Origin of the sequence: Hymenobacter sp. UYCo722, assembly GCF_040547115.1 — a bacterium.
Taxonomy (GTDB): Bacteria; Bacteroidota; Bacteroidia; order Cytophagales; family Hymenobacteraceae; genus Hymenobacter.
The window spans coordinates 57,672-288,357 of the sequence record NZ_JBEPPC010000005.1 but is presented as its reverse complement, the minus strand read 5'-3'; the positions used below and the strand labels follow the sequence as shown (position 1 = coordinate 288,357).

Sequence of the window (230,686 nt, the reverse complement as noted above, 5' to 3'; positions counted from 1 at the left end):
CGGCGGAGCCCGACCACGACGACCACGACCACGCCGCCCCGTCCGGCTCATCGGCCAAAGCCTCGCCCACGGCCGAAACCGATGCCCTCATGGACCCCTACATCCACAAGCACGACGACGCCGAAACCGCCGATTTCCTGGAGCCCGCCGTGAAAACCAAGCTTCACGCCGTGCTCGACCAAATGTGGGCCGCCGAGTTGCGCCTACGCACCGGCCAGCTCGCGGCCGCCCGCCCCTACGAGTACCGCGCCCTGCGCCTGCTGAAGGAGGTGCAGCAGCAGACCCGCGTGTTCGTTAAGAAGGCCGGTTTCAGTCCGCCGCCCATGCCCGAAGCCACCCTGCGCCTCACTGGCGAGCTGGCCGGGGCCGCCGTGCCCCAGCGCCAGCAAATGCTGCCCGCGCCCAACCCGCAGCCCGCCATCCGGGCGGCCCTGCGCTGGCTGGCCGCCGCCGACCAGGTCCCGCCCATCCGGCCCGCCGATGCCGCCGTGCTCGACCAGGCCGGCCCCGTGCTGGCCGGCGCGGCCCTTACCCGCCCCGGCTTCTACCTGCCCGCCCTCCGCGCCCTGCGCGAGTTGAGCCAGGCTGTGCGCGCCGGCCGCCCAACCCGCGCCACCAGCCGCGCCGCCGTAGCCCGCGCCCTCACCGATTTGCTGGCCGTGCCCACCCCTACGCCCCCCGCCCCGCCCGCTGCCGACCGCCTGGCCCGGCGATATTTTCAGGAACTAGCCCGCTAATAAGTTGCCCGTTTTATCCCCTGCTCCTGCCCTATACTATGGCCTGCTGGCCGGCTGCCTGCTGCTCGGCCTCGGGCTGCTGGCTCTGGCCTGGCGACGGCCGCGCCAGCGGCAGCGCGCCGGGCGGATGCTCGCCGGCGCAGTGGCGGCCGGGGCGCTGTGGCTTACGGCGTTTCCGCCCCTGCGCCAGCTGCCCGCCGCCCGCGCCGAGGCCATTCTGCTCACCGAAGGCTACGCCCCCGATACGCTCCGACAGCTGCTGCGCCAGCTGGGGGCAGGCACACCAGTTTGGGCATTTGGCGATGCAGCACCAGCCGCCAAAGCGCGTTCGCTCGCCAGCCTGCTCACGCTGGCCGAGCAGCGGCCGGCCCTGCGCCGCCTGCACGTGCTGGGGCACGGCCTGCCCACCGCCGACCTGCCCATTCTGAGCCAAATGATGGTGAGCGAGCACCCTGGCACACCGGTAACGGGTTTTAAAACCGCCTACTGGCCCGCGCAGCTTTCCCTGGGCGAGGTACTGCAAATCGAAGGTGCGCTGGACCCGCTCAAAGGCCCGGGCCCGGCATGGGTTGTCCTGCGCGCGGCAGGTGGCGGGCGCGACTCCGTGCGGCTACTGGCGGGTGGCGACAGCTCCTTCCGCCTACGCTACCAGCCCAAAACAGCGGGGCTGGCTACTTACGAGCTGCTGCTGCGCCGGCCGGGTCAGCCGCCGCGCACCGAGCCGGTACCCGTCGAAATCACCACGCCCGCGCTGCCGGCGCTGCTGCTGCTGGCGGCTACCCCGTCGTTCGAGTTCAAGTTTCTGAAGAACTACCTGGCCGAAGCTCACTACCCGGTGGCCTTGCGCACCAGCGTGAGCCGGGGCCTAGTGCAGACCGACTTTGTGAACCAGCCCCGCCTGAACCTCGACCGCCTCACGCCCGCCCTGCTGGCCCGCTTCGCCGTGGTGGTGGCCGATGCCGCCACGCTGGCCGCGCTGTCTGGCACCGAAACCCAGGCTCTGCAGGCCGCCATTCGCAATGGCCGCCTAGGTCTTATCACCCTGGCCGAGGCCGCGCCACTGCCGCGCAATGCTCCCGCCCGAGCCGATTTTGCAGTGCTGCCCCGCCCCGCCCCCCCCGCCAACTTGCCCGCACTAACCTGGCCCGCTGCCCCCGGCGAAGCCCGCGCCCCGCTGCCCGCGCAGCTGCAGCCCCGACCCAATCTGCGGCCCCTCATCACCGGTCCCCAAAAAGCAGTGGCCGCCGCCAGCCGGCGCGTGGGGCTGGGTTTCGCGGTGGTATCGGTGGTGCCCGAAACCTTTCGATGGGGGCTGCAAGGGCACGCCGCCGTGTATGCTTCCTTCTGGAACCGGCTGCTGACGGCGGCCGTGCCGCCCGCCCCGGCCGAGGCGGTATGGCACGCGGGCAGCCGCTGGCCCCGGCCGGCTCAGCCGCTCACGCTGCACCTGGCGGCCGGAGCGTTTCCCACCACTTCGCCCACCGTGGCGGCGCTGGCCGGTGGCCCCGCCGTGCGCCTGGCCCTGCGCCAAGATACCCGCCTACCCGAGTGGAGCACGGCGCAGTTCTGGCCGGGCGCGCCGGGCTGGCATCAGGTGCGCGGCCCGGGCCGCAGCCGCCACAGCTTCTACGTTTACCCGGCCACCGCCTGGCCGGGGCCGGAGCTGCAGGCGCGCCAGCAAGCCGCTGAGCAACGGCATCTCGAAAGCCAAAGCGCAACAGCTTCGGCAGCCGCTCCGGAAACCGTGGCGGAACCGTGGCCGGCGGGGTGGTTTTTTGGGCTTTTTCTGCTGGCCGCCGGGTACCTGTGGCTGGAAGAAAAGCTTTAAATAACTGGACATAGCGCATCGTTGGGCAATTGATTTTACCCTATGCCAGGTGCTTCGCGGCGCTTGGCACCACGTTCTTTTGCTCGTTTACTTTGTCCTTGATTGCGCCTGCGCTACGCAACAACGCCAACTGCTGCAACAAAAAAGTCCCCGCACAGGCAGGGACTTTTTAATTTGTGCTACGCCATCATCAAGCCCAAATACTGGTGCGAACCTGATTAGTTGCGGGCAATACGGCGCACGGCCAGCGTGCTGCCCTGGCGTATTTCGAGCAGGTAAGTACCGCGTGCCAGCGAGGCCGGCAGCTGCACCTGATGGTCGGCTCCGAGCACGGCCGGGGCCAGTACCAGGCGGCCAGCCAAGTCGCGCAAGGCCACCGTGGCCGGGGCCGGATTGGGCAGCTCCAGCGTGAGGCGGTCGGTGGCCGGGTTCGGGAATACCGTGAGGCCGGGCAGGCCATTGGCAGCCAGCGTGGCCGACACTAAGTTGAAAGGAACCGCGCTGGTAGCCGTGCCGCCGGGCGTCATCACCGAGACAAGGCCATTGACACTGCCCGTGCCGCCGGGCACTACCAGCGTAATCGTGGTGGCGTTTACCACGGTGAAATTTGGCACCGCGAAAGACCCGATGCGCACCGCCGTCGCGCCCGTCAGGTTGGTTCCCGTAACGGTTACCGTGGTGCCGGGGCCACCGGTAGTTGGCGTGAAGCTGGTGATGGTGGGCGCGGCGACCGCTGCCGCCACCGGCGCAAAGGCAACCCCGCGAAACGATGAGTTGGTGCCCGGCGTGGCCAGCGCCATCGGGAATACCGTGCTGCTGGGCGCGGCGTTGTAGCCGGCGTTGTCGGAGAGCAGGTACAACCCGGCCGCACCGCTCACGGCCAGCGCCACGGTGGTGCCCGTGGTGCTGCCGTTCACGCCGCGGGCGGCCACACCAGTTACGGTGCCGTTCAGCCTCCAGGTGCCGCCCACCAGGCTCCACTTCTGGAGGCCGCCGTCGGGCGCGGCGCGGTCATCGGCCACGTACGCTACATCCACGCCGGGTACGGTGGCGCTCAGGTCGGCGAAGTAAAAGCCGTAGGAACTGGGGGTAGTGCCGCTGGTGGGCGCTGCCGAAGGGAAGCCCGGCAGCAGCGTGCCGGTCTGGCCGGCCGTAGTGGGCAGGCCGGCACCAATCTGGGTGAGGCCGTAGAACCCGCCCGAGCTGGTCGATGACGATACGTACAGGTTTCCGCCGAAAACGCCCGCCCCACGGTTGTTCGCGGGCGTAGCCGAAATCAAGACCGTAGCCGTGGCCGCCGGGTTGGCAAACGGCACGTAGCGCACCCCGCCGCTCGAACCCACGGCGTAGAAATAGCTGCCATCGGGGCTGGCAGCCGAACGGATGTTAACCGCCGTGGAGGCAGTACCGCCAAAGGCATCGCCCAGGCGCGTGCTCGTATCGACGGTGCCATCGGCCGCTACCCGGCCAATGACGCGGTTGTTGGCCGTTGCCGCCGTATTGGTGATAGTGGCCGTGCCCGGGGCGGCATCGTAGCCCGTGATGATGAGGTAGCGGCCATCGGCCGAACGGGTAAGCAGGGCATCGGAGCTCGATGAGCCCGTATTGGTGAGCGCCGCGTTGGTGCCGACGGTGGCCGTGGGCAGCGCGATGGTTTGCACCAGCGTACCGCCCGGGGTATATTCGAGCAGGTAGGTGGTGGTGGCCGTGCTCGAAAGCGCCGGCGTGGCCGTGGTGCCATCGCCCACGCGCACCACTACCAGGTTGCCGGGCGTGAAGGGGGCGGCCTGCGCCACGCCCGGTACCGCCGCGCCCAGCCAGGCCAGGCCCGCCAGCAAGCGCGTCGAGAATAAGTTCTTCATAGTAAAATGGTTAAGTTGATTGTGCTGCAATAACTACGCCCGGCGCGCCAGCAGATGGCCCACCCATTGGCCGGATTTATTCCGGCCCGGAAGGGGGAAAGTTACAACCAGCCCGCAAACCCCGCCTAACCGGTAATGCGCAGCGTGGCACCCATCTGGGCCACGGCGTACTGCTTGAGGCCGCGCGGCGCAGGCCCGCTGAGCACGGCCCCACCCACGTCGAACATCGCATTGTGGTTGGGGCAGATGAAGCGGCTCTGGCCTTGGTCGAAGTACACGGTGGTGCCCTGGTGGGGGCATGGTGCCTGCAGAGCCACGTACCCACCGGCGGCAGTTTTGGCCACAATCACATCGCGGGTCGAGTTATAGATATAGCCCACGGCCGCATCGTTGAGCGGGGTGCTGCTGCTGGCCGTCAGGTCCACGGTAAAATCGACGCTGCTGGCCCCCACCACGGGGTCGCTGGTTTTGCTGCCGCAGCCGCCCAGGCAGGCCGAAGCGAACAGCGCCGTGGCCCCGAAGCCAAAGAGCTGGAGAAAGTCTTTGCGGTTCATTTCGGAGGAATTTGCCATGGTCAGACGGTCAGAAGAAGTTAAATAGATAGGATTGCCCAGGTAACGTTGAGCCCGCGAAAAAAACAGGGCCAGCTGGTTTCAGCCCGACCACCACCAAAGTAGCGCCGGCCAATGGCCGGTTTGGTTCGACCACTGCCGGTGGCTCCCGCCATTACCAAGACCCGGGCCGCCGGCCAATGTTTAGTCGGTTGCCTTCAAAAAATCACGCCCGGCTATTCCCACAAAGGGTAGTGCTCCAGATGCACCTCCTGCTCGAAGAAGATGCGCGTGCTTTCCTCGAACGAGCGGGTGAAGTCGGACACGTAGAAATGGTGGGCCGGCGGGGTGGCGGCCACCGGGGCCAGCAGGCCGTTCGCGGCCAGGTAAGCTTCGGCTTCGGCCGCCACCACGTCGGAGGCATCGAGCACGTCGACGCGGCCGGCGTAGTAGCGCGCAATCTGCTCCTTGATGAGCGGGTAGTGGGTGCAGGCCAGCACCAGCGCGTCGATATCGGCCAGGGCGGCGTTGCTGAGATAAGTGCCGATGATGTCGTCGGAAATCGAGTTCAGAAAGAAGCCTTCCTCAATCATGGGCACCAGCAGCGGGGTGGCCAGCGAGTGCAGGTCCACGCCGGCATCGAGGTCATCGACCTTCTTTTTGTAGACGTTGGAGTTCACCGTCTGCTTCGTGCCGATGAGGCCCACCCGGCGGCCGGCGTAGGCCCGGCCCAGGTGCGCCACAATGGGGTCAATCACGCTCAGCACCCGGGCCTTGCTGCCCACGTACTCGCGCACCAGCTCGTAGGCGGCGGCCGAAGCCGAGTTGCAGGCAATCACAATCAGCTTGCAGCGCTGGCGCAGCAGCAGGTCGCAAATCTTCACGGAGTAGGCCTGAATAGCGGCGGCGCTCTTGTCGCCGTAGGGCAGGTGGGCCGTGTCGCCGAAGTATACGATGCGCTCGTGGGGCAGGCGGCGGGCTACGGCCCGCGCCACCGTGAGGCCCCCAATGCCCGAATCGAACATGCCGATGGGGCGGGCGGCGCGCGCGGCGGCCGTTTCGGCAGGGGCAGGGGCGGCGGGAGTTGTCATGCGGCAAAGGTAGCCGCCCGCCCGGGCTGCGAGTGCCCGGGACGCGGCAGCAAACATTAAACTTCCAAGGTTTTCTTAAAACCTCTCTATATTACCGCCCCACCACCGATTTGCCGCGATGAGCAGCCCCATACTTACCGAAATCGACCAGGCCCTGGCCCACCACGATGCCCGCCTGGGCCGGCCGGTGGCCATCTACCTCGGCGAGCGCAAGCTCACCCAGCTCACCCTCGATGCCGCCCGCGCCGCCCTGCCCGAGCTCAGCACCGATGCCGGCCGCCCCCGCACCTACCGCAACCTGGAGCTGCTGCGCGACGAAGTGAACCTCGACGCCGTACGGGTTATATAAAACCAGTTTGGGCTGAAAGCGCGGCTTCAGGCAGTCGGGCAAAAGTTGCCGTAGCAAAAAAGGCGGTCATGCTTGTCTGATGCCCGCCAACGCCAAGGGGCCACTCCGCTATTCGACTCCCAACCCACAACCGGCCCCGCCAGCAGTGCTGACGGGGCCGGTTGGCGTTCGGGCAGCAGGGGCTGCTACTCTTTTTCGAAACGGGTGCTGGTGGTGCGGCCCGCCTGCACCACGCGCAGCGTGTAAAGGCCGGGGGCCAGGTTGGCAACCGAGAGGGCGGCTTCGGAGGAACTGCCCGCCGGCAGCTGGCGGCTGAGCACCTGCACACCCCGGCTGTTGAACACGGCTACCTTAGCCGGCGCTTCCGCGTCGGGCAGGTACACCTGTAGCTGCTGGCGGGCCGGGTTGGGGTAGAGCGCGGCCCCGGCCGGGGCCAGGCGGGCAGCCGTAACCGTAGCTGGGGCAAATGTCCACCAGTTGATGTTGTAGCCCCCGGCCGGGACGGCAATAGCCACGTCCTGCTGGCCGGCCGCCAGGTACACCGTGGTGCTGATAGTGGTCCAGCTTTGCCAGCCGCCGGTGTTGGGCACCGCCACCGAGCCGATGATTTTGGTACCGGCGTTCTGCTCCAGCCGAATCTGGCCGCCGCCGTTGAGGCTGGCTACCCGGAATTGCAGCGTGTAGGTACCGGCCGCAGGGGCCGTAATGGTGTAGGCCATCCAGTCGCCGGGGTCGAGCCAACCGACGTTCAGGCCGCCACCCGCGTCGGTGGTGGGTTGGGTTTGCACTCCGGACATCGCGTGGTAGCTCTCGGCCTCTACTTTGGTGGCCGCGCCGCCGGTGGGCGGCGGTGGCGGCGGCGTAGTTGAGGCCGGCGTCCAGGTCTGAATGTAGCTTTTGGCCAGGCGGCCCGAGGTGGTCAGGTAGTTGTCGGACCAGGCCGCGGCGGGGTTGGTGCCGGGCACCAGGGCCGAAGCCGCCTCGGCCTTGTCGTTCAGGGCCCAGTTGCAGTGGCTGATGTTGTTAGTCCGCAGAAAATTCATCCATTCCTGGGTCGAGGTGGCGTCGATGGCCCCGGCCCCGCTGGCTTCGCAGGTGCCGTACTCGGTCACGAACAGGGCTACGCCGCGGCTGAGGGCCGTCTGGGCTTTGGCGCGCAGGTCGGCTTTGTGCGTGGCGGCATAAAAATGAAGCGTATAGGCAATGTTGGTGCCCGTGAGCGGGCTGCTGGCGGCCACGTCCACATCCTGCGACCAGGTGGGCGTGCCCACAATGATGAGGTTATCGGGGTCGATGGTCCGGATGGCGTTGGCCACGGCCTGGGCGTAGGGCCGTACCACGCCGGTCCACGACACTTGCAGGGGCTCGTTGTACACCTCGTAAATCACATTCGGTGAGTTGCCGTAGGTGCGGGCCATGTCCTGAAAAAAGGCGATGGACTGGGCCTGGTACTGCTCGGCGTGGTGGCTGTGCCAGTCGATGATGACGTAGAGCCCGGCCGCGATGCAGGCATCAACCACGGTTTTTACTTTGGCCTTTTCGCGGGCCGGGTTTTCGAGGTAGCCGCCGGCTTCATCCACTCCCATCGCCACCCGCACCAAGCTGGCGTTCCAGTTGTTTTTTAGCCAGCCCACCACGTTGGCGTTGTAATATTTCTCGCCGCCCCAGCCGTTGTTGCTCCAGAACAGGCTGTTGCCGGCCAGCCGCACCGGCAACCCGTTGCGGTCGAGAATGCGGTTGCCCTGCACCCGCAGCGCGCCAAACCGCGCCACCGGAGTCTGGGCCCGGGCCGGCGCGGTGCCCAGCATCAGCAGCCCAAACAGGGCGGCTCCCGACAGGGAAAGCAGCCACTTTCGGTCGAAAAAAGCAGAAAGTTGTTTCATAAAATGGAAAGGATGAGGTGAAAAATAAACCACTAAAAGTCAGGTTAACCAACCAATAGTAGTCTCAATTTAGAGCGCAAAGCGCATACCCACAGCCTTTTCACTGATTAGAAATATATTTCAACCCTGCAGCCAATATTTAAATAGATTTGTCCCACCGGCTTTGGGCAGAGCCATTCCCGCGTCCGGCCTGCGCGGCCAGTCAGCTGCGCTACTTCAGCAGTGGCCCGAGCGTGGCCCACACCGTGCGGGCCACGATGCGGTGCCCGGCCGGCGTGGGATGGATGCCGTCGGCCTGGTTCAGGTCGGGGTGGCCGCCCACGCCTTCGAGCAGGAAGGGAATGAGGACAAGGTGGTTTTTAGCGGCAACTTCCTGGAATACGGCCTTGAAATCGGCCGAGTAGGTCTGGCCCATGTTGGGCGGAATCTGCATGCCGGCCAGCACGATTTGCGCGCCGGGACTGCGGCGGCGCACCGTATCGACGATGCCCTGCAGGTTTTCGCGGGTGGCCGAGAGCGGCAAGCCGCGCAGGCCGTCGTTGGCCCCCAACTCCAGCACGAATACGTCGACGGGCTGCTTCAGAATCCAGCCCACGCGGCTGCGGCCGCCAGCGGTGGTTTCGCCGCTCAGGCCAGCATTGATGACTTCGTAGGGCAGCTTCAGGGAGTCGATTTTATGCCCAATCAAGCCCGCAAAGGCTTCTTCGGGCTCCACGCCGTAGCCGGCGGTGAGGCTGTTGCCGAAGAACAGCAGGCGCTTGGTGGCCGTTTTGGCTGCGGCCGGGGCAGTGGCCACCGGCGTAGCCGAAGCAGCCGGCTGCTCGGCCGTGGGGCCAGAATTGCAAGCGGTGAGGGCCACCCCCAGCAGGGCGGCGAAGGGTAAATGCAGGAATTTCATAAGCAGCGTTTGAGGCACGAAACCGTAAAGCCGGAAAACATGCCGACAGTTTCAACGTCTTAGGTAACGAACGGGCGGCGGCGCGGTTGTGTAGTGAGCTTTGAGCAACAAGAACGGTCGCATCACAAGAACGTCATGCTGAGCGTAGCCGAAGCATCTCTACCGCAGTAGTAATCAAGGCATGAAAACGAAGCGGTAGAGATGCTTCGGCTGCGCGGACGCCAGATGAGCATGACGTTCTTTTTTTCACTCCTCCCCGCCTACCCCCATTCCTTCCTACCCTAACCGAATGTCCATCCTCCGCGTCGATAACCTCACCAAAACCTACCCCAGCGCCGGCCAGCCCCTCACGGTGCTGCACGCCGTCAGCTTTGAACTGGCGGCCGGCGACACTTTCGCCATCGTCGGGCCTTCGGGCTCGGGCAAAACCACGCTGCTGGGCCTCTGCGCCGGCCTCGACCGCGCCACCTCGGGCAGCGTGTGGGTGAAAGACATCCGGCTCGACAGCCTAAGTGAGGATGAGCGCGCCGCCGTGCGCAATCAGCACGTCGGCTTCATTTTCCAGAACTTCCAGCTCCTGCCCACCCTCACGGCCCTCGAAAACGTGCTGGTGCCGTTGGAGCTGCGCGGCCAGCGCGGAGCCACAAAAACCGCCCTCGACCTGCTCGACCGCGTGGGCCTGGCCGCCCGCGCCGGGCACTACCCGGCCCAGCTCTCGGGCGGCGAGCAGCAGCGCGTGAGCCTGGCCCGGGCCTTTGCCAACCGCCCCGCCGTGCTCTTTGCCGACGAGCCCACCGGCAACCTCGACCCCGACACCGCCGAGCGCGTGGTGAATTTACTATTTGAATTGAACCGGGAGGCCGGCACTACCCTGGTGCTGGTAACCCACGATTTGGAGCTGGCCGCCAAAACGCAGCGCACGCTCCGGCTGCGGGGCGGCAAGGTGGTGGAGGAAGTACTGAGCAATGCCACCAACGCCTGAACAGTCATGCTGAGCTTGCCGAAGCATCTCTACCGCAGCAGTAAATGAATTACTTGCACGGTAGAGATGCTTCGGCAAGCTCAGCATGACGGTCTTTCATCATCTACCGACCTATTGCTAAAAATGAATAATACCTCCTGGCTTTTCCGCATGGCGTGGCGCGACAGCCGCCGCAGCCGGGCGCGGCTGCTGCTCTTCATGGCCAGCATTATCCTGGGCATCGCGGCGCTGGTGGGCATCAATTCCTTCGGCGACAACCTGGCCCGCAGCATTGCCGGGCAGGCGCGGGAACTGCTCGGGGCCGACTTGGTGCTGAGCGCCAACCAGCCTTTCGACACCAAGGTGGAACCGGCCCTGGCCAGGCTCGGCACGGCCCGCACGCGGGAAGTGTCGTTTGCGTCGCTGGTGCAGTTCCGGCCGGGCCGGGGCACGCGGCTGGCCCAGGTGCGGGCGCGGGATGGCGGTTTTTTCTACGGTGCCTGGGACACGGAACCGAAGGCTGCCGCCCAGCGCTTCGCCGATACCACGGCCGCGCCAGGAGCCCTGGTAGACGATGCGCTATTGGTGCAGTTCGGCGCTGAAATCGGGGATTCGGTGCAGGTGGGCAACATCGTGCTGCCCATCATCGGACGGGTGCTGAAGACGCCGGGGCAGTCGGGCATTACCACGGCGGTGGCTCCCACGGTGTTTCTGCCGCTGGGCCAGGTCACGGCCACCGGCCTGGTGCAGCGCGGCAGCCGCGTACGCTACACCCGCAGCTACCAGTTTGCGCCGGGTACCGACGTAGCGGCCATCGTCAAGCCCCTGCAAGCCCGCCTCGACGCGGCCGACATTGACACCGATACCGTGGCCAGCCGCCAGCAAAGCACCGGCCGCGCCTTCGCCGACCTCACCCGCTACCTGAGCCTGGTGGCTTTCGTGGCGCTGCTGCTGGGCTGCGTGGGCGTGGCCAGCGCCGTGAACCTCTACGTGCGTGAAAAGCTGGCCGCCGTGGCCGTGCTACGCTGCCTGGGGGCCAGCGGGAAACAAGCTTTGTTGATTTACCTGATTCAAACGGCCGGGCTCGGCTTCATTGGCGCGGTGCTGGGGGCGGGTCTGGGCGCGGCTGTGCAGGGGCTGCTGCCGCGGGTGCTGGGCGATTTCCTGCCGGTAGATATTACGGTGAGCATCTCGTGGCCCGCCATTGGCACGGGCCTACTCACGGGCCTGTTGATGGCCGTCCTCTTCGCGCTGCTGCCGCTGCTGAGCATTCGGCGCGTATCGCCGTTGCGGGTGCTGCGCACGGCGTTTGAGGACGACACGGCCGCCCCCGACCCAGTGCGGGGCGTCGTTATTGCCATCATTGACCTGTTCATTCTGGCCTTCGCATACGGCCAAACGCGCGACTGGAAGCTTACGCTGGGCTTCGGGGCGGGGCTGCTGGTGGCGTTTGGGGCGCTGGCCGGCTTGGGCCGTTTGCTGATGGCGGCCGTGCGCCGCTTCTTCCCCGCCGGCTGGGGCTACGTATGGCGGCAGGGCCTGGCCAACCTCTACCGCCCCCAGAACCAGACGCTCACGCTGGTCACGTCCATCGGGCTGGGCACGTTTTTGCTGGCCACGCTTTTCCTCACCCAGGCCATGCTACTGGGCCGGGTGCAGATTGCCGGCCAGAAATCAGCCGCCAACTTAGTCCTGTTCGACATTCAGCCCGAGCAGCGCGCCGGCGTCGAAGCCCTGCTGACGGCCCAAAAGCTGCCGGTGCTCCAGCGCGTGCCCATCGTGACCATGCGCCTGACGGCCATCAACGGCACGTCGGTTTCCATCATCAAAAAGGATACGGCGCGGGGCATCCCCGCCTGGGCCCTCACCCGCGAATACCGCGTGACCTACCGCGATTCGCTGAACTCTTCCGAAAAGCTCACCGCCGGCACCCGGCCCCTCATTGGTCCCGATAAAATTCCACGCATCTCGGTGGAGAGCGGCTACTTGGAGCGCGTCAAGCTCAAGCTGGGCGATACGCTCGATTTCAACGTGCAGGGCCTGCCGCAGCGCACCATCATCGGCGGCACCCGCGAAATTGACCGCAGCCGGGTGCAACCCAGCTTCCTGGTCATCTTTCCGGCCGGCGCGCTCGAAGGGGCCCCGCAGTTTCAGGTAGTCCTCACCCACACGCCCAACACCGCCGCGCTGGCGGCCGTGGAGCAAAAGCTCGTGCAGCAATTTCCCAACGTGTCGGCCATCGACCTGGGCCTGATTCTGACCACCCTGAACGACATCGTGGATAAAATATCCTTCGTGATTCGCTTCATGGCGGGCTTCAGCATCCTCACGGGCCTGCTGGTGCTCAGCAGCTCGGTGGTTATCAGCCGCTACCAGCGGGTGCGCGAGAGCGTGCTGCTGCGCACGCTGGGGGCCAGCCGGGCCCAGATACTACGCATCACGCTGGTCGAATACGGCCTGCTGGGCCTGCTGGCGGCGCTGGCCGGCATCGGGCTGGCGGTACTGGCAGCCTGGGCGCTGGCGGTGTTCGTGTTCGAGGCCAGCTTCGGGCCGGCCGTGTTGCCGCTGCTGGGCCTGGCAGCGCTGGTCACGGCGCTCACGGCGGGCATCGGCTTGTTCAACAGCCGCGACGTATTGCGGCGCTCGCCGCTGGAGGTGCTGCGGGCAGAGGGGTAAAACGGCAGGGTGAGCGACGGCCGCGACGCCGGCAAGGGCTGAGCGGGCTACTGGCCGTTGTGCGTCCTACCTTCGAGCCAGCCAGTGGGCTTGCTTCCGCACTTATCCGTTTTTCTTATGCCTGCCTTCATCCGATTCTCCCAACGGCTTTGCATTGCGCTGCTCCTCACGTCCGGCGCGGCACGGGCGCAGCAACTGACCATCGTGCACGCCAACGTGGTGGACGTGGCCACGGGCAACATTCGGCCCGACATGACGGTGGTCATTGCCGGCAAACGCATTGTCCGGGTGAGCCCTTCGGCTCGCGTCAACCCGAAGGTTGGAAAGGTGGTCGACGCCACCGGCCAGTACCTCATCCCGGGGCTCTGGGACATGCACACCCACGTTTATTTCGACGGGACGGCCGCTGCTGGCACCGACCTGATTCTGCCCTTATTTCTGGCCAACGGCATCACCGGCATCCGCGACATGGGCAGCGAGCTTGACTCAATATTGAAAGCCCGAGCCGATATCGCCGCGCACCGGCGGCCGGGGCCGCGCATGATAATAAGCGGCCCCATGCTGGACGGGCCAAAATCGCCCTACAAAGCCTCCATCGCCATTGCGACGCCCGAAGACGGCCGCCAGGCGGTGGACCGCCTCAAAGCGCGGGGCGTCGACTTCATCAAGGTGCAGTCGCTGGTGCCGCGCGAGGCTTATTTCGCCATCGCGGCCGAAGCGAAGAAAGTGGGTATGGCCCTGGACGGTCACGTGCCCGACGCCGTGCGCGCCACCGAGGCCCTAACGGCGGGCCAACGCTCCTTCGAGCATTTGATTGGCATTTTTGAAGCCAGCTCGACGGCCGAAGATGCCTACGTAACGGGCCAGGAAAAGTCGCCCGGCCGGCTGCTGGCTACCTATGATGCTCCGCGCGAGGCCGCCATTATTCGGCAATTGGCAGCCCACCCACAAGTGTGGCAATGTCCCACCCTGTACTGGGAACGGGGCCAGTGGCTGGTCGATTCGATTGATTGGAAGCAGGACCCCGACCTGGCCTACGCCGGCCACAACTGGGTGGCGCAGCGCTGGCCCAAAGCCCAGGCCAGCATCGTCCGCACCATGGACACCGAGCCGCTGCCGGTGCGCGCCCGCTTCGTGACCCACGAGCTCGACCTAGTGCGGAAGCTGCACGCGGCCCACGTGGGCTTTCTGGCTGGCACCGACACCCCGGCGGGCGTCGACCTGATTCCGGGGGCAAGCCTGCATCTGGAGCTGCAGCGCTTCGTGGCAGCCGGCTTCACGCCCCTAGAAGCCCTGCAAACCGCCACGCTCAACCCCGCGAAGTTTTTCAAGCGGCAGGTCGATTTCGGTTCCGTGCAGGCCGGCCGGCTGGCCGACCTCGTGCTGCTCAGCGCCAACCCGCTGGCCGATATTGCCAACACCCAGCGCATCGCGGGCGTGCTGGCCGATGGGCAATACCTCTCGCAGCAAGATTTGCAGCTGCTGAAGCAGCGATTGCAGCAGGTGGCGGCCGGGAAGTAGAAACGGTTTATAAGAACGAGGCAGGGACGCAATATTTTTTGCGCCTATTCGCATAGGAAATAAGAATACGGTCAGGCTGAGCGAAGTCGGAGCATCTCTACCGCGCAAGTAAATAATGACGCTGCAACGAAGCGGTAGAGATGCTTCGACTTCGCTCAGCCTGACGGCCTATCCGGACTCCTCCTTGGTGATAGGAAAGTTAGTACGGCATGGGGCAACGAAACTGCCTAATCTTCCGCAACCGACCCCATCGGGCTCAAAGCCTTGCGAAGAGCCGGAGTATATTTGGTCATAATCCATTTGCACATGCACAAGCACCTACTCCTATTTGTCAGCCTTTTTAGCCAGCTGCCCGCGCTGGCCCAACAGGCCCCCAAAAAGCCGCTCGACCATTCTGTTTATGACAAGTGGGAGAGCGTGGCCAACGCCAAAATCAGCCCTAACGGTCGGTACGTACTCTACCAGGTAAAGCCCCAGCAGGGCGACGGCACGCTCTACCTCAAAACCTACGACAACCGCCCCCTGGCCAGCATTAGCCGGGGCGACTCGGCGGCGTTTTCGGCCGATTCGAAGTTCGTGGTCTTCCCCATCAAGCCGCCGTACGCGCTGGTGCGGCAGGCCAAAATCAAGAAGAAAAAGCCCGACGACATGCCCAAGGATTCGCTGGGCGTATTCGCGCTTGAAACCGGTAAGCTCACCAAATACCCTAATGTGAAGTCGTGGCAGCTGGCCGAAAAAGCCCCGGTGCTGGCTTTCCTAGGTAATAAGCCGGTGCTGAAAGATGCCAAGTCCAAAGCCCCGGCCGATACGCTCAAGAAACTCACCGACGGCCTGCTCGATGCCAACAAAGCCGGTGCGCCCCTCACCGTGGTAAGTCTGCTGAACGGCAAAAGCCGCGAGTTCGTGTCCGTCACCGATTACCAAATCAGCAAGCCGGGCAACCGCGTGGCCTTTGCCGTGCTGGCCCCGAAAGGCAGCAAAGACGTGCAGTCGGGCCTGTTCGCGTTCGAGGTGGCAAGTGGCAGCATCAAAAAGCTGAGCAGCGGCAAGGGCACTTACAAGAACCTGGCGTTTGACGACGCGGGCCGGCAGCTGGCTTTCGCGGCCGAGAAGCACTCGGAAAAGGCGCTGGTGAAGCCATTTAGCCTGTATTACTCGGATTTTGGGGCTGACTCGGCGGCGATTGTAATGCGGCCTGGTGACAAAGCGCTGAAGGCGAACTGGTCGCCGAGCGGCTTCGGCAAAATCATGTTCAGCGAAAACGGGGAGAAGCTATTTTTCGGCACCGCGCCCGACCCGCTGCCGCAGGACACCACGCTGGTGGACTTTGAGCACGCCAAGCTCGACATCTGGAACTACAAGGACGACTACCTACAGCCTATGCAGCTGAAAACCCTAAAGAAGGATTTGCAGCGCAACTATCTGGCCGTCATCTACCCGAAGCAGGGCAATAAGTTCGTGCAGCTGGAAGACGAGTACCTGCGCGACTCCTACCTAGCCGACAACACCAACGCCGAATACGTGCTGGCCACTACCGACACGGCCAAGCGCATCTCACTACAGTGGGAAGGCAACACCCGCAAGCAGGCCTACCTCGTGTCGACGCGCACCGGCCAGCGCGTGGCCATCAACCCGAAAGCCTCCAAGAGCCGCTTCCAGATTTCGCCCCACGGCGACTACGCCCTGTGGTACGACGACGCGGCCAAGGCCTGGTTTGCCTACTCGGTGGCCACCCGCCAGACCGTAAACCTGACTCAGAAAACCGGCGTGAGCTTCGCCGATGAGGAGAACGACTCGCCCACCGACCCCGAGCCTTACGGCGTGGCCGCCTGGACCAAGAACGACGAAGCCGTGCTGCTCTACGACCGCTACGACATCTGGAAAATCAATCCCAAAACCGGCCTGGCCAGCAACTTCACCGCCGGCCTGGGCCGCCAGCAGAAGCTGCGCTTCCGCTACCGCCTGCCGGTGGAGAAGCAGAAGTTTATCGAGCCCAAGGATGAGCTGATGCTGCTGACGCAGAACGACGTAACCAAGGAATGGGGCTACTACCGCAAGCCCATTGGCAGCCCCAAAGCGCCCGAGCGCCTGGCCATGGCCCCAATGGCCTACTCGAACGTGGAGCAGGCCAAAAATGCCCGCCGCTACGTCTACACCAAATCGAGCGTGAGCCAGCCGGCCGACGTGTACGTGAGCGCCGACCTGCAAAAGGAAACCAAGCTCAGCGCCATTAATGCCCAGCAGAAGGATTACAACTGGTTCACGGCCGAACTGGTGCACTGGACTACCCCGCAGGGCCACGCCGCCACCGGCGTGCTCTACAAGCCCGAGGGTTTTGACCCGGCCAAGAAATACCCGATGATTTCGTACTTCTACGAGAAGCTGTCGGACGGCATCTATCGCTACCAGGCCCCCGCTCCGTCGCCGTCGAAGCTCGACATTGCGATGTTTGCCAGCAACGGCTACCTCGTTTTCACGCCCGACATCAGCTACACCGTGGGCGAGCCCGGCCCCTCGGCGGTGGAATACATCAACTCCGGCGTGGAAGCGCTAAAGAAGAATAGTTGGGTTGATGCCGCCCACCTGGGCATTCAGGGCCAAAGCTGGGGCGGCTACCAGGTGGCCTACCTCATCACCCAAACCAACATGTACGCCGCCGCCTGGGCGGGGGCGCCCGTCGTGAACATGACCTCGGCCTACGGCGGCATCCGCTGGGAATCGGGCATGAGCCGGCAGTTCCAGTACGAGCGCACCCAGAGCCGCATTGGCGGCACCCTTTGGGAAAAGCCTGACCTCTACATCCGCAACTCGCCGCTGTTCTCGCTGCCCAAGGTGCAGACGCCGGTGGTCATCATGTCGAACGATGCCGACGGGGCCGTGCCGTGGTACCAGGGCATCGAGATGTTCACCGACCTGCGCCGGTTGGGCAAGCCCGTGTGGCTGCTGCAATACAACGGCGAGGCCCACAACCTGGTGAAGCGCGAAAACCGCAAGGACATCTCCATCCGCGAGCTGCAGTTTTTCGACCATTACCTCAAAGGCCAGCCCGCCCCCGTGTGGCTCAGCACCGGCGTGCCCGCCGTGGAAAAAGGCCGCAACTGGGGCCTGGAAACGTCGAAGGGTAACGGCTTGTAGAGACGCATGCGTCGCTAGAACAACAATAATCAGAACGTCATGCTCATCTGGCGTCCGCGGAGCTGAAGCATCTATACTGCAACACTAAATTCTGATAATTTTATTAGTTACGTGGTAGAGATGCTTCGACAAGCTCAGCATGACCGCCTCTTTTGCTACGTTTACTGCTGCACGACTACTTAGCCAACGTCTTCAGCTGCAACTGCTTTCTCCTGCTGGATGCTTTGTAAATCGGTTAGCTCAGCCCCGGTAGCCTCACTGGGCAGGCTAATCGTGAGCTCCGTAAACTGGCCTTCTTTCGAAGCAACGGTTAGGGTGCCGCCATGCGTTTGGGTCACAATGCCATAGCTCAGCGATAAGCCCAGCCCGGTACCTTCGCCCGGCGGCTTTGTGGTAAAAAACGGCTGGAATATTTTGGCCTGCAGCTTTTTAGGAATGCCCGTCCCGTTGTCGCGCACCCGGATTTCCACCGCGTGGCCCGAGGCCGCACGGCGGGTGCTCACCACCACCGTGGGCTCGTAGCTGGCCGGCCCACCAGCGGCAGTGGCAGCCAACGCCCGTTGGCGCACGGCATACAAGGCATTGGCGCACACGTTCAGCAGCACGCGGCTCAGGTCCTGCGCCACCACCGGCACCAGCCCAAGCTTCGGGTCGAGGCGGGTGTGCAGGAACGCATGAAACGCGTGGTCGGAACCACAGAGGTTCTGGTAAGCCAGCGTCAACGCCTCCTCCACCAGGGCATTGAGGTCGGTGGGGAGCCGCGGCGCGGGGCCATTACGCGAGTGCTCCAGCATGGTCTTCACAATAGCTGATGCCCGCTGGCCGTGCTGCCGAATTTTTTCCTGGTTGAGCTGCACATCCGTGGCCAGCGCCTCCAATGCCTGGCGGTCCAGCACCGGGCGGCTTATTTCGGCGTGCAGCTCCGCGGTCAGCTCCGCGCTAACGCCCGCGAAATTGGCGACAAAATTCAGGGGATTTTGCAGCTCGTGAGCAATACCGGCGGTGAGCTCGCCCAAAAAAGCCAATTTCTCGCGCCGCATCAATTGGTCCTGGGCCGTTTTGAGGTCGGCCAGGGCCTTGCGCAAGGCGTCGCGATGGGCCGCCAGGTTCCTGCTCCAGGTATAGAGCTGCTGGTTGGCCTGCTGCTTCAGGCGGTTGTTGCGCCACAGCAGCAGCAGCAGGGGCACGGCCGCCAGCAGGGCCGCAACCAGGGCCAGCTGGCGGCGTTTGGCGGCGGCAAGCCGCTGCTGGTCGGCCAGCTCGTCTTCGCGCAGCCGCTCGCTAAGCTCCAACGCCTGCACCTGGGCCATCTTGGCCAGGCTGAAAAGATTTTCCCGGGTGGTGCTGGCCAGGGTCAGGTACCGGAAGGCCGCGGCATTGTCGCGCCGGGCCGCATAGGCCGCGGCCAAAAACTGGCTGGCCTCCAGAATGCCTTTTGGGTAACGGCCCTGCTGCCCGGCCGCCAATGCCTGTTTGGCAAAGTACAGGGCCGAGTCGGCGCGAGCTCCGCCCAGGCGCGCAAACAGCCGGGCTTCGCCCAGATACGCCCGGCACAGGGCAAAGGTGATGCGCCCACTTCGGGCCCGCCGGATGCTGTAGCGGTAGTAAACCTGCGCCACCTGCGGGTTGCCCAACGCTTCATATACGTTGCCCAACATGGCGGCATCGCCCACTTCACTGGTCAGGTCGTGCTCGCGCGCATCCAGCACAAAGCCTTGCTTGAGGTAGATGAGGGCCGAGTCCAGCTGGTGAAGCTGCTCGTACACATTGCCGATGTTGCCCATTACCCGCGTCAGGAGCTTGACGTTGTGGCTTTTTTCGGCCACGGTTTTAGCCCTGAAAAAATAAGCCAGGGCCGGGCGGCTGTTGCCCTGCTCCCAGTAGAAGAAGCCCAGCGCGTTGAGGGCCCGGCCCAGCAGTGCCGGGTCGCGCAAGGCCTCGGCCAGCCGCAGCCCCTGAAGCGAGATTTGCAGCGCCGCCGGGTAATTACCGGCCTCCCGGAACCCGGAGCCCAGCCGCACCAGCGCCCACCCCTCGCCCCGCCGAAACTGCAGCTGCTGGGCGAGCTTTAGGGCTTGCTTGCCGTAATTGATGGTGGCCAGCGGGTCGGTTTGCGTGAGCTCGAAGGCCAGCTGGGTTAGCAGCAGCACCCGGGCCGTATCGGCCGGGGCCGTCTCCAACGCCAGTCGGAGGCTGTCTGTCCGGCCCATCGGCGGGGCCGCAGGCCCGAAGGTGGAAACGAACCAACACAGGAAAAGCGCGCAGAACGTAGTCATTGCGATAAGCAGAAGCACTCGGGTAAGCAACCATCACCGTCACCAAGAGCCCGGCAAAAAATCGGTGTTCCGTGCTTGGCCGCGCACACCGGCAGTCCGTCCTCGTTCAGACAGGCCTCCCTCTCGAAGCCGTCTGCAGTATTCCCACTACCGACTCACAGTCGATATGCTGTATAAATATACCGATTTTTAAATGAATAATTCTGACAACAACAAATCGGACATCCGTTTCCTGCTACGTCTACACCGCACTTGGCTAGTTCCTCAACACTCCCGGCAGTTCCAGCTGCGCAGTCTGTTCGTTCAGTGGTGCCATTGCGGGCCCTGCATTGGAGAGCAGTTGTTTTCAAATTATTCGCCCCCGCTGCGACGGGCAGGGGCGGGGGCCGCGGGAGGGGCTCAAGTTTCTTTTAGATTATGTTTGGCATTCAGATTCCTTAGCCACACAGATGCAACAGAAGCTATTTTTTCAGGACGCTACCTCAAACAAGTTTTGGACAGCCGAAGCCGATGGCACCAATCAAATTATCTCATTTGGTGCAGTAGGCACGCAAGGCCGCCGGTCTGAAAAGCAGTTTATAAATGCTGAAGCTTGCTTAGCTGACACCGAAAAGCAAATCAAGCAGAAAATCAAAAAGGGCTATGTCAAACTTGCCGAAAACGAAGTAATCCCAGAAAAACAAGCTTCATCACCTGACGAAGTTGGTCAGCAATTCTTCTGGCGCATCATCGAGAAATCAAACAAAAAGCGTCATGCTGACTGGTCAGAATATGATACGGAAGAGCACATTGAGAATTTAGCGGAATTACTTTCCAAAAGCGGCAAGCAGAAGCTGATTCAATTTGAAAAGCAACTTCAGATTTATTTGAATCAACTCCACACCGCTGAAATAGCAGAATTATCAATCATCCTGGAATGTGATTTTAAGAAAGTAAATGAAACCATCATTTTTGACGACAGCTTGTCGGATGACGGTTTTATCTACTTCCGCTGCTGGCTATTACTGAAGGGACAGGAATTCTTTACCGAAATAAGCCAAGACATAAATGCACTGGTTAATGGTAAATACAGTTTCAATGTAGGTGACACTTGGGGCGAAGGTTTGCTTTACGTAGCCGATGAAGCTTATTCTGTCAACCACGATAATGAGGATGATTCAGAAATAAGGGATGCCGTATCCGAGCAATTTCCCGAAGTCGTTCATTATGATTCGATGGAAAGGGTAATGAACCGCGAGCCCAAAGGCGGCGCTGAATTACAGACCATGTATCCCAAGCTTGTGGAAGAAATAGTCCGCGTCAGAAGCTAACTGCGATTATCGCCATTACGGCTTGCGAATAGCACCCCGCCCGCCCCGGCCGTACCTTTGCGGCCTATGAATCTGTTATCCGCCGAGAACATCCTGCAGCATTACGCCAGCCGGTAGCTGGTACTGCGCCCTCCGGCTGCTTCCTGCACCAGCACCTGCTGCGTCACCAGTCCCTGAATGTCGCGCCCGGCCGTATCCTGCGAGCATTTGGCAATCGTCGCCCATTTAGATGAGGTGAGCTTGCCCTCGAAACCATCGAGTAGCAGGTTGAGGAGCTTTTGCTGCCGGGCATTAAATAGTTTCGGCGCGTTCTGCTCCCAGAACCGGGCTTTGTCCAGCACCTTCGCGAGGGTTTGCTCGGTGGCCGCCAGCGCCCGGCCCAGGCAGCCTAAAAACCATTCCAGCCACGCCGTGATATCCAGCCCGCCTTTTTGCGTTGCCTCCAGCTGCGCGTAATAGTCGGCACGCTCCACCCGGATTTGGGCCGACATGCTATAAAAGCGCTGCGCCGTGCCGTCGGCCCGCGCCAGCTGCAAGTCGGTGATGGCCCGCGCCAGCCGCCCATTCCCGTCCTCGAACGGATGAATGGTGACGAACCACAAGTGCGCCACCGCCGCTTTGAGCACGGCGTCCACTTCGGCTGCCCCATTGAACCAGACCAGAAACTGCTGCATCTCGGCCGCGACTGCATCGGCTTCGGGCGCCTCAAAATGGACTTTTTCCCGCCCCATTGCACCTGACACTACCTGCATCGGCCCTTTGCCGCCCGTGCGCCACGCTCCTACCGCAATGCGCTGCAAGCCGCTGCGCCCCGCCGGAAACAGCGCCGCCTGCCAGCCAAACAGCCGCTCCGCCGTCAGCGCCTGCCGGAACTCCTGGGTGGCGTCGAGCAGCATTTCCACCACGCCTTCCACGCGCCGCTCGGCTGGCACCAGTCCGGCCACATCCAGCCCCAGCCGCCGGGCCAGCGAGGAGCGCACCTGGTCAGCCGGCAGGTGTTCACCTTCGATTTCGCTCGATTTTAGCACGTCCATCGTGAGGGTTTGAAGCGTTGCCTCAGCCTGCACCGCAAAGCCCCGCGCCTCCATCTGACCCAGCACGCGCCCTTGCTGGTGCCGCACGGCCCCCAGCAGCGGCTCCAGCCGCGCCGGCTGCCAGGTGAAGTGGGGCCACTCGGGGCGCCGGTAGATGTACATGGCTATTCTCCGCAGGTATTGCGGCGAATGTATGGATTATTCTCCGCATCCGCCCCTGCGCCCCCGCCGCGACGGGCCGTGTCGGCAGCCGCTGGTGGGGCTTAAGAATCAAGACGAGACTTCAATTGCTTAACGGCTTTTAACAGCTTGGGCATGATACTTTACCACAAATTCTTTAGCCTCCTGCATATTCTCTGGGTACTTAATAAAATCTCCTCCAGCAGGAGTTGCATAGATATGGTTGAAATAGAAGCCGTGGTCGACAAGGAATTTGACCATATCCCACTTTTCTTTTTCCCTTTTCTTTGGTGGCCGAAAGCGTTGTGATAATATTTCCAATGAGTGACCACATTCCGGGCACTTTGTTGGCCCTTTAGTGCCGAAAGGCGCGTTAAAGGCTTTTTGGCAAATGAAACAAACGTGTTTGGCTCCCATAGAAACGCATAGTTTTATTTACCTGATAGTATGGATAATCAACTTTACAATTGTTATCCCTAAAGCTGGGAAAACGCATGTAACGGCTAGAATGAGAGCAAGGCTGAAGGATTCGAACATGACTCGTATGCCCAATTCTGGATATAATAGTCGTCGAATGCCATATATGATTGCCGACACGATAAATGTTCCTATGAACATCACTCCAAAAAAAGCCAGACAATAATATAGTGCCTTCACATCCATTCAAACGAAGTCATACCAATACAGTGGAAGGTACGCGCAAGCTGTGATACACCAAGACTCCGTCAGCGGTGTACTTGCATAAACCCACCCAACCCCGCCCGCCCCGGCCGTACCTGCTGCGGCTGGTGATACTGCCCAGTGCCCCCTCGTTAGCCCCCCCCGCCCCCGCCGCGACGGGCCGTGTCGGCAGCCGCTGATGGGGCGACAGATTCAAAGAATCAGGAATGCTTACTTTGCATCATGCATTTCCTTCCTAAACAGGCTCAAATCTCGCTTTTAAGCTTATTTCTGCTGACTGGCTGCCACGACAAAGCGACTGACAAAACGCAAAGTGTTACCAAGTCACTTACTGCTATTGATTCAGTGACTTCGCTTCGCCCGGCGGCTACACCAGTCACTTCCGCAGCCGACGCTATTGCCCAGCGGATGCGGCCACTTTTGGGTGGCGCATGGCTAAACACCACGTACGCCGCTTATTTGCAGAAAACCCATTCACCCCGGCAAGCCCACGGGCATTGGGACATTAGCGGCATTACGGAAATACTGATTGACCCACTGTCTTTCAAAGACGACAGTATGGCTGTCGCAATAGGCGCTGCCAATCATGAAGGACTTCCTTTGCGCTATGTTCACCTCCGGGAGAGCACGGCAGCTAATTCATGGCCCACTACATCTAATGCCGAGGAAGTTGGGGATGGCCTGCTTGAAATAAACCTTCGACACCAAATTCACAACGCAGATACGCTATTGTATCTCGACCAACGAAACAAAAGAACGGGACGTGTTACAACTACCGCATTTCGGCGGTTGAGCGACTCCTCCGGCGCGGGCGCGGCACTTCAAAGCCCGCCACTTCAAGTCCCATTATCTCGTTTTGTCAACGGTCTGAATTTTACTGGCACACATTCAATGACAGATTCTGCCGGTCATGTTTCTTCCGTGCATTTCACGGCAGATGGAAATGTGCAGGGTTTGCCAGGGCACAAAACATATCAAGTGAATACTGATTTTGAAGGGCCATTCCACGAACTCGATACTGTGTTTTTAGATATCTACCAAAAAACGCAATATGAGTTAGCCTTTGCGACGAACGGTGATACCGTCCGGCTTTACGCTGTGCATGATGACACGGCTACTTACAAGCGACAACGCGGGCGCTTACGCTACACACTAATTCGCAAAAGCCGAAATTAATGGTGAGGGCAAAAGCCCCGCCCGCCCGGGCCGTACCTTTGCGGCCTATGAATCTGTTATCCGCCGAGAACATCTCGAAGAATTACGCCGACCGCTGGCTGTTTCAAAACCTCAACTTCGGCCTGCAACAAGGGCAGCGCGTGGCCTTTGTGGGCATCAACGGCACCGGCAAAACCACGCTCATGCGCGTGCTGGCCGGCCTCGAAAACCCCGATACCGGCTCGGTGAGCGTGCGCAAGGGCATCCGCGTCACCTACCTGGGCCAGCAGCCCGTGTTCGACGAAAGCCTGAGCGTGGAGGAAACCATCTTCGCCAGCCAGAACGACACGCTCAAGGCCATCCAGGAGTATGAGCACGTCATCAACGACGCCGACCACAAGCCCGACGACCTCCAGCGCGTGCTCGAACGCATGGACGCCCTCAACGCCTGGGACTACGAGGCCCAGGTGCAGCAGATTCTGGGCCGCCTCGGCATCCTCGGCGACCTGCTGCAGCGCAACGTGAGCATGCTCTCGGGCGGGCAGCGCAAGCGCGTGGCCCTGGCCCGCGTCCTCATCGAAGAGCCCGACGTGCTGCTGCTCGATGAGCCCACCAACCACCTCGACCTGGCCACCATCGAGTGGCTCGAAAACCGCCTCTCCTCCCCCACCCTCACCCTGCTGATGGTGACCCACGACCGGTACTTTTTGGACAGCGTGGCCAATGAAATCGTGGAGCTCGACAAGGGCCAGATGTACCGCTACCAGGGCAACTACGCCTATTTCGTGGAGAAAAAGGCCGACCGCGAAATGCGCGAAACCGTGGAAGTGGAGAAGGCCCGCCAGCTCTTCAAAAAGGAGCTGGACTGGATGCGCCGCATGCCCCAGGCCCGCGGCACCAAGCAAAAAGCCCGCATCGATGCCTTCTACGTGACCAAGGAAAAGGCCAGCACCAACCTCAACACCCAGCAGATTGAGTTGAGCGTGAAAACCACCCGCCAGGGCGGCAAAATCATCGAAGCCCACCACCTTACCAAGAAATTCGGCGACCTCACCGTGCTCGACGATTTCAACTACGTCTTCAAGAAAAAGGACCGGATTGGCCTGGTCGGCCCCAACGGCGTGGGCAAATCCACGCTCATGAACATGCTCACCGGCAAGCTCCAGGCCGATTCCGGCACCATCGAGGTGGGCACCAACACTGTGTTTGGCTACTACACCCAGACCGAGCTGGAATTCGACCCCACCCAGCGCGTCATCGACATCGTGAAGGAAGTAGCCGAAGTGGTGGAGCTCGCCAACGGCGACGTGCTCACCGCCAGCCAGTTTCTCAACCTGTTCCTGTTCCCGCCCGCCCAGCAGTACACGCTGGTGAGCAAGCTGAGCGGCGGCGAAAAGCGCCGCCTGCAGCTGCTGCGCGTGCTCATCAAGAACCCCAACTTCCTCATTCTCGACGAGCCTACCAACGACCTCGACCTGGGCACGCTCAATATCCTGGAAGACTTCCTTATGCATTTCTCCGGCTGCCTGCTCATCGTCAGCCACGACCGGTACTTCCTCGACCACCTCGCCGAGCACCTCTTCGTGCTCGAGCCCGGCGGGGCCATCCTCAACTTCCCCGGCAACTACACCGACTACCGCGAGTACCTCGAAGAGCGCGAAACCGAAGCCGCCCTACTTGAAGAGGAAAAGGCCGCCAAAGCCGCCCGAGCCGCCGCCAAGCTGGCCGCGCCCATGGCCGTGAGCACCGCTGTAGCGCCTTCTCCCCAGAAGCGCCGCGCCACCTTCGCCGAGAAAAAGGAGTACGAGCAGCTCGAAAAAGCCATGGCGACTTTGGAAACCGAAAAGGAGGATATCACCGCCAAGCTGAACGGCGGCAACGGCTCGCCGCAGGACTTCGCGGCCTGGGGCGCGCGCTTACAGGCCATTGAAAAAGAGCTGGGCGAGAAGGAAGAACGGTGGCTGGAGTTGGCGGAGTTGGGGTAAGCGACTCCTTAGCTAGCTTGAAACAAACAGGCCGCCGCGAGTATATCGCGGCGGCCTGTTTGCATTCGGTTACGTGCGTATTGTTTACTCCACGGCTTCGACTTCCACCTTAACCATAGCGTTGTACCGGCGCGAGCTGCTGGATTGTGGGAACAGGGACCATCCCTTTTCCGGGGAATAGACCCACATGCTGCTGTCTTTGAAATCAAACGCGGGACGCATAATCTGGCCGGAAGGCACGTACTTATCCGATTCTGGCTGGGCTATTTGCTCGGCTGACTGTCGAAAATCCAGCGCAACAAAATAGCCTTCCTGGGGAACCGCAATATTGTAGCGGCTTAAGTCGCTGGTGTACCACTGGCCGCCTTTGGAAGCCGTGAGCAGAACCGTCTCATTGAGCAAATCAGCGGCGGGCAGGTGAGTTTTGCCATCAGCAGTATAAATACGGATGCGAAACGTTTCCATCGGCAAGCCATTCTCGCCGATGTAAAACGATACGGACCGCATTTTGCGGTTTTGCTTCCGCTTATCATTCCCAATGAAGAAGGCAAATTGGGTTCCGGGCAACCCCGCAATAAACGGTGCGTTTTGGTCGGCCGTGGAAGGCACAACCGGGCAGCTAGTAAATCCGGGTAGTTGCTGGCGACTTAACTCGACGCTGATATTTTCGGCCTTGCCTTGCTCAACCAGCAGCGCCCGACGGCCATAACCAAGCGTCCTAAAAATCAGGGAATCCTGCTTATAGCCAATCGATTCTACCATTCGGAAATAGCCGCTTTCGTTCGTTAACGTTCCCGCTTCGCGCAGCCCGATGGACGCGAACGGAATGGGCTCTTTAGTTTGCGCATCCACCACCCGTCCGCTAATCCGGATTTCCTGCGCACGGCCCAGTAGCGGCAGAAGCAGCAGAAACACCAGGGTAATTTTAGGAACCGGATTTTTCATGCGTCGAGAGTAATCCTATAAACCAGTTGCAGAAAAAACATCACTGCTGCAGCCAAAGCGCCTGCTGCTTCACCCCTAACTACTGCCGCCGCCGCACCTGCGCGAATTCCAGCGGCACCACGCGGCTGCCCACGGGTGCCTTTACCACCAGCGCATCGGCCGCGTCGTAGCGGGGGAAGTAGAGGTAGCCGCGCACCTGCTGGCCGGGTTCGAGCGTGACTTTGCGCAGGGCGTATTGCTGGAGGTGGGCAGCGCGCATTTGCAGTTGGTCGGCAGAGATGGCATGCCCGACTTTGGTAGCAGTAGAGGCCACGTTATAGGCAAATGCCGCGTCCTGGATGGCAGCGCGGTTCTGATGCTGGCTTACGGTTTCGCGCTGGTTGATGCTGACCACGCCGGAAACCAGGCTCGCGGTACTCAGCGCCACGCCTAGCCAGTCGATGCGAGCGGCTTTGGCGGCTTCCCGGTCGGCGGTGGCGCGCAGCATCGTGATTTCGGGCTCCGGGTCGAAGGCCGCCACGGGATTTGGAGGCAGCGGAGGCAGCAGCACCGACTGGCTGGCGGCGGCCACGGCGGCCGTTACTTCGGTACCCGGCAGCGGCCTGGGGCGGCCTTTGAAGTCGTAGGTGGGCGTGGGCCGGCGGCTGGCTTCGTATCGAAAAGCGGTGGGGTCGACGACCAGTGCGTGGCGGGTGGGATTACGGTATTCGGCCTCGAACACCACGCGGGTCGCCTCGTAGCACACAAAGCTCAGGCGTACTTCCACGCTATCAGCAGTGGCCTGCGCCTGCTCGCGGCCCTCCACGAATAAATTAGTCGCCTGAGCTGGTTTCAGTCCCAGCTGGTAGGTGGGGGCGCAAGCCGTAGCCAGGCCGACGAGTGCCAGGAGCGGCAGCGAACGCACGTAGAAAGGAGCCATAATGCCGAATGGAAAAAATGCTTCTGGGGGGATGATGCAGCCCGACGGGTTGGCGTTGCATGCCCGCCTAAATTTATCATGCGGGCGCAGAAATTCCGGCGGGCATCGCAAAATCTCCCACGGCATCAGCCCCAAACGGCCAGCTGCGGCGCACGGCCGCCAAGGGTACCGGCCCAAAAACGTGGGCAAAATGCTGCTGTCGATTCTCTACCCACTCCCGCGCTACCCGCACCCCGGCGGTAGCGAGGGCGGCTTCATCCCATTCCAGCAAAACCAAATCGACCCGCCCGGCATAGTACCGGCGGGCCGTTTCGAGAACCTGGTGCGCCTCGGAGGCGTGGATGAAGCCCTCGGCAGCGAGGTCGGCGCTGGCAAAAAAGCCGGTTTGCCGGGCGTGCTGCCAGTCGTTGGGTTCAGCAATGCGGTAAAGCACTTCGTTTAATGGTTAACGGTTAGTGATTGATACATTCCTTCGGAAACGGCGGTTATTACCCATTAATCACTACCCGTTAACCATTATTAACTTATGCTTTCCACAGCTCCTGCTGCACCTGCTTGCCTACCGTGAGCATGATGCGCACGGGGCTTGGAATCAGCGTAATACGCGCCTCCTTACCGGGGTATTTCTCCGAATCAACCCACACGCCTTCTTTGGGCGAGGGCGTCGAGCCGGGCGTACTGGGCAGGTAGGCGGTGGGCAGCAGCACATCGGTATCCGATTTAAGGTCGGTGTGCACCTTGTCGAGCGCGGTTTCGAGGAAGTCGCCGTACTCGTCGTTGAAGTCGTCTTCGAGGTCGTGCAGGGCTTCTTCTACCTCATCGTAGCGGGCATCGTCGTACTTGAGGGTGTGCAGCTCGGCCTTTTTTTCAATCAGGGCCACGAGGGCGAGGTTCAGTTCTTCGGTATTCATGGGGCGCTGGGGCGGTTGATTGGGCACAAAAATGGGAATGATTTGCCAAATACCCGCCGTTTAGATAGTCGGCGGCGCGGGCGGGCGGCCGAATAGCCGCCGAAACCGGCCCGCACCCGTATTTTTACCCGCACAATTCCCACCCCCTCATCCCCCTTCCTCCCCGCCCATGCAAACCATGACCTCGCCCGCAGTGCTGGCCCAGCCCGCCCAGGACTTCCTCCCCCTCAAAGGCACCGACCACGTCGAATTCTACGTGGGCAACGCCAAACAGTCGGCCTACTACTATCAGGCCGCGTTTGGCTACGAGCTGGTGGCCTATGCCGGCCCCGAAACCGGCCTGCGCGACCGTGCCAGCTACGTGCTCCAGCAGGGCAAAATCCGGCTGGTGCTCACCACTTCCCTCCTGCCCGATTCCGACATCACCCGCCACGTTTCGCAGCACGGCGACGGCGTGAAGGTGATGGCCCTGTGGGTGGACGACGCCCGCCAGTCGTGGGAAGAAACCACGAAGCGCGGGGCCAAATCGGCTTTCGAGCCCTACACTATTGAAGACGAGCACGGCTCGGTAACGCTGGCCGGCATCTACACTTACGGTGAGAGCATCCACACTTTCGTGGAGCGCACCAACTACAGCGGGCCGTTTATGCCCGGCTACGTGGCCAAAAGCAGCGCCGTGCCCCAGGGTGCGCCGGTGGGCCTGCTGCACGTCGACCACTGCGTGGGCAACGTAGGCTGGGGCGAAATGAACCAGTGGGTGAAGTTTTACGAGGACGTAATGGGCTTCAAACTGCTCCTTACCTTCGACGACGAGGATATTTCAACCGAATACTCGGCTCTGATGAGCAAGGTGGTTTCGAACGGCAACGGCTACGTGAAATTCCCCATCAACGAGCCCGCCGAAGGCAAGAAAAAGTCGCAGATTGAAGAATACCTCGACTACTACCACTCGCCCGGCGTGCAGCACATTGCCATCGCCACCAGCGACATCCGGCAGACCGTCACCGAGCTGCGCCGCCGCGGCGTGGAGTTCCTGAGCGTGCCCGGCGCGTACTACGACGACCTGCTGGAGCGCATCGGCGCGATTGACGAGGACCTGGAGTCGCTCAAAGCCCTGAACCTGCTCGTCGACCGCGATGAGGAAGGCTACCTGCTCCAGATTTTCACCAAGCCGGTGGAGGACCGCCCCACGGTATTCTACGAAATCATCCAGCGCAAAGGGGCCAAGAGCTTCGGCAAAGGCAATTTCAAAGCGCTGTTCGAGAGCATCGAGCGCGAGCAGGCGCTACGCGGGAATCTGTAGGAAGTGATTGAGCTGCCCGGATTTTTAGAATCCGCGAGCCCATTAGCACGTCATGCTGAGCGCAGTCGAAGCATCTCTACCACGCAACTAATCAATTTTAGTATTGCGGGAGAGATGCTTCGACTGCGCTCAGCATGACGTGCTGTTTTCGGCCTATTACCTAATCTACCCTATGCCCCAAACCCTCCCACCAAATCGGTTGCTCTTGCTGCTCTTGCTGCTCGCCGCCGCGCCCACCACCCTCGCCCAGCGCATCGAGCCCGCTCAGCCCGCCCGCGCCCACCCCAAGCGCCAGGCCCGGCTCGACGCGGCCGTACCCGAAACTTCGGCCCTGCTCTACACCAACGGCGCGCTCTGGACGCTGAACGACGGCGACAACCCACCCATCCTTTTCCGGCTCGACTCGGCCAGCGGGCGCGTAGTGCAGCGCGTGCGCATCAGTAATTTCCCGAATACCGATTGGGAAGAGCTGGCCGCCGACAGCCGCTATTTCTACCTCGGCGACTTCGGCAACAACGCCGGCCGCCGACGCGATTTGCGCGTGCTGCGCCTGCCCCGCCCCGGCCCCGCCGACACCACGGCCGTCGCCGAGGAAATTGCCTTTACCTACCCCGAGCAGACGAATTTCGAGCCCGGCACCTACCGCCATAACTTTGACTGCGAGGCCTTTTTCGTAGCCTACGACTCACTGCACCTGTTCACCAAGCGCTGGGCCGACGGGCTCACGCGCCACTATACGCTGCCCACGCAGCCCGGCCGCTACGTGGCCCGCCCGCACGAAACGCTCGATGCGCAGGGCCTCGTCACGGCCGCCTCGCTGAGCCCCGACGGGCGCACCGCCGCGCTGCTGGGCTACACCAAAACCGGCCGCGTGTTCCTGTGGCTGCTCACCGATTTTGTCGGCACGAATTACTTAGCCGGCCGCGCCCGTCGGCTGCGGCTGCCCGGGGCGCTGCGAATTGGACAGGCCGAAGGGCTGTGCTTCGTGAAGCCAAACCGGGTGTTCATTTCGAACGAGCGCCTGGTACGGCACCTGACGCTGGTGAAGCAGCAGCTGTACGCGCTGAATCTGCGCCGCTGGCTGGCCCGTTGATTTGATGATGCAACGTCATGCCGAGCGTAGCCGAGGCATCTCGCGTGCAATACTGATTATTAGTGATAACGGACATGATTAGTGGTGGTAAGCGAGATTCCTCGACTCCCCTCAGCCTGACGTTCTTTGATGCTCATTGCCATTACGCTTCAACCAACTCAAACTTTCCACCCAACCTCTTTCCTTTGCGGCCGTTTCGCTCTTGACCCCGCACCTTTTTTACGCTCTTGAATATGTCCCTCACGCCCGAAATTCAGCACACCATTGCTACCTGGCTCACGCCGGCTTACGACGCCCAGACCCAGCAGGCCATCCGCGAGATGCAGGCCAGCGGCCAGGACGATGCCCTCACCGATGCCTTCTACCGCAGCCTGGAGTTTGGCACCGGCGGCCTGCGCGGCATCATGGGGCCGGGCAGCAACCGCATGAACCGCTACACGCTGGGCATGGCCACCCAGGGCCTGTGCAACTACCTGCTGCAAAGCTTTCACGGCCAGGAAATCAAGGTGGCCATTGCCCACGACTCGCGCAACAACAGCCCCGAGTTTGCCCAGATTGCAGCCGGCATTTTCTCGGCTAATGGCATCACCGTGTACCTGTTCGACGGGCTGCGGCCCACGCCCGAGCTGTCGTTTGCCATCCGCGAGCTGGGCTGCCAGAGCGGCTGCGTGATTACCGCCTCGCACAACCCCAAGGAGTACAACGGCTACAAGGTGTACTGGAACGACGGCTCGCAGGTAGTGGCCCCGCACGATGCCAACATCATTATCGAAGTCAATAAAATCACCAGCCCGAGCGAGGTAAAGTTTGAGGCCGACGCGTCGAAAATCATTCGTATCGGGGCTGATATGGACGCGAAATATTTCGCCGAGGCGAAGAAGCTCAGCATCGACCCGGCCGCCATCCAGCGCCAGCACGATTTGAATATTGTGTACACGCCCATCCACGGCTCGGGCATCACGCTGGTGCCGGGGCTGCTGCGCGAGTTCGGCTTCAGCAATGTGAACGTGGTGCAGGCCCAGGCCACGCCCGACGGCAACTTCCCCACCGTGCAGTCGCCCAACCCCGAGGAGAAAAGCGCCATGCAGCTGGCCCTCGACCAAGCCCAGGCCACCAACGCCGACATCGTGCTGGCCACCGACCCCGATGCCGACCGCGTGGGCGTGGGCGTGCAAAACAACGAGGGCGAATGGGTGCTGCTTAACGGCAACCAGACGGCCGCCATGCTCACCAACTACTTACTCTCGGCCCGGCACCGCGCTGGCCAGAGCACGCCCCAGGATTTTATCGTGTACACCATCGTGACCAGCGAAATCCTCGGCGATATTGCCCACCACTACCAGGTAAAGAGCTACCGTACGCTAACCGGCTTTAAATACATCGCCGGCCTCATCCGCGAGCTCGAAGGGCAGGAAACCTACATCGGTGGCGGCGAGGAAAGCTACGGTTTCCTCATCGGCGATTTCGTGCGCGACAAGGATGCCGTATCGGCCTGCGCGCTGGTGGCCGAAATGGCCGCCGTGGCCAAAGACCGGGGCCGCACCCTCTACCAGGAAATGGTGGAGATGTACGCCCAGTACGGCCTGTACGTGGAGGATTTGATTTCGCTTACCAAAAAAGGACAACGCGGAGCCGAGGAAATTCAGGAGATGATGGCCGCCCTGCGCGCCAACCCACCCCAGCACATCGCGGGCTTGAAAGTGGTGGAAATCCGCGATTACAAAACCGGCAAAATCCACGACCTGCGCACCGGCCTCACTTCCGAAACCGGCGTAGAAAGCTCCAACGTGCTCCAGTTCCTGACCGAAGATGGCAGCAAAATTTCAGCCCGCCCCAGCGGCACCGAGCCCAAAATCAAGTTCTATTTCAGCGTGAAGCAGCCGCTGAAATCAGTGGTGGATTACGACTTGGCCAATCGCCTGGGCCACGAGAAAATCAAGGCCATAATTGCGGATATGCAGCTGCAGTAATATGCTAAAAATACCGCTGCCACGCTCCCGGAAATACATTCTGGGAGCGTGTATTGCCGCTTTTTCACTGTATACGTTCATTAATAGTGAGCCTGCATTTGGCATTCCACTCCTGCTATTAGCGGTGGCAGTAGCTACGACTTACAGCTATATTGTTCTAGACTTCGCAAACGGATGCAAAGGCGAATTCACTTCTTTCTTTGGCCTTATTCCGCTTGGTGGCTGGACGCGACTTCCGTCCGCTAATCATTTATTTCTAAAACGATTTTCAGAAGTTGTTCAGGAAGAAATCAGTGACTCTGGCGTTTACCAGACCAGCCGGCATCAACGGTATCTCATTATGCTGTCTGTGTCCGACTCCAGAGATGCTTTGCTAATACTGGAGGTTTTGGATTTAGAGGAGGCTAGGGAAATCGCCCGTAAAATTTCCTTAGCCGGGGCCTTAGAACTGAAAGATTATACGCACTAATTCCTCTTGTTATAATCGCACCCCAATGCCCGGCCCCAGCATGTAAAACCACCGCTGGGTGCCCAGCAGAAATCCGCCCCCCAGATACAGCGGAAACGTGAACTTGGCCTCGCGCCGCGTGGGGTATACCGAGCCCAGAATCACCAGGCCCAAATCGCGGTTAGTGCTGCTGCTGCCCAGGTTGAAGGCGTTGAGCGCCACGAATCCCGCGCCAATTTTGTAGGGCCGCAGGCGGTTGATTTTGGTGGGGCTGTAGAAGCTAAACTGCGCCAGCGTGGCCAGCGAAATGCCCCCCAGGTCGCCGAAACCCGAGTCGCCCTGCTTGCGCGTGAGCAGGCCGGCCGGAAAGCTCACGTCGATATCGAACTTGTAGCGGCGCTTGAGCACCAGTTCCACGGTTTGGGTGTAGCCGGGGTCGGCGTACTGGCTGCTCTGGTGCTTCACCGTTACGATAATGCGACTCCACTCGTCGAGGTCGTAGGTTTTGCGGCCCAGCAGCGAATTCAGGCTCAGCGGGTCGGTGCGGCACTGCTTGTCCTGATAGAAGGCGGCGCGAGCCGACTGGTCGCCGGGGCAAATCACGACGTTGTCGACCGAGCGCTGCTCCACCAAATCGCCCTTGCTGTTGAGGGTCCGAATTTCGAAACTCAGATACTGCTTGCCGAAGAGCTGCTCATTCCCGTCAATGGCGTTGGGGTTGAACTGAAATACCACGTCGCGGATGGTGCCGTCGTAGAGCACCGGTCCGTTGAGGCGCGTGATGGGCCGGGCCCCGTCGCCGTACACTACCGACACAAAATCGAGCGGGTGCGGGCGCTGAAATTCCTTTACGCCCAGCGCGTAGCCGGTCGGCTGGCCGGCGTTAAAAATCGTGCTTTTGCGCTTGTCGTAGCTCACCGGCACGCGCACCCGATACACCAGCCGTGCATCGGTGCGCACCGACGAGTCGGACGGAATCACCGGCAAATCCTCAAACGTGACGCGCGCTTTCAGCAGGCCTTCGCCTTCGAGGCGCACGTCCACGGTTTCGCCGGGGCTCACGCTCAAGCCGGGCGTCCAGTCGCCGCCGCGGTGCAGCACCTGCACGTTCCGAATCACGGCCTGGGGCGTGATATCGAGGTTGGTGAGGTAGCGGGCCACGTCGGACTCCTTGATGTAGAGGTAGCCTTCGGTCTGGCGGTGGGTGTTGTAAGGGCGCAGCAGGCACAGCACCCGGTCGTTGCTCAGAAACTGGCGGATGAACAGGTCGGCAATCAGCTCGCCGCCGGGTTCCTCCTGGTCTTCGATGCGGTAGGTGCGGCGCAGCTCGAAGCTGCGGCCGTTGTCGAGAATCAGCTCCACGCCCTTGCGGCGGCTGGCCTCGTCCAGGGTCACGCTGCGCTTGTCGGGCGAAAGGAAGCGCAGGCGGCTGGCCTTCACGTTGAACTCCTGCCGCAGCACCGGCAACTGGTAGCTGAGGTGGCCGCCCGGCCCCAGCGTGGGGCGCTCGGTTTGCAGCTTCAGGGCCAACGTGCGGGTACCCAGCTGGTTGGGCAATATGTGCAGGCGTAGCACGCCGTTGGCATCGGCCACGAGGCGGTAGTCGAAGTCGGCCCCGCGCACCCACTCGCCGGTGGCGTGCACGTTGCGAGCGTTCGAGCTGATGAGCTCCAGCACCTTTTCCTCGCCCACAAACAGCTCGTTATCAGGTATGCGCAGGTCTACGGCGGTGCGGGCCAGCGGTAGCAGCGGCACTACCTGCCGCAGCGGAGCGGTGCCGGCCGAGTCGGCTGCCTGCTCCACCACTAGGCGCAGGAAGCGGCTACTGGTCAGATTCTGAAATTTGAGGCGCGTCCGAAAGCTACCATCAGCCTCCTTGCTGAGAGAATCGAGCAGCTGATAATCAGTACTACGGCGCAGGCGCAGCGGGCGCGCCGGGGCCGCCGAGGCCGGATACAAGCGCAACTCAACCGTTTCATCGTCGCGACGATACCAGAAATAGAGCGCCGACCCACCGGCCTGCACCACGGTATTGCGGCTAAGCAGGTAGGTGGCCGTGTCGGTGCGCAGGCTGGCCTCGCGGAGCACCGGCGGGCCGGCCGAGGCCGTTTGGGCTACCGCGTAGCGTGGCACTGCTCCCAGCAAAATCCAAAAAAAGGTCAAAACCAAGCGACCGGGCAGCAAACGAGACATCCCAACAGGCGGGCGAGATTACAGCCCGGCGCGCGCAAAGGTCGCGCTTAAGTAGCGCGGATGCCAAGCGTTTTGTCCAAATTCAGCGCAAGGTCCCGCGCGGCAAAAAACGGTTTCACAAAGTTTTTATCCCGTCAACCTTGCGAAACCTCTTATCGCCGCGCGCAACCTTGCATTATGATTTCTCGCGCCGCCGGGTACCCAGCAGCAATAGCACCAGCAGCAGGAAGCCGGTCGCGCCCAGGCTCCACCAGGTTATTTCGGGCACACCGCGGTGGTAGGGCATGTCGGGCGAGTAGCGGCCCAGCAGCGACAGGCCCGAAAATAACAGCCCACCCACGCCCAGCAGCGCCAGAATGGTACGGCTCACCAGCTGGTCGGCCTTGCGCAACAGCGTAGTGTAGCCCACCAGCTCAAATTTCAGCCGCAATTCGCCCTTGCTGATTTTACGCACAATCTGGCGCACGTCGGCGGGCAGGGTTTGCAGCAGGGCCAGAAGCTGGGTGCCGGTGTATTCGGCCTCGGTCAGCAGGTTTGCGCGTGAGTATTGCTCCTTGATAATCTTAGCCCCGTAGGGTGCCACAAACTCGAAGGTGTTGAAATTCGGATGCAGCACTTTGCCGATGCCTTCCAGAATAACCAGCGCCCGCAGAATGAGAAACACGGCCCCCGGCACCTGCAATTTGTAGTTGTAGATGATGCCCTGCAGCGCGTCGGCCAGGTCGCTCATGCTCATCTCCTTCACGTCGAGCATGGCGAAATCCTCAATCAGCTGGCTGAGGTCCGACTCGAAGGCCCGCATATCCGGGATTTCGGCCGTGAGGGCCAGCCTTCGGAAGTTGAGCGCCATGCTGCGCGCATCCTGCCGGGCCATGCCGATGAACACGCCCGCGAACGCATATTTCTGCTGCTTGGTGAGGCGGCCCACCATGCCAAAGTCGATGAGCACGATGGTGCCGTCGGGCCGCACCAGCACGTTGCCGGGGTGCGGGTCGGCATGGAAGACGCCGAACTCAAAAATCTGCGTCAGGTATATATCCATACCGTTTTCGGCCACCGTGGCCGGGCTCAGGCCCCAGGCTTGCAGCTGCGGCTTGTCGGTAATCTTGCAGCCGCTCACAAACTCAATCACCAGTATGCGTTCCGTACTCAGCTCGCGGTAGGGCTTGGGCACGTAAAACGTGGTGTAGTCCTCGTAGAGCTTGCGGAACTGCTCCATCGAGCGGGCCTCGGCGGTATAGTCGAGCTCCTTGCTCATGCTGCGCTCGAAGGCATCCACGATGTCCTGCGGGTTGGCCAGGCCCTGCTTTTGCAGGAAACCGGCCGTGAGGCGCACCAACTCGTGCAGCAAAGCCAGGTCGGAGCGCACTTTTTCGCGCACGCCGGGACGCTGCACCTTCACCACCACTTCCTCGCCCGTGAGTAGCCGCGCTTTGTGCACCTGCCCAATACTGGCCGAGCCCAGCGTCACGTCGTCGAACTCGCTGAAGACCTCCGAAATCGGTCGGCCCAGCTCCTCCTCAATAATCTGGCGGGCCACCACCGTGTCAAAGGGCGGCACGTTGCTCTGCAGCTTCTCAAACTCGTCAATCAGGGCCTCGGGCAGCAGGTCGGCCCGGTTGCTCATGGCCTGGGCCAGCTTGATAAACGTGGGGCCCAGCTCCTCGATAATCAGGCGCACTCGCTCCCAGCGCGTGGTTTCGAACACCTGGCGGTCGGCGCGCTGCCAGCTCAGGCGGCGCGCCTGGCTGATGAGGCGGCGCAGTGGCGTAGTCGTCACCACATCCTCGAAGCCGTAGCGCAGCAGCACCTCGGCCACCTGCCGAATGCGGGCCAGGTTGGAAATCGTATTTTTAAACATTGACCACAGATTTACGCAGATTAAACCGATTTCGCAGATTCAGGCCACTTTCGCCGCCATTTACCGGCGGCGCTGTTACACAAAAAACCCCGTCTGCACGCGGCAAACGGGGTTTTTCCAATATCAGGCAAATTACTATGAGTTGCTCCCGCCGCTGGTCGAGGCTGGCGTGGCAGCCGCAGTGGCGGGCTTGGCGGCCGCTTTTGCAGCAGGCTTCGCGGCTGGTTTGGCGGCTGCTTTTGCCGGGGCTTTCGCAGCCGTGGCAGCGGGCTTGGCAGCAGCTTTAGCGGCTGGCTTAGCAGCAGGTTTCGCGGCAGGCTTGGCAGTCGATTTAGCAGCTGGTTTGGCAGCGCCAGCCATGGCGGCAGTCGATTTCTGAGCAGTGCCGGCGGCGGCGCTCACGCGGTCGGCCACGGTTTTCACGGCACCGGCGGCGCGGCTGGCCGCCTGGTTGGCGGTGCTGCGAGCGGCGCTAACCACGCCCGGAGCTTTCGCGGCGGGCTTCTTGGCGGTGCTTTTGCCTTTGCTTTTGGGCTTGTCGTCGCCGAGGCCTACGGTGCTTTTGGCGCGCTCCACAATGCCCTGAAACTGCTTTTCGAGCTCCGCACGCTTGGTTTCACCGCTTTTCATCAGGTCGTCCACAATCTTCTTGCCCTCGGCCTGGGTCATCTTATTGTCCTTCACCAGCTTGTCGATGGTGCTTTGAACCGACTTGCTGCCCTGGGCAATGTAGCCAACGCCAGCATTCACGAACTTCTTGAACAAATCTTCCATGGTGACAAAACTGTTTTTTTGGTGAAGGAAAAAATAGGAATCAATTGATAAATAGGCGATTGATACAAAAAATTAGTATGCAAGCCGACTAAATCCACTGCAAACCTACGAAGGCTTGATAACATAGTTGGCCCCTGTACGGCGGATTTTTCCAAAAGTGGCCGAAAATCATCAAAAAGAGAATTTATTTTTTTTACCTGCGCGAATATTCAGCTGTCACCATAGGGCTACGCAACCCATTCTATTACAGCCTACGCGGCCCGGCGGCGTGCGGCCGTCCGGCCCGCCACCACCGGCAGCCGCACGGGTGATGCCACCTGCGCCGCCCAGATATCGACCAGAAATTCGGCTACCTGGTCGAGGGCCTGGCGGGCTTCGGGCACCACGCGCCAGAACAGGTGCCACCAATGCACCAGTCCTTCGAAGGGCTGCACCACCACGGATACCTTGGCGGCCCGGGCCTTATCTGCAAACTTCAACACGTCGTCGTAGAGGACTTCGGCCGTCGAAATCTGGATGAGCAGCGGCGGCAGGCCGTGCAGGTCGGCCTGGGCGGGGGAAAGCAGCGGGTGCGAAAGCGCCGTTTTGTGCGCGTAGAGGGGCCCCCAGGTGCGCATTTGCAGGGCTTCGAGCAACAGGGCTTCTTCGCGGGCCACGCGGCGCAGGGCGGCAGTGGGCAGGTTCAGGTCGGTCCAGGGCGAGAGGCCGATACCGGCGGCGGGCAGGGGCTCGCCGGCATCGCGCAGAGCCAGCAGCAGGGCCAGGGCTAGGCCGCCGCCGGCCGAATCGCCGCCCACCACAATATCGTGCGGCTGATGGCCCTGCCGCAGCAGCCACCGGTAGGCGCGCCGGGCATCATCGAGCGCGGCCGGGAAAGGATGGTCGGGGGCCTTGCGGTAGTTGATGGTGAGCACGTTGAGGCCCGTGCGCTGGGCCAGGCTACCCACCAGACTGCGGTGCGTGTTCAGCGAGCCCAGTACGTAGCCGCCGCCGTGCAGGTAGAGCAGTACCCGCGTGGCGTGCGCGGCGCGGGGCCGCAGCCATTCGGCTTCGAGGCGGTTATCCAGCTTAAAACTCTCCAGATTCACTTTCCAGGGCATGAACTGGAAAAGCGCGCCCGCCTCCATGGCCAGCCGAATAGCACCCACGCTGGGCTTGCGCCGGGCCAGTGGCACCGCCGCCGCGACGAGAAGCTGCTTGAGCAGCAGGTGTTGAAACGAAGGCATGCGGGTGGGATTTGGGGTGGAGAGCGGGAAGGTGAGGGAAGCGAGTGTGCATTTGTCATCCTGCGCTTGCGTAGGGGCCCATCACGACTGAACATCAGGCAGTAATCAGCTGGTGCAAGCGTGCCAGGGTCTTGCACTGCGTTCAGGACGACAGACGTTTTATGAGCATTAGCTACTCCGGTAGGCCTGCTGCTGCTGCCCCAGCTTGTTGCCTTTGTAGCCTTTCATGGCCAGCGGAATCCAGCCCAGCAACGGAATAAAATAGGCCAGGGTTATGGGGTTGCGCCAGAGCATGCGCAACCACGCGCCGGGTTTGTCGAGCTGCATGCGGAAGCTGCGGCGGCCCTCGTGCACGTAAAGGCGCTCGAACTCGGTGAACATGGCGGGCCAGGCAAAGGGCAGGAAAAACGGAAAGAAGCGGCGGTTTTCCTTGATGCGCTGCCAGAGCTCGGCCCACTGATAGGGCTTTTGGCCGTGGGCAAGTACGGCGGCGTTCATTTCAACCTGCATCTGCTGGCGGATTTGCTCGCTTAGGGCCAGGTATTCTTCGCGGCTCAGCTCATCAACGGTTTTGTTGGTGAGGTCGGACGGGCGGATGCGGGTACCCATTACGAAGGTGAGCTTGGCCGGAAAAGCCAGGTAAAAAGCCCAGGGCTGAATAATTACCAGCAGCAGCAGCAGCGTGAGGGGCAGAAACGGGATGCCGATTTTCTTGGTGAGCCGGTTGATTGGTTCGAAACTGTAGGCGTAGGGATTGAGGTATTCAGCGTTGATGGTGTAGAACGGGATGATATCGGTGCCGTGCTGCAGGGCCAGGCGCACCATGCTGGAAGCCAGACGCTGAATTTCGTACTTGCGGTTGAATCCTTTGCCGATGCCCGGCACGCCCTCGGGGTACAGCATCAGGTTGTGGTCCTGGTAGTACATCATGGTTTCAAAATTCAGCGTCGTGGCATCCACGGAGCCGCATTTCTTCCAGAATTCTCTGACCAAGTAGGGGTTCATCAGGGCCGTTTGCGAGAGCAGCGGGGCCGAGAGTGGACGCGGCAGGTCGCTGATTTCGCCGTTCTTCCGGAGCAGGTGCCGCCACAGGTGCGAGAGGGCCACGATGGCATCCCAGGGGAAGGCCATGCCGGAGTGGTTGCTGGCGAAAATCAGCGGGCGGTCGGGGTTGTTGCGTTGCGGATAATCCTCAAAACCCACCAATTCGGAGCGAAACCACACGCGGTCGAGCAGCTGAAGGATGTTTTCATCCAGCGTCTGGGTGAATTCCTCCCTAAAATAGTCGTCGTATATGTGCTGGTTGGCTGCAATAGCGGGTGGGGGCAACGAAGACGCGGTGGTAGCGGGCATGGTGGGAATTGCAGCGTACGGGAACGGAAGATAGGAGAATTTCCACTGCCGCGCTCGGGCCTCCCTCCGGCTGGCCGGAAATATACTCGCCGCTACCCGCGACTACCAAAAATGGCGCTGCCCACCCGCACCAGCGTGCTGCCCTCGGCCACGGCCTGCGCATAGTCGCCACTCATACCCATCGAAATATCGGCAAAGGCCGGCGACTCGGCGAAATAGACTGCTTTGAGGTGGTCGAAGTAGCCGTGCAGGCGCTGAAACTCGCGGCGCAGCTGCTCGCGGTCGGAGGTGAAAGTGGCCACGCCCATCACACCGGTGAGGCGCACGTGCGAGAGGTCCGGAAACTCGGGCGAACTCAGGATTTCCTCGGCTTCAGCCAGCGTGAGGCCCGATTTAGTTTCTTCGGCGGCGATGTGGAATTGCAGCAGGCCATTGATGACGCGGCGGTGGGTGGCGGCGTGCTTGTTGATTTCGCGCAGCAGCTTCAGGCTGTCGATACTCTGAATGGTGTGCACGAAGGGGGCCAGCAGCTTCACCTTATTGGTCTGGAGCTGGCCAATGAGGTGCCACTCCACGTCGGCGGGCAGCTGAGGCTGCTTAGCGGCCATTTCCTGCGGCCGGTTTTCGCCGAAGCAGCGCGCCCCGGCATCGTACGCCTCCTGTAATAGCTCGACGGGGTGAGTTTTGGTGACTACGCACAGACGGGCGGCCGTGCCGGCCAGCTCGGCATTAATGCGGTGGATATTATCGACGATGGACATATTTTCAGTGAACAGTTAGCAGTGAACAGTTGACAGCAGTTCTTGAAGAAGCGTATCAGCAACAAGGAATCAATGGAATTGATAACTGTTCACTGCTAACTGTTCACTGTTTTTCAGTCTTCCAGCGGGTTGCTCAAAAACGTATTGTTCAGCAGCAGCCACAGCAGCCACAGCCCAATGCTGAGCCAGAGGTAGGGCCGGTAAAGGTCGGTGATGTTGCGGTAGCGGTACTGCTTGATTTCGGATTTTTCGAGGCGGTTGATTTGGGCGAAGACTTCGCGCAGCGCGCCCGTATCGGTCGCCCGGAAGAAGCGGCCATCGGCGGCGGCGGCCAGCTGGCGCATGGTGGTTTCGTCGAGGCGGGTGCTCACGTAGCGGGTGCGGCCCAACGAGTCCTGGCCGTAGGGCACGAAGCCATCCTTGCCCAGCCCAATGGTGTAGAGGCGAATGCTGAAGGCGTGGGCCAACTGGGCGGCCAGCAGCGGGTCGAGGCTGCCGGCGTTGCTTTCGCCGTCGGAGAGCAGAATGCACACCCGCGACTTAGCCGTGGACTCGCGCAGGCGGTTCACAGCCACGCCCAGGGCCGTGCCGATGGCCGTGCCGTCTTCCGCAATCAACCCCGGGCGCAGGCTGGCGAGGTCTTCGCGTAGCAGGTCGTAGTCGGTGGTGAGGGGAGCCAGCGAGTAGGCTTCGCCGGCGAAAGCCACCAGCCCGAGGCGGTCGCCCACGCGGGAGTTCACAAAATTCGTGGCGAGGCGCTTGGCCGCTTCGAGCCGAGTAGGGCGCAAATCCTGGATTTCCATCGAGCCCGAAATATCAAGCGCCAGCACGATATCAATGCCCCGGCCCGACTGCTCCACCCGCTCGTCGGTACGCTGCGGGCGGGCCAGGGCCACGAGGCCGAAACCCAGCGCGAGCGCCAGCACCACATCGGGCCCGAATCGCAGGGCGGCCGTCCAGTCGCGCGGGGCGGAGCCGGGCGCGAGGGCCACCGCCACCTGCGGCCGCTGCCGGGCCAGCAGCCAGCGCAGGCCAAACAGCAGCGGCACGGCCAGCAGCAGCAGCAGCAGGCGCGGCTGCTGCCACTGGTAGCCAGCCAGCGTAGTATAGCGCAGGAGGTTGAAAAAGTCGTTCAAGTGAAGATGAATGCGAATGACAAAAGAACGTCATGCAGAGCGCCGCGAAGCATGTTGCCCGCCACCACTACCCTTTTTCTGATTGCGTTGAGCGGTAAAGCTGCTTCGCGGCGCTCTGCATGACAACCTTATCCCTTGTTCCAATATCCATTCCCCCTTCCCGCTACCCCACCACCGAGGCGTACCGACGCTCGGCAAAGCCGCGCAACCGCTGAAAGGCGCGGTCGACTTCTTCGGCCCCTTCGGTTTGCAGGTTGCCGTAGATGACGCGGTCGGTGGTGCTCAGGGCCTGACGCACGTCGGCGTCGTTTTCGAAGTAGGCCACGATTTCGCGGGTCGTGAACGAGTTGAGGGCGCTGTTTTCGAGCCCGGCGAGGTAGTTTTTCCAGAGCACCACGGCCCGCTCCACGTTGGTGGCCGAGCGCGAAAGCTCGAACCGCTCGACGTGCCGCGCGAACTGGGCCAGGAAATAGCCGTGGTTTTTGCGCTGCTTATAAGCCCGGTAGCGCCGCACCAGCCGCTGCCGGAACAAGGCCGCCCCGCCCGCCAGCAGCAGCAGCCCCACCAGCACCCCGGCCAGCCAATAAGGGTAGTTGAAGGCCGGCGGCACGGCTTCCAGGGTCAGGTGCTGGCGCAGGGCGGGCAGGGCCGTGGTGCCCGGCGGCAGGGGCGCGGCCGTGCGCCGCAGCCGCACGCGGCTAGGCGATGGGGCAACGCTCAGGGTATCGGGACCTTGCAGGACGGCCACGGGCAGCGCCAGGACCTGCACCGAATCGAGCCGGAAGGTGCGCAGGTGGTACACGGCCCGGTCGAGGCTAACACCGCGCCGGGTACGGGTGGGGTAAAAGGTTTTTCCCGCGTACTCGAACGGGGCGAAGCGGGCCAGCGAATCCGGGAATACCACTTCCAGGCTGGGCGCGTGGGCGTAACGCAGCTCGTAGTCAAGGGGCTCGCCCACGCGCACGGTCGTTTGCAGAAAGCGGCCCTGGGGCAGTGGAAGCGCAGGCGGCGTTTGGGCAGCGGCCGGGTTTAGTAAAGAAACGCCAAGCAGTAAAAGAACCGTCATGCTGCGCACAGTCGAAGCAGCGGTCGCATTTAGGCAAGCATCGCAACCGCGCGTCGCAACCCCATCAACAGCGATACCCCCGCGGCACAGAGGCTTCGATAAGCTCAGCATGAGGTGCTGGATAGCTCTGGCGCTGCGCTTACCCACGGCGACCCGACTGTTGGCGATGGCGGAACAGGTTCACGAGCTGGGGCACGAAGTCGCCCTCGGTGCTCAGGGCCAGGAAACCGGTGCGGGTGCGGCGGCACAGGTTTACGAGTTCGGCCTCGTGGCGGTCGGCGGCGGCCTCGATGCCGGCCCGAAAGGCGGCGGCCGACGTGTTCACCCAGCGCATCTGGCCGGTTTCGGCGTCGCGCAGGGGCACGATGCCCAGCGCCGGGAAGCTGCGCTCGCGCGGGGCCAGCAGCTGCACCACAATCAGGTCGTGGCGCTGAGCCAGCATGGTGAGCTCGCGCTCGTAGCTGCCATCAATAAAGTCCGACACCAGTACCACCAGCGTGCGGCGCTTCAGCAGCCCCAGCGCCTGCCGGATGCCGGCGGCCAGGCCCGTGCGCGGCGAGGCGGGTTGCAAAGCAAAGAGCCGGTTTATCAGCGCGTAGGCGGCGCGGGGGCCTTTGCCGGGCGGCAGGTAGAGCTCCTGCTGGTCGCTGAAGGCCAGCAGGCCCAGGGCCGAGCCCTGCCGGGCGGCCGACAGCGCCAGCAGCCCGGCAATGTCGCGGGCCACGTCGAGCTTGCGGCGCTGGCCGTCGCCCACGTCGAGCGAGGCGCTCACGTCGAGAAGCACCATTACTTGCTGCTCCTTTTCCTCCTTGTAGGTTTTCACAAAAGTGCCGTGGCCCTTGCTGCTCACCGCCCAGTCAATGGCCCGCACCTCATCGCCGTACTGGTAAAGGCGCACGTCGTCGAATTCCAGGCCCGTGCCTTTGAACACGGAGTGAAAATCGCCCTGTAGCTGGGCCTCCACCGCCTTGCGGATGCGGATTTCGAGATGGCGCAGGCGGCGCACCAAATCGGTGAGGGCCGAGGGCACGGAGGGGTTCATGGGGTTGGCTGCGAGCTATTAGCCGTTAGCTGTTAGCTTTCTGACGTAGCCGCGCTCATTTAAAAGCTAACGGCCGGCAGCTAATGGCTAACAGCTACTGACGGCGAAGCTACGGCGGGCGGCTAACTTTACGGCGTGAAATCATTCTGCCGCCGCGGCCTGGCCCCGCTCCTACCCGCTTTGCTGCTGACCCTGGCCGCCTGCCAGCGCCCCGAAGAGGCCCCCCGGCCCGCCGACCTGCTCTCCAAAGAGCGTATGGCGGCCCTGCTGGCCGACCTGCAACAGCTCGAAGCCCAGATTGAAAACAGCCGGCTGGCTCCCGACACGGCCCGCGCCCTCTTCCTGGCCGAGCAGAAAAGCATGCTTTGGAGGCGTCAGGTAACCGATTCGGCCCTGCACCACAGCTACCGCTACTACGGCGCGCATAGCAAGGACCTGCCCGAGCTCTACCAGGCCGTTGTCGACACGCTGAAGGAAAGGCAGAAGAAGTTTCCCCCGCTGCCCGTAGGGCCACCGGCGGTACCGCACGGGTAGCGCGGGTTCATCCGAATGATGTAGGGGCGGGGCCTGCCCCCGCCCGGGCATTGGACGGTTTACGGCTGCTTCGTTCAACGGCCGGGGGCAGGCCCCGTCCCTACACCAGTCGCTGGCCGTTGGGCAAGGGGCCGGCCACGGTAGCCAGCACAATGTAGCCGTCGGCATCGGCGAAGCCGGTGACCAATACCTCGGAGCGGAATTTCCCAATCTGCTTGGGCGGGAAGTTTACTACGGCCAGCACCTGCCGGCCGGGCAGCTCGGCCAGCGAGTAGTGGTGCGTAATCTGGGCGCTGGACTTTTTCAGGCCGATTTCGGGGCCGAAGTCGATGAGCAGCTGGTAGGCTGGGCGACGCGCCTCGGGAAAGGGCCGGGCTTCTACGATTGTGCCCACGCGCAGGTCGACGCGCTCGAATTCGGTCCAGGAAAGTGCGTTTTCAGGCATTGGGCGGAGCTACTGGGCGAAGGGCTTGAGCATTTCGAGCTTGGCGGCGGTTTGCTTTTCCCAGGCGGCCTGGCGCACGGCGTTCAGGCCGTGGTTGGTTTCCATGTCGTAGCGGTTTTGCTCGCGGTCCCAGTCGGCATACACCAGCTTGGTGGTATTGTTGAAACCCGGCTGGAGCTTCTCGCAGTTGGCCCGGGCGGCGAATAGCTGCAGGCGCTGGCGCATGATGCGAGTATACATTTCGGTAATGTCAAAATGCAGCTGCTCGTGCCGTAACAAGGCCTCCGAAGCCTTTTGCGGGTTGCGTACCCACGAAGTATTGGGGTCGAACGTGGCCGCAACGGTACTGCTGAACACATAGTCCTTGCACGCCGCATCGGCCTTGATGTTGGACGAAGTGGAGGCTGATAGCGGATTGCCCAGCGGAGCGCGGGCCTGGAAATCGGCCAGCGTCAGGCGGCGTTCGGCCGACCAGGTAATGACCGGGGCAGCAGCAGCAACGGCCTTGGCGGCCGGAGCCTGACGGCCCGGCCCGGGAGCCGGGGCCTGCACGAAGCCGCCCAACAGCAGCAGCGGAAAGAAGAATGAATTCATTGCGGAAAAGATTAAAATAAGGAGTCGGCGGCGCTCAGTCAAAAACCGTTCCGCTCGCCTACGCCAGCTCCGGCGCGGACACGGGAGCCACGTACTCGGGCGCGGTTTCGCGGCGGAAGCGCACCATCAGCACCACGGCCACGATGCTGAGGCCGGCGAGCAGGCCCGTCCACACCCCGGGTGCCCCCAGGTGCAGGCCGAAGCCCAGCCAGTAGCCCAGCGGCAGGGCCACGGCCCAGTAGGCCAGCAGGGCCACCACGGAGGGCACTTTCACGTCGCCCAGCCCGCGCAACGCCCCCAGCCCCACCACCTGCACGCCATCCGACACCTGAAACAGGGCCGCGACCAGCAGCAGCGTGCCGGCCTGGGCCACCACCGCCGGGTCGTGGCTATAGAGCAGTGGCGCATGCTGCCGAAACCCGATAAAGAGCAGCCCCATGCTGCCCATGAAGGCAAAGCCCAGCACGTAGGCCGCCGTGCCCGCCAGGCGCGCCTCGGCCCGGCTGCCCGCGCCCGACAGCCGCCCCACCCGAATGGTGGCCGCCGCCGCGATGCCGCTGGCCGCCATGTAGGTCATCGAAGCCAAGTTGATGGCGACCTGGTGGGCGGCCAGCGGCACGGCCCCCAGCCAGCCAATCATAATGGCGGCGGCGGCAAAGGCCCCCACTTCAAACGCCATCTGCACGCCAATGGGCGCACCCAGGTCGAAGAGGCGAAACAACGTAGCGCCATCGGGCCGCCAGCTGCTGATGGCGGCGCGCACCCCGGCCAGGCGCGGGGCCAGCAGCACGTAGGCCCCCATCAGCACGGCCATGAGCCAGCGCGCGGCCAGGGTGGCCCAGGCGGCCCCCATCATGCCCATGGCGGGGGCTCCCCAGTGCCCGAAAATGAGGGCGTAGCACAGGGCGGCGTTCACCACGTTGGCCCCGATGGACAGCCACATGGCCTGCCGCGTGAGGCCCAGGCCCTCGGCAAATTCGCGGAAACCCTGGAACAGCATCAGGGGCAGGAATGACCAGCTGATAACCCGTACCCACGGCGCGGCCAGCGCTTCCACGGCCGGCGGCTGCCCCAGAAAGTGCATCAGCGCGGGCACCAGCTGCCCCAGCCCGGCCAGCGCCAACCCGGCCAGCGCACTCAGCCACACCGACGACACGAGCAGGCGGGCCAGGTCGGCGGGGTCGCGGCGGCCATCGGCGGCCGCCACCAGGGGCACGCTGCCCATGCTCAGACCAATGCCCAGAATCATGATGACGTTCACGCTGTTTACGCCCAGGCTCACGGCGGCCAGCGGTACCGTACCCAGCTTGCCCACCAGCACCGAATCGACAAAACCCACCAGCACGTGCCCCACCTGCGACAGCACCACCGGGTAGGCCAGCAGTATCGTTGGCCGCCAGTGCGGCCGTAATTTATCCAACATGACGCCTGTTCGTATTTTCGGCAAAGGTACGGCTGCCGTCCCTGGGCTGGGGGCTGGCAGTCCCGTCAGCATGGTTTGCCGCCGGCCAAAATTCGCTTGAAGCCAGTCGAAAGTAATGGGCAGCTACTCCCCACCCCTATTCGCCCACTAACCCGGCTCGCAACCGCGTCAGCGCTTCGACCAGTACCGCTTCCGGCACCGCGTACGACAGCCGGACGAAGCCCGGAGCGCCGCAGCTCGCGCCGTCCACTACCTCAACGCCAGCCGCCGCCAGCCGCCGCACCAGCGCCGCCGACGCATCGGCCGCCGGCAGCCCGGGAGCCAGGAAGCGGCAGAAATCGGCGAACACGTAGTAGGTACCTTCGGGCGCAATCACCGTGCCGGCCCCGGGCAGGGCCGCCAGCCCGGCCAGCAGCAGCTGGCGGGTGGGTTGCAGCTGCGCGCATAGTGCCGCACCAATGGCCTCGGCCTGTTCGGTAGCGGCCAGGGCGGCCAACTGGGCGGGCACCGGCACCGCCACGCCCGTGGCAAACAGCCGCGCCGCCACGGCGGCCGCCAGCGCGGACGGGGCCACCAGGCAGCCTACCCCCCAGCCCGCCAGCGCCAGCGACTTCGAGAAGCCGCTCACCACCACGTGCCGCGGCCCGGCCCCAGGCTGGGCCAGCAGCGTGGGCACCGGCACCGGGCCAAAGCTGATGCCTTCGTAAATCTCGTCGCTCAGCACCCACAGGTCGGGGAATTCAGCCGTCACGGCCAGCAGGCCCGCCCACTCTTCAGCCGAAAACACGCGGCCGGTGGGGTTATTGGGGTTGCTGAGGATGAGCAGGCGCGTGGCCGGCGTGAGGGCCGCCCGCAATGCCCCGGGCGGGAGGGCATAGTTGTCGGCGGCGGCCAGCGGCAATGCGCGCAGCACCCCCCCGGCCCGGCGCACCAGCTCGCCAAAGCCAAACCAGTTGGGCGTGGGCAGCAGCACATCGTCGCCGGGTGCCAGCAGCTCGCTAAGCAGGGCGAAAAGGCCTGTTTTGGCCCCGGCCGTCACCAGCACGTTTTCGGGTTCCACGATTAGCGCACCGCGTAGGCGGTAGCGGGCCGCGAGCGCCGCCCGCAACGTCGGCAGGCCGGCAGTTGGTGCCACCGCCAGCGGTTCGGCCTGCTGCCCGGCGGTGGCCAGCACCCTGGTGGCGGCGGCCAGGGCCACGGCCGGCACCGCGAAGTGGCCGTAGCCCGAGGCCAGGCTCACCAGCGGCAGCGTGGCGGAAGAGGCAGCAGGAGCATCGGGCATTATGGAAAAAGGCAAAAGATTGGGCCGGATTTCGAGTCGTTGGAACGTCAAATCAAAAGCACGACGGGCTTGAGATTATCAATATTGTCGCAGATATAACCTAGCGGGCAGCCAGTACCACGTCGGCAAAGTCGCCGGCCCCATCGGTGAAGAAGTCGACCACTCGCAGGCCCGCTTCGGCCGCCAGGGCTTCAATCTGGGGGCGGGTAAATTTGTAGGAATTCTCGGTATGGATGACTTCCCAGGCCGCGAAGGGCACCGTTAGCTCCAGGGCTTCGAAATAAATGGACTGTGCCTCGGTGCTCACCAGGAACGAGCGCACGGCCCCGGTCAGGGGCTCGTAGTCGGTGTAGTGCTGCCAGTGGGCCAGGTCGAAATCGGCCCCCAGCTCGCGGTTGAGGCGGGTGAGCAGGTTGAGGTTGAAGGCGGCGGTGATGCCCTGCGCATCGTCGTAGGCCGCCCGAATGCGGCGCGGGTCCTTGCGCAAATCGAAGCCGATGAGCAGGCGGTCGTCCTCGCCCAGCGGGGCGGCCAGCTGCCGCAGAAAATCGAGCCGCTCGGCCGGGCCGAAGTTGCCGATGTTGGACCCCAGAAACAGCATGGCTTTGCGGCCCTGCTGATTGCGCAGCTGGTCGAGCGCATCGGCATAGCTCGCTACTACCGGCACGACGCGCAAATTGGGTAGCTCGCGGGCCAGCGAAGCGACCAGCCCGCCCATGGCCCCGGCCGAAATATCGACGGGCGCGTAGGTGAAATTTGAGGCGGCGGCCAATAGCTCGCGCAGCAACAGCTGTGTTTTGGCCCCGTCGCCGGCCCCGAGCTCCACCAGCGTAAACGGCTCGCCGGCCGTGCCGCCCAACGCGGCCCCAATAGCGGCCCCATGCTCCCGGAAAATGGCAAACTCGGCCCGCGTGGGGTAGTATTCGGGCAAATCCATTATTTGTTGAAACAGCCGGCTCCCCGCATCGTCGTAGAAATACATCGACGAGAGGGTTTTGGGGCTGCGGGCCAGGCCTTCGGCCACATGCCGGGCCAGCGCGGTATCGGCGGAGCGTAAGGCCGTATCGGAAGCAGGTACTTGCATCATCAAAAGCAAAGAAAAGAATCAGCCGGACATTGGCCGGGCGAAGGTGGCGAAAAACGCGGGCCTGGGCCTAGCGGGCCAGCCGCAGGCCCGTGAACTGCCAGCGCTTATCGGCATGAAAGAAATTGCGGTAGCTGACGCGGATATGGCTTTCGGGCGTGGCGCATGAGCCCCCGCGCAGCACCAGCTGGTTCACCATAAACTTGCCGTTGTACTCGCCCAGCGCCCCGGCGGCGCGGGCGTAGCCGGGGTAGGCGTGGTAGGCCGAATACGTCCACTCCCAGCAGTCGCCCAGCAGCTGGTGGCACTGGCTGGGGTCGGCATCGGCGGGCAGGGGCTGCGGGTCGAAGCGCGCGCTTTCGAGCCAGGTGCCGCCGTGGGGAGTAGGCTCGAAGTGCCGGGCGGCCGCTTCCCACTCGGCTTCGGTGGGCAGGCGCGCACCGGACCAGTTGGCGTAGGCATCGGCCTCGTAAAAGCTGATGTGGGTGACCGGCGCGGCCATTTCCACCGGCCGCAGGCCGTGGTGGGTGAAACGGAACCAGCCTCCCTCCTGCCGCACCCAGTACAGCGGGGCTTCCCAGCCCTGGGCCTGCGCCAGGTCCCAGCCCTCGCCCATCCAATAGCGGAAATCGCGGTAGCCCCCGGCCTCCACAAACTCAAGGTATTCGGCGTTGGTTACGAGGCGGTTTTGCAGCTCGAAGGGGGCCAATAGCACGTCGTGGGCCGCCAGCTCATTATCGAAGCAAAACCCTTCTTCCTGGAAACCAACGCGGTGCACCCCGCCCGGCACCGGCAGCCAAGCCATCGGCGGGGCGGCACCGGCTACGGCGGGCAACGCTGCCGCCGGCAGGTACTCGGGAGCCAGCGGGCTGGTGCTGAGGATGTACTTGATGTCGGTGGCCAGCAACTCCTGGTGCTGCTGTTCGTGCTGCAAGCCCAGCTCCAGCAGTTCGAAAAAAGCCTCCGGCAGGTCGGCTTCATGGTCCAGCAAGGCCAGCATAGCGGCATCAACATGCGCCCGGTAAGCCAGCACCTCGGCCAGTGCCGGGCGCGAGAGCGTGCCCCGATCGGCCCGGTTCACGCGCGAGCCCAACGAGTTGTAGTAGGAATTGAAAAGGTAAGCGTACTGGGGGTGGAGCTCCTGGTAGCCCGCCGCGTACTCGCGCAGCAAAAACGTTTCCCAGAACCAGGTGGTGTGGGCCAGGTGCCATTTGGGTGGGCTCACGTCGAGGGTGGGCTGCACCACGGTGTCTTCGGGCAGCAGCGGGGCGCAGAGAGCCTGGCTTTGGTCGCGCACGGCGCGGTAGCGGGATGGCCAGGTTTGGTGGGCCGGGGCGAAAGTAGGCAGCGAAGCAGTGGCAGCTGGTAGCATAAGTTGGCGGTGGGTAAGACAGCACAAAGCCGTTCTCAATGGCTAACTGAAAGCCGGGGCCAGAGGTTGCGACCGGCCAGCCCAATTCAGGACTTTCAATTAGCGCTACACTTACGACAACCCCGATAAACACGCAAAAGCTCCTCACTAATACGTAGAAGCACCTCCGTATTAATCGCCATTTATAGCAGATATCGTTGAATATAGAGAACCTAAACAAGGATATTAAGTACAATCAACCCTTGCAATAACAGTCTCATTTATTGTCCCTTTTCCCCTTTCCCATGGTTGCTACTTCTCAGTCCTCCGCCTCCCCCATTGCCGCCGCCAATCACCCTGATGTGTCGGCCGCTAAGCCCGCTACCCGACCCGCCAACCGATTGGGCAGCAAAAGCCGGCGCGGTTTCGCGGCCATGAGCCCCGAAACCCAGCGGCGCATTGCCAGCGAAGGCGGCAAAGCCTCGCACGCCAGCGGCCGGGGCCACCGCTTCTCGGCCGATGAGGCCCGCGATGCCGGCCGCAAAGGCGGCCTGGTAAGCCGCCGGGGCAAAGCCGGCAGCAGCAACGACTAGCCGCCCGCCGGTTACCGCCGCGCAGCCGCATCTTTGCGGCATGCTGCACCTTCGGTTCTCCCAGCGCGCCTTACGCTTTAATTTTCCGGCTCGCACTTCGCGCGGGTCCCTGGCCGAACATGTGGCCTGGTACCTGCACCTCACCCACTCCGATAGCCCGGCCGTAACCGGCTTGGGCGAGGCCGCGCCACTGGCGGGCCTCAGCCCCGACCACGGCCCTGGCTTTGCCGGGGCCGTGTCCTCATTGTGCGAGCGCCTGAACGCCGCCCGGCTCGATTCGCTCGCCCTGGCAGACGTGCCCGCCCTAGTTGGCCCCGGGTGGCCGGCCCTCAAGTTCGCGCTCGAAACGGCCGTACTCGACCTGGCCAATGGCGGCCGGCGGCAGCTCTATACCAATGCGTTCAGCGAGGGAAAGGCCGTTTTGCCGATTAATGGCCTGGTGTGGATGGGCGACGCGGGGTTCATGCGCGAACAGATTCAGCAGAAGCTGGCGGCGGGCTACGCCTGCCTCAAGTTAAAGATTGGCAGCCTCGACTTTGCCACCGAGTTGGCTATTCTAGCCGAAATACGAGCGGTGGCCGGGCCGGAGCAGCTCACCCTCCGCGTCGATGCCAACGGCGCTTTTGCCCCCGCTGATGCTCCGCGCAAGCTGGCACAGCTGGCCGAATTTGGCCTGCATTCCATCGAGCAGCCCCTGGCGGCGGGGCAAACGGCCGCACTTGCCGCGCTTTGCCGCACCTCGCCCCTGCCCATCGCGCTCGATGAAGAATTGATTGGGGTAACCAACCCAGCCCGTCAGGCGGCGCTGCTCGACGCCATTCAGCCGGCCTATATCGTGCTCAAGCCCACGCTGCTGGGCGGCCACGCCGCCACCCGCCACTGGATTGCCCTGGCCGCATCCCGGGGCATTGGCTGGTGGCTAACGTCGGCCCTGGAGTCCAATGTGGGCTTGAACGCCGTGGCCCAGCTCACGGGCGAATACGATGTGCGGGGGTTCCCGCAGGGGCTGGGCACGGGCCAGCTCTACCACAACAACGTGGCCGCCCCCCTGCACGTGGGCAATGGAGAACTGCGTTACGAGCCAAACGGCACCTGGGAATTGCCCTGATTATTTCGCGCCCCTACCCAATAAATAAGCGCGACTTATCACGTTATTTACGTCCCGGAAATCCGGACTTATGGGAATCTTACGCGTACTCCTGCTCGGTTTGCTACTTTGCCCGGCGCTGGCCATTGGCCCGGCTGGAGCATGCTTAGCGCAGAACACGACGCCGGCCGGCCCGTTCCGCTTCGAGAAGCTACGCCGGCACCGGATGCGCGTTCCGCTTCAGATTCAGCGTAACCTACTCGTAATCAGCGCTACTTTGAATGGCTATGGCCCATTCAACTTCCTGCTCGATACGGGGGTTGCTACGGCCATCATCACCTCGCCCGCCCTGGCCGATTCGCTGCAACTACGCCACGGGCAAATCTTTCGCGTTACGGGCGCAGGCGGCTCCGATACCGGCCTGCAGGCTTATCAGGCCGATAGCGTGCGGGTGGGCCTGCCCGGAATAGTGGCCGATTACATGCCCGTGCTGGTGCTCTCGCAGGATGTGCTGAACCTGTCGGGCTACGTGGGGGTGCCCATTCACGGCATCCTGGGCTCCGAGCTGTTTCGCAGCTTTGTGGTGACGCTGCGGCCCGAAGAGGGCCACCTGATTGCCACGACGCCCGATGCCTACCGCGCGCCCAAAGGCCGCTCATGGTCGTCGCTGCCCCTGAGCCTGGAAAACAATAAAGCCTATTTCACGGCTCCCGTGCAGCTCACCGATTCGCTGACGCTACCCCTGAAACTGGTGCTCGATACCGGTGCCAGCCACGCGCTGTCCATCGAGCTCGACTCGGACTCCCGCCTGAGAGCCCCGTCCCAACGCCTGCCCACCGACCTGGGCCGGGGCCTGACCGGGGTGGTACAGGGGTTTCTGGGCCGGGTCCCGCAGCTGAAGCTGGGCCGTTACACGCTGCCGAACGTGCTCACGTCCTTCCCCAATTCAGCCGACGTGCACCGCCGCATTGATGTGCCGCGCAATGGCAACGTGGGCTACGAACTGCTGAAGCGGTTTTCGCTAGTGATTGATTACCCGCACCAGCGCCTGCTGCTGCGGCCCAACCTGCAGCTACGCGACGCGTTTGAGCACGACATGTGCGGCATTGAGCTGATGGCCGTTGGGGCCGACCTGCGCCGTTACGTTATCCTGCGCGTGATGCCCAATTCGCCGGCCGCCGCCGCCGGCCTCCAGCCCGAGATGGAGCTGGTCAGCATCAACCTGATTCCGGCTAATTTTTTCAACCTCACCCAGCTTAGCCGCATCATGCACTCGGAGGATGGCCGGAACCTGCTGCTGTTGCTGCGGCGGCCCGATGGCGAGCTCCAGACCACTACCGTGCGCCTCAAGCGTCAGATTTGAGCCGCTGGCCCGCTGGCGGCCGTACCTTTGCGGCATCATTCATCATCCCGTTTCCTGCTTATGACTGCTCGACTTCTGCTTCAGCTGGCCGCCCTGTTTGGCGCGCTGGGCGTAGCTATCGGGGCCTTCGGGGCCCACGCCCTGCACGATACGCTGGTGCGCGCCGGCCGCCTCGACACTTTTGAAACCGCCGTACGCTACCAGTTTTACCACGCCCTGGCCCTGCTGGCCGTGGGTGTGCTGTGGGCCATCCGGCCCGAGCTGCGCCCCCTCGGCACTACTGGCGCGCTGTGGGCCGGCGGCATTGTCGTTTTCAGCGGCTCGCTCTACGCGCTGTGTTTCACGGGTATTACCAAGCTGGGGGCCGTGGCCCCCATTGGCGGCCTGCTGCTGCTGGGCGGCTGGGTAAGCCTGCTGCTGGCCGTGCGCGAGCTGTAGCCGCCGCGCACTAGCTGCCACAAAAAAAGGCCTTCCACATGCGTGGAAGGCCTTTTTTGTGATGTCGCAGCAGCAAACGGGCTGCGGCAATTAGTTTTTCATCTTGGCTTTCATCTTGCCGGCGTCACCTTTAATTTTGGTTTTGTTGCCGTCATCCTTCATTTTCACGTCGCCCGAAGTGGTCATGGCACCCGAAGTGGTCATGGCGGTGGCGGCGGCTTCTTTTACTTCGCCAACCAGCGACACGGTGGTGCTGCCGGCAGCGGCGTTCGACTCAATGGTCAGCACTTTGTTCTGCATGCCCATTTTGCCGGTCGAATTGAAGTGCGCCGCGATGGTGCCGGTTTTGCCGGGCAGCACGGGGGCTTTGGTCCACTCCGGGGTGGTGCAGCCGCAGCTCACGCCAATGTTGGAGATGATGAGGGGCGCGGTGCCCGTGTTCTTAAACTTGAAGGTGTGGTCGACGGTGCCGCCGGCTACTACCGAGCCGAAGTCGTACTTCACCTCTTCGAACGTGATGGCGGGGCCGGCCACGGGGCCAAGCGGCTTAGTAGCAGCAGTCTGGGCGTGCGAGGTGGTGAAAGCAGCAGCCGTGAGGCTTAGGGCGAGAAGCAGGGTTTTTTTCATGGTCAGCAGTTGAAGAAGGGATTGAATGGAGTTGGCGTTGTACAAATTTAGGGTTTTCGCCGGGCCTTGCAAATTTACGACCAAAGTGCGATGCCCCACCTGAAGACCCAATGAAGCCCGGTTCGGTTCCCGGGCTAGTCTTCGGGCGGTGGGTCGCCCACCAGCTGCTGCTGAAAATTGAGCAGAAACAGCCGTTCCGAGGCCCGCGTGATGGCCGTGTAGAGCCAGCGGGCAAACTCACCGGCCAGCGGCTCGTCGGGCTTCAGAAAGCCGTGGTCGACAAACACGGCCTGCCACTGCCCGCCCTGGGCCTTGTGGCAGGTGAGGGCGTAGGCAAATTTAATTTGCAGCGCGTTCAGATACGGGTCCTTGCGCATTTCCTTGTAGCGCTCGGCTTTGGTTTTGAGGTGGGCATAATCTTCGCTCACGGCCAGATACAGGGCGTTATTGCGGTCGGAGGGCAGGGCCGGGCTTTCGGTGTGCAGGGTGTCGAGCAGCAGCTTCACCTCAATTTCGGGCTCGTCGGGATAATCGACCAGCCGCACCTGGGCCTGCGCGAAGTGGAAGCCATACATCTCCTCGCGCCGGATAACCTTGCTGATTTGCAGGAAGTCGCCGTTGGCCAGGAAGCCAATTTCGGAATCCTTCGGCAGCCAGAAGTAGTTGTTGCGCACCACCATCAGGTAGTCGCCGCCCTCAATCTCCTCCTCGGCATCGAACAACGCCCGCCGGATGAGCTGGTTGTATTGGTTGGCGTTGCGGTTTGAGCGGCAGATGATGGTGGTGTTTTCGTGGCCGTAGTTGCGGTAGGCCCAGCGCAGGCCATCCTCCAGCTTGTCGCCCCCCATCTTAAAAATATCGCGAAACCCCAGCGTGTGCAGCTGAATCTTGGGCACCTCCTCGCGCAGCTCCTCGCGCAATTCCGTAGCATTCACCAGAATACCCGATTCCTGGGCCTGACGCATTACCTGGCGCAGCTCCACGGTGCCCACTTCGGCCCGGAAGCGGTGGGCCAGCAGCTCAGGGTCGAGGGCCGGGCTCAGCAGCTGGCCCACCGGCGGCAGCTGGGCCGTGTCGCCGATGAGCAGCAGCTTATTGCTGGTTTTCTCGAACACGAAGCCCATCAAATCATCGAGCAAACCGTTTTCACCGAAGGCTTTTTCGTCCGAAATCATCGAGGCTTCGTCCACGATAAACAGGGTTTGCTCGGTGCGGTTAGGCTGGCGCTGGAAGTTGAGCCGCTCGCTGGGCGCGCCGCTGGTCTGGCGGTAAATTTTCTTGTGAATGGTGCTGGCGGCCACGCCCGCGTAGCCGGCCATCACCTTCGCCGCGCGCCCGGTGGGAGCCATCAGGGTGTATTTGCGCTGCATTTTGTGCAGCCACTGCACCAGGGCGCTCACCACGGTGGTTTTGCCGGTGCCCGCGTAGCCGCGCAGCACAAATACCTTGCGGCCCGGCATTTGGTCCCGCAAAAAAGCGTCAAGCTGCGTGAAGAGCAGGGCCTGGTCGTCGGTGGGTGCGTAAGGAAAGTAGTCGCGAACGGATGGGGTGCGGAGGGAAAGCATTAATCTTAAATCGATAAGTTTTAGTTACACAAGACCACTGCTATACTGCGCAAAAATGTGACTGCAATTAAACTTAAGGCAAACTTGCATCAGATGCGAAGCAAATAGCTCATCGGTGTTTTTGTCTCGCATCATCAGTGCAGGTAGTAATTCTATATCATCGAAGAACCAAGCTAATTATTTACCTGATGTTCCTTCAAAGGCCAGCCATCGCCCGAAAACCAAAAGTTTATGAATGGCTTTCAGGGCTTTTGTCTGGTTAGAAACCATGAGTTGGTATTAAACAGGTTCAATCACCGCCATGGTAGCGCTGGCCTTGGCAATCAGCCGTTCATCGCACCATACTTCGGCCTCGCAGAAGTGCAGGCGACGGCCGGGTTTCAATACCCAACCAATGGCCCGCAGGCGCTGCCCCACGCCGGGGTGCAGGTACGACACGCGCAGGTCGGCCGTGACAAGGCCATGATTATCCGGCAGCAGCGTAACGGCCGCGAACCCGGCCACCAGGTCGGCCATTGTTGCTACTAAACCGCCGTGGGCAAAACCGCGCTGCTGCTGGTGCTGCTGCTCCAGGGCCAGCTCGGCCTCGACGCGACCGGGCGTAATGAGCGTGAGGTCGGCCCCGATGAGGTGCATAAAATGCTGGCGCTCCAGCTTGCGCCGGATGCGGATTTCGAGGTCATCAGGATGACCCGGGACGGCGTTTTTGGCAGATGTTTGATTATCAGAAGACACGGATAACGAAAGCTGAGTTAATAAAAAGATGCTGAAGGCGGCAGGCGGTTTGGAGTTTTATACTGCCTTGTGCTCGGCCACGAGGGTTAATACTTTTTAGGCCCACAAAACGGCTTTAGTAGGGCGGGTTAGGCACTTGCCCGGCAGTGTGCCAAAGGTACTGGCTTAGCTGGCGCGCCCCTATCTTTCGGCCTCACTTTCGCTTTGAAGCCATGATGGAAACCGGGCCGGCCATGCAGTATGTAGTAGCGGGCGCGCTGGGCCTGGGGCTGGCGGCGTGCAGCGGGTTTCGGGTGTTTGTGCCGCTACTGGCGGCCAGCCTGGCTTACCACACCGGATACCTTGCCCCCGCGGCGGGCTTTGCATGGCTGGGTAGCTGGGCGGCGCTCGTTACGCTGGCAACGGCCACGGTGGCCGAAATCGCGGGCTACTACGTGCCCTTCTTCGACCACCTGCTCGACACGCTCACTACGCCCGCCTCCTTCGTGGCCGGCACCATTCTCATGACCTCGGCCTTGCCCCACCTCGACCCCACCCTGCGCTGGACGCTGGGCATATTGGTGGGCGGCGGCACGGCCGGGCTGGTGCAAACCGGTACCGCGCTGTTACGCGGGGCTTCCACGGCTACTACCGGCGGCCTGGCCAACCCGGTGCTGGCTACCGTCGAAAACACGGCGGCTGTGGGGGGCGTGGCCCTTACGCTGCTGCTGCCGCTGCTGGCGGCCGGACTGGTATTGTTGCTGCTGGTGTATATTCTGAGCCGGCTGCGCCGCTGGCGGGCGCGGCGGCGCACAACCCGGCTTGCAACCGCCGGGCCTCTGCGCTAAGTGGGCCGCCGGACGCCCCTTTACCACTGAAGCGGCGGCGAACCCGAATAAGGAGCTTTTTCGACCGCCAAGTAAAACAATGTGCGCGGCGGGCCGTTAGTCGGGCAAGCCTATTGGGCTGCTTTTGTTTCGCCGAATACCGTTCCTGCCATGCTGCCTGCCTCTCATTCCGATTTTTCCGATGCCTTGCTTCAGGCCTACGCCGGCCGGGTGCGCGTGCGCGTGGGGGGCCTGCTGCTACGCAATGGCGCGATGCTGCTGGCGGCGCACCGGGGGTTGCTGCCCGAGCAGATGCCCTTCTGGTCGCCGCCGGGTGGGGGCTGGCAGTTTGGCGAAAGCGTAAAAGAAGCCCTGGTGCGCGAGTTTCGGGAAGAAACCGGGCTGGCGGTGCGCGTTGGCCGCTTTTTGCATCTGCACGAGTTCAGCCAGGGGCCGCTGCAGGCGCTGGAGCTATTTTTTGAGGTACTGGCCGAGGACGACACGGCTCCCCAGCTGGGCCACGACCCCGAGCACGGCCCCGATGCCCAGCTCCTAACCGAGCTACAATGGTTTACCCCGCGCCAGCTGCAACAATTACCTCCGGCCCAGCTGCATCCCGTGCTGCGGCTGGTACTTAGCCCCGACGACATTTTTGTGCCGCAGCTGCACTTTTTGTAGCCGCTAAGCCATATCGGCCCGGAAGCTGGCTTCGCGCGATGCCGTTTGCTGTGGTCAGGCCTTATCTTTAGCCCCGGCCACCCGGCCGGTTTTAGCTTCGATTCGTGCCTGCTTCTGCATCCTTCCCTGTTTCTGCGCCATCGGGTGCGCCATCGGCGCTGCTCCAGCTGCGCGATGAAACCTTCGACCCCGCCAACGCGGCTGCTTACAATCTTTACCTGCTGGCCGGCCCCGCCCGCCTCTACGTGGCCGTGGCAGATGTAGAACGGCGCAAGTTCGTGGTGCTCGAAGAATACCAGCTGGCCGCCGGCGGCGTACCAGCGCTGGCCGCCCAGCACGATTTCCTGAGCCTGCGCGGCTGGAATGCCGTGCGCTTGGCCGTAACGGGCCGGGCTTTCACGCTGCTGCCCGCCCCCCTGTTCCGGGCCGGCGACGAGGCCGCCGCCCTGCGCCTGCACCACACGCCCTCGCCCACCGAAACCATTCGGCACACCACCCACCCCGGCTTGGAGCTGGTGAACGTGTTTGCCACTGATGCCGCGCTGGCTAACTGGCTCACTGCTACTTATGGGGCTACGGGCCGCCTACTGCACCACACCAGCGCCCTACTGGCGGGCCTCGTCAACCAGCGCGGGGCGGCCTCGCAGCGCCGGCTCTACCTCAACCCCGGCCAGCAGGAGCTCACCCTCGTGGTGCTGGGCCAACACCTCGAATACTGCAACGTGTTTCCGTGCACTACTGCCGAGGACGTGGTGTATTACACTATTTTGGTGATGCAGGAATTAGCCCTCGACCCCGACCACGACGAGGTGACCGTGTGGGGCGACCTCACCCCCGATTCGGCCGTGTTCAGCCTGCTGCGCACCTACGTGCGCAACGTGCATTTCGGTCCCCGCCCCGCCAACGCGCAGTACAGCTACCGTTTGAACGACGTGTTCGAATACCGTTATTTCGACTTGTTCAGCCTGCACTTTGCCTGATTCAGCCGGAAATAACGTCATGTTGAACGCAGTCGAAGCACGACGTTATTCAATTTATCATTCATAACAATGCCCCGCATTGCCCTTTTTCCCGGCTCATTCGACCCTTTCACCACCGGGCACCTTGATATTGTGCGGCGTGGGCTGGGCTTGTTTGATGAAGTCATCATCGCCCTGGGTACCAACAGCGCTAAGCAGCGCTACCTGCCCGCCGAACAGATGCAGACCCTGATTGCCGGCCTGTTCGTTGATGAGCCCCGCGTAGCGGTGCAACTGTATCAGGGGCTTACGGCCGAGTTCGCCCGCGCCACCGGGGCGCGCTACCTGCTGCGTGGCCTGCGCACCAGCCCCGATTTCGAATACGAAAAACCCATTGCCTACGGCAACCAGCACGTTTTTCCCGAGCTGGAAACGGTGTTTCTGCTCACCTCGCCCACCCTGGGAGCCATCAGCAGCACCATTATCCGCGATTTGCATCGGTTTGGGGCCGATGTATCGGCATTCGTGCCGTTTGAATTGCCGGCCCGGGTGGGCTAGCCTGGGTTTATTGCGGCAAAGTGGAGGGGATTGGCACGACCCGCAGCCCCAGCAATTGCGTGGGTCGGCGGGCATGAAATACCGGTAGCAACAGGTAGTTGGCGGCTTCAGCCGATAAGCCGGCCCGCTGCATTAGCAGGTCCTCATCGGGCCCCAGCAGCAGCAAGTCGTTGAAACGGCGCGTAGCGGCATCGTAGCTCACCACCACATCGAGGTGCCGGCTCCGGAAGAAGCGCGTTGAATCGACGGAGTCCGTGCCGGGCAGCTCGCTCAGCATAGCCCGCACCGAGGCGGGCATGGGCCGCGGTGCCCCCAGGTGCCGGCCCAGGTCATCGATGGAAAGCCCCAACAGGGCGGGCACGGCCACCGCCGCCCGCCCGGGCGGCGACGCAACGGCCCGGGCAACCGCCGAGTGGCCCGGCTCCTGCACCGGCTCGGCCGAATGCGAACATGCCGCTACCAGCCCTACCAGCGCCGCCCCGGCTATTCCCTTACTGATAACGCGTTGTAGCCCCATACTGGCGAATATACTGCGCGAAGCAGCTATTTCGCTTTCGCTTCTTTGCTTGGCTTGCCGGCCATCTCGCTTAGGTAGTGCCGCACCACCAGCGCGATGGAGGCGTAGGAATCTTCCAGCTTGGCCAAAGCTTCCTGGGGCGACATCCAGCGCACTTCCTCAATGTACTCCTCCGTCTGAGGCTTCATCAAGGTGTCGTCGAGGCAATTCATTAGATACCAACTGGTTTTTTTCAGCATCTTGTTGCCTTTGTAGGCGTAGCTGTGCCAGGTGCTGGGCAGCTCTTCGCCCAGCTCCAGCTTGATGTTGGTTTCCTCCTCCACTTCGCGCAGCGCACCCGCGGCCTGGTCCTCGTCGCTTTTGAGCTTGCCTTTGGGCAAGTCCCACTTGCCGAGGCGGTAAATCATCAGTACCTGGTCGCCCTTCACCACGAGCCCGCCGCCGGCTTTGGCAATTTTGAACTGGTCTTTAAAATGCAGGGTGATGAATTTTTTCTTTTTCACCAGCATGGTCAGCGACTTCAGCTTTTTCAGCTTTTTCACTTCCATCAGCCGCAGCAGGCGGTCGACGAACAGCGGACCCGCGTCGCGCACCAGCACGTCGCCAATCAGGTCTTTCGACGTGAAATCGTCGTCCGGGTTCAGCACGAGGTCGTACTTGTGCTTGTACACTTTTTCGCTGAGCTTTTTGATAACCAGCGGAATGTCGTTGATGAAAATGTTCATCGGAAGAAGCGGCTTGAAAAAAACAGACGACGGGCAAGCAGGGGCTGCCGGTATCCGAAGAGAAAAAAGAATATGGCGGAAGGCAGCGGCCGCAAGATACGGGGCCAAACCGATTTCGCGGCCCGCCCCATCTTTGCGCCATGACGCACATTGGCCTACTCTCCGACACCCACGGCTACTTCGACGAGCGCATCGCGCATCATCTGCGCGGCTGCGACGAAATATGGCACGCCGGCGATTTCGGCGACGCCCGCGTGGTGGACGAATTGCAGGCCCTGGCGCCGCAGTTTCGGGGCGTGTACGGCAATATTGACGGCACGGACGTGCGAAGGTCCCAACCCCTGGTGCAGGACTTTGAAATTGAGGGCCTGCGGGTGGTAATTACCCACATTGGGGGCTACCCGGGGCACTACGCGCCGGCTGCCCGGCCCCTGCTCGACGCCACCCGGCCCGGCCTGTTCGTAACGGGCCACTCCCACATTCTGCGGGTGATGCCCGACCCGCGCCGCCAACTGCTGCACCTGAACCCCGGCGCGGCCGGCCGCCACGGCTTCCACCAAATGCGCACGCTGCTGCGCTTCGGCATTGAGGGCGGCAAGGTGGTAAATTTGCAGGCCGTAGAGCTGGGTAAGCGGTCGGGGCAATGACGCTATTGGCCTGTCGTTGGAAGGGTTGCGCAACGCGGCCCTATATAAGACGCTCCCCACGCCGGCTCATCACCCGCAACAAAACCAAGAAGCCCCGCTACCTGCAAAACAGGAAACGGGGCTCGTTGAAACCTGAAGCTGACGGCCAAAGGCCGCAGCCACGTAATTACAGCGCGATTTCGGGCTTGGGGTGCTCGCCTTCCTGGCCGTCGGCATTCACCGGCTTGGTTACGGCGTCGGCAGCGTCGAAAGCTTCGGCGTTTTCGGCGGCGACTTTCTTGGCGGGAGCCTTTTTGGCGGCAGCTTCGGTGGCGGGAGCAGCAGTGGTGAAGCGCGATTTCAGCTCTTCCAGGTCCACGTTTTTCAGAACGGGCGTGCGGAGCAACTCTTTGATAATGCTCTTCTTATTGTTGGCGCGGGCAATGTTCTTGCGGTGCTTGCGCTTGAGGCGGGTAACGGACATGGTGCCGGATTGGTTAAAGTCTAGGGGCTTACGAAACGGAGGGCAAAAGTAAGGCTTTCATTTCGAAAGTGCAAGCCCGCGAGGCATTTTGCTGAACGACTGGGGATTTGGCCGCTACTTTTGGTACCTGGTTGTTGGTGCCTGGCGCTTGGTTTTTCGCTATCTGACCGGACTATCCATGCCCATCCCCTCAACCAAACACCAAGAACCAAGCACCAAGCACCCCACTTATATGTCCGCCGAAACCCCTGCCCTGCCTGTTATCGACCTGCGCTCCGACACCGTGACGCGCCCCACGCCGGCCATGCTGGCCGCCATGTGGGCCGCCCCGGTGGGCGACGACGTGTACGAGGAAGACCCTACCGTGCGCCGACTCGAAGAAGCCGCTGCCGCCCGTTTCGGCATCGAGGCGGGCTTGTTCTGCCCCTCGGGCACCATGACCAACCAAATTGCCATCAAGGCCCACACCGAGCCGCTGAGCGAGGTAATCTGCGAACAGACGGCCCACGTTTATTTGTGGGAAGTGGGCGGCATCGCCTTCCACTCCAGCGCGTCGGTAGCACTGCTGGCCGGCGACCGGGGCCGCCTCACGGCCGCGCAGGTCGAAGGAGCCATCCGGCCCGAAAACGTGCACTACCCCACCACCCGCCTCGTGTGCCTGGAGAACACGCACAACCGCGGCGGCGGCAGCTGCTACGCCCTGGAAGATTTGCAGGCCATCAGCAACGTGGCGAAGAAGCACGGCCTGGCGCGGCACCTCGACGGGGCCCGCATTTTCAACGCGCTGGTGGCTACCGGGCAGCGCAGCGAGGATTACGGGCAGTATTTCGACTCGATTTCGGTGTGCCTGAGCAAGGGGCTGGGCGCGCCGGTGGGCTCGGTGCTGCTGGGCTCGAAGGCGTTTATTCAGAAGTGCAAGCGCATTCGCAAGGTGATGGGCGGGGGCTGGCGGCAGGCCGGCTACCTGGCCGCCGCCGGCCTGTACGCCCTCGAAAACCACGTCGACCGCCTGGCCGACGACCACCGCCGCGCCGCCCAGCTGGCCAACACGCTGCGCCAGCAGCCCTACGTGGCCGAGGTGCTGAACCCGGAAACCAACCTCGTCATCTTCCGCCTGCACGACATGCAGCCCGCCGCCCAGTTCCTGGCCGCGCTGGAGCAGCAGGGCATCCGGGCGAGCAGCTTTGGGCCGCAGTGGATTCGGTTCGTAACCCACCTCGATGTGGACGACGCGATGGTGGCCCGGATTGAGGCAGCTTTATCAATGGTTAATGATTAACGGTTAGTGATTAATGCTGTTTCTCGGACCTCATAGCCCGATTAACCATTGACCATTCACCACTACCCATTAATCATTAGCCTTTGGACCTCTACGATGCCCTGGCCCTGCTGCTCGTGACGGCGGCAGCTTTTGCCTACCTCAACCACCGCTTCCTCAAAATGCCCCCCGCTATCGGGCTGATGGTGCTGGGGCTGGTGGCGTCGCTGGTGTTGGTGGGGCTGGCGCGCTTTGAGGTGAAGCCGATACTGAAATTTGCGAAGCTGGTGAACAAGCTCGATTTCAGCACCATCGTGATGCAGGTGATGCTGGGGTTTTTGCTGTTTGCGGGCGCCATTCACGTCGATACGCGCAGCTTGGGGCGGCTGCGCTGGCCGGTGGGCGTGCTGGCCCTGGTGGGCACGCCCCTGAGCACGGGGCTGGTGGCGGGGGCCATGTACCTGCTGCTGCCCTGGCTGGGGCTGCCCACACCCTTTATCTACTGCCTGCTGTTTGGGGCGCTTATTTCGCCCACCGACCCGGTGGCCGTGCTCAGTATTCTGACCAAGGCCAATATCCCAAAATCGCTCGAAACCAAAATTGTGGGCGAGTCGCTGTTCAACGACGGCGTAGGCGTGGTGCTGTTCGTGGTGACGCTGGAAGTGGCCTTGCTCGGGCCCGGCGACGTGACGCTGAGCCACGCGCTGGGCGTATTTTTGCGCGAAACTGTGGGCGGGCTGGCCCTGGGTACGGCCCTGGGGCTGGGTACGGCCTGGCTGCTGCGCACTATCGACAACTACCAGGTAGAAGTGCTGGTGACGCTGGGCCTGGTGGCCGGCGGCACGGCCCTGGCCACCCGCCTGCACACCTCGGGCCCGCTGGCCATGGTGATGGCCGGCCTGCTGGTGGGCCATTTCAGCCGCAGCGGCGGGGTGCTTTCGAGTGCGTCGCAGGCTTACGTCGACAAGTTCTGGGAGTTGGTGGATGAGGTGCTGAATGCGCTGCTTTTCGTGCTGATGGGCCTGGAAGTGCTGGTACTGAATATTCCCGGGCGCACGGTGCTGGCGGGGCTGGCGGCCATTGGGGTGGTGCTGGCGGCGCGGCTGGCGGCGGTGGCGCTGCCGCTGGGGCTGCTGCGCCTCGGCGGCGCGTTTCGCACTTCCGACCACAGCATTGCGGTGCTCACCTGGGGCGGGCTGCGCGGTGGCTTGGCCGTGGCCCTGGCCCTGAGCCTGCCCGCTACCATGCCGCGCGAGCTGCTGGTGGGCATTACCTACGTGGTGGTGGTTTTTTCAATCATCGGCCAGGGTCTCACCATTGGGCCGCTGGTGCGCTGGCTGGGCGTGGCGCAACGTGCGAAAACGCCCGCTTAACCCGTCGCCAAGGGGACCTTTCACGTCTGTTTCACTGTTTTCAGCGCCAATGAATCTCTTCCTCGTCGGCGATGTGCACGGCTGCTTTCACACCTTCAGCCAGCTACTGACGCGCTGGGACCCGGTCACCGACCACCTCATCCAGCTCGGCGACCTGGTGGACCGGGGCACGCAGATTCCGGAAACCGTGGAACTGGCCCGGCAGCTCAGCGAGCAGCACCCGGCCTCGACCACCTTTCTCATGGGCAACCACGAGGCCAGCATGCTGCGCCACTACGGCCCCCAGGGCCCCGCGCTGGGCTGGCTGAAGTGGGGCGGCCGCAGCACCACCGAGCAGTATAAGCGCAAGCCCAAGCTGCTGGCCCGGCACCTGCCCTGGCTGCAGCAGCGCCCGCTGTTGTGGCAAAACGACCACGTACTGGCCAGCCACGCCGGCATCAGTGCCTCGCCCGAGGCCTACGACCCCGCCAGTGCAGACGGGCTCCTATGGGTGCGCGGGCCGCTGAAGCGGCTCGACAAGCTGCAGGTGGTGGGCCACACGCCGATGGAAGACGGCGAGCCCGTGCACGACCCCGAATCGCACACGATGTACATTGACACGGGCGCGGTGTTTGGGCGCAACCTCACTGGCCTGCGCCTCGCCCCCACCGGCGCGGTGCTCGATATTATCCTGATTCCGGTCGACCCGCGCGACTTGCCGGCGTAAAGCTCCTTTTGCCACTTCCCCTTCGCGCCATGCTCAACCAAGCCGCCATTGCACATCTTTCGGCCGCCGACCCGATTCTGGGGGCCGTCATCGCCAACGGGCGCGCCATTCCCCCGCGGCCCCACGAAGACCTGTACCTGGCCCTGCTGCGCGCTATCGTGAGCCAGCAGATTTCAACCAAAGCCGCCGCCGCCATCTGGAAGCGCTTCCAAGGCCTGTTTCCGCCCGAGGGCTACCCCGAGCCGCGCGAAGTGCTGGCCCTGAGCGAGGACGAATTGCGCGCCGCCGGCCTCTCGCGCCAAAAAGCCGGCTACCTGAAGGCCATTGCCGAGTACAACGAGCGCGGCCTGCTCGACTACGCCCATCTCACCAGTCTTTCGGAAGACGCCTTCACCCAGCACCTCACCGCCATCAAAGGCGTGGGCCGCTGGACCGCCCAGATGCTGCAACTATTCGCCCTCGACCAGCCCGACGTATTTGCCGAAGGCGACCTGGGCGTGCAGAACGCCATGCGCCGACACTACAACCTGCCCGAAACCGGCCGCGCCCTGCAAAAGCGGATGACGGCGATTGCCGAGCCCTGGCGGCCCTACCGCTCGCTGGCCTGCAAGTACCTGTGGCAGTCGCTGGATAACAGCCCGGGTTGAGTAAAATAGAACAAACCGGGAACGTCATGCTGAGCTTGTCGAAGCATCTCTACTGCTTCGCCAGGACCATGCAACGAAGCGGTAGAGATGCTTCGACTGCGCTCAGCATGACGACCTTTTTTGCTACTGTTACTTTTGCGGACTACTTACCATTGCCCCGCTCTACCCCAGCACTTTTTCCTTCATGTGAAAGATGTCTTCCTGCACAAAAAGGTTGCCTTCCTGCCGTAGAATGGCGAGGTTATCGATGGTGATTTTGAGGTTGTAGGTTTCCTGGTTGAGATAGCCGAGGACGGGGCCGAGCAGGTCGGCAGTGGTGTCGTGCAGGGCCAGGGAGATGTGCGGCAGCCAACAGTCGGGACCGCTGAACTTGTCGGTGCGCAGGCACAGCGGCGCGGTGGCGGCCAGGATGCGCCGGTGCAGGGCATTAAGCGCATCGGAACGCAGCACGGGAATGTAGATGACCGGCCGCTCGCCCGGAAACACGCCCAGCCCGGTGGTGAAGGCCGGAAAAGGCGCGGTGGCCGCCGCCACTTTGGCCAGGGCCGTTTTAAGGGAGCTGAGTTTTTTAACGCCGGCCAGCTGATAGGTCAGGTGCGGGTCGAGGGTGGCCTGCACGTCATCAAGGCCAAATTTTTCTTCCAGTTTTTTGATGACGGCGTTGATGCGCGATACGTGTGGAGCGCTGAGCAGGGAGGTGATGGCGAGCATATCGGCTGGTACGGAAATTCTGGGGTCGGTGCCCATGCAGTGGCCCGTTTCACGCTGAAAAAATTCTTTCATTTGCCTGCCGTCATGCGTTGATTGAACTGCTGGCTCTGCCCGCGCGGGATGCTGAGCGACTGAAAAGCCTCGCCCCGAATAATTTTGGCCAGCTGCACCAGCTGCCCCACGTGCGAGGCGTAGTGCGCCACCTGCCGCTGCACGGCCTCCAGCACCGTGTGCGCCTCGCCCCGGATGGGCACGGTGCGCAGCAGGTCATCAGCCCGCAGCTCGTCGAGCACGTCGAACAGGATTTGCCAGGCGGCCGGCCACGCGGCCTGCAGCGCCGGAGTGCCGGCGGCCGTGGCGGGCTCCTCGAATTCCTGGTCGCGCTGGCGGGTGGGTTTTTCGCCATCGGTGGTCAGGAAATCGGTGAAGCGCGAGCGCAGGTTGCCCACCAGGTGCTGCACGATGACGGCCGCCGAATTGCTGCCCGGCGCGGGCTGGTGCAGCCATTCTTCGGGGCTGATTTGGGCCAGGGCCCGGTCGGCCAGGCCCTTGTACTGCCGAAAGTTATGGCGAAAGGAGGCCAGCAGGGCCTCGCCCACGGCGGCGGAATCAGATAGTGCTTGCATGGACCAAATGTAATCGTGGCGGGCAAAATACGAATCCAGGTAATTGCCCGGCCTCGGCCCGATACTTCGCACCGCGGTCGGGAAACTTCCGGCTTTCATCGACATGGCAGTCTCCGGGCACAACCCTACCCGTAGCTTTCACCGTTAAGCCAGCCAGTTTACCCGAATTCCGTGTCCGAAACGCCAACCAATTCCCCTACTTCTTCTGCATCGTTTCCAGCCTCGGCGCGTACCCGCAAGCACTGGCGGTGGTGGCTGCTGGGCGGGGCAATGGCCTTATTAGTACTCACCCTCGTCGCGCAGCGCCTGCTCGACCCCTGGCTGCGACGGCAGCTCGAGAAGCAGGTCACCACCCAAACCCACGGCCAGTATCGCCTGCAAGTAGGAGAGCTGCACACCAGCCTGTGGCAGCGCGCCATCCGGCTCAGCGGCCTGCGCCTGCGCCCCGCCGCCACGGTGGCCGATACGCTGCCCCGGGTGCGCGCTGATGTGCGACAGATTGATATTACGGGTATTGGCCTGCTGGCACTACTGCGCAAAGGCGTGGTACCCATCGACAGCGTGGTGCTGGACTCGGCCCGGATTGAGGTGCTGGCGCTGGCGCAAAAACCCACCCGCAACGCCGGCAAGCCCCTGCACGAGCAGCTGCCGCTCAAGCTAAAAGGGCTGGATATTGGCTATTTCGGCCTGCTGCACACCCAGGCCAGCTACCACCCCGGCGGGACGTCGGCCCCGCCCACGGCCCAGTTTCGCCGCGCCGATTTAAGCGCGCAGAACCTGCTTATCAGCCCGGCCGGCGCGGCCGATTCGCAGCGTTTGGGCTACGCCATCGGCTGGGACTTGCAATTGCAGCACGCCCAGGGCCAGGCCGCCGGCCACCAACTGGCCGTGGCCGGGCTGAGTATTTCAACCGCCGACCAGCGCATCCAACTCGATTCCGGCCGCGTGCAGCCGCTGGGGCCCGCCCAGGCCGACCAGCCCCGAATTGATTTAACGCTGCCGCGCCTGCGCCTCGTGGGGCTGCGGGCGGCGGCTTTGCAGCACCAGCACCGTTTCCGGGCCGATTCCCTGCTGATTGAGCAGCCGCGGGTGGTGGCCAGTTTACCGGCCCCCGGCTCGACGGGAAAGTCGAAGTCCGCCACCGATTATCTCCGAAGCCTCGACCTGGCGCACCTGGCCGTGCGGGGCGGCGACGTGCAAGTGCGGGGCGCGGCGGCCAACCCCATTATCCACGGCCTGGAAGTGGCGGGCACGGCCATTCATCTCGATTCGGTGAACGCGCCCGATGCCCGGCGCATCTTCTTCGCCAAAGCCTGGGAGGTGGCTCTGGGCCGCAGCCAGGCCATGGTGGCGGCACACGCGCTGGCCCTGGACAGCCTGCATCTATCCACGTCGAAAGGCACGTTTACCCTGCAATCGGTGCGGATTCGACCACCCGCGCCGGGGCAGGGCCAGCCCGGCGGCGTGCGCATCGACCTGACGCTGCCCAGCCTGACGCTGGCCGGCCTCGATGCTAGGGCTTTGCAAAAGCAGCACTTCAAAGCCCAGAGCCTAGTGATAGACCGGCCCAATCTGCGCTTTACGCCCCCCGTGCAGCCGCCCCCACCCTTCTGGAAACTGCTCTCGAAACAGCTGCGGCGCTCCGATTTAGGCGTGGTGCGCGTGCTCCACGGTGAAGTGCGCATTGGCCGCTGGCGGCACGCGCCTCATGTGCACGACCTGAACGCAACGGGCAAATCCATTCGCATCGATTCGGTGGCCAATAACGACCCGGGCCGCATTGCCTATGCCCGCGCCTGGCTGCTGAACACCGGCCAGCTGGTCGCGCCATTCGACCCGCCGTTTTACCGGGCCAGCAGCGAGCAGGTGCACCTCGATACCGACGCCCACCTGCTGCGGTTCAGCGACCTGCTGCTGAAGCCCCGGTTTTCGCCCGTCGGAATGAACCTGCACAAGGGCTACCAGGCCCCGGCCGTCACCATCAAAGTGCCACGATTGACGCTAGCCGGGCTCGATTTCAAGGGTTTGGTCGACCACGGCAACTTCCGGCTGAAGCGCGTCACCGTGCAAAGCCCAGTGGTGACCATCGCCTCCGACGGCCGCGGACCCATCAACCCCAACCGCTCCAAAATTTCGCCCGAGGAGATGCTCAACCTCCCCGTAATCGTGGATGTGCCCCGGCTCGACCTCGTGAACGGCAACCTGTACACGACTTACCGCAGCCCGCTCACGCCCATCGTCGGCACCATCAGCATCAACCGCTTCAACGGCACGTTCCGCAACCTGAGCAACGACCGCCGGCACCAGACGCCCGCCCGGCCCCTCACCGGCCGGGCATCCACCTACCTCCAGAACCAGTGCCGACTCGATGCGCAGGTGTCGATTTATCTGCTCGACCCGCTGGGCCGCCACCGCATCTGGGGCGCGTTCGGGCCCGGCCCGTTCGCCATGCTCAACTCGATGACCGTGCCCACTAAGTTGGTCAAGTTCAAAAGCGGCGACGTGCGGCGCATCCGCTTCGACATGCACGCCGACCGCAAAGGGGCCAACGGCACCATGTGGGCCGAGTACACCAATCTGCAGCTGCAACTACTTGGCTACAAAGATGAAGAAATCAAAAAACCGCTCCTCAAGCGGGTTATCTCAAAGGCCGTCAACGTCATCGTTATTCGGGACCAGAACCCACGCAAGCGCGGCAAGCTGGTGACCGGCGAGATGAAAAGCACCCGCGAGCCGCGCTTTTCGGTGTTCGCCCTCTGGCGGCAGGGCGTCATCAGCGGTCTGTTCAACAACGTGGGCGTGCCCCAGAAACTAGCCCAGAAACTGAGCGAGGCCCAGGATACGGCCCCGCTGCCCAAGTAAGGTAGCCGGCTGGGGCCACGGATGACCGTAGCCGGGTCCTATTTATTTACCGCGCCGATACTGCTTCTCGTTCTTCATTAAAAATGGCCGCTTCCCTGATGGGAAACGGCCATTTTTAAGTAGTGGCGCAAACGTAACTGTAGCAAAAGGCGGTCATGCTGAGCGTAGTCGAAGCATCTTTACCGCAATGGCAATTGTTTACTTACGCGGTAGAGCTGCTTCGACGGCGAACAGCATGACGTTTCGTTCGATACGCTTGCTTATGCGTGACTATCTTATAATAATACTTTCCGTGCTTGAGCACTCGTCCAGGTAGTCGGGCAACAGTACTCAGGTCATGGTCTGGGAGCAAACCGACCGGGCCCATACCGAGTTACTGCTGCCTACCTAACACTACATTGGCTTACTGAAAACTGACCCGATTGATGCTGTACTGGCTAACGGCCGGCATCCGGCCCGAAAACAGCGCGTCGAGGTTGGCGTAGAGCACGTAGCTGTTGCCGTCGCGGCGGGCCAGCGTGGTTGGGAATTCGGCCTTGGTGGCGAAGGTGCCGGAGAGCGTGGCCGCCCCGAAGCTGTTGGCAGTGGTCAGGCGAAACACCTTGGCCTGGGCGTTGCTGACCACTTGCAGCGTGTTATTGTCCTGCAGCAGCAGGCCATCGGCGGCCATCAGGTTTTGGGTGGTGGTTACCTGGGTGTAGGTGCTGGGGCTGCTCAGCGGCACTTTATAGATGGCGCCGTTGTCTGACTTGGCCACCAGCAGGTATCCGTCCGGATGAAACACGATGCCGTTGAAGCCGAACGCGCCGGCGGCCGGGGTGCCCAGGCGGGCCGCATCTTCCAGAAACACGGTGGCCACGTTAGTCACGGCGTCCACTTTGTAAATGAGGTTGGAGTAGCTATCGGTGACGTAGGCGTTGCCCTGGGCATCAATGGCGACATCGTTGGCGAAGTGGGCCAGGTTTGGGCGCAGGGTACCCAGTTCCACGATGGTGGGAGCCGCGGTGGGGGCGCTGCGGTTGAAAATGGCCAGGCGGGCCAGCTTGCCCTGCGTGGCGGTGGTGGAGCGGGCCGGGTTGGCCCCGGGGTCGGAAATGGCCGCCAGCACGCGGTTGCGGGTTTCATCGAGGTACAGGCCAATGGCCGACACCAGCTTGGGGTCGTCGGGGAAAGCGGTACTGTAGGTGCCGTCGTCCTTCACCTGGCCCACGCGGCCGGTGGTGAGGGAAGTGACCAGGAAACGGCTGTTGGCCGCGTCGTACTGCACGCCTTCGGGGTAGAGGCCAGCCTGGGTGAAAGTGACAACGGCGGGGACGGCCGGCATTACCTCGGGGTCTTTGTCTTTGGCACAGCTACCGAGCAGCAGCAGGCCGAACACGGCAGCGGGAGCCAGGCGGCGGGACGCGGCCACTTTGGTCTGAATGGAAAACATGGTCATGAAAACAGAAATGGGTAATTAAAAAAAGGCACGAATGAAACCGAACCCGTGTAGGAACATGGGTTATACCAGCGATGGGGCATTTTGGTTTTGAAATGGGCCAACTGGCCGGGGCCCGCTACCAAGCCCAACCCCCACGCCGTACCTTTGCACCCGAATACCCCGCGACCCCATGATAAGCATTTCCGACCTCGACTTCCACTTCGGCTCCCGTGCGCTGTACGACAACGCCAGCCTGCACATCAAGCCCAAGGACAAAATCGGCCTTATCGGCCTCAACGGCACCGGTAAATCGACGCTGCTACGCCTGCTGGTGGGCGAGTACAAGGCCGACGGTGGCTCGATTTCGATGAGCAAGGAAGTGAGCCTGGGCTTCCTGAACCAGGATTTGCTGAGCTACGACACCCACGAAAGCATTCTGCACGTGGCCATGCAGGCATTTGAGGAGGCGCTGGAATTGCAGAAGAAAATCGATGACATTCTGGTGCTCTTCGAAACCGATTATTCCGACGACCTCATCGACAAGCTGGCCACCATGCAAGAGCGGTTTGAGGCGCTGGGCGGCTACACCATGCAGGCCCGCGCCGAGGAAATCCTGGAAGGCCTGGGCTTTCTGACCGAGGAGCTGACCAAGCCGCTGAAAAGCTTCTCGGGCGGCTGGCGCATGCGCGTGATGCTGGCTAAAATCCTGCTCCAGCAGCCCTCACTCCTGCTGCTCGACGAACCGACCAACCACCTGGACCTGCCCAGTATCAAGTGGATTGAGAACTACCTGGCCGACTACGAGGGGGCCGTTATCATCGTGAGCCACGACCGGGCCTTCCTCGACCGCACCACCAACACCACGGTGGAGGTGATTGGCGGCAAGCTGGTGCCCTACGCCGGCAACTACAGCTACTACCTGGAGGAGAAAGTAGAGCGCAACCTGATTCAGAAAGGCGCTTTTGAGAACCAGCAGGCCCAGATTCGGCAGGCCGAGAAGTTCATCGAGCGCTTCAAGGCCAAGGCCAGCAAAGCCAAGCAGGCCCAGAGCCGCGTGAAGGCCCTCGACAAGATGGAGCGCATCGACGATGTGGCCCAGGACGCGGCTAAAATCAATATGAAGTTTACCTTCAAAGTCGAGCCCGGCCGCCACATCCTCCGCATGGAGCACGTGACCAAGAAGTACGACCAGAAGCTGATTTTCCGCGACACCAACGTGCACATTGAGCGCGGCGACAAAATCGCGCTCATCGGGGCCAACGGCAAGGGCAAATCGACGCTCATGCGCCTCGTGGCGGGCACCGAAGCCCCCACCAACGGCAAGCACCAGCTGGGCCACAACGTAATCATGTCGTTCTACGCCCAGCACCAGCTGGAGAGTTTGACGCTCGACAACGAGATTTTGCAGGAGATGAGCGAGGCCGGCTCGAAGCGCAACGACATTGAATTGCGCTCGGTACTGGGCTCTTTCCTGTTCACGGGCGAGGAGGTATTCAAGAAAATCAAGGTGCTGAGCGGCGGCGAGAAAAGCCGCGTGGCCCTGGCCAAAACCCTGATTTCCGAGGCCAACTTCCTGCTGCTCGACGAACCGACCAACCACCTCGACATGGTGTCGGTGAATATCCTGATTCAGGCGCTGGAGCAGTACCAGGGTACCTTTATCGTGATTAGTCACGACCGATTCTTCGTGGAGAATGTGGCCACTAAAATCTGGTACATCGAGGATTTCCAGCTGAAGGAATACCCTGGCACCTACAACGAGTACGAAACGTGGATTGAGGACCGGGAGAAGGCCGCCAAAAAAGCCGGCCTGCCCAGCCCCTCGGCCAGCAAACCGCAGCCCAAGGAGGAGAAGAAATCTGAAGCCTCCCCGGCCAAAACATCGTCGCCCGACCAGAAGAAAGCCCTGAAGGAACTAGCCGAAGTAGAAGCCAAAATTGACACGCTGGAAAAGGAATTAGCCGGCTACGAAAAGCAGCTCGCCGACCCCAAAATTTACGAAAACACGGCGCAGCTGAAAGACGCGACGATGAAGTTTGAGCAGGTGAAAAAGGAATTGGCGCTGTTGAACGACCGGTGGGAAATGCTGGCAGAAGTGTAATTTCGAATAGCTGGCAATAAAGAGGCCTCTCCTAAAGCAATGCTTCGGGAGAGGCCTTTTTATTGCCGCATTAGCGCTAGCATTGTTCACTTACCAAAAATGGATATTAGGACTGCTTCTGTCTAAAAACAGGGCTCCACGTTGAATAGTCGCGCATAAGTAATTGTAGCAGAGAGAACGTCATGCTGAGCGCAGTCGAAGCATCTCTACCGCGTAAGTAAATAATTGCCATTGCGGTAGAGATGCTTCGACAAGCTCAGCATGACGTTCTCTCTGCTACAATTACGTTTGCGCGGCTACTTAATTTGATACTGATGTTAAAATTAAAATGGTGAGAAATATTTATAAGGCATGGATTGAAGAGGGGCTGATAACAAACGCCTAAGCTTACCCGTTAAACCCGGATTGCGGCAAATGAGGGTTGTGCGTTCGTGCTGTAGCCCCGTCAGTCTAGCGCATATTCTTTCGTTTCAGCAGTGCACGTTAATAATCAAAAAATAAGTATTCAATCGACAACATGAAATACAATGGCATTTCAGCCTTTTTAGGTCTTTTTATTTTAGCAAGCTGCTCCTCTGTAAAGCCCGAAAATTTCAGCAATAGCACTCCAATTCTTGACCCGTTAGTTTTTTTTGGCGGCCATACGCATTCAACTGGCGTGCTGGAATCTCGGAGTGGCAAACCGACTGAGCGTATTACCACGAAAACGGAGGGGGTATACGCCGACGGGATTCTAAGTATGGAGCAGGACCTACATTCCGAAAATAGTAAGCCGACTCACCGCACATTTAAATTAAAAATAATAGACGCCCACCATGTGGAAGCGACTGGTAGTGATGTCGTCGGTATTGCACATGGAGAATTGTACGGCAATTATTTCACCTGGAGTTTTCGGATGAAAGTAGCCGACAAAGGGTTAGTAAAACATGTCAATATGACTCAATGCATGTACCTGATGCCCGATGGCAAAACGCTTATTATCCGGAGCATTATTCGAAAGTTTGGAATTATTGTCAAGGAAATAACAGAGCAGTTTCATAAAGACAATTAACGTCGGAGCCAAATGCGGGAAACCAGTTTCCTGAACTGCACTTAATTGAGTAACTGCCGCTATTTTGAGCAGCTGCAAGCCGCGGAAATGTGGTCAAAGCTTGCTGTACGGCAGTGTGAATCTGCACCTATTTGGGCGAGATTACGGTGTTCAATATTCTATTGGCCAAAGTCGTCAACAGGCGTATTTGAGCGGGCGCTTAGGTAAGTATGGGTTGAATTGCAGTAGTCATACTACTGGCCTACCCCAATAGGCGCTGAATGATGCGAATATCAGTATCGCCCTCCCATAAATAGGGAACGGAACGGTTGCAACAGGAAGTGGTGGTAAGGCAATGACCCACCGGCTGGCGGGGCCGGCCGTACTTTCGCCCCATGCGCTTCCGATTTCCCTTTGCCTCCCTCCTGCTGCTCGCGGCGGCTTGCGTGCCGCTGGGCACGCCCATCACCAGCACCACGCCGGCCGCGCCGGGTACCCAGCGCCCGCCCGAATACTACGCCGACAAAACCCTGCGCTATCAGGACTACACCTACTCGCCCGACGTGCGCAGCGTGCAGTGCTACGTGGCCACGGGCCAGCCCAATGAGGTATTTAACCCGCCGGTAGTGCCACTGGGGCAGTCGGCGGCCATCACGCTGGATTTCGACGTGCTCGGCGACCAGGGCCAGCGCTTCACGGCCAAGCTCATTCATTGCGACCTCGACTGGCAGCCTTCGGTACTGACGGATATGCAGTTTCTGAACGAGATAAACGAGTTTACCGTCACCGACTACCGCATTGGCACCGGCACCAAGGCCCCCTACTTCCACTACCGCCTGCGCGCGCCACAGGTGAAGCTGAGCGGCAACTACCTGTGGGTGGTGCAAACGGCGGCCGGCGTGCCGCTGGTGTCGCGCCGGCTGTTGGTATATGAGAATCGCGTGAACGTGAGCCTGAAGCCGGGCATTGTGATTGGCGGCACCGAGCGGTTCACGCTGCAACAGCTTGACTTCGCCGTGAACTACGGCAGCGTAGAGCTGGTGAACCCCGCCGTAGAGGTAAAAACCGTGTTGCGCCAGAACTTCCGGTGGGACAATGCCCGCTACGGCCTGCGCCCCACCTTCGTGCGCGATGCCGACCGCCGGCTCGAATACCAGTATTTTAACTTCGAAAACGCCTTTCCCGGCCTCAGCGAATACCGTTACTTCGACATTCGCTCGCTGCTGAGCGTGGGTATCGGCGTACTGCACGTAGACCCGCGCGCCGCGCCCGTAACCACCGTGCTGCTGCAACCCGAAGTGTCGCGCAATGGCACGGCCTACAACCAGTACGTCGACGCCAACGGCCGGCGCGTGTTTGAGAGCCGCGAGTACGGCAACGGCGCGACCAATGGCGACTACGCCGACGTCACCTTCCAGCTGAAGGCCGCGCAGCCCGCGCCGGGCCCGGTGTACGTGTTCGGGGCCCTCACTGACTGGCAACTGAAGGACGAGTTTCGCATGACTTACGACGAGGCCAAGCAGCTCTACACCGGCCACGCGCTACTAAAGCAGGGCTACTACAACTACGATTTCGCGGTAGCCGGCGCACGCGGCACTGCCCCCAACGAAACCTACTTCGAAGGCACCCACTACGAAACTGAAAACCAGTACGACCTGCTGGTGTACTACCGCCCGCCCGGCACCCGCGCCGACCTGCTCATCGGCTACCAGGCCGTGGACATGAACTCGCGGCAGTAGCGATGCGGGCCGTAACCCGCGCCGCCGGGCTGCGTTTGCTAAGGCATTCCGCTTGCGGCCGGCAAAGGTTGGGCTAATTCTGGCCCGCTGGTTTGGCCTGGGCAGGGGCCTACCCATGAAAAAATCCCTTCTCCAAATAAGCGGCGCTCTGGCCGCTCTACTTAGCGTACTGGTGGGTTGCGCCGTGAACCCGGTGACGGGCAAGAAAGAGGTGATGCTCGTGTCGGAAGGCCAGGAATTGGCGATGGGGGCCGAATCGGACCCGGCCGTGATTGCTCAGATGGGCCTCTATCCGGACAAAAAAATCCAGGCCTTTATCAACGAAAAGGGCAAGCAGATGGGGGCCGTATCGCACCGGCCCGAGCTGACCTACCAGTTTCGGGTAGTGGATACGCCCGTGATTAATGCCTTTGCCATTCCCGGCGGCTACGTGTATTTCACGCGCGGCATCATGGCCCACTTCAACAACGAGGCGCAGTTTGCCGGCGTGCTGGGGCACGAAATTGGCCACATCACGGCCCGCCACTCGGCCAAGCAGCAAACCAATTCCATTCTGGGACAGGTGGGGCTGATAGGGGCCATGATTGCCTCGCCCCGCCTGGCACAGTTTGGCCAACAGGCTTCGCAGGGCTTGCAGCTGCTGTTTCTGAAATTTGGCCGCGACGATGAAAGCCAAGCCGACGGGCTGGGCGTGGACTATTCGTCGCAGATTGGCTACGACGCCAGCCAGATGGCCGATTTTTTCCAGACCCTGGCCCGCGAGCAGGAAGCCAAAGGCGGGGCTGCCATTCCCGACTTTCTGAGCACCCATCCCAACCCGGCCGACCGCTACGCGACCGTGCACCAGGAGGCCGACCAGTGGCAGCAGAAGCATGGCAACCCCAAGCTGGCCGTGAACCGCGACCAGTACCTGCGCCTCATCGACGGCCTAGTGTATGGGGAGGACCCCAAGCAGGGCTTCGTCGAAAACAGCGTGTTTTACCACCCCGAGCTGAAGTTTCGCTTCCCGATTCCGGCGGGCTGGAAGTCGCAGAACTCGCCCTCGCAATTCCAGATGGCCGACCCCACCGGCAAGGCCCTGCTCGTGCTGCTGCCCGCCCCCGGGGCAACGCCCGAAGAGGCCGCCCAGGCCGTGGCCAAACAGCTGAACCTGCAGCCCACCGACTCGCGCCGCACCACCATCAACGGGTTTCCGGCCCTGGTTTTCACCGCCGACCAGGTGCAGCAAGACCCCCAGACCGGCCAACAGGTGGCTGGCGTGCGGGTACTGGGCCACATTATTCAGGATGGCAAGTCGCTTTACGCGTTTATGGGAGTGGCCGCGCCAGCTGATTTTCCGGCCTTCGCGCCGCAGTTTAGCAACGTGGCCCAGGGCTTTGCCCGCCTCACCGAGCCCGATAAGCTGAACCGCCAGCCCGAGCGCATCCACATCCAAAAGCTCAAGCTGCGCAGCAACCTGCGCCAGGCACTCTTAGCCCAGGGCACGCCCGAAAACCGCCTCGAAGAGCTAGCCATTCTCAATGGCATGCAGTTGAACGAGCAGGTGAATGCCGGCTCCCTGATTAAATTGGTGAGGAAGTAGCCACGCCAACTGGGGCTGGCAGCTGACAGTGGAAAGCGGAGTTGAGTACGCGGATGCCCCCACCATCGGCACAACCAGCAGCGCTTTGTTTGTGGCTAACCTGATGGGGCGCAACTGGCTATTTCTCGCTGAGCTGCACGCTGGTTTTTAGCTCGATGCCGCCGTAGCCGCCACCGTAGCTGCTGCCACCGTAGCGCCCCCCGTAGCCGCCGCGCATGCCCACGTTGTTCTGGTTGCCCACTACGCTGCCGTCGGGGCTGGCCACGCCGCCCCCGCCGGGCACGTTGCCCGCTACTAGCACGCCCACCACCGCGGCCCGGCCGGGGTTTAGGGCCGGCAGGCGGCGGTAGAGCAGCCGCAGCGGCACGGCCAGCTCATAAATCAGGTCGTCCTGAGCATTGAAACCGAGGGCCGCTTTCACGCCCAGAGCCGACTGCGCGTCGGTAAGCGTGGGTTCTTTGCTGCCTTTGTAGTTAAGAAGTTCCATTTCGCGCAGGTCGGCCAGGGCCAGGGTGCGGCGCGCCCGGCGGTCGGCCAGCGAGGCATTGGGGTCGGGGGCCGAAGTCTGGTTCACGGGCGGCGCGCCACCCAATGGGTAGCGCACGCCAAACTGGTGCTGGTTGCGGCCCGTGGTATCGAGCCAAATAGTGAGGCCCCGGCGCAGCACACGGGCTTGGGTGGCTTGGTCGGCCACTTTCAGGCGCAGGTACACCGTGCGGCCGTCGTTCAGCACCTGGTACTGGAGCTTGCTGGCGGGGTCGTAGCGCAGCGAGTCGGCCCAGTCGGTGGGCTGGCCGTCGATGGTGGGTGGCGTAGCGGCAAAGCGGCTGGCCGAGCTGGCCATTGGCTGGCGACTGCATCCCAGCAGCAGTAAAATGGTGGGCAGCAACACGGGCCAGCAACGAGTAATAATCATCGAAAATGCAGTAATAGCGGGTGAATGGCCGGCAACGCTCGCCGCCCGCCGGGGTGATTTGGGTGAATATCCGACAAACCTATTTCATATTGGCAGGAAAATGGCATTGACCCTGTTTGAACAGCACCAACCACGGCCCGCGCAACCGCTACGGCCCGGCTTGCGTTGCTAGCCCATTCCCGGCCCGTCGCCGGCAAATTCCGCTTTATTTATTCTCATGAATTCTTCTCTTCTTCAAGGCCTGCGCGCTGGTGCTGTTGTCTGCCTGCTGGCCCCATTGGCCGGCTCTTCGAGCGTAACCGACTGGGCCGCCCGCCGCGTTGCGCTCGCGCCGGCCACGCCCGCTGCCCGCCCCCTTCAGGGTGCCAAGCCCGACCCGGCCGTAATTGCCCAGTTCGGCCTCTACAACAGCGCGAAGCTGCAAAGCCTCATCACCGCCCGGGGCAAGGCCATGACGGCCGTTTCGGACCGCCCCGGTGACTACGGCTTCACGGTGGTCGACTCGCCCGTTATCAACGCCTTCGCCACCCCCGACGGCCACGTGTATTTCACGCGCGGCATCATGGCCTACTTCAACAACGAAGCGCAGTTTTCGGGCGTGCTGGGCCACGAGCTGGGCCACATTACTGCCCGGCATGGCGCGAAACAACAGCGCAACAGCACCATTGCCGGCATCGGCATGCTGCTGGGCTCGGTGCTGGCCCCGCGCGTGATGCAATCGGTGGGCGGCCTGGTGCAGCAGGGAGTGGGGCTGTACATGCTGAAATATAGCCGTGATGACGAGAACGAGGCCGACGGCCTGGGCGTAAAGTATTCGACTAAAATTGGCTACGACGCCAGCTACATGGCCGACTTCTTCCAGACCCTGCAACGCACCGAAGCCCAGAGCGGCAGCAGCATTCCCACCTTTCTTAGCACCCACCCCAACTCGGCCGACCGCTACACCCGCGTGAAGCAGCTGGCCGCCCAGGCTAAGCAAAATGCCGGCCGCAGCACTTTCGCCGTGAACCGCGACTCCTACCTGCGCCAGATTGAGGGCCTGACCTTCGGCGAAGACCCGCGCCAGGGCTTCGTGGAGAACAGCGTGTTCTATCACCCCGACTTGAAGTTCCGCTTCCCCATCCCATCGGGCTGGAAGTCGCAGAACTCGCCCGATAAATTCCAGATGCAGGAGCCCAACGGCAAGGCCCTGCTGGTGTTCCTGGGGGCTTCGGGCGGCTCGCTCGACGAGGCTGCCCAGGGCCTGGCGAAGGCCATTGGCGTCACCAACGCGCAGGCCCAGAAAACCACCATCAACGGCTTCCCGGCCCTGGTGTTCGAGGGCGACCAGCAGGCCCAGGACCAGCAGAGTACCCCGGCCCACGTGCTGGCCCAGCTCATTCAGGACGGCAAAAGCATCTTCGCCTTCGTCGGGCTGGCGGCCCCGGCCTCGTTCAGCGCCTACGCGCCGCAGTTTCAGCAGGCCGCCCAGGGCTACGCCCGCCTAACTGAGGCCAGCAAGCTCAATCGCCAGCCCGAGCACGTGCACATCCGCACCGCCACCGGCACCCAGACGCTGGCTTCGGCCCTAGCTTCGGCCGGTATTCCCTCGAAGCGCTATGAAGAGCTCGCCATCCTCAATGGCATGCGTACCACTGACAGGCTGCCAAAAGGCATGCTGTACAAGGTAGTAGGTAAGTAAAATTTGCTTTTTGACTGACTAAAAAGGCCCGCTGCACCAGATGCAGCGGGCCTTCTTGTTTTCAGGATTCCTTCAGAACTGTCATGCTCAACTGGCATCCCTGCATCAACGCCGCTCACGGCAGGTACCGAATGATGAAATTCTTAATCGGGTTCTTTTTGATGAGCGTGACGAGCTGGCCATTAGCGTATTGGTACTCGTCTTCGCGGCCGTCGCGGCGGGCGCGGTAAGTACCGGGCCCAGCTTTAGCCACGCTGAAGAAATCGCCGAAATACTCGGCGTAGGCGCGGGAGCGGCTCTGCGGCTCGCCAAAAAACAGGTCCGTCACGGTATAGGTGATGGGTTCTTTTTCGGTAGCCTGGTGGTGGTATTTGTACTGGTCGGCGCGGATGTCGTAATGGTCGCCCTTCCACTCGGTGCGGGAGCTGAAATCGCCCTGGTTGGTGTGCGCCTCCACGGCCGAAACCAGCAGCTGGCCGGCCCGCACGCGGTTTACTACCTGGTAATACACCTTGAGGTGGTAAAAGAGAATGGTGACTTTGACGTCGCTGGTGCAGGAGTATACTACGTCGGTGGTGCCGGGCAGGGGCTGGCGGGTGGCCGTCATGGTGCCCACGCGCAGGCCCGCTACCTCGATGGCGTAGCGCCGGGTTTCGGGCGTAGCGGGGCGGGGCGTCTGGGCGCGGGCAGCGGCCGGGGCCAGCAGCGCGACGACGGCGAGCAAACCGAAAAATAGCTTCATGGGCAGCGGGCGGGCATTAACTTGCAGCCCCAACGGCAAAGGTCGGCGGGAATGATGGTTCCCGCGCGGTAGCCGCCACGTCCGAGCTTCGCTCAAATTCCGTACGTAGGGCGGGTATCCTGAAAAAGGCGCTTCCTATTTTTCTTCTGCATGACTTTTAGCGTCATTATCCCTACTTACAACGAAGCCGGTAATATTACCCGACTTGTAGCCGAGCTGCGCCGCTACGCCCCCCAGGCCGAAGTGTTGGTGGTGGATGCCCACAGCCCCGACGGCACCGCCGAAGCCGCCCGCCAGGCCGGCGCTACCGTGCTACTGGCCCCCAAGCCCGGCCGCGCCGCCCAGCTGAACTACGGTGCCGCCCACGCCACCGGCGAGCTGCTCTACTTCATGCACGCCGACGTGAGCCCGCATCCCGATTTTGTAACGACCATTAGCCGGGCCGTAGCCGATGGGTACGCCGCCGGCTGCTACCGCTTCCGTTTCGACTCGCGGCACCCGCTGCTGCGCATAAATAGTTACGGCACGCGCTTCAAAGGCATCATGAGCCGGGGCGGCGACCAGACCTTGTTCATCACGCGGGCACTGTTCTCGCAGCTGGGCGGCTTCAACGAGCAGTTCGTGATTATGGAGGACTTCGAGATTATCCAGCGCATTCGGCGGGTAGCGCGGTTTTTCATTGCCCCGCACGCCGTCACGGTATCGGCCCGCAAGTATGAAACCAACTCCTGGCTGCGGGTGCAGGTGGCCAACCTCACGGCCTTTTCGCTATTTTTTCTGAAGGCATCGCCTGTTCGCATCGCGCGCACCTACAAGGCCATGCTCAATAGCTACTGATGCCCGCACCCGTACTCGTAACCGGGGCCAACGGCTTCCTGGGCCGGCACCTGGTGGCCGAATTACGGCGGCGCGGCCAACCCGTGCGCGCTCTGCTGCGCCCCGGCACGCCTGCCCCTTTCAACGCGGCTGATGCAGATATTACCTATCACTGGGCGGACCTGACCACCCCCGGCGCGCTGGCGGGCGCGGCCGAGGGCTGCGCAGCCATCATCCACGCCGCCGCCCTGGCCCGCGTGAACCCGGCCCGCGACCCGGCCCTATGGGCCACCAACGTGGGCGGCACCGAGGCCGTGCTGCACGAAGCCCGGCGGGCAGCCGTGGGCCGGCTGGTGTACGTGGGCACGGCCAACGTTTTCGGCTTTGGCACCAAGCAAAACCCCGGCGACGAAACCCGCCCCTACGCCGGAGCCCGCTACGGCCTCGACTACATGGACAGCAAACGCGCCGCCACCAACCTCGTGCTGGCCGCCGTAGCCCGCGAGCAGCTGGCCGCCGTGTTAGTGCACCCCACCTTCATGCTGGGCCCCGACGATGCCAAACCGACCTCCAATGCCCTGCTGCTGGAGCTGTACCGCCGCCGCCTGCCCGGCTACCCGCCCGGCGGCAAAAACTACGTGCACGTGCGCGACGTGGCCACCGCCACCGTCAACGCCCTAACCATGGGCCGGGTGGGCGAATCCTACATTCTCGGCCACGAAAACCTGAGCTACCGCGAGGCTTTTATCCGGCTGGCCCGGGTGCTGGGCGTGGCCGCGCCGCGCTGGCCCATTTCGGCCGGGCTGGCCGGGCTCTACGGTAGGCTGTGCGACGTAAAAGCCCACCTGACGGGCCACCCCGCACAGCTGAACGCAGCCATGGCCGCCGTGGCCAACGACGGTCATTATTTCACCGCCCAAAAGGCGCGCGCCGAACTGGCCCTGCCCCAAACTTCCATCGACCAAGCCGCCACCGAGGCGCTGGCCTGGTTTCAAGCGAATAACTATGTCTGAGTTGCCGAAGGTTGCCCCAGTAGCCGGGCCGCCACCCCGGGCCGCCGGGGCCCGGGCCTTTGCCGGCCAGGTGGCCATTGTCACGGGCTCGGAGTCGGGCATTGGGCGCGAAACGGCCCGCACCCTGTGCGAGGCCGGGGCGGCCGTTGTCCTCAACGGTCGCCAGCCCGAACGACTGGAGCATACCCGCCAGGCCCTGGCCGCCGCCGGCCACGCCGTGGCCACCTGCGTGGCCGACGTGACGGATTACGCCGACTGCGAGCGTCTCGTGGCCACGGCCATCAGCCAGTTCGGGCGGCTCGATGTGCTGGTAACCAACGCCAGCATTTCGCAGCGCGCCTACTTTGCCGACATGCAGCCCGAGGTGTTCGCCCGCGTGCTCGACAGCAACGTGTACGGCTCGGTGTATCCGCTGATGGCCGCCCTGCCACACCTGAGGGCCAGTCGGGGTAGCGTCACGTTCATCTCCTCCATCTCGGCCCTTAATGGGATGCCCAGCGGCTCGGCCTATTGCGCCGGCAAAGCGGCCATCTCCAACCTGGCCCACACCCTGCGCCTGGAGCTCGCCGAAACCGGCCTGCACTTCGGCGTGGTGCACATCGGCTTCACCCAGAACGACCCCGAAAAGCGCGTGCTCGATGCCGCCGGCCAGCCAGTGCCCATCGCGCACCGCCCGCCCCGCTGGCAGAAGTCGCAGACCGAGGTGGCTGCCATTATTGTGCGCCACATCCGGCAGCGGCGGCGACGCACGGTCATTTCAGCCCTGGGCCGGCTCATCGTACTCATTCACAACACGCTGCCCAAGCTGGGCGACTGGATAGTGCTGACGACCATCAAGCGGATGCGCAAATTCTACGAATAAGCCCGCAAATCAGCGCGGATTTTAAGTAGTGACGCCGGAGCGAGCGCATCGTTCTGGCAAGCGCGCCAGTGCGAATCAGCACCTGGTTATGGCGGCCCGCGAGCTACTTACCGCCGGCGAGTTCCAGTCCAGTGGCCGGCGTGTATCTTCCCGCTTCCTCGCGTCCTTACGCCGGCCCGTACCCCGTTTCGGATGGCTGGTGTGCTTTGCGCAGGTACGCCGCTAATGCGTTTCATTAGTCGATTTTCTTCCCTCCCGCCGCATGAGTGCTCCTCGTACCCTTTCTCTTTATTTTCGGAGCCTGCACGGAGGACGCGCCGGGCACTTACTGCTGCTGCTGGCCGGGTTGGCGCTGGCCCCCCGCCCCACCCTGGCGCAGGCCACCATGCCGCCCGCCAAGCTCGAAGCCCTGAAGCAGGAGCTCATCGGGGAAATCGATAAGCAGCAGAAGGCCACCCAACAGATGGTGGACATGGTGTTCAGCTTCGGGGAGCTGGGCTTTCAGGAAATGGAAACTTCGCGCTACCTCACCGGTATTCTCCAGAAAAACGGCTTCGTCATCAAGCCCGGCATTGCGGGCGTGCCCACGGCCTGGACGGCCACCTGGGGCTCGGGCAAGCCGGTTATTGCCATTGGCAGCGACATCGACTGCATTCCCAAAGCCTCCCAAAAGCCGGGCGTGGCCTACCACGACCCCATCATCGAGGGGGCCCCGGGCCACGGCGAGGGCCACAATTCGGGCGTGCCCCTCAACATCACGGCGGCGCTGGCACTTAAGAAAATCATGGAGCGCGAGAAGCTGCCGGGCACGCTCATGCTCTGGCCCGGAGTGGCCGAGGAGCTGGTAGGGGCCAAAGCCTATTTCGTGCGCGATGGCTACTTCAAGAACGTCGATGCCTGCATTTTCACCCACGTGGGCGACAACCTGGGCGTGTCGTGGGGCGACTCCGGCAACAACGGCCTTATTTCCGTCAAGTTTAACTTCGATGGGCAGGCTGCGCACGCGGCTGCGGCACCCTGGCGCGGCCGCAGCGCCCTCGACGCGGTAGAGCTGATGGACGTGGGCTGGAACTTCCACCGCGAGCACATGGAAATCACCCAGCGCTCGCACTACGTCATCGCCGATGGGGGCGACCAGCCCAACGTGGTGCCCTCGAAAGCCACGGTGTGGTACTACCTGCGCGAGCGCACCTACCCCAAAATCACGGAGATGTACGCCGACGCCCTGAAGATGGCCGAGGGTGCCACCCTGATGACGAAGACCACCACTACCCACGAAGTGCAGGGCAGCGCCTGGCCGGTGCACATGAACAAGGCCATTGCCGAGGCCATGTACCAGAACATCCAGCGCGTGGGCCTCCCCCAGTGGAGCGCCGCCGACCAGGTGCTGGCCCGCGCCGCCCAGGTGGAGATGAAAGCCCCCAAAACCGACCGCCGCAACCGGCCCATCGACGGCCTGGCCACCAAGCTCGACTCACTCCGGGGCCCGGAGAAGTTCTCCATCGGCGGTGGGTCGGATGACATTGGCGATATTTCCTGGAACGTGCCCACCGTGGTGCTCAGCTACCCGGCCAACATTCCCGGCCTGCCCGGCCACCACTGGGCCAACGCCATTGCCATGGCCACGCCCATCGCCCACAAGGGCGTGACGGCCGGGGCCAAAGCCGAGGCCCTCACCCTGCTCGACCTGCTGGTGAAGCCCGAAATCATCAAGGATGCCTGGACGTACTTCAACGACGTGCAAACCAAGGACACCAAGTATACCCCCCTAATGTCGGCCACCGACCAACCCGCCGTCACCCTCAACCAGGGCATCATGGCCCAGTACCGGCCGCAGATGCGGAAGTTTTACTACAACCCGGCCAAGTATAAAACCTATCTGGAACAGCTCGGCATTGCCTACCCCACGGTGCGGCCGGCCCCCAAAGCAGGCACGCTGGAATAAGGGTATCTGGCAGGCCCCTACCCTACTGCTTATCTAGAAACTCAAATATTTTCTTGTAGGCCTCCTCCAGTTCCTTGGTAGAAGGGCTGTGGCGTCCTTCCGGCACGTACAGGACGGTATTTTTTTGCCGGTCCTGCTGAAGCTGGTCCACGAACCGGGTGAAGGTGGCGGGCGGCACCTGGTCGTCCTGGCCCCCGTGCCAGATGAAAAAGGGCGGGTCGCGCGGGTCCAGATAGGTCAGGGGCTCGTAGCGCCGGGTCGTTTCCTTCGGGGCGTAGCCGATGGTTTCGGGGAACAGCGCCAGGCCAATTTCCTTCATCACGGGTACCGGGTTGTTCATGAACACCTCTTCCACCACGTCGAGCCCGCCCACCGGCCCGGAAAAATTGACCACGCCGGCGATGCGGATGCCCGGGGCGAGCGGGTGCGGGTAAGTAGGGTCGTTGGCCGTCACGGCCACCAGGCTGCCGATGTGGGCACCGGCCGAAAAGCCCGTCAGCACCACCCGCGCCAGGTTCAGGGGGTAGGCATCGTGGTGGGCCGCCAGGAAGTTAAGGGCCAGCGTCAGGTCTTCCGTAGCTACAGGGATGCCGCGTTTGAGCCGGTAGTTGAGGTTAACGACGGTAACTCCTTTTTTTAGATAGGGCTGAATGTACCGCTCTTCCTTGGCCTTGTCGCTGAGGTAATAGCCACCGCCGTGCAGGAAAACCACGGTGTAGTTTTTAGCGTGGCGCTTTGGGCCGTCGGCTGATAAGTAGACGTCCAGGGTTTGTTCCTTATCCGCACCGTAGGGCACATCTTTGGTAACAACGTAGGCGGCCTGAACCTGGTCCGGGGTTTTATCGGCCACCGCTGCCAGTTGCCCGGAACAGGAAGCCAGCGCCAGCGTAGCGGCAACGCGGAGCCAAAGAAGCGGGTGATGCATAAGCGAGAGTTGTTGAGGGATAGACAGATGAACGGAGGTCGCTACGTCAGTCCCGGCGGGGCCAAAAGTAAGCGCAGGCCGGCCTTTCGCAGCTGCCGGCTGGTCTGCGCCGGGCTGCTTCTTTGGGGAAACCACGCTGATAAGCTACGCCTGCCAGCAGGCCACCCACCACCGCAAAGTGCACGCGCCCCCACCCCTTGCCTGGGAAAGCGCTGATGCGGGAGTGATACAAATCAAAAAGGCCTGCCCAATTGGCAAGCCTTTTTGTAGATTAAGTGTTCGTGCACAAGTAGTTGAGCAAATTAGAACGTCATACTGAGCATAGTCGAATCAACTCTACCGCGTAATCAATCTTTTTACTTGTGTTTACTGCTGCGGGAGAGATGCTTCGGCAAGCTCAGCATGACCGCCTTTTTCAATACGATACTTCTGCGTGGCTGCTTTGCAACGTCCTCAAAATCCGTGAAATCCGGCTTCTAAACGTTGAAGCGGAAGTGCATGATGTCGCCGTCCTGCACCACGTACTCCTTGCCTTCAACAGCCATTTTACCGGCCTCTTTGATTTTCACTTCGGTCTTGTACTCCTGGTAATCGGGCAGCTTGATGACCTCGGCGCGGATGAAGCCCTTCTCGAAATCGGAGTGAATGACGCCGGCCGCGGCAGGTGCTTTGTCGCCGCGGTGGATGGTCCAGGCGCGTACTTCCTGCACGCCGGCGGTGAAGTAGGTAATGAGGTTCAGCAGCTCGTAGCTGGCCCGGATGAGCTTGTTCAGGCCCGACTCGGTGAGGCCGTACTCGCCCAGGAACATTTCTTTTTCCTCGGGGTCTTCCATGTCCGCAATCTGCTCTTCGATGGCTGCCGACACCAGCACTACCTGGGCACCTTCGGCCTTCACGTGCTCGCGCAGGGCGGCAACGTGGTGGTTGCCGTTGCTGGCGATACTGGCTTCGTCCACGTTGGCCACGTAAATCACGGGCTTCACGGTGAGCAGTTGCAGGTCGGCAATGGCTTCGAGGTCGTCGGCGGTGGCGGCTACGGCACGGGCATTCGCGCCACCTTCGAGGGCCGCCTTGAATTTCTGCAGCGCCACTACTTCCTTTTTGGCCACGGCATCGCCGGCCTTGGCGCTGCGCTCCGACTTCACGAGCTTTTTATCGATGCTCTCCAGGTCCTTGAGCTGCAGCTCGGTATCAATCACGTCTTTGTCGAACACGGGGTCAACGCCGCCAGCCACGTGCACGATGTTGGCGTCGTCGAAGCAGCGCACCACGTGAATGATGGCATCGACCTCGCGGATGTTGGCCAGGAATTTATTGCCCAGGCCCTCGCCCTTGCTGGCTCCTTTTACGAGGCCGGCGATGTCGACAAACTCGATGATGGTGGGCAGCACGCGCTTGGGGTTCACGAGAGCTTCCAGAATCTGCAGCCGCTCGTCGGGCACGGTGATGACGCCCACGTTGGGCTCGATGGTGCAGAACGGGTAGTTGGCCGATTCGGCCTTGGCGTTTGATAACGCGTTGAACAGAGTGGATTTACCGACGTTCGGCAAGCCGACGATACCGCAGCGGAGGCCCATTTTTTGGAATTATAAATTATGAATTATCAAGTATGAATTGGGGGCAATTCGGGCGCAAAGGTACGGCCTGCTGCCACGCAAAACGGCGCAACCAGACGAAAGTCCGATTGCGCCGTTTTGCGTGGCCAAAAAATGAACTGCTAACCGTTAAGCATTACAACCTAGTAGTTGTCGTCGGCCCGGTTGGGGTCGAAGGCGGGGCGGTCGAGCTCGCGGCGGGGCTGGTCGCTGCCGTTGCGGGGCTGGTCGCGGTCGTCGAAGTCGCGGGGGCGGTCGAGCTCGGCCACTTCCTCGGGGGTCAGCAGCTCCTCGCGCACATAATCCACGGTGTCCTGCAAGGCATCTACGAACTTGAGAAAATCCTCCTTGTAGAGGAAAATCTTGTGCTTTTCGTACGAAACCGAGTCGTCGCCGTTCTGGCGGCGCTTGCTTTCAGTGATGGTCAGGTAGTAATCCTGGCCGCGGGTGGCTTTCACGTCGAAGAAGTACGTGCGCTTGCCGGCTTTAATGCGTTGGGAATAAATTTCTTCCTGGTCGTGACGGTCGTCCACGGCGTTGAGTTGGGGGTATGGGTGGGAAATAAAAAGGGTCGATTGGTTGAAAGGGCTAAACTTACGAAAGTTGTGATAAAGATAAACGCTGGAGATGGGGCAGCTGTTGAAGGCAGAACGGTAAACGGTGCACGGTCATGCTGAGCGCAGCCGAAGCATCTCTACCGCCGAAGTAATCCAACCGAGCCAACGAAGCGGTAGAGATGCTTCGGCTGCGCTCAGCATGACGTTCTTTTTCTCCGTTCTTTATAGCTCCAAACGTCTCCCCGCTCCGCCCCCATGCCGCTCGACCTCGCCGCCATTCGCTCCTTTGAGAACCTCGAATTTCTGGCCCGCCAGTTGGTGGACGGGTTCATCACCGGCCTGCACCAGTCGCCCTACCACGGGTTTTCGGTCGAGTTTTCGGAGCACCGCCTCTACAACCCCGGCGAGAGCACGCGCCACATCGACTGGAAGGTATTTGCCCGCACCGATAAGCTGTTCGTGAAGCGCTACGAGGAGGAAACCAACCTGCGCGCCCACGTTTTGCTCGACGTGAGCCCCAGCATGTACTACCCCACGCCGGGCCACGACAAGCTGAAATTCAGCATTCTTGCCGCCGCGGCCCTCACTACGCTCCTCACCCGACAGCGCGACGCGGTGGGCCTCGTCACCTTCGCCGACACCATCGAGCTGCAAACCCCGGTGCGCTCCACCAGCACCCACCGGCACACGCTGCTGCTGGCCCTGCAGCAGCTGCTGGAGCGGCCGCCGGGGCCCAAATCGGGCCGGGGCACCGACGTGGCCGGCACCATCCACGCCATTGCCCAGCAAATTCCGAAACGCTCGCTCGTCATCGTATTCAGCGACATGCTGGGGCGCGGTGCGGCCGAGCAGGAAGCCGCCCTGGCCGCGTTGCAGCACCTCAAGCATCAGCACCACGAGGTGCTGCTTTTCCACGTGCTCGACCGCGCTACCGAGGCCGATTTCGACTTTGCCGAGCGGCCCTACATCTTCGAAGACGTGGAAACCGGGCTCGAAATCAAGCTCCAACCCTCGCAGATTCGCGACCAGTACCGGGCGGCCATGACGGCCTACGAGCAGGACCTGGCCCTGCGCTGCGGCCAGCTCCGCATCGACTTCGTGCCCGTCGATGTGCGCGAGCCGTTCGAGAAGGTGCTGTATGCTTACCTGGTGAAGCGTGGCAAAGTGCGGTAGCTCTCCCCATATTATTTCAAAAACAGATTCCTGTGTTCCTCCTTCGCATTTTGCTCATCTTCGGGGTATCCCTGCTGGTGTTTGCGCCCATCACGGGCTACATCGCCTACAATTATGGCCGCTCGTTCTGGCGGTGGTTTGGCCTGGGGCTGCTGCTGCCGTTTGTTTCGGTCTTTATCGCCCTGTTTATGGCCATGCGCGACCGGCGGGCCGAGGACCAGGCCGCCAACCAAAGTCCACCGCGCCGGTAAGCGGGACCGGTGTCAGGGCAGGAAAAGGCAGTACTTCAGATGAGTAGGGAAATAAAACGGCATTTGTGCTGCGCATTTGATACATTTGCATTACCCTAAATTTTCACCTTTTTCTGCAATTTCATGTCCATCCTTTTCCCCCACTGGGCTGGCTTGGCGCTGCCCGTTCGCCGCCGGTGCCGGCTGGCCGGTATGGCGCTGCTCGCCACCACGCTGCTGGCCACCGGCTGTAGCCACGATGCTGAGCTAGCCGCGCCCGCTTCGCCTGATAGCAGTACTTATTCGGCCGATGCGGCAACGAAATGGGCCGACATAGAGCTGCGGCTCATCAAGAATGGTACGGGCTTTTCGCCGCCGGTTGCGGCGCGGGCGCTGGGCTACGCCGGCGTGGCCCTCTACGGAGCGGTACAGCCCGGTATTGCGGGCAGCCAGTCGCTGGCCGGGCAGCTCACCGGCCTTAGCACGATGCCTCAGCCCGAAGCGGGCCAACTGTACAACTGGGCCGTGGCCGCCAATGCCGCCGAGGCCCTGATGGCTAAAGACCTGTTCGGCAACGCCACCGCCGCGCAGCGCACCAGCATCGACTCGCTCGAAACAACCCTGAATGCCGCGTACCGCACCACGGCCGAGTTCGACCGCTCGGTGCGGTTTGGGCAGGCCGTGGCCCAGGCCGTGTTCGAGTGGTCGCGCACCGACGGCGGGCACGAGGGCTACCTCGATAACCAGCCCAGCGGCTACGTGCCACCCACCGGCACGGGCCTGTGGGTTCAGACCACCGCTGGGGCCGCGGGCCGCGCCATCCAGCCGATGTGGGGGCACAACCGGCTTTTTGTGCCCGCCAACGCGGCGTTGCCCATGCCCACGCTGCCATATGTTTATTCCACGCAGCCGGGTTCGCCCTACTATACGCAGGTGCTGGAGGTGTACAACGTAAGTCGTGCGCTCACCCCGGAGCAGCGCGTTATTTCGGCTTATTGGGCTGATGCGGGCCAAACCATCACGCCGCCCGGTCATTCCATCAATATCACCAGTATCCTGCTGCGGACCAAAAGTTCGACGCTGGCCCTAGCCGCCGAGGCATATGCCCGCGTGGGCATTGCCGTGGCCGATGCCTTTGTGGGCTGCTGGAAATGCAAGTACAGCTACAACTGGCAACGCCCCGTCACTGCCATTCAGGCCATGATTGACCCGAGCTGGCAACCCGATTGGGCCACCCCACCATTCCCCGAATTTGTGTCTGGCCACGCATCGCAGTCGGGGGCGGCGGCCCAGGTACTGTCCGATTTATTTGGCGCGCAAACTACTTTCGTCGATGACACGCACAAGAGTCGCGGCCCGGGTTTCGAGCCCCGCACCTTCAATACGTTCGCCGCATTTGCTGCCGAAGCCGCCATGTCGCGTCTGTACGGCGGCATTCACTTCCGCAGTGGCAACGAAATAGGCCTCATCGAAGGCCAGAAAGTAGGGCGTAATGTAATGGCGTTGCGTTTTAAGCGGTAGTTATCAGGATTTATTGGAAGGCCGAACAGAACGTCGTGCTGAGCATGACGTTCTTTCGGATAATTCCGAATGCATCCTATGAAAATCCTGATTATCGGCGGCGGCAACATGGGCCTGACCTATGCCCGCAGCTTCGTGCGCGCTCACATTACCTCGCGGCTCGATTTGCGCCTGCTGGCCCGCTCGCCCGAGCGCGTGGCGGCCCTGGCGGCCCACGAAATCGGCACCGTCTGGGGCTCGCCGGCCGAGTGCGTGCCGGGGGCCGACATCCTCATTCTGGCCGTGAAGCCGCAGGATTCGCCCGCCCTGTTTGCCGCGTTGCAGGGGCTGGTGCAGCCGCAGCAACTGGTGCTCAGCATCATGGCCGGCGTCCGAATTGCGACGCTGCGCCAAGCGCTGGGCACGCCCAAAATCATTCGGGCCATGCCCAACCTGCCCGCCCAGATTGGCATGGGCATGACAGCCTTTACCAGTACCGACGAAGTGAGCCGCGCTGAGCTGGTGCAGGTACAAAACCTACTCTCCACCACTGGCAAGACGGTTTATGTCGAAGCCGAAAGCGCTATTGATGCCAGCACCGCCATTTCGGGCAGCGGCCCGGCCTACGTCTACTACTGCATGGAGGCCCTGATGGCCGCCGCCGCCCAAATGGGCTTCAGCGGAGCCGAGGCCGAGCTGCTGGTGAGCCAGACGTTTCGCGGAGCCGTGGAGCTGTACTCCCAATCGGGCCTGAGCTGCCAGGATTGGATTGCCAAAGTGGCCTCCAAAGGCGGCACGACCGAAGCGGCGCTGGGCGCTTTTGGGGCCGGCGCAGTGCGCGAGGGCCTGATGGCCGGGGCGGGCGCGGCGCGGGACCGGGCCGAGGAGTTAGGGCGGTAAGGTAAACAGTACGTCATGCTCATCTGGCGTCCGCGCAGCCGGAGCATCTCTACCGCGCAACTAATCCATTTTAGTATGGCGGTAGAGATGCTTCGGCTGCGCGGACGCCAGATGAGCATGACGTTTCCTTTTTCTTCCCTTCTACGCCACTGAATACCCCGCGAAATCTTTCCGCAGCTGGGTTTTGAGGATTTTACCGGTGGCCGTGTGGGGCAGCTGCTCCACGAATTCCACGGCGTCGGGCTCGCAGAACTTGGCTACTTTGCCCCGGAAGAAGCCGAGTAGTTCTTCGGCCGAAACGTCCATGCCCGGGCGGCGCACAATCACTAGCAGCGGCCGCTCGCTCCACTTGGCACTGGGCACGCCGATGACGGCGGCCTCGGCTACGGCGGGGTGCGCCACGGCCAGGTTTTCGAGGTCGATGCTGGAAATCCACTCCCCACCCGATTTGATGACGTCCTTCGAGCGGTCGGTGATTTGCATGAAGCCGTCGGGGTCGATGGTGGCCACGTCGCCGGTGCGGAACCAACCGTCGGCGGTGAGCTCGCCCAGCGTGGGGCTCCGGTAGTAGTCGCGCACCACCCAGGGGCCGCGCACCAGCAGGTCGCCGAAGGCCACGCCGTCGTGGGGTAGCTCCTGGCCGTCGTCGCCCACAATCTTCATATCGATGCCGAACACCGCCCGGCCCTGCTTGGCTAGCACGGCGGCTTTTTCGTCGGCACTCAGGTGCTGCTGGTTGGCTTTGAGGCGGCTGCCGGTGCCCAGCGGGCTGGTTTCCGTCATGCCCCAGGCGTGGGTAATGGTCACGTCCAGTTCCTCCACAAATGCCTTCATCAGCGCGGGCGGGCAGCTGGAGCCCCCCACCACCGTGCGGCGCAGGGTGCTGAAGGTGCGCTTTCCTTCGCGCATGAATTGCAGTAGCGCCAGCCAGATAGTGGGCACGCCAGCCGAGAACGTAACGCCTTCGGCTTCCATCAATTCAAATAAGCTCGCACTGTCCATGCCCGCGCCGGGCAGCACCAGCTTCGAGCCATTGAGCGGCGCGGCGTAGGGCAGCCCCCAGGCGTTGACGTGGAACATGGGCACAACGGGCATAATCACATCAGCCGACGAGCAGCCCAACGAGTCGGGAAACGAAATCCCCATGGCGTGCAGCACCGTGGAGCGGTGCGAATAAAGCACGCCCTTGGGCTGGTCGGTGGTGCCGGAAGTATAGCACAGCGAGCAGGCCGTGTTTTCGTCGAAGCTCGGCCACGCGTAGCCGCCGGGCTGGTCGGCCAGCAGGTCTTCGTAGCTGCACAGCCCGGGCATGGCCGAATCTTTGGGCAGGTGTTCGGGCCCGGCCATCAGCACCCATTTCTCCACGGTGGGGCACACGGAAGCCAAGCGCTCGACGAGTGGCAAAAACGTGAGGTCGAAGAACAGCAGCCGGTCTTCGGCGTGGTTGATGATGTAGACGAGCTGCTCGGGAAACAGGCGCGGGTTTATAGTGTGGCATACCGCCCCGATGCCGGCCACGCCGTAGTACAGTTCGAAATGGCGGTGAGTGTTCCAGGCCAGGGTGCCCACCCGGTCGCCGTTTTTAATGTCCAGCGCCAGCAGCGCCTGGGCCAGCTGCTGGCTGCGGTGGTTGGCCTCGGCGTAGGTGTAGCGGTGGATGCCGCCTTCGGGCAGGCGCGACACAATTTCGGTATCAGAATGCCACTTGGCGGCGTGCTCGATTATCGAGGCCACGCGCAGGGGCTCGGCCATCATCAGTCCTTGCATAGGGAGCGGGGGTGGGATTTGGAGGAATTATAGAAGCGGGTAGTAAGGTGCCCGAATATACAGCCGCGACGGCCGCGGACGCCCTTCTCACGGGCCACTACTTAATATCGAACAGCAGGCCCGCGTACACGATGCGGCCCTGGCTCCCCGCGCCGTACACCTGGAAGTTGGTGCTGTCGAAGAGGTTAGTGCCGCCTACCTGCACGGTAGTGTGCAGCTTGGGCACCGCGTAACCAAACTGCGCGTCCACGACCTGGGCCGTGGGAATGGTGCCGGTGGCAAACGTGGACTCGAACACGTAGGAATCTACGTACCGGTAGTTGGCGTTGTAGCTCAGCTTGCGGTCGAACAGCTGGCCGTCGACGCCTAGGTTGAACTTGTTCTGGGGCGTGTTGAAGAACGACAGCGTACCCGGCTGAAAATCGGTGGTGATGAGCTCATTGTAGCTGTAGTTGCCGGTCACGGTCAGGGCCGGGCCAAAGGCATAGCCCACTGAAATGCCCGCGCCCTGGCTTTTCACGGTCTGGTCGACGTTGGTGTTGATTTGAATAACGCGGGTGGGCAGCGCCGCGTTGGCGAAGCGGAAAGGGGCCGCGGCCCCAATCTGGGCGGCGGTGGGCCGGCTGCCGTCGAGGTTGCCGATGAAGTTGCGGGTGGCAATAAAGTTGTCGTAGGCGCTGTAGAAGTAGTCGAGGTCGACGAACAGCTTGCTGGTGAGCTGGCCGCGGTAGCCCACTTCGCCGCTGTTCACTTTTTCCAGCTTCAGCCCGGGGCTTTGGTACTCGAGGGCGGCCAGGTCGGCGGTGCGGGTAGGGGCCAGAATGCCGGGCAGCTGCGTGGCCAGGCCAGTGGTGTAGCCCTGGAAGCCCGCGCCCACGTTGCCTACGAGAATGGCCCGGCCCACATCGAGCCGGATGTACTGGGCATCCTGCGAGGCCGCGCGGAAGGCGCGGCTGTAGCTGCCGCGGAAGTTGTGCTGCTTCTCGGCCCCCAGCGAAAACACCGCCGAAACCCGGGGCGAAAAAGCGGTGCCGAAGTTCTGGAACCGGTCGACGCGGCCGGCAGCGGCCAGCTTCAGGTGGTCGTCGAGCAGGGCTTTGCTGACCTGGGCGTAGGCCCCGTACTCGTAGTTGCGAATCCGGCCGCTTTCGCGCGTGTCCTGCAGCAGGCTGCCGTCCGAGCCCAGGTCGTACTGCCGGTAGGAACCACCCACTACCACGTCGGCTACCTCAGAGTTGAAATTGTACTGGCCGCTGCCCTCGGTGAGGATGGAGCGCAGAATAAGCCGCGCGCCCTGCCCGGGAATGGGGTTGTGGATGATGCGGTCGCGAGCGGCGGCAAACTCCGGCGTACCGGGCTGCAGCACGGGCGCGGCGGTATTGGCCGTGGTACGGGCCGTGAGGGCCGCCGCGTCGGCGTTGCCGCCGTTGGCACCGAAGGCCGCGTTGTAGGCAGCGGCGTAGGTGCCAAAGTAGCGCTGAGCATAGGTCACGGGCTTGCCGGTGGCATCGAGCACAGGCTGGCCGGCGGCGTTCAGAGCCGGCTGGTTTTGCAGCAAGCCGCCCAAAAAGCCCAGGTTGTAGGAGCCGTCGGTGAGCGGGTCGCGGCCGCCCGAAAAGTCCCGGGTCTGGAACGCCCGCACAAACCAGTTGCGGCCTTCGATGGCCAGCTTGCCCTGATGGGCACCGGCATCCACGATGCGGTAGCGGCTGGCGGCCTGGAAGGTGGTGTTGGAGGCGGCGTAACGGTAGCTGGCGGTGGCCTTGATGTGGTCGGTGAGCAGCACCGACACACTCGGGGCCACCTTCAGCGAATAGGTTTCGTTTTTGCCGGTAATCAGGTCGGCTTCTGAAAAGCCGGGCAGGAATACGGTTTTGCCAGCCAGCGCCCCACCGGTGGCCCCAAAGGTGTTGCCAGCATCGCCGTACACGCTCACCGCGTCGTAGCCCAGGTTCGAGCCGGCGGCATTATTGGCTGGCTCCAGCAGCTTGGAGGTAGCGTCGAAGTTGTTGCCGGTGAAGTCGCGGGCCCGGATGTAGCCGCCCGCAATCTTGAACGCCACCCGCTCGCCGAGCTTCAGGGCGTAGCGCAGCTGCCCGTCGAGCAGGTCGCGGTTGCCACCGCGCAGGCGCACGGTCAGGCCGGTATCCTTAAAAGGGTCTTTCGAGTTGGTGAGCAGTACGCCGTTGAAGGCGTTGGCCCCGTAAAGGGCCGAGGCCGGGCCGTGCACCACCTCCACGCTGGCCACGTCGAGAATGGGCGTGCCGAGCAGGTTGCCGAAGTTGGAGCTCAGGCTGGGCAGCTGCGTGTCGGCGTAGTCGGAGAGCTGAATCACGCGGTCGGAGCGCGAGGAGCTGAAGCCCCGGGTGCTGAAGCTGGTCAGCAGCATGCTGGAGTTGCTCACGTCGATGGACTTGAACCGGGCCAGGCCCGCCACCAGGTCGGGCGTGGTAATTTGCTCCACCTGGCGGGTGCTCAGCTTCTCCACCGTCACCGGCACGCGGCCAATGCTCTCCTCAACGCGCGAGGCCGACACCACTACCTGGTCGAGCATGCCGCTGAGCCGCATCTTCACCACCAGGTCGCTGGCAGGCCCGGCCAGCGGGATATTCTGGGCGGCATAGCCCACAAACGACACCACCAGCACCACGGGCGCTTTGGCGAAGTCGACCTTCAGCTCGAAATTTCCCTGGTCGTTGGTGGCATCGCCGGTCCCCGTGCCCCGGATGAGCACCGTGACGCCGGGTAGCGGCCGGCCTTCCTCGTCCTGCACGGTGCCCTTAACGGTTTGGAGGTTTTGGGCCCAGCCGCTCAGCGGCAGCATCAGGCACAGCAAGAGGTACGTAAAGAGATGGCGCATAAGCTAAAGAAGTAGGTGGGAGAGATTTGGTAAACATACTTTAGCAACGGCCTTATTTCAAGATTTTTAACGCTTTATAAAAAATAAACATTGACAACGTGCTATAGCTCGACGAAGGTGGGCGCGACCGCTGGGATATTTTTTCGGCTTTCCGACCAGTAGCAGCCTCTATTCCGGCGGCTCCGTGCGCACCCAGCTAGCACTGGCTAAGCTGGACCTGGAAGGGGTCGAAACTCCGCGCGAAATTGCGGGTGTTACGCCTCACGTCAGCTACTGCCCCCCAATAGCCTGGCCCGGCGAGCATACGCCACCAGGGCCAGTTAGCAGACGCTCCCGCCTATCGCGCCGCCTCAATCGCCACCTGCAGTAGTGCCGAGCGCACGCTCAATTCCGTCAGTTTGTTGTTGCGCCGCGTGGGGTGCACCCGGTTGGTCAGCAGCACCACCACCAAATCCTTCGCCGGCTCGACCCAGAAATAGGTGCCCGTGAAGCCGGTATGGCCGTAGCTGCTTTGGGAAGCATTTTTGGCCGAGTTCACCGTGGGGTTGGCGGCGGGGCGGTCGAAGGCCAGGGCGCGGCGGTTGTCGGGGCAGAACTGGCAGCGGGTCCACTCGGCCAGCACGGCTTTGTCGAACAGCTGCTGGCCGCCATAGCGGCCGCCCCAGGCGTAGGTCTGGGCCAGCTTGGCCACGTCGTTGGCATCGCCGAACAGGCCGGCGTGGCCCGAGAGGCCGCCAAGCAGGGCCGCGCCTTCGTCGTGCACCGTACCATGCAGCAGCTGCTGCCGGAAGGCGGTATCAACCTCCGTGGGCACGATGCGCTTGAGCGGAAAGCGGTTGGTGGGCCGGAAGCCCAGCGTGGTCGCGCCCAGCGGGCGGTACACCTCCTTTTGCAGGTAAGCGTCGAGCGGCTGCCCGGTGCGGGCGCGCACCAGTTCGGGGTAAAGAATAAACGACAAATCGGAATACACATAGCCCGGCTTGGCGTTTAGCGGCGACTCGCCGATTTCCTTGTAAATGCGGGCCGGCAAGTCCTTGCGCGCCCACAGCCCGGCGGCGGCCGGCAGCGGAAACCGAGCCGACGAGTCGGCGCGGAAGTAGCGGCGGCGCATCGTGCCGTTTTTCCTCCGCAGCTCCTGCCAAAACGGAATCCAAGCCTTGAGGCCGGCCTGATGGGCCAGCACGTCGCGCATTTTCAGATTGGCCTTGTTGGTGCCACGCAGGAAAGGGAAGTAGTTACCCAGCGTGCTGTCGGGGCTGAATTTGCGTTCGCCCTGCAGGCGCATCAGCGCGGGCGTGGCGGCCAGCAGCTTGGTCATTGAGGCCAGGTCGTAGAGGTCATCATCCTTCACCGGGCGGGGCACCGATACGGGACTCGTATCAGCGACTACAACCGTTTGCTTGTTGGTTTTTTTGGACTTCACCACGGCATCGGCGAAGCCCGCATAGGTCTGGTTGCCGTAGCTTTTGCGCAGCACCACGGTGCCGCGCCGGGCAATGAGCACCTGCGCGCCGGGAAAGGCCTGGGCCGCCAGCGCCCGGCCTACGAGGCTGTCAACGCGGGCTTCGAGGCGCGGGTCCATGCCTTCGTCCTCCGGGTTAGCGTAGCGCAGGCGGGAGCCGGCGGCGGTGCGCAGGCCGAAGCCGCGCGGGTACTTGTCCGAAACCGTTACGGGCAGCTTGCCGGTGGCCGCGATGCCGCCGAAAATGGCCTGAGCGGTCAGGTTCTGGGCATTGGGGCTTTCCTGGTAGGCCATGATGACGGCCCCGGCGCGCTCCAAATCGCGCACCCGGGCCACGGCGTAGGCCGAGCCAAACACGCTAAGCACCAGCTGCTGCTTCTGGTCGGCGAGCTCGCGTAGCAGCATGTTGGCTTCGGGCGTGATGCCGAAGCCGGTGGCGGGCAGGCGGCCCAGGCTCTGCAGGCTAACCAGGATGAGGTTGTACGGCCGCAGGGCGGCGCGCAGCTTCGTCAGCTCGTCGAGCGAAGGCGTAGCCCCGACGTGGAAATGGGCGGCCGGCGCGTAGTCGCTCACCGCTCTCTGAAAGTCGGTGGTGTCGCGGGGCGCGCCACCCAGCACCAGCGTGGCAATGCGTAGCGTGTCGAGCCGTTGGAGCGGCAACAGGCTTTTCTGATTGCGCAGCAGCGTGATGCTCAGCTCGGTAAGGCGGTGGCTGAGGTACTGGGCGTGCGGGCCATTGAGGTCTTCGTAGAGGTTTTTGGTCTCGATGGGGCGGTAGTGGTTCAGGCCCGACCACTGCTTGAGGGCCAGCACGCGGCGGCAATGCGTGTCAATTTCCTGCTGCGAAATCCGGCCGCTGTCCACGGCGGCGCGCACCATGCGCAGGGCCAGCGGCACGTTTTTGCTGAACTCCAGAATGTCGTTGCCGGCCATCAGGGCGCGCACGTCGGCCTCGCCGGGCGGGAACTTCGTGATGACGCCCTTCATGTTCATGGCATCGGTGAAAATCAGGCCTTTGAAGCCCATTTCCTGCCGCAGTACGCCTTCGATAATGGGGCGCGAAAGGGTACTCGGGCCGCTCACGGTATCGAGGGCGGGCACGTTGAGGTGGGCCACCATCATGCCGCCCAGCCCGCCCGCGATGAGGCTGCGGAAGGGCGGCAGCTCCAGCGTATCGAGCCGGCGGCGGTCGACGCGCACGGTGGGCAGGGCCAGGTGCGAGTCGGCATCCACGTCGCCGTGGCCGGGGAAGTGCTTGGCCACGGCCAGAATACCGGCGTCCTGCAGGCCGCGCATGTATTGGCGGCCGTCGCGGGCCACGGCGGCCGGGTTTTCGCCCCAGCTCCGAAAGCCGATAACCGGGTTAGCGGGGTTGTTATTGACATCGACTACCGGCGCGAAGTTGACGTGCATGCCCAGGCGCTTGAACTGCCGGGCCACCTCGCGGCCCATGTCGTAGAGCAGGGCGGTGTCGGTTTCGCCGCCCAGGCTCATTTGGTACGGGAATTTCACCACGCTATCCAGGCGCATGCCCACGCCCCACTCGCCGTCCAGGGCCACCAGCAGCGGCACTTTGGCCTGGCGCTGATAGCGGTTTAGCAGGCGCGCCTGCCGGCCCGGCCCGCCCTGGAAAAATATCAGCCCGCCAATGCCTGCCTGCTGAATGAGGGCCGAAATCGAGTCCTCATCGATGCGCTGGCGGTTGGAATAGGCCGCCACCATGAACAGCTGCGCCGCCCGCTGGTCGGGCGTGAGCACCCGCATCAGGCTATCGACCCAGGGCGAATGCAGGTAGCGCGTGAAGGCAGGGACACCAGGGGCCAACGCGGGGCGCGGGGCGGCCGGCTTGGTTAGCGGGCGGGCCGCTTTGGGACGCGGTGCAACGGCAGCGCGACGGGAAGTAGGCACGGGCGCGGCGCGGCGCTGCGCAAGCCCCAACCCTGGCAGAGCCAGCAACATGAGGAGCAGCAGGTATTTGAAAACTGACAAGGGCAAAGGGCTTTTTTTTATGCGAAAGTAGCGTCGGCCGCAGAATGGCCGGCATAACAAACGAGCAGTACGTGCAGGCAGGCGATGCGGCGGGCATTTCAACAGTACCCAGTAAACAGAATCATTCACCGAATCTATTAAACCATTTAACGTCAAGTAGCTATATTTCACCGGTTAACGCCTATCCTTTTTCAAATAGATTAGCTAGCTTGCGGGCTAATTTCTTCCCTTTTCTACTTATTAATGAAAGTTAATTTTACCCTGCCGGGCGCTTTTCTGGCCCAAAACCGCTGGATAACTACGCTGCTCTCTCTACTGCTATTTACTGCCACCGCCCAAGCCCAGACGACCTACTACTGGCGCGGAGCAACGGGGGACGGCTTCACGGCCCCGACGAGTTGGAACACCAGCCCGACCGGTGCCGGCACCAACCGCACCAGTGCCGCATCAACTGACATTTTGGTTTTTGACGGCGGAACTCCGGTTGTGACAGTCGCCGGCCAAACCATCGGCCGTCTGAAGTTCATCAATAACACGTCGGTCACGCTGAATTCGGCTAATAACTCAACCAACAATATCGCTATCAACGGGGATGCTACCGACGACGACCTGATTGTGGAAAGTGGCTCCTCGGTGGCGCTAACGGCGACTGGCACTACGTCAGCTGGGGTAACCCTGAGTTTGGCTGCTGGCACAACGGGAAGGGTATCAGGCACCGTTGCGCTTACCAACGCGACTAGCAATCCTCCTTCAGCAAACAAGTTGATAAGTACAACAGTGGGCTCGCTGCATTTCATCAATGGCGGCAAACTGAGCATTCTGGGTACCAGCACCGGCACAGCATTTACTGGTGTTCCGGTTTTCGAAGCCGGCTCAACCTTGGAGCAAAATGCGGCCAACTCATCCGACCATTCGCCCTTGGCCGTTTACCAAAGCGGCAGCACGTTCCGTTTCATCAGCGGAACTTTTGGTACGGGTAGCAGCATCATTAATCGCACCTTTGGCAACCTGGAATATGCCAGCGCTAGCTTCTCCATCCTCGGTGATGCGATGAATCTGACTGTTTTGAACAATCTATCCGTTATCGGAACCGGCACGCTTACGATTGCCGCCCGGGGCAATACAGTCACCCCAACCGGTACACTTATTGGCGGAAATCTAAGTGTCAGTTCTGGCACCACGTTGAATTTCTTACCTACTGGAGGCGCGCCCAATGTGCCCAGAGTGACGTTCAACGGCACCACGCCCCAAATTATCAACAACGCCGGCACTCTCACCTTCGGTATCAACGCCAAGCTGGAAATCAACAACCCGGCCGGCGTAACGCTGCAAAATGACCTCACCATTGCCAACGACTTGCTGCTAACCAATGGCCTGCTCACAACCGGGCCCGTGGGCGCAGGCCAACTCACAATGTCGACCCCCACGGCCGCGGCCACCGGCAGCAGCACCAGTTTCGTGAACGGCCCGTTGGCGCGTCTGAGTGCTACCGGCAATTCCACGCTGGCGTTTCCGGTAGGCCGGCTTAATGCCTCGAACAATCGTCTTTACCGCCCCATCAGCCTGGCCCTCACCAGCCATACCAACGCCGTAACGTACACGGCCCAGCAGACCGAGGGGTCGGCTACACCGTTTGGGTTCACTCCCCCTATCGACCACGTTTTGAACGTGCGCTACTACACCGTGTCGGCCGCGCCCGCGCCCATCGGCGGCAGTTTCAGCGCCCGTATTTCGCTCACCTTTGGCCCCGAAGACTACGTAACCAACTCCACCACCGCCAGCCTGGTAGTGGCCAAGCGCAACGGCGCGGCTTGGGCCAGCATTGGCAGCACCAATACGGGCCCCGGCACCAGCACCGGAACCGGCCAGTCGGGCACCCTCACCTCGGGTGCCTTCACCTCCTTTTCCGATTTCACCCTCGCCAGCCTCGATGCACAGCAGTTGGGTTTCCCGGGCCTGAATCCCCTTCCGGTCTTGCTCACCCGCTTCGATGCTACCGCGAAAAGCTCCGGCGTAGCCCTGAACTGGGCCACGGCCAGCGAGAAAAATAGCGCTTACTTCGAGGTGCAGCGCAGCGCCACCGGCCAAGGCTACGAAACCATCGGCCGCGTGGCGGCCCAGGGCAGCAGCAGCAGCCTGCGCACCTACGCATTTCTCGACGCCCACCCGCTGGCCGGCCTGGCCTACTACCGCCTGCGCCAGGTTGATAATGATGGCACCACTGCCTACTCGCCCGTGGCTACAGCCCTCGCCCAGGTCGAAAAGGGAGCCGATACCCGGGCTTATCCAAACCCGACCTCCGGCCTGGTGCTGCTGCCCGCTATGCTTAGCCCAGCGCAGTACCGCCTGCTCGACGCCGTGGGCCGGCCGGTGCTGCAGGGCCCGGCAGTCGGCGGCAGCCAACTCGACCTCGGCCCGCTGCCGCGCGGCGCCTTTTGGCTGGAGCTGACCGATGCGGCTGGCACTCATGTGCAACGCCTGGTACGCGAGTAGCAGCCTGCTGCCGATGCCCTGGCACAGCCCCGCTCCCGGACCATTGGAGGCGGGCAACGCTAAAGCACTAAATGGGTAATTACGAGGTTTTGCCGCGCGAAAAAACTAGCAGCAACCGAAGGGTTTTTACGCAATGCTGGCGTGGTTTCAGACTTTGACGGCGGGCATTTTCTCGCCTTATCACGCTATAACCCATTTTTTACCACCCGAATTCGTTCGGGTTAGTAACCAATTTTACCCGTTGAGGCCACCGGTTATTGCAGGCAAGCAGGGGCACGGCACCCGTTTGCCAAGTCAGTGCCAAGCCCCGGCGCAGCTAGTGAGCATTTGAGCTGCTGAACAGGGCTCGTACCTGGCCCGAACCCAGGTGGCGGCCCATCTCATCCCCTTGCGTGCCCGAATCCCGGCCTTTGTCAGTTAGGATAAAGCCCCCGGGCGCAGAAGATTAACGGGTCTGGAGAGCCGGAAACTGGCCCAGTTCGCCGCCGACTGGACAGGCCTAGCGGCAGTCGTTGGCGTGGAGACCCGGCCCTAACAACATGGCCGCAGACCGCACTGCACCCGCTACTAATTTCCCTCACTTATGGGGACAGGTGCAGGATATTCACCAAGCAAAAACTAATCATTTGGGACACTTGCTCTGGATTTTGCACAAATCCAAGTAAAATTGGCATATGTAGTTAGTTCAGCATCAATTATCTTATAATAATAATCTATTGTATTTAATTTTTAAAATAAAGAAGTAGATTGCGGACTTAGGCCAACATTTAAGATGCTTAAAAACCTAATTCAATCAATGACAACTTCTATTTTTAACCGCCTTCTTTCTGCATCATTCAAGCATTCATTGCTGGCAATAGCGGTAGTGCTGACTCCAATATCTGGTTGGGCTCAGACCAGTCCTGCAATGCAGGACTTCAATTCTGCCACGTCATTTTCGGATAATTCTCAGTTGCGTTTCACTCGTGGCACGAACGGCAACTATTTTACCGTTACCGGCGGTGCTGGTGGAACCGGCGCCTATGGCGTTGATAAGGGTAATAATGGTCAAGGTTCTTCTACAACTACGCTTGATTTTATTGAGCGGACGTTTGAGCAGAGTTCCGGAGCTAACACATTGTCGTTTAAGTTAGCAAACCCAGTGGGTAGGTTCGAAGATTTATCAAAGGTTGAAGTTCAACTCAATATTAACCGAGACGGCTTTGCATCTGTCCTAACATTTAATACTACTGCCAGTGGCCCCGCTGCTTATAACTTTGGTAGTGGCACTACTTACACTGCGACTTCAATCCCAGTCGCTGCACCGGTAACAATGACTGCTACTACTTTCTACAATAAAGTTGTAATTCCATTGCCCAGCAGCACCACGGTCGGGACCAGAGTTCAAATTCGGATAATACTCACTGCTGGAACAAAAAATGCGAATATCATTCTTGTTGACGACGTTACTCTAACCTCTGGCAACGGCACCGCTTTACCCGTCTCGCTCACCCGCTTCAACGCCACCACCCAAGCCAACAGTGTAGCCCTAAGCTGGGCCACGGCCTCCGAAAAGAACAGCGCCTACTTCGACGTGCAGCGCAGCGCCACGGGCGACACCTACGAAACCCTTGGCCGCGTAGCCGCCCAAGGCACCAGCAACAGCCTGCGCGAATATGCCTTCACCGACGCCCGTCCGCTGGCCGGCCTGGCCTACTACCGCCTGCGCCAGGTTGATAATGATGGCACTACTGCCTACTCGCCCATCGTTACGGCAAACCGTAGTACCGAAGTCGCCATCTACCCCAACCCCACCACCGATGCTGTGACTTTGCCCGCTAGCCTGGGCCCCGTGCGCTACCGCGTGCTCAACACGTTGGGCCAAATGCTGACCAGCGGCCAGGCCACCGGCGGCGACCGACTCGACCTCAGCACCCTACCCAAAGGTTCGTTCTTCCTAGAGCTGACCGACACCGCCGGCCGCCGCACCCAGCGCCTGACGCGCGAATAGCAGCCCGCTGCCATTGCCACGATAAAGCCCCGCTCTCCGGCCGCCGGAAGCGGGGCTTTATCATGTTCGCATCATGCGGGGGCCGTAAGTTTGCCCGTTGCCGCCGAGCCAGTTGGGACCGTGCGCGGTGACTTTACCCATCTGCCCTTCATTGCTATGCTCATCAAACTATTCACGGCGGCGGCCCTGAGCCTGCTAGCCCCGGTGGCCCAGGCCCAAACCGCGCCGCCCGGCCAGGCGGTACCAGCCACTGAACCGCCCGTGAAGGCGGTGCCGCAGTCGGGCCGCCAGCCCAAGCCCCACCCCGTTGATAATAACGGCCCCTTAGAGGTGTCCGCCGGCCCCGACCGCGCGGTCCAGGGTCCCGGCCGCCGCCACGCCGACCGCGCTGCTCGCCGCGCCCACGGCCTGGGTCACGGGCCGGGGCACGGCCTGGGTGGCCACGGCCGCCGCCATTGATTTCGGCCGTTTCTCCCCCTGTCGCATGACCGTTCTCATCGTCGAAGACGAACGCACCCTGGCCCGCGAGTTGGGCATCTTTCTATATCAGCAGGGGCTGGCCTGCACGGTAGCCCGCACCGCCCGCGAGGCCCGTGCCCAGCTGGCCGACTCGCCGTTTGATTTCGTGCTGCTCGACCTGGGCCTGCCCGACGGCGACGGCATGGCCCTGCTGGCCGAAGCCAAGCAGCAGGAGCTGGCGGCGGCCGTCATCATCCTCACGGCCCGCGGGGCGGTCGAGGACCGGATTCGGGGCCTGGAGCTGGGGGCCGACGACTACCTGGCCAAGCCTTTTTCGCTACCCGAGCTGCTGGCCCGCATGCACGCCATCACGCGGCGGCGCTTTGGGCTGCACAAGCCCCGGGTAGCCGTGGGGGCATTTGAGCTCGACGTGCAGGCCCGCCGCGTGCTGTTCGGCGACCAGGAAGTGCCGCTCTCGGTGAAGGAGTTTGACGTGCTGAGCTACCTGGTGCTGCACAAAAACCGGGTGCTGACGCGCCTGCAGCTCACCGAGCACATCTGGGGCAACCTGCCCGAATCGGGCTTCGACTCGAACTACATCGACGCCCACATCAAAAACCTGCGCAAGAAGCTGGGCCAGCACGCCGACGTAGAATGGCTCGAAACTGTGCGCGGCATCGGGTACCGGGTGCGGGGGTGAGGGTTGTAGTCACTGGGTTTAAAACAGCACGTCATGCTGAGCTTGCCGAAGCATCTCTACCGCCGAAGTAATCATTTGCTATTGCGGTAGAGATGCTTCGGCAAGCTCAGCATGACGTTCTTTTGTTGTTTCTCCTACCCCAAGCATGAAGCTCAGCACCAAGTTCTCCTTGTTCAATGCGCTGTCGCGGGTGGCCATCTTGCTGGTGCTGGTGGGAATCCTGCCGCTGGCCATGAGCCACCTAGCCCGGCTGAGTACCGACCAGCGCCTGGGTCAAAAAAAAGAGAAGGTGCTGAAGCTGATTCGGCGCAACGGCATTTCGGCCTTCATCACCGGCGAGGAATCATCGTACGGCAGCTACAACCTGCTGAAGGAGGAGTTTATTTCGCTCGAAGCCATTCCGCCGGGGCCCGGCATCAGCGGGATTGAGGATGCCAAGCGGGCCGTGGAGGATGAGATTGTAGAATATCGGGTGCTGAGCTACAGCTTCGCCCAGAACGGCCAGAACTACCTGCTCGAAATCGGGCGCAGCACGGGCAGCATCGGCGAAACCGAGCGCAACTTCCGGCACTACGCGCTGTACATGCTGCTAGTAGCCGTGGCCCTGACGACGCTGGCCGACCTGGCGTTTTTCCGCTACCTGCTTGAACCGTTCAACACCATCATCCGGCAGCGGCTGCGCAGCACGCACAACCCGGCGGCGTTCAACTTCGCTCCCATTGCTACCAGCACCGATGATTTCCGCTACCTCGATGAGAGCCTTCGCGAGCTCATGAGCACCATTCAGGCCTCGTTCACGAAGGAGCGAAAATTTATTGCCGATGCCTCGCACGAACTGCTGACCCCGCTGGCCGCCCTGCAATACCGCTTCGACAACATGCTGGCTGATGAGTCCCTTTCCGACGAAAACCAGCTGCGCGTGGTGGAATCGCAGCGCACCGTGCACCGGCTGCGCACCATCATCAAGGCGCTGCTGATGATGTCGAAGATTGAGAACGACCAGTTCCCGCGCCTCGAAACCGTGGTCCTGGCGGCGCTGGTAACCGAGGTGTGCGAAGAAGTGCAGGACCGCCTCGACGTGCTGAGCCTGACGCTGCATCAGACCCTGGAACCCGATTTCGTGGTACTGCACTGCAATCGTGGGCTGCTCTTCACGCTGATATATAACCTGGTGAGCAACGCCATCAAGTACAACCGGGCGGGCGGGCGCATCGACGTGTTGGGCCGCCCCGGCCCGGGCGGCACCTACGTGCTCGAAGTGCGCGACACCGGCACCGGCATTGCCCGCGAGCAGCTGCCGCGCCTGTTCGAGCGCTTCGACAAAGGCCCCGCCACCGACCCCGACAGCTACGGCCTGGGCCTGAGCATTGCGCGGGCCGTAGCCGACTTGCACGGCATCGGGCTGGAAGTGAACTCGATTGCCGGGCTGGGCACCTCGTTTCTGCTCACGTTTCCGACGGCGGCCGGGGCCTGATGCAACAGGGCCCCCGGCCTTCCCAACGGGTTATCATGCTGGCATCATGTTGAGGAAGTAGGTTTGATTCGTCTTCAATCCCAACCCCCTGATTACGTATGAAAAAGTACCTGCTTTCCGCCGCCGCCCTGCTCTGCACGGTTGCCGCTATGGCCCAGGCCACCCCCGCCACGCCGGCTACGCCAGCCCACCCCCACCACACGGGCGGCGGCCACCACGGCGGCGGCCATCATGGCGGCGGGCACCACGGCGGCCACCACAAAAAATAAGCGGGCCAGATTTGGTCCGGAAAGCCTCCCCGGCACCGCTGGGGAGGCTTTTTCAGGTACTATTGTCAAGCTTTGTTCGGCGAAGCTCATTTGACTATTTCCCCCTTTGTTCATGCTTCTATCCTGGCTTCTGGCCGGTGGCCTGCTGGCGGCCACGCCCCCCGCCGATACCACCGACGTGCCCAAGCGCAGCTTCGCGGCGGCGCTCGGCTACGGCAGCAACTCCACGTATTTTGGCCGCTCGCAGGCCGTGGCGTTCCCCTACGCGGCGGCCACGCTCACGTACGCGGCCAAAAGCGGCCTGTATGGCTCAGTGGAGTTCTATAACCTGCTGAACACGCCCACCGCCCTCGACGAAACCGACCTGACCGTGGGCTGGGACCACGACCTGAGCAAAACCGCCGACCTGGCTCTGAGCTACTCGCACTTTCTATTCCCTACCAACAGCGAGCTGGTGAAATCGAGCGTGAGCAACGCCCTCGATATTGGCCTGGGCCAGGACTGGGGCGCGTTTTACTCGCGGCTGAGCGCGACCTACCTCTTCGGCAGCGCCGCCAGCAAGGGCGACGGCTTTCTGGTGCTGGAAAACTCCCGCTCCTTCGAAACGAAGCGCGGCTTTGGGCAACACGACTACTTCGCGGTGGAGCCGGTGGTGAGCATCGCGGCCGGCACGCAGGCATTTGGCGAAACCGCCCTCACCAAGCGCAACAAAGGCCGGGGCACCCTGCCCGTAGCGCGCAGCGTGCGCCGCTTCGGCTTAGTCGACTACGAGTTTGGGATGCCCGTGAGCTATTACGTGGGCAAGCTGGAGCTGAGCGCCGGCTGGCGCTACGTAGTACCCGTGAACCTGCCGGCCGACGACGTGGAATCGCGCGCACTGTCCATCTGGTCGCTGGGAGCGACGGTGACGTTTTGATAGTAGCAGAAGCCCGGTGCTGCTAAGAGCCCGTCATGCTCATCTGGCGTCCGCGCAGCCGAAGCACCTCCACCGCGCATACTGCGCATGTAATTTCATTTACTATTGCGGTAGACGTGATTCGGCTGCGCGGACGCCAGATGAGCATGACGTTCTTATTCTCCACCTCCCGGCTCCCGCGCGGCTCTACCGGGATTATCGCGTTATTTGGCCTCGCTAATTCGCCTCACTCCCCGCAACCCGCTTTCATGAAAAAACTCGCCCTGGCCGGCCTCGTCGCGGCCGCCCTCACCACGGCCTGCAACCAGACCAAAACCACTGAAACCGCCACCAGCGGCCCTCCCGGTACCGCCGCTACCGCCGATTCGACTCAGGGCCTGCCGGGCCTGTTCAACAGCTATTGGGAGCAGAATTCTCGGCTAAACCCGCTCGACGCCACGACCTACGGCGACAACCGCTTCAACGACCAGCTGCCCAACAACCAGACCCGCGCCTACCGCGACACGCTGCGCAGCTTCTACCAGGGCTACCTGAACAAGCTGCGCCAGTTCGACCGCGAAAAGCTGGCCGACAACGACAAAATCAGCTACGATATTTTCGAGTACGAGATGCAGCACGGACTGGCGGGCCTGAAACTGAACAACTGGATGATGCCGGCCAACCAGTTTTACGGCCTGCCCATTTCGCTGGGCCAGTACGGCTCGGGCCAGGGCAACCAGCCGTTTAAGACGGTGCAGGACTACGAGAACTGGCTGGGCCGCGCCCACGGCTTCGTGGCCTGGACCGACTCGGCCATTGCCAACTTCCGGGTGGGTATGAAGGCCGGCGTGGTGCTGCCCAAGGTGTTGGTGCAGCGCATGATACCCCAGCTGCTGGCTGCCGACATGGTACCCACCGACCCCACCAAGAGCCTGTACTACGGCCCCATCGAGCGGATGCCCAGCACTTTTTCGGCCGCCGACAAATCCCGCCTCACCGATGCTTACAAGAAGGCGATTATGACCGACCTGGTGCCGGCCTACCGCAAGCTCGGCACGTTCATGCAAACCGAGTACCTGCCCAAGGCCCGCCCCAGCAGCGGCATCGACGCAGTGCCCGGCGGGGAGCAGATTTACGCCTACGACGTGAAGTACGAGACCACGACCGACAAAACCCCGGCCGAAATCTATCAGATTGGCCTGACTGAAGTGGCCCGCATTCGCGCCCAGATGGAGGCCATCAAAACCGAGGTTGGCTTCAAGGGCGACCTGCCGGCCTTCTTCAAGTACCTGAATACGGACGCGAAGTTCCGGCCCTACAAAAAGCCGGCGGAAGTGCTCGCGGCATTCGAGGACATCCACCAGCGCATGCTGCCCAACCTGCAGACGATGTTTGGGCGCACCCCCAAAACGCCGTTCGAAATCCGCGAAACCGAGAAGTTCCGCGAAGCCTCGGCGTCGGCCGAGTACAACCAGGGCTCGCCCGACGGCACCCGGCCGGGAATCTTCTACGTGCCCATTCCGGACGCCACCAAGTTCACCACCACTTCGGGCATGGAGTCGCTGTTTCTGCACGAGGCCATTCCGGGCCACCACTACCAGATTTCGTTGCAGCAGGAAAACACCAGCCTGCCCAAGTTCCGCCGCTTCGGCGGCCAAAATGCCTACGTGGAGGGCTGGGCGCTGTATTGCGAAAGCCTGGGGCCGGAGCTGGGCCTGTTTAAGGACCCCTACCAGCGCATGGGGGCTCTGGGCGACGAGATGCTACGCGCCGTGCGCCTGGTAGTCGACACCGGCCTGCACTCGCGCCAGATGACCCGCGAGCAGGCCATCGACTACCTGCTGGCCAACCTGAGCACCAGCCGCGACGAGGCCACCTCGGCCATCGAGCGCTACATGGCCATTCCGGGCCAGGCGCTGGGCTACAAAATCGGCCAGCTCAAAATCCGGGAGCTGCGCGCCAAGTACGCAAAGCAGCTGAGCAGCAAGTTCAAGCTCAGCGCTTTCCACGATGAGCTGCTGAAGGACGGCTCGATGCCCCTGGCCGTGCTGGAAAAGAAAATGGATGCCTGGGCCGCGAAGCAGCCATGAGCAATGAGCCATGAGCCTTGAGCCTTGAGCCTTGAGCCTTGAGCCTTGAGCCTTGAGCCTTGAGCAAAAGGAACGTCATGCTGAGCGTAGCCGAAGCATCTCTACCGCAATAGTAAACCTGATTACTCGCGCGGTAGAGATGCTTCGACAAGCTCAGCATGACGTTTTCACCCACCCGTCAGTGGGCCATGCTCACCCATCACTGAGACGTGCTCATCCAGTAGCATAACGTTGTCCCGTACTTTCTGACTCATTATCAAATTCCCGCCGTGGTCTGAACCAGGGCGGGAATTTTTTGCCTTTAAGCAGAACCGTTTCGACTGATATTCTTTGAAAAAAATGTAGCTTGCCCGCTTAAATCAAGGGTTAATGAAGCTTTTTATCGTTTTGTTGGTGGTGATGTGGGGGATTGTGGCCGGGGCCGGATGGGCCCAGCAGCCTTCGCCGGCCGCTACTTCGGCGGCCCTGCTGGCCAACCTTTTCGCTAACTATTGGGACGACCAGGCCCGCCTGTTTCCGCTGCTGGCCACGGCTCAGGGCGACAACCGCTACAACGACCGCCTGCCCAACGACCAGACCCGGGCCTTCCGCCAGCAGCAGGCCCGCCTCTGTCGGCGCTACCTGAACGACTTGCTGAACATTGACCGCGCCCGCCTCACGGCCGAAGACAAGCTCAGCTACGACATCTTCCAGTACGAAATGCGCACCCGCCTCGAAGGCATGCGCCTGAATGCGTGGATGATGCCCTTTGCCCAGATTTACAGCCTGCCCACCACGCTGGGGCAGCTAGGCACGGGCACCGGCGCGCAGCCCTTCCGCACGGTACGCGACTACGACAACTGGCTGGCCCGGGTGAGCAAGTTTCCGGTATGGGCCGACTCGGCCATTGCCAATTTCCGCGCGGGGGCCAAGGCGGCCGTGGTACTCCCCAAGGTACTGGTGCTGAAAATGGTGCCGCAGCTTCAGGCCCAGGTAACGACCGATGCTGCCCACAGCTTGTTCTACGGGCCCATCGCGCACCTGCCTGCCAGCTTTTCGGAAGCCGACCGCGCCCGCCTGACGGCGGCCTACCAGGAGGCCATCAGTACCGACCTGGTGCCCACCTACCGCAAGCTGGCCGACTTCCTGCAAACCGAATACCTGCCCCTGGCCCGCAACAGTACCGGCCTGGCCGACGTGCCCGGCGGGGCCGATATGTACCGCTACAACGTACGCCTGATGACCACCACGACGCGCGACCCGGAGGCCATTTACCAGACTGGCCTAGCCGAAGTGAAACGCATTCGCACTGAGATGGAGGCCGTGAAAAAGCAGGTGGGCTACAAGGGCAGCCTCTCCAGCTTCTTCAACTCGCTGAGCAACAACCCGCGCTTCATGCCCTACCGGACGCCGGAGGAAGTGTTGCGCGCCTTCCGCGGCATTCAGGCCCGCATCGCGCCCAACCTAAGCCAGCTGTTTGGCCGGGTGCCAAAGTCGCCGTTTGAGATTCGGCAGACCGAGGCCTTTCGGGCCGTGTCGGCGTCGGCTGAGTACAACCGGGGCACGCCCGATGGCGCACGACCCGGCATTTTCTACGTGCCCATCGTCGAGGCCACCAAGTTCAACGTGACCTCGGGCATGGAGTCGCTGTTTCTGCACGAGGCCATTCCGGGCCACCATTACCAATTATCGCTGCAACAGGAAAACACCAGCCTGCCCCGATTCCGCCGTTTCGGCTCCTACCCCGCTTTCAGCGAGGGCTGGGCCTTGTATTGCGAGAGTCTGGGCCGCGAGTTGGGCCTCTACCAGGACCCCTACCAGCGGCTGGGCGCGCTCGGCGACGAAATGCACCGCGCCCTGCGCCTGGTAGTGGACGTGGGCCTGCACCTGAAGGGCATGAGCCGCGAGCAGGCCATCGACTACCTGATGGCCAACGAGCCCATTGCCGAGCCCGCCGCCACCGCCGAAGTAGAGCGCTACCTGGCCTTGCCCGGCCAGGCCCTGGCCTACAAAGTGGGCGGCATGAAGCTGCGCGAGCTGCGCACCCGCTACGAGAAGCAGCTGGGCAAAAGATTCAATCTGAAGGCTTTTCACGATGAGATTCTGGCCGGCGGCTCGATGCCCCTGGCCATTCTGGAGCGGCACCTGGATGCCTGGGCGGCCCGGCAGCGGTAGCTGAAACTGGTTTGGCACGGGAAGGGAAGCTGACAATGACTTATGTCGCTGCCATTAGCCTATCTTGTCGGCCTAAACCTATTTTCACCTACTTTTTTCTGCAAATGATTCAATTATTTACGGCTGCCAGCCGCCGCCCGGCGGCCCTGCTGGCGAGTGTGTGCCTGGCCCTTACGCTACTTCCCGGCCCGGGCCGCGCCCAAACCGCCCCGCCCGTTACCGCGCCGCTCGATGTGGCCGCCGTCGATGCCGTGGTGGCCCGCACGCTTAAGGCGCTAAACGTGCCCGGCATTGCCGTGGCCGTGGTGAAGGATGGGCAGGTGGTGCTGGCCAAAGGCTACGGCGTGAGCTCGCTGGCGACCAAAGCGCCGATGGATGCCAACACCCTGTTCGGTATCGCTTCCAACACCAAGGCCTTCACCGCCGCCGCCCTGGGCTTGCTGGTCGACGAAGGCAAGATGCGCTGGGACGACAAGGTGACGGACTACATCCCCGAGTTCCGGATGTTCGACCCCTACGTGACGGCTGAATTCACGGTGCGCGACCTGCTGACGCACCGCAGCGGCCTGGGACTGGGCGCGGGCGACCTGATGTTTTTCCCGGATTCCAGCGACTTCACTATTAAGGATGTGGTGCATAACCTGCGCTATTTCAAGCCGGTGTCGTCGTTCCGCAGCAAGTTCGACTACGACAACAACCTGTATCTGGTGGCAGGCGAGGTGGTGAAGCGCATTTCCGGCCAGTCCTGGGCCGAGTTTGTGGAGGCCCGCCTGCTGAAGCCCTTGGGCATGAACCGCAGCGCGGCCGGTTTTGCCCGGCTGCCCAGCCCCACGAACGTGAGCGAGGGCTACGCGCAGGTAGACGGCCGGACGCAGGTGGTGGCCCGCTACGTGAACCCCATGGTGGGGCCGGCCGGGGGCATCTACTCCAGCGTGACCGACCTGAGCCAGTGGGCGCTGATGTTGCTCGGCGGGCCCGGAGCCCCGGCCGCGCTGCTGAAACCCGCCACGCAATACCGCCTTTGGATGCCCCAGACGATTCTGCCGGTGGGGCCGGCCCCTACTCCCTACAACACCCACTTCGCAGCCTACGGCCTGGGCTGGTTTCTGCGCGATGCCCGCGGCTACAAAGAGGTGTCGCACACGGGCGGCCTGCCGGGCCAGGTAACGCAGGTAACCCTGCTGCCCGAGCTGCACCTGGGCATCATCGTGCTCACCAACCAGGAAACGAGTGCCATCACGGCCATCACCAATCACATCGAGGACCATTACCTGGGCCTGACCGGCCTCGACCGCGTGCAGGAAATAGTGGACCGTATGAAATCCAGTGCCGACGGGGCCGATAAAGCCACCGCCGCCGCCTATAAGCAAGTGGCCCTGGCCCAGAAAGCTGCGCCCAAAAAGCCCGATTACAGCGCCTTCGCGGGCCGCTACCACGATGCCTGGCTGGGCGATGTGAACCTCTATTTACAAAACAACCAGCTGTGGATGAAAGCAGTGCGGGCACCCCGCCTGCTGGGCCAGGTGCTGCCCTACCGCGGCAATACCTACGTGGTGCGCTGGAAAGACCGCAGCTTCAACGCCGATGCCTATGCCAGCTTTGCCCTCGATGAGATGGGCCACGCCTCGGGCCTGAAGATGAAGCCGATTTCGCCCGCCACCGATTTCAGCTACGACTTTCAGGATTTGGATTTGCAGCGGGTGCCGGATGCGGCGGCGGTGAAGTAGGGGCGGGGCAAGCCCTACCGGGTACGACCCCGCCCCTACCGGGCCAGTAATTACCTTCACGCCGTCGTATTTCCCACTAGCTCCCGACTTTATGCCATTGCCCTTTACGATTTCCAACCGGCTGGCCGGCTTCACGGCCACGCTCGGCCTGGCCGTCGCCCTAATTCCGGCTCCCGTTATGGCCCAGACCCCTGTTCCCGCCGCCTCGGCCACCGCCCGCGCCGATATGCCGCTGCTCGCGCCCTGGGGCGGCCCGCACGGCGGCGTGCCCGCGTTCGACAAGGTTCGGGTAGCTGATTTCAAGCCCGCGCTGGAAGCGGCGATGGCCGAAAACCTGGCCGAAATCAATGCAATCGCCACTGACCCGGCAGCTCCGACGTTTGAGAACACCATTGCCGCGATGGAACGCAGCGGCGGGGCTCTCGACCGCGTGCAGGCCGTGTATGGCGTCTGGAAATCGACGCTGAATGACAAGGCCTTCGGGGCGGTAGAGACGGAAATGGCTCCGAGAATGGCCGCCTTCAACGACCAGATAACGCAGAACACGGCCCTGTTCAAGCGCATTGAGGCAGTGTATAATTCGCCGGCCACCAAAAAGCTGACGCCCGAACAGCAGCGGCTGGTGGAGGTGAACTACAAGCAATTTGTGCGCGCCGGGGCCCGGCTCGATGTCGCGGCCAAAGCGCGGTTATCGGCCATCAATCAGCAGCTGGCGGGGCTGTTTACCAAGTTTTCGCAAAACGTGCTGGCCGATGAGGCCGACTCGGTGCTGGTGCTGAAAACCACCCGGGACCTGGGTGGCCTGCCCGCCTCGCTGGTGGATGCGGCCAAAACCACGGCCTCGATTCGCAACGTGAGCGGAGTGGGCGTGATTACCAACACCCGTTCCAGCATCGACCCGTTTCTGACCTATTCCGACCAGCGCAAGCTGCGGGAGAAAGCCTGGCGCATGTTCACGAACCGCGGCGACAACGGCGGCGCGCACGACAACAACGCCCTGATTACCCAGATTCTGCAGCTGCGGGCCGAGCGGGCCAAGCTGCTGGGCTACGCCACCCACGCCCACCTGCGCCTCGACAACACCATGGCCAAAACCCCCGAAGCCGCCATGCAGCTGATGGAGCAGGTGTGGAAGCCGGCCGTGGCGCGCGTGCACGAAGAAGTGGCCGACATGCTGGCCCTGGCCAAAAAGGAAGGCGCGCCCGCCAACTTCAAAATTGAGCCCTGGGACTACCGCTACTACGCCGAAAAAGTACGCAAAGCCCGCTACGACCTCGACCAGAACGAGGTGAAGCAGTACCTGCAGCTCGATAAGATGCGCGAGGGCATGTTCTGGGTGGCCGGCGAGCTGTTCAACTTCGCCTTCGTGCCCGTGACCGACGTGCCCGTGTACCACCCCGACGTGCAGGTGTGGCAGGTGAACGACAAAACCACCGGCCAGCAAATCGGCCTCTGGTACTTCGACCCCTACGCCCGGGCCGGCAAAAACTCGGGGGCCTGGATGAACGCCTACCGCAACCAGGAGCGTATGGATGGCAAGGCCGTCACCACCATCGTATCGAACAACTCCAACTTCGTGAAGGGCAAGCCCGGCGAGCCGGTGCTCATTTCCTGGACCGACGCCACCACGCTCTTCCACGAGTTTGGCCACGCCCTGCACGGGCTGTCGAGCAACGTGACCTACCCCACCGTTTCGGGCACCAGCGTGGTGCGCGACTACGTAGAGTTCCCCTCGCAGCTGCTCGAAAACTGGCTGCCCACGCCCGAAGTGCTCAACCGCTTCGCCCTGCACTACCAGACCGGCAAACCCATTCCGCAGGCGCTGGTCGACCGCATCAACAAGGCCAGCTCCTTTAACGAAGGCTTCGCAACAGTGGAGTTTCTGGCCAGTGCCCTCGTCGACATGAAGCTGCACCTGGCCGGCGCGCAGAAAATCGACCCCGACAAGTTTGAGCGCGAAACCCTGGCCCAGCTGGGCATGCCCCACGAGCTGGTGATGCGCCACCGCACGCCGCAGTTCTCGCACGTTTTCTCGTCCGACGGCTACTCGGCGGGCTACTACTCCTACCTGTGGTCGGTGGTGCTGGCGGCCGATGCCTACAGTGCTTTCACGGAAGCGGGCGGGCCTTACGACAAGGCCGTGGCCGCGCGCCTGCGCCAGAACGTCTTCACGGTGGGCAACACCGTGGACCCCGCCGCTGGCTACCGCGCCTTCCGCGGCCGCGACCCGAAAATTGATGCGCTGATGAAGCAACGGGGCTTTCCAATGAGCGGTGGCCAACCCAGTAGCCCGGCCCCAGCCAAAAAGCCCGCCGTCAAGGGCAAAGCGGCAGGCGTGGTAAAGCGCAAGTAGCATCAGCTTCAGGTCGCCCGGCTCGGGGGCCTACCTTCGCTGCTTTCGTACCAGAAATTCTTTTGATTGCTGCCCTTCGATGCGTTCTTCGACCGTTGCCCCTGGCCTGGTGCTCCCGCGCCTCATTGCCTTCACGTTCGCTCTTGGCAGGGCCGGATGGGGGTATGCCGGGGCCGTGCTACTGGTGGTAGGCACGGCCCTGGGCGGGCGGGCGCAAAGCTTGGATGTGGCGGGTGGCACCCTGAGCCCGGCTGCTTCAACGGTACGGGCCGGCAAAAATTCGGGCAGCCTTTTGCTGAAGGGATATGCTGGCACCATCCTCATGTACCAGGCCGATACCGGTGCCGGTTTCGAGTACGCGGGCGGCCCCGGCCAGTCATATACCTTTCGTGACCTGCGCACGACCACCCGCTTTCGGGCCATTGTGCAAACGGCTATTGATGCGGTCGTTACTTCCAGCGTGGCCGTTGTGACAGTACTAGAGGCAGAAGTAGAGGAGGCACCGGTGGCCGTGCCTGATTCGGCGACTGAGCGTGCCAATCGGGTGGCGCTTGACAAACGGCGGGCCGGTTATGCATCGGCGCTGACCCTGAAATTTTCACCCCTGGCCACCCAGGACCCCATCACCAGTGCGCTGCTGCTGGGGGCGGAGTACCGCATTTCGGCGCGCTACGGCGTGGAGGGCAGCTACGGGCAGCAGTTCACGGGCCTGCGCATCAGCACCCTGGGGTTGCTGGACGGCCGCTATGACTTTGCGTACCGCAAGTTTAAGCTGGAAGTGCGCCGCTACCTGGCTCCGCCCCCCAAACACAAGAACCAGGAAACCTACCTGGCCGTGCAGGTTTTCTATACGCCGCAACGCTACACACGCTACGGCTATACGTACTTCCACGATTTAGAATACTATACCTACGACCGTAATTTTGTCACCAAGGATGTTTTTGGCTTGGGCCTGAAGGCAGGCTCCGTATGGCACCCGGGAGAGCAGTGGCAGGTAGAAGCGGGCCTCGGGCTCGGCGGGCGCTTCATAATTACCCGGTACGATTTGCTAAATGAGCGGCGGTTAGTAAATTTTAACAACAAGAAAACAGGCCCTTTCAATCAAATTGAGGAGCCGGGCTCCAGAGGCGGTATCGACGTGGAGATGGTGTTTAAAGTGGGCTACGTTTTTCCGTTTCATCGGTTTTAGCGCCAGTCACTGCCCTTAAGGGCCGAACTGCGGCGCTGGCCGAAGGCATTGCTTCCGCTGCTTCGGCCAGCGGATGGCAGCCAGGCACGACGTTCTTTCAATAGCATGGCCATTTCAGGCGTACTTGTGCGTTCAATCTCCCGCCCGCTCTTCACATTCATGAAAAAAGACCTGTTACTCCAGACCCTGACCGCGGCGGCCCTACTGGCCGCACCCGCGCCCTTACCGGCCTTGGCGCAAACAGGCAAACCCGCCGCAAAAACGACCGCCGCCCCCGCCGCCGCGGCTTCTTTGACGAAGCTGCTGGCGGCTTACTGGGACGAGCAGGCCCGGCTGTTTCCGCTCGGGGCGACGGCGCAGGGCGACAACCGCTACAACGACCAGCTGCCTAACAGCCAGACCCAGGCTTTCCGCCAACAGTCGCGGGCATTTTATCAGAAATACCAAACGCAGCTGCGTAAAACCAACCGCCTGGCCCTGAACACCAACGACCAGACCAGCTACGATATACTGGACTACGACCTGGGGATGACCCTGGCCGGGCTGGAGCAAAACAGCTGGATGATGCCGTTTTCGCAGAACGGCGGCTTGCCCAGCGCCCTGGGCCAGCTGGGAGCCGGCACCGGCAGCCAGCCTTTCAAAACTGAGCAGGACTACACGAACTGGCTGCACCGGGTCGCCGCCTTCCCGGTGTGGGCCGATTCGGCCATCGCCAACTTTCGGCGCGGCATGCAGGCCGGCGTGGTGCTCCCCAAAAGCCTGGTGGTGAAGATGATTCCGCAGCTGGAATCCTTCGTGACGGATGATGCGACCAAGAGTTTGTTTTACGGGCCGGTGGCGAAATTTCCGGCCGGGGTGCCCGCGAGTTCGCAGCAGCGCCTGACTGCGGACTACCGCCAGGCCATCACGACGCAGCTGGTGCCTACTTACCGCAAGCTGGCTGAGTTTCTCAAAACGGAGTATTTGCCCCAGGCCCGCGCCAGCAGCGGCATTGGGGCGGTGCCGGGTGGCGCAGACATGTACGCCTACGCCGTGCGCAACTACACCACCACCGCCCTCACCCCCGCGCAAATTCATCAGACGGGCCTGGCGGAAGTGGCGCGCATTCGCACCGAGATGGAGCAGCTCAAGCAGCAGGTGGGCTTCAAGGGCGACCTGCTGGCTTTCTTCGAGCACCTGCGTACCGACCCGCAATTCAAGCCCTTCAAAACGCCCGAGGAAGTGCTGGCGGTGTATCGCGGGGTGCTGGCCCGCATTGCGCCCAACCTGCCCAAGCTGTTTGGGCACACGCCCAAAACGGGGTTTGAAGTCCGCCGCATCGAGGCCTTTCGCGAAGCCTCGGCCTCGGCCCAATACAGCCGGGGCGCGCCGGACGGCTCGCGGCCGGGCATTTTCTACGTGCCCATTCCCGATGCCACGCAGTACAACATGACGCGGGGCATGGACGCGCTGTTTTTGCACGAGGCCATTCCGGGCCACCACTACCAGATTGCCTTGCAGCAGGAAAATACCGCCCTGCCGGCCTTCCGCCGCTTCGGGGGCTACAGCGCCTACACCGAGGGCTGGGGCCTCTACGCCGAGAGCCTGGGCACCGAGCTGGGCGTGTACACCGACCCCTATCAGCGCATCGGGGCCTTGAACACCGAAATTCACCGGGCCCTGCGCCTGGTCGTGGACACCGGCCTGCACACCGGCCAGCTCACCCGCGAGCAGGCCGTGAGGTACCTGATGGACAACGAGCCCATCGACGAGCAGCGCGCCACCGCCGAGGTGGAGCGCTACATGGCCAGCCCCGGCCAGGCCCTCAGCTACAAAGTGGGCCAGTTGAAAATCAGTGGGCTGCGGGCAAAGTATGAGAAGCAGCTGGGGCGCAAATTCGACCTGCGTGCCTTTCACGATGAGCTGCTGGCCGGCGGGGCCATGCCCCTGGCCGTGCTCGAACGCAAGATGGACGCCTGGGCCGCCCGGCAGCGGTAGGCCCGGCCAAACCGCATTATCTTTCGCATCCCAATCATTCTGAATTCCCGCTTTTTACGCTCCTTTATGCCTAACTATATGCTGGCCCTGTTCGCGGCCGCGACCCTTTTGGTTTCCACTGCCGCGCTGGCTCAGCAGCGGCCGGCCGTGACGGCCGACGACTACGCCCGCGCCGAGCGGATGATGGGCTACAACACTCAGGCGCTGGTAGACCACGCCCCCGGCCAACCCCACTGGCTGCGGAACGACCGGTTCTGGTACCGGGTGATGACGGCCCAGGGCAGCGAGTTCATCCTCGTGGACCCGGCCCGCAAAACCCGCACCGCCGCCTTCGACCAAGCCAAACTGGCCGCCGCACTGTCCTCGGCCAGCGGCAAAACCTACGAAGCGACCCGGCTGCCATTCCGCAGCATCGAGTTTTCGCCCGATGAAAAGGCCATTGCCTTCGCGGCGGCTGGCAAAAGCTGGAAGTACGACCTGGCCAGCGGACAGGTGAGCCCCGATGCCGCCCCCGCCCCCAAGCCCAGCGCCAACGCGGAGAATGAGATTGAGTCGCCCGACGGCAAGCTGGCCGCCTACATCAAGGACTATAACCTGTGGGTGCGCGACACGAAGACCAACCAAACCACCCAGCTGACCACCGACGGGGCCAAGGACTACGGCTACGCCACCGACAACGCCGGCTGGACCCACAGCGACAAGCCGGTGCTGAGCTGGTCGCCCGACTCGCGCAAAATTGCCACCTTCCGGCAGGACCAGCGCACCGTGGGCGACATGTATCTCGTGACCACCAACGTGGGCGCGCCAACCCTCAAAAGCTGGAAATACCCGCTGCCCGGCGACAAGGATATTGCCACTATCGAACGGGTTATCATTGAGGTGAACTCCGCGAAAGTAGTGCGCTTCCAGATGGCCCCCGACCCGCACCGGGGCTCGCTCTCGGATGATATTTCGAGCAGCGGCACCTTCGACGACGTGAACTGGAGCGCCGATGGCAGCCAGCTGGCGTTCGTGTCGACGTCGCGCGACCACAAGGAGGAGAAAATGCGGGTGGCCGACGCGGCTACCGGTGCGGTGCGCGACGTATTTTCCGAAACCGTGGCCACGCAGTACGAGTCGGGCCAGGGCGCGATTAACTGGCGCTACCTGCCCAAAAGCAAGGAAGTAATCTGGTATTCGGAGCGCGACAACTGGGGCCAGCTCTACCTATACGACGCCACCAACGGCAAGGTAAAGAAGCAGATTACCAAGGGTGATTTCGTGGTGACGCAGCTGCTGCGCGTGGATGAGCCGAAGCGCCAGCTCTACTTCCTGGCCGACGGCCGCGAGCCGGGCAACCCCTACTTCACGCACCTCTACCGCATCGGGCTCGATGGCAAAAACCTCACGCTGCTCACGCCCGAAGCCGGCAACCACCAGGCCATGCTGTCGCCCTCGGGCCGCTACGTTATCGACACCTACTCGCAGCCCGACAAGCCCGGTGCCACGGTGCTGCGCGGAGCCGATGGCAAGCTGATTACGACGCTGGAGAAAACCGACATCTCGCGCCTCACCGCCACCGGCTGGAAGGCTCCCACGTCCATCACGGTAAAAGCCCAGGATGGCAAGGACGACCTGTACGGCCTGATGTTCACGCCCTCGAACCTGGACCCGAGCAAGAAGTACCCGATTATCAACTACATCTACCCCGGGCCGCAGGGCGGCGGCGTGGGCAGCTGGTCGTTCGTATCGGCGCGGGGCGACAACCAGGCGCTGGCCGAGTTGGGCTTCGTGGTAGTCGTGATTGAAGGCAGCTGCAACCCGCTGCGCTCCAAGAGCTACCACGACAATTGCTACGGCAACATGGCCGAAAACACGCTCTCGGACCAGGTAACCGGCATGCGCCAGCTGGCCCAGAAATACCCCTACATCGACTTGGAGCGGGCCGGCATCTGGGGGCACTCGGGGGGTGGCTACGCCACGGCGGCGGCCATGTTCCGCTACCCCGATTTCTTCAAAGTCGGCATTTCGGAATCGGGCAACCACGAAAACCGCAACTACGAAGACGACTGGGCCGAGCGCTACCTCGGCCTGATGAAGACCAACGCCGACGGCACTACCAGCTACGACAACCAGGCCAACGCCGCCTTCGCCAAAAACCTGAAAGGCAAGCTGATGCTGGCCCACGGCCTGATGGACGACAACGTGCCGCCCGCCAACACCCTGCTCGTCGTTGAAGCCCTCACCAAAGCCAACAAAAGCTACGACCTGGTGGTATTTCCCAACGCCGCCCACGGCTACGGGGCCTACTCGCCCTACATGACGCGCCGCCGCTGGGACTACTTCGTGCAGAACCTGGCCGGGGCCGACGCCCCGCACGACTACCAGATGCAGCCCAAGCCCGACCCGCGCAACGTGGCTATGTAGGCGGAAGAAGGCTTCCAACAGAAACGTCATGCTGAGCGCAGTCGAAGCATCTCTACTGCTTAACTAATCCCAATCGAAAGGAATAGTATTGCGGTAGAGATGCTTCGACTGCGCTCAGCATGACGTTCTTGTTTTGTTCTGTTCCCTACCCCGTCGGCACCGTCCAGCGCCGCAGGAACTCCTGCCGGAAAGCTGCCCCGAGCGGCAGCGCCTGCCCGGCCACGGTGAGCACGTTGCCCTCCAGCCGTTCCACCAGGCGCAACGGGACGGCGTAGGACTTGTGCACCTGCATAAAATCGGGGGCCGGCAGCTGGCTGAGCAGGTGCCGGAAGGTATCGGTGATGACGAGGCGGCCGGTGGCAGTTTGCACCTTCACGTAGTTGCCATAGGCTTCGAGCCAGCGGATATCGGCCGGCAGCACGCGGTGCGTGGTGGTGCCATCGCGCAGCAGCAGCGCGGCCGGCGCGGGCGCAATGGTTGCAGCAGCAGGCATAGCTGGCGCGGCAGCAGCTACGGGCGCGGCCGTGGGCAGCTTGGCCACGGCCTTGAGGAAGCGCGGCAGGCTCACGGGCTTGAGCAGGTAATCGACCACGCCGTACTCGTAGCTTTCGAGCGCAAACTCGCTGTAGGCGGTGGTGAGGATGGTGTGCGGCAGCCGGGGCAGGGCGCGCAGCAGCTCCAGCCCGGTCATTTCGGGCATATTGATGTCCAGCAACAGCACGTCGACCGGTTGCTGATGCAGGAAACTCAGGGCTTCGAGGGCGGTGTAGCAGTGGCCGGCCAGCTCGAGGTGAGCCACGCGGGCAATGTGGGCCCTCAGCACGTCGTGGGCCAGTGGCTCATCATCCACAATCAAAACCCGCAATGGGGCGCTGGGCTGGCTCATAAGTCGAGGGTGAGGTCGGTTTGGAATTCGGTTTCGGTGGGAGCGACGCGCAATTGGTGGTGGCCGGGGTAGAGCAGAGCCAGGCGCTGGCGGGTGTTGGGCAGGCCGGTGCCAGTGCCGCCCTCGGCCTGGGTGGGCGGCGGCAGCGCGTTCCGGATGCGGAGGCTGAGCCGCGGGCCGTCGAGCACCAGGCGCAGGTGCACGAAGCTGCCGCTGGCCCGCCGCGTGCCGTAGGTGAAGGCATTTTCGACCAGCGCCAGCAGCAGTAGCGGCGCGATGGTGCGGCCGGCGGCTTCGGCGTCGGTGGGCAGCTCAATTTGCACGGGGCAGCGCGGGCCGAGGCGCATTTCCTGCAACTGGGCGTAGCTGCGCAGGTAATCCAGCTCTTCGGTGAGGGGCACCTGGGCGCGGCGGGTGCTTTCGAGCTGGTAGCGCATCAGTTCGGCCAGGGCCAGCAGCAGGTCGGGGGTGCGCGGGCTCTGGGCCAAGCTCAGGGCGTAGAGGCTGTTGAGGGTATTGAAGAGAAAGTGCGGGTTCACCTGGGCTTCGAGCAGGCGCAGCTGCTGCTCCTGGGCCAGCAGCTGCGTGCGCTGGGCCTGCCCCCGCCCCACCACCGCCCGCCACATAAACAGGAAGGGCAGCGCCAGCAACAGCTGCCCAAAAATATTGCCCCCGGGCATAAACCACGGCGCTTTCGAGGCCAAAGCCTCCTGCGGCAGCAGCAGCCAGCCCAGCCCGCGCGCCAGCGTGTGCAGCACCAACACCCAGCCCAGCAGCGCGCCGAAATAAGCAAAGTAGCGGCCCTGGTCGAACAGCCGGGGCACCAGCACCAGGTGGTTGCCATACACGCCCAGTATCCAGGGGAGCAGCGCCACGACCAGCGTAGCTACCATATGCCAGCCGTAGAACGGGCTTTTCTGCGCGTGGTAGGCCGCCACGTACAGCACGATGATGGGCAGCCAGGCCAGCCCGTCGCGCAGGAGGCGCTTCGGCCAGAAGCGGGCAGGTACGGGAGGCGTGGAGGGAATCATCTCAGGTTTGAACTTAGGCTGCATCCGACCTCAAATCGGGAGGATACTAACCGCCACGAAGGTAGGCCCTCGCCTCGTCGGCCCGCAAAACAACCGGACGAACGTGGTTCGTCAGCTCCCGGCGGACGATAGTCCGGCTGGTTTGGGCGTTGGTCACATAAATGCCAGGCAGGAGCCGCCGCAGCCGAGTTTTGCCAGCAGAAATCGCCACCCGGCCTTCCCGCTTCACATTCCCAACCCACTTTCCAACTCGCTTTATGAAACGCACCTTCCGCTGCACCGCTGCTTCCCTCCTGCTGGCCACGGCCGCCAGTGCCCAAACGCCCGCCGCCACCGGCCACTGGCAGGCCAGCATCCAGGCAAACCCCACCACCGAGCTCACCGCCTACTTCGACCTGGAAGGCACCGCCCCCGCCCTCACCGGCGCAATGAGCGTGCCCCAGCAAACGCCAAAACCCTTCCCGCTCAGCAGCATCATCGTGCGCCACGACAGCCTGCTGCTGGCCGTTGAGGCCCTGCACGGCAGCTTTGCCGGCCGGTTTTCGGCCGATGGGCAGCAGGTGGCCGGCGCGTGGGTGCAGAACGGCAAGACGTTTCCGCTGACGCTGCGCCGCCGCAGCACCCAGGACAAAGCGGCCGCCCCACGCCGCCCCCAATCGCCCCACGCCCCCTTCCCCTACCGCAGCCAGGACCTGACTTTCCCGAATAAAAAGGCGGGCTTCGACCTGGCCGGCACCCTCACGCTGCCCACCGGCGCGGGGCCGTTTCCGGCCGTGGTGCTCGTGACGGGCTCGGGCGCGCAGGACCGCGACGAAACGCTGCTCGGCCACCAGCCCTTTCTGGTGCTGGCCGACTACCTCACCCGCCGGGGCTTCGCCGTGCTGCGCTACGACGACCGCGGCGTGGGCCAGTCGAAAGGCGTGTTCAAAGATGCCCTCACCACCGACTTCACCACCGATGCCCAGGCTGCGCTGGCCTACCTGCGCACCCGCCCCGACATTCGCCCCCACCAGGTGGCGCTCATGGGCCACAGCGAAGGTGGCAGCATAGTGTGGCAGGCGGCGGCCCAGCCCGGCGGCCCCGACCTGGCCGTGGCGCTGGCCGGCCCGGGCCTGCCTGGCGACGCCATATTGCTGCGTCAGCAAAAAGACCTGGCCAAAGCCAACGGGGCCGATTCGGCCAGCATCGGGGCCCAGTACCGCTTGTACCGGGCCCTCTTTGCCGAGCTGCACCGCGTGCCCGCTACCCTGCCCACCGAGGAGCTCATGGCCCGGCTCACGCCCATTGCGCAGCAGCAAATGCCCGGCACCAGCGCCGGGCAAATTCGGCCCATTGTCGCGCAGCTGGCCAGCCCCTGGATGCGCGCCTTCCTGCTCACCGACCCCGCCCCCTATTTTGCAAAGTTGAAATGCCCCGTGCTGGCCATTAATGGCACCCACGACCTGCAGGTGGCGGCCGACGAGAACCTGCCCGCCATTGCCCGCGCCCTGCATGCCGCCCACAACCGCGACGTAACTACCCGCGCCCTACCCCAGCTCAACCACCTGTTTCAGACCGACCCCGCCGCCAAAGCCGACTACGGCAACATCGAGGAAACCTTCGCCCCTGCCGCCCTCCAGGTCATCGGCGATTGGCTGAGCGCCCGCACCGGCCCAAAAGCCGTGGCCGGCCGGTAGCCAGCCAGTAGCCGGCGACCAATCAGAACGTCATGCCGAGCGGAGCCGAGGCATCTCGCGTGCAGCAGTAATCCAACCAATTGGGTTTACTATTGCAGTAGAGATGCTTCGGCTACGCTCGGCATGACGTTCCTTTTTTCGGCTTTTCCTCATGATGCCTTCTGCTTCTTCTGCCGCTGCTGCCACCACCCTCGCCCCGGCCGAAACGGCCCGCTTCCCCCGCGCCCTGCCTTTCATCATCGGCAGCGAGGTGGCCGAGCGGTTCAGCTACTATGGCATGATGACGATACTGCCCACGTTTCTGGTGGCGCAGTTCTTCAACCCCACGCACAGCGCGTTGCTCACGGCCGGGGCCGAAGCCCGGGCCAACGCGCTGGTGCACTCGTTTTCAGCCCTGGGCTACGCGCTGCCGGTGGTGGGCGCGCTGCTGGCCGACTGGGTGCTGGGCAAGTACCGGGTTATCCTCTACTTGTCGATTCTGTACTGCGGCGGGCACGTGCTGCTGTCGGCTTTTAATGATGATTTGAGCGGGTTCCGGCTGGGGCTGCTGGTCGTGGCGGTGGGCATGGGTGGCATCAAGTCGAGCGTGACGGCCAACCTCGGCGACCAGTTCACGCCGGCCAACGCCGGGTTGCTGCCCAAGGCCTACGGCTGGTTTCAGATGAGCATCGATGTGGGCGCGGCGCTGGCCACCATTCTCACGCCGCTGCTTTACCAGCACTACGGGCCGGCCGTGGCGTTCGGGGTGCCGGGCCTACTGATGGCCACGGCGGCCTGCACGTTCTGGGCCGGCCGGCGGCGCTACGTGCGCGTGCCGCCCACCGGCCTGCGCGCCGGCCTGCGCCAAACCTTCGGCCCCGGCGAGAGCCGCGCCGCCCTGCGCCGGGTGGGCGTGGTGTTCGCCTTCGTGCCCGTGCTCTGGATGCTGAACGAGCAAAGCTCCTCCGAATGGGTGCTCCAGGCCACCCACCTGAACCGCGAGCTATGGCCGGGCTTCCGGCCGCTGGCCGAGCAGCTGCAGCTCTCGGGCATCGTGTTCGGCATTGGGCTGAACCCCTTGCTCACCTACGGGCTGTATCCGGCGCTGGCCCGGCGCGGGGTGCGCGTCACGCCGCTGCGGCGCATGGGCGCGGGCATGGTCATCGCCACGCTGGGCGTGCTCATCGTGGGCGCGGTGCAAACGCGCGTCGATGCAGGCGCGCACCCCTCGGCCTGGTGGCAGATTCTGGCCTACTGCGTGCTGGTGGGCGGCGTTATTATGGTAGCCATCACGGGCCTCGAATACGCCTATACCCACGCCACCCGTCACCTCAAAAGCCTCACCACGTCGCTGTGGGTGCTCACCATCGCGGCGGCCAACTTCGGGCTGAGCCTCGTGAACGGCAGCATCGCGCGCGGCGGCTGGCTGGCCGGGCTGCACGGGGCCAACTTCTACTGGTTTTCGGCCGGGCTGATGGCCGTGAACGTGACGCTGTTTGCGCTGGTAGCTTCGCGGCTGCCCGAAAAAACCTACGTGGGGGCCGCTCCGTTGGAGGAGCAGGCTAATTAAGTGGCGATGGTACAGATGCCTATTTGCGGGTCGGCGTCCGCGCCAGCTGCTTCATTTGCCCCGTCCGCCCCAACGAGATTCCATTGCTTTACACCGAGACGCCGATTGGCTTCTCCACATGCTTCCCAACTTCATTCGCTCCTTATGCCTCAATCGTTTCGCTCCCTGCCGGCCCTGTTGCTGGCGGGCCTAGCGCTAGCCGCTCCGCTCGCCGCTTCCGCCCAGAAAAAACCGGCCCCCAAACCCGCCAACGCCGAAAGCGCCATCCGTGAAGCCGACATCAAGCGCGACCTGTTTGCGCTGGCCGGCGACCACTACCGGGGCCGCGAGGGCGGCACCCTCGACGAGCTGAAAGCCTCAGTCTGGCTCGCCGACCAGATTCGGGCCACCGGCATGCTGCCCGCCGGCGACGACGGCACCTACTTCCAATGGTTCAACCTGCAGCGCACCCGCCTGAACAAAAGCAGCACGCTGCGCATTGGCACCCACGAAATTAAGCTGAACGAGGACGGTGCCGTGACGGCTCCCACCAACGCCAGCATCAATGCGCCGCTGGTGTTCGTGGGCACCGGCTCGGCCGCCGAGCTGGCGAAAGTCGACATCAAGGGCAAGGCAGTGGCCGTGCAGCTGGCCGGCGCGCCCACCGACGGCATCAGCTACCGGCGCTACATTTTCGGCAAGTTCAGCGGGCTGGCCGGCGAGCTCACCAAGGCCGGCGCGGTGGCCGTGGTCTTCGTGTCGGATACCCCCTCGCAGGCCCTCTACGACCACTGGAGCCACGTTTTTGAGCGGGGCCGCTACAGCCTGCCCGGCGCGGCCAGCACCAAAGTAATGAGCACGCCGCCCGTGATATGGCTGCCCGCCAGCGCCGCCAGCTGGGTGCAGCAGGCCGGCCAGCAGTTCACCACCGAGCTAAAGGTGGAGAGCTTCCAGTACCCGTCCGTCAACATCGTGGCCAAAATGCCCGGCACCGACGCGCAGCTGAAAAAGGAGTACGTCCTCTTCAGCACCCACCAGGACCACGACGGCGTGCGCGCCCCCATCGCCGGCGACTCCATCTACAACGGGGCCGACGACAACGCTACCGGCTGCGCAGCGCTGCTGGCCATCATGCGCGCCTTCAAGCAGCAGCCCGGCCGGCGCTCGGCCCTGTTCGTGTACCAGGGTGCCGAAGAGCGCGGCCTCATCGGCTCCACTTACTTTTCGGCCCACCCCACGGTGCCGCAAGCCAGCATCGTGGCCGTGCTGAACGCCGAGATGATGGGCCGCAACGTGGCCGACAGCGCCGCCTTGCTGGGCTCGACCCCGCCCCACATGAATTCTTCCGACCTCGTGAAAACCGCGCTGGCCGCCAATCAGGCCGGCCCCAAGTTCAAGCTCGATGTTGAGTGGGACAAGCCGACCCATCCCGAAGGCTGGTACTTCCGTTCCGACCACTTGCCGTACGCCCGCCTGGGCATCCCGGCCATCATGTACACCTCGCTGCTGCACGTCGACTACCACACGCCCCGCGATGAGCCCAGCCGCATCGACTACGCCAAGCTGCTGCGCATGACGCAGTGGATGTACCTCACCGGCTGGGCCGTGGCCAACCGCACCGCGCCGCCCGCGCGGGAGCCCGGCTTCAAGCTGGAGCGCTAGCGGCGTTGCGCATCCCGTCAGCGGCCTCGTGCTTGGCTCCACTCTGAGCCGGGCACGGGGCCGTTTTGCTTTCCGGGGTGCTCTGAACTATTTAGCCCTACTTTTCAGCATGAAACACCTTTTCCTGGCAGTCATCTTCCTCGCGGGCAGTTCCCTGGCGCAGGCGCAACCCGGCAAAAAGCCCGCGCTCCCGGCTAAAACGACGGCTGCGCCCAAGCTCACCTCGGCCCCGCTGGCGGCGCTGTTCGAGCGCTACCAGGACCGGTCCAACCAGCTCAACCCGCTCGCGGCCACCGCCCAGGGCGACCACCGCTTCGACGACCAGCTGCCCAACGACCAGACCCAGGCCCGGCGCGATACCCTGCGCCAGTTCTACCAGACCTACCTGACCCGGTTGGGCCGGTTCGACCGCACCCGCCTCAACGCCACCGACCAGGTGAGCTACGACATGCTGCGCTACGACCTGACGCAACGGCTGGCGGGCTATCAGTTTAACAACTGGATGATGCCGTTCAACCAGTTTAGCGGGCTGCCCAGCGCCCTGGCCCAGCTGGGGGCGGGCACCGGCGCGCAGCCCTTCAAAACGGTGAAGGACTATGATAACTGGCTGGGCCGGGTGAGCGGCTTCCCGGTGTGGGCCGATTCGGCCCTGGGCAACTTCCGGCGCGGCGTGCGGGCCGGCGTGGTGCTGCCCCAGGTGCTGGTGCCCAAAATGGTGAGCCAGCTGCGCGCCCTGGCCGTAGCCGAACCCGAAAAAAGCCTGTTCTGGGGGCCGGTAAAGGCCCTGCCCGCCAGCTTTTCGGCCGACGACAAAGCCCGCCTGACGGCCGCCTTCCAGGCCGCCATCCGGCGCGACGTGGCCGCCCCCTACCAGCAGCTGGCCGACTTTCTCGAAACCGAGTACCTGCCCCGCGCCCGGTCCACGTCGGGCATTGGGGCGCTGCCGCAGGGCGCGGCCCGCTACGCCTTCGCCGCCGCCGTGGGCACCACCACCACCCGCACCCCGGCGCAGATTCACGCCATCGGCCTGGCGGAGGTGGCGCGCATCAAGGCCGCGATGGAGCGCGTGAAAGCCCAGACCGGCTTCCAGGGCGACCTGAAGGCCTATTTCGAGTTCGTGAACACCGACCCCAAGTTCCGACCCTTCAAAACCGAGCCGGAGGTGCTCGGCGCATTCCGGGCCATTCAGGCGCGCATTGCGCCGGCGCTGCCGCGGCTGTTCAGCCACGTGCCCAAAACCGGGTTTGAGGTGCGGGCCACTGAGGCGTTTCGGGCCGCGTCGGCGTCGGCGCAGTACAACCGCGGGGCTCCCGACGGCTCGCGGCCGGGCATTTTCTACGTGCCGATTCTCGACCCGGCCAAGTTCAACGTGGCCGCCAACCCGGCCATGGAAACGCTGTTTCTGCACGAAGCCATTCCGGGCCACCACTACCAGGTGTCGTTGCAGCAGGAAAACACCAATCTGCCCCGGTTCCGCCGCTTCGGCGGCTATAGTGCCTTCAACGAAGGCTGGGCACTCTACACCGAAAGCCTGGGGCCGGAGCTGGGGGTTTTCAAAGACCCCTACCAACTGATGGGCCACCTGGGGGCCGAAATCCACCGCGCCCTGCGCCTGGTCGTGGACACGGGCCTGCACACCGGCCAGCTCACCCGCGAGCAGGCCATTGCCTACATGCAGGCCAACGAGGCCATCAGCGAGCAGAGCGCCACCGCCGAGGTAGAGCGCTACATGGCCGTACCCGGCCAGGCCCTGAGCTACAAAACCGGCCAGCTCAAAATCAGCGAGCTGCGCGCCCGCTACGCAAAGCAGCTGGGCAAACGCTTCAGCCTGCGGGCCTTTCACGACGAAATCCTGGCCGGCGGCTCCATGCCCCTGGCCATCCTGGAGCAGCACCTGGATGCCTGGGCGGCGCAGCAGTAGGCTGTAAGCAGGGCGCTACTGGCTGTTGCGGATGAGTGTGGCGTAGAACTGCACCATTCTCGGGTAGTTGGCCACGGGCAACCGCTCGTTGCTGCCGTGCATGCTCTCGATGGCTTCCTGGTTCATTTGGGCCGGCAAAAACCGGTACACGTTGGGGCTGAGAGCGGCGTACTGGCGGGCATCGGTGGCCCCCACCACTGCGTAGGGTGCCACGATGGCCTCGGGGAACACGCTGCGAATGGTGCGGTGCAGCTGTTGAAACGGCGCGGCGGCCGGGTCCGACACCGGCGAGGGGGCACTGGAATTGGGCAGGATTTTAATCCTGATTTTCTCATCAGCGATGATGCGGCGCACCTCGCGCACCACGCCGGCCACCGAGTCGCCGAGCAGCAGGCGGAAGTTGATGGTGGCCGTGGCATCAATGGCCAGCACGTTTTCCTTGGCCCCGGCCCGCAGCATGGTGGGGGCCGTGGTGGTGCGCAGGGTGGCGTTGCCGGCGGCGGTACCAGCCATTTTTTTCATAATGAGGGGCGCGAACAGCCAGCGGTTGGCAAATGCCAGGCGCTGGCCCAGCGGCACTTCCGAGGCCAGGTAGTCGAGCAGGTGGTTGTCGGCGTCGAGCCGGGCCGGAAACGGATGCTGCTCCAGCTTGAGCACGGCGGCGGCCAGCTCGCCGATGCTCGTCTGGGCCGGGGGCATGGAGGAGTGCCCACCCTGCCCGGTAGCCGTGAGCTCCAGCGTGAGGTAGCCCTTCTCGCTGATGCCCACCAGCGCCACCGGCCGCTGGACGCCGGGCACGCCGTCGGTTTTCACCAGGCCGCCCTCGTCGAGCAAGAATTCGGGCCGGACGCCGCGCCGGCCCAATTCGGCTGCCATCGCGCCCGCGCCGCGCTGTCCCAGGGTTTCCTCATCGTGCCCGAAGGCCAATAGCACCGTGCGCGCGGGCCGGAAGCCGGTGCCGAGCAGGTACTCCACGGCTTCGAGCTGGGCCAGGACGCTGGCCTTATCGTCGAGCGTGCCCCGGCCGTAGAGGTAGCCGTCGGCCTGGATGCCGGCGAAGGGTGGGTGCGCCCATTTGCCCTCGGTGCCGGGCAGCACGGGCACTACATCGTAGTGGCCCAGCAGCAACACCGGCTTCAGGGCCGGGTTGGTGCCGGCCCAGGTGAAGAGCAGGCCGTAATTGTTGAATTTTTCGAGCTTCAGCTGCGCAAATACCTTGGGAAAAGCCTGCCGCAGGTAGCGGCCGAAGCGGCCGAACTGGGCGGTATCGGTCTGGGCGTAATCGGTGGTGGATATGGTGGGGATGCGCACCGCGCCGGCCAGGCGGGCCAGGGCCGAATCGGCCAGCGGCACGGCCGGCGCGGGGGCCACCCCGGTGAGCTGGTACGAAGGCAGCCGCAGGGTGTTGACCGCCAGCACTACCAGCAACAATAGAATTCCCAGCCCCAGCAGGCGTAAAAAGAAGCGCATAGATTCGCAGAAAGTCAGGTTGTAAAGAGGCCGCCAAGGTAGGCTCAAAAGCGCGTTGCGCGGTTCAGCACCTGGCCTGGCCGAACAATCGGCTGGGCCGACGGTCTTGCCCCTACCTTGTTCCCGTATCCGCTCCCCAACCGCTTACCATGCGCCACCTCACTGCAGCCGACATTGCCGGCTTCGATAAAATCTACCGGCTCAACCTCGTCAACGGCCTGCCAGGCTTCAAGCCCGCCAACCTCGTGGGCACCGCCGCGCCCGACGGCCGCACCAACCTGGCCGTGTTCAGCTCGGCCCTGCACCTGGGCTCCGACCCGGCCCTGCTCGGCATCGTGACGCGGCCCACTACCGTGCCCCGCCACACCTACGCCAACCTCAAAGCCAGCGGCTGCTACACCCTCAACCACGTGCCCGAAGCGTTGGCGGCGCAGGCCCACTACACCTCAGCCAACTTCCCGGACGAAGTATCGGAGTTCGACGCCTGCGGCTTCACGGCCGAATTTCGCGACGACTTTCCCGCGCCCTACGTGGCCGAAAGCACCCTCAGCATTGGCCTGCGGCTGCTGGAGGAGCACCACATCAGCAACGGCACCGTGCTGCTGGTGGGCACCGTAGCGCACGTGTACCTGCGCGACGAGCTACTGCGACCCGATGGCACTCTGGACCTCGCGGCCGCCGGCACGGCCGCCATTTCCGGCCTCGATGGCTACCACGCCGTGTTGCCGCCCGTGCGCTTCGGCTACGCCCGGGTGGGGCAGCGGCCGGTAGCCGAGTAGCACTGCCTGCTTCCGCATCGCCGGTCCGACCGGGGCTGGCTGCGCTGGTCATCAAATTGAACGCAAAAAGCCCGCTACCTCTTCGGCAGCGGGCTTTTTGCAGTTGGCAAACGCCGGCTTATTTCTTGGGCTGCGCTTGGTCGACAGCGCCCATCTGGCCACTGGCGGTCTGGCCGGCGGTGGCACTGGCCCCTGCCGGAGCCGAGTTGAGCTTATCCTGCACGGTGCCTTTTTTGATGGCCGTAGCCGAGCCCTCGCCGATGGGCGTGGTGGCTTTTGGCTGGTTATTGATACTGTCGCGGTCCACGTCGGAACTGTGCCAACCGGGCGGGTTGCTGAAACCGTGGCGAAGCGCGTAATTTTCGCCGGGGCTCCAATGGTATTCGCAGGACGAGAGCGTGGCGGCCAGGGCGAGGCCCGGCAGCAGGGCCAGGGCGGAACGAAAAGAAAGCTTCATGTAGTGGTACTTGGTATTGGGAATGCAAAGTACGTTGATTTCGACCGGAAGGCCAACCTTCTGCCAGTCTTGGCGGTACTTTCGGGGTAACCCGGTGCCGGGTTCGTTTTTCTTTTCGCTATGTCCGACGATTCCGCCCCTAAGCCGCCCTCCCGCTTCCGCCGTGCCCTGGGGGCCGTGGGCAAGGCCGCCCTGCTGCCCGTGCGGGGTGCCAGCTACCTGGTGCGGGTCGGCCAGGCGCACCAGCATTTTTTCCTGCCCGTGCTCAACGGGGCGCTGGGCGACCAGCTGGCGGCCCGCTTCGACCCGCGCGCTATTCAAATGAGCTTCCGGCGCGGTGGCTACGACGTAGCCGTGACCGACCTGGGCCTGGTCGAAACCCGCCAGAAAACCGTCGTTTATATCCACGGCCTGATGGGCGACGAGCTCATCTGGCAAACCGGCTTTCAGGATGCGGCGGGCAGCCGCCGCTACGGCCCGCGCTTGGCCGAGGAAACCCACAGTCGCGCCCTGTACCTGCGCTTCAACTCGGGCCTGCACCTCTCCGAAAACGGCCGCGAGCTCCACCGCCTGCTCACCGAGCTGGTTGAAACCTGGCCCGATGCCATTGGCGAGCTCGTGCTGGTGGGCCACAGCATGGGCGGGCTCATTATCCGCTCGGCGGGCTATTACGCCAGCGAGATGGGAATTAAAAATGAAGAATTAAAAATTAAAAGTGAGCCTGTTTCAACCCCAAAATCTGAGGAAGAATTCTTCATTCTTCATTCTTCATTTTTAATTGAAAAAGCGCCCTGGCTGGCTCACCTCCGCTCCATCTTCCTCATCGGCACGCCCAACGATGGCTCGTGGCTTGAGCAAAACTCGCACTTCACGGCGCGGCTGCTGGAACGCATCAACCTGTTTCCGACGCGCTTCCTTAGCAAGGCCCTCAACCAGCGCAGCAACGGCATCAAGGATTTGCGCTATTCGATTCTGGTAGATGAGGATTGGCAGGATGCCCACGCCGACGACCTCACGCCACCGCGCACGCCCGTGCCGCCGCTGCCCGGCGTGCAGTACCATATTCTGATGGGCTCGTGGCTGCGCGCCACCCGGCCCTCGGCCCTGCGCGAATACTTCGGCGATGGCCTGGTGGGCCACGGCAGCGCCCGGGGCCACGCCACGTTTGGCGATGAGGCCACGATGCCGGCCGGGTCCGGCGTGCGCACCACCGTGTTCAGCCAGCAGCACCACGGCGGCCTGCTCAGCCATCCGGAGGTTTTTCAGTACCTCAAGCAGTGGGCGTAGTCAGTGGTTAATTATCAATGGTCAACGGTTAATGATTAATCGAATTCCTTGCGCTTACCATTCCCGGATTTCATTAACCGTTGACCATTAATCATTAACCATTAAAAAATGACTCTCATCCTCTTCGACGGCGTGTGCAACCTCTGCAGCGGCTTCGTGCAATTCATTATTCAACACGACGCGGCCAGCCGCTTCCGGTTCGCGGCGCTGCAAAGCGCGGCTGGGCAGGCCGTGCTGGCCGCGCACGGGTTTGACGCGGCTACGATTGCGGCCGAACCCGAATCGGTGCTGCTGGAACTGAACGGCCGGCTGTATTCGCACTCCGATGCCGTGCTGCGCATTGCCCGCGAGCTGGGCGGGCCGTGGCGGCTGCTGGGGGTGGGCCGGCTGCTGCCCCGGACCTGGCGCGATGCCGCCTACCGCTTCGTGGCGCGGCACCGCTACCGCTGGTTTGGACGACAGGAGAGCTGCTGGCTGCCCACGCCCGAGCTGAAAGCACGGTTTCTGTAGCCATCCCCCTCCCCTCTGGTCGGGTGGCATCATTCCAACATATATTTTGATAAATTGAACAAAAACACGACAGGCAGTGCATTAACTGTTTATCAGCGAACTATTATAGCATTTTCGGGGATATAGCAGGCGACGGCCGGCAGGATGTTCAGGAGTTTGAGGAGTGTGCGCGACCCCAAAAACTGCTGAAACCGGCCCGCTGGCCGTCGCCTCACTCTTTCTCCGAGCTATGATAAAAATTCGTTCACTGGCGGCTGCACTGGCAGCTTTGGCCCTGAGCCCGGCGGCCTGGTCGCAAACCGCCCCGCCACTTTGGCAGCCCGCCCCCACCCCACCGGCCCGCAGCGGCACCAGCCCCGAGCCCGGCTCCTGGTTCACCCTCGATGCCAAACAATTGGCCGTCCGCCTGGCCGCTGCCCCCCTCGAAACCCGGCCCGCCGACGCCGTCGTGCTGGAGTTGCCCTACCCCGATGGTACCCTGCACCGCTTTGCCATCACGCACGTGCCGGTGCTGGCCCCAGCCCTGGCGGCCCGCTTCCCCGAGATTCAGACCTACGCCGGCCGTGGCCTCGATGAACCCACGGCCACGGTGCGCCTCGAAACGGCCCCCGGGGGGTTGCACGCCCAGGTGCTGCTGCCCGGCGGCGAGGCCGTAGCCCTAGGGCTGGACCCAGTGGCCCCCGGCCGCTACCACAGCCGCGCCGAAACCATTCCGCCTTTCGATTGCCGGGCCCTGACGGTACCCGGCCAGGCGGCCCGGCCCCAGGCGGGCGCAGGCGCGGCCCCGCCGGCACCTTATGGCAGCCAGCTGCGCACCCTGCGCCTGGCCCTGGCCGCTACCGGCGAGTACGTGCAGAACCTGGGCGGCGGCACCGTTGCCGGCACGATGGCCAGCATGGCCACGCTGGTGAACTCCCTTAATGCCGTGTACGAGCGCGAGCTCGCGCTCCGGCTGCAGCTGGTGGCCAACAACAACCTGCTGGTTTACACCGATGCCAGCACCGACCCCTACGACAATTCCAGCCCCTCGGCCCTGATGGATGCCAACCGGTCCGTCGTTGACCGAGTGATTACCAGCGCGGCCTACGACGTGGGCCACGTGCTGGGCTACCGCGGCAACGGCTACTCGGGCGTGGCTTACGTGGGCGTTATCTGCAACAGCACTTACAAAGGCGGGGGCGCTTCTACCGGCTACTCGGCGGGAGCCATGACCGCGGTGATGACGCACGAAGTCGGCCACCAGCTGGGGTCGGCGCACACCTTCAACGGCGACCAGGGCAACTGCGGTGGCGGCAACCGCAGCGCCACCACGGCTTACGAGCCCGGCGCGGGCAACACCATTATGTCGTACGACTCGCGCTGCTCGCCCGATAACGTGGGCAGTGGCATCAATTACTTTCACGCGGGCAGCCTCACCGATATTATCCCACGGCTGGCCTGCGCCAGCACCAGCGCCAGCGGCAACCAGCCGCCCAGCCTGACGGTGCCCGCCAGCAACACCTACACCATTCCGGTGGGCACCCCCTTCGCCCTGGCCGGCACCGGCACCGACCCCGATGGCGACGCACTTTCCTACTCCTGGGAGGAGCTGGATTTGGGCAATGCTTCGGGCCTGGCTGCGGCACCAACCGATGCGTCGGGTCCGCCGCTGTTTCGCAGCTTTGCACCGGTGGCCAGCGCCACGCGCACCTTTCCGTCGCTCGCGAATATTCTCAGCGGCACGGTTTCCGTGAGCGAGCAGCTGCCGCAGGTGGCCCGCCCGCTCAACTTCCGCCTCACGGCCCGCGACAACCGCGGCGGCGTGGCCGGGGCCAACGTCGTGCTGGCGGTGGCCGCCGCCGGCCCCTTCACCGTTACGGCACCCAGTGGGGCCCTCACGGCCGCGCCGGGCAGCAACTACGCCCTCACCTGGAACGTGCTGGGCACCGACCAGGCCCCGGTGAGCTGCGCCTATGTGCAGGTGCTGTTTTCCAGCGATGGCGGCCTCACCTTCCCCACGGTGCTGCTGGCCAGTACGCCCAACGACGGGGCGGCCACGGTGCGCCTACCCGGCGCAACCACCACGCAGGGCCGCCTAAAAATTCAGGCACTCAACAACGTTTTCTTCGCCGTCAACAACACCAATATCACCCTGGCCGGCACGCCGCTACCCGTCGAGCTAGCAGCCTTCACCGCCGAAGTCCGGGGCTCCGTAGCGCATTTGGCCTGGACGACCGCCTCCGAGAAAAACAACGCTGGCTTCGAAGTCGAAGCCTCGGCCGACGGGCGCGCCTTCCGCCGGCTGGGCTGGGTGGCCGGGCAGGGCAGCAGCAGCGCCGCCCACACCTACCAGTTCGACGACGGCACCCTGACTACCGCGCCCGGCCCGCTGGTGTACTACCGCCTGCGCCAGCTCGACACCGATGGCACGGCCACGTTCTCGCCGGTGCGCACGGTAGCCGTGCCCGCCGGCCGCACCGCCCAGCTGCAGCTGTGGCCCAACCCGGCCCACGGCACGGTATCGGTGGGTGGCTTGGCCCCCGGCGAGGCAGTGCAATTACTGGACCTGGCCGGCCGCGTGCTGCTCAGCGCCGTGCTGCCGGACGCCGGTGGCCCCTTGCAGCTGACGCTGCCGGCCGGCCTCGCCCCCGGCATGTACGTGGTGCGCAGCGGCCGCCAGTCGCGCCGCCTGGCCGTGGAGTAAGCCCCCAGAGTTGCGCCTACCCGAACCGCCCGCCGCGCCCGCTGTATTCGGGAGTGGCGGGCGGTTTTGCGTGGGTCCTATTTCGGAGGCTCCGTTTTCCGCCGCAGCTCGGCCTCGTACACGCGCCGGCCCAGGTCGCGTAGGAAGGGAAAGCCGATGCTGTCGTACTCGTATTTATCGTCGTTCAGCACGCCGTCGGCATTCACGTAGAGCACGGCGCTGAGCAGGAACTCGACGCCGTGGGCCTCGTCCTGCACGTAGGCATTGTCGATGAGAAAGCCGTAGGCCTGCCCGATTTTATTGAACACCCGCACGCCCGGCGGCAGCGGGGCCAGCCCGGCCCCACCCAGCAGAAACTTAACGTAGGTATCGGGGTAATGGGCCACATCGTAGCGCGGGTGCGCGCTCTCGCGCGGCAGCTCCGAAAGGGCCGCGCGCAGCCGGGTGTAGTCGTCGGGCGCGAGGTGCAGGCGGCGAGCCGGCGGCACGGTTTCGGGGAATAAAATGGTGCGCAGCAGCTGCTGCTGGTCGGGCAGTGAAAAAGCATTTTTCTGGCTGAAATCCAGCGGGCCGGCTATTTTTTGGTCGCCCTTGAGATAGGCCTGGCCGATGGCCTCGCCGTGCAGGCCAAGCTGGGGCCAGGAGCCGGCGTAGTAGCCGGCCGGCTGCTGGTAGCGCAGCTGCGTAGCCGCCGTGTCGGCAAGGAAGCGGACGGGGTTGGTGTGGCGGCTGCCGGGCTCCTGGTCGCCCACCGACAGGCGGTGCAGCAGGCGGCTGCCGCGCAGGCCCAGCCGGGCCAGCTCGCGGTTCAGCTCCTCGGGGCCCACAAACTCGTACAGCCGGTTGAAAGCATCGTTGTCGCTCACGATGAGCGCCTTGCGCACGTAATTACCCACGGTGGGCCGGCCGCCGCCGGCACTGCTGTCGCGCCGCACCTGCGTCTGGCCCGCGAAGGCCGAATCAGTGAGCATGGGCGAGTCGGGGCCGAGGCTGGGATGCTGCGCACCCAGCGCCCGCAGCTTTTGCAGGGCCAGCGCGGCGGCGGCGAGCTTCACGGTGCTGGCGGGGTAGAAGTATGCACGGGGCCGCACCCGGTAGCCGTACGAGCGGAAGTGCGGCTGGCCCGCCGCGTCGCGCCGGATGCGGGTATAGAGAATTTGCAGGTGGTATTGCGCGGGCCGGGCCAGCACCCGGCCCAGGCCGGCCGTGTCGTGGCGCAGTACCTGGCGCAGGACGTTGGCCCGGCCCTGGGCGCGGGCGGCAGCGGGGCCGGCCAGCAGCAGCAGGAGCAGGAACTGGCGCATCAGCAGGAATACGGGGAAGGCATCATGCGGCCAAATATAGCCGGCGCGGGGGCCGCCGTTGGTACCGCCCAACGGGGCGTTGGTGTAATAATATTGGGAGGCTTCAGGCGCGGCGATAGGTTTGTTTCAAGTTTCGGCGCGCGAGCCCTGGCGGGGCCGGGCAGGTGGCCCGCGCCCCTTTTCACTGTTCTACACCGCCTGTTTTATGAGCACCTTTACGCTTTCGCCTCCTCCCCGCCCTTTTTCTATGTTCCTGCCTACAGCCCGCGCCAAAACCGTTTTGCTGCATGCAGGCGTTTGGCTGGCGTATTATTTTTACGAAGTTATTTTCATCCTGCTCGTGGGCCTGCAGATGCCCTCCCTTTGGGATACCTTGCTCAACTGGACGCTGCACGCCGCCCTGGTGTATGCCAACGCCCTGTGGCTGTTTCCAGCGTTTCTCATTCGGCGGCGTTTTACTGCTTACCTGCTCGGCCTACTGGGCGTGCTGGTGGTTTACGGCGGGTTGCGCTACCTGCTAAACGCGTTGCTGATGCCGCTGTTAGTAGCTCATCCCATACAGGAAGTCGACCTGTCCAAGTTGAGCATATTCCTGGCTCAGACCTACTACCGGGCCATGTTGTTTCTGGCCTACAGCATGGTGTATGCCTATGCCAAGCACGCCATTGGCCTGCAAAAGCAGCTGCGCGAGCAGGAGCACCAGCTGCGCATGCAGGAACGCAGCCTGCTGGAGGCCGACATCGCCTTCCTCAAGAGCCAGATTAACCCGCACTTCCTCTTCAACGCCCTCAACTTCCTCTACGCCCAGGTTTACCCGCTGTCCGAGCCCACGGCCAAGAGCGTGCTGCTGCTTTCCGACATCATGCGCTACGCCCTGAACGAGGGCGGCGAGCAGGGCAAAGTGATGCTGGAAAAGGAGGTGCAGCACCTGCGCAATTACTTGGCCCTAAACCAGCTGCGCTTTGGCCACAACCTGCAGGTCGAGTTCGAGGTGGCTGGCAGCACCCAATATCTGATGATTCTGCCGCTGGTGCTCATCACCTTCGTCGAGAACTGCTTCAAGCACGGCGAGCTGTTTGATGCGCGCAACCCGCTGCTGCTGCGCCTCACGGTGCGCGACAACGAGCTGGAACTGTACACCCGCAACTACAAGCGCACCGGCCCCATCGAGCATTCCACCGGCATCGGGCTCGCCAACACCCGCCGCCGCCTCGATGCCGTGTACGCCAACCGCTACCGCCTAGCCATCGCCGACGAGCCCGACTCCTACACCGCCCACCTGCACCTTTCGCTCTAGTGATTTCCTGCCTGATTGTTGACGATGAGCAAGCCGCCATCGATATTCTGCGCCAGTACGTGGAGAAAACGCCGTTTCTGACCTTGGCCGGTACCACCACCAACCCCATTGATGCCCTGCGCCTGGTGGCCACCCAACCCGTCGATTTGGTGTTTCTCGACATTCACATGCCCCAGCTCTCGGGGCTGGAGGTGCTGCCGCTGCTGCGCGGCAAGTGCCAGGTTATTTTCACCACGGCCTACAGCGAGTTTGCCGTGCCCGCCTTCGAGCTCGAAGCCCTCGACTATTTGCTCAAGCCCATTGCCTTCGAGCGCTTCGTGAAGGCCAGCCAGAAGGCCCTCAAGGCGCAGGCCCCGGTGGCGGTACCCATAGCTCCCGCGCAGCTGCCCGACGACTATATTTTCGTGAAGGGCGACAACAAGGGCCACATGCGCAAAGTGGCTTTCAACGATATTGTGTACGTGGAGGGGCTGAAAAACTACGTATCCATCTACACCGAGCAGGAGCGCATCATCACCCTGCTCAACATGAAGGATTTGCAGGAGCGCCTGCCGGCCGCGCAATTTATGCGGGTGCACAAGTCCTACATCGTATCGCTCGACAAAATAAAGGCCCTCGACGGCAACCTGATTCTCTTCCGCGACGGCAAGGCCACCGCCCCGCTCGGCGACACCTATCGCCGGGGTTTCTTCGAGGCCCTGCAGCGCCACGTGGTGGGCGGCAAAAGCGGCGAGTAGTCCCCGGGCATTTCATCAGAATGGCCCCGTTCGTCCTCCATGTTACCGGGTTGGTGTAATATTCTGGCAAGCTGGAAATACGCCGCCTAGGTTTGCTTCGGGTTTGGGCATGCGCCGAACCCATCCTCTGAAAACGGCTTTTCTCACCTCTCCTTTCTGCATCATGGCTTTCCTTTCCATTTCGCTCCGGGCCTCATTCGTGCTGCTGCTGCTGGCGGCTGCTCCCCGCGCCGGCCGCGCCGCCGGCCCCGCGCCCTGCACGCCCATCGTGGCCCAGCCCAAGGCCGCCCCGGCCGCTGCCGCCGCTCAGGAACCCACGGCCCGGCCGGCCGAGCGGCCCGCTAGTACTGTGGCCCAGCAGCTCACGCTCCAGCTTGGGCCTTTCCAGCTGCGCTACTTCGCCCACGCCGACCACCCCACCGTGTTCGACCGCCTGCTGTTCCGCTCGCGGGTGGCGGCGCTGGCCCGGCAGGTTGCCAGCGGCAACGGCCCGCGCCTGCCCTTCTGAGCGCCACGCCCGTAGCGCCCGTTTTTCCTTTTTCCTTTTCCACATTTCCCTTCCGGGCCTTCGTGCCCGGCCCTGCTCCGCAACGATTTCAAGCGGCTTTACCCGGCCGCTGCAGCTTACAAAAGAGGCGTTCCATGAGCGCCTCTTTTGCGTTGAAACCGGCGGCAAGCGTCTCGTGCTGTGGGGCTCCACGCCAGCACGCCGCACCTCAAAAATGCACCTGTTCGGCTTTGCGCAGCCAGGCTTCATCAATTGTCGCGCCCAGCCCGGGCCCGGTCGGCAGCTCAATCACCCCACCCGGGTGGTAACGGATGCCGCCCACCACGGGGTCGGCCGTGAACATAAGGGGCGTGTCGAAATCGCAGTAGTGAATGGCCGGGTTGCTCAGGGCCAGGTGGGCGGCGGCCGTCATGCCCAGCCGCGATTCGAGGAAGCCGCCCACCTGCAGCGTGAGGCCGGCCGCCTCGCCCAGCCGCGCAATTTTTTGGGCGCGGTGGAAGCCGGAGGATTTACCCAGCTTGATATTCAGCAACTGGCAGGCCTGCAGCTGGATAAGACGGGCCGCATCGTACTCATCGCCGCAGCTTTCGTCGGCCATGATGGGGATGGGCGAGGCCGCCCGCACCCGGCTCAGCTCCATAAAATGCTGGCGCAGGATGGGCTCTTCGCAGTGCTCTATGTTGAATTTGCCCAGGGCCTGCAGCACGGCAATGGCATTGTCGGCCGTGGCCCAGCCCTGGTTGGCATCCACGCGCAGCGGGTGCGCGGGGCCAATGCCGGCCCGAATGGCGCTAATCCGGGCCACATCCTCCGCCAGCGTCCCGCCCAGCTTCACCTTGATGGCCGGAAAGCCCTCACGCTGAAACCGCACGGCATCGGCCTGCATTTTGGCCGGTGGGCCCAGGCTCACGGTCATGTCGGTGGTGAGGATTTTGTTGTTTTTGCCCCCCAGAAAGGCGTAGAGCGGCAGGCTCGCGTGCTGCGCCGCAATGTCATGCAGGGCAATATCGAAAGCGCTTTTGATGCTGCTGTTGCCGTAGATGATGCGGTCGAGCTCGGCCAGATTGCCGGCCAGGTCCAGCGCGTCGCGGCCCTTGAGCGCCGGCGCGAAATACTGGCCCACGATGAAGCAGGTATCCACGCTCTCGCCGTTGATGGTGAGAAAGGGGCTGCACTCGCCGTAACCGGCGTGTCCATCGGCCGTGCGCAGCACCACGATGATGTTCTCGACCGACCGCAGCAGCCCGAGCGAGATAACGAATGGCTCGCGCAACGGCACCAGCAGCTTGTAGATACTAATGGCTTGAAGGGTGGTACCGGGCATAATCGTCAGGCGGAGCGTGCGGCCGCAAATGACGATGCCCTGCCGGAATAAAGCAATTCCGACAGGGCTCGTGGTACCTGGCCAACTGGCGCAAGCTACCCGGGTACCCCAACTTTAGTGCGCCGGTATTGTTCAGCGCCAGAGCTTTACCGGCTCAAAATCATTCAGCGCATCGTGTCAGGATTCCGTTACCGGGACTACGGCACAATGCGCTGTACTCCTACCATCAGCACGGCCCGACCATCCGCACCGGCCATCGCCTGCCAGGTCCCGGCCGCCCCCAAAAAGGCCCGGTATGGCTACTGCCCCAACGCCCGCGCCACCTGCCGCACACTCACGCGCTGGCGGTAGTCGGGGTTGAAATAAGCAAACCGGATAATGCCATCGCGGCCAATGATATAGGTGGCCGGCACCGGCAGCACCTCGGTGGCGGCCCCGTTGGCCTTTTGCAAATCGACCCCAAAGCCTTTGTACTTGGCCACGGTGGCCGGGTCGACGGTGAACGCCGTGTGGTAGGCTTTCATGATGGAAAAATCCTGGTCGTGCACGATGGGAAAGGTAGCCTTGGTTTTGGCCACGGTTTTGCCAATATTGTCCGCCGTTTCGGGCGTTACCACCACCACCTGCGCCCCTTGGCGGGTGAGGACGGCCAGGGAATCCTGCAGCTGGCTCAGCTCTTTGCTGCAATACGGGCACCATTGTCCCCGGTAGAAATAGAGCACCACCGGCCCTTTTTTCAGGAGCCGGGCGAGCTCAACCGGCTGGCCGGCGGCATCGGTGCCCTTAAAAGCCGGGGCCCGGTCACCCACGGCCAGCGCCGAGGCCGTGAGGGGAGCAGTCGTCTGGGCCAAGGCCGGCGCGGCGAAGAGCAGCGCGCCGGCTAATAAAGCAAGTGTGTTCATAAAAAGCGTGTTTGTCAGGCAAAGCAACCTGATTGATGCTGCATCTGACGGGGGCCGGCTACCAACCTTACACCCTGGCCGAATATATTCGCCGGAAAGCGGTGCTTTGGCCGGGTTCGGCAGCGAAGTCAGGGACGCCGGGCGCAACCCGATTTCTGCTCCCGCTCGCATGCCTGAAGTTGGCGCGTTGCCGCCCGTTACCCCGAGGCTATCGCCCGCTGCGGCATCGGAAAGGCCCGCTACGCCACCACCGATGCCCGGCGGCGGGTTTCACTGGGGGCGTAGCCGAAGTGGTGCGAGAAGCTGGTGGAGAAGTTGGCCGGGTTGCCATAGCCCACCTGATAAGCGGCTTCGGCCACCGTCGCCGTGCCGCCCGCCAGCAACTCGTGGGCGCGGGTGAGGCGGATGAGGCGGATGAAATCGCCGGGGGCCTGCCCGGTGAGGGCCTTAAGCTTGCGGTGCAGCTGGGTGCGGCTCAGGGCCAGCGTGCGGGCCAGGGTTTCCACATCGAGGGTTTCGTCGTCGAGGGCCTCCTCTACGGCGGCCCGCACCCGGGCCAGAAAGGCCTCTTCTATCGTGGGTGGGCCGGGCGGCGGGGCGTCGGCCAGGGCACGGCGGTAGGCGGCCTGCAGCTGCTGGCGGCACCGCACGAGGTTGCGCAACTGGGAAAGCAGCTCCTCGCGCCGGAAGGGTTTGGTGAGGTAAGCGTCGGCTCCGGTGTCGAGGCCCTGGAGCCGGCTGGGCAGGTCGGCCTTGGCCGTGAGCAGCACCACGGGAATGTGGCTGGTGCGCTCGTTGTGCTTCAGGACCCGGCACACGCCATAGCCGTCGAGCAAGGGCATCATGGCGTCGGTGAGCACGAGGTCGGGCAAGTGCTCGCCGGCCAGGGCCACGCCGGCTTCGCCGTTTTCGGCTTCGAGCAAGTGGTAGTCGGGGGCCAGCACGGTGCGCAGGTAGGCCCGCATGTCGGCATTGTCTTCGATAATGAGCACCAGGGACCTTTCCGGGGCCTCCGGTAGCGCTGGCTCAGGAGGACCGGGGACGGTCTCAGACACGGTTTCGGCGGCCTGTGGCGGGGGCTTTGGGGCCCCAGCGGCGGGTATCGGGGCGGCTTCAGTGGCTGGTAGCAGCGGCAGGCGCACGGTGGCGGTGGTGCCGCGGCCCGGTTCGCTGGCCAGCGCAATGGTGCCGCCGTGCAGCTCCACCAATTCCTTGGTCAGGGCCAGGCCGATGCCAGTGCCTTCGTGGGCGCGGGTGTCGGAGGCATCGGCCTGGTAAAAGCGGTCGAACACGTGTGGCAATTGTGCCGGGGCAATGCCGCGGCCGGTGTCGCGCACCGTTAGCTCCAGCCAGCCGGGGGCATCGGGGGCCCCGGCCACGCGCAGCAACACGGCCACCTCGCCGGCGCTGGGCGTGAACTTGAAGGCGTTGGAAAGCAGGTTGACCACCACTTTTTCCAGTTTATCGGCGTCAAACCGGGCGGTCAGGGCCGGGGGGTCAGCTTCGAATGAATACGCGATGCCGCGCTGCTCGGCCAACGACTCGAACCCGCCCACTAGCCCGCGCACGAAGCTCACCGCCTCACCCGGGGCGAGGCACAAGGCCTGCTGACCGGCTTCGAGACGACTCAGGTCGAGGAGCTGGTTGATTAGGTGCAGCAGACGCTGGGCGTTGCGCTCCACCAGCTGGGCCTGTTGGCGGGTGGCGGGCTCGCGGGTGTCGGCCGCTATTTGAGCCGCGGGCCCGAGCATGAGGGTGAGCGGGGTGCGGAACTCGTGGGTGATGTTGGTGAAGAAGCGCGACTTCTCCTGGTCCAGGGCCCGGAGGCGGTCAGCCTGCACCGTAATCTCGTCGCGCTGGGCGGCCAGGGCGTGGTTTTGGTGGCTGATTTCCTCGGTGCGGGACTGCACGGTGGCCTCGAGGCGCTCGTTTTGGGCGCTTACCAATTGGCGGCGCTCAGTTTCCAGGGCAAGGGTGTGGGCCGAGAGCTGCTCGACCTGCCGCAGCTGCGTTTCCAGGCCGCGGCGGGTGGTGGCAAACTCGCGGGCCAGGTACGCCGACATGCACACGGGCAAAACCAAGAGCCCCAGTTGAATAACAAGCTGTTGAGTCAACGTGAGGTAGCCGGGCCACAAGCCGAACAGGTCCCAGAAAGCAAAAATGTACACCAGAATGGTGGCTAAGAAGCCCAGGGCCACCAGCTCCACGCCCGGCCGCCGCTGCCACAGGGCGCGGCCCAGCACCCGCAGCATATCGAGCCAGGGCACCAACATCAATCCAAGGAAGACCAGCGGAGGACGCTGGTTGACGAACGCCGGCTGCACCATGGCCAGTTGGGCCGCGCCCGCCAGCCCCAGCAGCCCCAGCCAGCGCCGGGTGAGGCGCACCTGGCACACCGAGTAGATGAATACCAGCAGCAGAAGGGGGCTCAGCACCTCGCTCGCCTGGGAACCCAGGTGGACCCACCAGCGCGCGTCCTCGTCCGTGAGGGTGACCCGCAAATAATGCATCAGGCTGGTGCCCGCGGCTACGCCCGTATAGAGGCTATAGTACAGGTTAGCGCGTTGGGACCGGTAGAACAGAAACAGAAACAAGTGCAACAGGGCCAGCACCCCAGTGGCCACCATCACAAACAGGTGGAGCATATCCCGGCGCTCAGTGTCAATAATTTGGGCCAGGGTATGCCTGGGCGAGCCTACCCAGAGGGAGAACCCGGCTTTGTTGAATGCCCACTTGCCAAACTTGGCGTAGCGGACGGCCAGCAGGTGCGGGCCGGCGGTGCCGAGCACAAAAGACAGCGTTTCGTGACGCGGAAAGAAGCCCTTGGTGGTTTCCAGCGACGGACCCACTGTCCCGTAGCGGACTAGCAGCCGGCCATCGAGGTAGATTTCCGAGGCCCCTTCGTGCAAGACGCGCAAGCCCAGCGGCTGGCCCAACAAAGCCGAATCGAGGGTAAAATGCAGGCGAAAGCAGCCCGTGCCATGCCAGCCGGGCGGGCTCGCGCCCGTTTGAAACTGGGTGTAGGCCAACAGCCAATCCCGGTCGTTGGTCGCGGGGCTGGCCCAGCCCGGCGGCAGACCGGGCCGGTAGCGCCAGCGCACCGGGGTTTGCTTGCTCATGTCCAAGGTGTTGACCAACGCCACGGTGAAGTGCGTTTGGGCGCTATCGGGCGAAGCGGAAACGACGGCCGCCCGCGGGTTGGGTTGGGCGGGGGCGCTCAGCCCGTGCAGCAGGCAGCACCCGAGGAGCAGGCCGGTCAGGCAGCGGGTTTTCATGGGCAGCAGCCCGGCCGGGGCCGGGCGTGAGAGGAGGCTGCCGCGGGGCTGGCCACCGTTGAGCCACTGCGGGCAGGGCATAATAATAAATATAAATAATTATTAATAAATAAATGCTATTTCCCGGACCGTGGGCTTCGCCGCCGGGGCTTCGCAACCAGCCCAAACGCCTTTGCAACCTGCGCAAACGCCCCCGCTACGTGGGCAATGGATTTTGTGCGCTCCGCAAATGCCCATCGGCGCGGGGGCTTCGTGCTTTGCAGTGGTTCAAATCACTCCACCAATCACCCCGTTTTTCGCTTGCTGCCGCCATAAAAGCCCGCCTCCCCGCCCTGCCCCGCCGTCCCCTATTTCTCCCGCCTTCATCTCCCCATTGGATTATGAAAACCACCTTATTCCTGCGTCTGGCCGGCGGGCTGTTGCTGCTCTTCGGCTCGCTTGCGGGCCACGCCCAGGGCCCGCCGCCCGCCGCCCTACCCGGCTACTGGAACCTGGAAATCAACCGCACGACCCGCGACTACACCATCGTGCGCTTCTACGGCGGCCAGGACCGGCTTGTGCACGAAGAGCGGCTGGCAAGCCTCTGCCTCGACCTGGCCCGCCCCGGCCGCCGCTCCCGCCGCACCACCCACCAACTCAACCAAGCCCTGGCCCGCGTGCTGCACGGCCCCGCGGCGGCCCTGGCCCCCACAGTGCTGGCACAGCAACTTGGCCAGGACCGCCGCCTGCAACACCTGTACGCCACCCGCTAGGCTACCCGGCCCGCCCGGCAACGCAACCCAGCCTGGCAACCCCTTCATTTCCAACCACCTTTTCAAACTGATTTTTTATGAAAAACCTGCTTTTACGCCCCGCCCTTGCGCTGCTGGCCGCGGGCATTTTGCTGGCCACGTCTTGCCATAAAGACGCGACCGAGGGCCCCGAGTCCGGGCCAGTGAGCCCCGCCGCCGTGTTGGCCTGGAACCAGGCCGGTACCGTGGCCGTCACGCGCCTGACCAATCCGGCCACCGGCTTCTTCGTGCTGCCCCACATCGAGGCGCGGGTGTACGCCATCGAGAACCTGGCCATGTACGACGCGCTGAATAACATCCAGCAAAAAAACGCACCCTACGCCTTGCGGGGGCCCTTGGTGCCCACCGCCGCACCCGATGCCGCGGTGGCCGCCGCCGCCCACGACGCGTTGGTGGCGCTGCTGCCCGCCCAAAAAACCTACGCCGATTCGCTCTACCAGGCCGCGCTGGCAAAAATCGGCGACGGCGACGCTAAAACCCAGGGCGTGGCCCTGGGCCAGGCCGCCGCCAAGGCCGTGCTGGCCCAGCGCGTAGGCGATGGCGCGGATGCCGCCCAAACGCCGTTTCCGATTGGTACCAACCCCGGCGACTATCAGTACACGCCGCCTTTCGACGGGCCCCCATTCAACGGTTTCTACGCCCTGGCGGGGTGGAAAGACGTGAAGCCGTTCGCGCTGACGACCGCCAACCAGTTCCGGCCCGGGCCCCCGCCAACGCTGGCTTCGGCGGCCTATACGGCCGATTTCAACGAAGTAAAGGACTTGGGCGGCGCGACCAGCGCCACCCGCACCCCCGACCAGGCCGCCAGCGCCCTGTTTTGGCTCGACAACTCGCCCCTGACCTGGAACCGCGTGGCCCGCACCGCGCTGGCCGCCCAGCCCGCCGACGCCTACGCCACCGTGCGGCTGCTGGCCCTGGTGCAAATGGCCGAAGCCGACGCCTACGTGGCCATGTGCGATGCCAAGTACACCTACCGGCGCTGGCGGCCCATCACCGCCATTCGCCTGGCTGGCACCGACACCAACCCCGACACCGCACCCGACGCGGCCTGGCTGCCGCTGGCCTTTCCCAACCCGCCCGACGCCGAATACCCGTCGGGCCACGCCATGGCGGGCGGAGCCGCGGCAGCCGTGCTCCAAAGCTATTTCGGCACCGACGCCGTGCCGTTTTCCCTCACCAATAACGCTCGCAAAACCCGGAGCTACACCAGCTTCGGGCAGGCGGCCACCGAAAACTCCCTCTCGCGACTGTACGCCGGGTACCACTTCCGCAGCTCCACGGTGCAGGGACAGGCTACGGGCACCCAGATTGGGGCGTACGTGGCGGCCAACGCGCTGAAGTGACACCGGCGCACGGCCGGGCCCCGTAGCGCCACGCCCGGCAGGAAGCAAGTATCATCCATAAAGCTCACTAAAACAACGCTTTTCCATGAAAATTTCTCAATATTTTGGCTCCCGCTTGCGCTTGCGCTGCTCGGGCTTGCTGCTGCTGGGGGCCCTGCTGGCCACCGCTTGCCAGGACGACGAGACCACCGCCTCTCCTCCGCCTAGTGCCCCGGTGTATTCGGGCGACGTGGTGTCTTCGTGGCTTACCATGCAGCTGAAGCTGGCCCTAACCGCGCCGGGCGGCCCCGGGGCCGCGCCGCGCCGCTATGCCTACAGCAGCATTGCCCTGTACGAGGCCGCGGTCCCGGGCCTGGCGGGCTACCAGTCCATCGCGCCGCAACTCAACGGCTTGGGGGGGCTGCCGGCCGTGACGCCCAACCTGGCCTACTACTGGCCGGCGTGTGCCAACGCGGCCGCAGCGGCCATGAGCCGCACGCTGTACCCCACCGCTTCGGCCGCCGGCAAAGCCACCATCGATTCGCTGGAAGCAGTTACTGCTGCCGCCTACAAAGACCAGCCGGCGGATGTGCTGGCCCGGTCGGCGGCGTTTGGCCAACAGGTGGCGGCTGCCGTTTTCGCGTGGTCGAAAACCGATGGCAGCGACGACGCCACGCCTTATACGCCCCCGGTGGGCGTGGGCTTGTGGGTGCCCACGCCGCCGGCGTTTGCCCCGGCGGTACTGACCAACTGGGGCCGCTGCCGCCCGCTGGTACTGAACAGCGACGCCGGGGCCGACCAGGGCCCCCCCACCCCGTATTCGACCAGTCCCACGTCGGCGTACTACGCACAGGCCAAGGAAGTGTCAGACATCGGGCTTGCCCTCACGGCCGAGCAGCGCACCATTGCCTTGTTCTGGAATAATAACTCCTGGCACAACGTCCTGCGCCAAGTGCTGGACACGCAAAAGCCCTCCCTAGATGCGGCCGCCGCGGCGTTTGCCCAGGTCAGCATTGCCATGTCGGACGCGACAATCAGCCTGTTCAAGAGCAAGTACCAGTACAACGCCGGGCGGCCCATTACCTACATCCGCACGGTGATGGGCCAGCCCGGCTGGAACACGCTGATTCCGACCCCGCCCCATCCCGAATACCCGGCAGGCCACTCCGTTACGTCGGGCGCGGCAGCCGAGGCCCTCACCCTAGTGTTTGGGGCCAACTACAAGTACACGGACAAGCCCTACAACATCGCGGGCGTGGTGCCGCGCCCCTTCAACTCGTTCGACGAGGCGGCCACCGAGGCCGGCGTTTCGCGGGTGTACGGTGGCATTCACTACCGCAAAACGACCGAAGTGAGCCTGCTGCAAGGCAAAACCATTGCCCGTAATGTTGCGGACAAGCTAAAATTCAAAAAGTAGTTTTCTTACCCGGGTCCGCAACAGTGGCTTTGGTGGCGAAGCAGCAGGAGCCTAGCGTGGCCATTAAATGAGCAGCCGCAAGGCCTCCGCTACACAACTACCGATGCCCGCCAATACGAAAACTACCTGATGACCGACATACCCGCGCCGGCCGCGCCAGGCAAGGCGTAGTTGTTGGATGGGTTGAAAGGAAACAGGGCACCCCGTGGGGTGCCCTGTTTTGGTTTTATAATATTAGCTGGTCGAATTGGTGCGCGCCAACGGGCTGCCTACTATTTGGTAAAGCCCAAAGCAAGCATGGCCGGCAAATCGGCGGGTTGTACCGTACCCTCCAGCACTAAGCCCGTTGTGCAGGAGCAAGCGTTGCAAACCATACCAGCATTTTTGACGCTGGCTTGGGGCTGGTGCAGCGTCAGACCCTGCTGTGCTAGATAGGTTTGAGCCGCAGCTACGAGTTGTTGTGTGCTCTGGGCTTGGCCCCAGCGGTCGGAACATTGGGTTTGGGCGTAGCGTACTGCCACCAAATCTGGTGCAGGATTTTTTTCTTCGGAGGTGCAACTCATAGTTCCTATGACGCATAGGATGCCGAGCAGCAAACCAGTAAATCGGGCAAGTTTCAGGTTCATGAGGAAAGGAATCTGGCGTTCTATTTCCTTGACCTACAAGGCAGTCTGAAAGTTGCATTCCAAATTCAATGTTCTAAGAAACTTAAGCGGCCGGAGTAGCGGAAGCAACCGCTACCCGCACCTCTCCAAACCCCACCGGCACCACCAAACCAGGCAGCACCAGCCCCGTTTCCAGCGCTGCTTCGGTTACTTCGGCGGCCTGGCCGTCGGCAGTTACTTCGATAGTGCCGGCCACGCCGTGCAGCACCACGCGGTAGGTAGAGTAGCTGGGCGCATAGTCGCCTTCGATGGTTTGGGTGAGCACGAGGCCGGTGGCCGAGCCGGTGACGGTAAAGCGGCGCACGGTGCGCTGGCCGTCCTGGTAGGCGTAGCCTTCGCCGCCGTCGTCGTAATGCACGGTTTCGGCGGTGCCGTTTTTGTAGTAGACGTGCAGGGTGAGCTCCTCGATGGCGCGTTCGCCCACGTATTGCAGCACGGGCTGCATGGTGATGACCGCGCCGGCCTTGACGAAGAGCGGAATGCGGGTGAGGTCGGCCGCCGCCCAGACCTCGCTGCCCCCGGCCTGGGGCGCGTCGGTCCAGTAGTAGAACCAGTCGCCGCGGGGCAGGTACATCCAGCGGCCATCGGCCCCGGGTTGGGTGATGGGGCAGACGAGCAGGTGGTCGCCGAGGCCGAATTCGGCCATGCGCAGGTAGGTTTCGGTGTCGTTCTGGTCGAGGAAGGTGAGCGGGCGCAGCATGGGCGTACCGTGGGTGGCGTACTGCCAGAAGGCGGTGTACACGTAGGGCAGCAGGCGGTAGCGCAGCTCGATGAAGTGGCGGGCCAGGTCGGTTACCTCGTCGCCGAAGCTCCAGGGCTCCTGGTCGCCGTGGTCGCCGGAGGAGTGGGTGCGGAAGAACGGGTGGAAGGCCCCCAGGGCAATCCAGCGGGCGTAGAGCTCGCCGGTGGGCGAGTCCACGAAGCCGCCAATGTCGGAGCCGATGAAGCTGAAGCCCGAGATGCTCAGGCGCTGGCACTGAATGTTGGCCAGCCACAGGTGCTCCCAGCTGGCGATGTTGTCGCCGGTCCAGCCCGAGGAGTAGCGCTGGCCGCCGCTATAGGTGCTGCGCGTGATGGTAAAGGGCCGGTTGGGGAAGCTGAACCGCTTTACGCCGTCGTTGGTGGCGCGGGCCATCTGCATGCCGTAAATGTTGTGCGCCTTCTGGTGCGAGGCCCAGTGGCCGTCGTAGTCGAAGCGCACGTCGGGCGGGAACGTGCCTTTTTCGAACACCGCCGGCTCGTTCATGTCGTTCCACACGCCCTTTACGCCGATGTCCTGAATCAATTCCTGAAACAACCCCGCCCACCACTCGCGCACCCGGGGCGCGGTGAAATCGGGGAAGTTGCAGAGGCCGGGCCAGACGGAGCCTTTCATCAGCGGGCCATCGGCGCGGCGGCAAAAGTAGTCGTTGGCCACGCCCTCTTTGTACACCGAATACTCGGGGTCAATCTTGATGCCGGGGTCGATGATGACGATGGTTTTGAAGCCGTCGGCGGCCAGCTCCTGCACCATGCGCTTGGGCTCGGGGAAGTGCGCCTTGCTCCAGGTGAAGCAGCGGTAGCCCTCCATGTAGTCGATGTCGAGGTAGAGCGCATCGCAGGGAATTTTGCGGTCGCGCAGGCCACTCGCAATCTCCTTCACGTTGCTTTCCGGGAAATAGCTCCACTTGCACTGGTGGTAGCCCAGCGTCCAGAGCGGCGGCAACTCGGGCGGGCAGGTGAGCAGGGTGTATTCCTGGGTTACCTCCAGCAGCGTGGGGCCGTAGATGAAGTAGTAGTTCAGCTCGCCGCCCTGGGCCCAGAAGCTGGTCACGTCGGCGCGCTCGGCGGCGAAGTCGAAGTTGGCCTTGAAGGTGTTGTCGAAGAAAATGCCGTGTCCGATTTTCTGATGCAGTACGTGGTAGAACGGAATGTTCTTATACAGCGGGTCGGAGCCCTTCACGTAGCCGTAGGTATCGGAGCCCCAGTTGGTGAAGCGCTTGCCGCGCAGGTTCATGTTGTCGGGCTTGTCGCCGAGGCCGTAGTAGTGCACGCCGGCGGGCACCTGCTTGCTCATCTTCACGATGTCGTTGCCGGTGTCGTAGTCGTACTCCCAGTGGAAGCCCTTCTCATCATCGCTCAGGATACTGCCGGAGCGGTCGAGGACGCGGGTTTTCAGGTTTTCCTTCTGCACGATGCAGATGAGGCGCTCGGTGGTGATGCGGTAGTGGTCGGGCTTTTCGCGGAACTCGACCAGCGCGGGGGCCAGGCGCGAGACGGCATCGGCGGGCACGGCGTAGGAAAAATCGGGCGACAGCGGCCCATCGGTGAGGTAGCGGAAGCGGATAATCTTGTCGCTGAGAACGTGCAATAAGAGCCGCACGCCGTTCTGGCAGTTGAAGAGGAAGCGGTTGTTATCAAGCTCGTCGGCCCGGATAATTTCGCCGGGATAATGTTCCTGGTGGCTTTGGGCCGCCAGGTCGTTCACCATGTAGTTATTTTCCTGAATGGAGGTATCCATAAGCTAATTCTAAACAAAAGGCAAAAGCATCGGCTAATGTCCCTAAAAGAAGTCCGGGCCAGCCGGTTGGGGTCGGATTAAGGTTGCAAGTTACTTTTGAATACCACCGCTGGAAAGGAAATTTCGGCGAGATGTGGCTCGCAGGCCGTAGCATTGGGGAAGTTTTCGGCGAACGGCGCGCTACCCCGTATCCGCTCCCTGGTTGCCGTTCCCCACTCAGCTGCCCATGAATCCGACCGAATTTTCCGTCCTGCTCCTGGCCTGGGACGACGCCGACCCGGCCGTGGTCGTGCTCGGCGGCGCTGCCCTGCCTCCTACCCTGCCGCTGGTTTACCAGCTGGCCGCCCGGCACCCGGTGCTGGCCGTGTACCCGCATTTGCCGGTGGCCGATGCCGGGCCCACAGCTGGAGCCCCGGCATCGGCTGCCACTTCCGAAATGGGTGTTATCCCGCCGCCAGCCTGGCCCGAGCCGGGCATTATCCCCAACCCGCTCGATGCCGATGCCAGCGGCCCGGGCGTGCACCTGCTGCCACCCACCGACCCGCCGGGCCCCGGCGCGCTTCCGGCGGCCGGCGGCTCCCGCCTGGTGGGGCTCGATGACTTGCTGCCCACCATCCAGGGAGTACTTCCCACTTCGCACAGTCTTTCGCTGGTGCCGGGGGCAGCGCGCGGCTTGGCAAGGCTACCAGCGGCCCAGCTCCCCACGGCCGCCCGCAGCCAGTGGCCGGCGCGCAGTGGGCCGGCGCTGGCGGGGGCCTGGCAGGCTCCCGCCGCGCCATACGCGGGGGCCGCTGCCACTTCGCCAGCCGCAGTTCCGGCTTCGTCCTACGCAACTGTTCGCGAGTCCTTCCCGCCGCCGCCGCCGGCCCCGCCCCGCCCCCATGCTTTTGCTGAAGCGCGGGCAGTTGCGCTAACACCAGCGGCCGTTGCCACTTTGGGTACGCAGGCCGTTTCGGCCGCCGCAGGGCGCTCCGATACGGCCGTGCCAGCGCCGTTCGATGAGCCCGTAACGGAAATGGGAGCCGCCGAAGCCCGCGACCTCGACGCCCCCGAAGACGACCTCGTGCCCGATACCGCCCCGCCGGGCACCACGGCAGCCGCCGCTGGGGCCCCGGCCGCCGCGCCGGTGCCCGCTCCCGAGTGGGCCGTGCGCCAACCGACCCTGGAGGGCCTCAACTTTCGCATGATTCAGTATGCCCGCCAGGCGGCGCAGCTGGTGGATGGCCGCCACGATTTCGACGTGATTTATGCTCCGGCCTGGCCCGCCTGGCTGGCGGCGCTCGAAATTCGCAACCAGACGGGCCGGCCGCTGGTGCTGTACGTGCCCGCGCTGGCCAGCGCCACGGCCCCCGCCACCGAGCGCGGCTGGCTGCTGGGCGTGGAGCGCATGGCCCTGCGCCGCGCCACGCTGGTGCTGGTACCCGATGCCGAGGTGCTGCGCCAGCTGCGCAACCTTCACGCCGACACCCTGGACGAAGTCCGCATCGTGCCCGCCGCCGATGAAGCCACCGTGCAGCTGGTGCTGGCCGAAGTAGCCCTGGGCTGAGGACGCGGCCAGAGTGAGTTGCGCCTAATTGGTTTTCTTTGCGCTCCCACTGGCCCCAATCCCCTCGCCCTTATGCAGCCCGAACACGAATTTGAAGCAGTTTTAGAAGCCGGCGACGGCGATGGCGGCGTGTTCGTCGTGGTGCCGTTCTCGGTACCGGAGGTGTACGGCACCCGGGGCCGGGTTCCCGTGCAGGTCACTTTTGATGGCTATCCGTACCAGGGCAGCATTACGCCGCTCGGCGACGGCCACCACGCCCTGCACGTCCTCAAGCAAATCCGCAAAGCGGTGGACAAGACCATCGGCGACACGGTGCGCGTGACGCTCTCGCGCGACGTAGCAGAGCGCCAGATGGAGGCCCCCGCCGACCTCGCCGAGCAGCTTGCCCGGAACCCCAATGCCGCCGCCTACTTCGCCAAGCTGGCCTACACCCACCAGCGCGAATTCGTGCGTTGGCTCGAAGGGGCCAAAAAACCCGAAACCCGCACCCTCCGCCTGGCCCAAACCATCGAGCTGCTGGGCCAGGGCCGCAAGCGGGGGTAGCACGACATTGCCAGAACGATAGTAAAGGGACATCATGCTGAGTGCAGCCGAAGCATATCTACCGCAACAGTAAATGATTACTACTACACGCGAGATGCTTCGGCTGCGCTCAGCATGACGTCCCTAAGATTGAATATTCTACAAAATACTCTGTCAGTCCCCCCCGACTTCCACCCATGAAAAACCGCTTCCTGCTGCCGTTCCTGGCCCTGCTGCTCCCTCAATTAGCCAAGGCCCAAACCGCCGCTATCGACCGCGTGAACCCCACCAACTGGTGGGTAGGCATGAAAAACCCCCGCGTGCAGGTGCTGGTGCACGGGCCGGCCGCAGGCACGCTCAGCTACAGCATCAACTACCCCGGTGTGAAGCTGGTGAAAACCAACACCGTCGAGAACCCCAACTACGCCTTTCTCGACCTCGTCATCAGCCCCACCGCCAAGCCCGGCCGCGTGCCGATTACCGGCAAAAAAGGCAGCCAGACGGTAACCCAAACCTGGGAAATCCGGGCCCGCGACAAGTCGCCCAAAGGCCAGGGCGTAACCGATGCCGACTTCATCTACGAAGCCATGATTGACCGCTTCGCCAACGGCGACCCGGCCAACGACAAGTTCGCCGACATGCGCGATACCAACCTCGACCGCGCCAACCCGTTCTTCCGCCACGGCGGCGACCTGGCCGGCGTGGCCCAGCACTTCCCCTACATCAAGGAACTGGGCGCGACCGCCGTGTGGCTGACGCCGGTAACGGAAAACGACCAGCCCCTGACCAACGAGGGCGGCACGATGCGCGCGTCCTACCACGGCTTTGGCTTTACCGACCAGTATAAGATAGACCGGCGCTTCGGCGGCAACGCGGGCTACAAAAGCTACGTGCAGCAGGCCCACGCCGCCGGCCTGAAGGTGGTGCAGGATGCCGTGTACAACCACGTGGGCAACACCCACTGGATTTTGCAGGACCTGCCCATGAAAAGCTGGCTGCACCAGTGGCCCACTTACACCAATACCACCTATAAGTACGAGCCCATCACCGACCCGCACGCCGCCCCGAGCGACCGCAAAGTCACGCTCGACGGCTGGTTCGTGCCCTTCCTGCCCGACCTCAATCAGCAGAACCCCTACGTGGCCAACTACCTGATTGAAAACGCCCTCTGGAACGTGGAGAATTTCGGCATCGACGCCTACCGCATCGACACCTACATCTACAACGACCAGCCCTTTATGAACCGCTGCAACGCGGCGCTGCTGGCCGAGTACCCGCGCATCCACATTTTCGGCGAGTCGGCGGTGCACAACGTGGTGGACCAGGCCTACTACACCCGCAACAAGATTGATTTTCCGTTCAAGTCGAACCAGCCCGGCGGGCTCGATTTCGTACTTGAAGACGGCTTCCTGGCCGCCCTGAAGGAAGTAGGTACGCCGGCCGCGACCGGCTGGGACGGCGGCGCGCAGCACCTGTACCAGACGCTGGCCAAAGATGCCGTGTACGAGAACCCCAACCGGCTCGTCACCTTCCTCGATAACTTCGACCACGACCGGTACCTGTCCGTCATCGGCGACGACCTCGACCGCTACAAGATGGGCCTGACCTGGCTACTCACCACGCGCGGCATTCCGAGCCTGTACTACGGCACCGAAATCCTGATGAAGAACTTCAAGGACCCCACCGACGCCGAGGTGCGCAAGGATTTCCCCGGCGGCTGGCCCGGCGATGCGGCGAACAAATTCACGGCCACCGGCCGCACTGCCCGCGAAAACGAAGCCTTTGACTTCGTGAAAAAGCTCGCCACCTACCGCCGCGACCACCCCGCCCTGCACTCGGGCAAGCTGATGCAATACCTACCCCAGGACGGCCTCTACGTGTACTTCCGCTACGATGCCACCGGCACCGTGATGGTTGCCAGTAACACCACCTCCACCCCCGTCAGCCTGCCCACCGCCCGCTTCGCCGAGCGCATGGCCGGCTTCACGAAGGCCCGCAACGTGCTGACGGGCGAGAGTTTGAACAGCGTGGCGACACTAGCGCTGCCCGCTAAAACCGCCGTGGTGCTGGAGTTTGGGAAGTAGCGGCCTGTTCCGCCTGTTTTTTACAGGGAGAAGGGCCCGCCAAATGGGTCCTGGATTGCTTATGAAACTCATCCCCAGTGGGTGTTTCGTAAACTTTAATTCGTAGACGCGTTTTGTAAACTCGCCCAGCACGGCAGTAGCTTGCGGGCCACCTGGTATCGGGCGGCTGCTAGTGTTCACCAAAAAGTAGGTTTTCAGGCAGCGGCTGGGGTTCAGTTACGGGTGTGCTGGGGTCAGGAGTGCCTGGCCGTGGTAGAAAAACCACTCGTCCTCAAACCCCCGACGCCGGCTGCCCCGCGTGGTGCGGTACCAGATGCCACGCAAGCGCAACTGCTGGTCCACCTCCAGACCGCCCACCTCGGGCCAGTTGGTCGACGAGGTTACCGTTGCCAGCTGGTAGTGGTAGAGCGTGTCGGTTGTGCCGGGCAGGGGGGTAACGGCGAACAGGTACGTTTCCAGCCGGGTGTAGCAGTTATGGTAGCGTCCCGTGCGGGCGGTATGGAGCGTGTCGCGCAGGTCCAGCAAGGGGGTCTCGGCCGCTTGGCAAGGCATGCTCCCGTCCAACGCGATGGACCCCAATTCGGGCCAGTACCGCAGCTGCTGCCCACTGCGGCGAACCAGCAGGTCCAGCACGACGCGCCTGGCCGCGTTGGCCAACGACCCCGGTCGAGGCACCAAGCCCTGCACGACTTGCAGCCGCACGTACGCGCCGGCCACGCCCGGGCCGGGCACCAGCGGGTACGAGACCACCACGCTGAAAAACCGGGCCTCGCCCCGGGCCCCGTCGTCGATGCTGCGAAACACGGCGGTGCGGCTTACTTCCGGCGGCCCGGGTGCCCGGGATACGCTCCCGGGAGGCCCGGGCAGCTGCAAGCCCATCAAGGCACACAGCGCAGCCAAACGGAGCAGGTGCGCCATAGGTGGGCAATTTACTATATTTTCTACTCGGGGCATCCGTTCAGCCAATCGGTTCATTTTGATGAAGTAATGCCGGGTGTGTTTCTCTTCAACGCGCCACGTTCGGGCCGTTCCAGCTAGAACTGCACCGAGGTGAACGTACCGTTCGTGATGGTGGTGTACGGCCCCGGAATCGAACTGCTCGAGGCACTGACCCTGCCGGCGAAACTACCGGAAAAGCGGCCGCTGCCGGTCGCGGTCAGCGTAAAGCCCTGGCTGGCAAAATTGTAGGCTGAGGTGTTGCTGTTGGTGAAAACCAGCAGGTTGTTCAGCAAAAACGTGTCGTCCGAGGAGCCGGGCACTTTGTAGAGGAGCAGGTTGAGCCGCACGACTCCCTGTCCGGTCTGCGTCGGCATCAGGTCGAGCGTGAGAAAATCGTAGGCCGTGCCGCCTATACTGCCCGCGCTGCGCGTAGCGGTGACGTGGCCGCTGGTGAGCGTGCCATCGAGCTGGAAGCTTCCCGTGCTCAGCGCCGGCGCTGCGGCTTCTTTCTTGGAGCAGCCGATGGTGCTCAGGAACAAACAAATGACTAGTAAGGGCGTGGCAAGTAAGCGTAGGCTCATGACAAAGTGGCTTGGGTAGAAAGGGATTGCTAAATGCTATCCGCCAGGTAATGACGGGGTCGAAAATAAACGTGCTGCGTTTGATAAAAAGAGCGAATGCTTCAACGACCTCCTCTTTTAGTTTTTCGATGGGATATCCCGAACGCTGGTTATGATGGCGTCAGTAGGGCGTCCGGAGCGACGAAAGGCAGCGGTGTCTATTTTCACGGCCGACCTCGACGCGGTGCGCGGTGGAGCAGTGGCCCCTTTAGAGTGAGGTAATCCTTTCTTTGGGGCGGTGTTAGGTGCAGGAGTTGGCGTTGTTTGGGCGGAAACAGGACCGCACAGGGCCAATAGCGCCATGCCAAGCAGGAAAAAGGAGTTGGGTTTCATAATCAGGGAAAGGGGGCAAGGGTGAAGATACTGACCACAAGCTGTATTGACGTTCATTCAAACGGTGACACAAATAAATTTACCGATTTCCAACCTTTCCAGGCGCTACCTCCACGCCAGCATCAGCGCCACCGAGCTTGGCTGGTACAGGCGAAGGGCGGACCCAAATACGGTTCGGGCTGGCGCTGCTGCCCGTGCACTTAGCGGCCCTGTTCGTGGGTGTTCAGAAAGCCGACGAGCAAAAAATACGCGTGGCTTCCGGTTCAGCAATGCCCCGGTCCTGCTTTCTATCAGCCTGGGTATCTTTTTTGGCAGTATCTACTTGGCGGCTTCCAATAAGCACTTTGCCAAAGCCATCGAAGCCTACAATAGATAATTTCACTATTGCCCTAAGGTCCGGGGTCCGTTTCTGCCCACAGGGCTCCCAAGAGTAACGGGCACAAATGGGCTTAGTGCCTGTCCAAATAAGCATGAAGGCTCTTTTTTTACCTATTCGGCTGAGCTCTTAGAAGGCCGCAGCCCGTCATAGTTATTGCTATCGGAATGCAAGTAGCGTATTAGAAATACTAATAATAATTCATATATTACAATAAATTAAGCATAATTCGTATATTGTCGGAACGCAGCAGTTCCAACGTCCCTAGCGCGGGCAGGACCTGCTGGCCGGCCCACCACAACGGGCACAAGGGTCGAAGCAACTCCTTCGTCAACTCACTGCCATGTTCACTTCGCCCGTGGTGTCTGCAATAAAATCCGTTTTTTTGCTGCTTGTGCTACTGGCCGGGCTTCCGCTGGGTGGGCTCCGAGCCCAGCCCCAACCCCAATCTGATACGGCCGGCGTAATCGTGCGCCGGTTAGGGGCCAACGGGGTACCCCTCGATAAGGGTTGGAAATTTCACGCGGGCGATGACCCCGCCTGGGCCCGGGCCGACTTTGATGACCGTGCTTGGCTGCCCATTAATCCTGTCCGGCCCCGGCGCCTGCTGCCGTGGCGCGCCCAGCGGGGCATCGGGTGGCTGCGCCTGCGGTTCCGCCTAAGCGACAGCCTGCGCCAGCGGGCGCTGCTGCTCCGGGCCTGGCAGCAGGGAGAGGCGTTCGAGCTATACCTGAACGGGCAACTCGTGCAGCGCGCGGGCATCGTGCACGCCGTGCCCGCGCGAGTGCACCCCGCCGGCACCTTCCACGAGCCGGTAGAGCTGCCGGTGGGGCGCGCCGAACAAGTGCTGGCCGTGCGACTGGTCCCTTGGGAGCCGCCATATCTGTTGGGGCTGCTCGAAAACAGCCTGTTGCGGGTGGAACTGATGAACGGGACACAATACCGTCACCGGTCCGCCGGGTACCGGAGTGCCGGCATCAATTTTATCGTGGTGGCCGGGATTTACGGGCTGCTGACGCTGCTACACTTTGCTTTCTTTCGCTACAACCCCGCCCAACGCGCCAATCTGTACTTCGCCCTCTATGCCTTGGCCCTCACCCTGGCTTCGGTGGGTTTTTTCTACGGCTGGACGGTTCCTTTGCCGGAGCTGAGCTCGTACGTTTTCATCACGGTCCTGTCGTGGACGCTGGTGGTGCTGAGCAGCCTCGCCGTGGTGCGGGCGCAGTACGCGCTGTTTGGCTTCCGGCCAGGCAAGCTTTACGCGGGCTTGTGGGTGAGCGGCGTGGTGCTGCTGGTTTCCTACGCGCTGATTATCATGTCCGGGGCCGACTACTTTGCCGTGCTGGCGTTCATGGCGCTCACCATTGCCGAGCAGCTGCACATCACCGTTCGGGCCTTGCGCCAGCGCCGGCGCGGGGCCTGGATTATTGGTACTGGGTTTGGCTGCGAACTGCTGTCCGTGGTAGTAATTGTGGTGCTGCTGGCCACAAAAGCCGACATTTCGGTGGCGGTGAACATCTTGTTTTACCCCCTGGTACTGCTGCCGCCCGCCCTGAGCATTTCGCTGTTTCTGGGGCGCGAGTTTGCGCTCGACAGCCGCCTTTTGCAGGTGAAGCTGCGCGAAGTTGAGCAGCTCTCGGCCCAAACGCTGGCGCAGGAACAGGAAAAGCAAGCGCTGCTGGCTCAGCAGAACGAGATGCTGGAGCATCAGGTGAACCAGCGCACCCGGGAGCTGCAGCGCTCTCTTTCGGACCTGCGCACCACCCAGGCCCAGCTTCTGCAGAAGGAGAAAATGGCCAGCCTGGGCGAGCTCACGGCCGGCATCGCCCACGAAATTCAGAACCCGCTCAACTTCGTCAACAACTTCGCCGAAGTCAGTGCCGAGCTTGTAGCCGAACTGCGCGAAGAGCAGGCCAAAGGCCCAGCTGCCGATGCCGCGCTACAGGAGGAAATTTTCGAGGACCTGGCCCAGAACCTGGGCAAAATAAGCCACCACGGGCAGCGGGCCGCAGGCATCGTACGGGGCATGCTCTAACACTCTCGCGCCAGCACCGGCGAGCGTCAGCCCACCAACCTCAACGCGCTGTGCGACGAGTATCTCCGCTTGGCCTACCAGGGACTGCGAGCCAAGGACACGAGCTTTAATGCGGAACTGCGCACGAATTTCGCCCCTGGCCTGCCGCTGGTCGACGTGGTGGCCGGCGACATGGGCCGGGTACTCCTGAATCTGTTTAGCAACGCTTTTTATGCCGTGCACCAGCGCGAGCAACTGCACGAGGCCGGCTACCACCCCATGGTCAGCGCCAACACGCTGCAGGTAGGCCAGCAGGTAGAAATCCGGGTGGGCGACAATGGCTTGGGTATGCCCGCCAGCGTGCAGCAGAAGATTTTTCAGCCTTTTTTCACCACCAAGCCCGCAGGTGAGGGCACGGGCCTGGGGCTCTCCCTAAGCTACGACATCATCGCCCAGGGCCACAGCGGCACGCTCACCGTCGAAAGCCAGGAGGGGCAGGGAGCAACCTTCTGCATCGGGTTGCCCACCAGCAAACCCGCCGAACGGCAACTGGCCTGACCGCCCCCACCCTACCCGGCAAAACCGCCGTGGCGCTGGCGCTGCTGAAGTAGCGGCTCGACTGGCACAATGCCAGTCAATAAGAGCAAAATAAGTTATCTAAAATGGCTGTTACCCCCATTCAAAGTTCACGGAACTCGTCGCTGAATTGAGTTTTGCGAACTTTGAATGGGGAACAAGTTTGTTAGGCTCTACCTGGGCAATAAGCCCCTTTTCGAAGTGCTTACAGGCTTCTACAGGCGTTGGTTTACAAAAAAGAGCCGTTTAGTTCGGTAGCTTCATTATGCAGCGTAATGACTTGACCCTGAAGAGCCTTCTCTGCCGCTGGCAAAACTTCGCAGTTATCCCAGATGCCCGTTAGAAGCGTGTGCGCATAGGAATCGGGCAGCCCATTGGCCCGCATCAACTCATGCGCCCTACCGTTGTCGTAGGTAAAGGCGTGAAAGCTGTAGCTAAACCGACCATTAGCATCATCGAGCAGCAGGTACCATACCCGCGGGGTGCCATCGTTGGCGGGCATCCCAATCACGCCCGCGTTGAGCCAGCATTGACCGGCACGCTCATCGGCAAAGGGTAGTCCGGCGTGGCCGGCCAGTACCACCTCGGCACTGGTAGCGGCAAAGCTGAGTTCTTTCACCGGCCAGGGGGTAGAAGCGAACACAAAATCGGCGATGCCGGTGGCCGCACCGTGCAGCACGGCTACCGCCTTGCCCGCATATTGGAATGACAGCTGGAGCGGCAGCGTACTTAGCCAGGCGACCGAGCCCGCCGAAAGGCTCCGCACCGCGTAGGGAAACCAGGCGCGGGAGAACACATCACACCGGCTGCCCTCTTCGAAGTTACAGCCGCAGTCGTCTTCGCCCCGGATGATATTCTGCTCTACATTGCCCTGAATCGCGTGCACGCCCCAGTCTTTCACAAACTCCACCGCTGCTTCGGGTTGGGCGCAGTAGCCCACGATGTCACCGGTGCAAATGATGTTGCCCGCTGGAATCTGCAGCTGGTCGGCAATGTCTTTGAGCGACTCCAGGGCCTGGAGGTTCGAGTAAGGCCCCCCGAAAACGAGCAGCCGGCCGCTTCGCGTGCCGAGGTCTTTGGGAAGTGGGCTATCCATTAGTGGGTCTTTTTTGGAGCAGCGTACAGAGCCCGAATACTGCGAAACAGAAACCCGACGTAATCAGGTTCGCGCTCAGCAGCTCTCCGTATTTGCCGTCGCCTAGGTGCATGGAATCGGGCAGGGAAAACAGCGTCAGCAAACCGCCCAGCACCAGCCCACCGATTACCGACAGGTGAAAGGCAAGGCGCGGCACGGGCACATTCCAGAACAAAAACACCGGTGCCAGGCCCAGCACCAGCGTCCCGCTGATGGTGGTAGCCGACAAAATGGCGGGGTTGAAAAATACCGGGATGGTGCCCAGTACCGTTAAAACCACCATGGCCCACCGCCCTCTCGATACGCTGGGCTCGGCCGCTTTGCTCAGGTCGATACTGACCAGTTTGGAGAACGAAGCCATGGCCGAATCGAGGGTCGAAGAGGCGGAGGTAACCATGATAAGGTTCATCAGCAGCAGCATCGGCACCCCGAAGTAACGCGCCACGGCCACCGGGGCTTCGCCGGTGAGGGCGTTGAGCTTGGCGAATATGCCCACGAAGCTGAAAAAAATGATGCAGCCCGCGCCGATGGCCCCGGCCCAGAGGTACGACCGCAGTGTCGTGCGCGTGTCGGTGATAAACCCGCGGTCGGTGAGCACCGGGTCGTGAAAGGGGTAGCTGAAACACTGCACCAAGGCCACCAGCAGCAAATCGACCCCCTGCCCAAGTGTCCATTCCCCGCTGCTCACAAAGGGCTTGAGGCTACCCCCGTACTGCGGCAGAATAAACCCTAGAATAACCGTTAGCAACACCACAAAGAGCGACATTTGAATCACATCGGTCATTAGCGAGCTGCTCATGCCGCCCTTGAGCGTGTAAGCCAGCGTGAGCAGGGTGAACACCACAATGGCCACGTAATATTCGGTCGTGCCCTGCACACCAAAATAAGAGCCGATGACAATGGTGTTGGACCAGATTTCGTTGTACAGCCGAATGATAATCAGGAAGGTAAAGACGACCACCGCTCCCGCGCCAAATTTCGATTCCAGAAAATGGTGGATGCTGCGATAGCCCCCCTTGTTGCGCATGGAGACGATGACAAAACCGGCCACCAGAAACGACAGGTAATACCCCGCGTAGGCCACGCCCCCCACCAGCCCGAAGCTTTGGCCCAGGTTGGCGGCATTGGTAATCGACTTGGCAAACAGCCAGGAGATGACCAGGCTACTCGTCAGAAAAACAGTATTGGGGGTACGCTCTTTCCGGGCTCCTCTGAAAAATTCGGCCGCCGTCCGCGACAGCGGGGACACGAAAAACATCGTGACGCTGGAGGCCAGCACCAACGCCCACTGCAACAGGGTTGTATTCATACGGGGATAATCAGCGCGCCCACCACACGGGCACGTTGATGCTGTTGTTCTGGGTTTTGTCGGCCGCTATTTTGTACTGCACCGAGTTTAGCGCACTTTCTGTGCCGGGGTAGGGCATTCGAACGGGAATCAGCCCGTTGTTGAGGCTGGCCGAAATCGTTTTCAGGCGGGGAAAACCCGTCCGGCGGTACTCGGTCCAGCCTTCATAGCCGTGGTTGATGTTAGTCAGCCATTTCTGCGTCAGTATCTGCTCGATGGGGTTCTGGCCATTCAAACCGTACGCCACCTTGTTGCTGGTGAGGTAAGTGGCGGGCAGCGCCGTGCCCCAGTATTCAAACGACTGGGTAATCCCTTGTTCATACAAGGCCTTCGCCGATGTGGATACGGATACCAGCTTTCGCTCGGCGGCTTCGGCCAGCCAGAAACTGGTTTCGGCCGCAGTCATATAGTTGGCCGATAAACGGTCCGAGTTTTCCCGGAAGATGGTGCCCGTCAACGAGTAATCGGCCAGCGAGATGGAGAGTTTGGAAGCATCCGGTCCGTTCAACAGGCCTTTGTAGGTACCCGGCTTGGCCGCCGTTGGGCGGAAATACGTCGCAATCCGGGGGTCGCTCAGTCCCGTGAGCAGTTCCTCGCTGGTTTTGGACATGATGAACAGATTGAAATCACCGACACGGGCGGTCGCCATGCGGAAATTGTTAGGCTGCGTCAGCGAGAATCGGTACGCGGCATTATCTGCATTCGTCTTGATGTAATTGCCTTCTGTCACAACTTTTTGAAGGGCAGCCTGCACGTTCACCTTGCCCGATATACGCATCAAGCTCTTTATTTTCAACGAGTTGGCAAACTTTATCCATTTGCTGAGGTTGCCCCCGTAGATGACGTCCCCATCGAGCGCCGTAATGCCTTTGTAATTGTTGATGGAGGCGATGCCCTTGTCCAGGTTGTCGAGGATGCCGCCGGGGGCCGTGTAGATGGATTCCTGACTGTCGTAGGCCGGCGTAACCACCCCCGCTTTGCCCTGGAGCGCTTCGCTGTAAGGCACGTCGCCGTACAGGTCCGTCAGCTCGGCGGCGATGTAGGCTTTCATAATCAGGGCCGGGCCTTCGTACACCCCGAAAGCCGCATTGGCGCGCGCTTTTTGCAGCACAATCTCGTTGTCGCGCAGGTTGCTGTACATAAACGGCCAGGGGTTGCCGCCGTACTGCGGTTCGCTCAGGCTGTGCCGGTCGAACAGGTTAAAGTCGATGGCCGTGAAGTACTGACCCAGCAAGTTGCCCGCCACGAAGGCTTCGTACGACATCTGTTCGCCGTAGTCGAAGGTGACTTTGCGGAACAGGAGCGACGGTTGCACGTCGACCGGCGCGTTGGGGTTCGTGTTGATGTCCTCAAAGCCGTCCTTGCAGCCGGGCAGAAAGCCAGTCAGTGCGGTCAGCAGGAGGAGGCTGGTTAATTTCAGTTTCATGTGCGGGTGGTGGGGCTTAAAAGTTCGCGCTTAGTTTCAAGCCCAGGTTGCGGGTGGTGGGGTAGGTCATGTCCTCGACGCCGGTTTGCATCTGGTTTTGCTGGAACGAGGTCTGCTCGGGGTCGAAGTGCGGAATGTGCGATAGGGCCAGCAGGTTCCGGCCGACCAGGGCCACGGTCAGCCGCTGCGTGTGCAGCTTTTTGGTCACCCAGGCCGCTTGGGGCACGGTGAAACCGAGGGTCACTTCCCGCAGCTTGACGTACGAGGCGTTGTAGGTACTGTTCTCCTCGTTGTTGCGGTCGTAGTACATGCGGTAGTAGGTTTCGGCCGGAATGGCTTTGGTGTTGGGCTGGTAGTTCGGGTTTTCGGGCGTACCCGTGTTCACCACGCCTTTGGCCACGATGCCCGCGTCGGGCCGGTCAGCCGTTTCAATCAGCTGGCCCGCCACGCCGGCCAGGGCCAGCGTGCGCGACACCAGAATGCCGCCCTGCCGCCAGTCGAGCAGAAAGCCGAGATTAAAATTGCCGACGCTGAACTGGTTCGATAGCCCCACCATGAAGTCGGGGTTGTAGTTACCCAGCTTCTTCAGGGTGTTGTCGGCAATGTACTGCCCGTTGCTGCCCACAATAAAGTCGCCCTGCGGAGTGCGCTGGTAGCCCGTGCCCCACATCGAACCCACCCGGTCGCCCTGCCGCACCTGGTACCAGACCGTCTGGTTCACGTTGTCGTAGATGCGGTTGTAGCCCAAAGTCAAGGTGCCGACTTCGTCGGGCAGGGAAACCACGGTGGTTCGGTTCAGGCTGAAATTCAGGTTCGTATTCCACCGGAAGCGGTTGGTCTGGATGGGCGTGGCGTTCACCACCGCCTCGATACCCCGCGACCGCACTTTACCCCCGTTGATGACCCGCTCGCTGTAGCCCGTCGAGTTGGCGATGGGCACGGACAAAATCTGATTGCTGGTGCGGGAATCGTAATAGGTCAGGTCGAAACCCAGCCGGTCGTGGAAGAAGCGGACATCCGCTCCTACTTCCAGCGAGGTAATGGACTCCGGTTTCAGGTTGGTATTGGCAATGGTGCTCTGGTCGCTGAACGCAGGCTGCGAAAAAACCGGGTTCCGGGAGGTATATACCCCCGCCGTCTGGTAGGGACTGGTGTCGTTGCCGACGTTGGCGACGCTGGCCCGCACCTTAGCAAAGGATACGACCGCGGGCAGCTGGAACTGGTTCGACAGCACCCAGCTGGCCGATGCCGACGGGTAGAAGAAGGCCGTGTTGGCCGTCGACGTTGGGGTAGCCAGGGCGCTCGACCAGTCGTTGCGCCCGGTGATATCGACAAACAGGACGTTTTTATATCCCAGCTTAGCCAGGGCGTACAGGCTGTTGATGCGCTTGCGGCCACTCTGCTGGTACACCTGCACCGGCGAGGCGGCGTTGTTGAGCTTGTACACGCCCGGCTGCGCCAGCGTCAGGGCCTGGAATTGGTCGAAGGAGGTTTGTTGGTCCAGGCGGTTGCCCCCGGCCGATACGTCGAGCGAGAACGAACCCAGGCTGCGGGTGTAATTCAGCAGAAAGTCGGTATTGATTTCCCGGAAGAAAACGGCGTTCTCGGCGTAAGCGCCGTTCTTGAAGCGGTTGCTGCTGAAGGCCCGGCGAAACTGGCGGTTCTCATTGGAGTAGTCCATGCCACTGCGCACCATCAGCGTCAGGTTGTTGGCCAGCTCGGCCGTGAGGGCCAGATTGCCGATGAGCCGGTCGCGGTTAAACGAATTCCGGTTTTCGTAGAGCGTAAAATACGGGTTGTCGAAGTAGGTATAGTTGTAGGAAAACTGCTGAATGCCCTCCAGCCCCGGCTGCCAGTACTGCTTCATGGCGTTGACATCGGTTTGGCGGCCCAGCCAGGCGCTCAGGGCGTAGTTGGTGTTTTCCGAGCCGTACTTGGTGGCGGGGCGGTTGTCGCTGCCGCTGTTGATGTAGTTGAGCGAGGAGCTAATTTTCAGCCGCCGGGTCGGGTCAAACTGCAGCCGGGCGGCCAGGGTCTTGCGCTTCAGGTCCACCCCCGGAATAATCGACTGGCTGTTGAGGTCCGTGTAGGAAAGCCGGTAGCTGCCTTTGTCGTAGTCGCCCGAAACCGCCAGGTTATTGATGGCCGTATGCCCCGTCTGGTAAAAATCGCGCAGGTTGTTGGGGTGCGACACAAACGGCGTCGGGGTGATGGGCAGGCCGCTGTATAGCTTCGTATCGGCGCCGCGCACCACCCGGCCGTCGGGCAGGGTCACGGGGCTGTCGTACTGCGGCGTCAGCACGCCTGCGTCCAGCTTCGGGCCGTAGCTGTACGAAATGTTATCGTTAATGCCCCCGCCCAGGCCGTCGCCGTACTTAAACGCCCCGCTGTTCCCTTGCCCGTAGCTGTTCTGAAAGCGGGGCAGCTGAAATGCCTGCTCGGCGTAGAAGGTGCTGTTGAAGCTCACGCCAATGCCTTTGCCCGCCCCCGAACCGTCTTTGGTCGTAATCAGAATGACCCCGTTAGCGGCCCGGGTGCCGTAGAGGGCCGCCGCACTCGGTCCTTTCAGAATCGATACCGACGCCACGTCGTCGGGGTTGATTTCGCCCGCCCCGTTGCCGAAATCGATTTCCTGAAACCCGTTGGCATCGTCGTCGACCCGGTTGACCACCGTGGCGTTGTTAATCAAAATGCCGTCGACCACAAACAGGGGATTGTTGTTGGTGAAGGACGATTCGCCCCGGATAACAATCCGCGACGACGACCCTACCCCAGTCGAGCCGCCCGTGACCATGACGCCCGCCACTTTACCCGATAAGTTGTCGAGAAAGTTGGCGGCTTTCACCTCGCTGACCTGTCGGCCATCCACCTTCTGCACCGCGTAGCCCAGACTCTGGGCGTTGCGCTCCAGGCCCAGGGCCGTCACGACGACCTCATTGAGGGCCGCGCCCGCTACCAGCTCCACCGTCAGGTCGGTTTGGCCCGTGTACTGGATTTCCTGCGATTTATAGCCCAGGTACGAAAATACCAGGATGTCGGCGGGCTGGAGGTTGGTCAGCGTGTACGTTCCCGCCGCAGTGGTGAGGGTGCCCACCTGCGTGCGTTTTACCTGCACGCTAGCTCCGCCAATCGGTTGTGACATAGCATTGTCTAAAACCCGCCCGCTGAGTTTCTGAGCGAATGCGGATGCGGATACCAGGGAAAGAAGAGTAATGAGTAGTAATGGTCGCATTTAGGGAAAGTATTAGCAGAGAGAAATTTCGGCAATTTACCACAAGAAGTGGTTTAGGAATGACGAACAGAAGCAGGACGTATCCTTTTTTGTTATGGCAGCCAAAACCAGCGGGCGTCGCCCGACAAACGGCATAAGGACGCCGACGGATTTACGGCCGTAGCGCTTACGCCCTCAAAGGCAATGCCCCCCATGTGCTGCTACGCCTGCAAAAACGCCTGAATTAGAACACGTTAAAGGCGTCTGAATATCTAATGCACTAGCAATATTCTGTTCAGCATTATGAGTAGTTAGCCGACAGAAAGAAACCAGCCGGGTTAATTTCATTTTCTCACCCCCGCTCGGCCAGGGCCGTGGCCTTATCAGGTTCGTGCACGCTGGCCACCAATTGCTTGGCGGGCACGAGCCGCAACAGATTCTCCATGATGGCGACCCCTAACTAGCCCTTGGCTCCGGTGATGCCAAGCACGGCAGTGAAATTTGAGGAGGATGATGCGAAGTGATTGGGGGATGCCATTGGCGCAGCTACCGGCCGTTGCCGGCCTGCAGGCGCTCAAGTAGCACGTCCAGCGGCTGGCCTTGCAGGCGCTCGTAGTTGAGCCGAAACAGCCAGGTGGCGTGGTCGGCATCGGCCGCGGTGCGAATCCGAAACACCACCCAATCGCCGGGGCCCTGGCCGTAGGGAAACGGGCTGGCCAGGCCCTGCGCCAATAGCGGCAGGCCCAGGCCGGGGGTGGTGGCCAGGTGCACTTCCCCATTCAGGTGGATATGGCCCAGCTCCGCTTCCCCGACGTAAAAATCGGCCCCATCAACGCGGGTGCGGTTGAACAAATCCCAGTGGGTGGCGGAAATGATGTCGGGCCATGACCGAATGGCATCGGCGGTTTGTTGGCCCGGCCCGGCCAGGGTGGGCGCGGGCTGGATGGGTCCTTTGGCGGCTAGTTTCATGTGGGGGAGCAGTAAATCAGAAAAACAATAGCAGTTGAACGAGTTACGGAAAGCCCCGGGCGAGAGGTCGGTTTTGGTATTGAACAACTTGCGAAACCCCTGCGAATGTCCGAAACCCAGGGCAGCGGACAATTCGCCCACCGACAACTCCTTGGTAGCCAGTTGTTCCTTGGCCTTACCGATGAGCTTCGCTTCAAGGTTGAGAAAACGGTGACACAAATAAACTTACCGCTGTCCAACCTTTCCAGGCGCTAGCCCCACGCCAGCAGCAGCGCCACCCAGCCTGGCAGGTACGGGCGAAGCTGGTGCTTAAACGTCTCGCCCAAGCCCTCACCCGGACAGCCCAAGTCACCGGTTACTCCCCCTCCTCCACGCTGGCCCAGGTGGCGTGGGCTTCGGCCGGCGCGAGGGGCTGGTGCTCTTCGAACAGCACGTTGGTCCAGCTTTCGTTTTTGACGTAGCCGGGGGCTTGCTGCCGGGCCAGCACCGCCGCGTGCACCTTTTGCAGGAACGTGGAGCAGGTGGCGCGCCGCAGCTGCAGCGTTTGCGACAGGGCCAGCGACGAGTAGTTGCCCGGCTGGGTGTGCACCACGAAAATGCAGTAAAGCGCCTTCACGATGTCGAACTTGCAGCGGTGCAGCGGCGTGTAGGCGGTGGCCGACTCGACGTAGCCGCAGCGGGTGCAGCGCTGAGCGAAGGGCTCGCGGGCCTCGCAGCTTTTTTCGTGGCCGCACTTGCGGCAGCGGAATCCGGCGGTCCACTTAATCTCGGCCAGGTAGCGCAGGCAGGCGTCGCGGTCGGGGTAGGTGGTGCCGAACTCCTCGAAGCTCACGGCTTTGCTCAGCACGCGCGCTTCCTGGGTTTGCTGCAGGTCGCGCTTGAGCTCGTGGTTGAGCTGCTCAATGGTGGCAGCCTGCTGGTTGAGGAGCGCCACGGCATCCGACAGCTCGGCATTCTGGCCCACGATGGTTTGGGCGTGGTGCCGCAGCTCTTCGGTGCGCACGAGCACCTGCCGCTCCAGCTCGGCATTGAGGTTGTCCTTGAGGTCCTGGTTGTGGCGCAGCTGCTCCACGAGCTGCTCCTGCACGCGGTGCTTTTTGCGCAGCTGCTTCAGCAGCTGCTGCTGCGTGCGCAGGGCGTCGTTGCGGATGTCCTGAATTTTCTCGCCCAGCGCGTACGACAGCACGAATACTTCCAGCACCAGCGCGATGTTCATGCTGTACACGGTGATGGGCTGGTCGCTCAGTAGCTCAATACCCAGCTTGCGGGCAATCAGAAACACCACGCTGATAGCCACTACCAGATTGGCCACCAGGTAGAACCGGGCCGGCTTCGAGCCCTGCCGGAGCAGCAGCACCCCGGCGGCGTAGTAGGCCGCGTACGGCAGCACGTACAGCCAGTAGCCGCGCCCGCTGCGCAGTACCACGATGTCGAGCAGAATCAGGACCACGCTGAGGACCGTGATGCGCTTGAGCCAGGGGTTGTAGCGTGGCAAGCGCGGGCCGGTATCCAGAAAATAGTGCGAGTAGAGCGCGAACAGAAACAGCAGCAGCACGGGCGCGAAGTCGCTGATGACCAGGTTCAGGGCCGGGTGGCGGGGCCAGAGGTATTCGAAGCCTAACCCGTCTTCGGACAGGAAAAACAGGCCGCAGCTGAGCACGTAGAGGATGTAGTAGAGGTAGGTGCGCTCGCGGACAAAGAAAAACAGGCATAGGTTGTAGAGCACGATGATGCCCAGGATGCCGTAGAAACTGCCGAGCCAGATGGAGTCGTTGCGCAGGTGAATAACCAGGTTCTGCTGGTTCCAGACGATGCTGCGCAGGCTGGTTTTGGTGGGCGAGCTCAGCCGGACGTAATACACCTGCTCGCTGCGCGGGGCCAGCTGCAGCGGGAAAATAAAGTCGCGGTACTGGTAGAACCGGCTGAGGTAGGGCCGGCCGGCCCCCGTCACCACGCTATCGGGCGGCAGGCCGGGGCCGCGCGGCTGGTACCACGTCACGCGGGCCAGGTGCGAGTCGAACAGCTCCAGAAACCACTGGCTGGCGCGGGGGCCGTCGTTGCGCACCCGAAACCGCATCCAGTACGCCGCGCCGGGCTGCCGCATGGTGTAGGGCTGCCCGGGCAGCGTCCCGAACCGGGCGGCCAGCGCCGGCTGCTGCACCTGAGCCAGCGTGAGGCGGCCCGTGGGGTCTTCCAGCACGTCGAAATAGATTTTATCGAGCAGGATGACTTCGGTCTTGGCATCGACCACCACCGGCACGGTGGCTTCGGCGCGCGCCCACCGCAGCCCAACCAGCAGCACAAAGCGAAGAAGAGAAGCGGGGAACATAAAATTCAGCAGCGGGTAAACGCGGAAAGTAAAGATACACAGGCGGGGCCGGCAGCGTAAGCCCACGAAAAAGGGGGAAGCCCAGCCACGCCGCGCTTCCCCCCTAAGCCTCGCGGCAGCGGCGCTATTGCTTGCTAAAGCGCCGCACCAGCACCGGCTGGCTGGGACCCGCCACCACCAGCGTGTACAGGCCGGGGCGCAGGGCCGCCACGTCAAGCGCCGCGCCGGTGTGGGTGCCCTGCCACACCGTGCGGCCGGCCAGGTCGGTGATGCGCAGCGTGGCCCCCAGCAGGCTGGCCGGCGCGTCCAGCGTCAGGCGGTCGGTGGCCGGGTTGGGGTAGAGCACCAGGGCCGCCGGCTCGCCGGGGGTGGCCCTGGCCAGGGCCGTGCGGGCACCGTTGGGGGCTTTGCTGATGCGTATCCAGTTGAGGTTGTAGCCGCCGGTCTGGGCGTACACGCCGAAGTCGTAGGTGCCGGCGTTCACGTACACGGTGCGCGACACGGTGGTCCAGTTCTGCCAGTTGCCGGTACCGGGCACGGTCGTGCTGCCCAGCTGAATGGCGCCGGCGCTCAAATCGGAAGAAATGGTGCCGCCCCCGCCCCCGCTGGCCACGCGGTACTCGATAACGTAGTTGCCCGAGGTGGGAAACACGACCTGGTTAAATTTGAGGAAGTCACCGGCGTCGATGTAGCCCATGTCCTGGCCGCCGCCGGCATCGGTGCAGCTCTCCACCACCATGCCGCTGTTCACGTTGGCATTTTCGGCCTGCAGCAGCACCGAGCCCCGGCTGATGCGCACCCAGTTGAGGTTGTAGCCGCCGGTTTGGGCGTACACGCCGAAGTCGTAGGTGCCGGCGGCCGGCACGGTCACGACCTTCGACACGGTAGTCCAGGTCTGCCAGTTGCCGGTGCCGGGCACGGTGGTGCTGCCCAGCTGGGTGGCCCCGCCGTTGAGGTCGCAGGAAATGGTGCCGCCGGCAGCCCCGCTGGCCACCCGGTACTCCACCACGTAGCTACCCGGGGCCGGGAAGTTGACGTTGAACTTGAGGTAGTCGCCGGCGTTGATATTACCCATGTTTTCACCTCCGCCCGCATCCTGGCAGGCTTCGGCCAGCATGCCGTGGGCGGCGTTGGCGTTTTCGGCTTCGAGCACCACGGCCGGGTTCACCACCGGGGCTGCGGACTCCTCATACACCCGCACGTAGTCGACGTACATGGTGCCGGGCAGCTTGCTCTCGTCGATGCTGGTCACGTTGGGGAAGTCACCGCCCACGGCCAGGTTTAGCAGAATATAAAAGCGCTTCTGGAACTCCTCGGTGCTGCCCACGCCCCCGGCAATCTTGAAGTCGTGGTAACCCACGCCGTCCACGAAGGTGTGGATATAGTTGGTGTCCCAGGTGAGGGTGTAGGTATGGTAGCCGTCGGTGGGGGCCTGAATGGTGCCGGTGGTGCCGTACTGCACGTGGCCGCCGTTGTCCCAGTGCTCGGTGGCGTGGGTCACGTTGTCGGCGTTCACGTGCTCCATAATGTCAATCTCGCCGCACAGGGGCCAGGGTCGGGCAGCGGTTTCGTTGCTGCCCAGCATCCAGAAGCCGGGCCACAGCCCGCGTCCCAGCGGCATCTTGATGCGGGCCTCGACTTTGCCGAACCGGAAATCCTGCAGGTTGCGGGTTTTCATGCGGGCCGAGGTGTATTGCCACGAGCCGTTCAGGTATTCCTTGCGGGCCGTGATGGCCAGCACCCCGCCGCCCACGGTAGCGTTGGCTTGTTGGTAATTCTCCCACTCGTGGTTGCCCCAGCCGCCGTTGTTGCCGGTGTCGAAAGACCAGTTGGAAGTGTTCACGGCCGTGCCGTCGAATTCATCGGCCCACACGGGGGTGGCCTTATAGGTTTGGGCGTGGGCGGTTGCGCTGCCGAGCACGGCAAGCACCAGCGCCCCGCCAGTGCGGAAACGTTTGTTCATAAAGCGTGGGAATTAGAGGGTGAAGTGGAAGCCGCCGTCCATCTCACGAGGCCGACGACTGGGCCAAATATATCCACCGGCTGTTACGCAGACACCCTCAAAAACCCTTTAAAAGCCTCAATAACACCCTTTTCGTATTTCCCATTACACTTCCGACACAAACGCCCACCCCGCTTTTGAGCCAGTAAGCGCAGCAGGTCGGCAACGATGTCCCATAGAAAACACGGCTCCGCAACAAGAAAAAAATTCGTAAAAGCCCGAATTATATTGCCTGCCCGGGCAAGTTCAGCGCGGGCTGACGGGTTACGACCTAGCGCCGGACCCAGGCCGGGCGCAACGCCGAATCTGATGCCAACGACTTTGCCGCCCGCCTTTTTGTGGGCTACCCCCGCGCCAGCACCAGCGCCACCCGGCTCGGCAGGTACAGGCTGAGCTGGTGCTCAAACGTCTCGTACGCGTAGCGCTCGTCGGGCCGGTCGAAGCCGCCGAAACGGCCGTTGTCGGACGACAGCACCACGCGGTATTTGCCTTCCTCCGTCACCCAGAAGCGGTAGTCGGTCAGGCTTTTTTCGACGTGGAAATTGACCACGAATACTAGGCCGCCCCGCTCGAAAATCAGGACTTTATTTTCCTCATCGTGCTTGAGTAGAACCGCTGGTCCGGCGGCCAGCAGGTGTTGCGATTTGGCCAGGTGAATCATGACCTTGTCAAATTCCCCCAACTGGTGGAATTTCAGCTCGGGGTTGTCGCCCAGGCTCCACTGGCGGCGGGCAAACTGGTAGCTCCAGTTGTTACCCTCGCGGGGGAAATCGACCCACTCGGGGTGGCCAAACTCGTTGCCAATGAAGGTTAGGTAGCCCTCGCCGCCAGCCGCCAGCGTGAGCAGGCGGATGAGCTTGTGCAGCGCCAGCGCCCGCGCCGCGCCGGGGTCGCCGTCGGCCACGTGCATGTGGGCGTAGATGCCGGCATCGAAAAGCCAATGCGCGAGGGTTTTATCGCCCACCAGGGCCTGGTCGTGGCTCTCGGCGTAGGCAATGGTTTTTTCGCCGGCCCGGCGGTTGGTCAGGGTGTGCCAGAGGTCGCCGAGGGGCCAGTTTTCGTCGGGCGTGTGTTTGAGTAGCTTAATCCAGTAGTCCGGAATGCCCATGGCCAGGCGGTAGTCGAAACCCACGCCACCTTCCTTGATTGGGCGGCACAGGCCGGGCAGGCCGCTCATGTCCTCGGCAATCAGCAGGCTGCCTTTTTTGAACTCGTGGGCCAGCGTGGTGGCCAGCTGCAAATACAGAATAGCGTCTTCATCGGCGGCCGGGCCGAAGTAGTTATCGTAGCCCACGAAGGCCACGCCCTCGCCGTGGTGGTGGTAGAGCATGCTGGTCACACCATCGAAGCGGAAGCCGTCGAAGTGGAATTCTTCGAGCCAGTAGCGCAGGTTCGAGAGCAGGAACTGCTGCACCTCGGGCCGGCCGTAGTCGAATAGTTTGCTATCCCAGCCGGGGTGGTTGCCACGCTCACCCTTGTGGAAGTAAAGGTTGCCGGAGCCGTCGAAATCGGCCAGGCCCTCGGCTTCGTTCTTCACGGCGTGGGAGTGCACGATGTCGAGCAGCACGGCAATGCCGCGCCGGTGGGCCTCGTCGATGAGAAACTTGAGGTCCTCGGGCGTGCCGAAGCGGGAGCTGGCGGCAAACAGATTAGCCACGTGGTAGCCGAACGAGCCATAGTACGGGTGCTCCATCACGGCCATCAGCTGCACGGTGTTGTAGCCGTCGGCCGCGATGCGGGGCAGGATATTCTCGGCAAACTCGCGGTAGCTGCCCACCCGGCCTTCCTCGGTGGCCATGCCCACGTGGGCCTCGTAAATCAGCGGCTCCCCCACGGCAGCGGCGGGCCGGAACTGCTGGTCGGTCCAGACGAATTCGGTTTCCGGCCGCCAGACTTGGCCGGCGAAGTCCTTGGTTTCGTCGTCCTGCACGGCGCGACGCAGGGTGGCGGGCAGGCGGTCCTTGCCGCCGGCTTCCCCCACAACGTGCACCTTAAAGCGACTGCCGTGGCTCAGGCGCTGGTCATATTCCCCGTCGGGCAAAAACACTTCCCACACGCCAAAATCCAGCTTTTGCAGCGGGTTGGCCTGCCGGTCCCAGCCGTTAAAATCGCCAATCAGCGCGAGTGCCCGGGCCCCGGGAGCCCACTCGCGGTATACCCAGCCGCCGCGCGCGGCATCGTGGTTCAGGCCCAGCTGCTGGTGGGCAGTGGCGTAGTTGGCCAGCGAGCCGTGGTACTGCTCAATTTCGGCCAGCCGTGCCTGCAGGCGGGCCTGGCGGGCCCGCAGCACGTCTTCGAAGGGAGCCAGCCAGGGGTCATTTTTCACGAGCGTCAGCGGAGTGGGGCGGCGGGTTTTGGCAGCGGTGGTTTTGGCCGCAGCAGTAGCTTTAGCCGGAGTCGGAGCCGATTTGGTGGCGGGCTGAGGCCGTTTGGCGGCGGGCGAAGCAGCTGACTTCGGAGCCGCTTTCGCGACGGACGCGGCGTTGGGCTTAGCCGCTGGTTTTGCAGCAGCCTTGGCCGATGAGCCAGCCGTGGCGGCGGGAGCTGGGGCGGCAGCCGGAGCCGCAGTTGTTTTCTTAGCCATGGAAGAGTCGGTTTAGGCCAAATGTAAGTAACCGGCGCGGGCACTGCTACCAGGGAGCCGCCGTGCCATCGGTTGCGCAACCAATAATCCGTATTTTCTCCGGCAACATCCTCTTCAAGGCCGGGCTTTGGCGTACTTTGGCATTCTATTCCCAACCCTGATGAAGCACCGTTTACTCGCTATCCCACTGGCCCTACTGCTGGCCTGCTCGGCCGAGCGCCCCGTTACCTCCACCTCACGCGCCTTCGAAGGCTCGCTGGCTTCGCCCCTACCCCCGGCCACCGCGCCCCGGCTGGCCCGCTACGCCATGGTGGTATCGGCTCACCCCGAGGCTTCTAAAATTGGCACCCAGATACTCCAGCGCGGCGGCAATGCCTACGACGCGGCCGTGGCCGTGCAGTTTGCGCTGGCCGTGGCCCTGCCCCTGGCCGGCAACATTGGCGGCGGCGGCTTCCTGCTCTACCGCGACCGCAACGGCTCGGCCGGCGCGCTCGATTTCCGCGAAACGGCCCCGGCCGGTGCCTCGCGTGACATGTACCTCGACAAAAGCGGTAACGTAGTGCCCGACCTGAGCACCGCCGGTCCGCTGGCCGTGGGCACGCCCGGCACGGTCGCCGGCATGGCCCTGCTGCACAAGCAGCTGGGCAAGCTCTCGTGGGCCACGCTGGTGCAGCCGGCCGTGGCGCTGGCCACGCGCGGCGTCGCCCTCACCGCGAAGGAGGCCGCCGGCCTGAACCGCACCCGCGCCGATTTTCAGAAATACAACCCCGGCAGCACGCCCGCCTACCTGCGCCCCGGCGGCAGCGACTGGCAGGCCGGCGATACGCTGCACCTGCCCGAGCTGGCCCGCACCCTGGCCCGCGTGCGCGACCAGGGCCGCGCCGGCTTTTACCAGGGCGAAACCGCCCGCCTGCTGCTAGCCGCCATGCAGCGCGGCGGGGGCCTGGTGCGCCAGACCGACCTCGATAAGTACCAGGCCAAGTGGCGCGAGCCGCTGCGGGGCCGCTACCGCGACTACGACGTGATTACGATGCCGCCGCCCAGCTCGGGCGGCGTGGCCCTGCTGCAAATGCTGCAAATGCTGGAACCCGTGGACCTGGCCCAGGCCGGCTACCACACGCCCCTGGCCGTGCACTACCTGACGGAGGCCGAGCGGCGCGTGTACGCCGACCGCGCCACCTACCTCGGCGACCCCGATTTTGGCACCGTGCCCGTGCAGAAGCTGCTCGATACGGATTACAACCGCCAGCGCGCGGCCTCGTTTCGTTCGCGGGGCCGGGCTACGCCCAGCGCCAGCGTGGCCGCCGGGGCCAAGCTGGCCGGCTACGAAAGCTCCGAAACCACCCACTACAGCATTATAGATGCTTTCGGCAACGCCGTGAGCTGCACCACGACCCTCAACGGGGCCTACGGCAGCAAAGTAGTAGTGCCCGGTGCCGGTTTTCTGCTGAATAATGAGATGGACGATTTCTCGGCCAAAGCCGGCGTACCCAACGCCTACGGGCTGGTGGGCGGTACCGCCAACGCCATTGCGCCCGGCAAGCGCATGCTCAGCAGCATGACGCCCACCATCCTCACCCGCAACGGCAAAGTAGCCCTCGTAACGGGCTCGCCCGGCGGCAGTACCATCATCACCAGCGTGCTGCAGAGCATTCTGGGCATTGTCGACTACGGCCTGAACGCCCAACAGGTCGTGACCGCGCCGCGCCTGCACCACCAGTGGCTGCCCGACCAGCTTGACGTGGAAGCCGGGGCCCTGCTGCCCGCCGCCCAGGACACCCTGCGCGCCCATGGCTACCGCCTCAACCCCCGCCTGCCCTGGGGCCGCCTCGACCTCATCCACGTCCGCCCCGACGGCGTGCTCGAAGGCGGGGCCGACCCGCGCGGCGACGACACGGCGCTGGGGTATTAGAGATAATGGTGAATGGTTAGCTGTTAATGGTTAATCATAAAAAAACGTCATGCTGAGCGAAGCCGAAGCATCTCTATCGCGGTAGTAAATGATTACTCTTGCGGTGGAGCTGCTTCGGCTTCGCTCAGCATGACGTTCTTACGACGTTCTTTTGTTCAGGACGTTTGGGGCCCAATCAAGCCGAAACTAGTGCTGCACCGGCGTTTGGCGGGCTACCAGGCGCAGGTTGCCGGCGGCGGTGATGAGCTTCTGGCTCAGCTCGCGGGCTTTATCACCCTCGCCCTTGAAGCTGTGGGTGCCGGCGGCGGCCTGGGCCGTCAGCTCCCCCAGCATCTGGAACGATTCGGCCATGGCGGCGGCGTTGTTGGCATTCACGTGGCCGCGCAGGGTTTCGAGCTCGGCCACGAGGGGCCGGGTGGCGGGCTGGTCGATGCTACGCAGGTGCTGAATCCAGTTTTCAATATGGTCCTGGCCTTTGCTGGGGTCCACGTTGAAGCCGAGGTTGACGGTATCGAAAAGAAGGCGAATGCTGGTTTCAGCTTCGGAGAAAAAGCTCATGGTATAAACTTTATAAGTGAGATGGTACGGCGACGAGGCCACGAATGAAGCATCCGCCCGGCCTGGTTTCGGCCGCGAAGATACGCAGCCGGGCAGGTAAACCGCTACCCGGCCCGCCGGCCCGAGTACGCAAAACGGGCACCCCGGGCCGTAGCTCGAGGTGCCCGTTGAGGCAGGTACTTGCTAGGGGTTAGCCTTTCAGCTGGCTAGCAGCCGAGCTCAGGGCCTGGCCCAACTGGCGCAGTTTGTCCTGGGCATCGGGCGTAGCGGCATCGGCCACTTTCGTGGTGTGCTCGCCGAGGGTGCTCAGGCTTTTGGCCAGCGCACCGGTATCCGAAGAACCGCTGCTCAGGGCATCGTGCAGGTTTTGCAGCTCCGAGCTGATGCCGGATAGCTGCTGATTGCCTTGCAGGGTCTTAATCCAGCCGGCAATGTTGGGGCCGGCGGCACCAGCGGCGGCGCTTAGGCCACCCTGCAGAGCGTTGATGGTAGCGTCGAGCTGGCTGGTGCCCGCGCTGCTTTGGGATTGGGTATTATCCATGATGAAAGAAAGTTTGTTAGGTGAATTTATGCCTTAGCAACCCGTCAATCCCGGAGTTGTTAACTTTCTGACATACAAAATTCTGGCATTTATTTTAATGCGATTTGATAACAAACCTTTCCTGCTGCCGGGGGTTAAGCAGCGACCGAAAATGCTACTCGCCGGGGTGTAGGGCCTGCACATCGGGGTGGCTGTAGTTGACCACGATGACGGAAAACGGGTGCGGCTCGCCCTCGCGCTTTTCGATGCGGATGGTGCCGGCGTCGCGCAGCTTGTTGAGGATATCGCGGCGCTCGTAGTCGGGCAATTCGGGCAGCTCATCGGTAAGCAGGCGCATGAAGGGGCCCAGCCACAACTCGGGCACGCGGCGCTGCTGCTTGGCTTCGAGCTTCTGAAACTCGAGCAGCATGAAGGCCAGGGTGCGGCGCTCGGTATCGGTGGCCAGCGGGCGGCTGGGCGCGAAATCGGGCACCTCATCGGCGGCGCGCGAAAGGAACGGCTTGGCCGCAGCCGCGGGCCGCGGGGCCGTGGCCGACGGCACCGGCGTGATGCGGGGCTGCGGCACACTGGCCGTTGCTTCGGCGGAGCTATCAGCCGCATCAACTGCATCGGGCGCGGCGGCGCGGGCAGCCAGGGCGGCAGCCAGGGCGGCAGCCGTGGCCACGCCGGCCGTTCCCTGCTCGCGGAGGCGGCGGCTTTCCTCGATGGTGCGCTGACGGTCGGCACGACGCTTTTCGAGCTGTTCGACGCGGGCGGGCGTGAGCAAATCGCGGGCGTCGATGAACTGGGCGGCCCCGATGTTCTGGAGCAAATCACCGGATACCGACTCGCGGAAGCCCGCTACCAGCACCTGCCGGGCCTGGCGGCGCAGGTGCTGCAGCACGGGAATGTAGTCGCGGTCGCCGGCCACGAGCACGAACGTGCCGATGTCGGGCCGGGTGTACATCACCTCCAGCGCGTCGATGCAGAGCTGCATATCGGCGGCATTTTTGTGGTCGGTGCCCAGCACGTTGCGGGTGCTCACGCCCATTAGGTAGAGGGCCCCCTGGGGGGCGGTGGCCAGACGCTCGAAATCGGCGTAGGCATAGCTGATGAGGCTGTCGAGGCCCATCGCGCTGAGCTTTTCGCGCAGGGTCCTCACGATGTCCAGGCAGATGTCGTTGAGGTCGGGCGGGTCGTGGAAGTGGTTTTTGAGGAAGTAGTACACGTTCTCAAAATCGATGAAAACGGCGGCGTACGGGGAAGCGGGCGACTTAGGCGTCATGGGGCAAAGGTATTATATCCCGCAGCGGGACGTATCTCGATATAAGGCATATTGTTCAGCTTACCCTCAATCAGCCCCTCCGAAAAATGTTCGATGCAGCTTATGATGGGCATGTTCCGGCAGTCGCCAGCCGTAACTTGCCGCCTCCCACTGATTCGTTGTTGATGAAGGATTTTTTTCGTGCTTATGTTTCTAGTTGGGCGCGGGCCGCGCTATTGCTGCTGCTGTCCGCGCCGTCGTTTGCCCAGCGGGCCGGGGGTGGCCCGCCGGCCACAGACCCGTTCGGGCGGCGCGTGGTGCCGGCGCGGACAGTGCCGGGCGGGCGGTACTTAAGAAGTGCCCATTATGGCAATACTCTACTGATTCGGGCGGACGATAACAGTTCGCTGAAAATACAATCCTGGGCACCAGGTATCGTAAAAATCGGTTTCTTCACAGCCGCCAGAGGGTTGAATACAGATGCCGACAGTTCGGTAAGCGTGGTGCAGAAAGTGACATCATCGGCTTCATTGCCGCTTGATGACGACGGGCAATTTTTACGGGTCGCTCTTGGCGGCAGCTTACGTGCTGTCATTCGCAAATACCCGCTTCGTGTGAGCATCCTGCAACGAAGCGACACGCTGATTGCCGAAGCAATGGGTGCCTTCCGCCGCCAGGCCGCCGCCCCCACCCCGGCCACCCTACCCGAGCCCGGCGGCGTGGGCGTGCGCTTCCGCCTCGCACCGGGCGAGCGGCTGTACGGCACCGGCTCGCGCGCCCTGCCGCTGGACCGGCGCGGCTACCGCCTGGAGCTCTACAACCAGGCCCACTACGCCTCGCGCAACGGCGAGCCCAACCTGAACATCGCGCTGCCCACGGTGCTCAGCAGCCGGGGGTATATGCTGTTTTTCGATAACCACGCGCCCGGTTACCTCGACTTGGGCAAGACGGACCCCAACGTGCTCGAATACGGCGGCGAGGGCCTCCGCTCCCTCTCCTACTTCGTGATAACGGGCCGCGACCAGGCCGAAATCCTCGACCGCTACACGGCCCTGACGGGGCGGCAGCCGCTACCGCCGCGCTGGGCCCTGGGGCTCATTCAGAGCCGGTTTGGCTACAAGTCGGATACGGAAATACAGCAGGTGGCCGGTCGCATGCGCCGCGAAAACTTCCCGCTCGATGCGCTGGTGCTGGACCTGTACTGGTTTGGCGGCACCAAAAAGCAGGGCGACTTCGCCTGGGAGCCCGCCGGCTTCCCCGACCCGGCCGGGATGATGGGCCGTCTGAAGCAGCAGGGCGTGAAAACCATCCTGATTTCGGAGCCCTACGTGATGCGCACCTCGCGCAACGACAGCCTCGTGCGCACCCAGGCGCTGGTGGGCACCGACTCGGTGGGCCGGCCGTTCACGGTGGGTTCGTTCTGGGCCGGGCCGGCCAGCATCGTCGACGTATTTCGGCCGGCGGCCCGCGACTGGCTGTGGGGCAACTACCGCCGCCTGCACAACCAGGGCGCAGCTGGTTGGTGGAGTGACCTCGGCGAGCCCGAAAACCACCCCGCCGCCATGCGCCACGTCACGGGGTCGGCGCGGTCCGTGCACAATGCCTACGGGCAGGTGTGGGCCGGTATTCTGCGCGACAACTACGCCCGCGAATTCCCCGAGGAGCGGGTGTTCAACCTGGCCCGCTCGGGCTGGGCGGGCCTGCAGCGCAACGGCGTGTTTCCGTGGTCGGGCGACATCAACCGCTCGTGGAGCGGCTTCCAGGCCCAGGTGCCGGTGATGCTGGGCATGGGCCAGGGCGGCGTGGGCTACATGCACTCCGACGCCGGCGGCTTCTGCGCGGGCGACATCGACCCCGAGCTCTACACCCGCTGGCTGCAGATGGCCAGCCTCTGCCCCATTTTGCGCCCCCACGGCGAAGGCGTGCCGCCCGAGCCTTACTTCTACCCCGACCCTTACAAAAGCGCGGTGCGCGATGCCGTGCACCTGCGGTATGAGCTGCTGCCCTATTTGTACACCCTGGCCTGGCAGAACACGACCACGGGCGCGCCGCTGGTGCGGAGCATGGACTTTGATTTAAGAGTGAAAAGTGAAAAGGTGATAGGCACTGCGAGCGCAGTGAGCGAGGAAAACACGCCGCCCGCGAATCCTAAATTTTCAACTTTCCCTGACGACCAATACCTGCTCGGTCCCAGCCTGCTGGTGGCTCCGGTGATGAACCCGAGCCAGCGGCAGCGCAACGTGACGCTGCCCGCCGGCAATTGGATTGACTTCCATACTAACCAGACACATGCCGGCGGCCGGACGGTGGCCGTGCCCGCGCCGCTGGCCCACACGCCGCTGCTGGTGCGGGCCGGGGCAATGCTGCCGATGACGGCCTACCGGCCCAGCACCGACCAGTTTCGGGCCGATACGCTGCTGCTGCGCTACTACCCGGAGCCGCAAAATCCGGAATCGCAGTTCACACTCTATGAGGACGACGGCCACTCGGCCCAGGCTCTGGCCAAGTCTGAGTTTGACCTGCTGGCGCTCAGCGGCCATTTCAGCGCGGCCCAAACCACCGTGGAGCTGCACGCCAAGGGCGGGCACTACCCCGGCCAGCCCACGCGGCGCACGGTGCAGCTGTTGGTGGCGCGGGTGGCGGCGGCCCCCACGGCAGTGCTGCTCGATGGCCAGCCGCTGCCGGCAACTGCCGTGACGTTTGCGCCGGCCACCGGCGAGCTGCATGTTGCGTTTGCCTTCGCCAAGCCGGATGCGACCCTGGAACTGCGCGGCCTGCGCCTGAACACCGCCCCGGCAACCAACGCCGCGCCCGAAACCCTGACGCTCGAAGCGCCCGACCAGCGCAGCTTTGGTGCCCAGGGCACCACGCTGCGCTATACCACGCACGCCCCTGGCGCAGCCGAATTGCGCGTACATGACGCCCGGGGCACGGTGGTTCGCACGCTGCCGCTGGCTGCCACTACCGGCGCGCACCACCTAGCCTGGGATGCCCGCGACGCGACCGGCCAGCCCCTGCCGCCCGGCGTATATACCGCCGAAACGGCCGGCCAGCACCAGCGGCTGATTCTGACGCGGTAACTTTGTAGCCCATGCTTTCAGCTTGTGCGTCGTTGGCGCGCGCTGGCTCATCAAAAACTTACCGGCACCAGCTGAAGCCGGTGCTCCTTTCTTATGCAACCCTTCGATTCTGCCCGCCTGCACTTCCGCCCGCTTACTGCCGACGATACGGCGGGGATGTTTGAGCTCGACTCGGACCCGGCCGTGCACCGTTACCTGGGCGGCATCGGCGGGCAGATGGTGAGCGAGCCTGCCCAAAGCGCGGCGGTCATCAAATTCATCCAGCAGCAATACGCGGAAACCGGTGTTGGGCGGTGGGCCGTGGTGCTGCGCGAAACCGGCGAGTTTATGGGCTGGGCCGGGCTGAAGCTGGTGGCCGGCCCCATTAACAACGAAACCAATTTTTACGACCTGGGCTACCGCTTCATTCCGCGCTTCTGGAGCCAGGGCTACGGCTTTGAGGCGGCCCGCGCCTGGTTCGACTATGCGTTCGAAACGCTGCGACTGCCCCGCATCTGCGCCTACGCCGACTGGCATAACGTGGCTTCGCGGCGAATTCTCACCGAAATTGGCATGCGGCAGGGGCCGCGCTTTCTGGTGCAGGGCGTGCCCTGCATCTGGTACGAGGCCGACGCCCCCCCGCAACCGTAAATTTCGGGTTGCGATTTTGGAGCTGGCACGCGGCTGCAATCTGATAACAGTTGACACTTCGCACCTTTCTCCCAATGTCTTTTCGCTATTTCCGGCATCGGCTACTGCCGGCACTACTGCTGCTACTGCTGCTGCCCGGGCTAGCCGCCGCGCAGGCCGTGGCCACGCTTGCGCCCGCCCAGCCCGCCAGCCTCCGCGATTCGCTCACCATCACTTTTGATGCTACGCGGGGCACTGCCGGCCTGGCCGCCTGGGCCGGCGACGTATATGCCTACACCGGCGTCATTACTCCGGCCAGCACCTCGCCCATCGACTGGCAGCACGTGCAGGGCCCCTGGACGCCCATCCTGCCCAAGCTGAAAATGCGGGCGCTGGGCAACCACCGCTACGCACTGCGCATCCGCCCCGACGCTTTTTACGGGCTGGCAGCGGGCGAGCAGGTCAACTACTTCGCCTTTGTTTTTCGGAATGCCGACGGGTCACTTTCGGGCCGGGCTGCCGGCGGCGGCGATGTCGTGCTGCCGTTGTACGCGGCCACTGCGCGCAGCTACCAGAGCCACCAATGGAGCGGCGGCGTACTCACCGTTGTGGCGTCGGATGGGGCCACGCTCACGGTGCAGCCATACGCGCCGGCGGTGCTTCGGGTGGCATTTTACCCGAGCGGCACGGCGACTACGCCCGCGCCCAGCCTGGCCGTGAGTGCCGCCCCCGCCGCTCCGGCCGGCACCGTGGCCGATGCCCCGGCCCGCCTCACGCTGGCCGCGCCGGGCCTCACGGTCCTCATCGAGAAAAACCCGCTGCGGCTGCGCTACCTGCGCGGCTCCGATACCCTGCTGGCCGAAACGCCCGGCTACTTCGAAACCGGCAGCCGGCGCGGGGTTCGCTTCGGGCTGCAGGCCGGCGAGGCCCTGTACGGCACCGGGGCCCGCGCCCTGCCCACCAACCGGCGCGGGCAACGCGTGGAGCTCTACAACCAGGCCCACTACGGCTACCAGAACGGCGAGGCCAACCTCAATATCAGCATTCCGCTGGTGCTGAGCGGGCGCGGCTACGGGCTGTTTTTTGATGATGCGCGGCCCGGCTACCTCGACCTAGGCCAGGCTGATAACGCGGCGCTGGAATTCGGCACCGAGAATAGCCAGCTGACGTATTTCGTGTTCGGGCAGCCTGACTTACCGGGCCTGCTCGCCGCCTACACCGCCCTGACGGGCCGGCAGCCGCTGCCGCCGCGCTGGGCCCTGGGCTATATTCAGAGCAAATACGGCTACCAGACCGAAGCCGAGGCCCGCACCATCGTGCAAACCATGCGGAGCCAGGGTTTCCCGCTGTCCGGGCTGGTGCTCGACTTGTACTGGTTTGGCGGCATGAGCCGCATGGGCGACCTCGACTGGGACCGCACCCGCTTCCCTAACCCGACGCGGATGATGCGCGATTTCGACTCGGTGGGCGTGAAAACCGTGCTCATTGCCGAGCCCTACCTCACGCAGCAAAGCCGCAACTACGCGGCCGCCAGCGCCGGCAGCTTCCTGGCCCGCACCACGACGGGCGCGCCCTACGTCATCGGCAATTTCTGGGCGGGCAGCGCGGGCCTGCTCGATATGAGCGACCCGGCCGCCCGCGCCTGGCTGTGGCCCTTTTACCGCGCCCGGGTGCGGGAGGGCGTGGCCGGCTGGTGGTCCGACCTCGGCGAGCCCGAAACCCACCCCGATGCCATGCGTCATTTTGGCGGCACGGCGCGGGAAGTGCACAACGGCTTCGCCAGCCAGTGGGCCGCGCTGCTGCAGGAAAAATACGCGCTTGAGTTCCCAGCCCAGCGGCTGTTCAACCTCGCGCGCTCGGGCTTCGCGGGCATGCAGCGGCTGGGGGCCACGCCCTGGAGCGGCGACGTGCAGCGCTCGTGGAGCGGCCTGCAGGCGCAGGTGCCCATTATGCTGGGCATGGGGCTGAGCGGGGTGGGCTACGAGCATTCCGATGCCGGAGGCTTCACGGGCGGCGGCCAGAACAACGAGCTGTACACCCGCTGGCTGCAATTCGCGGCCTTCACGCCCATCATGCGGGCCCACGGCGAAGGCGTGCCCACCGAGCCGGTGAACTACCCCGAGCCCTACAAATCCATTGTGCGCGACTACGCCCGCCTGCGCCACCGCCTGCTGCCCACCACCTACACCCTGGCCTGGGAAAACAGCCAGACCGGCGCGCCCCTGGCCCGCCCGGTCGACTTCAGCGAACCGCTAACCACGAGCAGCTATGCGAATGCCAACGACGCCTACCTCTGGGGCGATAACCTGCTGGTGGCCCCCATCCTCAATCCCGGCCAGACGCAGCGCACCGTGGCCCTGCCCGCCGGCAGCCCCTGGCTCGACTACTGGACCAACCAGCAGTATGCCGGTGGCAGCACCGCTACCGTGCCCGCGCCGCTGGCCCGCCTGCCGCTGCTGGTGCGCGCCGGCAGCCTGGTCGCCACGCAGCCCTACCGCGCCAGCACGGCCCAAAGTGTGCTCGACACGTTGCAAATCAGCTACTACCCTGCGCCGGGCGTGGCCGGCCGGCCCGCCGTGGTGTACGACGACGATGGCCGCACACCCGATGCTTATGCCAGGAATCAATACCAGCTGCTGCACTTCCAGGACCAGCCCACCGGCGCGGCCGATTACACCCTGACGGCCACCGCCACCGGCCCCGGCTACGCGGGCGCCCCCCGCCGCCGCGTGGTCGAATACGCCATTCAGCGCGTGCGGACAGCGCCCGGCGCGGTAACCTACCAGGGCCAGCCAGTGCCGCTGGCCGCATCGGCGGCAGCTTACGCGGCCCTCGACTCGGCGGCTTATTTCGACGCGGCGGCGCAAGTTCTGCGAGTGCGGTTTCGGTGGCGGCACCAGGCAGCCACGGTCCGGGTGTTCGGCACCGCGCTGGCGGTGAATAAGCCGGCCGCCGCGCCGGCGGCCATCAGCCTGAATGCCCCTTACCCAAACCCGTTTTCCGACGAAACGACCATCAGCTACGAAGTGGCCCGGCCGGGGACTTACGTACTCCGAGTGTACTCGCTGACGGGCCAGCTGGTGGCCAGCGTGCCCGTAATGGCAGCGGCGGCCGGCTCCGGCGCGGTGCAGTGGGCGGGGACGGATACTGGGGGCCGGCCGCTGCCAGCGGGCGTGTATCTGCTGGAGCTCAATGGCCAGTACCAGCGCCTGGCGCGGGAATAACCGGTCGCCTAGCGGGCTTCACTTCCAATCTGAGCAGGAGCGGACGTGCGCCGGGCCAGCAATTGCACGGCCACCACCCACGCCACGGCCGCCGCCCAGCCGGCCAGCACATCCGACGGGTTGTGCACGCCCAAATACACGCGCGCCCAGCCCACGGCCAGCGAAAACAGCGGGGCCAGCAGAAATACCCCGCCGCGCCGGCGGCAGCCCCACACCAAAAACACCAGGGCCGTGGCAATGGCCGCCGTATCCATGGCGTGCCCGCTGGGGAAGCTGAACGTGTGCTCGGGCCGGATGCTGGCCCACAGCGCCGGCCGGGGCCGTGCCACCAGCGGCTTGATGAGCTGCGTGAGCAGCATCGACCCGCCTACCGACGCAAAAAATACCCAGGCGGCCCGCCCCTGCCGCCGCGCCAGCAGCCCCGCAAATACCAGCAGCCCGAGGCCCACCATCGGCCCGGTATTGCCCACGATGGTGAAGAACACAGCCACTTTATCGAGCGCCGGCGTGGCGTGGCGGTGCCAGTATTCGAGAATGGGAGCATCCCAGGGCAGGCGGCCGGCGCGCACCACGACCACGGCCAAATAAGCAAAAATGACCACCGAAACCAGCAAAGCCAGTCGCAGCAGGCCGGGCTTCGGCGCTGCGTGAGCGAGCGGGCGTGGAGGCGAAATCAGCATGAAGGTGACCAGGGAGAAAATGCCGGTGAGTAACAGCCCCGCCGGCTAGGCGGGGTCGGGATGAGCTTCATTGGGCGGCGACACCAGGCTGGGCAGCCGCCGGTGCAGGGCCTCGCGCCAAAACCGCCGCAGCTCATGAAACTCGGGCGAAAACAACACGTGCAGTACCGCCACCCAGCCCACCGAGCCCGTCCAGCCGGCCAGCACGTCGGAGGGGTAGTGCACGCCCAGGTACACGCGGCTCCAGCCCACACCCAGCGCAAATAACGGCCCCAGGGTCCAGGTCAGCCACTGGCCGCGGTGCTGCCACAGCAGGAAACCCAGGGCCGTGGCCACGGCTGCCGCCCCCATGGCGTGCCCGCTCGGAAAGCTGTAGTAGAACGCTGGTTTCAGGCTTAGCCATAAACTGGGCCGGGGGCGGGCAAACAGCACCTTCACCAGCAGGTTCAGCGCCATTGCCCCGCCCACCGACAGCCCAAAAAACCACGCCTTTTGGCGCGTACCCCATATGGCCAGGCCCAGCGTGATGAGCACCGCCAGCATCCCCATCGGCAGCGGGTCGCCGGCCGCCGTCAGGGCCAGCGCCAGCTTATTGAGCCCCGGCGTGGCGTGGGCGTGCAGAAACTCCAGAATTCGCTTGTCGCCGACGAAGCCGCCCGATTCCCAGATGTCCTCGGCCACGTTCACGAACACCACCCACGGCAGTACCAGGCCCATTAGCAAAGCCAGCAAGAGCATTTTGTGTGCCCGCAGGGCGTGGCGCAGGTTTTGCCAGAAAGTAGCGAGCGTCATAAGTCCTCAAGCGTTTGAAGGACCATACGCGCCCCGCAGAAAAAAGACGCCCTGCTCCCATCCAACTCCTATAGCGCCAGCTTCAGCTGCTGCCCGGCTCCCTCGCTACCAGCTTCCAGGTTCGAGAGCGTGATACCCAGCAGGCGCACGCCTTTGGGCAGCGGCAGCAGGCCTTCCACCAGCTCGCGGCTCAGGCGAGCCAGCGTGGTGGCATCGGGCACGGACCCCACGCCGCTGCGGCTGCGCGTGATTTGCTGAAAATCGGCAAACTTGACCTTGAGCGTGACTGTGCGGCCCCGCCCACCGGTGCGCTCGCAGTAGGCCCACACGTCGGCCAGCAGCGGGGGCAGCGCGGCCAGCAACTCGGGCAGCTTGTGCAGGTCGTGGGCAAAGGTGGTTTCCGAGCCCACCGACTTGCGCACGCGGTCGGGCACCACGGGGCGGTGGTCTTCGGCGTGGGCAATGGCGTGGTAGTAGCGCCCGGCCTTGCCAAAATGCCGGGTGAGCAGCTCCACCGGCTGGACCCGTAAATCGGCCCCTGTGAACACGCCCATCTGGTTCATGCGTGCCGCCGTGACCGGCCCGATGCCGTGGAACTGGCCCACCGCCAGCCCTTCCACGAAGGCCAGCCCCTGGCCGGGCCGCACCACAAACTGCCCGTTGGGCTTGCGGTAGTCGGAGGCCAACTTGGCCAGAAACTTATTGTAGGAAATGCCCGCCGAAGCCGTCAGGCCGGTTTCGGCCAGAATCTTCGCCCGGATTTCGCGCGCAATCTGGGTGGCAGAGGCGATGCCCGCCAGGTTTTCGGTCACGTCGAGGTAGGCCTCATCAAGCGAGAGCGGCTCGATAATGGGCGTGTACTCGGCAAAAATGGCGTGAATCTGGCGCGACACTTCCTTGTACACCGCAAAGCGCGGCGGCACAAACACCAACTCGGGGCACTTGCGCAGCGCAGTGGCCGAGGGCATGGCCGAGCGCACCCCAAACTGCCGGGCCTCGTAGCTGGCCGCCGCCACCACGCCCCGCTCGCGGGCCCCACCCACCGCCACTGGCCGGCCGCGCAGGGCAGGCTGGTCGCGCTGTTCCACCGAGGCGTAAAACGCGTCCATGTCGAGGTGGATAATTTTGCGCAGCGCAGTGGGGTTCACGGGTGAAAGCCAGCCCCGGAGCCGGCCCGCAAAGATACCCCCCGGCTCCGAGGCCCATCGACCCAAACGCTCGTTCGCGCTAACCATTGCGCCGCTATCCGCCTGACATTCATGATGGACCACTTACTGGGGTCGGGGCACTTTTTTCAGGCCCGGCGGCCGACGTGCTTTTGCTTTCACGTTATTTGAGCCCTAGATTGGCCCTTTATTCAGACACAAAGGATTGAGATAAGCCGGGCGGCGCAATCCATGATTCCAGCTAATAGACGAAGTTTCTGACTTCTCAACCGGGCCGGCCGAGGCCCTAATTGTGTACATTATGCAACTATTAACACAAAAATAATCTTATTAAATATTTGCTTATTGCCAAATAGTTGTTTAAGTTTGAATTACCAAACCTTGTGGGGTGGCGGAACTGGCAGACGCGCTAGCCTATCTCGCTAGTACAATTAGAGGTTCGAATCCTCTCTCTACAGCAAAGTCCCGGTCGTACCAACGGCCGGGACTTTTCGCGTTTGGGCCCGGGCCTGGCTTGTGCCAGCTTACCGGCGCTGCGACGACTCGCGCACAATTAGCCGGGGCTTGAGCACCACGTTGCGGGGCTGGGCCAGGCGGTCGGGGTTGGGGTTGAGGATTTTCTGGAGCAGGCGCACGGCCGAGATGCCCATGGTTTCGCAGCCCTGGTCCACTGAGGTCAGGTTGGGCTCGGTGAGGGTGGCAAAGGCTTCGTTGCTGAAGCCGGCCACGGCCACGTCGTGCGGCACGCGCAGGCCGTGGGCTTTGATAACCTGCATGGCCCCGGCCGCCGCCAAATCATTGGAGCCAAACACGGCATCGGGCCGCTGGGCCAGCTTCAGCATCTCGGCAATGGCCCGGGCCCCGCCCTGCTGGCTCATTTCGCACTGCGCGATGTACTCCTCGTTGATTTCGAGGCCGTGGGCGGTGAGGGCGTCGCGGTAGCCCTGGTGGCGGTTGCGGTGGATGTTGAGCTGGCGCGGACCGGTGAGGTGGGCAATGCGGGTGCAGCCTTGCTCGATGAGGTGCGACACCACCTGATAGGCACCCAGGTAATCATCCAGAATTACGGCGCTCACGTTATCGCCCCGGAAATTGTCCAGCACGCGGTCGAAAAACACCAGCGGCACGTTTTGCTGCCGGGCCAGCTCGAAGTGGCTGAAGTCGGTGGTCGTGTTGGCCAGCGACACCAGAATGCCCTCGACCTGCGAATTTATCAGCAGCTCAATGTTCTTCTTTTCCTGGGCCGCATTTTCGTTCGACTGGAAAATCATAACACTGAAGCCGGCCTTGCTGGCCTCGGCGGCAATGCCGTCGAGCACCTGCGGGAAAAAGTGGCCGGTGATGTGCGGCACGAGTACCCCAATGGTGTGGGTGCGGCCCCGGCGCAGCGAAGCCGCCAGTTGGTTGGGCTGGTAGTGGAGCTCGGCGGCGAGCTGGCGCACACGCCGCTTAGTGGCCTCGCTCACGTCCTTGTGGTCGGCCAGGGCGCGCGACACCGTGGAGGGCGAAAGCTGAAGAGCCGTGGCCAAATCGGTGAGGGAAGCCCGGCGAGTTTGCATCTTATTGAAAGATTAAGCGTCAAATTAAAAAGCCTGGCTCCCCTGCGCCGGGCACGCACCACCGGTTTCGCGGCCGGCCGCGGCACGGGCTCGGGCGGCCGCGCTCGCTCGGAGTGCCCGCCATTTCGGGCTAAGTTAATGGCCAGAGAACTTTCCTGACCGGATTTTGCGTGTTGTCCAATTGTTAATTTCCGATTCGGGCTGCTGCCCCGCGCACTGGCAATAGCCCGCGGCTAGCCGCCACCCCCACCTGCTGCGCCGCCTGAGATGAAGGTGACGCGCAGGCATCTCACTCCCGATTCGCCCCCCAGTTGGCGCGCGGATGCAGCGGTTGCTACGGCGGCCGCAAGCCGCGCGCCGCAGCCAGGGCAATTGGCCGGCGGGGCGGTGCACCCCGGCTTTTGGTTGTATTCGCCCAGCAAAAAAGAGGCACGCTGGGCGGGCCGCCCCTGGTGGGCCGCTTGGTTGCGGCAACCACGATTCTGCCCTCACCGCACCCAGCCTGGTCGTAAGCTGCAGCCCGAGGCTGGGTTTTATGCGTGTTTTTTAACGAATATTTTGAAGGTGATGAACGAAGAAAAGGGCGGCGCGGGGCTGGTTTAGCGTGTGCCCTAGGTGTATGATGCCAGACGCAAAAGGCCGCGAATGTTGCCAGTAGGCCGTTTTTGCCCGCTTTCGCTACTCGGGTGGCGGCTACATTTGCTTGCCCCGGGCGGGCCTTGGCCCGGGCACAGGGATTTTTTAGCTACCCCACTCTTCCCCCGTTCCGTATGCGCATTAACCAGGCACCCTGCTACCTCGCCGCCTTCGGCAGCGCTTGCTTTCGCGGGCGCTGGCTGCTGCTGCTGCTGGCGCTGCTGGGCCCGGCCACCGCCGCCCGAGCCCAGAGTTTCCTGCACGCCGCCGGACCCAAAATCGTGAACGCCGCCAACCAGGAAGTACTGCTGAACGGCGTGAACCTCGGCGGCTGGAATTTACAGGAAGGCTACATTATTAAGCCGGGCTGGGCAGGCATTGGCGGTAAGCAAACGCAGGGCGCGGTGAAGCAAACCCTCTACGCCGCCGGCATGACCGACGCGGCCGTGGAAGCCTTCTACCAAGGCTACCGCAACAACTTTATTACCAAGCCCGACATTGATTTCCTGGCTTCGCAGGGTTTCAACTGCATCCGGCTGCCGCTGCACTACGACCTGTTTTTGACGCCCGCGCAACGGGCCGTGCGCAACGATGTGCTGCACGGCACCACCACCTACGCGGCCTATGTGAGCTCGCTCACTGGCTGGTACAACAGCAGCCAGCTGTTCACCGACCCAGCCAATATGGAGGCCTACCGCCTGATTGACAACGTACTGACCTGGTGCGCGGCTAATAACATGTACGTGGTGTTCGACCTGCACGCCGCTCCCGGCTCGCAGGGTACCGACGTGAATATCGCCGATGCCCTGCAGCCGCTGGATTTGTGGAACCAGCCCATTTACCAGGACATCACGGTGCGGCTGTGGGAAAAGCTGGCGGCCCGCTATAAGAACGACGCCCGGGTGGCGATGTACGACCTGCTGAACGAACCCAACAACGTGCCCGCCAATCAGCCGATTCACGACCTGTTCGAGCGGCTCATTAATGCCGTGCGGGCGCAGGGCGACAACCACTTGCTGCTGCTCGAAGGCAATGGCTACGGCAACGATTTCAACCAGCTCACCAAGAACAGTTTCACCAATCAGGCCAACCTGGTTTACAACTCGCACCGCTACAGTGGCGCGGGCTATTTGCTGGACAACAACGTGGGCAGCACCGACGCGGGCAATCCCAACAGCCTGCGCACTATTGGCAACCTCACCCGCTTCCGCAGCACCTGGAACGTGCCCATCTGGGTGGGCGAAACCGGCGAAAACACCGACGCCTGGATGCACGACGCGGCCCAGAGCCTGAACTCGGTGGGCATTGGCTGGTGCCATTGGACGTACAAGCGCTTCGAAAACGGCAACAACGCGGCGCTGCTGCACATTCCGCCGCCCTACATCGTGGACGGCCCGGCCGGACTGCCCCAAGTGCTCACCAACATTCTGTTTGCCAGCGCCGTCCCCAACACCGCGCTCGCAGCCCTGGCCCCCAACCAGAACAGCATCGTGAACTACCCCGACGGCGGCAGCTACCAGGGCCTCGCGGTGGCCCCGCTCAACCGCGTGGTGTGGCTGCGGGGCAGCAACGGCAAATTCGTGTCGAGCGAAGGCGGCTTCCAGGCCATGACCTGCAAGCGGGCCATCTACGGGGCCTGGGAGCAGTTTGCGGTGGAAGCCGTGGGCAGCGGCAAAGTGTCCCTGCGCAACAGCGTTACCAACGGCTACGTGTCGTCGGAGAACGGCACGCAGGCCATGTCCTGCACCCGCGCTACGGCGGGAGCCTCCGAGCGGTTCGATTGGGTTATCAACGCCGACGGTACCATTTCGCTGCGCGGCAGCAACGGCGGCTACGTGTCGTCGGAAAACGGCACGCAGGCCATAACCTGCACCCGAACCACGCTGGCCGCCACCGAGAAATTTCTGTTTGGCGTGGTGGGCAGCACGGTCTTGGCCAGCGGCCGGGCCAAAGCGGCCGCGGCCGGCTTCTACCCCAGTCCGGTACTGAACGCGCTTACCTACGAGGTACCCAGCAGCGTGGTAACCCACCGCCTCACCGTGGTAGACACCACCGGCCGCCAGGTGCTGGCCCTGACCTGCGAGGCCGTGGGCGGGCAGAATACTGTGGATATTTCCGCCCTTAAAACGGGCCTTTACGTTGTTCGTCTCGTGGGTTCCAATTTCACTTCCGCATTCAAATTCACGAAGCAATAGCGTTTATTGCTGCGTAATTCCCTTCCCGCTATGTCCTCAAAATTCCCGCCGCTCCTGTTCCTTTCGGCCCTGGCTTTTGGCCCCGCCGGCGCGCAAAAAGCCCCCGCCGCCAAAGCAGTCGGGCCGGCCAAACCGGCTATGGCCGCTTACTCGGCGGCCGGCAAAACGGCCCGTGTTTTTGCCACGGTGCAGGGCAGCAGCCAGCGTTTGGCGGCCGGCAGCGACCTCCGGTTCGCGCCGGCCGCGCAGCCGCTCGAAACGCAGGTTTGCGTGTTTGTCGACCCCGGCCACTCGTTTCAGACCATGCTGGGCATTGGCGGGGCCCTCACCGATGCCTCGGCCGAAACCTTCGCCAAGCTGCCCAAGCCCCAGCAGCAGGAGTTTCTCAAGGCCTATTACAGCCCAACGGGTGGCATTGGCTACACGCTGGGCCGCACCAGCATTCACAGCTCCGACTTTTCGAGCGCCAGCTACACCTATGTGGCCGAGAAGGATGAAGCCCTGAAAACGTTCAGCGTGCAGCACGACGAGCAATTCCGCATTCCCTTCATCAAGCAGGTGATGGCGGCCGCCGGTGGGCAGCTCACCCTGTTTGTGAGCCCCTGGAGCCCGCCCGGCTGGATGAAAACCAACGGCGAGATGCTGCACGGCGGCAAGCTGCTGCCCCAGTACCGCCAGGCCTGGGCCAACTACTACGTAAAGTTCATCAAAGCCTACGAGCAGCAGGGCATTCCCGTTTGGGGCCTCACGGTGCAGAACGAGCCCATGGCCACCCAAAAATGGGAGTCGTGCGTGTTTAGTGGCGAAGAAGAGCGGGATTTCATCAAGGGCTACCTCGGCCCCACGCTGGCCAAGGGCGGCTTGGGCGGCAAGAAGCTCATTGCCTGGGACCACAACCGCGACCTGCTGTTTCAGCGGGCCAGCACCGTGCTCAGCGACCCCGAAGCGGCCAAGTACGTGTGGGGCATCGGCTACCACTGGTACGAAACCTGGACCGGCAGCAGCATGCTCTTCGATAATGAGAAGCGGGTGCACGAGGCTTTCCCCAACACCAACCTGCTGTTCACCGAGGGCTGCAAGGAGGACTTCGACCTGGCCAAGGTCGATGACTGGAAGCTGGGCGAGAAATACGGCAACTCGATGATTAACGACTTCAACGCCGGCACCGTGGGCTGGACCGACTGGAACGTACTGCTCGACGAAACCGGCGGCCCCAACCACGTCGGCAACTTCTGCTTCGCCCCCGTCATCGCCGACACCAAGGCCGGCAAGCTGATTTATACCAGCGCCTACTACTACATCGGCCACTTCTCGAAATTCATCCGGCCCGGTGCCAAGCGCATCAGCGCCGCCGCCAACCGCGACGCCCTGCAAACCACCGCCTACCGCAACCCCGACGGCAGCGTGGCCGTGGTGGTGATGAACCAGACCGACAAGCCCCAGGATTTCCAGCTTTGGATGCGCGGCCAGGGTGCCAAAACCACGGCCGCCGCGCATTCTATCATGACGCTGGTGGTGAATTAGACGGTTAATTTGTCAATCAGCCCGTCATGCGTCCGCTGGCGTCCGCTGGCCGAAGCATCCCTAATCCAGTCGCTGCAACGACGCGGCAGAGGTGCTTCGGCCAGCGGACGCCAGCGGAAGCATAACGCGCTAATTAGCATTCGGCATGACTTTCCCCCAACTTCTGCGCGCCGCGCTGCTGCTGACCGGCCTGCTCCTGAGCCCCACCGCCCGCGCCCAGCAACCCACCGACGCCGACGCCAAAAAAGCGGCCGACGAGGCCTACCGCCAGCGCCAGGATTACCTGCTGCGCAACGACTGGCCCAACCTGCAGCAGTACGCGGCGGCCAACCAGCGCCTGCCCGCGCCCCGGCCCGGCCGGCCCCGGGTGGTCATCATCGGCAACTCCATCACCGAGGGTTGGGTGAAGCAGGATTCGGCTTTTTTCCGGGGCAGGGCTTACGAGTATGTGGGCCGGGGCATTGGCGGCCAGGCCTCGGGCCAGACGGTGCTACGTTTCCGGGCCGATGTGCTGGACCTGCACCCGGCCGTGGTCGTTATGCTGGTGGGCACCAACGACGTGGCCGAAAACAACGGCCCCTACAACCCGCAGCATACGCTGAATAACATCATGACAATGTGCGAGCTGGCCCGGGCCCACGGCATCGGGGTAGTGCTGGGTGCGGTAGCTCCCAGCACCGATTTCTGGTGGCATAAGGGGCTGAATCCGGCCCCGAAAATCCTGGCGCTCAACGAGCGCATCGAAGCCTACGCCGCCCAGCAGCACTTCACTTATTACGACCTGCACACCGCCCTGAAAGACGACCAGAACGGCCTTAAAAAAGCCTACGGCGCCGACGGCGTGCACCCCAACCTCGCCGGCTACCGCGCAATGGAACCCCTACTCAACGAGGCCGTAGCCAGGGCGCTGAAAAAGAAATAATACCCGTCGCCGGACGCGAGTGCCCTACACTTTATTGCGAAGCACTCGCACTACAAGGCCGTTTTCCTGCGCCCGGCGGGCTTCTTCTTCTTGGCCTTAGGCCGCGCCTTTTTGCGGCGGGGCGGCAAGCGGTCGCGCTCGGCCTTGCGCTCGGCCCGCATGAGCAGGCGCTCGGGCAGCCGGGCCATGAGACGGTCGCGCACGTACTGCGCCAAGCTGGACAGCGGTACCGTATTCGTAGTGCGCAGAAACTGGCCAATTTCCCGGCTGCGCAGCGTGCTGGCCCCCGCCAGCCCCCGGGCCAGCAGGAATTGCTTCACCTCTTCCAGCAGAATCAGCCGGGCCAGCGGGGCCAGCGATACGGTGGCATTGTAGCCGGCGGCGCGGTGCGGCCGCAGCCCTTCGGCCGAAGCCACCAGCACGCCCACCCACTCGGGCAGCAGCGGCAGCAGCTTGGGCAGGTGCTTTTCGGTGATGATGAAGGTGACAAAGTCGTAGACTTCGCCGTAGCAGCGCAGCTGGTTGGCCACCCGTTGCAGGGTGTCGCCGTCGCCCTTCACCTCGTAGCCGTGCATGAAGTGCGCGGTGATGTGCACCACGTCGGCCCGGGTGGTACCGGTGGGCAGCTCATCAATGCGCACGCCACCCAGCAGCAGCGGGTAGAGCAGGGCGCGGATTTCCGGGTCGTTCATGGCGGGCCCGAAATTACGGCGGGTTGGCCGGCTATTCCACGCCGGCTTCCACCAGCTGGCAGTGGCGGAGCCAGGCTTCGGCTTCGCTCACCTGCTGAAAAATCTGCACCACCAGCCCACCCACCTCGGCCCCGCGCAAATAGGTGGTGATGGTATCGGACAAGGCATCGGCCTGCACCACGTGGGCCACGTAGCGCAGGCCCAGCTGCCGGGACTGCGGCACCCACACGCGCTCCAGCCAGTCGACCGAATCGAACCAGGGGCCCGTCAGGGTTGAGTTGTCGTTGAGCAGGTAGGCGCAGTGCAGCTCGGCCAGCTTGCGCAGGTAGTTGTCGGCTCCATCGAAGGCCTCTATCGGGTCAACAAAGCCGCGCCAGGTGGCCCGCAGCCATCCTTCCTCGTCGAGGGTGAGGATGCAGCGGCTGCCATCGGTGTCGGGCATGGTGGAGGACATGAGCATGGCAGCGGGCGAATGGACAGTGAGTGGAACCGGCTCTGCGCGGTTGGCGGCAGGGGCCCCTTTCAACGAAAAACCCTACGGCAAGGATGCGTGGAAAGGGCGAACGACAAAGGTAGACGGGCAGACCAGGTATCGGGCGTACGCAGAAGCGCGTATTTTTGGACGTAGGCCGCCCCTTACCACCCCGTTTAACTTACGTACGGGTGGAGAAGTCCGCCATCGTGCCGGTTTTGGGTCTGCCGTGCCTGGCAACGGGCCCAAACCGTGCGTGCGGGCTGGCGGTTGCACAGTTGAATACCGGGGAAGACGTAATTTCGCGATTCCTGCCTTTCTTGCCGCATGTCCCGAAAAAAGGTTCTGTTTCTCATTGGCTCGCCCAACCAGACCACGCAGATGCACCAGATTGCGCAGCTGCTGGACGACGAGTTTGAGCCCTATTTCAGCCAGCTCTATTACGACGGCTGGCAGCGCGGCTTCTACCAATTCCTACTCTGGAGCAAGGGCCTGGACAAAACCATCGTTACCGGAAAAATAAAGGCCAAAGCCGACAGGTACCTGGCCGAGCACGGCCTGCGCAATGATTTCGAGGCCCGCGTATTTGGCAACACGTACGACCTCATCGTGTGCTGCTCCGACGTAGTGGTACCCTGGCCACTGGTAAAAAAGACGAAGACCATTTTCGTGCAGGAAGGCATGACCGACCCGCTCAACCGCTGGGCGCGGCTGGTGCGGCGTTTTACCCGCTTCCCCATCCTGGCCATCGGCACGGCCCTCAACGGCATGAACAACTGCTGCGACATCTACTGCGTGGCTTCGGAAGGCTACCGCGAGCACTTCGCCCGCGTGGGCGTTGCGGCCGACAAGCTCATTGTAACGGGCATTCCCAATTTCGACCACATTGAGCGGGTGCGGCACAACGACTTCCCGCACCACGGCTACGTGCTGGTAGCTACTTCGGACCTCCGCGAAACCTTCACCCCCGAAAACCGCCCCAAATTCATCCGCGAGTGCGCCCGCATCGCGGCTGGCCGGCCGCTGGCCTTCAAGCTGCACCCCAACGAAGAACTCCCCCGCGCCGTGGACGAAATAAAGGCGCACGCCCCGCCCGGCACGCTAATTTTTACCGAAGGCAACACCGACCACATGATTGCCAACTGCCTGGAGCTCATCACTCAATATTCGACGGTGGTGTATGTGGGGCTGGCCTTGGGCAAGCCGGTGCATTCCTATTTCGACGTAGCCGACCTGCGCCGCAAGCTGCCCTGGCAGAACGGCGGCACCTCGGCCCGGCGCATCGCGGCCATTTGCCGGGGCTTTGGCCGGTTTGCGGGCAGCGGGCCGGACTTTTTGCGGCAGCTCGATGCCGAGGCCTTTGCAGTCGTGGCCGAGCCGGTAGCCGCAGCAGTGCAGCGGTAGCATTGGGCAGCAGTATTTTAAGAAGTTATTAACCAAATTCTTACCAACTAACCAGTTGCCCGGCCGACCAATTTTAGCGTATTTCCGTTTCTTGACCGCCTACGCGGTAACTGCCACCGCCCGCCTATGCCTCTCCCCCAGATTCTGACCGTTGTGCAGGCCCGCATGGGCTCGTCGCGCCTGCCGGGCAAGGTGCTGCTGCCGCTGGCCGGCCAGCCCCTGCTGGTGCGCATGGTGCAGCGGGTGCAACGCGCCCGCCTGGCCGGCACCGTGGTCGTAGCCACCACCACCGAGGCCGCCGATGATGCCATTGCGGAGCTGTGCGTCGCCCACGGCGTCGAGTGTTTTCGGGGCGATGCGCTGGACTTGCTCGACCGCCACTACCAGGCCGCCCGCCACTACGGGGCCGACGTGGTGCTGAAAATCCCCTCCGACTGCCCGCTCATCGACCCGGCCGTGATTGACGAAGTAGTGCGTTTTTACCTCGATTTTGCCGAGCGCTACGACTACGTAGGCAACCTGCACCCTGCTACCTTCCCCGACGGCAACGACGTGGAAGTAATGCCCATGGTAGCCTTGGAAACGGCCTGGCGCGAAGCCCGGCGGCCCTTGGAGCGCGAGCACACCACCCCTTTTTTCTGGGAGAATCCCGGCCGCTTTCGGCTGGGCAATGTGGAGTGGGGAGCTGGCCTCGATTACTCAATGAGCCACCGCTGGACCATCGACTACCCCGAAGATTACGATTTCATAAAGGCCGTGTATGACGGGCTCCACCCCACGAACCCGACCTTTGGCCTACCGGATATCCTGGCGCTACTCGAAAAACACCCCGCCATTGCCCAGCTGAATGCCCGCTACGCCGGCGTAAACTGGTACCGCAACCACTTGGATGAGCTGAAAACCGTCGATTCCTCGCAAACCCGAACCCCGTAGTAATGGGGCTTCGCTGTCCTTCGGTTGCCCCCGCCCGGCCGTTCGCACTTACCTCTCATTCCGTTTTCCGTTCAACGACGGGCGGGGACAAGCCCCGCACCCTACTTATGACTGACCAAAAACGCAAAGAACTCGAAGCCCTGGCCCTGCGCGTGCGTGAGCACATCGTGCGCCTGAGCACCGACGGCGGTTGCTTTACCGGGGCGTCGCTGAGCTGCGCCGACCTACTGGTGTACCTCTACGCCGACTGCCTGAACGTGCGGCCCGACAACCTGACCGACCCCACCCGCGACTACCTGTTCCTGAGCAAGGGCCACGACGTGCCGGCCCTCTACGGCACGTTCGTGGAGCTCGGCTTTATGTCGAAGGAGCGGCTCGACCAGCACCTGAGCACCGACGACCACATTTACTGGCACCCCAACCGGCACGTGCCGGGCGTAGAATTTCACTCGGGCTCGCTCGGGCACCTGCCCAGCGTGGCCCTGGGCGTGGCCATGGACTGCCGCATGCGCGGCCAGAACAACAAGGTCATCGTCATCACCGGCGACGGCGAACTGAACGAGGGCACCGTGTGGGAAAGCCTGCTGGTAGCCAGCGCGCACCAGGTCAACAACCTCACGCTGGTGGTCGACCGCAACCACTTTCAGGCCAACGTGGCCACCGAAGACCTGATTCCGCTGGAGCCCATGGCGCCCAAGTTCGAGGCTTTCGGCTGCGAGGTGCGGCGCATCGACGGGCACGACTTCGCGCAGTTGGAAGCCGCGTTCGCGGCCCTGCCCTTTTCCGCCACGAAGCCTTCGGTCATCATCTGCGACACGGTGCGCGGGCGCGGCCTGCCCAGTATCGAGGCGCGGGCCGATAGGTGGTTCTGCAACTTCTCGGCGGAAGAAGTGACGGCGCTGCTGAAGGAGCTGCACACCCAGGAAGCCACCCGCCTCACCAGCGAAACGCTGACGGTGCGGTAAATAAAAACCGTAAAGGAACGTCATGCTGAGCGCAGCCGAAGCATCTCTACCGCTTCGTTGCAATAGCGTTGATTACTACTGCGGTAGAGATGCTTCGGCTACGCTCAGCATGACGTGCCAACGATTTAGGTAAACAAGACCATGACTTACGAAGAGCTAATCAAAGAAACCGCCCTCGCCGATGAGCGCATCGTGGTGATGACGGCCGAAAACCGCGCCCTTATCCGCAGCCTGCCGGCTGTGCTCGGCCCGCGCTTTATTGATACCGGCATTACTGAGCAGACGCTCATTGGCGCGGCGGCTGGGCTGGCCCTGCGCGGGCGCGTGCCGGTGGTGCACGCGCTGGCCACTTTCCTCACGCTGCGGGCCTTCGAATTTATCCGCACCGACGTAGGCATCGGCCAGCTGCCGGTGAAGCTCAGCGGCTTTGTGCCCGGCTTCCTCTCCGACGGCAACGGCCCCACCCACCAGGCCATTGAGGACGTGAGCCTGATGCGCGGCATCCCAGGCATGACGGTTTTCGCCCCCGCCGACGAACAGGACATGCTGGCCATGCTGCCCGCCATCTGGGCGTCGCCCGCGCCGGCCTACGTGCGCATCAACACCCGTCCGGCCACCTACGCGCACGCCCCCTTCGAAATGGGCAAGGCCGAAATCGTGGCCGAGGGCACCGACGTCACCATCCTCACCTACGGCATGCTCTTCGAGCAGACGCTGGTGGCCCGCGAGCTGCTGCAAGCCCAGGGCAAGTCCGTGGGCCTCCTCAACCTGCGTAGCCTCAAGCCCATCGACGAAGCGGCGCTGCTGGCCGTGGTGCGGCGCGGCAGCCTCATCGTCACGGTAGAGGACCATTTTATCACCGGCGGCCTGTATTCCATTCTGGCCGAGGTGTTGCTGCGCAACCAGCTCACGGCCCGCGTGCTGCCGCTGGCGCTGGAGGAGCGGTGGTACCGACCCGGCCGCCTCAGCGCCGTGCTCGAATACGAGGGCTTCACCGGGCAGCACATCGCCCGGCGTATTACGGAGCATTTGGGCGAATCGGGCGCGAGTATTGCGGCCGGCCCGGCGGTGCTGGAAAACCAGTTTGCGGAATAACCGAGCGAAACCCAACAGAACGTCATGCTGAGCGCAGCCGAAGCATCTCTACCCCAGTAGTAATTAAAGCTGATACAACGAAGCGGTAGAGATGCTTCGGCTGCGCTCAGCATGACGTTCAGAATTAATCGATTAACACCCCACCCTATGCCCAATACCGTTTCTTCCAACGAAAACTACCCCGACATCACCAAGTCGGACGAGCTCTACGCCCGCGCTCAACGCATCATGACACCGGTGACCCAGACGCTCGCCAAAGGTCCTGGCCAGTACACCAAGGGCGTGAGTCCCAAGTACGTGAAGCGCGCCAAAGGCTCCCACATCTGGGACGTGGACGGCAACGAGTACCTTGACTTCCAGATGGGTATCGGCCCCATTTCCCTCGGCTACGCCTACGAGCGGGTTGATAATGCCATCAAAAAACAGCTCGAAGACGGCATTACTTTCTCGATGATGCACGAGCTGGAAGTGGAGCTCTCGGAGCTGATTCACGAGATTATTCCCAACGCCGAAAGCATCCGCATCAGCAAGACCGGCGCGGACGTTTGCTCGGCGGCGGTGCGCGTGGCGCGGGCCTTCACCGGCCGCGACAAAGTGCTGTGCTGCGGCTACCACGGCTGGCACGACTGGTACATCGGCACCACCAGCCGCGACAAGGGAATCCCGCAGGAAACCAAGGATTTGACCGCCGCCTTTGAATACAACAACCTCAACTCGCTGAAAGCCCTGCTCGACGAAAACGTGGCCTGCGTGATTCTGGAGCCGTTTATTTTCGATGCGCCTAAGGACAATTTCCTGCACGAGGTAGCCCGGCTGTGCAAGGAGAACGGCACGCTGCTGATTTTTGACGAGATGTGGACCGGCTTCCGCGTGGCGGTGGGTGGCGCGCAGGAGTACTTCGGCATCACCCCCGATTTGGCGGTGTATTCCAAGGCGTTTGCCAACGGCATGCCCATTGCCCTGCTCACCGGCCGGCGCGACGTGATGGAGCTATTTGAGCAGGACGTGTTCTTCTTCACCACGTTCGGCGGCGAGGCCCTGAGCATGGCCGCCGCCGTGGCCACCATCGCCGAAATGCGCGAAAAGAATGTGCCCGCCCGCCTCGCCGAACAGGGCAAAAAGCTCAAGGACGGCTACAACGAAATCGCCGCCGAGCTGGGCCTGACCAGCTACACCAAGTGCTACGGCTACGACTGCCGCAGCATCGTCACCTTCGACCCTTCGGCCGGCAACGGCATGGAGCTAAAGGCTTTCATGCAGCAGGAACTGTTCAAGCGCGGCATCATGTGGGGCGGCTTCCACAATATGTGCTTCTCGCACTCGGATGAGGACGTAGCCTACACCCTCTCGACCTACCGCGAGGTGCTGCCGCTGCTCAAAGCGGCCATCGAAGCCGGTGATGTAGCCGCCCGCCTGCTGGGCGAACCGGTGGAAGCCGTGTTCCGCAAGGTGACCAATGCCGCACCGGCGAAGGTGAAGTAAGAACACGCTTTATAAAATGAACGTCATGCTGAGCGCAGCATGACGGTCTGATTTTTAGTTAAGACATAGCAGACAACTTGAACCTCTTCGACCTCACCAACAAAACCGCCATCGTCACCGGGGCCTGCGGACTCATCGGCCGGCAGCACTGCGCGGCCCTGGCTGCCGCCGGGGCCAACGTGGTCGTGGCCGACCTGAATGCCGAAGCGGCCGCCACGGTAGCCTTTGGGCTGGGCGGCGGCCCGCATCTGGCGGTGGCCGTGGATGTAACCAGCCCGGAGTCGCTGACCGCCGCGCGCGACCAGATTCTGGCCCGCTTCGGCCATATCGACGTGCTGGTGAACAATGCCGCCATCAACGACATGTTCGAGAATCCGGCCCTGGCGGCTGAGTTGAGCAAGTTTGAAAACTTTCCGCTGGCCACCTTTCAGAAAGTGCTGGACGTGAACGTAACGGGGGTATTTCTGGCGGCGCAGGTATTCGGTACGCCCATGGCGCAGCAGGGCCACGGCAGCATCATCAACGTGGCCAGCACCTACGGCCTCGTGGGGCCCGACCAGAGCATTTACCGCAACGAGGCCGGCGAGCAAACCTTTTATAAATCACCCTCCTACCCCATGACCAAGGGCGCGGTGGTGAACTTCACCCGCTACCTGGCCGCCTATTGGGGCGCGGCCGGCGTGCGCGTGAACACCCTGTCGCCCGGCGGGGTAGAGAACAGCCAGGACGAATTTTTCATTAAGCAATACAGCGCCAAGACGCCGCTCGGCCGCATGGCCACGCCTACCGACTACCAGGGTGCCATCGTCTTTCTGGCGTCGGATGCCTCGGCTTACATGACCGGGGCTAACCTGGTCGTGGACGGCGGCTGGACGGCCATTTAAATCCTTGTAGCGCATGCTTTAGCTTGCGCTTAAACCAACTGGGCACAAGCTAAAGTATGTGCTACAATCAACTTCACCTTTTCACCTTTCGCCTTATGCAAGCTGTTGAGATTCATAAAAACCGGTTTATTGGCGCGGGCCACCCGGCCTACATCATTGCCGAAATCGGCATCAACCACAACGGCTCGCTCGACCTGGCCAAGCAGCTGATTGCCGAAGCCGCCAAGGCCGGTTGCGACGCCGTGAAATTTCAGAAGCGCACGCCCGAGCTGTGCGTGCCCAAAGACCAGTGGGAAAAGCAGCGCGACACCCCCTGGGGCCGCATGAGCTACATCGACTACAAGCGCAAAACTGAGTTCGGCCAGGCCGAATACACGGCCATCGACGACTATTGCCGGGCCCTGGGCATCGACTGGTTTGCCTCGTGCTGGGACGAGCCGTCGGTGGATTTCATGGAACAATTCGCGCCCGTGCTCTACAAAATGGCCTCCGCCTCGCTCACCGATAAGCCCCTGCTCGACCGCGTGCGCGCCACCGGCCGCCCGCTGATGCTGAGCACCGGCATGAGCACGCTGGATGAAATTAACCAAGCCGTGAAATGGGTGGGGCTCGATAAGCTGATGATTGCGCACTCCACCTCCTCCTATCCCTGCCCGCCCGCCGAATTGAACCTCCGCATGGTGCCCGTGCTGCAAGCCATGTTCCCGACCACGCCCATCGGTTACTCGGGCCACGAAACCGGCCTGGCTACCACCGTGGCTGCCGTCACGCTGGGCGCCGCCTTCGTGGAGCGCCATTTCACGCTGGACCGCGCCATGTGGGGCTCCGACCACGCCGCCTCCGTCGAGCCCGGCGGCATGGCCAAGCTCGTGCGCGACATCCGCGACGTGGAGGAAGGTCTCGGCGATGGCGTGAAGCGCGTGTACGACTCGGAGCTGGAGCCCCGCGCCCGCCTGCGCCGCGAGCTGACGCCGAACCAGGAATAGGGCTTACGGGTTAAACTCTCGAACCGCCTAAACATAAACAGAACGTCATGCTGAGCGCAGCCGAAGCATCTCTACCGCACTAGTAAATGAATTACTTCCCCGGTAGAGATGCTTCGGCTGCGCTCAGCATGACGTTCTTTCGATAAACAAGAAGCCGCCCACCCCATGCACCACGTCGAACTCATTACCACGGCCATTCTGCTCGTCTGGGTGGCCATCGTGATTACGCTGGAGCGGATTATTCCCTACCGCAGAGGCCTGCCGTTCTTCCGTGAAGGCTTCTGGACGGACCTCGTGCTCTACACCTTCGTGCAGAGTTTTGCCTTGAAAATCGTCATTTTCGATTATATCATTCTGCCGCTCGACCAGCATTTCGGCTTCTCGAAGCTGCATTTTGTGACGGGCTGGCCCATCTGGGCGCAGGTGCTGTTTTTCGTGATTACCCACGACTTTTACATCTACTGGTTTCATCGGTTTCAGCACAGCAGCCCGCTTTTTTGGCGCACCCACGAGGCGCACCACTCGGGCAAGCAGGTCGACTGGCTGGCCGGCTCCCGCTCGCACGCCCTGGAAATTATTATCAACCAGACCATCGAGTTTGCGCCGATTATCCTGCTCGGGGCCGACCCCATGGTGGTGCCCATCAAGGCCTGCATCGATGCCGTATGGGGCATCTGGATTCACTGCAACATCGACGTGCGCTCGGGCCGCCTGCAGTACTTCATCAACGGCCCCGAGATGCACCTCTGGCACCACGCCGACCACGAGGAAGTGTTCTACGCCAACTTCTCGACCAAATTTGCCTTCTGGGACTGGATTTTTGGCACCGCCTACCGGCCCGACCACAAGCCTCTGAAGTGGGGCCTGCCCTACGCTTTTCCGAAGGATTACTTCAGTCAGCACGTTTTTTCCGTGGCTCGTTTCGATGAGGAAGACCTGGCCCGACGCTCCTGGCTGTTCCGCGGCTACCACGGCCTACGCAGCCGGCTGCTGACCAAACTTACCAACCGGGTACCTGCCCTGCGCCCGCTACATGGCTGGCCCGTGCCCGAACCACATACGACGACCATTCCGGCGCAGCGGCCGGGCGGTAATTTTAGCGCAGCTCCGGCCCCCATCGCTTCTTCTCACCCTCCCATCGCTGCCGCTTCGTCCCGTTGATTAATCCCTGGTTTTCCCTGTTTCTGGCCTCTTTTATGGAGGTTTGCTGGACGTATAGCCTCAAGGCGCTGAGCATGCAGCGCATCAAGGAAATAGCCTGGGCGCATAGTCTGGGGCAGCCCACGCTGCTGCTGCCGGTGCTGCCGCTGCTGGCCTACGTAGCTTTTGGGCTGGCCAACGTCATTTTTCTATCGCAGGCCATGCGCAGCATTCCCACTGCTACGGCCTACTCGGCCTGGATGGCGCTGGCCGTAGTCGGCATCAAGCTCGTGGACGTGCTCTATCTCAAACAGCCGTTTTCGTGGCTGAGCGTATTCTATACCAGCCTGATAATTGTGGGCGTACTGGGCCTGCGGCGGCTGGAGTAGCCCCTGCCCGGAGCACCGCACTGCCCCCACCGGAAGCAACGAGAAACGCCCACCCCATCGAGCAAATACCTGGCAATCGCACCAAATTGCGCCGCGCGTGGTTAGGCTTTGCGAACAAAACTGATTAGCCAACCCCGAAAAACCTTCGTTGGTCGGGCCGGGTTATTTCAGTTCCAAAACCGTTTTTATACCTTTCGTTTATGGAAGTCGCGAACCACACCTTTGCCGAAGCCACTTCGGCTGCCCCCTACCTGGATTATGCCTTTTGCGTGGATGCCGGCAACCGGCCGGCCAACCACGTGGGCGACTGGCCCGTGGAAGGCCAGGCCTACCCGGTGCGCGTGGTCGAGAGCCGGACCGAAGGCCTGGAGCTCGTGCACGTACTGGGCTTCGAAGGGGAGGCCCCTTACTTCAACGCATTTGCCCCGCACCGTTTCGAGCTATTCGAGCGGATGTGGCTCAATTAAGCCATCCGCAGCTACGGCAAAACCAGGAGACGCTTCTTCGCAGCAAACCGCGTTAATCATAAAAAAACCCCTTACGCTACGGCGAGGGGTTTTTTTGTGGGCCCACTTGGAATCGAACCAAGGACCTACTGATTATGAGTCAGTTGCTCTAACCGATTGAGCTATAGGCCCGGTGCCGGAGGCAGTCATCTTTCACCTCAACTCTGCCGTTTCCGGCGCTCCAACGAGGCAAAAGTACGACCTTCGCCCCTGCAAAACCAAAGCGGCCGTATGCTTCCTCATTTATTGTTTGATTTTGGCGGCGTCCTCATCGACATCGACTACGCTGCTACCCCCGCCGCCCTGCGCCGCCTGAGCCGCGCGGGCAGCGCCATCGAGTTTACCCAGGCCAGCCAGGCCGCGCTGTTCGATAAGTTTGAAACCGGCCACCTCTCGCCCGCCGAGTTTCGGGCCGGGCTGCGCGCAGCCTACGCCCTCGATGCTTCCGACGCCGACCTCGACGCGGCCTGGCACGCCATGCTGCTGGGCGTGCCGCCCGAGCGCCTGGCCCTGGTGGCCGAGCTGCGCCGGCAGGGCCACCAAACCGCCCTGCTCTCGAACACCAACGCCCTGCACATTGCCGAGATAAACCGACGGCTGGCCGGGCAGTACGGCTTTGCGCACGGCATCGCCGATGTGCTCGACCGGGTGTTTTATTCGCAGGAAGTGGGCCTGCGCAAGCCGGGCGAGGAAATTTTCCGGTACGTGCTGCGCGAAATGAACTGGCAGCCCGAAGACGTGTTGTTCATCGAAGACAGCCCGCAGCACGTGGCCACGGCCCGCCGCCTGGGGCTGCGGGTGCTGCACCTGGCCCCACCCCTCACCCTCACCGCCGCCCTGCCCGAAGCCCTCCGTGTCTTTCCCCGAGAATACGCCCCTACCCAGTCCCGAACCTGATTTCACCGGCTTTCCGGCTGACGCGGCCGCTCCCGAGCCAGCAGTAGCGGCGCGCCGCGCCCGCCGGCTGTTTCGGCGCTACGAGCGGCCGGCACTTTCAGCCGGCCGGACGGCGGCCCTGCACCTGGGCTTGTTTGTGCTCACGCTGCTCACCACCACGCTGGCCGGAGTGGTGCTCACGCGGGGTACGGTCGACCTGCTGCCGCTGGGGTTTTGGGAGTTTCCGGCGGCACCACAGCCGGGCGAGTGGGCGCGGGGGCTGGTCTTTGCGCTGCCGTTTCTGGGCGTGCTCACGGTACACGAGTTCGGGCATTACTTCGTGGCGCAGGCCAACCGGGTGCGCACGTCGCTGCCCTACTACATTCCGTTTCCGATGGGGCTGGGCACCTTTGGAGCGGTCATTCGGATTCGGGAACGGATTTTTTCGCGGCGCGAGTTTTTCGACATCGGGCTGGCCGGGCCGCTGGCGGGCTTTATGGTAGCGGTGGGCGTGCTGGCGTATGGCTTCACGCACCTGCCGCCGCTGGCGTACCTGTTTACTATTCACCCCGACTACGCGCGCTACGGGGCCGACTACGCCCGGCACGTGTACCCGCCCGGCGCGGTAGGGCTGGAACTGGCGCGCCCCCTACTCTACCGTGCGCTCGAAGCGCTGCTAGCCGACCCGGCCCGCGTGCCGCACCCTAACGAGCTGATGCACTACCCGGTACTGCTGGCCGGCGCGCTCAGCCTCTTCTTTACCGCCCTGAACCTGCTGCCCCTGGGCCAGCTCGACGGCGGCCACATTCTGTATGGCCTGCTGGGGCCGGCGCGCTCCAACCGCCTCATGCCCTGGCTATTTACAGGCTTTATCTTTTATGCGGGCCTGGGGATTTTTTCGGTGCGCGACGACTGGCAGTTCTGGGCCTATGGCGCACCGGTGTACGCGACCTACCTGGCCCTGATTTTCTGGCGGGTGCTGCCCCGGCCGCGGCAGGGCCTGCTGCTGGCGGCGGGCATCTGGGCGGCGCAGGTGGCGGCGGCCAGCTACTGGCCAGGTTTGGGCGGCAACCCCGGTTGGCTGGTGTTCGGGCTACTGCTGGGCCGGCTCACGGGCATCTACCACCCGCCCGCGCCCGACGAGCGGCCCCTGAGTACCGGCCGCCGGCTGCTGGGCTGGCTGATGCTCGTTATTTTTGTGCTTTGCTTCACCCCAAGCCCGTTTGCGTAGGGATTGAGGGAAATAAATGACTGCTGCTACCCTTTCTCTCCTACCCCCTTCTACCCTCTCCTTCAGCTCCCAAATGATTTTCACTCAAAAGCAGCTTTTTCAAGGTACGACCACCGTGGCTCTGCGGGCCGAAAGCCTGTACGTGTGCAAGCGCAACCCCCAGGGCGTAGCTACGCTCGAAACCGAAGTTCCCTACGAGGAGATTCTGCCGGTGAAGGCCGAAGAGAGTTGCCGGATTCCGGTAAATCAGCTGTTGCTCACGGCCCTGCTGCTGGCCTTTCTGGGCTATGAGCCCGTGCGGCACTGGCTGGCCACCGGCCATACCGACACCGCCTTGTACGGCTGGGGGTTGGTGCTGGGCCTGAACCTGCTGGCCAGCTACCTGCGCTTCGAGCAGCAATGGAGCACCTTTCGGCTGCAAACGGCGCACCTGGTCATCACGCTGGCCGGGCGGCCCTGGCAGCGTCGGCGGTTTCGGGCACTGGTGGCCGAGTTGGAGCGCCGCACCAAAACCTACCTGCGCGACGAGTACGGGCAAGTAAACCCATTGGGCTTCATTGAGCCGCAGCTGCGCCGGGTGGCCTGGCTGCGCGAGCTCGACGTGCTGAGTGCCCGCGAGGCCCAGGCCCTGAGCATGCGCCTCACCGGCCGCCGTCCCGATACCATGAACAGCATGGGCCAGGAGCTGGAATCGCCGTACCTGAACTAGCCACCAACGACGAAACCGCCGCTGCCAAGCAAAAAAATACCCCGGCCGCGTGTGCAGCCGGGGTATTTTTTTGCTTGGCAGCGGCGGTTTACCCCAGGGCCGTCACGCCGGGCAGCTCCTTGCCTTCCATGTACTCGAGCAGCGCGCCGCCGCCGGTCGAGATGTAGCTCACCTGCTCGCCAAAGCCCAGCTGCTGCACCGCCGCGGCCGAGTCGCCCCCGCCAATGAGCGAGTAGGCCCCGGCGGCCGTGGCCTCAGCAATGGCCTGGGCCACGTACTCGGTGCCGAGCGAGAAGCTGCTCATCTCGAACACGCCCATCGGACCGTTCCACAGAATGGTTTTGCTCTGGCGGATGATGGCGGCGAAGGCTTCGCGCGAGTCGGGGCCAAGGTCGAGGCCCATCCAACCGTCGGGGATGTGGTGGTTGGCGGCCACCTCCACGTTGGCATCGTTGGCAAACCGGTCGGCGATGAGCGAGTCGGCGGGCAGCATCAGGTTCACGCCTTTGTCTTTGGCTTTCTGAATGAGCTGGCGGGCCAGGTCCACCTTGTCGGCTTCCAGCAGCGAGCTGCCGACGTGGCCACCTTCGGCCACTGCAAACGTGTAGGCCATTCCCCCGCCGATGAGCAGGTTATCCACCTTATCGAGCAGCTTTTCGATGATGAGAATCTTATCCGAAATCTTGGCTCCGCCCATGATGGCGGTGAAGGGCCGCTCGGCATTTTCCAGCACCTTTTTGGCGTTGTCGATTTCAGATTGCAGCAGGTAGCCGCCCACCCGGTCCTGCGGAGCAAAGGAGTTGGCCATCACGGCCGTAGAGGCGTGGGCGCGGTGGGCCGTGCCGAAGGCATCGTTCACATACACAGTGCCGAGGCCGGCCAGCTTGGCGGCAAAGGCCGGGTCGCCGGCTTCCTCTTCCTTATAAAAGCGCACGTTATCCATCAACAGCACCTGGCCGGGCTGCAGGGCGGCGGCTTTCTGGGCGGCTTCGGCCCCGAGCACGTCGCCCCCGAACTGCACCTCACGGCCATATTCCTGCGAGAGGCGCGCCACAAGAGCTTCGAGCGAATACTTCTGCTCGAAGCCACCCTTGGGCCGGCCCAGGTGCGAGAGCAGCACCACGGAACCGCCGTCGTTCAGGATTTTCATCACCGAGCGGGTGGCCATGCGGATGCGCGTGTCGTCGGTGATGCGCAGGTCCTTATCGAGCGGTACGTTGAAATCGACGCGCATCACGGCGCGCTTGCCGGCAAAGTTGTAGGTATCGAGGGTGTTCATAAGGAGGAATGGGTGAAACGGTACGTAGGGGCAAAGAACGTCATGCTGAGCGAAGTCGAAGCATCTCTACCGCACAGCGTAATCCAATTGACAGGGATTTCTATTGCGGTAGGGATGCTTCGACTTCGTTCAGCATGACGTGCTAATTGGTTTACCGCTTCCACCCACCCAACTCCCCCGCCCCTCTCCTTACCTTTGCTGCACTTATGAAAATCGGTATTTTTTTCGGGGGCACTTCGCGCGAGCGGGAAATTTCTTTCGCCGGCGGCCGCACCGTGTTCGATAACCTGGACAAGGCGCTGTTTCAGCCCGTGCCCATCTTCGTCGACAGCCTGGGGCAGTTTATTCTGCTCGACTGGCAGTTTATTTACAAAGGCACCATCCGCGACTTTTACCCGCCGGTGAGCTCGCAGCCGCCATCGCTGCACCATTTGCAGGTATACATCGAAAGCCTGGGCGCGCTCAGCCACGACCAGAAGTTTGAGGCCATTGCCAAGGTGGGCCGCCAGGTGCAGCCCGAGCAGCTGCCGCTGCTGATGGACTTTGCCTTTCTGGCCCTGCACGGGCCGGGCGGTGAGGACGGGGCCATTCAGGGCCTGCTGGAGTGGCTGGGCATTCCGTATTCGGGCTCCGGCATTCTGCCCTCGGCATTTGGCATCGATAAAATTGCGCAGAAAAAGCTGTTGAAGGCGCTGGGCCAGCCCACGCCCGACTTCCGCGTCATCACGGCCGAGGAGTGGGACCGCACCGACCACGCTGCCACCCTCGCCTACCTGGTGCGCGAGCTGGGCCTGCCGCTGGTGCTGAAAGCGCCCCGCCAGGGCTCCAGCATCGGCGTGAGCATTCTGAATACCGACGACTTAGCCAAGTTTGAGGTCGCCGTCGAGAAGAGCCTGTTCCGCAAAACCCTGACCCGCGCCGACTGGGAGCGCCTAGGCGCGCAGGACAAAGTGGCCTGGGTGCAGCACCTGACCGATATCCGCGAGGGCATTGGCCTGCCCGTGGTGCTAAACGAGCAATTCGGCTCTCCCATAATCGAAGGTCCGGCCGACGACTCGCAGCTGGCCGAAGCCCCCGGCACCCAGCAGATTTTCCACCCCGAAACCCTGATTTTCGCGCTCGACCAAGCGTTTGAAACCGCCGAAACCATCCGCCTGACCAACGTGGACGGCGAAACCCAGGTGCTGGTGGAAAGCTTCGTGGCCGGCCGCGAGTTCAGCTGCATTGTGGTGGAAGACCCCAACGGCCTGCCGCTGGCCCTGCCGCCCACCGAGATTGTGAAGGGCGAAGAACTGTTCGACTACCGCTCGAAGTACCTGCCCGGCCTGGCCCGCAAAATCACGCCAATTGACCTGCCAGAGGATAAAATTCAGGAAATCCGCGAGGCGTGTGAGGATATGTTCCGCACGTTCGGCTTCCAGGTGTACGCCCGACTGGATGGGTTTGTGGGGCACGACGGCCAGCTGTATTTGAATGACCCGAACACGACTTCGGGCATGCTGCCGGCTTCGTTCTTCTTTCATCAGGCGGCCGAAATCGGACTCAATCCCAGCCAGTTTCTTACCTACCTCATCCGCACGTCGCTGGCGGCCCGCCGCCGCGCCGGCCTGCGCCCCGTGAAGCTGGGCACGCTACTTGAAAAGCTCGACGCGGCCGTGGCCGGCCGCCAGCACGAGGCCAACGAGCGCATTCGGGTGGCGGTGATAATGGGCGGCTACTCGTCGGAACGCCACATTTCGGTGGAGAGCGGCCGCAATATTTTCGAGAAGCTGAGCTCGTCGGCCAAGTATGCACCGGTGCCGGTATTCCTCACTGGCTCGGCCCAGGCGCACCAGCTCTACGTGCTGCCCGTGAACGTGATGCTGAAGGACAACGCCGACGACATTCGCGAGAAAATTGAGCACGCCGAAGCCGGCGAGGCCCCGCACCCCATCCTGGCCCGCATCCGCCAGGAGGCCAGCGCCATCACCAGTACCTACGCCGGACAGGCCTTGGTGCCGCCGCGCCGCATCTCGTTCGAGGAGCTGGCGGAGATGGTTGACGAGGTATTTATCGCCCTGCACGGCCGGCCCGGCGAGGACGGCGCATTGCAGCAGGAGTTGGAACGCTTCAACCTGCCCTACAACGGCTCGGGTGTGGCCAGCAGCAGCGTCACCATCAACAAGTTCGAAACCAACCAGCGCCTGCGCGCGGCCGGCCTGCTGGTGGCCGAGCACCGCATGGCCCCCAAGCTGGAGTGGCAGGCCGATGCCGCAAGCTTCTACCGCGCCCTCGAAACGCAGTTTCCCTACCCCTTTATTGCCAAGCCAGCCGACGACGGCTGCTCGTCGGCAGTGAAGAAAATCAAGAATCGCGCGGAGCTCGAAGCTTTCAGCCAGCTCATCTTCCGCACCGACGAGGACCTGCTGCCCGGGCCGGCCGGTGTGCTGAGCCTGGGCTTTAAGGAGGAGTTTCCGCGCAAGGATGCGTTCCTGGTCGAAACCCTCATCAGCCGCGACGGGGCGGCGCACTTCCTCGAAGTCACCGGCGGCCTGCTCACGTCCTACGACGAGGATGGCCTGCTCGACATCGAGGTTTTTGAGGCCAGCGAGGCCCTGGCCAATGGTGAGGTGCTAAGCCTGGAGGAGAAATTCCTGGCCGGCGAGGGCCAGAACATCACCCCCGCCCGCTACGACGTGGATGCCGTGGAGCGCCAGCGCATCTCAAACGAGGTGAAAGCCGTGCTGCGCCGCGTGGCCGAAGTGCTCGATATTCAGGGCTACGCCCGGATTGATGCCTTCGTGCGGGTGCGCCAGGAGGGCGAGGTGGAGGTGCTTATCATCGAGGTCAACTCGCTGCCGGGCATGACGCCGGCTACCTGCATCTTCCACCAAACGGCGCTGGCTGGCTACACGCCGTATCAGTTTATCGACCGGATTCTGGAATTCGGCAAGGCGCGGGCGGCAAAGGCAGTGAACAGGCAACAATGAACAGTGAATAACCTCCTGTTGAATTTGAGTCCTGTTCTTTCCCTCGTTTGAAAATCACTGTTAACTACTCACTGTTAACTGTTAACTGAATCTTAAATGGCCTTCCTTACCTCCAATACCCCGCTCGACGTGGTGAAACACCTCGTATTCATCGCCGGGGCGGGCCTGCTGCTCGTGCTGGGCTTTTTCTACGTGTACCTACCCGTGAGCACCCATCACGGCGAAACCATTACGGTGCCCAAGGTGACGGGCATGAACGTGGCCGACCTGGAGAAATACCTCGACGAGCGCAACCTCGCCTACTTCGTGGACGACTCCAGCTACAGCCCCAGCATCCGCCCCTTCACCGTGCTGGTGCAGGACCCTGCCCCGGGCGAAAAGGTGAAGGAAGGCCGCAAAATATACCTGCAGGTGAGCATGAAAAACCCGCCGGTCATCAAAATGCCCAAGCTCACCGACGGCTCCTCTAAAAACGCCATGCTCATCCTCAAAAGCTACGACCTCGTGGTGGGGCAGTTGCAGATGGTACCCGACCTGGCCTCGGGCGCGGTGCTGAAACAGCTGGTGAACGGCAAGGAAATCGCACCTGGCGCGCCCATCGCCAAAGGCACCAAAGTAGACCTCGTGGTGGGCGACGGCCAGGGTAACCAAACGTTTGCCGTGCCCGACCTCATCAAAATGCCCGAAGACGAGGCTATTACTGTACTCGTGGGTCAGGGCCTGCAAAAAGGCGAAATATTTGAGCAACCGGCCGAACCCGGCCAGACGCCCGGCACCGTGGTGCGCCAGCGCCCCGCCTACGGCCCCGATGCCACCATTCGCATGGGCCAGCTGGTCGATATCTGGATTGCGAAGTAGCCCGGCGCGCCGCAGCCCGGAACCTTTACGGCGTTGCTTATTGTGGCCATAAAGCACCTGTTTGCCCCGTGCAGGACCGCGACGGCGGCGTGCTACGCCGTGCACTTTTTACCCCTCCCCTGTCGTTAGCACCCCAACTACTCGCCTTATGCTGACACCTTTCCGCCTACCCGCCCGCCAGCTTGTGTGCTGCTTGCTAAGCGCTTTGCCGCTGCTCCTGTTGGCTGCTGCCCCGGCGCTGGCACAGGTGGTGCCTTCGGGGCCACTCAGCGCCGACCCGGGCCGGGCCCGCTACGCGTCTTCGCCCGCCATCTTGAAGGCTCAGCTTCGCACGGCGGCCTTCAGCCTGCCTTTTTTTGATGACTTTACTACGCCGCTCGAAGGCGCACCCAACCCGCGCAAGTGGCAGGCCAACGGCGGCGCGCTTGTGAGCAACCGGCTGGCCTTGCTGCCGCTCACGCGCGGTGCGGCTACGCTCGACGGCCTGCGTGCCAATGGCCTCAGCTACAGTGGCCAGATTACGAGCCCTAACGGCATGCTCGACTCGCTCACCTCCCAGCCCATCGACCTGGGTAGCCTGGGCACCGGCGACCAGGTGTACCTCAGCTTTGCCTGGCAGGCGGGCAGCGTGGCGAGCGTGCCCGGCTCGGGCACGCCCAGCAACCCCGTGCGCCTCGAGCTATTCGTGAAAACCAACACTGGGGCCTGGGAAAGCAAGTGGCTCTACAACGCCGTGCGCCAGCGCACCGGCTTCCGCCAGCAGGTAATCGATTTGAACCAGGCCAAGTACCTGCACAGCGATTTCCAGCTAATGTTCGTGGCCAGCGGCAATACGTCCGACAACAGCGACAACTTCAGCGTGGACTACGTGCTACTCGACCGCAGCCGCACCCGGGGCCTGGCAGATACCACCTTTACTGACGTGGCCACCGGCGCGGGCCTGGCCGGCAGCCTGCCCACGGGCGGCCTGCGCAGCCCGCTACGCCGCTTCACGGCCATGCCCGTGTGGCAATACAACGCCGCCAGCCCGCCCACCAGCGAGCTGAACCCGCGCCTGGGCGTGAACGTGAGCAACCTGAGCGGCACCGCCTCGCCCCTGTCTATTGACGTGTTGGGCACTGTGAGCTACCTCACGCCTGGCGCGGCCATTGGCACCTGGCTGCAGGCCTCGACGCTGATAGCGGGCAACTCGCGCCAGTCGCCCATTACCGGGTCGGCGGCCAGCCAGGCGTTGCCCGTATCGGCCACGCCCAAACGCCTGCGCTACACACTGGCCCTGAACTCGCGCGAGACCATTCCGCGCACGTTGGCCAACGACACCATTTTCCGCGACGTGGAGCTGAATAATTACTACGCCTACGACGACGGCTCGGCTGAAAACATCACCAATCTGCTGCCCTACGCCACCGGCCAGCAGTCGGCCTTCGCCTACCGCTTCGATTTGAACCAGCCCGACTACGTGCGCGGCGTGCGCCTGGTGCCGGTTTTCACGGCCTCGGATGCGGGCAGCCGCGTGGTTACCGTCAGCGTGTGGGGTGGCACGAACGGTATCCCCGATGAAACCAAGGTGTTGGGTTCGAAAACGTATACTATTCCGGCGGCTTACCCCGCGGGCTGGCAGTATTTCCAGGTTGATTTTGACCAGCCGGTTCCCGTTTCGGGCTCGTTTTACGTGGGTTTTTCGCAGCCCAGCACTGGCCGCACCCTGCACTACGGGCTCGATTTGAACAGCACTTTTCCGGCCCGCCATTTCTTCCGGCGCGACAACACCGCCCAGTGGGACACGGCCAACTTCCAGCCCTCCGGGGCCGTGCAGCGCGGCGCTCTGATGATGCGCCCCGTGATGACCAACAACGTCATCACGGCCAGCAGCCCGGCCGCCAATGTCTCCGCTTTTGCACTCTATCCTAACCCCGCCCATGGCTCGGTGCGCGTAGCCGGGCCTGCTTTTGCCCGCGCCGCCGTGCTCGATGCCGTCGGCCGCGTCGTATGGCAGCAGCCCGCTACCGAGGCCGGCCAGCCCCTGCTACTGCTCCCCACACTGCCACCGGGGGTGTACCTCGTGCGCCTTACGCTGGCTACTGGCCGCACCGTGGCGCAACGCCTGCTGCTGGAGTAGTTCCGGATAAATCAGGCAGCGGGATGCAGCGCGCAGTGAAGTACCGCTAGCGCGAGTGGAATCGCTTACGACTGCGGTAACGATGCATCTGCACGCTGCCCGTCAAACGTTTTTTAAACGCACAAAGACCCGCCGGATAATCCGGCGGGTCTTTTTCTTACCTGCTTCAAGCTTCGGGGGAAGCTTAGTTAGCGGGCATCAGCACGGTGTCAATCACGTGGGTGATGCCGTTGCTCGACACCACGTTGGCGATGGTAACGGTGCTCATGCCGCCTTTGGCGTCTTTCAGCATCACGCTATTGCCTTTCTTCATCACGGTCAGGGTTTCGCCCTGCACGGTGGTCAGCACCTGGCCATCCTTCAGGTCGGCGGCCATCAGGCGACCGGGCACTACGTGGTAGGTAAGGATTTTGGTGAGCGTGGGCTTCATTTCGGGCGTCACCAGCGAGTTTACGGTGCCGGCAGGCAGCTTATCAAAAGCCGCGTTGGTAGGCGCAAATACGGTGAAGGGACCAGCGCTTTTCAGCGTTTCTACCAGACCAGCAGCTTTCACGGCCGCTACCAGCGTGGTATGCTCGGAACTGCCGACGGCATTGTCAACGATGTCCTTATCGGGGGTCATCATCGCGCCGCCAACCATTACGCCTTTGCTCATGCCGGCCATGCCCTTCATATCGCCTTCGCGGGGCTTGGTTTTGGCTTTCATTTTATCGCCGGCGGCCGACTTGCCTTTCACTTTCATTTTGCCGTCGTCGGCCATTTTGGTCTTGGTCATCATGCCATCGACCTTAGTTTTAGTCTTTTCGTCGTCGGTTTTGGTTTTCATGTCCTGCGCAAACGAAGTGGCCGAGCAGGCTACGGTGAGGGCAAGGGCGGTGAAGATTGTTTTCGTGTTCATGGGGTAAGTATTAAGGTGAATGAGTTTGTATGGTCGGGGTATACGGCCAAAGCGCTGTAATGGATTTTTTGTTTATTCAACCCCTTCACGCGCTGTTCCCGATTCACATTCACTCGTTGCTTTCCGAATTGGTATAGTGGCTGCGTTCCAGCAAAGGCCACTCCGGTACCCATACAGTAGCCTTCCCTGTTTAGCCAGGGCTGAGATTGGCCCGCATCGGGCAGCCACTGGCAATGCCTTATAAAGGGCAGTCCTTCCGTTAATATATAGCACTGGCCACTCCGGCCGGGTCCGATTTTATACAAATGGGGCATTTACCAAACAAAAACCCCCTCCACAAGGTGTAGAGGGGATTTTGAGTGGCCGCGTTAGGAATCGAACCTAAATCAAGAGCTTCGGAAACTCTCATACTATCCGTTGTACGACGCGGCCGGGTCCTGGATTGGACTGCAAAAGTAGCCGCAAAAGCGAAGGGCACCAAATTACAAGGCTACTTTTCTGCCCGCCGCATTAAGCTCGACCATAACCTTCGCCCCAAAAACCCGGTTAAGCCGACCAGTAATCTGCATTCTTTCACCTCCATTCACCCCTGATGAAAAAGAACCTGTACACGGCCGATGCTTCGGCCGTCGGTGGCCGCAGCGGCCACGTGCGCTCCGCCACCGGTATTATCGACCTCGACATGTCGGTGCCCGAGGGCCTGGGCGGCAAAAAGAACGCCACCAATCCCGAAGAGCTTTTTGCCGCCGGCTACGCCTCGTGCTTTCAGCAAGCCTTGCTCGTAATCGCGCAGAAAGGCGGCGACCGGCTCGACCCCGAAACCACCGTGCAGTGCTCCGTCACCCTGTTTCAGGAGGGCGAAGCCTACGGCCTGAGCGCTGTACTCGACGTCGACCTCAAGTCTTTCGACCAGGCCAAAACCCTCGACATGGTGCGCCACGCCCACCAAATTTGTCCCTACTCGGTGGGCACCCGCGGCAACATGGAAGTGGAGCTGCGCGTGAAAGGCGAGGCCGTGCCCGCCCTCGCCGAAAAGAAATAGCTTCTACGCTCCGGCGCTGCAATGATGAAAAAGAAAAGGCCCGCCTGAATCATCAGGCGGGCCTTTTCGGCAATTAATGGTTAGCTACCCTTAAGCAGCCAACACTTCTTTCACACGGGCGGCAGCGTCCTTCAGCAGCACGGCTGAGGACACTTTCAGGCCGCTCTCGTCGATGATGCGGGCACCTTCTTCGGCGTTGGTGCCTTGCAGGCGCACGATGATGGGCACGCGGATGTCGCCGATGGCTTTGTAGGCCTCCACTACCCCGTTGGCCACCCGGTCGCAACGCACAATGCCGCCGAAGATGTTAATCAGGATGGCCTTCACGTTCGGGTCCTTCAGGATGATGCGGAAGCCCGCCTCTACCGTCTGGGCGTTGGCTCCACCCCCTACGTCGAGGAAGTTGGCCGGCTCGCCGCCGCTCAGCTTGATGATGTCCATAGTGGCCATGGCCAGGCCGGCGCCGTTCACCATGCAGCCCACGTTGCCGTCGAGCTTCACGTAGTTCAGGTTGTTCTGGCTGGCTTCCACTTCCAGGGGGTCTTCCTCGTTGAAGTCGCGCAGGGCCACGAAATCCTTGTGGCGGTACAGAGCATTTTCGTCCAGCGTTACCTTGGCGTCCACGGCCAGGATTTTGTTGTCCGACGTTTTCAGCACCGGGTTGATTTCGAACATGCTGGAATCGGTTTCGTCGTAGGCCTTGTACAAAGCGGTTACGAACTTCACCATTTCCTTCTGCGCTTCGCCCTCGAGACCGAGGTTGAAGGCAATTTTGCGGGCCTGGAAGCCCTGCAGGCCCACGGCGGGGTCTACGTGCTCGCGGTGGATTTTCTCGGGGTGCGACTCGGCAACCTCCTCGATGTCCATGCCACCCTCGGTGGTATAGATGATGACGTTTTTGCCCAGCTCACGGTCCAGCAGCACGCTCATGTAGTACTCCTTCGGCTCCGAAGCGCCGGGGTAGTACACGTCCTGCGCCACCAGGATTTTGTGCACCTTACGGCCCTCGGGGCCGGTTTGCTTGGTGATGAGCTGCATGCCAAGGATGTTGCCGGCAATCTCTTTCACCTGCTCCAGGTTTTTAGCGAGTTTCACGCCGCCCCCTTTGCCCCGGCCACCGGCGTGGATTTGCGCCTTCAGCACGTACCAGCTGGTGCCGGTATCGGCGGTGAGCTTTTCGGCGGCGGCTACGGCCTCCTCGGGGGTATCGGCGGTGATGCCTTCCTGCACGCGGACGCCGTATTTTTTCAGGATGTCTTTGCCCTGATATTCGTGAATGTTCATAAAAACGGGTAAGGGGTGGTTTTAGCTACGCTACCTCGCGGTTGGTGGCACGAAAGTACGGCGGCCGGCTTTGATTCAAGCAAACGAATGCCCGCACCACACGCTTTCGCTTGCGGCACAAGCAGGTGCTACTGCCCGTACCAGCGGGCCAGCACGGCTTCGGCGGGCTTGTGCTGGGGCGTGAAATCGGCGTGGCGACGGGCTGGGCCGTCGGCCTCCAGGCTCGGGTACCACTTCCAGATAAACATGCCCTTCAGCCAGGGCAGGCCCCAGCACGCCCGAAACAGGGCTTCGTAGCAACGGGCCTGGGTGGCCTCGTCGGCGGGCGCGACGGCGGCCAGCCGCTCGGGCCACTCCCAGGGACGGGCGGCGGCTTCGGGCGTGGTTTTATAGCCTACTTCGGTGAAAACGACCGGCTTTTTGATTTTCTTCTGCCACCGGGCCAGCTTCTGCAAGTGCGGCTGCCAGCCGCGCAACAGCGAATCGAGCGGCGGGTTGGGCTCGGCACAGAGCGGGAAATAGGCTTGAATGCCCACGTAGTCGAGCGCATCCCAGAAGGTAATCTGCTCGTACTCGCCGCTCCAGTTGGCGGCGTAGGTGAGTGGGCCGTGGTACACGCGCCGAATCTGCCGGATGAGGCTGCGCCAGGCGTTGGCGTGGGCCGGCTCGGTGGCGTGCTGCAACTCCGTGCCGATGCACAGCCCTTCAAAATGCTCGGCTTCGGCCAAAGCCGCGTAATGCAGGATGAACGTGCCATAGCTGGCGAACCACGCGTCCCAGTCGGCGGCGCTGCTCATCTTGATATCGCCGGGCCAGGAGCTGCGGCCGCGCACCCACAAATGGGGCTTGAGCAGCGTTCGGATGCCCCGGGGCCGGGCCAGACGGGCCGTGTAGGCAATGCCGGCATCGCTCTCGCCCCACAAGCCCCAGCGCCCGTTGGGCCGCCCAAAATTGGTGCGAATACTGGGGTCATCGGCCCCGCTTTGCCAGCCGAAAGGCGTCTGGGCCAGCCAGGTAACGTGGTTCCGAAGCAGCGGAGCCAGCGCCTCGGCCGTAATGGAGTCGCCACCCACCCAGCTCACCCCGCGCTGGCGGGTACTGTCGGAAACCACCGCGCCCCGGCCGCGGCTGGCAAAGGCCGCGCCGAAGGGCGAAGGGGCTTCGGCCAGCGCCCGAGCTTCGCGGGCGGTTTCGGCGGGGGCCGGGGCGTGGCGCGGCCGGAACCAGCTAAAGAGCAGCACAGCCGCCAGCGCCCAGGGCCACCAGCGCCGCGCCAGAACGGAAGGCGAAGTCATAGGAAAGGGAAAGCCGGTTACGGACATGGTACAAAGTACGTGCGGGCCGAAGTTGCGTATAAGATACAGACTGCGCACCGCCCGGATTCTGCGTAGCTTTGCCACTACCGCATCACTCACGTCTATCCTTGCCTACCGTTGCTGCAAGCTATCAACATTCATAAGAGCTACAATTCCCTGAACGTGCTCAAGGGCATCGATTTGACGATTGAGAAGTCGGAAATCGTGAGTATTGTCGGTTCCTCAGGGGCGGGCAAAAGCACGCTGCTGCATATTCTGGGTACCCTCGATTCGCCCGATTCGGGGGACATTCTGTTCGATGGCGAGTCGGTGAGCTCGCTGGGGCGCAACGATTTGGCCCGGTTCCGTAACCGGCACATTGGTTTCATCTTCCAGTTTCACAACCTACTGCCCGAGTTCACGGCCCTTGAAAACGTGTGCCTGCCCGCATACTTGGCCGGCCGCACCGAGCGCGAAGTGCGCGTGCGGGCTCGCGAGCTGCTGGCCATGATGAACATGGAACACCGCGCCGAACACAAGCCCAGCGAGATGAGCGGCGGCGAGCAGCAGCGCGTGTCGGTAGCCCGCTCGCTCATCAACTCCCCCGAAATTATTTTCGCCGACGAGCCCAGCGGCAACCTCGACACTAAAAACGCCCAGGAGCTGCACCAGATTTTCTTTCTGCTGCGCAAGGAGCTGGGCCAGACCTTCGTGATTGTGACGCACAACGAGCAGCTGGCCGACATGGCCGACCGCAAGATTGTGATGCGCGACGGACACATCCTGGAAGGCGGGTAAGGGTTCATTTATCGGTTCCCACGACGGTTAAAGCCGCAGCGGTTCGCAGAGGTGTTTCGGCACGATTCTGCGAACCGCTGCGGCTTTAAGTACTCGTGCATAAGTAATCGTAGTCGCTCGAACGTCATGCTTATCTGCCGTCCGCTTATTTTTGCGCGACTACTTAATCGTTGTGGGAACTGCTGCCTGGGACCGCCCGAACGACGACCGGAAGTGCAATGTTTGCCGAGCAACGGACCATTTTTCTGGCGTGCCGGCCACTCGGAGTGGGCCACCGCCACCCATTCCTAACCTAATTAGTGAACATTATTTTTGTTATTGTACATAACTAACTGATATACAATAGTAAAATTTACCAATATTTTTGGCAATTCTGGCACGTTTCTTTCTAGGTGTGGGTTATTAACCCGAACATCAGTTGGACACATTAAAAACAAACATCGCCATGAACGAGGCCCTAAAAACCACCAAAGAAGTTACCAAGAAGGCTAAAGTCGAGAGTTTCGACATCGCGCGTTCCGACGAGACGCTGGACCTGGCGAAGGACCTTGCCAAGTTCATCAAAGACAACAAGCTTAGCACGACGGTGCAGGGCAAAGAGTTTGTGAACGTGGAGGGCTGGCAGTACGCCGGCTCGCGCCTGGGCATCGTGCCCATCGTGGAGCACGTCATCAACGTGGGTAGCCCCGACGAGCTGAAGTACCAGGCCAAGGTGACGCTGTTCGACATTCGCCACGGCGTGACGGTGGGCGCGGGCTTCGCCGTGTGCTCGAATAAGGAGAGCGGCAAGAAATTCTACCAGGAGTTTGCCATCATGAGCATGGCCCAGACCCGCGCCGTGGGCAAGGCCTACCGCAATATCCTGGCCTGGATTATCCGCGCTGCCGGCTACGAGCCCACTCCCGCCGAGGAAATGGACTACGATACCAACAAGTCTGCTGCTACGCCAGCGGTGCTGGCTGCTCCGGCCCAAACCATACCCGCCATGCAGGTGGTGCCCGCCGAGGCTCCGGCCGTAGCCGCCGAAACTGCCGCCCCCGTGCACTACGCCACGGCTTCGCAGAAGGAGGAAATCATCCGCCTGTTGAACCACCCGGTGATTACCCGCCCCGAGAAAACCAAGATGCTGCTCAACATCAACCGCCTCGATGAGGAGCGTGCGCTGCAGTCCATCGCCAAGCTGCGCAAAGCCATCGACGACCGCGAGAACGGTGAAAAAGCGGCCGCTTAATTCTTATACTTTCTTATTTCCATATTTATCACGCTTCTCTCTACCAGCCCGGTGCCGCAAGGTGCCGGGCTTTTTTTATGGGTTATCGAGCAAAGCTTTCTACCATCGGTTGCATGGCTTTGGCCTTGAAAAAGTGGTAGCTTGTACCTCTTTTGCTGCTTGCTGTGGCCCAACTTCCTGCGTTCTTGGCTTCGTCTTGCTGAACGAAGCTCCCTATATCCTTCCTAATGAAACGTTTTTTCGCGGCAACCTGTCGCTGGGCATTTTTTGGAATGAGCTTCGGCGGTCTGGCTGTGCCAATCCAGGCCCAAACGCTGTCAAACCTCAATCTGGCGCAGGCCCCGCACCGCTTCACCTACACGGCGGTGGTGCCGGTAGCGGGCGCGAGCCAGGCCGACCTGGTGCTACGCGCCCGTGCCTGGGCCCGGCAGGTAACGCCGGCTAGCCTAGTCCCCGTGAGCACGAGTGAATCCGATACCGAGGTGCTGCAAACGACGGGCCTCTGCCCTTTTGCCTACGAACAGGAAAACCTGTCGGGCAAGACCTTCATGGCCACGCTGCGCTACAATGCGACGCTTTCGCTGCGCGCGGGCCGCTACAAGTACGAGGTGACGGGATTTGTCTTTCAATTCCCGGGTGCGGGCTGGGCTCCCACCCAGGAAGTGCCCGTCGAATCCTTCTTCAATGGCAACGCCAAGCCCCTCAATGCCGCCGGATTTCGCTATAACATGACCATGCGCACGTGCTACAAAGAGATTGCCGACGAGGTGCTGGCCCGCCTGCAGGCAAGCATGCGCCAGCCCATCGGCAAGGCCGGAACTGAATAAAATCTGGTGCGCGCCAGGCCGTGGAAGACGCTTGTTGCGCGGCGCAATTGGCTTCGCCGGCGTGCCTGAACTTGTGCCCGGCGGCTGGGTTATGGTCAGGCTGTTCGGCGACGGCCTTTGCGGAGCCGTACTACGGCAACAAGTTGCTTAGAACCGTTTATTAACCGGCAAAACTCTAATGAAATCCACCCTTCTTCTCACGGCTGCCCTGGCCGTTTTCACCATGCAGGCGCGGGCCCAAACGGCCACCGCTACCACGTTGCGCGCCGCCGCCGACCAGATTGCGACCAAAAAAGGGCCGCTCACGGTGCAGCCCATCACGCACGGCAGCGTAGTATTTACCTGGAATGGCAAAACTATTTACGTGGACCCCTACGGTGGGGCCGAAGCCTACGCCGGCCTGGCCGCGCCCGATGTTATCCTCATCACCGACATTCACGGTGACCACCTGGACCCCAAAACGCTGGCCGGCCTGGCCGTGGGCAAGGCCCTGATGGTGGTGCCCAAAGCGGTGGCCGAGAAGCTGCCGGCCGAGTACAAGACGCAGGTCCGGATTCTGAACAACGGCCAGAAACTCGATACGCTGGGCCTGTCAGTTTCGGCCATTCCGATGTATAACCTGCCCGAAGCGGCCGACGCGCCGCATACCAAAGGCCGGGGCAACGGCTACGTGCTGAACCTGGGCGGCAAAACCGTGTACCTGTCCGGCGACACCGAAGACATTGCCGAAATGCGCGCCCTCAAGGGCATCGACGTAGCCTTTGTGTGCATGAACCTGCCCTACACCATGGATGTGAACCAGGCCGCGCAGGGCGTGCTGGCCTTCAAGCCCGGCATTGTGTACCCCTATCACTACCGCGGCCAGAACGGCTTGAGCGACGTGGCCAGCTTCAAGAAGCAGGTGAACGCGGGCAACAAGAAAATTGACGTGCGGCTGCGCAACTGGTACCCGGCGGCCAAGTAAGCGACCGCCACCACGCAAA

180 protein-coding genes and 3 tRNA genes (1 of these 183 running past the window's edge) are annotated in these 230,686 nt (G+C 62.9%); 104 read left to right on the top strand and 79 right to left on the bottom strand.

Annotated elements, in window-relative coordinates; translation table 11 throughout:
- Window positions 1-737: the 3' portion of a hypothetical protein gene (locus ABIB44_RS14260; RefSeq protein WP_354585320.1), read on the top strand. 1,534 nt of this gene lie to the left of the window's left edge; only the last 737 of its 2,271 coding nucleotides appear in the window; the start codon falls outside the window, past its left edge; the stop codon is at window positions 735-737.
- A 4-nt stretch (window positions 738-741) separates the two neighbouring features.
- The gene (locus ABIB44_RS14255; RefSeq protein WP_354585319.1) at window positions 742-2,565 is read left to right on the top strand and encodes a hypothetical protein; all 1,824 of its coding nucleotides are present in this window, start codon (window positions 742-744) and stop codon (window positions 2,563-2,565) included.
- Between the two features lie 218 nt (window positions 2,566-2,783).
- Here the strand turns inward: ABIB44_RS14255 and ABIB44_RS14250 are convergent, their stop codons facing one another.
- The 3 genes from ABIB44_RS14250 to murI all read right to left on the bottom strand — a co-directional run bounded on the left by ABIB44_RS14250 (window position 2,784) and on the right by murI (window position 6,069).
- A complete protein-coding gene (locus ABIB44_RS14250) occupies window positions 2,784-4,427 on the bottom strand; it encodes a T9SS type A sorting domain-containing protein (RefSeq protein WP_354585318.1) in 1,644 nt (547 codons plus the stop codon).
- 125 nt (window positions 4,428-4,552) lie between these two features.
- A complete protein-coding gene (locus tag ABIB44_RS14245; RefSeq protein ID WP_354585317.1) occupies window positions 4,553-4,999 on the bottom strand; it encodes a Rieske (2Fe-2S) protein in 447 nt (148 codons plus the stop codon).
- A gap of 215 nt (window positions 5,000-5,214) precedes the next feature.
- Window positions 5,215-6,069, bottom strand: coding sequence for a glutamate racemase (gene murI / locus ABIB44_RS14240; RefSeq protein ID WP_354585316.1), 855 nt, complete (start codon window positions 6,067-6,069; stop codon window positions 5,215-5,217).
- Window positions 6,070-6,187: 118 nt separating this feature from the next.
- Here murI and ABIB44_RS14235 point away from each other — a divergent pair, with 118 nt between their 5' ends.
- On the top strand, window positions 6,188-6,418 hold the full coding sequence (locus ABIB44_RS14235) for a hypothetical protein (RefSeq protein ID WP_354585315.1): 231 nt from the start codon (window positions 6,188-6,190) through the stop codon (window positions 6,416-6,418).
- A gap of 185 nt (window positions 6,419-6,603) precedes the next feature.
- Here ABIB44_RS14235 and ABIB44_RS14230 read toward each other — a convergent pair whose 3' ends face one another.
- Window positions 6,604-8,301, bottom strand: a complete 1,698-nt coding sequence (locus tag ABIB44_RS14230; protein ID WP_354585314.1) for a cellulase family glycosylhydrolase — start codon at window positions 8,299-8,301, stop codon at window positions 6,604-6,606.
- A gap of 211 nt (window positions 8,302-8,512) precedes the next feature.
- The gene (locus tag ABIB44_RS14225) at window positions 8,513-9,199 is read right to left on the bottom strand and encodes an arylesterase (protein WP_354585313.1); all 687 of its coding nucleotides are present in this window, start codon (window positions 9,197-9,199) and stop codon (window positions 8,513-8,515) included.
- 289 nt (window positions 9,200-9,488) lie between these two features.
- Here ABIB44_RS14225 and ABIB44_RS14220 point away from each other — a divergent pair, with 289 nt between their 5' ends.
- The 4 genes from ABIB44_RS14220 to ABIB44_RS14205 all read left to right on the top strand — a co-directional run bounded on the left by ABIB44_RS14220 (window position 9,489) and on the right by ABIB44_RS14205 (window position 17,492).
- A complete protein-coding gene (locus tag ABIB44_RS14220) occupies window positions 9,489-10,181 on the top strand; it encodes an ABC transporter ATP-binding protein (RefSeq protein WP_354585312.1) in 693 nt (230 codons plus the stop codon).
- A 123-nt stretch (window positions 10,182-10,304) separates the two neighbouring features.
- Window positions 10,305-12,836 (top strand): ABC transporter permease, encoded by a 2,532-nt coding sequence (locus ABIB44_RS14215; RefSeq protein ID WP_354585311.1) that lies wholly within the window; start codon window positions 10,305-10,307, stop codon window positions 12,834-12,836.
- A gap of 117 nt (window positions 12,837-12,953) precedes the next feature.
- The gene (locus ABIB44_RS14210; protein ID WP_354585310.1) at window positions 12,954-14,357 is read left to right on the top strand and encodes an amidohydrolase family protein; all 1,404 of its coding nucleotides are present in this window, start codon (window positions 12,954-12,956) and stop codon (window positions 14,355-14,357) included.
- 306 nt (window positions 14,358-14,663) lie between these two features.
- Window positions 14,664-17,492: an alpha/beta hydrolase family protein gene (locus ABIB44_RS14205; RefSeq protein WP_354585309.1), complete on the top strand. Its 2,829-nt coding sequence runs from the start codon at window positions 14,664-14,666 to the stop codon at window positions 17,490-17,492.
- Between the two features lie 179 nt (window positions 17,493-17,671).
- Here the strand turns inward: ABIB44_RS14205 and ABIB44_RS14200 are convergent, their stop codons facing one another.
- Complete coding sequence (locus ABIB44_RS14200) at window positions 17,672-19,768, bottom strand: tetratricopeptide repeat-containing sensor histidine kinase (RefSeq protein WP_354585308.1); 2,097 nt, start codon at window positions 19,766-19,768, stop codon at window positions 17,672-17,674.
- A 449-nt stretch (window positions 19,769-20,217) separates the two neighbouring features.
- Here ABIB44_RS14200 and ABIB44_RS14195 point away from each other — a divergent pair, with 449 nt between their 5' ends.
- Window positions 20,218-21,078 carry a DUF4240 domain-containing protein gene (locus ABIB44_RS14195; protein WP_354585307.1) on the top strand — a complete coding sequence of 287 codons (861 nt, stop codon included), beginning with the start codon at window positions 20,218-20,220 and terminating at the stop codon, window positions 21,076-21,078.
- A gap of 101 nt (window positions 21,079-21,179) precedes the next feature.
- Here ABIB44_RS14195 and ABIB44_RS14190 read toward each other — a convergent pair whose 3' ends face one another.
- Entirely contained in the window at window positions 21,180-22,274 is a 1,095-nt protein-coding gene (locus ABIB44_RS14190; protein WP_354585306.1) for a Fic family protein, read from the bottom strand.
- A 129-nt stretch (window positions 22,275-22,403) separates the two neighbouring features.
- Entirely contained in the window at window positions 22,404-22,709 is a 306-nt protein-coding gene (locus ABIB44_RS14185) for a hypothetical protein (RefSeq protein WP_354585305.1), read from the bottom strand.
- A gap of 486 nt (window positions 22,710-23,195) precedes the next feature.
- On the opposite strand from ABIB44_RS14185, the gene ABIB44_RS14180 reads away from it, so the two are divergent.
- Together ABIB44_RS14180 and ABIB44_RS14175 are read left to right on the top strand one after the other, a co-directional pair.
- Window positions 23,196-24,149: a hypothetical protein gene (locus ABIB44_RS14180; RefSeq protein ID WP_354585304.1), complete on the top strand. Its 954-nt coding sequence runs from the start codon at window positions 23,196-23,198 to the stop codon at window positions 24,147-24,149.
- A 47-nt stretch (window positions 24,150-24,196) separates the two neighbouring features.
- Window positions 24,197-26,113, top strand: coding sequence for an ABC-F family ATP-binding cassette domain-containing protein (locus ABIB44_RS14175; protein WP_354585303.1), 1,917 nt, complete (start codon window positions 24,197-24,199; stop codon window positions 26,111-26,113).
- 84 nt (window positions 26,114-26,197) lie between these two features.
- Here ABIB44_RS14175 and ABIB44_RS14170 read toward each other — a convergent pair whose 3' ends face one another.
- The 4 genes from ABIB44_RS14170 to ABIB44_RS14155 all read right to left on the bottom strand — a co-directional run bounded on the left by ABIB44_RS14170 (window position 26,198) and on the right by ABIB44_RS14155 (window position 28,888).
- Window positions 26,198-27,058, bottom strand: coding sequence for a carboxypeptidase-like regulatory domain-containing protein (locus tag ABIB44_RS14170; RefSeq protein ID WP_354585302.1), 861 nt, complete (start codon window positions 27,056-27,058; stop codon window positions 26,198-26,200).
- Window positions 27,059-27,137: 79 nt separating this feature from the next.
- Complete coding sequence (locus ABIB44_RS14165; RefSeq protein WP_354585301.1) at window positions 27,138-27,977, bottom strand: hypothetical protein; 840 nt, start codon at window positions 27,975-27,977, stop codon at window positions 27,138-27,140.
- 76 nt (window positions 27,978-28,053) lie between these two features.
- Window positions 28,054-28,410 carry a DUF952 domain-containing protein gene (locus ABIB44_RS14160; protein ID WP_354585300.1) on the bottom strand — a complete coding sequence of 119 codons (357 nt, stop codon included), beginning with the start codon at window positions 28,408-28,410 and terminating at the stop codon, window positions 28,054-28,056.
- A 91-nt stretch (window positions 28,411-28,501) separates the two neighbouring features.
- Complete coding sequence (locus tag ABIB44_RS14155) at window positions 28,502-28,888, bottom strand: hypothetical protein (protein WP_345053104.1); 387 nt, start codon at window positions 28,886-28,888, stop codon at window positions 28,502-28,504.
- Between the two features lie 169 nt (window positions 28,889-29,057).
- On the opposite strand from ABIB44_RS14155, the gene hppD reads away from it, so the two are divergent.
- From hppD to ABIB44_RS14135, 4 genes are all read left to right on the top strand, one after another.
- Complete coding sequence (hppD, locus tag ABIB44_RS14150) at window positions 29,058-30,191, top strand: 4-hydroxyphenylpyruvate dioxygenase (protein WP_354585299.1); 1,134 nt, start codon at window positions 29,058-29,060, stop codon at window positions 30,189-30,191.
- 172 nt (window positions 30,192-30,363) lie between these two features.
- Window positions 30,364-31,284 carry a hypothetical protein gene (locus ABIB44_RS14145; protein ID WP_354585298.1) on the top strand — a complete coding sequence of 307 codons (921 nt, stop codon included), beginning with the start codon at window positions 30,364-30,366 and terminating at the stop codon, window positions 31,282-31,284.
- A 233-nt stretch (window positions 31,285-31,517) separates the two neighbouring features.
- The gene (locus tag ABIB44_RS14140) at window positions 31,518-33,254 is read left to right on the top strand and encodes a phospho-sugar mutase (protein WP_354585297.1); all 1,737 of its coding nucleotides are present in this window, start codon (window positions 31,518-31,520) and stop codon (window positions 33,252-33,254) included.
- 1 nt (window position 33,255) lies between these two features.
- Window positions 33,256-33,723 carry a hypothetical protein gene (locus ABIB44_RS14135; protein ID WP_354585296.1) on the top strand — a complete coding sequence of 156 codons (468 nt, stop codon included), beginning with the start codon at window positions 33,256-33,258 and terminating at the stop codon, window positions 33,721-33,723.
- A 9-nt stretch (window positions 33,724-33,732) separates the two neighbouring features.
- Here the strand turns inward: ABIB44_RS14135 and ABIB44_RS14130 are convergent, their stop codons facing one another.
- The 9 genes from ABIB44_RS14130 to ABIB44_RS14090 form a co-directional block, all read right to left on the bottom strand.
- Window positions 33,733-35,871, bottom strand: a complete 2,139-nt coding sequence (locus tag ABIB44_RS14130; protein WP_354585295.1) for a hypothetical protein — start codon at window positions 35,869-35,871, stop codon at window positions 33,733-33,735.
- A 199-nt stretch (window positions 35,872-36,070) separates the two neighbouring features.
- Window positions 36,071-37,756: an ABC1 kinase family protein gene (locus ABIB44_RS14125; protein WP_354585294.1), complete on the bottom strand. Its 1,686-nt coding sequence runs from the start codon at window positions 37,754-37,756 to the stop codon at window positions 36,071-36,073.
- Between the two features lie 135 nt (window positions 37,757-37,891).
- Window positions 37,892-38,530, bottom strand: coding sequence for a phasin family protein (locus ABIB44_RS14120; protein ID WP_354585293.1), 639 nt, complete (start codon window positions 38,528-38,530; stop codon window positions 37,892-37,894).
- Between the two features lie 251 nt (window positions 38,531-38,781).
- Window positions 38,782-39,756 (bottom strand): alpha/beta hydrolase, encoded by a 975-nt coding sequence (locus ABIB44_RS14115; RefSeq protein WP_354585292.1) that lies wholly within the window; start codon window positions 39,754-39,756, stop codon window positions 38,782-38,784.
- Between the two features lie 168 nt (window positions 39,757-39,924).
- The gene (locus ABIB44_RS14110; protein WP_354585291.1) at window positions 39,925-41,109 is read right to left on the bottom strand and encodes a lysophospholipid acyltransferase family protein; all 1,185 of its coding nucleotides are present in this window, start codon (window positions 41,107-41,109) and stop codon (window positions 39,925-39,927) included.
- A gap of 92 nt (window positions 41,110-41,201) precedes the next feature.
- Window positions 41,202-41,870 carry a YggS family pyridoxal phosphate-dependent enzyme gene (locus tag ABIB44_RS14105; protein ID WP_354585290.1) on the bottom strand — a complete coding sequence of 223 codons (669 nt, stop codon included), beginning with the start codon at window positions 41,868-41,870 and terminating at the stop codon, window positions 41,202-41,204.
- 113 nt (window positions 41,871-41,983) lie between these two features.
- Complete coding sequence (locus tag ABIB44_RS14100) at window positions 41,984-43,006, bottom strand: VWA domain-containing protein (RefSeq protein WP_354585289.1); 1,023 nt, start codon at window positions 43,004-43,006, stop codon at window positions 41,984-41,986.
- Between the two features lie 163 nt (window positions 43,007-43,169).
- Window positions 43,170-44,072: a hypothetical protein gene (locus tag ABIB44_RS14095; protein ID WP_354585288.1), complete on the bottom strand. Its 903-nt coding sequence runs from the start codon at window positions 44,070-44,072 to the stop codon at window positions 43,170-43,172.
- Window positions 44,073-44,211: 139 nt separating this feature from the next.
- Complete coding sequence (locus ABIB44_RS14090) at window positions 44,212-45,114, bottom strand: DUF58 domain-containing protein (RefSeq protein ID WP_354585287.1); 903 nt, start codon at window positions 45,112-45,114, stop codon at window positions 44,212-44,214.
- 135 nt (window positions 45,115-45,249) lie between these two features.
- On the opposite strand from ABIB44_RS14090, the gene ABIB44_RS14085 reads away from it, so the two are divergent.
- Window positions 45,250-45,648 carry a DUF4296 domain-containing protein gene (locus ABIB44_RS14085; protein ID WP_354585286.1) on the top strand — a complete coding sequence of 133 codons (399 nt, stop codon included), beginning with the start codon at window positions 45,250-45,252 and terminating at the stop codon, window positions 45,646-45,648.
- Between the two features lie 100 nt (window positions 45,649-45,748).
- Here the strand turns inward: ABIB44_RS14085 and ABIB44_RS14080 are convergent, their stop codons facing one another.
- From ABIB44_RS14080 to egtB, 6 genes are all read right to left on the bottom strand, one after another.
- Window positions 45,749-46,093, bottom strand: a complete 345-nt coding sequence (locus tag ABIB44_RS14080; protein ID WP_354585285.1) for a tRNA-binding protein — start codon at window positions 46,091-46,093, stop codon at window positions 45,749-45,751.
- A gap of 9 nt (window positions 46,094-46,102) precedes the next feature.
- Window positions 46,103-46,687, bottom strand: coding sequence for a DUF922 domain-containing protein (locus ABIB44_RS14075; RefSeq protein ID WP_354585284.1), 585 nt, complete (start codon window positions 46,685-46,687; stop codon window positions 46,103-46,105).
- 58 nt (window positions 46,688-46,745) lie between these two features.
- On the bottom strand, window positions 46,746-48,110 hold the full coding sequence (locus ABIB44_RS14070; RefSeq protein ID WP_354585283.1) for an MATE family efflux transporter: 1,365 nt from the start codon (window positions 48,108-48,110) through the stop codon (window positions 46,746-46,748).
- 136 nt (window positions 48,111-48,246) lie between these two features.
- Window positions 48,247-49,392 (bottom strand): pyridoxal phosphate-dependent aminotransferase, encoded by a 1,146-nt coding sequence (locus tag ABIB44_RS14065; protein ID WP_354585282.1) that lies wholly within the window; start codon window positions 49,390-49,392, stop codon window positions 48,247-48,249.
- A gap of 100 nt (window positions 49,393-49,492) precedes the next feature.
- The gene (egtD, locus tag ABIB44_RS14060; RefSeq protein WP_354585281.1) at window positions 49,493-50,479 is read right to left on the bottom strand and encodes an L-histidine N(alpha)-methyltransferase; all 987 of its coding nucleotides are present in this window, start codon (window positions 50,477-50,479) and stop codon (window positions 49,493-49,495) included.
- 67 nt (window positions 50,480-50,546) lie between these two features.
- A complete protein-coding gene (gene egtB, locus ABIB44_RS14055; RefSeq protein ID WP_354585280.1) occupies window positions 50,547-51,848 on the bottom strand; it encodes an ergothioneine biosynthesis protein EgtB in 1,302 nt (433 codons plus the stop codon).
- A 284-nt stretch (window positions 51,849-52,132) separates the two neighbouring features.
- Between egtB and ABIB44_RS14050 the strand changes: the two genes are divergently transcribed.
- From ABIB44_RS14050 to ABIB44_RS14035, 4 genes are all read left to right on the top strand, one after another.
- Window positions 52,133-52,420, top strand: coding sequence for a KGG domain-containing protein (locus tag ABIB44_RS14050; protein ID WP_354585279.1), 288 nt, complete (start codon window positions 52,133-52,135; stop codon window positions 52,418-52,420).
- 40 nt (window positions 52,421-52,460) lie between these two features.
- Window positions 52,461-53,528, top strand: coding sequence for an o-succinylbenzoate synthase (locus ABIB44_RS14045; RefSeq protein ID WP_354585278.1), 1,068 nt, complete (start codon window positions 52,461-52,463; stop codon window positions 53,526-53,528).
- 70 nt (window positions 53,529-53,598) lie between these two features.
- Window positions 53,599-54,870, top strand: a complete 1,272-nt coding sequence (locus ABIB44_RS14040; protein ID WP_354585277.1) for an aspartyl protease family protein — start codon at window positions 53,599-53,601, stop codon at window positions 54,868-54,870.
- A 60-nt stretch (window positions 54,871-54,930) separates the two neighbouring features.
- The gene (locus ABIB44_RS14035) at window positions 54,931-55,308 is read left to right on the top strand and encodes a DUF423 domain-containing protein (RefSeq protein WP_354585276.1); all 378 of its coding nucleotides are present in this window, start codon (window positions 54,931-54,933) and stop codon (window positions 55,306-55,308) included.
- A gap of 90 nt (window positions 55,309-55,398) precedes the next feature.
- Here ABIB44_RS14035 and ABIB44_RS14030 read toward each other — a convergent pair whose 3' ends face one another.
- The 3 genes from ABIB44_RS14030 to ABIB44_RS14020 all read right to left on the bottom strand — a co-directional run bounded on the left by ABIB44_RS14030 (window position 55,399) and on the right by ABIB44_RS14020 (window position 58,235).
- Window positions 55,399-55,935 carry a DUF1573 domain-containing protein gene (locus tag ABIB44_RS14030; RefSeq protein WP_354585275.1) on the bottom strand — a complete coding sequence of 179 codons (537 nt, stop codon included), beginning with the start codon at window positions 55,933-55,935 and terminating at the stop codon, window positions 55,399-55,401.
- A 134-nt stretch (window positions 55,936-56,069) separates the two neighbouring features.
- A complete protein-coding gene (locus ABIB44_RS14025) occupies window positions 56,070-57,500 on the bottom strand; it encodes an ATP-dependent DNA helicase (RefSeq protein WP_354585274.1) in 1,431 nt (476 codons plus the stop codon).
- 279 nt (window positions 57,501-57,779) lie between these two features.
- On the bottom strand, window positions 57,780-58,235 hold the full coding sequence (locus tag ABIB44_RS14020) for a PaaI family thioesterase (protein ID WP_354585273.1): 456 nt from the start codon (window positions 58,233-58,235) through the stop codon (window positions 57,780-57,782).
- Between the two features lie 212 nt (window positions 58,236-58,447).
- Between ABIB44_RS14020 and ABIB44_RS14015 the strand changes: the two genes are divergently transcribed.
- From ABIB44_RS14015 to coaD, 4 genes are all read left to right on the top strand, one after another.
- Entirely contained in the window at window positions 58,448-59,062 is a 615-nt protein-coding gene (locus ABIB44_RS14015; protein ID WP_354585272.1) for a DUF4126 domain-containing protein, read from the top strand.
- Between the two features lie 150 nt (window positions 59,063-59,212).
- A complete protein-coding gene (locus ABIB44_RS14010) occupies window positions 59,213-59,719 on the top strand; it encodes an NUDIX domain-containing protein (RefSeq protein ID WP_354585271.1) in 507 nt (168 codons plus the stop codon).
- A gap of 104 nt (window positions 59,720-59,823) precedes the next feature.
- Entirely contained in the window at window positions 59,824-60,699 is an 876-nt protein-coding gene (locus ABIB44_RS14005; RefSeq protein ID WP_354585270.1) for a DUF3822 family protein, read from the top strand.
- Between the two features lie 69 nt (window positions 60,700-60,768).
- Entirely contained in the window at window positions 60,769-61,236 is a 468-nt protein-coding gene (gene coaD, locus ABIB44_RS14000) for a pantetheine-phosphate adenylyltransferase (protein ID WP_354585269.1), read from the top strand.
- Between the two features lie 7 nt (window positions 61,237-61,243).
- On the opposite strand, the gene ABIB44_RS13995 is transcribed toward coaD, so the two are convergent.
- Complete coding sequence (locus tag ABIB44_RS13995) at window positions 61,244-61,753, bottom strand: hypothetical protein (protein WP_354585268.1); 510 nt, start codon at window positions 61,751-61,753, stop codon at window positions 61,244-61,246.
- Window positions 61,754-61,779: 26 nt separating this feature from the next.
- Window positions 61,780-62,478, bottom strand: coding sequence for an NUDIX hydrolase (locus ABIB44_RS13990; RefSeq protein ID WP_354585267.1), 699 nt, complete (start codon window positions 62,476-62,478; stop codon window positions 61,780-61,782).
- A 140-nt stretch (window positions 62,479-62,618) separates the two neighbouring features.
- Between ABIB44_RS13990 and ABIB44_RS13985 the strand changes: the two genes are divergently transcribed.
- Entirely contained in the window at window positions 62,619-63,125 is a 507-nt protein-coding gene (locus ABIB44_RS13985) for a metallophosphoesterase family protein (protein WP_354585266.1), read from the top strand.
- Between the two features lie 166 nt (window positions 63,126-63,291).
- Here ABIB44_RS13985 and ABIB44_RS13980 read toward each other — a convergent pair whose 3' ends face one another.
- Window positions 63,292-63,588 (bottom strand): hypothetical protein, encoded by a 297-nt coding sequence (locus ABIB44_RS13980; RefSeq protein WP_354585265.1) that lies wholly within the window; start codon window positions 63,586-63,588, stop codon window positions 63,292-63,294.
- Window positions 63,589-63,820: 232 nt separating this feature from the next.
- On the opposite strand from ABIB44_RS13980, the gene ltaE reads away from it, so the two are divergent.
- The 4 genes from ltaE to ABIB44_RS13960 all read left to right on the top strand — a co-directional run bounded on the left by ltaE (window position 63,821) and on the right by ABIB44_RS13960 (window position 67,572).
- Window positions 63,821-64,867: a low-specificity L-threonine aldolase gene (ltaE, locus tag ABIB44_RS13975; RefSeq protein ID WP_354585264.1), complete on the top strand. Its 1,047-nt coding sequence runs from the start codon at window positions 63,821-63,823 to the stop codon at window positions 64,865-64,867.
- An 83-nt stretch (window positions 64,868-64,950) separates the two neighbouring features.
- Window positions 64,951-66,219 (top strand): cation:proton antiporter, encoded by a 1,269-nt coding sequence (locus ABIB44_RS13970; RefSeq protein ID WP_354585263.1) that lies wholly within the window; start codon window positions 64,951-64,953, stop codon window positions 66,217-66,219.
- A gap of 49 nt (window positions 66,220-66,268) precedes the next feature.
- Entirely contained in the window at window positions 66,269-66,925 is a 657-nt protein-coding gene (locus ABIB44_RS13965; RefSeq protein WP_354585262.1) for a metallophosphoesterase family protein, read from the top strand.
- A gap of 29 nt (window positions 66,926-66,954) precedes the next feature.
- Window positions 66,955-67,572: a DNA-3-methyladenine glycosylase family protein gene (locus ABIB44_RS13960; protein WP_354585261.1), complete on the top strand. Its 618-nt coding sequence runs from the start codon at window positions 66,955-66,957 to the stop codon at window positions 67,570-67,572.
- A gap of 162 nt (window positions 67,573-67,734) precedes the next feature.
- On the opposite strand, the gene ABIB44_RS13955 is transcribed toward ABIB44_RS13960, so the two are convergent.
- On the bottom strand, window positions 67,735-68,355 hold the full coding sequence (locus ABIB44_RS13955; RefSeq protein ID WP_354585260.1) for a 2'-5' RNA ligase family protein: 621 nt from the start codon (window positions 68,353-68,355) through the stop codon (window positions 67,735-67,737).
- Window positions 68,352-68,909, bottom strand: a complete 558-nt coding sequence (locus ABIB44_RS13950; protein ID WP_354585259.1) for a DUF1572 family protein — start codon at window positions 68,907-68,909, stop codon at window positions 68,352-68,354. The genes ABIB44_RS13955 and ABIB44_RS13950 overlap by 4 nt, the downstream gene beginning before the upstream one ends.
- A gap of 171 nt (window positions 68,910-69,080) precedes the next feature.
- On the opposite strand from ABIB44_RS13950, the gene ABIB44_RS13945 reads away from it, so the two are divergent.
- A complete protein-coding gene (locus tag ABIB44_RS13945; RefSeq protein ID WP_354585258.1) occupies window positions 69,081-71,771 on the top strand; it encodes a hypothetical protein in 2,691 nt (896 codons plus the stop codon).
- Window positions 71,772-72,174: 403 nt separating this feature from the next.
- Here ABIB44_RS13945 and ABIB44_RS13940 read toward each other — a convergent pair whose 3' ends face one another.
- Window positions 72,175-73,209 (bottom strand): hypothetical protein, encoded by a 1,035-nt coding sequence (locus ABIB44_RS13940; protein WP_354585257.1) that lies wholly within the window; start codon window positions 73,207-73,209, stop codon window positions 72,175-72,177.
- A gap of 172 nt (window positions 73,210-73,381) precedes the next feature.
- On the opposite strand from ABIB44_RS13940, the gene ABIB44_RS13935 reads away from it, so the two are divergent.
- The 4 genes from ABIB44_RS13935 (at window position 73,382) to ABIB44_RS13920 (ending at window position 79,643) form a co-directional block, all read left to right on the top strand.
- Window positions 73,382-75,292, top strand: coding sequence for an ABC-F family ATP-binding cassette domain-containing protein (locus ABIB44_RS13935; protein ID WP_354585256.1), 1,911 nt, complete (start codon window positions 73,382-73,384; stop codon window positions 75,290-75,292).
- A gap of 517 nt (window positions 75,293-75,809) precedes the next feature.
- Window positions 75,810-76,343, top strand: a complete 534-nt coding sequence (locus tag ABIB44_RS13930; protein WP_354585255.1) for a DUF3833 family protein — start codon at window positions 75,810-75,812, stop codon at window positions 76,341-76,343.
- 374 nt (window positions 76,344-76,717) lie between these two features.
- Window positions 76,718-78,061, top strand: coding sequence for a type IX secretion system plug protein (locus tag ABIB44_RS13925; protein WP_354585254.1), 1,344 nt, complete (start codon window positions 76,718-76,720; stop codon window positions 78,059-78,061).
- Between the two features lie 115 nt (window positions 78,062-78,176).
- Window positions 78,177-79,643, top strand: coding sequence for a M48 family metalloprotease (locus ABIB44_RS13920; RefSeq protein ID WP_354585253.1), 1,467 nt, complete (start codon window positions 78,177-78,179; stop codon window positions 79,641-79,643).
- A 118-nt stretch (window positions 79,644-79,761) separates the two neighbouring features.
- On the opposite strand, the gene ABIB44_RS13915 is transcribed toward ABIB44_RS13920, so the two are convergent.
- Window positions 79,762-80,559, bottom strand: coding sequence for a hypothetical protein (locus ABIB44_RS13915; RefSeq protein ID WP_354585252.1), 798 nt, complete (start codon window positions 80,557-80,559; stop codon window positions 79,762-79,764).
- Window positions 80,560-80,776: 217 nt separating this feature from the next.
- Here ABIB44_RS13915 and ABIB44_RS13910 point away from each other — a divergent pair, with 217 nt between their 5' ends.
- On the top strand, window positions 80,777-82,240 hold the full coding sequence (locus ABIB44_RS13910; protein WP_354585251.1) for a M48 family metalloprotease: 1,464 nt from the start codon (window positions 80,777-80,779) through the stop codon (window positions 82,238-82,240).
- Window positions 82,241-82,355: 115 nt separating this feature from the next.
- On the opposite strand, the gene ABIB44_RS13905 is transcribed toward ABIB44_RS13910, so the two are convergent.
- A complete protein-coding gene (locus ABIB44_RS13905; protein WP_354585250.1) occupies window positions 82,356-82,982 on the bottom strand; it encodes a DUF6134 family protein in 627 nt (208 codons plus the stop codon).
- Between the two features lie 150 nt (window positions 82,983-83,132).
- Here ABIB44_RS13905 and ABIB44_RS13900 point away from each other — a divergent pair, with 150 nt between their 5' ends.
- From ABIB44_RS13900 to ABIB44_RS13885, 4 genes are all read left to right on the top strand, one after another.
- A complete protein-coding gene (locus ABIB44_RS13900) occupies window positions 83,133-83,819 on the top strand; it encodes a TIGR04283 family arsenosugar biosynthesis glycosyltransferase (protein WP_354585249.1) in 687 nt (228 codons plus the stop codon).
- Window positions 83,819-84,811: an NAD-dependent epimerase/dehydratase family protein gene (locus ABIB44_RS13895; RefSeq protein WP_354585248.1), complete on the top strand. Its 993-nt coding sequence runs from the start codon at window positions 83,819-83,821 to the stop codon at window positions 84,809-84,811. Before ABIB44_RS13900 ends, ABIB44_RS13895 begins: the two co-directional genes overlap by 1 nt.
- Window positions 84,804-85,673, top strand: a complete 870-nt coding sequence (locus tag ABIB44_RS13890; RefSeq protein WP_354585247.1) for an SDR family oxidoreductase — start codon at window positions 84,804-84,806, stop codon at window positions 85,671-85,673. The genes ABIB44_RS13895 and ABIB44_RS13890 overlap by 8 nt, the downstream gene beginning before the upstream one ends.
- Window positions 85,674-86,058: 385 nt before the next feature.
- On the top strand, window positions 86,059-87,618 hold the full coding sequence (locus ABIB44_RS13885; RefSeq protein ID WP_354585343.1) for a peptidase dimerization domain-containing protein: 1,560 nt from the start codon (window positions 86,059-86,061) through the stop codon (window positions 87,616-87,618).
- A gap of 22 nt (window positions 87,619-87,640) precedes the next feature.
- Here the strand turns inward: ABIB44_RS13885 and ABIB44_RS13880 are convergent, their stop codons facing one another.
- The 3 genes from ABIB44_RS13880 to ABIB44_RS13870 form a co-directional block, all read right to left on the bottom strand.
- A complete protein-coding gene (locus ABIB44_RS13880; RefSeq protein ID WP_354585246.1) occupies window positions 87,641-88,543 on the bottom strand; it encodes an alpha/beta fold hydrolase in 903 nt (300 codons plus the stop codon).
- Between the two features lie 476 nt (window positions 88,544-89,019).
- On the bottom strand, window positions 89,020-90,120 hold the full coding sequence (gene ychF, locus ABIB44_RS13875; RefSeq protein ID WP_354585245.1) for a redox-regulated ATPase YchF: 1,101 nt from the start codon (window positions 90,118-90,120) through the stop codon (window positions 89,020-89,022).
- Between the two features lie 161 nt (window positions 90,121-90,281).
- Window positions 90,282-90,671, bottom strand: a complete 390-nt coding sequence (locus tag ABIB44_RS13870; protein WP_354585244.1) for a DUF3276 family protein — start codon at window positions 90,669-90,671, stop codon at window positions 90,282-90,284.
- A 279-nt stretch (window positions 90,672-90,950) separates the two neighbouring features.
- Here ABIB44_RS13870 and ABIB44_RS13865 point away from each other — a divergent pair, with 279 nt between their 5' ends.
- From ABIB44_RS13865 to proC, 4 genes are all read left to right on the top strand, one after another.
- Complete coding sequence (locus tag ABIB44_RS13865) at window positions 90,951-91,868, top strand: DUF58 domain-containing protein (RefSeq protein ID WP_354585243.1); 918 nt, start codon at window positions 90,951-90,953, stop codon at window positions 91,866-91,868.
- A gap of 32 nt (window positions 91,869-91,900) precedes the next feature.
- The gene (locus ABIB44_RS13860) at window positions 91,901-92,119 is read left to right on the top strand and encodes a hypothetical protein (RefSeq protein WP_354585242.1); all 219 of its coding nucleotides are present in this window, start codon (window positions 91,901-91,903) and stop codon (window positions 92,117-92,119) included.
- A gap of 123 nt (window positions 92,120-92,242) precedes the next feature.
- Entirely contained in the window at window positions 92,243-93,619 is a 1,377-nt protein-coding gene (locus ABIB44_RS13855) for a vanadium-dependent haloperoxidase (protein ID WP_354585241.1), read from the top strand.
- A gap of 78 nt (window positions 93,620-93,697) precedes the next feature.
- Complete coding sequence (gene proC, locus ABIB44_RS13850) at window positions 93,698-94,498, top strand: pyrroline-5-carboxylate reductase (protein ID WP_354585240.1); 801 nt, start codon at window positions 93,698-93,700, stop codon at window positions 94,496-94,498.
- A 141-nt stretch (window positions 94,499-94,639) separates the two neighbouring features.
- Here proC and ABIB44_RS13845 read toward each other — a convergent pair whose 3' ends face one another.
- The 3 genes from ABIB44_RS13845 to ABIB44_RS13835 all read right to left on the bottom strand — a co-directional run bounded on the left by ABIB44_RS13845 (window position 94,640) and on the right by ABIB44_RS13835 (window position 102,576).
- Complete coding sequence (locus ABIB44_RS13845; protein WP_354585239.1) at window positions 94,640-96,265, bottom strand: 3-(methylthio)propionyl-CoA ligase; 1,626 nt, start codon at window positions 96,263-96,265, stop codon at window positions 94,640-94,642.
- 97 nt (window positions 96,266-96,362) lie between these two features.
- Window positions 96,363-99,125, bottom strand: a complete 2,763-nt coding sequence (locus ABIB44_RS13840) for a TonB-dependent receptor (RefSeq protein WP_354585238.1) — start codon at window positions 99,123-99,125, stop codon at window positions 96,363-96,365.
- Between the two features lie 337 nt (window positions 99,126-99,462).
- A complete protein-coding gene (locus ABIB44_RS13835; RefSeq protein ID WP_354585237.1) occupies window positions 99,463-102,576 on the bottom strand; it encodes a serine hydrolase domain-containing protein in 3,114 nt (1,037 codons plus the stop codon).
- A gap of 243 nt (window positions 102,577-102,819) precedes the next feature.
- On the opposite strand from ABIB44_RS13835, the gene ABIB44_RS13830 reads away from it, so the two are divergent.
- The 14 genes from ABIB44_RS13830 (at window position 102,820) to ABIB44_RS13765 (ending at window position 124,752) form a co-directional block, all read left to right on the top strand.
- Window positions 102,820-105,069, top strand: coding sequence for a T9SS type A sorting domain-containing protein (locus ABIB44_RS13830; protein WP_354585236.1), 2,250 nt, complete (start codon window positions 102,820-102,822; stop codon window positions 105,067-105,069).
- Between the two features lie 1,312 nt (window positions 105,070-106,381).
- Window positions 106,382-107,059 carry a T9SS type A sorting domain-containing protein gene (locus ABIB44_RS13825; protein ID WP_354585235.1) on the top strand — a complete coding sequence of 226 codons (678 nt, stop codon included), beginning with the start codon at window positions 106,382-106,384 and terminating at the stop codon, window positions 107,057-107,059.
- A 156-nt stretch (window positions 107,060-107,215) separates the two neighbouring features.
- Window positions 107,216-107,518 carry a hypothetical protein gene (locus ABIB44_RS13820; protein WP_354585234.1) on the top strand — a complete coding sequence of 101 codons (303 nt, stop codon included), beginning with the start codon at window positions 107,216-107,218 and terminating at the stop codon, window positions 107,516-107,518.
- A 25-nt stretch (window positions 107,519-107,543) separates the two neighbouring features.
- Entirely contained in the window at window positions 107,544-108,218 is a 675-nt protein-coding gene (locus ABIB44_RS13815) for a response regulator transcription factor (RefSeq protein ID WP_354585233.1), read from the top strand.
- Window positions 108,219-108,363: 145 nt separating this feature from the next.
- Entirely contained in the window at window positions 108,364-109,692 is a 1,329-nt protein-coding gene (locus ABIB44_RS13810) for a sensor histidine kinase (protein ID WP_354585232.1), read from the top strand.
- 98 nt (window positions 109,693-109,790) lie between these two features.
- Window positions 109,791-109,961, top strand: a complete 171-nt coding sequence (locus ABIB44_RS13805) for a hypothetical protein (RefSeq protein WP_354585231.1) — start codon at window positions 109,791-109,793, stop codon at window positions 109,959-109,961.
- A 112-nt stretch (window positions 109,962-110,073) separates the two neighbouring features.
- Window positions 110,074-110,877 carry a hypothetical protein gene (locus tag ABIB44_RS13800; RefSeq protein ID WP_354585230.1) on the top strand — a complete coding sequence of 268 codons (804 nt, stop codon included), beginning with the start codon at window positions 110,074-110,076 and terminating at the stop codon, window positions 110,875-110,877.
- Between the two features lie 248 nt (window positions 110,878-111,125).
- On the top strand, window positions 111,126-112,946 hold the full coding sequence (locus tag ABIB44_RS13795) for a DUF885 domain-containing protein (protein ID WP_354585229.1): 1,821 nt from the start codon (window positions 111,126-111,128) through the stop codon (window positions 112,944-112,946).
- A gap of 369 nt (window positions 112,947-113,315) precedes the next feature.
- The gene (locus tag ABIB44_RS13790; protein WP_354585228.1) at window positions 113,316-115,100 is read left to right on the top strand and encodes a DUF885 domain-containing protein; all 1,785 of its coding nucleotides are present in this window, start codon (window positions 113,316-113,318) and stop codon (window positions 115,098-115,100) included.
- A 104-nt stretch (window positions 115,101-115,204) separates the two neighbouring features.
- A complete protein-coding gene (locus ABIB44_RS13785; RefSeq protein ID WP_354585227.1) occupies window positions 115,205-116,827 on the top strand; it encodes a serine hydrolase in 1,623 nt (540 codons plus the stop codon).
- 91 nt (window positions 116,828-116,918) lie between these two features.
- Window positions 116,919-119,180 carry a M3 family metallopeptidase gene (locus ABIB44_RS13780; protein WP_354585226.1) on the top strand — a complete coding sequence of 754 codons (2,262 nt, stop codon included), beginning with the start codon at window positions 116,919-116,921 and terminating at the stop codon, window positions 119,178-119,180.
- A gap of 79 nt (window positions 119,181-119,259) precedes the next feature.
- Complete coding sequence (locus ABIB44_RS13775; RefSeq protein ID WP_354585225.1) at window positions 119,260-120,369, top strand: DUF8696 domain-containing protein; 1,110 nt, start codon at window positions 119,260-119,262, stop codon at window positions 120,367-120,369.
- 159 nt (window positions 120,370-120,528) lie between these two features.
- Window positions 120,529-122,346 (top strand): DUF885 domain-containing protein, encoded by a 1,818-nt coding sequence (locus ABIB44_RS13770; RefSeq protein WP_354585224.1) that lies wholly within the window; start codon window positions 120,529-120,531, stop codon window positions 122,344-122,346.
- Between the two features lie 66 nt (window positions 122,347-122,412).
- Entirely contained in the window at window positions 122,413-124,752 is a 2,340-nt protein-coding gene (locus ABIB44_RS13765) for a S9 family peptidase (RefSeq protein WP_354585223.1), read from the top strand.
- 145 nt (window positions 124,753-124,897) lie between these two features.
- Here the strand turns inward: ABIB44_RS13765 and ABIB44_RS13760 are convergent, their stop codons facing one another.
- Window positions 124,898-125,638 (bottom strand): LytR/AlgR family response regulator transcription factor, encoded by a 741-nt coding sequence (locus ABIB44_RS13760; RefSeq protein WP_354585222.1) that lies wholly within the window; start codon window positions 125,636-125,638, stop codon window positions 124,898-124,900.
- Window positions 125,635-126,669, bottom strand: coding sequence for a sensor histidine kinase (locus tag ABIB44_RS13755; protein ID WP_354585221.1), 1,035 nt, complete (start codon window positions 126,667-126,669; stop codon window positions 125,635-125,637). Before ABIB44_RS13755 ends, ABIB44_RS13760 begins: the two co-directional genes overlap by 4 nt.
- Before the next feature lie 257 nt (window positions 126,670-126,926).
- On the opposite strand from ABIB44_RS13755, the gene ABIB44_RS13750 reads away from it, so the two are divergent.
- The 4 genes from ABIB44_RS13750 to ABIB44_RS13735 all read left to right on the top strand — a co-directional run bounded on the left by ABIB44_RS13750 (window position 126,927) and on the right by ABIB44_RS13735 (window position 133,456).
- Window positions 126,927-128,345, top strand: a complete 1,419-nt coding sequence (locus ABIB44_RS13750; RefSeq protein ID WP_354585220.1) for an alpha/beta hydrolase family protein — start codon at window positions 126,927-126,929, stop codon at window positions 128,343-128,345.
- A gap of 151 nt (window positions 128,346-128,496) precedes the next feature.
- On the top strand, window positions 128,497-129,894 hold the full coding sequence (locus tag ABIB44_RS13745; RefSeq protein ID WP_354585219.1) for a POT-type proton-dependent oligopeptide transporter: 1,398 nt from the start codon (window positions 128,497-128,499) through the stop codon (window positions 129,892-129,894).
- A gap of 144 nt (window positions 129,895-130,038) precedes the next feature.
- Window positions 130,039-131,535: a M28 family peptidase gene (locus ABIB44_RS13740; RefSeq protein WP_354585218.1), complete on the top strand. Its 1,497-nt coding sequence runs from the start codon at window positions 130,039-130,041 to the stop codon at window positions 131,533-131,535.
- A 109-nt stretch (window positions 131,536-131,644) separates the two neighbouring features.
- Window positions 131,645-133,456 carry a DUF885 domain-containing protein gene (locus tag ABIB44_RS13735; RefSeq protein ID WP_354585217.1) on the top strand — a complete coding sequence of 604 codons (1,812 nt, stop codon included), beginning with the start codon at window positions 131,645-131,647 and terminating at the stop codon, window positions 133,454-133,456.
- A gap of 15 nt (window positions 133,457-133,471) precedes the next feature.
- Here the strand turns inward: ABIB44_RS13735 and ABIB44_RS13730 are convergent, their stop codons facing one another.
- Complete coding sequence (locus ABIB44_RS13730; protein ID WP_354585216.1) at window positions 133,472-134,926, bottom strand: M20 family peptidase; 1,455 nt, start codon at window positions 134,924-134,926, stop codon at window positions 133,472-133,474.
- Window positions 134,927-135,075: 149 nt separating this feature from the next.
- On the opposite strand from ABIB44_RS13730, the gene ABIB44_RS13725 reads away from it, so the two are divergent.
- A complete protein-coding gene (locus tag ABIB44_RS13725) occupies window positions 135,076-135,705 on the top strand; it encodes a flavin reductase family protein (protein WP_354585215.1) in 630 nt (209 codons plus the stop codon).
- 118 nt (window positions 135,706-135,823) lie between these two features.
- Here ABIB44_RS13725 and ABIB44_RS13720 read toward each other — a convergent pair whose 3' ends face one another.
- Window positions 135,824-136,162 carry a hypothetical protein gene (locus ABIB44_RS13720; RefSeq protein ID WP_354585214.1) on the bottom strand — a complete coding sequence of 113 codons (339 nt, stop codon included), beginning with the start codon at window positions 136,160-136,162 and terminating at the stop codon, window positions 135,824-135,826.
- Between the two features lie 120 nt (window positions 136,163-136,282).
- Here ABIB44_RS13720 and ABIB44_RS13715 point away from each other — a divergent pair, with 120 nt between their 5' ends.
- From ABIB44_RS13715 to ABIB44_RS13705, 3 genes are all read left to right on the top strand, one after another.
- The gene (locus ABIB44_RS13715) at window positions 136,283-137,449 is read left to right on the top strand and encodes an esterase/lipase family protein (protein WP_354585213.1); all 1,167 of its coding nucleotides are present in this window, start codon (window positions 136,283-136,285) and stop codon (window positions 137,447-137,449) included.
- Window positions 137,450-137,557: 108 nt separating this feature from the next.
- A complete protein-coding gene (locus tag ABIB44_RS13710; RefSeq protein WP_354585212.1) occupies window positions 137,558-137,959 on the top strand; it encodes a thiol-disulfide oxidoreductase DCC family protein in 402 nt (133 codons plus the stop codon).
- A 229-nt stretch (window positions 137,960-138,188) separates the two neighbouring features.
- Window positions 138,189-140,642, top strand: a complete 2,454-nt coding sequence (locus tag ABIB44_RS13705) for a reprolysin-like metallopeptidase (protein WP_354585211.1) — start codon at window positions 138,189-138,191, stop codon at window positions 140,640-140,642.
- Window positions 140,643-140,719: 77 nt separating this feature from the next.
- Here ABIB44_RS13705 and ABIB44_RS13700 read toward each other — a convergent pair whose 3' ends face one another.
- Window positions 140,720-141,946, bottom strand: coding sequence for a serine hydrolase (locus ABIB44_RS13700; RefSeq protein WP_354585210.1), 1,227 nt, complete (start codon window positions 141,944-141,946; stop codon window positions 140,720-140,722).
- A gap of 247 nt (window positions 141,947-142,193) precedes the next feature.
- On the opposite strand from ABIB44_RS13700, the gene ABIB44_RS13695 reads away from it, so the two are divergent.
- The 3 genes from ABIB44_RS13695 to ABIB44_RS13685 all read left to right on the top strand — a co-directional run bounded on the left by ABIB44_RS13695 (window position 142,194) and on the right by ABIB44_RS13685 (window position 144,488).
- The gene (locus ABIB44_RS13695; protein ID WP_354585209.1) at window positions 142,194-143,243 is read left to right on the top strand and encodes a sensor histidine kinase; all 1,050 of its coding nucleotides are present in this window, start codon (window positions 142,194-142,196) and stop codon (window positions 143,241-143,243) included.
- Window positions 143,243-143,980: a LytR/AlgR family response regulator transcription factor gene (locus ABIB44_RS13690; RefSeq protein WP_354585208.1), complete on the top strand. Its 738-nt coding sequence runs from the start codon at window positions 143,243-143,245 to the stop codon at window positions 143,978-143,980. The genes ABIB44_RS13695 and ABIB44_RS13690 overlap by 1 nt, the downstream gene beginning before the upstream one ends.
- Before the next feature lie 163 nt (window positions 143,981-144,143).
- Entirely contained in the window at window positions 144,144-144,488 is a 345-nt protein-coding gene (locus ABIB44_RS13685; RefSeq protein WP_354585207.1) for a hypothetical protein, read from the top strand.
- Between the two features lie 208 nt (window positions 144,489-144,696).
- Here the strand turns inward: ABIB44_RS13685 and ABIB44_RS13680 are convergent, their stop codons facing one another.
- From ABIB44_RS13680 to ABIB44_RS13670, 3 genes are all read right to left on the bottom strand, one after another.
- The gene (locus ABIB44_RS13680; RefSeq protein ID WP_354585206.1) at window positions 144,697-145,812 is read right to left on the bottom strand and encodes a mandelate racemase/muconate lactonizing enzyme family protein; all 1,116 of its coding nucleotides are present in this window, start codon (window positions 145,810-145,812) and stop codon (window positions 144,697-144,699) included.
- A gap of 299 nt (window positions 145,813-146,111) precedes the next feature.
- Window positions 146,112-146,714 (bottom strand): peroxiredoxin-like family protein, encoded by a 603-nt coding sequence (locus ABIB44_RS13675; RefSeq protein WP_354585205.1) that lies wholly within the window; start codon window positions 146,712-146,714, stop codon window positions 146,112-146,114.
- Between the two features lie 239 nt (window positions 146,715-146,953).
- A complete protein-coding gene (locus ABIB44_RS13670) occupies window positions 146,954-150,070 on the bottom strand; it encodes an ATP-binding protein (protein ID WP_354585204.1) in 3,117 nt (1,038 codons plus the stop codon).
- 299 nt (window positions 150,071-150,369) lie between these two features.
- Between ABIB44_RS13670 and ABIB44_RS13665 the strand changes: the two genes are divergently transcribed.
- The 3 genes from ABIB44_RS13665 (at window position 150,370) to ABIB44_RS13655 (ending at window position 153,519) form a co-directional block, all read left to right on the top strand.
- Entirely contained in the window at window positions 150,370-150,741 is a 372-nt protein-coding gene (locus tag ABIB44_RS13665; protein WP_354585203.1) for a hypothetical protein, read from the top strand.
- Window positions 150,742-150,818: 77 nt separating this feature from the next.
- Window positions 150,819-152,123, top strand: coding sequence for a vanadium-dependent haloperoxidase (locus ABIB44_RS13660; protein WP_354585202.1), 1,305 nt, complete (start codon window positions 150,819-150,821; stop codon window positions 152,121-152,123).
- Between the two features lie 85 nt (window positions 152,124-152,208).
- Entirely contained in the window at window positions 152,209-153,519 is a 1,311-nt protein-coding gene (locus ABIB44_RS13655; RefSeq protein ID WP_354585201.1) for a vanadium-dependent haloperoxidase, read from the top strand.
- Between the two features lie 272 nt (window positions 153,520-153,791).
- Here the strand turns inward: ABIB44_RS13655 and ABIB44_RS13650 are convergent, their stop codons facing one another.
- Both ABIB44_RS13650 and ABIB44_RS13645 read right to left on the bottom strand, forming a co-directional pair.
- Complete coding sequence (locus ABIB44_RS13650) at window positions 153,792-154,145, bottom strand: hypothetical protein (RefSeq protein WP_354585200.1); 354 nt, start codon at window positions 154,143-154,145, stop codon at window positions 153,792-153,794.
- Between the two features lie 82 nt (window positions 154,146-154,227).
- Complete coding sequence (locus ABIB44_RS13645) at window positions 154,228-156,684, bottom strand: glycoside hydrolase family 31 protein (protein ID WP_354585199.1); 2,457 nt, start codon at window positions 156,682-156,684, stop codon at window positions 154,228-154,230.
- Between the two features lie 226 nt (window positions 156,685-156,910).
- On the opposite strand from ABIB44_RS13645, the gene ABIB44_RS13640 reads away from it, so the two are divergent.
- The 3 genes from ABIB44_RS13640 (at window position 156,911) to ABIB44_RS13630 (ending at window position 160,836) form a co-directional block, all read left to right on the top strand.
- A complete protein-coding gene (locus ABIB44_RS13640) occupies window positions 156,911-158,230 on the top strand; it encodes a glycosyltransferase (RefSeq protein WP_354585198.1) in 1,320 nt (439 codons plus the stop codon).
- A 72-nt stretch (window positions 158,231-158,302) separates the two neighbouring features.
- Window positions 158,303-158,773: a YdeI/OmpD-associated family protein gene (locus ABIB44_RS13635; RefSeq protein ID WP_354585197.1), complete on the top strand. Its 471-nt coding sequence runs from the start codon at window positions 158,303-158,305 to the stop codon at window positions 158,771-158,773.
- A 176-nt stretch (window positions 158,774-158,949) separates the two neighbouring features.
- Complete coding sequence (locus ABIB44_RS13630) at window positions 158,950-160,836, top strand: alpha-amylase family glycosyl hydrolase (protein ID WP_354585195.1); 1,887 nt, start codon at window positions 158,950-158,952, stop codon at window positions 160,834-160,836.
- Window positions 160,837-161,052: 216 nt separating this feature from the next.
- On the opposite strand, the gene ABIB44_RS13625 is transcribed toward ABIB44_RS13630, so the two are convergent.
- Window positions 161,053-161,754 (bottom strand): hypothetical protein, encoded by a 702-nt coding sequence (locus ABIB44_RS13625; RefSeq protein WP_354585194.1) that lies wholly within the window; start codon window positions 161,752-161,754, stop codon window positions 161,053-161,055.
- A 116-nt stretch (window positions 161,755-161,870) separates the two neighbouring features.
- Window positions 161,871-162,356: a hypothetical protein gene (locus ABIB44_RS13620; RefSeq protein ID WP_354585193.1), complete on the bottom strand. Its 486-nt coding sequence runs from the start codon at window positions 162,354-162,356 to the stop codon at window positions 161,871-161,873.
- A 1,091-nt stretch (window positions 162,357-163,447) separates the two neighbouring features.
- Between ABIB44_RS13620 and ABIB44_RS13615 the strand changes: the two genes are divergently transcribed.
- Window positions 163,448-165,139 carry a sensor histidine kinase gene (locus tag ABIB44_RS13615; RefSeq protein WP_354585192.1) on the top strand — a complete coding sequence of 564 codons (1,692 nt, stop codon included), beginning with the start codon at window positions 163,448-163,450 and terminating at the stop codon, window positions 165,137-165,139.
- A 69-nt stretch (window positions 165,140-165,208) separates the two neighbouring features.
- The gene (locus tag ABIB44_RS13610) at window positions 165,209-165,676 is read left to right on the top strand and encodes a sensor histidine kinase (RefSeq protein ID WP_354585191.1); all 468 of its coding nucleotides are present in this window, start codon (window positions 165,209-165,211) and stop codon (window positions 165,674-165,676) included.
- Window positions 165,677-165,923: 247 nt separating this feature from the next.
- Here ABIB44_RS13610 and ABIB44_RS13605 read toward each other — a convergent pair whose 3' ends face one another.
- The 8 genes from ABIB44_RS13605 to ABIB44_RS13570 all read right to left on the bottom strand — a co-directional run bounded on the left by ABIB44_RS13605 (window position 165,924) and on the right by ABIB44_RS13570 (window position 180,698).
- Window positions 165,924-166,790 (bottom strand): metallophosphoesterase family protein, encoded by an 867-nt coding sequence (locus tag ABIB44_RS13605; RefSeq protein WP_354585190.1) that lies wholly within the window; start codon window positions 166,788-166,790, stop codon window positions 165,924-165,926.
- Window positions 166,783-168,138: a sodium:solute symporter family transporter gene (locus ABIB44_RS13600; RefSeq protein ID WP_354585189.1), complete on the bottom strand. Its 1,356-nt coding sequence runs from the start codon at window positions 168,136-168,138 to the stop codon at window positions 166,783-166,785. The genes ABIB44_RS13605 and ABIB44_RS13600 overlap by 8 nt, the downstream gene beginning before the upstream one ends.
- Window positions 168,139-168,148: 10 nt before the next feature.
- Window positions 168,149-169,603, bottom strand: coding sequence for a SusD/RagB family nutrient-binding outer membrane lipoprotein (locus ABIB44_RS13595; RefSeq protein WP_354585188.1), 1,455 nt, complete (start codon window positions 169,601-169,603; stop codon window positions 168,149-168,151).
- A gap of 16 nt (window positions 169,604-169,619) precedes the next feature.
- Window positions 169,620-172,835, bottom strand: coding sequence for a SusC/RagA family TonB-linked outer membrane protein (locus ABIB44_RS13590; protein ID WP_354585187.1), 3,216 nt, complete (start codon window positions 172,833-172,835; stop codon window positions 169,620-169,622).
- Between the two features lie 525 nt (window positions 172,836-173,360).
- Complete coding sequence (locus ABIB44_RS13585; protein ID WP_354585186.1) at window positions 173,361-174,002, bottom strand: luciferase domain-containing protein; 642 nt, start codon at window positions 174,000-174,002, stop codon at window positions 173,361-173,363.
- 136 nt (window positions 174,003-174,138) lie between these two features.
- The gene (locus ABIB44_RS13580) at window positions 174,139-176,112 is read right to left on the bottom strand and encodes a 7TM diverse intracellular signaling domain-containing protein (protein ID WP_354585185.1); all 1,974 of its coding nucleotides are present in this window, start codon (window positions 176,110-176,112) and stop codon (window positions 174,139-174,141) included.
- A 124-nt stretch (window positions 176,113-176,236) separates the two neighbouring features.
- Entirely contained in the window at window positions 176,237-178,075 is a 1,839-nt protein-coding gene (locus ABIB44_RS13575) for a carbohydrate-binding protein (RefSeq protein ID WP_354585184.1), read from the bottom strand.
- Between the two features lie 382 nt (window positions 178,076-178,457).
- Complete coding sequence (locus ABIB44_RS13570; protein ID WP_354585183.1) at window positions 178,458-180,698, bottom strand: alpha amylase C-terminal domain-containing protein; 2,241 nt, start codon at window positions 180,696-180,698, stop codon at window positions 178,458-178,460.
- Between the two features lie 160 nt (window positions 180,699-180,858).
- On the opposite strand from ABIB44_RS13570, the gene ggt reads away from it, so the two are divergent.
- Complete coding sequence (gene ggt / locus ABIB44_RS13565; protein ID WP_354585182.1) at window positions 180,859-182,610, top strand: gamma-glutamyltransferase; 1,752 nt, start codon at window positions 180,859-180,861, stop codon at window positions 182,608-182,610.
- A gap of 186 nt (window positions 182,611-182,796) precedes the next feature.
- Here the strand turns inward: ggt and ABIB44_RS13560 are convergent, their stop codons facing one another.
- The 3 genes from ABIB44_RS13560 to ABIB44_RS13550 form a co-directional block, all read right to left on the bottom strand.
- Window positions 182,797-183,168 (bottom strand): hypothetical protein, encoded by a 372-nt coding sequence (locus tag ABIB44_RS13560; RefSeq protein WP_354585181.1) that lies wholly within the window; start codon window positions 183,166-183,168, stop codon window positions 182,797-182,799.
- 190 nt (window positions 183,169-183,358) lie between these two features.
- A complete protein-coding gene (locus ABIB44_RS13555; RefSeq protein ID WP_354585180.1) occupies window positions 183,359-183,709 on the bottom strand; it encodes a hypothetical protein in 351 nt (116 codons plus the stop codon).
- A gap of 154 nt (window positions 183,710-183,863) precedes the next feature.
- Window positions 183,864-184,973, bottom strand: a complete 1,110-nt coding sequence (locus ABIB44_RS13550) for an NYN domain-containing protein (protein WP_354585179.1) — start codon at window positions 184,971-184,973, stop codon at window positions 183,864-183,866.
- 86 nt (window positions 184,974-185,059) lie between these two features.
- Between ABIB44_RS13550 and ABIB44_RS13545 the strand changes: the two genes are divergently transcribed.
- The 3 genes from ABIB44_RS13545 (at window position 185,060) to ABIB44_RS13535 (ending at window position 191,865) form a co-directional block, all read left to right on the top strand.
- Window positions 185,060-188,032, top strand: coding sequence for a TIM-barrel domain-containing protein (locus tag ABIB44_RS13545; protein WP_354585178.1), 2,973 nt, complete (start codon window positions 185,060-185,062; stop codon window positions 188,030-188,032).
- Between the two features lie 93 nt (window positions 188,033-188,125).
- A complete protein-coding gene (locus tag ABIB44_RS13540; RefSeq protein WP_354585177.1) occupies window positions 188,126-188,662 on the top strand; it encodes a GNAT family N-acetyltransferase in 537 nt (178 codons plus the stop codon).
- A gap of 74 nt (window positions 188,663-188,736) precedes the next feature.
- Window positions 188,737-191,865 (top strand): TIM-barrel domain-containing protein, encoded by a 3,129-nt coding sequence (locus tag ABIB44_RS13535; protein ID WP_354585176.1) that lies wholly within the window; start codon window positions 188,737-188,739, stop codon window positions 191,863-191,865.
- Window positions 191,866-191,873: 8 nt separating this feature from the next.
- Here the strand turns inward: ABIB44_RS13535 and ABIB44_RS13530 are convergent, their stop codons facing one another.
- From ABIB44_RS13530 to dinB, 3 genes are all read right to left on the bottom strand, one after another.
- Window positions 191,874-192,545, bottom strand: coding sequence for a phosphatase PAP2 family protein (locus ABIB44_RS13530; RefSeq protein ID WP_354585175.1), 672 nt, complete (start codon window positions 192,543-192,545; stop codon window positions 191,874-191,876).
- Window positions 192,546-192,590: 45 nt separating this feature from the next.
- Window positions 192,591-193,337 (bottom strand): phosphatase PAP2 family protein, encoded by a 747-nt coding sequence (locus ABIB44_RS13525; RefSeq protein ID WP_354585174.1) that lies wholly within the window; start codon window positions 193,335-193,337, stop codon window positions 192,591-192,593.
- Window positions 193,338-193,405: 68 nt separating this feature from the next.
- Complete coding sequence (gene dinB, locus ABIB44_RS13520; RefSeq protein WP_354585173.1) at window positions 193,406-194,485, bottom strand: DNA polymerase IV; 1,080 nt, start codon at window positions 194,483-194,485, stop codon at window positions 193,406-193,408.
- A 400-nt stretch (window positions 194,486-194,885) separates the two neighbouring features.
- On the opposite strand from dinB, the gene ABIB44_RS13515 reads away from it, so the two are divergent.
- Window positions 194,886-194,961 (top strand) — tRNA-Asp (locus ABIB44_RS13515).
- A gap of 66 nt (window positions 194,962-195,027) precedes the next feature.
- Here ABIB44_RS13515 and ABIB44_RS13510 read toward each other — a convergent pair.
- Window positions 195,028-196,062, bottom strand: a complete 1,035-nt coding sequence (locus ABIB44_RS13510; protein WP_354585172.1) for a LacI family DNA-binding transcriptional regulator — start codon at window positions 196,060-196,062, stop codon at window positions 195,028-195,030.
- Window positions 196,063-196,832: 770 nt separating this feature from the next.
- On the opposite strand from ABIB44_RS13510, the gene ABIB44_RS13505 reads away from it, so the two are divergent.
- From ABIB44_RS13505 to ABIB44_RS13495, 3 genes are all read left to right on the top strand, one after another.
- Window positions 196,833-198,893 carry a cellulase family glycosylhydrolase gene (locus ABIB44_RS13505; protein ID WP_354585171.1) on the top strand — a complete coding sequence of 687 codons (2,061 nt, stop codon included), beginning with the start codon at window positions 196,833-196,835 and terminating at the stop codon, window positions 198,891-198,893.
- A 30-nt stretch (window positions 198,894-198,923) separates the two neighbouring features.
- Window positions 198,924-200,417, top strand: coding sequence for a glycoside hydrolase family 30 protein (locus ABIB44_RS13500; RefSeq protein ID WP_354585170.1), 1,494 nt, complete (start codon window positions 198,924-198,926; stop codon window positions 200,415-200,417).
- 145 nt (window positions 200,418-200,562) lie between these two features.
- On the top strand, window positions 200,563-201,339 hold the full coding sequence (locus ABIB44_RS13495; protein ID WP_354585169.1) for a GDSL-type esterase/lipase family protein: 777 nt from the start codon (window positions 200,563-200,565) through the stop codon (window positions 201,337-201,339).
- A 50-nt stretch (window positions 201,340-201,389) separates the two neighbouring features.
- On the opposite strand, the gene ABIB44_RS13490 is transcribed toward ABIB44_RS13495, so the two are convergent.
- Both ABIB44_RS13490 and ABIB44_RS13485 read right to left on the bottom strand, forming a co-directional pair.
- Entirely contained in the window at window positions 201,390-202,031 is a 642-nt protein-coding gene (locus ABIB44_RS13490) for a sce7726 family protein (RefSeq protein WP_354585168.1), read from the bottom strand.
- 31 nt (window positions 202,032-202,062) lie between these two features.
- Window positions 202,063-202,491 (bottom strand): hypothetical protein, encoded by a 429-nt coding sequence (locus ABIB44_RS13485; protein WP_354585167.1) that lies wholly within the window; start codon window positions 202,489-202,491, stop codon window positions 202,063-202,065.
- 339 nt (window positions 202,492-202,830) lie between these two features.
- Here ABIB44_RS13485 and ABIB44_RS13480 point away from each other — a divergent pair, with 339 nt between their 5' ends.
- The 10 genes from ABIB44_RS13480 to ABIB44_RS13435 all read left to right on the top strand — a co-directional run bounded on the left by ABIB44_RS13480 (window position 202,831) and on the right by ABIB44_RS13435 (window position 212,248).
- Entirely contained in the window at window positions 202,831-203,907 is a 1,077-nt protein-coding gene (locus ABIB44_RS13480; protein WP_354585166.1) for a glycosyltransferase family protein, read from the top strand.
- A gap of 126 nt (window positions 203,908-204,033) precedes the next feature.
- Window positions 204,034-204,840 carry a cytidylyltransferase domain-containing protein gene (locus tag ABIB44_RS13475; protein WP_354585165.1) on the top strand — a complete coding sequence of 269 codons (807 nt, stop codon included), beginning with the start codon at window positions 204,034-204,036 and terminating at the stop codon, window positions 204,838-204,840.
- A gap of 107 nt (window positions 204,841-204,947) precedes the next feature.
- On the top strand, window positions 204,948-205,805 hold the full coding sequence (locus ABIB44_RS13470) for a transketolase (protein ID WP_354585164.1): 858 nt from the start codon (window positions 204,948-204,950) through the stop codon (window positions 205,803-205,805).
- A 141-nt stretch (window positions 205,806-205,946) separates the two neighbouring features.
- A complete protein-coding gene (locus tag ABIB44_RS13465) occupies window positions 205,947-206,900 on the top strand; it encodes a transketolase family protein (protein ID WP_354585163.1) in 954 nt (317 codons plus the stop codon).
- Window positions 206,901-207,047: 147 nt separating this feature from the next.
- The gene (locus tag ABIB44_RS13460; protein WP_354585162.1) at window positions 207,048-208,382 is read left to right on the top strand and encodes an aminotransferase class III-fold pyridoxal phosphate-dependent enzyme; all 1,335 of its coding nucleotides are present in this window, start codon (window positions 207,048-207,050) and stop codon (window positions 208,380-208,382) included.
- 77 nt (window positions 208,383-208,459) lie between these two features.
- The gene (locus ABIB44_RS13455) at window positions 208,460-209,266 is read left to right on the top strand and encodes an SDR family oxidoreductase (protein WP_354585161.1); all 807 of its coding nucleotides are present in this window, start codon (window positions 208,460-208,462) and stop codon (window positions 209,264-209,266) included.
- 95 nt (window positions 209,267-209,361) lie between these two features.
- The gene (locus ABIB44_RS13450) at window positions 209,362-210,252 is read left to right on the top strand and encodes an N-acetylneuraminate synthase family protein (RefSeq protein ID WP_354585160.1); all 891 of its coding nucleotides are present in this window, start codon (window positions 209,362-209,364) and stop codon (window positions 210,250-210,252) included.
- Window positions 210,253-210,417: 165 nt separating this feature from the next.
- A complete protein-coding gene (locus ABIB44_RS13445) occupies window positions 210,418-211,413 on the top strand; it encodes a sterol desaturase family protein (RefSeq protein ID WP_354585159.1) in 996 nt (331 codons plus the stop codon).
- The gene (locus ABIB44_RS13440; RefSeq protein WP_354585158.1) at window positions 211,410-211,781 is read left to right on the top strand and encodes a DMT family transporter; all 372 of its coding nucleotides are present in this window, start codon (window positions 211,410-211,412) and stop codon (window positions 211,779-211,781) included. The genes ABIB44_RS13445 and ABIB44_RS13440 overlap by 4 nt, the downstream gene beginning before the upstream one ends.
- 200 nt (window positions 211,782-211,981) lie before the next feature.
- Window positions 211,982-212,248: a hypothetical protein gene (locus tag ABIB44_RS13435; protein WP_354585157.1), complete on the top strand. Its 267-nt coding sequence runs from the start codon at window positions 211,982-211,984 to the stop codon at window positions 212,246-212,248.
- 97 nt (window positions 212,249-212,345) lie between these two features.
- On the opposite strand, the gene ABIB44_RS13430 is transcribed toward ABIB44_RS13435, so the two are convergent.
- Window positions 212,346-212,419: transfer RNA gene (locus ABIB44_RS13430), tRNA-Ile, on the bottom strand.
- A 99-nt stretch (window positions 212,420-212,518) separates the two neighbouring features.
- On the opposite strand from ABIB44_RS13430, the gene ABIB44_RS13425 reads away from it, so the two are divergent.
- From ABIB44_RS13425 to ABIB44_RS13415, 3 genes are all read left to right on the top strand, one after another.
- Window positions 212,519-213,184 carry an HAD family hydrolase gene (locus ABIB44_RS13425; protein WP_354585156.1) on the top strand — a complete coding sequence of 222 codons (666 nt, stop codon included), beginning with the start codon at window positions 212,519-212,521 and terminating at the stop codon, window positions 213,182-213,184.
- A complete protein-coding gene (locus tag ABIB44_RS13420; protein ID WP_354585155.1) occupies window positions 213,141-214,394 on the top strand; it encodes a site-2 protease family protein in 1,254 nt (417 codons plus the stop codon). The genes ABIB44_RS13425 and ABIB44_RS13420 overlap by 44 nt, the downstream gene beginning before the upstream one ends.
- A gap of 73 nt (window positions 214,395-214,467) precedes the next feature.
- On the top strand, window positions 214,468-215,103 hold the full coding sequence (locus ABIB44_RS13415) for a hypothetical protein (protein ID WP_354585154.1): 636 nt from the start codon (window positions 214,468-214,470) through the stop codon (window positions 215,101-215,103).
- Window positions 215,104-215,191: 88 nt separating this feature from the next.
- Here the strand turns inward: ABIB44_RS13415 and ABIB44_RS13410 are convergent, their stop codons facing one another.
- Window positions 215,192-216,382, bottom strand: a complete 1,191-nt coding sequence (locus ABIB44_RS13410) for a phosphoglycerate kinase (RefSeq protein ID WP_354585153.1) — start codon at window positions 216,380-216,382, stop codon at window positions 215,192-215,194.
- A gap of 206 nt (window positions 216,383-216,588) precedes the next feature.
- Here ABIB44_RS13410 and ABIB44_RS13405 point away from each other — a divergent pair, with 206 nt between their 5' ends.
- The 3 genes from ABIB44_RS13405 to ABIB44_RS13395 all read left to right on the top strand — a co-directional run bounded on the left by ABIB44_RS13405 (window position 216,589) and on the right by ABIB44_RS13395 (window position 222,328).
- On the top strand, window positions 216,589-219,351 hold the full coding sequence (locus ABIB44_RS13405) for a D-alanine--D-alanine ligase family protein (protein WP_354585152.1): 2,763 nt from the start codon (window positions 216,589-216,591) through the stop codon (window positions 219,349-219,351).
- A 96-nt stretch (window positions 219,352-219,447) separates the two neighbouring features.
- The gene (locus ABIB44_RS13400; protein WP_354585151.1) at window positions 219,448-220,209 is read left to right on the top strand and encodes a PASTA domain-containing protein; all 762 of its coding nucleotides are present in this window, start codon (window positions 219,448-219,450) and stop codon (window positions 220,207-220,209) included.
- A 148-nt stretch (window positions 220,210-220,357) separates the two neighbouring features.
- Window positions 220,358-222,328: a T9SS type A sorting domain-containing protein gene (locus tag ABIB44_RS13395; protein ID WP_354585150.1), complete on the top strand. Its 1,971-nt coding sequence runs from the start codon at window positions 220,358-220,360 to the stop codon at window positions 222,326-222,328.
- 184 nt (window positions 222,329-222,512) lie between these two features.
- Here the strand turns inward: ABIB44_RS13395 and ABIB44_RS13390 are convergent, their stop codons facing one another.
- Together ABIB44_RS13390 and ABIB44_RS13385 are read right to left on the bottom strand one after the other, a co-directional pair.
- The gene (locus ABIB44_RS13390; protein ID WP_502916495.1) at window positions 222,513-223,034 is read right to left on the bottom strand and encodes a fasciclin domain-containing protein; all 522 of its coding nucleotides are present in this window, start codon (window positions 223,032-223,034) and stop codon (window positions 222,513-222,515) included.
- Window positions 223,035-223,586: 552 nt separating this feature from the next.
- Window positions 223,587-223,658, bottom strand: a tRNA-Arg gene (locus ABIB44_RS13385).
- A gap of 160 nt (window positions 223,659-223,818) precedes the next feature.
- Here ABIB44_RS13385 and ABIB44_RS13380 point away from each other — a divergent pair.
- Window positions 223,819-224,268 (top strand): Ohr family peroxiredoxin, encoded by a 450-nt coding sequence (locus ABIB44_RS13380; RefSeq protein ID WP_354585149.1) that lies wholly within the window; start codon window positions 223,819-223,821, stop codon window positions 224,266-224,268.
- A 90-nt stretch (window positions 224,269-224,358) separates the two neighbouring features.
- Here ABIB44_RS13380 and sucC read toward each other — a convergent pair whose 3' ends face one another.
- Together sucC and ABIB44_RS13370 are read right to left on the bottom strand one after the other, a co-directional pair.
- Complete coding sequence (sucC, locus tag ABIB44_RS13375) at window positions 224,359-225,552, bottom strand: ADP-forming succinate--CoA ligase subunit beta (RefSeq protein ID WP_354585148.1); 1,194 nt, start codon at window positions 225,550-225,552, stop codon at window positions 224,359-224,361.
- A 128-nt stretch (window positions 225,553-225,680) separates the two neighbouring features.
- Window positions 225,681-226,847 carry a glycoside hydrolase family 113 gene (locus ABIB44_RS13370; RefSeq protein WP_354585147.1) on the bottom strand — a complete coding sequence of 389 codons (1,167 nt, stop codon included), beginning with the start codon at window positions 226,845-226,847 and terminating at the stop codon, window positions 225,681-225,683.
- A gap of 138 nt (window positions 226,848-226,985) precedes the next feature.
- Here ABIB44_RS13370 and ABIB44_RS13365 point away from each other — a divergent pair, with 138 nt between their 5' ends.
- The 4 genes from ABIB44_RS13365 (at window position 226,986) to ABIB44_RS13350 (ending at window position 230,667) form a co-directional block, all read left to right on the top strand.
- On the top strand, window positions 226,986-227,645 hold the full coding sequence (locus ABIB44_RS13365) for an ABC transporter ATP-binding protein (protein WP_354585146.1): 660 nt from the start codon (window positions 226,986-226,988) through the stop codon (window positions 227,643-227,645).
- Between the two features lie 445 nt (window positions 227,646-228,090).
- Window positions 228,091-228,876, top strand: a complete 786-nt coding sequence (locus ABIB44_RS13360) for a hypothetical protein (RefSeq protein ID WP_354585145.1) — start codon at window positions 228,091-228,093, stop codon at window positions 228,874-228,876.
- Window positions 228,877-229,148: 272 nt separating this feature from the next.
- Window positions 229,149-229,703, top strand: coding sequence for a hypothetical protein (locus tag ABIB44_RS13355; RefSeq protein WP_354585144.1), 555 nt, complete (start codon window positions 229,149-229,151; stop codon window positions 229,701-229,703).
- A 178-nt stretch (window positions 229,704-229,881) separates the two neighbouring features.
- Window positions 229,882-230,667: an MBL fold metallo-hydrolase gene (locus ABIB44_RS13350; RefSeq protein WP_354585143.1), complete on the top strand. Its 786-nt coding sequence runs from the start codon at window positions 229,882-229,884 to the stop codon at window positions 230,665-230,667.
- Window positions 230,668-230,686 lie beyond the last annotated feature (19 nt).

Excerpts from the sequence above, each read along its gene's own strand:
- ABIB44_RS14250 (WP_354585318.1), bottom strand. The coding sequence starts at position 4,427 with ATGAAGAACTTATTCTCGACGCGCTTGCTGGCGGGCCTGGCCTGGCTG.
- ABIB44_RS14245 (WP_354585317.1), bottom strand. The coding sequence starts at position 4,999 with ATGGCAAATTCCTCCGAAATGAACCGCAAAGACTTTCTCCAGCTCTTT.
- murI (WP_354585316.1), bottom strand. The coding sequence starts at position 6,069 with ATGACAACTCCCGCCGCCCCTGCCCCTGCCGAAACGGCCGCCGCGCGC.
- ABIB44_RS14235 (WP_354585315.1), top strand. The coding sequence starts at position 6,188 with ATGAGCAGCCCCATACTTACCGAAATCGACCAGGCCCTGGCCCACCAC.
- ABIB44_RS14230 (WP_354585314.1), bottom strand. The coding sequence starts at position 8,301 with ATGAAACAACTTTCTGCTTTTTTCGACCGAAAGTGGCTGCTTTCCCTG.
- ABIB44_RS14225 (WP_354585313.1), bottom strand. The coding sequence starts at position 9,199 with ATGAAATTCCTGCATTTACCCTTCGCCGCCCTGCTGGGGGTGGCCCTC.
- ABIB44_RS14220 (WP_354585312.1), top strand. The coding sequence starts at position 9,489 with ATGTCCATCCTCCGCGTCGATAACCTCACCAAAACCTACCCCAGCGCC.
- ABIB44_RS14215 (WP_354585311.1), top strand. The coding sequence starts at position 10,305 with ATGAATAATACCTCCTGGCTTTTCCGCATGGCGTGGCGCGACAGCCGC.
- ABIB44_RS14210 (WP_354585310.1), top strand. The coding sequence starts at position 12,954 with ATGCCTGCCTTCATCCGATTCTCCCAACGGCTTTGCATTGCGCTGCTC.
- ABIB44_RS14205 (WP_354585309.1), top strand. The coding sequence starts at position 14,664 with ATGCACAAGCACCTACTCCTATTTGTCAGCCTTTTTAGCCAGCTGCCC.
- ABIB44_RS14200 (WP_354585308.1), bottom strand. The coding sequence starts at position 19,768 with ATGACTACGTTCTGCGCGCTTTTCCTGTGTTGGTTCGTTTCCACCTTC.
- ABIB44_RS14195 (WP_354585307.1), top strand. The coding sequence starts at position 20,218 with ATGCAACAGAAGCTATTTTTTCAGGACGCTACCTCAAACAAGTTTTGG.
- ABIB44_RS14190 (WP_354585306.1), bottom strand. The coding sequence starts at position 22,274 with ATGTACATCTACCGGCGCCCCGAGTGGCCCCACTTCACCTGGCAGCCG.
- ABIB44_RS14185 (WP_354585305.1), bottom strand. The coding sequence starts at position 22,709 with ATGGGAGCCAAACACGTTTGTTTCATTTGCCAAAAAGCCTTTAACGCG.
- ABIB44_RS14180 (WP_354585304.1), top strand. The coding sequence starts at position 23,196 with ATGCATTTCCTTCCTAAACAGGCTCAAATCTCGCTTTTAAGCTTATTT.
- ABIB44_RS14175 (WP_354585303.1), top strand. The coding sequence starts at position 24,197 with ATGAATCTGTTATCCGCCGAGAACATCTCGAAGAATTACGCCGACCGC.
- ABIB44_RS14170 (WP_354585302.1), bottom strand. The coding sequence starts at position 27,058 with ATGAAAAATCCGGTTCCTAAAATTACCCTGGTGTTTCTGCTGCTTCTG.
- ABIB44_RS14165 (WP_354585301.1), bottom strand. The coding sequence starts at position 27,977 with ATGGCTCCTTTCTACGTGCGTTCGCTGCCGCTCCTGGCACTCGTCGGC.
- ABIB44_RS14155 (WP_345053104.1), bottom strand. The coding sequence starts at position 28,888 with ATGAATACCGAAGAACTGAACCTCGCCCTCGTGGCCCTGATTGAAAAA.
- hppD (WP_354585299.1), top strand. The coding sequence starts at position 29,058 with ATGCAAACCATGACCTCGCCCGCAGTGCTGGCCCAGCCCGCCCAGGAC.
- ABIB44_RS14145 (WP_354585298.1), top strand. The coding sequence starts at position 30,364 with ATGCCCCAAACCCTCCCACCAAATCGGTTGCTCTTGCTGCTCTTGCTG.
- ABIB44_RS14140 (WP_354585297.1), top strand. The coding sequence starts at position 31,518 with ATGTCCCTCACGCCCGAAATTCAGCACACCATTGCTACCTGGCTCACG.
- ABIB44_RS14135 (WP_354585296.1), top strand. The coding sequence starts at position 33,256 with ATGCTAAAAATACCGCTGCCACGCTCCCGGAAATACATTCTGGGAGCG.
- ABIB44_RS14125 (WP_354585294.1), bottom strand. The coding sequence starts at position 37,756 with ATGTTTAAAAATACGATTTCCAACCTGGCCCGCATTCGGCAGGTGGCC.
- ABIB44_RS14120 (WP_354585293.1), bottom strand. The coding sequence starts at position 38,530 with ATGGAAGATTTGTTCAAGAAGTTCGTGAATGCTGGCGTTGGCTACATT.
- ABIB44_RS14115 (WP_354585292.1), bottom strand. The coding sequence starts at position 39,756 with ATGCCTTCGTTTCAACACCTGCTGCTCAAGCAGCTTCTCGTCGCGGCG.
- ABIB44_RS14110 (WP_354585291.1), bottom strand. The coding sequence starts at position 41,109 with ATGCCCGCTACCACCGCGTCTTCGTTGCCCCCACCCGCTATTGCAGCC.
- ABIB44_RS14105 (WP_354585290.1), bottom strand. The coding sequence starts at position 41,870 with ATGTCCATCGTCGATAATATCCACCGCATTAATGCCGAGCTGGCCGGC.
- ABIB44_RS14095 (WP_354585288.1), bottom strand. The coding sequence starts at position 44,072 with ATGACGGTTCTTTTACTGCTTGGCGTTTCTTTACTAAACCCGGCCGCT.
- ABIB44_RS14090 (WP_354585287.1), bottom strand. The coding sequence starts at position 45,114 with ATGAACCCCTCCGTGCCCTCGGCCCTCACCGATTTGGTGCGCCGCCTG.
- ABIB44_RS14080 (WP_354585285.1), bottom strand. The coding sequence starts at position 46,093 with ATGCCTGAAAACGCACTTTCCTGGACCGAATTCGAGCGCGTCGACCTG.
- ABIB44_RS14075 (WP_354585284.1), bottom strand. The coding sequence starts at position 46,687 with ATGAATTCATTCTTCTTTCCGCTGCTGCTGTTGGGCGGCTTCGTGCAG.
- ABIB44_RS14070 (WP_354585283.1), bottom strand. The coding sequence starts at position 48,110 with ATGTTGGATAAATTACGGCCGCACTGGCGGCCAACGATACTGCTGGCC.
- ABIB44_RS14065 (WP_354585282.1), bottom strand. The coding sequence starts at position 49,392 with ATGCCCGATGCTCCTGCTGCCTCTTCCGCCACGCTGCCGCTGGTGAGC.
- egtD (WP_354585281.1), bottom strand. The coding sequence starts at position 50,479 with ATGATGCAAGTACCTGCTTCCGATACGGCCTTACGCTCCGCCGATACC.
- egtB (WP_354585280.1), bottom strand. The coding sequence starts at position 51,848 with ATGCTACCAGCTGCCACTGCTTCGCTGCCTACTTTCGCCCCGGCCCAC.
- ABIB44_RS14050 (WP_354585279.1), top strand. The coding sequence starts at position 52,133 with ATGGTTGCTACTTCTCAGTCCTCCGCCTCCCCCATTGCCGCCGCCAAT.
- ABIB44_RS14045 (WP_354585278.1), top strand. The coding sequence starts at position 52,461 with ATGCTGCACCTTCGGTTCTCCCAGCGCGCCTTACGCTTTAATTTTCCG.
- ABIB44_RS14040 (WP_354585277.1), top strand. The coding sequence starts at position 53,599 with ATGGGAATCTTACGCGTACTCCTGCTCGGTTTGCTACTTTGCCCGGCG.
- ABIB44_RS14035 (WP_354585276.1), top strand. The coding sequence starts at position 54,931 with ATGACTGCTCGACTTCTGCTTCAGCTGGCCGCCCTGTTTGGCGCGCTG.
- ABIB44_RS14030 (WP_354585275.1), bottom strand. The coding sequence starts at position 55,935 with ATGAAAAAAACCCTGCTTCTCGCCCTAAGCCTCACGGCTGCTGCTTTC.
- ABIB44_RS14025 (WP_354585274.1), bottom strand. The coding sequence starts at position 57,500 with ATGCTTTCCCTCCGCACCCCATCCGTTCGCGACTACTTTCCTTACGCA.
- ABIB44_RS14015 (WP_354585272.1), top strand. The coding sequence starts at position 58,448 with ATGATGGAAACCGGGCCGGCCATGCAGTATGTAGTAGCGGGCGCGCTG.
- ABIB44_RS14010 (WP_354585271.1), top strand. The coding sequence starts at position 59,213 with ATGCTGCCTGCCTCTCATTCCGATTTTTCCGATGCCTTGCTTCAGGCC.
- coaD (WP_354585269.1), top strand. The coding sequence starts at position 60,769 with ATGCCCCGCATTGCCCTTTTTCCCGGCTCATTCGACCCTTTCACCACC.
- ABIB44_RS13995 (WP_354585268.1), bottom strand. The coding sequence starts at position 61,753 with ATGGGGCTACAACGCGTTATCAGTAAGGGAATAGCCGGGGCGGCGCTG.
- ABIB44_RS13990 (WP_354585267.1), bottom strand. The coding sequence starts at position 62,478 with ATGAACATTTTCATCAACGACATTCCGCTGGTTATCAAAAAGCTCAGC.
- ABIB44_RS13985 (WP_354585266.1), top strand. The coding sequence starts at position 62,619 with ATGACGCACATTGGCCTACTCTCCGACACCCACGGCTACTTCGACGAG.
- ABIB44_RS13980 (WP_354585265.1), bottom strand. The coding sequence starts at position 63,588 with ATGTCCGTTACCCGCCTCAAGCGCAAGCACCGCAAGAACATTGCCCGC.
- ltaE (WP_354585264.1), top strand. The coding sequence starts at position 63,821 with ATGTCCGCCGAAACCCCTGCCCTGCCTGTTATCGACCTGCGCTCCGAC.
- ABIB44_RS13965 (WP_354585262.1), top strand. The coding sequence starts at position 66,269 with ATGAATCTCTTCCTCGTCGGCGATGTGCACGGCTGCTTTCACACCTTC.
- ABIB44_RS13960 (WP_354585261.1), top strand. The coding sequence starts at position 66,955 with ATGCTCAACCAAGCCGCCATTGCACATCTTTCGGCCGCCGACCCGATT.
- ABIB44_RS13955 (WP_354585260.1), bottom strand. The coding sequence starts at position 68,355 with ATGAAAGAATTTTTTCAGCGTGAAACGGGCCACTGCATGGGCACCGAC.
- ABIB44_RS13950 (WP_354585259.1), bottom strand. The coding sequence starts at position 68,909 with ATGCAAGCACTATCTGATTCCGCCGCCGTGGGCGAGGCCCTGCTGGCC.
- ABIB44_RS13940 (WP_354585257.1), bottom strand. The coding sequence starts at position 73,209 with ATGACCATGTTTTCCATTCAGACCAAAGTGGCCGCGTCCCGCCGCCTG.
- ABIB44_RS13935 (WP_354585256.1), top strand. The coding sequence starts at position 73,382 with ATGATAAGCATTTCCGACCTCGACTTCCACTTCGGCTCCCGTGCGCTG.
- ABIB44_RS13930 (WP_354585255.1), top strand. The coding sequence starts at position 75,810 with ATGAAATACAATGGCATTTCAGCCTTTTTAGGTCTTTTTATTTTAGCA.
- ABIB44_RS13925 (WP_354585254.1), top strand. The coding sequence starts at position 76,718 with ATGCGCTTCCGATTTCCCTTTGCCTCCCTCCTGCTGCTCGCGGCGGCT.
- ABIB44_RS13920 (WP_354585253.1), top strand. The coding sequence starts at position 78,177 with ATGAAAAAATCCCTTCTCCAAATAAGCGGCGCTCTGGCCGCTCTACTT.
- ABIB44_RS13915 (WP_354585252.1), bottom strand. The coding sequence starts at position 80,559 with ATGATTATTACTCGTTGCTGGCCCGTGTTGCTGCCCACCATTTTACTG.
- ABIB44_RS13910 (WP_354585251.1), top strand. The coding sequence starts at position 80,777 with ATGAATTCTTCTCTTCTTCAAGGCCTGCGCGCTGGTGCTGTTGTCTGC.
- ABIB44_RS13905 (WP_354585250.1), bottom strand. The coding sequence starts at position 82,982 with ATGAAGCTATTTTTCGGTTTGCTCGCCGTCGTCGCGCTGCTGGCCCCG.
- ABIB44_RS13900 (WP_354585249.1), top strand. The coding sequence starts at position 83,133 with ATGACTTTTAGCGTCATTATCCCTACTTACAACGAAGCCGGTAATATT.
- ABIB44_RS13895 (WP_354585248.1), top strand. The coding sequence starts at position 83,819 with ATGCCCGCACCCGTACTCGTAACCGGGGCCAACGGCTTCCTGGGCCGG.
- ABIB44_RS13890 (WP_354585247.1), top strand. The coding sequence starts at position 84,804 with ATGTCTGAGTTGCCGAAGGTTGCCCCAGTAGCCGGGCCGCCACCCCGG.
- ABIB44_RS13885 (WP_354585343.1), top strand. The coding sequence starts at position 86,059 with ATGCCGCCCGCCAAGCTCGAAGCCCTGAAGCAGGAGCTCATCGGGGAA.
- ABIB44_RS13880 (WP_354585246.1), bottom strand. The coding sequence starts at position 88,543 with ATGCATCACCCGCTTCTTTGGCTCCGCGTTGCCGCTACGCTGGCGCTG.
- ychF (WP_354585245.1), bottom strand. The coding sequence starts at position 90,120 with ATGGGCCTCCGCTGCGGTATCGTCGGCTTGCCGAACGTCGGTAAATCC.
- ABIB44_RS13865 (WP_354585243.1), top strand. The coding sequence starts at position 90,951 with ATGCCGCTCGACCTCGCCGCCATTCGCTCCTTTGAGAACCTCGAATTT.
- ABIB44_RS13855 (WP_354585241.1), top strand. The coding sequence starts at position 92,243 with ATGTCCATCCTTTTCCCCCACTGGGCTGGCTTGGCGCTGCCCGTTCGC.
- proC (WP_354585240.1), top strand. The coding sequence starts at position 93,698 with ATGAAAATCCTGATTATCGGCGGCGGCAACATGGGCCTGACCTATGCC.
- ABIB44_RS13845 (WP_354585239.1), bottom strand. The coding sequence starts at position 96,265 with ATGCAAGGACTGATGATGGCCGAGCCCCTGCGCGTGGCCTCGATAATC.
- ABIB44_RS13840 (WP_354585238.1), bottom strand. The coding sequence starts at position 99,125 with ATGCGCCATCTCTTTACGTACCTCTTGCTGTGCCTGATGCTGCCGCTG.
- ABIB44_RS13830 (WP_354585236.1), top strand. The coding sequence starts at position 102,820 with ATGAAAGTTAATTTTACCCTGCCGGGCGCTTTTCTGGCCCAAAACCGC.
- ABIB44_RS13825 (WP_354585235.1), top strand. The coding sequence starts at position 106,382 with ATGACTGCTACTACTTTCTACAATAAAGTTGTAATTCCATTGCCCAGC.
- ABIB44_RS13820 (WP_354585234.1), top strand. The coding sequence starts at position 107,216 with ATGCTCATCAAACTATTCACGGCGGCGGCCCTGAGCCTGCTAGCCCCG.
- ABIB44_RS13815 (WP_354585233.1), top strand. The coding sequence starts at position 107,544 with ATGACCGTTCTCATCGTCGAAGACGAACGCACCCTGGCCCGCGAGTTG.
- ABIB44_RS13810 (WP_354585232.1), top strand. The coding sequence starts at position 108,364 with ATGAAGCTCAGCACCAAGTTCTCCTTGTTCAATGCGCTGTCGCGGGTG.
- ABIB44_RS13805 (WP_354585231.1), top strand. The coding sequence starts at position 109,791 with ATGAAAAAGTACCTGCTTTCCGCCGCCGCCCTGCTCTGCACGGTTGCC.
- ABIB44_RS13800 (WP_354585230.1), top strand. The coding sequence starts at position 110,074 with ATGCTTCTATCCTGGCTTCTGGCCGGTGGCCTGCTGGCGGCCACGCCC.
- ABIB44_RS13795 (WP_354585229.1), top strand. The coding sequence starts at position 111,126 with ATGAAAAAACTCGCCCTGGCCGGCCTCGTCGCGGCCGCCCTCACCACG.
- ABIB44_RS13790 (WP_354585228.1), top strand. The coding sequence starts at position 113,316 with ATGAAGCTTTTTATCGTTTTGTTGGTGGTGATGTGGGGGATTGTGGCC.
- ABIB44_RS13785 (WP_354585227.1), top strand. The coding sequence starts at position 115,205 with ATGATTCAATTATTTACGGCTGCCAGCCGCCGCCCGGCGGCCCTGCTG.
- ABIB44_RS13780 (WP_354585226.1), top strand. The coding sequence starts at position 116,919 with ATGCCATTGCCCTTTACGATTTCCAACCGGCTGGCCGGCTTCACGGCC.
- ABIB44_RS13775 (WP_354585225.1), top strand. The coding sequence starts at position 119,260 with ATGCGTTCTTCGACCGTTGCCCCTGGCCTGGTGCTCCCGCGCCTCATT.
- ABIB44_RS13770 (WP_354585224.1), top strand. The coding sequence starts at position 120,529 with ATGAAAAAAGACCTGTTACTCCAGACCCTGACCGCGGCGGCCCTACTG.
- ABIB44_RS13765 (WP_354585223.1), top strand. The coding sequence starts at position 122,413 with ATGCCTAACTATATGCTGGCCCTGTTCGCGGCCGCGACCCTTTTGGTT.
- ABIB44_RS13760 (WP_354585222.1), bottom strand. The coding sequence starts at position 125,638 with ATGAGCCAGCCCAGCGCCCCATTGCGGGTTTTGATTGTGGATGATGAG.
- ABIB44_RS13755 (WP_354585221.1), bottom strand. The coding sequence starts at position 126,669 with ATGATTCCCTCCACGCCTCCCGTACCTGCCCGCTTCTGGCCGAAGCGC.
- ABIB44_RS13750 (WP_354585220.1), top strand. The coding sequence starts at position 126,927 with ATGAAACGCACCTTCCGCTGCACCGCTGCTTCCCTCCTGCTGGCCACG.
- ABIB44_RS13745 (WP_354585219.1), top strand. The coding sequence starts at position 128,497 with ATGATGCCTTCTGCTTCTTCTGCCGCTGCTGCCACCACCCTCGCCCCG.
- ABIB44_RS13740 (WP_354585218.1), top strand. The coding sequence starts at position 130,039 with ATGCCTCAATCGTTTCGCTCCCTGCCGGCCCTGTTGCTGGCGGGCCTA.
- ABIB44_RS13735 (WP_354585217.1), top strand. The coding sequence starts at position 131,645 with ATGAAACACCTTTTCCTGGCAGTCATCTTCCTCGCGGGCAGTTCCCTG.
- ABIB44_RS13730 (WP_354585216.1), bottom strand. The coding sequence starts at position 134,926 with ATGCGCTTCTTTTTACGCCTGCTGGGGCTGGGAATTCTATTGTTGCTG.
- ABIB44_RS13725 (WP_354585215.1), top strand. The coding sequence starts at position 135,076 with ATGCGCCACCTCACTGCAGCCGACATTGCCGGCTTCGATAAAATCTAC.
- ABIB44_RS13720 (WP_354585214.1), bottom strand. The coding sequence starts at position 136,162 with ATGAAGCTTTCTTTTCGTTCCGCCCTGGCCCTGCTGCCGGGCCTCGCC.
- ABIB44_RS13715 (WP_354585213.1), top strand. The coding sequence starts at position 136,283 with ATGTCCGACGATTCCGCCCCTAAGCCGCCCTCCCGCTTCCGCCGTGCC.
- ABIB44_RS13710 (WP_354585212.1), top strand. The coding sequence starts at position 137,558 with ATGACTCTCATCCTCTTCGACGGCGTGTGCAACCTCTGCAGCGGCTTC.
- ABIB44_RS13705 (WP_354585211.1), top strand. The coding sequence starts at position 138,189 with ATGATAAAAATTCGTTCACTGGCGGCTGCACTGGCAGCTTTGGCCCTG.
- ABIB44_RS13700 (WP_354585210.1), bottom strand. The coding sequence starts at position 141,946 with ATGCGCCAGTTCCTGCTCCTGCTGCTGCTGGCCGGCCCCGCTGCCGCC.
- ABIB44_RS13695 (WP_354585209.1), top strand. The coding sequence starts at position 142,194 with ATGTTCCTGCCTACAGCCCGCGCCAAAACCGTTTTGCTGCATGCAGGC.
- ABIB44_RS13685 (WP_354585207.1), top strand. The coding sequence starts at position 144,144 with ATGGCTTTCCTTTCCATTTCGCTCCGGGCCTCATTCGTGCTGCTGCTG.
- ABIB44_RS13680 (WP_354585206.1), bottom strand. The coding sequence starts at position 145,812 with ATGCCCGGTACCACCCTTCAAGCCATTAGTATCTACAAGCTGCTGGTG.
- ABIB44_RS13675 (WP_354585205.1), bottom strand. The coding sequence starts at position 146,714 with ATGAACACACTTGCTTTATTAGCCGGCGCGCTGCTCTTCGCCGCGCCG.
- ABIB44_RS13670 (WP_354585204.1), bottom strand. The coding sequence starts at position 150,070 with ATGCCCTGCCCGCAGTGGCTCAACGGTGGCCAGCCCCGCGGCAGCCTC.
- ABIB44_RS13665 (WP_354585203.1), top strand. The coding sequence starts at position 150,370 with ATGAAAACCACCTTATTCCTGCGTCTGGCCGGCGGGCTGTTGCTGCTC.
- ABIB44_RS13660 (WP_354585202.1), top strand. The coding sequence starts at position 150,819 with ATGAAAAACCTGCTTTTACGCCCCGCCCTTGCGCTGCTGGCCGCGGGC.
- ABIB44_RS13655 (WP_354585201.1), top strand. The coding sequence starts at position 152,209 with ATGAAAATTTCTCAATATTTTGGCTCCCGCTTGCGCTTGCGCTGCTCG.
- ABIB44_RS13650 (WP_354585200.1), bottom strand. The coding sequence starts at position 154,145 with ATGAACCTGAAACTTGCCCGATTTACTGGTTTGCTGCTCGGCATCCTA.
- ABIB44_RS13645 (WP_354585199.1), bottom strand. The coding sequence starts at position 156,684 with ATGGATACCTCCATTCAGGAAAATAACTACATGGTGAACGACCTGGCG.
- ABIB44_RS13640 (WP_354585198.1), top strand. The coding sequence starts at position 156,911 with ATGAATCCGACCGAATTTTCCGTCCTGCTCCTGGCCTGGGACGACGCC.
- ABIB44_RS13635 (WP_354585197.1), top strand. The coding sequence starts at position 158,303 with ATGCAGCCCGAACACGAATTTGAAGCAGTTTTAGAAGCCGGCGACGGC.
- ABIB44_RS13630 (WP_354585195.1), top strand. The coding sequence starts at position 158,950 with ATGAAAAACCGCTTCCTGCTGCCGTTCCTGGCCCTGCTGCTCCCTCAA.
- ABIB44_RS13625 (WP_354585194.1), bottom strand. The coding sequence starts at position 161,754 with ATGGCGCACCTGCTCCGTTTGGCTGCGCTGTGTGCCTTGATGGGCTTG.
- ABIB44_RS13620 (WP_354585193.1), bottom strand. The coding sequence starts at position 162,356 with ATGAGCCTACGCTTACTTGCCACGCCCTTACTAGTCATTTGTTTGTTC.
- ABIB44_RS13615 (WP_354585192.1), top strand. The coding sequence starts at position 163,448 with ATGTTCACTTCGCCCGTGGTGTCTGCAATAAAATCCGTTTTTTTGCTG.
- ABIB44_RS13605 (WP_354585190.1), bottom strand. The coding sequence starts at position 166,790 with ATGGATAGCCCACTTCCCAAAGACCTCGGCACGCGAAGCGGCCGGCTG.
- ABIB44_RS13600 (WP_354585189.1), bottom strand. The coding sequence starts at position 168,138 with ATGAATACAACCCTGTTGCAGTGGGCGTTGGTGCTGGCCTCCAGCGTC.
- ABIB44_RS13595 (WP_354585188.1), bottom strand. The coding sequence starts at position 169,603 with ATGAAACTGAAATTAACCAGCCTCCTCCTGCTGACCGCACTGACTGGC.
- ABIB44_RS13590 (WP_354585187.1), bottom strand. The coding sequence starts at position 172,835 with ATGCGACCATTACTACTCATTACTCTTCTTTCCCTGGTATCCGCATCC.
- ABIB44_RS13580 (WP_354585185.1), bottom strand. The coding sequence starts at position 176,112 with ATGTTCCCCGCTTCTCTTCTTCGCTTTGTGCTGCTGGTTGGGCTGCGG.
- ABIB44_RS13575 (WP_354585184.1), bottom strand. The coding sequence starts at position 178,075 with ATGAACAAACGTTTCCGCACTGGCGGGGCGCTGGTGCTTGCCGTGCTC.
- ABIB44_RS13570 (WP_354585183.1), bottom strand. The coding sequence starts at position 180,698 with ATGGCTAAGAAAACAACTGCGGCTCCGGCTGCCGCCCCAGCTCCCGCC.
- ggt (WP_354585182.1), top strand. The coding sequence starts at position 180,859 with ATGAAGCACCGTTTACTCGCTATCCCACTGGCCCTACTGCTGGCCTGC.
- ABIB44_RS13560 (WP_354585181.1), bottom strand. The coding sequence starts at position 183,168 with ATGAGCTTTTTCTCCGAAGCTGAAACCAGCATTCGCCTTCTTTTCGAT.
- ABIB44_RS13555 (WP_354585180.1), bottom strand. The coding sequence starts at position 183,709 with ATGGATAATACCCAATCCCAAAGCAGCGCGGGCACCAGCCAGCTCGAC.
- ABIB44_RS13550 (WP_354585179.1), bottom strand. The coding sequence starts at position 184,973 with ATGACGCCTAAGTCGCCCGCTTCCCCGTACGCCGCCGTTTTCATCGAT.
- ABIB44_RS13545 (WP_354585178.1), top strand. The coding sequence starts at position 185,060 with ATGTTCGATGCAGCTTATGATGGGCATGTTCCGGCAGTCGCCAGCCGT.
- ABIB44_RS13540 (WP_354585177.1), top strand. The coding sequence starts at position 188,126 with ATGCAACCCTTCGATTCTGCCCGCCTGCACTTCCGCCCGCTTACTGCC.
- ABIB44_RS13535 (WP_354585176.1), top strand. The coding sequence starts at position 188,737 with ATGTCTTTTCGCTATTTCCGGCATCGGCTACTGCCGGCACTACTGCTG.
- ABIB44_RS13530 (WP_354585175.1), bottom strand. The coding sequence starts at position 192,545 with ATGCTGATTTCGCCTCCACGCCCGCTCGCTCACGCAGCGCCGAAGCCC.
- ABIB44_RS13525 (WP_354585174.1), bottom strand. The coding sequence starts at position 193,337 with ATGACGCTCGCTACTTTCTGGCAAAACCTGCGCCACGCCCTGCGGGCA.
- ABIB44_RS13510 (WP_354585172.1), bottom strand. The coding sequence starts at position 196,062 with ATGCAAACTCGCCGGGCTTCCCTCACCGATTTGGCCACGGCTCTTCAG.
- ABIB44_RS13505 (WP_354585171.1), top strand. The coding sequence starts at position 196,833 with ATGCGCATTAACCAGGCACCCTGCTACCTCGCCGCCTTCGGCAGCGCT.
- ABIB44_RS13500 (WP_354585170.1), top strand. The coding sequence starts at position 198,924 with ATGTCCTCAAAATTCCCGCCGCTCCTGTTCCTTTCGGCCCTGGCTTTT.
- ABIB44_RS13495 (WP_354585169.1), top strand. The coding sequence starts at position 200,563 with ATGACTTTCCCCCAACTTCTGCGCGCCGCGCTGCTGCTGACCGGCCTG.
- ABIB44_RS13490 (WP_354585168.1), bottom strand. The coding sequence starts at position 202,031 with ATGAACGACCCGGAAATCCGCGCCCTGCTCTACCCGCTGCTGCTGGGT.
- ABIB44_RS13485 (WP_354585167.1), bottom strand. The coding sequence starts at position 202,491 with ATGCTCATGTCCTCCACCATGCCCGACACCGATGGCAGCCGCTGCATC.
- ABIB44_RS13480 (WP_354585166.1), top strand. The coding sequence starts at position 202,831 with ATGTCCCGAAAAAAGGTTCTGTTTCTCATTGGCTCGCCCAACCAGACC.
- ABIB44_RS13475 (WP_354585165.1), top strand. The coding sequence starts at position 204,034 with ATGCCTCTCCCCCAGATTCTGACCGTTGTGCAGGCCCGCATGGGCTCG.
- ABIB44_RS13470 (WP_354585164.1), top strand. The coding sequence starts at position 204,948 with ATGACTGACCAAAAACGCAAAGAACTCGAAGCCCTGGCCCTGCGCGTG.
- ABIB44_RS13465 (WP_354585163.1), top strand. The coding sequence starts at position 205,947 with ATGACTTACGAAGAGCTAATCAAAGAAACCGCCCTCGCCGATGAGCGC.
- ABIB44_RS13460 (WP_354585162.1), top strand. The coding sequence starts at position 207,048 with ATGCCCAATACCGTTTCTTCCAACGAAAACTACCCCGACATCACCAAG.
- ABIB44_RS13450 (WP_354585160.1), top strand. The coding sequence starts at position 209,362 with ATGCAAGCTGTTGAGATTCATAAAAACCGGTTTATTGGCGCGGGCCAC.
- ABIB44_RS13445 (WP_354585159.1), top strand. The coding sequence starts at position 210,418 with ATGCACCACGTCGAACTCATTACCACGGCCATTCTGCTCGTCTGGGTG.
- ABIB44_RS13435 (WP_354585157.1), top strand. The coding sequence starts at position 211,982 with ATGGAAGTCGCGAACCACACCTTTGCCGAAGCCACTTCGGCTGCCCCC.
- ABIB44_RS13425 (WP_354585156.1), top strand. The coding sequence starts at position 212,519 with ATGCTTCCTCATTTATTGTTTGATTTTGGCGGCGTCCTCATCGACATC.
- ABIB44_RS13415 (WP_354585154.1), top strand. The coding sequence starts at position 214,468 with ATGATTTTCACTCAAAAGCAGCTTTTTCAAGGTACGACCACCGTGGCT.
- ABIB44_RS13410 (WP_354585153.1), bottom strand. The coding sequence starts at position 216,382 with ATGAACACCCTCGATACCTACAACTTTGCCGGCAAGCGCGCCGTGATG.
- ABIB44_RS13405 (WP_354585152.1), top strand. The coding sequence starts at position 216,589 with ATGAAAATCGGTATTTTTTTCGGGGGCACTTCGCGCGAGCGGGAAATT.
- ABIB44_RS13400 (WP_354585151.1), top strand. The coding sequence starts at position 219,448 with ATGGCCTTCCTTACCTCCAATACCCCGCTCGACGTGGTGAAACACCTC.
- ABIB44_RS13395 (WP_354585150.1), top strand. The coding sequence starts at position 220,358 with ATGCTGACACCTTTCCGCCTACCCGCCCGCCAGCTTGTGTGCTGCTTG.
- ABIB44_RS13390 (WP_502916495.1), bottom strand. The coding sequence starts at position 223,034 with ATGAAAGCCAAAACCAAGCCCCGCGAAGGCGATATGAAGGGCATGGCC.
- ABIB44_RS13380 (WP_354585149.1), top strand. The coding sequence starts at position 223,819 with ATGAAAAAGAACCTGTACACGGCCGATGCTTCGGCCGTCGGTGGCCGC.
- sucC (WP_354585148.1), bottom strand. The coding sequence starts at position 225,552 with ATGAACATTCACGAATATCAGGGCAAAGACATCCTGAAAAAATACGGC.
- ABIB44_RS13370 (WP_354585147.1), bottom strand. The coding sequence starts at position 226,847 with ATGACTTCGCCTTCCGTTCTGGCGCGGCGCTGGTGGCCCTGGGCGCTG.
- ABIB44_RS13360 (WP_354585145.1), top strand. The coding sequence starts at position 228,091 with ATGAACGAGGCCCTAAAAACCACCAAAGAAGTTACCAAGAAGGCTAAA.
- ABIB44_RS13355 (WP_354585144.1), top strand. The coding sequence starts at position 229,149 with ATGAGCTTCGGCGGTCTGGCTGTGCCAATCCAGGCCCAAACGCTGTCA.
- ABIB44_RS13350 (WP_354585143.1), top strand. The coding sequence starts at position 229,882 with ATGAAATCCACCCTTCTTCTCACGGCTGCCCTGGCCGTTTTCACCATG.